The 226,401-nt window shown below is 70.0% G+C and carries 211 protein-coding genes, 1 pseudogene and 1 riboswitch (2 of these 213 cut by a window edge); of the genes and pseudogenes, 126 read left to right on the plus strand and 86 right to left on the minus strand.

Features of this window, described 5'->3' with window-relative positions; all coding sequences use genetic code 11:
* Positions 1-1,482 carry the 5' portion of an ABC transporter ATP-binding protein gene (locus tag ASF88_RS11035; RefSeq protein ID WP_055918017.1) on the minus strand. Its footprint begins 498 nt before the window's first position, so 1,482 of the gene's 1,980 nt are visible here — the first part of the coding sequence; it begins with the start codon at positions 1,480-1,482; its stop codon lies beyond the left edge, outside the window.
* A 128-nt stretch (positions 1,483-1,610) separates the two neighbouring features.
* On the opposite strand from ASF88_RS11035, the gene ASF88_RS11040 reads away from it, so the two are divergent.
* Genes ASF88_RS11040 through ASF88_RS11050 form a run of 3 tightly spaced genes read left to right on the plus strand, consistent with a single transcriptional unit; the run spans position 1,611 to position 4,206 of the window.
* Positions 1,611-2,537, plus strand: a complete 927-nt coding sequence (locus tag ASF88_RS11040) for an ABC transporter ATP-binding protein (protein ID WP_055918019.1) — start codon at positions 1,611-1,613, stop codon at positions 2,535-2,537.
* Positions 2,534-3,379, plus strand: a complete 846-nt coding sequence (locus tag ASF88_RS11045) for an ABC transporter permease (protein WP_055918020.1) — start codon at positions 2,534-2,536, stop codon at positions 3,377-3,379. The genes ASF88_RS11040 and ASF88_RS11045 overlap by 4 nt, the downstream gene beginning before the upstream one ends.
* Entirely contained in the window at positions 3,376-4,206 is an 831-nt protein-coding gene (locus tag ASF88_RS11050; RefSeq protein WP_055918022.1) for an ABC transporter permease, read from the plus strand. Before ASF88_RS11045 ends, ASF88_RS11050 begins: the two co-directional genes overlap by 4 nt.
* A gap of 79 nt (positions 4,207-4,285) precedes the next feature.
* On the opposite strand, the gene ASF88_RS11055 is transcribed toward ASF88_RS11050, so the two are convergent.
* The gene (locus ASF88_RS11055; RefSeq protein WP_055918025.1) at positions 4,286-5,680 is read right to left on the minus strand and encodes an MFS transporter; all 1,395 of its coding nucleotides are present in this window, start codon (positions 5,678-5,680) and stop codon (positions 4,286-4,288) included.
* Positions 5,681-5,840: 160 nt separating this feature from the next.
* Between ASF88_RS11055 and ASF88_RS11060 the strand changes: the two genes are divergently transcribed.
* Positions 5,841-6,284, plus strand: coding sequence for a DUF2269 family protein (locus ASF88_RS11060; RefSeq protein ID WP_055918027.1), 444 nt, complete (start codon positions 5,841-5,843; stop codon positions 6,282-6,284).
* Positions 6,285-6,306: 22 nt separating this feature from the next.
* Here ASF88_RS11060 and ribH read toward each other — a convergent pair whose 3' ends face one another.
* From ribH to ASF88_RS11085, 5 genes are all read right to left on the minus strand, one after another.
* The gene (ribH, locus tag ASF88_RS11065; RefSeq protein WP_055918033.1) at positions 6,307-6,783 is read right to left on the minus strand and encodes a 6,7-dimethyl-8-ribityllumazine synthase; all 477 of its coding nucleotides are present in this window, start codon (positions 6,781-6,783) and stop codon (positions 6,307-6,309) included.
* Entirely contained in the window at positions 6,780-8,078 is a 1,299-nt protein-coding gene (locus tag ASF88_RS11070; RefSeq protein ID WP_055918035.1) for a bifunctional 3,4-dihydroxy-2-butanone-4-phosphate synthase/GTP cyclohydrolase II, read from the minus strand. The genes ribH and ASF88_RS11070 overlap by 4 nt, the downstream gene beginning before the upstream one ends.
* Positions 8,075-8,722, minus strand: coding sequence for a riboflavin synthase (locus tag ASF88_RS11075; RefSeq protein WP_055918038.1), 648 nt, complete (start codon positions 8,720-8,722; stop codon positions 8,075-8,077). The genes ASF88_RS11070 and ASF88_RS11075 overlap by 4 nt, the downstream gene beginning before the upstream one ends.
* 2 nt (positions 8,723-8,724) lie before the next feature.
* Complete coding sequence (gene ribD, locus ASF88_RS11080) at positions 8,725-9,789, minus strand: bifunctional diaminohydroxyphosphoribosylaminopyrimidine deaminase/5-amino-6-(5-phosphoribosylamino)uracil reductase RibD (protein WP_055918040.1); 1,065 nt, start codon at positions 9,787-9,789, stop codon at positions 8,725-8,727.
* A 92-nt stretch (positions 9,790-9,881) separates the two neighbouring features.
* Positions 9,882-10,033, minus strand: a riboswitch (FMN riboswitch).
* A gap of 75 nt (positions 10,034-10,108) precedes the next feature.
* Positions 10,109-11,113, minus strand: coding sequence for a sugar-binding transcriptional regulator (locus ASF88_RS11085; protein WP_055918043.1), 1,005 nt, complete (start codon positions 11,111-11,113; stop codon positions 10,109-10,111).
* Positions 11,114-11,256: 143 nt separating this feature from the next.
* Here ASF88_RS11085 and ASF88_RS11090 point away from each other — a divergent pair, with 143 nt between their 5' ends.
* The 4 genes from ASF88_RS11090 (at position 11,257) to ASF88_RS11105 (ending at position 16,902) form a co-directional block, all read left to right on the plus strand.
* Entirely contained in the window at positions 11,257-12,996 is a 1,740-nt protein-coding gene (locus ASF88_RS11090; RefSeq protein ID WP_055918046.1) for a glycerol-3-phosphate dehydrogenase/oxidase, read from the plus strand.
* Positions 12,997-13,171: 175 nt separating this feature from the next.
* A complete protein-coding gene (locus ASF88_RS11095) occupies positions 13,172-13,903 on the plus strand; it encodes an MIP/aquaporin family protein (protein WP_055918049.1) in 732 nt (243 codons plus the stop codon).
* 72 nt (positions 13,904-13,975) lie between these two features.
* A complete protein-coding gene (gene glpK, locus ASF88_RS11100; RefSeq protein ID WP_055918053.1) occupies positions 13,976-15,490 on the plus strand; it encodes a glycerol kinase GlpK in 1,515 nt (504 codons plus the stop codon).
* 137 nt (positions 15,491-15,627) lie between these two features.
* The gene (locus tag ASF88_RS11105; RefSeq protein WP_055918056.1) at positions 15,628-16,902 is read left to right on the plus strand and encodes an LCP family protein; all 1,275 of its coding nucleotides are present in this window, start codon (positions 15,628-15,630) and stop codon (positions 16,900-16,902) included.
* A gap of 21 nt (positions 16,903-16,923) precedes the next feature.
* Here ASF88_RS11105 and ASF88_RS11110 read toward each other — a convergent pair whose 3' ends face one another.
* From ASF88_RS11110 to sdhC, 9 genes are all read right to left on the minus strand, one after another.
* Positions 16,924-17,691: an HAD family hydrolase gene (locus tag ASF88_RS11110; protein ID WP_055918059.1), complete on the minus strand. Its 768-nt coding sequence runs from the start codon at positions 17,689-17,691 to the stop codon at positions 16,924-16,926.
* On the minus strand, positions 17,688-18,290 hold the full coding sequence (locus ASF88_RS11115; RefSeq protein ID WP_055918062.1) for a GNAT family N-acetyltransferase: 603 nt from the start codon (positions 18,288-18,290) through the stop codon (positions 17,688-17,690). The genes ASF88_RS11110 and ASF88_RS11115 overlap by 4 nt, the downstream gene beginning before the upstream one ends.
* A gap of 16 nt (positions 18,291-18,306) precedes the next feature.
* Complete coding sequence (gene trpS / locus ASF88_RS11120) at positions 18,307-19,317, minus strand: tryptophan--tRNA ligase (RefSeq protein WP_055918065.1); 1,011 nt, start codon at positions 19,315-19,317, stop codon at positions 18,307-18,309.
* Positions 19,318-19,350: 33 nt separating this feature from the next.
* On the minus strand, positions 19,351-20,187 hold the full coding sequence (locus tag ASF88_RS11125) for an exodeoxyribonuclease III (protein WP_055918068.1): 837 nt from the start codon (positions 20,185-20,187) through the stop codon (positions 19,351-19,353).
* Positions 20,188-20,196: 9 nt separating this feature from the next.
* Positions 20,197-21,441, minus strand: coding sequence for a YihY/virulence factor BrkB family protein (locus ASF88_RS11130; RefSeq protein ID WP_055918071.1), 1,245 nt, complete (start codon positions 21,439-21,441; stop codon positions 20,197-20,199).
* Between the two features lie 93 nt (positions 21,442-21,534).
* Entirely contained in the window at positions 21,535-22,296 is a 762-nt protein-coding gene (locus tag ASF88_RS11135; protein ID WP_055918074.1) for a succinate dehydrogenase iron-sulfur subunit, read from the minus strand.
* Positions 22,296-24,098 carry a succinate dehydrogenase flavoprotein subunit gene (gene sdhA, locus ASF88_RS11140; protein ID WP_055918076.1) on the minus strand — a complete coding sequence of 601 codons (1,803 nt, stop codon included), beginning with the start codon at positions 24,096-24,098 and terminating at the stop codon, positions 22,296-22,298. Before sdhA ends, ASF88_RS11135 begins: the two co-directional genes overlap by 1 nt.
* Before the next feature lie 23 nt (positions 24,099-24,121).
* Positions 24,122-24,565 carry a succinate dehydrogenase hydrophobic membrane anchor subunit gene (locus tag ASF88_RS11145; protein ID WP_055918077.1) on the minus strand — a complete coding sequence of 148 codons (444 nt, stop codon included), beginning with the start codon at positions 24,563-24,565 and terminating at the stop codon, positions 24,122-24,124.
* A 1-nt stretch (position 24,566) separates the two neighbouring features.
* Positions 24,567-24,905, minus strand: coding sequence for a succinate dehydrogenase, cytochrome b556 subunit (sdhC, locus tag ASF88_RS11150; RefSeq protein ID WP_055918079.1), 339 nt, complete (start codon positions 24,903-24,905; stop codon positions 24,567-24,569).
* Positions 24,906-25,154: 249 nt separating this feature from the next.
* Here sdhC and ASF88_RS11155 point away from each other — a divergent pair, with 249 nt between their 5' ends.
* Complete coding sequence (locus ASF88_RS11155) at positions 25,155-25,379, plus strand: hypothetical protein (protein WP_055918082.1); 225 nt, start codon at positions 25,155-25,157, stop codon at positions 25,377-25,379.
* A 9-nt stretch (positions 25,380-25,388) separates the two neighbouring features.
* Here ASF88_RS11155 and ASF88_RS11160 read toward each other — a convergent pair whose 3' ends face one another.
* Positions 25,389-26,510: a mannose-1-phosphate guanylyltransferase gene (locus ASF88_RS11160; protein WP_055918086.1), complete on the minus strand. Its 1,122-nt coding sequence runs from the start codon at positions 26,508-26,510 to the stop codon at positions 25,389-25,391.
* A gap of 74 nt (positions 26,511-26,584) precedes the next feature.
* Between ASF88_RS11160 and ASF88_RS11165 the strand changes: the two genes are divergently transcribed.
* The 11 genes from ASF88_RS11165 (at position 26,585) to ASF88_RS11215 (ending at position 38,317) form a co-directional block, all read left to right on the plus strand.
* Complete coding sequence (locus tag ASF88_RS11165; RefSeq protein ID WP_055918089.1) at positions 26,585-27,754, plus strand: glycosyltransferase family 4 protein; 1,170 nt, start codon at positions 26,585-26,587, stop codon at positions 27,752-27,754.
* Between the two features lie 81 nt (positions 27,755-27,835).
* Positions 27,836-28,969 (plus strand): magnesium and cobalt transport protein CorA, encoded by a 1,134-nt coding sequence (locus ASF88_RS11170; RefSeq protein ID WP_055918093.1) that lies wholly within the window; start codon positions 27,836-27,838, stop codon positions 28,967-28,969.
* 208 nt (positions 28,970-29,177) lie between these two features.
* Positions 29,178-30,260 carry a BMP family lipoprotein gene (locus tag ASF88_RS11175; RefSeq protein ID WP_055918095.1) on the plus strand — a complete coding sequence of 361 codons (1,083 nt, stop codon included), beginning with the start codon at positions 29,178-29,180 and terminating at the stop codon, positions 30,258-30,260.
* Positions 30,261-30,489: 229 nt separating this feature from the next.
* Positions 30,490-32,010 (plus strand): ABC transporter ATP-binding protein, encoded by a 1,521-nt coding sequence (locus ASF88_RS11180; protein ID WP_055918098.1) that lies wholly within the window; start codon positions 30,490-30,492, stop codon positions 32,008-32,010.
* Positions 32,007-33,293 carry an ABC transporter permease gene (locus tag ASF88_RS11185; protein ID WP_055918100.1) on the plus strand — a complete coding sequence of 429 codons (1,287 nt, stop codon included), beginning with the start codon at positions 32,007-32,009 and terminating at the stop codon, positions 33,291-33,293. Before ASF88_RS11180 ends, ASF88_RS11185 begins: the two co-directional genes overlap by 4 nt.
* Complete coding sequence (locus tag ASF88_RS11190) at positions 33,290-34,579, plus strand: ABC transporter permease (RefSeq protein WP_055918103.1); 1,290 nt, start codon at positions 33,290-33,292, stop codon at positions 34,577-34,579. Before ASF88_RS11185 ends, ASF88_RS11190 begins: the two co-directional genes overlap by 4 nt.
* Complete coding sequence (locus ASF88_RS11195; protein WP_055918106.1) at positions 34,576-35,025, plus strand: cytidine deaminase; 450 nt, start codon at positions 34,576-34,578, stop codon at positions 35,023-35,025. The genes ASF88_RS11190 and ASF88_RS11195 overlap by 4 nt, the downstream gene beginning before the upstream one ends.
* A gap of 42 nt (positions 35,026-35,067) precedes the next feature.
* Entirely contained in the window at positions 35,068-36,369 is a 1,302-nt protein-coding gene (locus tag ASF88_RS11200) for a thymidine phosphorylase (RefSeq protein ID WP_055918109.1), read from the plus strand.
* A 77-nt stretch (positions 36,370-36,446) separates the two neighbouring features.
* Entirely contained in the window at positions 36,447-37,565 is a 1,119-nt protein-coding gene (locus ASF88_RS11205) for an adenosine deaminase (RefSeq protein ID WP_055920323.1), read from the plus strand.
* A 24-nt stretch (positions 37,566-37,589) separates the two neighbouring features.
* Complete coding sequence (locus tag ASF88_RS11210; RefSeq protein WP_055918112.1) at positions 37,590-38,048, plus strand: PTS sugar transporter subunit IIA; 459 nt, start codon at positions 37,590-37,592, stop codon at positions 38,046-38,048.
* The gene (locus tag ASF88_RS11215; protein ID WP_055918115.1) at positions 38,045-38,317 is read left to right on the plus strand and encodes a PTS sugar transporter subunit IIB; all 273 of its coding nucleotides are present in this window, start codon (positions 38,045-38,047) and stop codon (positions 38,315-38,317) included. The genes ASF88_RS11210 and ASF88_RS11215 overlap by 4 nt, the downstream gene beginning before the upstream one ends.
* A 44-nt stretch (positions 38,318-38,361) precedes the next feature.
* Here ASF88_RS11215 and bla read toward each other — a convergent pair whose 3' ends face one another.
* From bla to ASF88_RS11230, 3 genes are all read right to left on the minus strand, one after another.
* Positions 38,362-39,279, minus strand: coding sequence for a class A beta-lactamase (gene bla, locus ASF88_RS11220; protein ID WP_442915025.1), 918 nt, complete (start codon positions 39,277-39,279; stop codon positions 38,362-38,364).
* A gap of 73 nt (positions 39,280-39,352) precedes the next feature.
* On the minus strand, positions 39,353-41,068 hold the full coding sequence (locus ASF88_RS11225) for a phospho-sugar mutase (RefSeq protein WP_055918121.1): 1,716 nt from the start codon (positions 41,066-41,068) through the stop codon (positions 39,353-39,355).
* Entirely contained in the window at positions 41,065-41,898 is an 834-nt protein-coding gene (locus ASF88_RS11230) for a purine-nucleoside phosphorylase (protein ID WP_055918125.1), read from the minus strand. The genes ASF88_RS11225 and ASF88_RS11230 overlap by 4 nt, the downstream gene beginning before the upstream one ends.
* Before the next feature lie 85 nt (positions 41,899-41,983).
* On the opposite strand from ASF88_RS11230, the gene ASF88_RS11235 reads away from it, so the two are divergent.
* The 3 genes from ASF88_RS11235 to ASF88_RS11245 all read left to right on the plus strand — a co-directional run bounded on the left by ASF88_RS11235 (position 41,984) and on the right by ASF88_RS11245 (position 46,343).
* Positions 41,984-43,420: an NAD(P)H-quinone dehydrogenase gene (locus tag ASF88_RS11235; RefSeq protein WP_055918128.1), complete on the plus strand. Its 1,437-nt coding sequence runs from the start codon at positions 41,984-41,986 to the stop codon at positions 43,418-43,420.
* A gap of 14 nt (positions 43,421-43,434) precedes the next feature.
* A complete protein-coding gene (locus ASF88_RS11240) occupies positions 43,435-45,306 on the plus strand; it encodes a cation:proton antiporter domain-containing protein (RefSeq protein ID WP_055918131.1) in 1,872 nt (623 codons plus the stop codon).
* Between the two features lie 188 nt (positions 45,307-45,494).
* Positions 45,495-46,343 carry a type IV toxin-antitoxin system AbiEi family antitoxin domain-containing protein gene (locus ASF88_RS11245; protein ID WP_055918134.1) on the plus strand — a complete coding sequence of 283 codons (849 nt, stop codon included), beginning with the start codon at positions 45,495-45,497 and terminating at the stop codon, positions 46,341-46,343.
* A 100-nt stretch (positions 46,344-46,443) separates the two neighbouring features.
* On the opposite strand, the gene ASF88_RS11250 is transcribed toward ASF88_RS11245, so the two are convergent.
* Complete coding sequence (locus ASF88_RS11250) at positions 46,444-48,207, minus strand: acetyl/propionyl/methylcrotonyl-CoA carboxylase subunit alpha (protein WP_055918137.1); 1,764 nt, start codon at positions 48,205-48,207, stop codon at positions 46,444-46,446.
* A gap of 123 nt (positions 48,208-48,330) precedes the next feature.
* Positions 48,331-48,966: a Maf family protein gene (locus tag ASF88_RS11255; RefSeq protein ID WP_200935297.1), complete on the minus strand. Its 636-nt coding sequence runs from the start codon at positions 48,964-48,966 to the stop codon at positions 48,331-48,333.
* 24 nt (positions 48,967-48,990) lie between these two features.
* Here ASF88_RS11255 and ASF88_RS11260 point away from each other — a divergent pair, with 24 nt between their 5' ends.
* From ASF88_RS11260 to ASF88_RS11275, 4 genes are read left to right on the plus strand one after another with little or no spacing between them, the layout of a single operon-like run.
* Entirely contained in the window at positions 48,991-50,310 is a 1,320-nt protein-coding gene (locus ASF88_RS11260) for a class I SAM-dependent RNA methyltransferase (RefSeq protein ID WP_055918144.1), read from the plus strand.
* Between the two features lie 40 nt (positions 50,311-50,350).
* Positions 50,351-51,010, plus strand: coding sequence for a response regulator transcription factor (locus tag ASF88_RS11265; protein WP_055918145.1), 660 nt, complete (start codon positions 50,351-50,353; stop codon positions 51,008-51,010).
* Positions 50,997-52,274 (plus strand): sensor histidine kinase, encoded by a 1,278-nt coding sequence (locus tag ASF88_RS11270; RefSeq protein WP_055918149.1) that lies wholly within the window; start codon positions 50,997-50,999, stop codon positions 52,272-52,274. The genes ASF88_RS11265 and ASF88_RS11270 overlap by 14 nt, the downstream gene beginning before the upstream one ends.
* Positions 52,271-53,305: a hypothetical protein gene (locus ASF88_RS11275; RefSeq protein WP_055918152.1), complete on the plus strand. Its 1,035-nt coding sequence runs from the start codon at positions 52,271-52,273 to the stop codon at positions 53,303-53,305. Before ASF88_RS11270 ends, ASF88_RS11275 begins: the two co-directional genes overlap by 4 nt.
* 426 nt (positions 53,306-53,731) lie before the next feature.
* On the opposite strand, the gene ASF88_RS11280 is transcribed toward ASF88_RS11275, so the two are convergent.
* Positions 53,732-53,986: an acyl-CoA carboxylase epsilon subunit gene (locus ASF88_RS11280; RefSeq protein ID WP_055918155.1), complete on the minus strand. Its 255-nt coding sequence runs from the start codon at positions 53,984-53,986 to the stop codon at positions 53,732-53,734.
* Entirely contained in the window at positions 53,983-55,596 is a 1,614-nt protein-coding gene (locus ASF88_RS11285; RefSeq protein ID WP_055918157.1) for an acyl-CoA carboxylase subunit beta, read from the minus strand. The genes ASF88_RS11280 and ASF88_RS11285 overlap by 4 nt, the downstream gene beginning before the upstream one ends.
* Positions 55,597-55,672: 76 nt before the next feature.
* On the opposite strand from ASF88_RS11285, the gene ASF88_RS11290 reads away from it, so the two are divergent.
* Together ASF88_RS11290 and ASF88_RS11295 are read left to right on the plus strand one after the other, a co-directional pair.
* On the plus strand, positions 55,673-56,434 hold the full coding sequence (locus ASF88_RS11290) for a biotin--[acetyl-CoA-carboxylase] ligase (RefSeq protein ID WP_055918160.1): 762 nt from the start codon (positions 55,673-55,675) through the stop codon (positions 56,432-56,434).
* 8 nt (positions 56,435-56,442) lie between these two features.
* Positions 56,443-56,991 (plus strand): PH domain-containing protein, encoded by a 549-nt coding sequence (locus ASF88_RS11295; protein WP_235493410.1) that lies wholly within the window; start codon positions 56,443-56,445, stop codon positions 56,989-56,991.
* On the opposite strand, the gene ASF88_RS11300 is transcribed toward ASF88_RS11295, so the two are convergent.
* Positions 56,953-57,510, minus strand: a complete 558-nt coding sequence (locus tag ASF88_RS11300; RefSeq protein ID WP_055918163.1) for a GtrA family protein — start codon at positions 57,508-57,510, stop codon at positions 56,953-56,955. The two genes, ASF88_RS11295 and ASF88_RS11300, sit on opposite strands and share 39 nt — an antisense overlap.
* A 68-nt stretch (positions 57,511-57,578) precedes the next feature.
* Between ASF88_RS11300 and ASF88_RS11305 the strand changes: the two genes are divergently transcribed.
* The 4 genes from ASF88_RS11305 to ASF88_RS11320 all read left to right on the plus strand — a co-directional run bounded on the left by ASF88_RS11305 (position 57,579) and on the right by ASF88_RS11320 (position 62,067).
* A complete protein-coding gene (locus ASF88_RS11305) occupies positions 57,579-58,769 on the plus strand; it encodes a 5-(carboxyamino)imidazole ribonucleotide synthase (RefSeq protein WP_442915030.1) in 1,191 nt (396 codons plus the stop codon).
* A gap of 81 nt (positions 58,770-58,850) precedes the next feature.
* Positions 58,851-59,354 (plus strand): 5-(carboxyamino)imidazole ribonucleotide mutase, encoded by a 504-nt coding sequence (gene purE / locus ASF88_RS11310; RefSeq protein ID WP_055920329.1) that lies wholly within the window; start codon positions 58,851-58,853, stop codon positions 59,352-59,354.
* A complete protein-coding gene (locus ASF88_RS11315) occupies positions 59,351-60,709 on the plus strand; it encodes an LCP family protein (protein ID WP_055918170.1) in 1,359 nt (452 codons plus the stop codon). Before purE ends, ASF88_RS11315 begins: the two co-directional genes overlap by 4 nt.
* Before the next feature lie 101 nt (positions 60,710-60,810).
* Positions 60,811-62,067: an acyltransferase family protein gene (locus tag ASF88_RS11320; RefSeq protein ID WP_235493411.1), complete on the plus strand. Its 1,257-nt coding sequence runs from the start codon at positions 60,811-60,813 to the stop codon at positions 62,065-62,067.
* Positions 62,068-62,089: 22 nt separating this feature from the next.
* Here the strand turns inward: ASF88_RS11320 and ASF88_RS11325 are convergent, their stop codons facing one another.
* From ASF88_RS11325 to rfbB, 3 genes are read right to left on the minus strand one after another with little or no spacing between them, the layout of a single operon-like run.
* Positions 62,090-63,244 (minus strand): glycosyltransferase family 4 protein, encoded by a 1,155-nt coding sequence (locus tag ASF88_RS11325; RefSeq protein ID WP_055918173.1) that lies wholly within the window; start codon positions 63,242-63,244, stop codon positions 62,090-62,092.
* Entirely contained in the window at positions 63,216-64,097 is an 882-nt protein-coding gene (gene rfbD / locus ASF88_RS11330) for a dTDP-4-dehydrorhamnose reductase (protein ID WP_082518912.1), read from the minus strand. The genes ASF88_RS11325 and rfbD overlap by 29 nt, the downstream gene beginning before the upstream one ends.
* The gene (gene rfbB, locus ASF88_RS11335) at positions 64,097-65,086 is read right to left on the minus strand and encodes a dTDP-glucose 4,6-dehydratase (protein WP_055918176.1); all 990 of its coding nucleotides are present in this window, start codon (positions 65,084-65,086) and stop codon (positions 64,097-64,099) included. The genes rfbD and rfbB overlap by 1 nt, the downstream gene beginning before the upstream one ends.
* Positions 65,087-65,243: 157 nt before the next feature.
* Here rfbB and ASF88_RS11340 point away from each other — a divergent pair, with 157 nt between their 5' ends.
* The 4 genes from ASF88_RS11340 to rfbA are packed head-to-tail and all read left to right on the plus strand — an operon-like array spanning position 65,244 to position 70,559.
* Positions 65,244-66,212 carry a class I SAM-dependent methyltransferase gene (locus ASF88_RS11340; RefSeq protein WP_055918179.1) on the plus strand — a complete coding sequence of 323 codons (969 nt, stop codon included), beginning with the start codon at positions 65,244-65,246 and terminating at the stop codon, positions 66,210-66,212.
* Positions 66,209-69,052: a glycosyltransferase family protein gene (locus tag ASF88_RS11345; RefSeq protein WP_055918182.1), complete on the plus strand. Its 2,844-nt coding sequence runs from the start codon at positions 66,209-66,211 to the stop codon at positions 69,050-69,052. Before ASF88_RS11340 ends, ASF88_RS11345 begins: the two co-directional genes overlap by 4 nt.
* A gap of 12 nt (positions 69,053-69,064) precedes the next feature.
* Entirely contained in the window at positions 69,065-69,670 is a 606-nt protein-coding gene (locus ASF88_RS11350; RefSeq protein WP_055918184.1) for a dTDP-4-dehydrorhamnose 3,5-epimerase family protein, read from the plus strand.
* A gap of 16 nt (positions 69,671-69,686) precedes the next feature.
* A complete protein-coding gene (rfbA, locus tag ASF88_RS11355; RefSeq protein ID WP_055918187.1) occupies positions 69,687-70,559 on the plus strand; it encodes a glucose-1-phosphate thymidylyltransferase RfbA in 873 nt (290 codons plus the stop codon).
* Between the two features lie 13 nt (positions 70,560-70,572).
* On the opposite strand, the gene ASF88_RS11360 is transcribed toward rfbA, so the two are convergent.
* From ASF88_RS11360 to ASF88_RS11375, 4 genes are read right to left on the minus strand one after another with little or no spacing between them, the layout of a single operon-like run.
* Positions 70,573-71,439, minus strand: a complete 867-nt coding sequence (locus ASF88_RS11360; protein WP_055918190.1) for a glycosyltransferase family 2 protein — start codon at positions 71,437-71,439, stop codon at positions 70,573-70,575.
* Positions 71,436-72,719, minus strand: a complete 1,284-nt coding sequence (locus ASF88_RS11365) for an ABC transporter ATP-binding protein (protein WP_235493412.1) — start codon at positions 72,717-72,719, stop codon at positions 71,436-71,438. The genes ASF88_RS11360 and ASF88_RS11365 overlap by 4 nt, the downstream gene beginning before the upstream one ends.
* The gene (locus ASF88_RS11370) at positions 72,716-73,645 is read right to left on the minus strand and encodes an ABC transporter permease (RefSeq protein WP_055918194.1); all 930 of its coding nucleotides are present in this window, start codon (positions 73,643-73,645) and stop codon (positions 72,716-72,718) included. Before ASF88_RS11370 ends, ASF88_RS11365 begins: the two co-directional genes overlap by 4 nt.
* Positions 73,646-73,699: 54 nt before the next feature.
* Positions 73,700-74,818 (minus strand): glycosyltransferase family 2 protein, encoded by a 1,119-nt coding sequence (locus tag ASF88_RS11375; protein WP_055918196.1) that lies wholly within the window; start codon positions 74,816-74,818, stop codon positions 73,700-73,702.
* Between the two features lie 164 nt (positions 74,819-74,982).
* Here ASF88_RS11375 and ASF88_RS11380 point away from each other — a divergent pair, with 164 nt between their 5' ends.
* Complete coding sequence (locus ASF88_RS11380; protein ID WP_055918199.1) at positions 74,983-77,481, plus strand: glycosyltransferase; 2,499 nt, start codon at positions 74,983-74,985, stop codon at positions 77,479-77,481.
* 61 nt (positions 77,482-77,542) lie between these two features.
* Here ASF88_RS11380 and ASF88_RS11385 read toward each other — a convergent pair whose 3' ends face one another.
* The 3 genes from ASF88_RS11385 to lhgO form a co-directional block, all read right to left on the minus strand.
* On the minus strand, positions 77,543-79,123 hold the full coding sequence (locus ASF88_RS11385) for a DUF2142 domain-containing protein (protein ID WP_055918202.1): 1,581 nt from the start codon (positions 79,121-79,123) through the stop codon (positions 77,543-77,545).
* Positions 79,124-79,198: 75 nt separating this feature from the next.
* Positions 79,199-81,484 (minus strand): hypothetical protein, encoded by a 2,286-nt coding sequence (locus ASF88_RS11390; protein WP_055918205.1) that lies wholly within the window; start codon positions 81,482-81,484, stop codon positions 79,199-79,201.
* A gap of 134 nt (positions 81,485-81,618) precedes the next feature.
* Positions 81,619-82,803: an L-2-hydroxyglutarate oxidase gene (lhgO, locus tag ASF88_RS11395; protein ID WP_055918208.1), complete on the minus strand. Its 1,185-nt coding sequence runs from the start codon at positions 82,801-82,803 to the stop codon at positions 81,619-81,621.
* A 136-nt stretch (positions 82,804-82,939) separates the two neighbouring features.
* On the opposite strand from lhgO, the gene ASF88_RS11400 reads away from it, so the two are divergent.
* The 4 genes and pseudogenes from ASF88_RS11400 (at position 82,940) to ASF88_RS11415 (ending at position 86,707) form a co-directional block, all read left to right on the plus strand.
* Entirely contained in the window at positions 82,940-84,070 is a 1,131-nt protein-coding gene (locus ASF88_RS11400; protein WP_055918211.1) for a DegT/DnrJ/EryC1/StrS family aminotransferase, read from the plus strand.
* A 34-nt stretch (positions 84,071-84,104) separates the two neighbouring features.
* Entirely contained in the window at positions 84,105-85,028 is a 924-nt protein-coding gene (locus tag ASF88_RS11405) for an NAD-dependent epimerase/dehydratase family protein (protein WP_055918214.1), read from the plus strand.
* Between the two features lie 225 nt (positions 85,029-85,253).
* Positions 85,254-85,412: pseudogene (locus ASF88_RS21165) on the plus strand (DapH/DapD/GlmU-related protein); the annotation flags it as partial.
* A gap of 68 nt (positions 85,413-85,480) precedes the next feature.
* A complete protein-coding gene (locus tag ASF88_RS11415) occupies positions 85,481-86,707 on the plus strand; it encodes a glycosyltransferase family 4 protein (RefSeq protein ID WP_055918220.1) in 1,227 nt (408 codons plus the stop codon).
* Between the two features lie 65 nt (positions 86,708-86,772).
* Here the strand turns inward: ASF88_RS11415 and ASF88_RS11420 are convergent, their stop codons facing one another.
* Both ASF88_RS11420 and ASF88_RS11425 read right to left on the minus strand, forming a co-directional pair.
* A complete protein-coding gene (locus tag ASF88_RS11420) occupies positions 86,773-87,729 on the minus strand; it encodes a Gfo/Idh/MocA family protein (protein WP_055918221.1) in 957 nt (318 codons plus the stop codon).
* Positions 87,729-88,826, minus strand: a complete 1,098-nt coding sequence (locus ASF88_RS11425; protein WP_055918224.1) for a DegT/DnrJ/EryC1/StrS family aminotransferase — start codon at positions 88,824-88,826, stop codon at positions 87,729-87,731. Before ASF88_RS11425 ends, ASF88_RS11420 begins: the two co-directional genes overlap by 1 nt.
* A gap of 134 nt (positions 88,827-88,960) precedes the next feature.
* On the opposite strand from ASF88_RS11425, the gene ASF88_RS11430 reads away from it, so the two are divergent.
* From ASF88_RS11430 to ASF88_RS20385, 7 genes are all read left to right on the plus strand, one after another.
* Positions 88,961-89,653 (plus strand): hypothetical protein, encoded by a 693-nt coding sequence (locus ASF88_RS11430; RefSeq protein ID WP_055918227.1) that lies wholly within the window; start codon positions 88,961-88,963, stop codon positions 89,651-89,653.
* Positions 89,650-90,666 carry a lysylphosphatidylglycerol synthase transmembrane domain-containing protein gene (locus ASF88_RS11435; RefSeq protein ID WP_055918229.1) on the plus strand — a complete coding sequence of 339 codons (1,017 nt, stop codon included), beginning with the start codon at positions 89,650-89,652 and terminating at the stop codon, positions 90,664-90,666. The genes ASF88_RS11430 and ASF88_RS11435 overlap by 4 nt, the downstream gene beginning before the upstream one ends.
* Positions 90,663-91,634 carry a glycosyltransferase family 2 protein gene (locus ASF88_RS11440; protein WP_055918234.1) on the plus strand — a complete coding sequence of 324 codons (972 nt, stop codon included), beginning with the start codon at positions 90,663-90,665 and terminating at the stop codon, positions 91,632-91,634. The genes ASF88_RS11435 and ASF88_RS11440 overlap by 4 nt, the downstream gene beginning before the upstream one ends.
* A gap of 68 nt (positions 91,635-91,702) precedes the next feature.
* Positions 91,703-92,326 carry a hypothetical protein gene (locus ASF88_RS20965; protein WP_235493413.1) on the plus strand — a complete coding sequence of 208 codons (624 nt, stop codon included), beginning with the start codon at positions 91,703-91,705 and terminating at the stop codon, positions 92,324-92,326.
* A gap of 102 nt (positions 92,327-92,428) precedes the next feature.
* A complete protein-coding gene (locus tag ASF88_RS20670) occupies positions 92,429-94,450 on the plus strand; it encodes an FG-GAP-like repeat-containing protein (protein ID WP_162242573.1) in 2,022 nt (673 codons plus the stop codon).
* 42 nt (positions 94,451-94,492) lie between these two features.
* Positions 94,493-96,142: a DUF2142 domain-containing protein gene (locus tag ASF88_RS11455; protein WP_157498309.1), complete on the plus strand. Its 1,650-nt coding sequence runs from the start codon at positions 94,493-94,495 to the stop codon at positions 96,140-96,142.
* Positions 96,139-97,353: a glycosyltransferase family 4 protein gene (locus tag ASF88_RS20385; protein WP_055918242.1), complete on the plus strand. Its 1,215-nt coding sequence runs from the start codon at positions 96,139-96,141 to the stop codon at positions 97,351-97,353. Before ASF88_RS11455 ends, ASF88_RS20385 begins: the two co-directional genes overlap by 4 nt.
* Here ASF88_RS20385 and ASF88_RS11465 read toward each other — a convergent pair.
* From ASF88_RS11465 to ASF88_RS11475, 3 genes are read right to left on the minus strand one after another with little or no spacing between them, the layout of a single operon-like run.
* Entirely contained in the window at positions 97,314-98,420 is a 1,107-nt protein-coding gene (locus ASF88_RS11465; RefSeq protein ID WP_055918245.1) for a glycosyltransferase family 4 protein, read from the minus strand. The genes ASF88_RS20385 and ASF88_RS11465 overlap by 40 nt on opposite strands.
* Positions 98,417-99,580, minus strand: coding sequence for a hypothetical protein (locus tag ASF88_RS11470; RefSeq protein ID WP_055918248.1), 1,164 nt, complete (start codon positions 99,578-99,580; stop codon positions 98,417-98,419). Before ASF88_RS11470 ends, ASF88_RS11465 begins: the two co-directional genes overlap by 4 nt.
* A gap of 1 nt (position 99,581) precedes the next feature.
* Positions 99,582-100,526, minus strand: coding sequence for a glycosyltransferase (locus ASF88_RS11475; protein ID WP_055918251.1), 945 nt, complete (start codon positions 100,524-100,526; stop codon positions 99,582-99,584).
* 122 nt (positions 100,527-100,648) lie between these two features.
* Between ASF88_RS11475 and ASF88_RS11480 the strand changes: the two genes are divergently transcribed.
* The gene (locus ASF88_RS11480; protein WP_235493414.1) at positions 100,649-101,839 is read left to right on the plus strand and encodes a glycosyltransferase family 2 protein; all 1,191 of its coding nucleotides are present in this window, start codon (positions 100,649-100,651) and stop codon (positions 101,837-101,839) included.
* 22 nt (positions 101,840-101,861) lie between these two features.
* On the opposite strand, the gene ASF88_RS11485 is transcribed toward ASF88_RS11480, so the two are convergent.
* From ASF88_RS11485 to manA, 3 genes are read right to left on the minus strand one after another with little or no spacing between them, the layout of a single operon-like run.
* On the minus strand, positions 101,862-103,151 hold the full coding sequence (locus tag ASF88_RS11485; RefSeq protein WP_055918254.1) for an O-antigen ligase family protein: 1,290 nt from the start codon (positions 103,149-103,151) through the stop codon (positions 101,862-101,864).
* A gap of 10 nt (positions 103,152-103,161) precedes the next feature.
* Complete coding sequence (locus ASF88_RS11490; RefSeq protein ID WP_235493415.1) at positions 103,162-104,508, minus strand: O-antigen ligase family protein; 1,347 nt, start codon at positions 104,506-104,508, stop codon at positions 103,162-103,164.
* Between the two features lie 14 nt (positions 104,509-104,522).
* Positions 104,523-105,680: a mannose-6-phosphate isomerase, class I gene (manA, locus tag ASF88_RS11495; protein ID WP_055918264.1), complete on the minus strand. Its 1,158-nt coding sequence runs from the start codon at positions 105,678-105,680 to the stop codon at positions 104,523-104,525.
* Positions 105,681-105,792: 112 nt separating this feature from the next.
* Between manA and ASF88_RS11500 the strand changes: the two genes are divergently transcribed.
* Positions 105,793-106,971 (plus strand): acyl-CoA dehydrogenase family protein, encoded by a 1,179-nt coding sequence (locus tag ASF88_RS11500; protein WP_055918267.1) that lies wholly within the window; start codon positions 105,793-105,795, stop codon positions 106,969-106,971.
* 17 nt (positions 106,972-106,988) lie between these two features.
* Here ASF88_RS11500 and ASF88_RS11505 read toward each other — a convergent pair whose 3' ends face one another.
* The gene (locus tag ASF88_RS11505) at positions 106,989-107,501 is read right to left on the minus strand and encodes a hypothetical protein (protein WP_055918271.1); all 513 of its coding nucleotides are present in this window, start codon (positions 107,499-107,501) and stop codon (positions 106,989-106,991) included.
* Positions 107,502-107,596: 95 nt separating this feature from the next.
* Here ASF88_RS11505 and galE point away from each other — a divergent pair, with 95 nt between their 5' ends.
* From galE to ASF88_RS11525, 4 genes are all read left to right on the plus strand, one after another.
* Complete coding sequence (galE, locus tag ASF88_RS11510; protein ID WP_055918274.1) at positions 107,597-108,559, plus strand: UDP-glucose 4-epimerase GalE; 963 nt, start codon at positions 107,597-107,599, stop codon at positions 108,557-108,559.
* A gap of 185 nt (positions 108,560-108,744) precedes the next feature.
* A complete protein-coding gene (locus ASF88_RS11515) occupies positions 108,745-109,068 on the plus strand; it encodes a WhiB family transcriptional regulator (RefSeq protein WP_082518918.1) in 324 nt (107 codons plus the stop codon).
* Positions 109,069-109,138: 70 nt separating this feature from the next.
* On the plus strand, positions 109,139-112,396 hold the full coding sequence (locus ASF88_RS11520; RefSeq protein WP_055918280.1) for a glycosyltransferase family 2 protein: 3,258 nt from the start codon (positions 109,139-109,141) through the stop codon (positions 112,394-112,396).
* The gene (locus ASF88_RS11525; RefSeq protein WP_055918283.1) at positions 112,389-113,819 is read left to right on the plus strand and encodes a DUF5719 family protein; all 1,431 of its coding nucleotides are present in this window, start codon (positions 112,389-112,391) and stop codon (positions 113,817-113,819) included. Before ASF88_RS11520 ends, ASF88_RS11525 begins: the two co-directional genes overlap by 8 nt.
* A 27-nt stretch (positions 113,820-113,846) precedes the next feature.
* On the opposite strand, the gene ASF88_RS11530 is transcribed toward ASF88_RS11525, so the two are convergent.
* Positions 113,847-114,290: a metallopeptidase family protein gene (locus ASF88_RS11530; protein ID WP_055918286.1), complete on the minus strand. Its 444-nt coding sequence runs from the start codon at positions 114,288-114,290 to the stop codon at positions 113,847-113,849.
* Positions 114,291-114,332: 42 nt separating this feature from the next.
* Here ASF88_RS11530 and ASF88_RS11535 point away from each other — a divergent pair, with 42 nt between their 5' ends.
* From ASF88_RS11535 to ASF88_RS11550, 4 genes are read left to right on the plus strand one after another with little or no spacing between them, the layout of a single operon-like run.
* On the plus strand, positions 114,333-114,545 hold the full coding sequence (locus tag ASF88_RS11535; RefSeq protein ID WP_055918289.1) for a DUF3499 family protein: 213 nt from the start codon (positions 114,333-114,335) through the stop codon (positions 114,543-114,545).
* 10 nt (positions 114,546-114,555) lie between these two features.
* Positions 114,556-115,995 carry a phosphomannomutase/phosphoglucomutase gene (locus ASF88_RS11540; protein WP_235493416.1) on the plus strand — a complete coding sequence of 480 codons (1,440 nt, stop codon included), beginning with the start codon at positions 114,556-114,558 and terminating at the stop codon, positions 115,993-115,995.
* Between the two features lie 40 nt (positions 115,996-116,035).
* Positions 116,036-117,517: an adenosylhomocysteinase gene (ahcY, locus tag ASF88_RS11545; RefSeq protein WP_055918292.1), complete on the plus strand. Its 1,482-nt coding sequence runs from the start codon at positions 116,036-116,038 to the stop codon at positions 117,515-117,517.
* On the plus strand, positions 117,517-118,068 hold the full coding sequence (locus tag ASF88_RS11550) for a GNAT family N-acetyltransferase (protein ID WP_055918294.1): 552 nt from the start codon (positions 117,517-117,519) through the stop codon (positions 118,066-118,068). Before ahcY ends, ASF88_RS11550 begins: the two co-directional genes overlap by 1 nt.
* A gap of 3 nt (positions 118,069-118,071) precedes the next feature.
* On the opposite strand, the gene ASF88_RS11555 is transcribed toward ASF88_RS11550, so the two are convergent.
* Both ASF88_RS11555 and ASF88_RS11560 read right to left on the minus strand, forming a co-directional pair.
* On the minus strand, positions 118,072-118,974 hold the full coding sequence (locus ASF88_RS11555; protein ID WP_055918297.1) for a cyclase family protein: 903 nt from the start codon (positions 118,972-118,974) through the stop codon (positions 118,072-118,074).
* A 52-nt stretch (positions 118,975-119,026) separates the two neighbouring features.
* The gene (locus ASF88_RS11560; protein ID WP_235493417.1) at positions 119,027-119,929 is read right to left on the minus strand and encodes an RDD family protein; all 903 of its coding nucleotides are present in this window, start codon (positions 119,927-119,929) and stop codon (positions 119,027-119,029) included.
* 17 nt (positions 119,930-119,946) lie between these two features.
* On the opposite strand from ASF88_RS11560, the gene ASF88_RS11565 reads away from it, so the two are divergent.
* The gene (locus ASF88_RS11565; RefSeq protein WP_055918300.1) at positions 119,947-120,942 is read left to right on the plus strand and encodes a stage II sporulation protein M; all 996 of its coding nucleotides are present in this window, start codon (positions 119,947-119,949) and stop codon (positions 120,940-120,942) included.
* 46 nt (positions 120,943-120,988) lie between these two features.
* On the opposite strand, the gene ASF88_RS11570 is transcribed toward ASF88_RS11565, so the two are convergent.
* The 5 genes from ASF88_RS11570 to ASF88_RS20815 are packed head-to-tail and all read right to left on the minus strand — an operon-like array spanning position 120,989 to position 126,664.
* A complete protein-coding gene (locus ASF88_RS11570; protein WP_055918303.1) occupies positions 120,989-122,320 on the minus strand; it encodes a DUF58 domain-containing protein in 1,332 nt (443 codons plus the stop codon).
* Positions 122,321-122,329: 9 nt separating this feature from the next.
* The gene (locus ASF88_RS11575) at positions 122,330-123,370 is read right to left on the minus strand and encodes an AAA family ATPase (protein WP_082518920.1); all 1,041 of its coding nucleotides are present in this window, start codon (positions 123,368-123,370) and stop codon (positions 122,330-122,332) included.
* A complete protein-coding gene (locus ASF88_RS11580) occupies positions 123,367-124,629 on the minus strand; it encodes a DUF4350 domain-containing protein (protein WP_055918306.1) in 1,263 nt (420 codons plus the stop codon). Before ASF88_RS11580 ends, ASF88_RS11575 begins: the two co-directional genes overlap by 4 nt.
* Positions 124,626-125,282, minus strand: coding sequence for a DUF4129 domain-containing protein (locus ASF88_RS11585; protein WP_157498311.1), 657 nt, complete (start codon positions 125,280-125,282; stop codon positions 124,626-124,628). Before ASF88_RS11585 ends, ASF88_RS11580 begins: the two co-directional genes overlap by 4 nt.
* A gap of 2 nt (positions 125,283-125,284) precedes the next feature.
* Positions 125,285-126,664 carry a hypothetical protein gene (locus ASF88_RS20815; RefSeq protein WP_055918309.1) on the minus strand — a complete coding sequence of 460 codons (1,380 nt, stop codon included), beginning with the start codon at positions 126,662-126,664 and terminating at the stop codon, positions 125,285-125,287.
* 204 nt (positions 126,665-126,868) lie between these two features.
* Here ASF88_RS20815 and mtrA point away from each other — a divergent pair, with 204 nt between their 5' ends.
* The 6 genes from mtrA (at position 126,869) to secA (ending at position 135,613) form a co-directional block, all read left to right on the plus strand.
* Positions 126,869-127,552, plus strand: coding sequence for an MtrAB system response regulator MtrA (gene mtrA / locus ASF88_RS11595; protein ID WP_055918312.1), 684 nt, complete (start codon positions 126,869-126,871; stop codon positions 127,550-127,552).
* 14 nt (positions 127,553-127,566) lie between these two features.
* Complete coding sequence (mtrB, locus tag ASF88_RS11600) at positions 127,567-129,270, plus strand: MtrAB system histidine kinase MtrB (protein ID WP_055918315.1); 1,704 nt, start codon at positions 127,567-127,569, stop codon at positions 129,268-129,270.
* Positions 129,271-129,302: 32 nt separating this feature from the next.
* Positions 129,303-130,961 carry an LpqB family beta-propeller domain-containing protein gene (locus ASF88_RS11605; RefSeq protein WP_235493418.1) on the plus strand — a complete coding sequence of 553 codons (1,659 nt, stop codon included), beginning with the start codon at positions 129,303-129,305 and terminating at the stop codon, positions 130,959-130,961.
* Between the two features lie 96 nt (positions 130,962-131,057).
* On the plus strand, positions 131,058-131,744 hold the full coding sequence (locus tag ASF88_RS11610; RefSeq protein ID WP_055918318.1) for a ComF family protein: 687 nt from the start codon (positions 131,058-131,060) through the stop codon (positions 131,742-131,744).
* A 159-nt stretch (positions 131,745-131,903) separates the two neighbouring features.
* On the plus strand, positions 131,904-132,602 hold the full coding sequence (gene hpf / locus ASF88_RS11615) for a ribosome hibernation-promoting factor, HPF/YfiA family (RefSeq protein ID WP_055918322.1): 699 nt from the start codon (positions 131,904-131,906) through the stop codon (positions 132,600-132,602).
* Between the two features lie 200 nt (positions 132,603-132,802).
* A complete protein-coding gene (gene secA, locus ASF88_RS11620) occupies positions 132,803-135,613 on the plus strand; it encodes a preprotein translocase subunit SecA (protein WP_055918324.1) in 2,811 nt (936 codons plus the stop codon).
* A gap of 57 nt (positions 135,614-135,670) precedes the next feature.
* Here the strand turns inward: secA and ASF88_RS11625 are convergent, their stop codons facing one another.
* Complete coding sequence (locus ASF88_RS11625) at positions 135,671-136,171, minus strand: Rv3235 family protein (RefSeq protein ID WP_055918327.1); 501 nt, start codon at positions 136,169-136,171, stop codon at positions 135,671-135,673.
* 182 nt (positions 136,172-136,353) lie between these two features.
* Here ASF88_RS11625 and ASF88_RS11630 point away from each other — a divergent pair, with 182 nt between their 5' ends.
* The gene (locus ASF88_RS11630; RefSeq protein ID WP_055918330.1) at positions 136,354-137,847 is read left to right on the plus strand and encodes a sensor histidine kinase; all 1,494 of its coding nucleotides are present in this window, start codon (positions 136,354-136,356) and stop codon (positions 137,845-137,847) included.
* A 124-nt stretch (positions 137,848-137,971) separates the two neighbouring features.
* Here ASF88_RS11630 and ASF88_RS11635 read toward each other — a convergent pair whose 3' ends face one another.
* The gene (locus tag ASF88_RS11635) at positions 137,972-138,220 is read right to left on the minus strand and encodes a WhiB family transcriptional regulator (RefSeq protein ID WP_018190103.1); all 249 of its coding nucleotides are present in this window, start codon (positions 138,218-138,220) and stop codon (positions 137,972-137,974) included.
* Positions 138,221-138,445: 225 nt separating this feature from the next.
* Between ASF88_RS11635 and ASF88_RS11640 the strand changes: the two genes are divergently transcribed.
* The 7 genes from ASF88_RS11640 (at position 138,446) to ASF88_RS11670 (ending at position 144,708) form a co-directional block, all read left to right on the plus strand.
* Positions 138,446-138,886, plus strand: coding sequence for a hypothetical protein (locus ASF88_RS11640; protein WP_055918332.1), 441 nt, complete (start codon positions 138,446-138,448; stop codon positions 138,884-138,886).
* A gap of 36 nt (positions 138,887-138,922) precedes the next feature.
* Positions 138,923-139,672, plus strand: coding sequence for a DUF1684 domain-containing protein (locus ASF88_RS11645; RefSeq protein ID WP_055918335.1), 750 nt, complete (start codon positions 138,923-138,925; stop codon positions 139,670-139,672).
* 49 nt (positions 139,673-139,721) lie between these two features.
* Complete coding sequence (locus ASF88_RS11650; protein ID WP_235493420.1) at positions 139,722-141,221, plus strand: ABC transporter substrate-binding protein; 1,500 nt, start codon at positions 139,722-139,724, stop codon at positions 141,219-141,221.
* A gap of 103 nt (positions 141,222-141,324) precedes the next feature.
* Positions 141,325-142,287 carry an ABC transporter permease gene (locus ASF88_RS11655; RefSeq protein ID WP_055918338.1) on the plus strand — a complete coding sequence of 321 codons (963 nt, stop codon included), beginning with the start codon at positions 141,325-141,327 and terminating at the stop codon, positions 142,285-142,287.
* A complete protein-coding gene (locus ASF88_RS11660; protein ID WP_055918341.1) occupies positions 142,284-143,162 on the plus strand; it encodes an ABC transporter permease in 879 nt (292 codons plus the stop codon). Before ASF88_RS11655 ends, ASF88_RS11660 begins: the two co-directional genes overlap by 4 nt.
* The gene (locus ASF88_RS11665) at positions 143,159-143,947 is read left to right on the plus strand and encodes an ATP-binding cassette domain-containing protein (RefSeq protein ID WP_055918344.1); all 789 of its coding nucleotides are present in this window, start codon (positions 143,159-143,161) and stop codon (positions 143,945-143,947) included. The genes ASF88_RS11660 and ASF88_RS11665 overlap by 4 nt, the downstream gene beginning before the upstream one ends.
* The gene (locus ASF88_RS11670) at positions 143,944-144,708 is read left to right on the plus strand and encodes an ABC transporter ATP-binding protein (RefSeq protein ID WP_055918347.1); all 765 of its coding nucleotides are present in this window, start codon (positions 143,944-143,946) and stop codon (positions 144,706-144,708) included. The genes ASF88_RS11665 and ASF88_RS11670 overlap by 4 nt, the downstream gene beginning before the upstream one ends.
* Positions 144,709-144,714: 6 nt before the next feature.
* Here ASF88_RS11670 and ASF88_RS11675 read toward each other — a convergent pair whose 3' ends face one another.
* On the minus strand, positions 144,715-145,464 hold the full coding sequence (locus ASF88_RS11675; protein ID WP_055918350.1) for a TetR/AcrR family transcriptional regulator: 750 nt from the start codon (positions 145,462-145,464) through the stop codon (positions 144,715-144,717).
* A 111-nt stretch (positions 145,465-145,575) separates the two neighbouring features.
* Between ASF88_RS11675 and ASF88_RS11680 the strand changes: the two genes are divergently transcribed.
* Positions 145,576-147,036, plus strand: coding sequence for an MFS transporter (locus ASF88_RS11680; protein WP_055920356.1), 1,461 nt, complete (start codon positions 145,576-145,578; stop codon positions 147,034-147,036).
* A 24-nt stretch (positions 147,037-147,060) separates the two neighbouring features.
* Here the strand turns inward: ASF88_RS11680 and bcp are convergent, their stop codons facing one another.
* The 3 genes from bcp to aroA all read right to left on the minus strand — a co-directional run bounded on the left by bcp (position 147,061) and on the right by aroA (position 150,046).
* Complete coding sequence (gene bcp, locus ASF88_RS11685) at positions 147,061-147,534, minus strand: thioredoxin-dependent thiol peroxidase (protein WP_055918353.1); 474 nt, start codon at positions 147,532-147,534, stop codon at positions 147,061-147,063.
* Positions 147,535-147,634: 100 nt separating this feature from the next.
* Complete coding sequence (gene rsgA, locus ASF88_RS11690) at positions 147,635-148,681, minus strand: ribosome small subunit-dependent GTPase A (protein ID WP_055918356.1); 1,047 nt, start codon at positions 148,679-148,681, stop codon at positions 147,635-147,637.
* Positions 148,682-150,046: a 3-phosphoshikimate 1-carboxyvinyltransferase gene (aroA, locus tag ASF88_RS11695; protein WP_055918360.1), complete on the minus strand. Its 1,365-nt coding sequence runs from the start codon at positions 150,044-150,046 to the stop codon at positions 148,682-148,684.
* Between the two features lie 172 nt (positions 150,047-150,218).
* Between aroA and ASF88_RS11700 the strand changes: the two genes are divergently transcribed.
* Both ASF88_RS11700 and ASF88_RS11705 read left to right on the plus strand, forming a co-directional pair.
* Complete coding sequence (locus ASF88_RS11700) at positions 150,219-150,827, plus strand: sigma-70 family RNA polymerase sigma factor (RefSeq protein ID WP_200935271.1); 609 nt, start codon at positions 150,219-150,221, stop codon at positions 150,825-150,827.
* Positions 150,824-151,069 carry a zf-HC2 domain-containing protein gene (locus tag ASF88_RS11705; protein WP_055918363.1) on the plus strand — a complete coding sequence of 82 codons (246 nt, stop codon included), beginning with the start codon at positions 150,824-150,826 and terminating at the stop codon, positions 151,067-151,069. The genes ASF88_RS11700 and ASF88_RS11705 overlap by 4 nt, the downstream gene beginning before the upstream one ends.
* Positions 151,070-151,135: 66 nt before the next feature.
* On the opposite strand, the gene ASF88_RS11710 is transcribed toward ASF88_RS11705, so the two are convergent.
* Entirely contained in the window at positions 151,136-151,915 is a 780-nt protein-coding gene (locus ASF88_RS11710) for a VOC family protein (protein ID WP_055918366.1), read from the minus strand.
* Positions 151,916-151,980: 65 nt separating this feature from the next.
* Here ASF88_RS11710 and ASF88_RS11715 point away from each other — a divergent pair, with 65 nt between their 5' ends.
* Complete coding sequence (locus ASF88_RS11715) at positions 151,981-152,898, plus strand: HAD family hydrolase (RefSeq protein WP_055918369.1); 918 nt, start codon at positions 151,981-151,983, stop codon at positions 152,896-152,898.
* A gap of 6 nt (positions 152,899-152,904) precedes the next feature.
* Here the strand turns inward: ASF88_RS11715 and ASF88_RS11720 are convergent, their stop codons facing one another.
* Positions 152,905-153,315 carry a DUF7144 family membrane protein gene (locus ASF88_RS11720; protein ID WP_055918371.1) on the minus strand — a complete coding sequence of 137 codons (411 nt, stop codon included), beginning with the start codon at positions 153,313-153,315 and terminating at the stop codon, positions 152,905-152,907.
* Positions 153,312-154,718, minus strand: a complete 1,407-nt coding sequence (locus ASF88_RS11725) for an MFS transporter (RefSeq protein WP_055918373.1) — start codon at positions 154,716-154,718, stop codon at positions 153,312-153,314. Before ASF88_RS11725 ends, ASF88_RS11720 begins: the two co-directional genes overlap by 4 nt.
* A 135-nt stretch (positions 154,719-154,853) precedes the next feature.
* Here ASF88_RS11725 and ASF88_RS11730 point away from each other — a divergent pair, with 135 nt between their 5' ends.
* Together ASF88_RS11730 and ASF88_RS11735 are read left to right on the plus strand one after the other, a co-directional pair.
* Complete coding sequence (locus ASF88_RS11730; protein ID WP_055918376.1) at positions 154,854-157,211, plus strand: arylsulfatase; 2,358 nt, start codon at positions 154,854-154,856, stop codon at positions 157,209-157,211.
* 34 nt (positions 157,212-157,245) lie between these two features.
* On the plus strand, positions 157,246-158,352 hold the full coding sequence (locus tag ASF88_RS11735) for an epoxide hydrolase family protein (RefSeq protein WP_055918379.1): 1,107 nt from the start codon (positions 157,246-157,248) through the stop codon (positions 158,350-158,352).
* Between the two features lie 4 nt (positions 158,353-158,356).
* On the opposite strand, the gene ASF88_RS11740 is transcribed toward ASF88_RS11735, so the two are convergent.
* Entirely contained in the window at positions 158,357-158,704 is a 348-nt protein-coding gene (locus tag ASF88_RS11740; protein ID WP_055918383.1) for an ArsR/SmtB family transcription factor, read from the minus strand.
* Between the two features lie 224 nt (positions 158,705-158,928).
* Between ASF88_RS11740 and ASF88_RS11745 the strand changes: the two genes are divergently transcribed.
* Complete coding sequence (locus ASF88_RS11745; RefSeq protein ID WP_055918386.1) at positions 158,929-159,333, plus strand: arsenate reductase ArsC; 405 nt, start codon at positions 158,929-158,931, stop codon at positions 159,331-159,333.
* 84 nt (positions 159,334-159,417) lie between these two features.
* On the opposite strand, the gene ASF88_RS11750 is transcribed toward ASF88_RS11745, so the two are convergent.
* Positions 159,418-163,299 (minus strand): multifunctional oxoglutarate decarboxylase/oxoglutarate dehydrogenase thiamine pyrophosphate-binding subunit/dihydrolipoyllysine-residue succinyltransferase subunit, encoded by a 3,882-nt coding sequence (locus ASF88_RS11750; RefSeq protein ID WP_200935272.1) that lies wholly within the window; start codon positions 163,297-163,299, stop codon positions 159,418-159,420.
* A gap of 136 nt (positions 163,300-163,435) precedes the next feature.
* Here ASF88_RS11750 and ASF88_RS11755 point away from each other — a divergent pair, with 136 nt between their 5' ends.
* Positions 163,436-164,875: a GuaB1 family IMP dehydrogenase-related protein gene (locus ASF88_RS11755; protein WP_055918393.1), complete on the plus strand. Its 1,440-nt coding sequence runs from the start codon at positions 163,436-163,438 to the stop codon at positions 164,873-164,875.
* 6 nt (positions 164,876-164,881) lie between these two features.
* Here ASF88_RS11755 and ASF88_RS11760 read toward each other — a convergent pair whose 3' ends face one another.
* Positions 164,882-165,280: a hypothetical protein gene (locus ASF88_RS11760; protein WP_157498313.1), complete on the minus strand. Its 399-nt coding sequence runs from the start codon at positions 165,278-165,280 to the stop codon at positions 164,882-164,884.
* Positions 165,281-165,493: 213 nt separating this feature from the next.
* Between ASF88_RS11760 and ASF88_RS11765 the strand changes: the two genes are divergently transcribed.
* From ASF88_RS11765 to ASF88_RS11775, 3 genes are all read left to right on the plus strand, one after another.
* On the plus strand, positions 165,494-166,816 hold the full coding sequence (locus ASF88_RS11765; RefSeq protein WP_055920361.1) for a hemolysin family protein: 1,323 nt from the start codon (positions 165,494-165,496) through the stop codon (positions 166,814-166,816).
* Positions 166,813-167,850 (plus strand): hemolysin family protein, encoded by a 1,038-nt coding sequence (locus ASF88_RS11770; RefSeq protein WP_055918399.1) that lies wholly within the window; start codon positions 166,813-166,815, stop codon positions 167,848-167,850. Before ASF88_RS11765 ends, ASF88_RS11770 begins: the two co-directional genes overlap by 4 nt.
* An 86-nt stretch (positions 167,851-167,936) precedes the next feature.
* Positions 167,937-168,323, plus strand: coding sequence for a VOC family protein (locus tag ASF88_RS11775; protein ID WP_055918402.1), 387 nt, complete (start codon positions 167,937-167,939; stop codon positions 168,321-168,323).
* Position 168,324: 1 nt separating this feature from the next.
* On the opposite strand, the gene ASF88_RS11780 is transcribed toward ASF88_RS11775, so the two are convergent.
* Both ASF88_RS11780 and ASF88_RS11785 read right to left on the minus strand, forming a co-directional pair.
* Positions 168,325-169,410 (minus strand): NADH:flavin oxidoreductase/NADH oxidase, encoded by a 1,086-nt coding sequence (locus ASF88_RS11780; protein WP_055918406.1) that lies wholly within the window; start codon positions 169,408-169,410, stop codon positions 168,325-168,327.
* A gap of 7 nt (positions 169,411-169,417) precedes the next feature.
* Complete coding sequence (locus ASF88_RS11785) at positions 169,418-170,035, minus strand: HAD family hydrolase (protein ID WP_055918408.1); 618 nt, start codon at positions 170,033-170,035, stop codon at positions 169,418-169,420.
* Positions 170,036-170,068: 33 nt separating this feature from the next.
* Between ASF88_RS11785 and ASF88_RS11790 the strand changes: the two genes are divergently transcribed.
* Both ASF88_RS11790 and ASF88_RS11795 read left to right on the plus strand, forming a co-directional pair.
* On the plus strand, positions 170,069-170,938 hold the full coding sequence (locus tag ASF88_RS11790) for an ADP-dependent NAD(P)H-hydrate dehydratase (protein ID WP_055918412.1): 870 nt from the start codon (positions 170,069-170,071) through the stop codon (positions 170,936-170,938).
* A gap of 69 nt (positions 170,939-171,007) precedes the next feature.
* Positions 171,008-172,411: a glycosyltransferase 87 family protein gene (locus ASF88_RS11795; RefSeq protein WP_157498314.1), complete on the plus strand. Its 1,404-nt coding sequence runs from the start codon at positions 171,008-171,010 to the stop codon at positions 172,409-172,411.
* Here the strand turns inward: ASF88_RS11795 and ASF88_RS11800 are convergent.
* Entirely contained in the window at positions 172,408-172,860 is a 453-nt protein-coding gene (locus ASF88_RS11800) for a hypothetical protein (protein ID WP_055918415.1), read from the minus strand. The two genes, ASF88_RS11795 and ASF88_RS11800, sit on opposite strands and share 4 nt — an antisense overlap.
* Before the next feature lie 46 nt (positions 172,861-172,906).
* Here ASF88_RS11800 and ASF88_RS11805 point away from each other — a divergent pair, with 46 nt between their 5' ends.
* Together ASF88_RS11805 and ASF88_RS11810 are read left to right on the plus strand one after the other, a co-directional pair.
* Complete coding sequence (locus tag ASF88_RS11805; RefSeq protein ID WP_055918418.1) at positions 172,907-173,221, plus strand: thiamine-binding protein; 315 nt, start codon at positions 172,907-172,909, stop codon at positions 173,219-173,221.
* Positions 173,221-173,427: a hypothetical protein gene (locus ASF88_RS11810; RefSeq protein WP_055918421.1), complete on the plus strand. Its 207-nt coding sequence runs from the start codon at positions 173,221-173,223 to the stop codon at positions 173,425-173,427. The genes ASF88_RS11805 and ASF88_RS11810 overlap by 1 nt, the downstream gene beginning before the upstream one ends.
* Before the next feature lie 130 nt (positions 173,428-173,557).
* On the opposite strand, the gene ASF88_RS11815 is transcribed toward ASF88_RS11810, so the two are convergent.
* The 7 genes from ASF88_RS11815 to ASF88_RS11845 all read right to left on the minus strand — a co-directional run bounded on the left by ASF88_RS11815 (position 173,558) and on the right by ASF88_RS11845 (position 180,872).
* The gene (locus tag ASF88_RS11815) at positions 173,558-174,838 is read right to left on the minus strand and encodes an MFS transporter (protein ID WP_055918424.1); all 1,281 of its coding nucleotides are present in this window, start codon (positions 174,836-174,838) and stop codon (positions 173,558-173,560) included.
* 159 nt (positions 174,839-174,997) lie between these two features.
* Positions 174,998-175,651 (minus strand): response regulator, encoded by a 654-nt coding sequence (locus tag ASF88_RS11820; protein ID WP_055918427.1) that lies wholly within the window; start codon positions 175,649-175,651, stop codon positions 174,998-175,000.
* A gap of 35 nt (positions 175,652-175,686) precedes the next feature.
* Positions 175,687-176,946 carry a hypothetical protein gene (locus ASF88_RS11825; RefSeq protein WP_235493421.1) on the minus strand — a complete coding sequence of 420 codons (1,260 nt, stop codon included), beginning with the start codon at positions 176,944-176,946 and terminating at the stop codon, positions 175,687-175,689.
* A complete protein-coding gene (locus ASF88_RS11830) occupies positions 176,943-178,109 on the minus strand; it encodes a sensor histidine kinase (protein ID WP_055918430.1) in 1,167 nt (388 codons plus the stop codon). The genes ASF88_RS11825 and ASF88_RS11830 overlap by 4 nt, the downstream gene beginning before the upstream one ends.
* Before the next feature lie 15 nt (positions 178,110-178,124).
* The gene (metX, locus tag ASF88_RS11835) at positions 178,125-179,330 is read right to left on the minus strand and encodes a homoserine O-acetyltransferase MetX (RefSeq protein WP_055918432.1); all 1,206 of its coding nucleotides are present in this window, start codon (positions 179,328-179,330) and stop codon (positions 178,125-178,127) included.
* Between the two features lie 40 nt (positions 179,331-179,370).
* Positions 179,371-180,093: a potassium channel family protein gene (locus tag ASF88_RS11840; RefSeq protein ID WP_055918435.1), complete on the minus strand. Its 723-nt coding sequence runs from the start codon at positions 180,091-180,093 to the stop codon at positions 179,371-179,373.
* 2 nt (positions 180,094-180,095) lie between these two features.
* A complete protein-coding gene (locus ASF88_RS11845; protein ID WP_200935273.1) occupies positions 180,096-180,872 on the minus strand; it encodes an SDR family oxidoreductase in 777 nt (258 codons plus the stop codon).
* Positions 180,873-180,988: 116 nt separating this feature from the next.
* On the opposite strand from ASF88_RS11845, the gene ASF88_RS11850 reads away from it, so the two are divergent.
* Positions 180,989-182,311 (plus strand): bifunctional o-acetylhomoserine/o-acetylserine sulfhydrylase, encoded by a 1,323-nt coding sequence (locus tag ASF88_RS11850; RefSeq protein ID WP_055918441.1) that lies wholly within the window; start codon positions 180,989-180,991, stop codon positions 182,309-182,311.
* A gap of 92 nt (positions 182,312-182,403) precedes the next feature.
* On the opposite strand, the gene ASF88_RS11855 is transcribed toward ASF88_RS11850, so the two are convergent.
* Both ASF88_RS11855 and ASF88_RS11860 read right to left on the minus strand, forming a co-directional pair.
* Positions 182,404-183,195, minus strand: coding sequence for a nucleotidyltransferase domain-containing protein (locus ASF88_RS11855; RefSeq protein WP_055918444.1), 792 nt, complete (start codon positions 183,193-183,195; stop codon positions 182,404-182,406).
* A 21-nt stretch (positions 183,196-183,216) separates the two neighbouring features.
* Complete coding sequence (locus ASF88_RS11860; RefSeq protein ID WP_055918447.1) at positions 183,217-184,677, minus strand: MFS transporter; 1,461 nt, start codon at positions 184,675-184,677, stop codon at positions 183,217-183,219.
* Between the two features lie 42 nt (positions 184,678-184,719).
* On the opposite strand from ASF88_RS11860, the gene ASF88_RS11865 reads away from it, so the two are divergent.
* From ASF88_RS11865 to ASF88_RS11890, 6 genes are all read left to right on the plus strand, one after another.
* Positions 184,720-185,241: a phosphoribosyltransferase gene (locus ASF88_RS11865; RefSeq protein ID WP_055918451.1), complete on the plus strand. Its 522-nt coding sequence runs from the start codon at positions 184,720-184,722 to the stop codon at positions 185,239-185,241.
* Between the two features lie 22 nt (positions 185,242-185,263).
* Positions 185,264-185,956, plus strand: a complete 693-nt coding sequence (locus ASF88_RS11870; protein ID WP_055918454.1) for a uracil-DNA glycosylase — start codon at positions 185,264-185,266, stop codon at positions 185,954-185,956.
* 54 nt (positions 185,957-186,010) lie between these two features.
* Complete coding sequence (locus ASF88_RS11875; RefSeq protein ID WP_055918457.1) at positions 186,011-186,589, plus strand: GNAT family N-acetyltransferase; 579 nt, start codon at positions 186,011-186,013, stop codon at positions 186,587-186,589.
* Positions 186,590-186,656: 67 nt separating this feature from the next.
* Positions 186,657-188,180: a hypothetical protein gene (locus ASF88_RS11880; RefSeq protein ID WP_055918460.1), complete on the plus strand. Its 1,524-nt coding sequence runs from the start codon at positions 186,657-186,659 to the stop codon at positions 188,178-188,180.
* An 89-nt stretch (positions 188,181-188,269) separates the two neighbouring features.
* Complete coding sequence (locus ASF88_RS11885) at positions 188,270-188,818, plus strand: DUF2781 domain-containing protein (RefSeq protein WP_055918463.1); 549 nt, start codon at positions 188,270-188,272, stop codon at positions 188,816-188,818.
* A 1-nt stretch (position 188,819) separates the two neighbouring features.
* On the plus strand, positions 188,820-189,044 hold the full coding sequence (locus ASF88_RS11890; protein WP_055918466.1) for a hypothetical protein: 225 nt from the start codon (positions 188,820-188,822) through the stop codon (positions 189,042-189,044).
* 22 nt (positions 189,045-189,066) lie between these two features.
* Here the strand turns inward: ASF88_RS11890 and ASF88_RS11895 are convergent, their stop codons facing one another.
* Positions 189,067-189,405 (minus strand): DMT family transporter, encoded by a 339-nt coding sequence (locus ASF88_RS11895; protein WP_082518923.1) that lies wholly within the window; start codon positions 189,403-189,405, stop codon positions 189,067-189,069.
* A 47-nt stretch (positions 189,406-189,452) separates the two neighbouring features.
* On the opposite strand from ASF88_RS11895, the gene ASF88_RS11900 reads away from it, so the two are divergent.
* Positions 189,453-189,875, plus strand: a complete 423-nt coding sequence (locus ASF88_RS11900; protein WP_055918470.1) for a VOC family protein — start codon at positions 189,453-189,455, stop codon at positions 189,873-189,875.
* 10 nt (positions 189,876-189,885) lie between these two features.
* Complete coding sequence (locus ASF88_RS11905) at positions 189,886-190,977, plus strand: hypothetical protein (RefSeq protein ID WP_157498315.1); 1,092 nt, start codon at positions 189,886-189,888, stop codon at positions 190,975-190,977.
* A gap of 166 nt (positions 190,978-191,143) precedes the next feature.
* Here ASF88_RS11905 and ASF88_RS11910 read toward each other — a convergent pair whose 3' ends face one another.
* The 3 genes from ASF88_RS11910 to ASF88_RS11920 are packed head-to-tail and all read right to left on the minus strand — an operon-like array spanning position 191,144 to position 193,199.
* Positions 191,144-191,926 (minus strand): hypothetical protein, encoded by a 783-nt coding sequence (locus ASF88_RS11910; RefSeq protein ID WP_055918475.1) that lies wholly within the window; start codon positions 191,924-191,926, stop codon positions 191,144-191,146.
* On the minus strand, positions 191,923-192,840 hold the full coding sequence (locus ASF88_RS11915; RefSeq protein ID WP_055918478.1) for an ABC transporter ATP-binding protein: 918 nt from the start codon (positions 192,838-192,840) through the stop codon (positions 191,923-191,925). Before ASF88_RS11915 ends, ASF88_RS11910 begins: the two co-directional genes overlap by 4 nt.
* Positions 192,837-193,199, minus strand: coding sequence for a GntR family transcriptional regulator (locus ASF88_RS11920; RefSeq protein ID WP_082518924.1), 363 nt, complete (start codon positions 193,197-193,199; stop codon positions 192,837-192,839). The genes ASF88_RS11915 and ASF88_RS11920 overlap by 4 nt, the downstream gene beginning before the upstream one ends.
* A gap of 147 nt (positions 193,200-193,346) precedes the next feature.
* On the opposite strand from ASF88_RS11920, the gene ASF88_RS11925 reads away from it, so the two are divergent.
* Positions 193,347-194,774 (plus strand): amidase, encoded by a 1,428-nt coding sequence (locus ASF88_RS11925; protein WP_055918480.1) that lies wholly within the window; start codon positions 193,347-193,349, stop codon positions 194,772-194,774.
* Positions 194,775-194,835: 61 nt separating this feature from the next.
* Entirely contained in the window at positions 194,836-196,221 is a 1,386-nt protein-coding gene (locus tag ASF88_RS11930; RefSeq protein WP_055918483.1) for a pyridoxal phosphate-dependent decarboxylase family protein, read from the plus strand.
* 19 nt (positions 196,222-196,240) lie between these two features.
* On the opposite strand, the gene ASF88_RS11935 is transcribed toward ASF88_RS11930, so the two are convergent.
* Positions 196,241-198,037 (minus strand): gamma-glutamyltransferase family protein, encoded by a 1,797-nt coding sequence (locus tag ASF88_RS11935; protein ID WP_055918486.1) that lies wholly within the window; start codon positions 198,035-198,037, stop codon positions 196,241-196,243.
* Between the two features lie 122 nt (positions 198,038-198,159).
* Here ASF88_RS11935 and ASF88_RS11940 point away from each other — a divergent pair, with 122 nt between their 5' ends.
* The gene (locus ASF88_RS11940; protein WP_055920375.1) at positions 198,160-198,825 is read left to right on the plus strand and encodes a YoaK family protein; all 666 of its coding nucleotides are present in this window, start codon (positions 198,160-198,162) and stop codon (positions 198,823-198,825) included.
* 183 nt (positions 198,826-199,008) lie between these two features.
* On the opposite strand, the gene ASF88_RS11945 is transcribed toward ASF88_RS11940, so the two are convergent.
* Both ASF88_RS11945 and ASF88_RS11950 read right to left on the minus strand, forming a co-directional pair.
* Positions 199,009-199,341 (minus strand): MmcQ/YjbR family DNA-binding protein, encoded by a 333-nt coding sequence (locus ASF88_RS11945; RefSeq protein WP_055918490.1) that lies wholly within the window; start codon positions 199,339-199,341, stop codon positions 199,009-199,011.
* A 4-nt stretch (positions 199,342-199,345) separates the two neighbouring features.
* Positions 199,346-199,720, minus strand: a complete 375-nt coding sequence (locus ASF88_RS11950; RefSeq protein WP_055918493.1) for a DUF1844 domain-containing protein — start codon at positions 199,718-199,720, stop codon at positions 199,346-199,348.
* 284 nt (positions 199,721-200,004) lie between these two features.
* Between ASF88_RS11950 and infC the strand changes: the two genes are divergently transcribed.
* The 3 genes from infC to rplT are packed head-to-tail and all read left to right on the plus strand — an operon-like array spanning position 200,005 to position 201,285.
* A complete protein-coding gene (gene infC / locus ASF88_RS11955; RefSeq protein ID WP_157498381.1) occupies positions 200,005-200,661 on the plus strand; it encodes a translation initiation factor IF-3 in 657 nt (218 codons plus the stop codon).
* The gene (gene rpmI / locus ASF88_RS11960) at positions 200,661-200,855 is read left to right on the plus strand and encodes a 50S ribosomal protein L35 (RefSeq protein WP_055918497.1); all 195 of its coding nucleotides are present in this window, start codon (positions 200,661-200,663) and stop codon (positions 200,853-200,855) included. Before infC ends, rpmI begins: the two co-directional genes overlap by 1 nt.
* 37 nt (positions 200,856-200,892) lie before the next feature.
* Positions 200,893-201,285: a 50S ribosomal protein L20 gene (rplT, locus tag ASF88_RS11965; RefSeq protein ID WP_055918501.1), complete on the plus strand. Its 393-nt coding sequence runs from the start codon at positions 200,893-200,895 to the stop codon at positions 201,283-201,285.
* A 78-nt stretch (positions 201,286-201,363) separates the two neighbouring features.
* Here rplT and ASF88_RS11970 read toward each other — a convergent pair whose 3' ends face one another.
* Positions 201,364-201,678, minus strand: a complete 315-nt coding sequence (locus ASF88_RS11970) for a hypothetical protein (RefSeq protein ID WP_055918504.1) — start codon at positions 201,676-201,678, stop codon at positions 201,364-201,366.
* Between the two features lie 108 nt (positions 201,679-201,786).
* On the opposite strand from ASF88_RS11970, the gene ASF88_RS11975 reads away from it, so the two are divergent.
* From ASF88_RS11975 to ASF88_RS12030, 13 genes are all read left to right on the plus strand, one after another.
* Positions 201,787-202,590: a TrmH family RNA methyltransferase gene (locus ASF88_RS11975; protein WP_055918506.1), complete on the plus strand. Its 804-nt coding sequence runs from the start codon at positions 201,787-201,789 to the stop codon at positions 202,588-202,590.
* A gap of 47 nt (positions 202,591-202,637) precedes the next feature.
* On the plus strand, positions 202,638-203,000 hold the full coding sequence (locus tag ASF88_RS11980) for an ArsR/SmtB family transcription factor (RefSeq protein ID WP_157498316.1): 363 nt from the start codon (positions 202,638-202,640) through the stop codon (positions 202,998-203,000).
* A complete protein-coding gene (locus ASF88_RS11985; RefSeq protein WP_055918512.1) occupies positions 202,997-204,037 on the plus strand; it encodes an SRPBCC domain-containing protein in 1,041 nt (346 codons plus the stop codon). Before ASF88_RS11980 ends, ASF88_RS11985 begins: the two co-directional genes overlap by 4 nt.
* A 99-nt stretch (positions 204,038-204,136) precedes the next feature.
* Complete coding sequence (gene pheS, locus ASF88_RS11990) at positions 204,137-205,177, plus strand: phenylalanine--tRNA ligase subunit alpha (protein ID WP_055918515.1); 1,041 nt, start codon at positions 204,137-204,139, stop codon at positions 205,175-205,177.
* Positions 205,177-207,720, plus strand: coding sequence for a phenylalanine--tRNA ligase subunit beta (pheT, locus tag ASF88_RS11995; protein ID WP_055918519.1), 2,544 nt, complete (start codon positions 205,177-205,179; stop codon positions 207,718-207,720). Before pheS ends, pheT begins: the two co-directional genes overlap by 1 nt.
* Before the next feature lie 213 nt (positions 207,721-207,933).
* Positions 207,934-208,983 carry an N-acetyl-gamma-glutamyl-phosphate reductase gene (gene argC / locus ASF88_RS12000; RefSeq protein ID WP_055918522.1) on the plus strand — a complete coding sequence of 350 codons (1,050 nt, stop codon included), beginning with the start codon at positions 207,934-207,936 and terminating at the stop codon, positions 208,981-208,983.
* Positions 208,980-210,134 (plus strand): bifunctional glutamate N-acetyltransferase/amino-acid acetyltransferase ArgJ, encoded by a 1,155-nt coding sequence (gene argJ / locus ASF88_RS12005; RefSeq protein ID WP_055918524.1) that lies wholly within the window; start codon positions 208,980-208,982, stop codon positions 210,132-210,134. Before argC ends, argJ begins: the two co-directional genes overlap by 4 nt.
* Before the next feature lies 1 nt (position 210,135).
* Positions 210,136-211,059 carry an acetylglutamate kinase gene (gene argB / locus ASF88_RS12010; RefSeq protein WP_055918527.1) on the plus strand — a complete coding sequence of 308 codons (924 nt, stop codon included), beginning with the start codon at positions 210,136-210,138 and terminating at the stop codon, positions 211,057-211,059.
* The gene (locus ASF88_RS12015; RefSeq protein WP_055918530.1) at positions 211,056-212,276 is read left to right on the plus strand and encodes an acetylornithine transaminase; all 1,221 of its coding nucleotides are present in this window, start codon (positions 211,056-211,058) and stop codon (positions 212,274-212,276) included. The genes argB and ASF88_RS12015 overlap by 4 nt, the downstream gene beginning before the upstream one ends.
* 45 nt (positions 212,277-212,321) lie before the next feature.
* The gene (argF, locus tag ASF88_RS12020; RefSeq protein WP_055918535.1) at positions 212,322-213,257 is read left to right on the plus strand and encodes an ornithine carbamoyltransferase; all 936 of its coding nucleotides are present in this window, start codon (positions 212,322-212,324) and stop codon (positions 213,255-213,257) included.
* Positions 213,254-214,702 carry an argininosuccinate lyase gene (gene argH, locus ASF88_RS12025; protein ID WP_055918538.1) on the plus strand — a complete coding sequence of 483 codons (1,449 nt, stop codon included), beginning with the start codon at positions 213,254-213,256 and terminating at the stop codon, positions 214,700-214,702. The genes argF and argH overlap by 4 nt, the downstream gene beginning before the upstream one ends.
* The gene (locus ASF88_RS21060) at positions 214,702-214,824 is read left to right on the plus strand and encodes a hypothetical protein (protein ID WP_268765649.1); all 123 of its coding nucleotides are present in this window, start codon (positions 214,702-214,704) and stop codon (positions 214,822-214,824) included. The genes argH and ASF88_RS21060 overlap by 1 nt, the downstream gene beginning before the upstream one ends.
* 1 nt (position 214,825) lies before the next feature.
* The gene (locus tag ASF88_RS12030; RefSeq protein WP_055918541.1) at positions 214,826-215,455 is read left to right on the plus strand and encodes a DNA-3-methyladenine glycosylase; all 630 of its coding nucleotides are present in this window, start codon (positions 214,826-214,828) and stop codon (positions 215,453-215,455) included.
* Positions 215,456-215,547: 92 nt separating this feature from the next.
* On the opposite strand, the gene ASF88_RS12035 is transcribed toward ASF88_RS12030, so the two are convergent.
* Both ASF88_RS12035 and ASF88_RS12040 read right to left on the minus strand, forming a co-directional pair.
* Positions 215,548-216,147: a hypothetical protein gene (locus ASF88_RS12035; protein WP_055918544.1), complete on the minus strand. Its 600-nt coding sequence runs from the start codon at positions 216,145-216,147 to the stop codon at positions 215,548-215,550.
* A gap of 55 nt (positions 216,148-216,202) precedes the next feature.
* Positions 216,203-216,817, minus strand: a complete 615-nt coding sequence (locus tag ASF88_RS12040) for a hypothetical protein (protein WP_055918546.1) — start codon at positions 216,815-216,817, stop codon at positions 216,203-216,205.
* A 135-nt stretch (positions 216,818-216,952) separates the two neighbouring features.
* Here ASF88_RS12040 and tyrS point away from each other — a divergent pair, with 135 nt between their 5' ends.
* From tyrS to xerD, 9 genes are all read left to right on the plus strand, one after another.
* Positions 216,953-218,284: a tyrosine--tRNA ligase gene (gene tyrS / locus ASF88_RS12045; RefSeq protein ID WP_055918550.1), complete on the plus strand. Its 1,332-nt coding sequence runs from the start codon at positions 216,953-216,955 to the stop codon at positions 218,282-218,284.
* Between the two features lie 27 nt (positions 218,285-218,311).
* A complete protein-coding gene (locus ASF88_RS12050; protein ID WP_055918552.1) occupies positions 218,312-218,500 on the plus strand; it encodes a hypothetical protein in 189 nt (62 codons plus the stop codon).
* Positions 218,493-219,284, plus strand: a complete 792-nt coding sequence (locus ASF88_RS12055; RefSeq protein ID WP_055918556.1) for a TlyA family RNA methyltransferase — start codon at positions 218,493-218,495, stop codon at positions 219,282-219,284. Before ASF88_RS12050 ends, ASF88_RS12055 begins: the two co-directional genes overlap by 8 nt.
* A 75-nt stretch (positions 219,285-219,359) precedes the next feature.
* Positions 219,360-220,631, plus strand: coding sequence for a hypothetical protein (locus ASF88_RS12060; protein WP_055918559.1), 1,272 nt, complete (start codon positions 219,360-219,362; stop codon positions 220,629-220,631).
* A 101-nt stretch (positions 220,632-220,732) separates the two neighbouring features.
* Entirely contained in the window at positions 220,733-221,659 is a 927-nt protein-coding gene (locus tag ASF88_RS12065) for an NAD kinase (RefSeq protein WP_055918562.1), read from the plus strand.
* Complete coding sequence (recN, locus tag ASF88_RS12070) at positions 221,652-223,376, plus strand: DNA repair protein RecN (protein ID WP_082518925.1); 1,725 nt, start codon at positions 221,652-221,654, stop codon at positions 223,374-223,376. The genes ASF88_RS12065 and recN overlap by 8 nt, the downstream gene beginning before the upstream one ends.
* A gap of 96 nt (positions 223,377-223,472) precedes the next feature.
* Entirely contained in the window at positions 223,473-225,212 is a 1,740-nt protein-coding gene (locus ASF88_RS12075; RefSeq protein ID WP_200935299.1) for a CTP synthase, read from the plus strand.
* Positions 225,212-225,862 carry an NUDIX domain-containing protein gene (locus ASF88_RS12080; RefSeq protein ID WP_055918569.1) on the plus strand — a complete coding sequence of 217 codons (651 nt, stop codon included), beginning with the start codon at positions 225,212-225,214 and terminating at the stop codon, positions 225,860-225,862. The genes ASF88_RS12075 and ASF88_RS12080 overlap by 1 nt, the downstream gene beginning before the upstream one ends.
* Positions 225,859-226,401, plus strand: the 5' portion of a protein-coding gene (xerD, locus tag ASF88_RS12085; RefSeq protein ID WP_055918571.1) for a site-specific tyrosine recombinase XerD. It continues 363 nt past the right edge of the window; the window shows 543 of its 906 coding nt (coding positions 1-543); it begins with the start codon at positions 225,859-225,861; its stop codon lies off the right edge, out of view. Before ASF88_RS12080 ends, xerD begins: the two co-directional genes overlap by 4 nt.

Below are 226,401 nucleotides of genomic sequence, written 5' to 3' on the forward strand. Positions count from 1 at the left end.
GCGGAGGCCGACCCGGTCGAGGGTGCGCACGTCCATGCCGCCGAAGCGCACCTGGCCGCCCTCCGGGTCGTAGAAGCGTTCGATCAGGGCCAGGATGGTCGACTTGCCCGCGCCGGACGGCCCGACCAGGGCGGTCCGCTTGCCCCGGGGCACGCGGAAGCTGACGCCGTGCAGCACGCCGCCGTGCGTCGACGCGGGTGCGTCGTCCCCGAGTCCGGCCGCGGCCTCCGCCTCCGCCACGACGTCGACGCCGCCGAGCGCGCCGAGCGCGATGGCCTCCGTGCCCGGCGCCGTGCCCGCAGCCGCCGAGTCCTCGTCGCGCTCCGGGGCCGACGGGTACGCGAACTTCACGTCGACGAACTCGATCGCGGGGGCGTCGGGAGCGAGCCCCTCGTTCGCCGCGCCGACGGTCAGCGCGAGCGGTGCGATCTCGCGATCGTGCTGGTCCTCCGTGGGCAGATCGAGGATCTCCTGGATGCGGCCGAGCGCTCCGAGGGCCGAGTTGACGGCGGTGATGGCGCCGAAGGCCTGGCCGAGCGGCAGGATCATCATGAAGAGGAAGAGGATGAACGCGACCAGATTCGCGACGGTGATCGCCCCGCTCGCGACCCGGAAGCCGCCGACGCCGAGCACGACCAGGAACGACACCTGCATCGCGATCCCGGCGACCGGGACGACCAGCGCCGAGATCCTCGCGACCTGGATGCCCATCCGCCAGGCGCCGGTCGCGTCGTCGTCGACGGCCGCGATCTCGCGGTCGGTGGCGTTGGCGGCGCGGATCGTGCGCACCGAGCTGATCGCCCGCTCGACCGCGGCCGCAAGGTCGCCGACCTTCGTCTGCGCCTTCTGGCTGGCGACGCGGATGCGCCCGGACAGCAGCGTCACCACGACGATCGAGACCGCCACCACGAGCACGGTCAGGCCCAGGAGCACGGGGTCGATGATGAGCATGGCGATGAGCGCGCCGATGAAGGTGAGCGCGCCGCCGATGGCCTCCACGAGCCCCTGGGTGAGCACGGCGCGCAGCAGCGTGGTGTCCGAGCCGACGCGGGAGACGAGGTCGCCCGTGCGGCGGGTGTCGAACTCGCTGATCGGCAGTCGCAGCAGGCGGGCGACCAGCTTGCGCCGTGACGACAGCACGACGCCCTCGCCCGTGCGTTGCAGGAGGTAGTGCTGATAACCCGAGATCAGAGCCGAAACGACGACCAGGGCCACGAGCCCCCAGACGATGCCATTCAGCGGCTCCCCCTTGCCGACCAGGGTGATCACCTGACTGACCAGCAGCGGCTGGGCGAGGCTCGCCGCCGCCCCCAGCACGCTCAGCACGACGACGACGGACAGCACCGCGCGATGCTCGAGCAGGTAGGGGAGGAGCTGGCTGAACCGGGCGCGCGGCCCGGAGTCCGCCTCCCGGCGGGCGAACGGCGAACGACGACGCGGGGGAGCGCTGGTCTGCGTGCTCGCGCTGGTCTGGGTGCTCATGGGTGTTCCTTCGAAGGGGTTTCGGGATGCTGATTCGACCGTACTTCCTGTGGACTGCCTGTTTGCTGAAACTCCGGCCACGGCCCGGTCTCCGGCGATGTCGGTCCCCGGGGATACAGTGCTGAACTATGCCGACGTCTGTCATCACCGCCATCGACCTGGTCAAGAGGTACAAAGACTTCCCGGCCGTCGACGGCATCAGCTTCGAGGTCGAAGCGGGGGAGTCGTTCGGTCTGCTCGGCCCGAACGGCGCGGGCAAGTCGACGACCATGCGGATGATCGGCGCGGTCTCGACGCGCACCGCCGGCGAGCTGAGCATCCTCGGGCTCGATCCCGACCAGCACGGGCCTGAGATCCGGTCGCAGCTCGGCGTCGTCCCGCAGTCCGACAACCTCGACACCGAGCTGCGCGTGCGCGACAACCTCATCGTCTACGGGCGCTACTTCGGCCTCCCGTCGGCGCACGTGCGGCAGCGCGCCGACGAGCTGCTGGCGTTCGCGCAGCTGGAGGACAAGGCCAAGGCGAAGGTCGACGACCTGTCGGGCGGTATGAAGCGCCGCCTGACCATCGCGAGGGCGCTCATCAACGACCCGCGCATCCTGTTGCTCGACGAGCCGACGACGGGGCTCGACCCGCAGGCCAGGCACATCCTCTGGGACCGGCTGTTCCGGCTCAAGGAGCAGGGCACGACTCTCCTGCTGACCACCCACTACATGGACGAGGCCGAGCAGCTCTGCGACCGCCTCGTCGTGGTCGACAAGGGCACGATCATGGCGGAGGGCACACCCGCCTCGCTCATCCGCGAGTACTCCACCCGCGAGGTGCTGGAGGTGCGGTTCGGCTCCGATCGCAATGCGGAGGTCGCGCCGCGTCTCGAGGGCATCGGGGAGCGGGTCGAGGTGCTTCCCGACCGCATCCTGGTCTACAGCGACGACGGGGAGGCCGAGCTGGCCCGGCTGACCGAGCGCGGCCTCCACCCGCTCACGAGCCTCGTGCGCCGGTCGAGCCTCGAAGACGTCTTCCTGCGGCTCACCGGGCGGAGCCTGATCGAATGAGTGCGACCACCTCGGCGGGCGAGGGCACGAGGGCGGCCCTCGCCGGTGCAGGGCGCCCACGGCGGTTCGGCGCCTGGTACGTGGCCGAGCACCGGTTCCGGGTCATGCGCGCGTACCTGCAGACGCTGCTCGTCACGGGCTTCGGCAACCCGTTCCTCTATCTCTTCGCGATGGGGGTCGGCCTCGGGAGCCTGGTCAGCGCGAACATGGGGCCGACCGCCGTCGGCGGCGTGAGCTATCTCGCGTTCGTGGCGCCCGCGCTGCTCTGCACGGCAGGAGTGACCGTCGCGAGCGAGGAGTTCACCTACCCGGTGATGCTCGGCTTCAAGTGGAACCCGACCTTCATCGGCATCAGCGCCTCCCCGATCTCGGCCGGGCAGATCATCGACGGCGTCGTCATCTCGGTGGTGGCCCGCCTGCTCGGCACGAGCATCGTCTACTACGCGTTCATGCTCCTGTTCGGCGCGGTGCCGAGCCCATGGGGTTGGCTCGCGATCCTGGTCGCGACGCTCGGCGGCCTCGCGTTCGGCGCCCCGGTGATGGCCTATGTCGCGACTCTGGAGCAGGACACCGGCCAGATCGCGATGCTGATGCGCTTCGTGCTGCTGCCGATGACGCTGTTCTCCGGCACGTTCTTCCCGCTGTCGTCGATGCCGGAGTACCTGCAGTGGATCGGCTGGATCTCCCCGCTCTGGCACTCCACCGAGCTCTCCCGCGTCTTCGCGTACGGGTACGCCGAGCCGCTGTGGCTGACGGTCGTGCACGTGGTCTACCTGGTAGCGCTGTTCGTGGTCTTCTGGATGTGGGCCCGACGCATCGCCGCGAGGAGGTTGAACAAATGACCACCACGCGCGATCCCTTCGTCGCCGCCGTCTCGCGGGCGCGCCCGCTGCGAGCGCTCTACGCAGGCAATGCCCGCTCGGTCATGCAGCGCGGCTGGTCGGCGACCCGCAGCACGAACTGGTTGGTCATCGTCTCGGGCTTCTTCGAGCCGATCTTCTACCTCCTGTCGCTCGGAATCGGGTTCGGCAAGCTGGTCGGCGACGTCACGACCGCCGGCGGCGACCAGGTGCCGTATGCGGCCTTCATCGCCCCGGCTCTGCTCGCCACCGCGGCGATGAACGGCGCGGTCTACGACTCGACCTGGAACGTCTTCTTCAAGATGCACTTCGCCAAGCTGTACGAAGGGATGCTGTCGACCTCCCTCGGCCCGCTCGACGTCGCGCTCGGCGAGATCCTCCTGGCGCTGCTGCGCGGCGCGCTCTACGCCGCCGGGTTCATGGTCGTGATGCAGGTGCTGGGGCTCAACCTGTCATGGTGGGCGCTGCTCGCCCTCCCGGCCGTGCTCCTGATCGCCTTCGGTTTCGCCAGCTTCGGGATGGGCGTCACCAGCTACATGAAGACGTTCCAGCAGATGGACTGGATCAACTTCATCCTGCTGCCGATGTTCCTGCTGTCGGCGACGTTCTACCCCATCACGGTCTACCCGGAGTGGATCCAGAAGATCATCATGGCGCTGCCGCTCTGGCACGGCGTCGAGCTGGTCCGCGGGCTCACGACCGGCGCCGTCGATCTCGGGATGCTCTGGCACGTGCTGTACTTCGCGGTGATGATCGTGCTCGGCCTGATCCTCACCACGCGGCGCCTCCGCGCGCTCTTCCTCGACTGACGCGCGAGGGGCACGTCGTTGTCACATTCGCGGGCGAAAAGTGACAACGACGTGCCCCTCGGCACGAGGTTCGCGAGCGTCAGCTCACGTTGTCGGCGAAGTCGACGTCCTTGGTCTCCTTCGAGAGCAGGAGGGCGATGAGCGTGAGCACGCCGGCGAGCGACAGGTAGACGCCCACCCAGACGGTGCTGCCGCCGCCGATCGTCCAGAGCCACACGGCGATGGTCGGCGCGACCGCTGCGCCGAGCACGCTCGACAGGTTGTACGCGACCGCAGAGCCCGTGTAGCGCACGTTGGTCGGGAACAGCTCCGGCAGCTCGGCGCCCATCGGGCCGAACGTGAGGCCCATCAGCGTGAACCCGACGATGAGGAGCGCCATCGCGCCGATGATCCCGCCCGCGAAGAGCGGCACGAAGAGGAGGCCGAAGACGATGATCCCGATGGTCACCCAGATAAGCGTCCTGCGGCGCCCGAACCGCTCGGCGAGCGGGCCGGCGACCAGCGTGAAGACACCGAAGAACACGACGCCGACGATGAGCATCACCAGGAACGCGTTGCGCGAGTAGCCGAGCCCCGCGACGAACGCTCCGGGGTCGAAGGTCTTGCCGGCCTTCTCTGCCGCCGCCTGCGCGGCCTCCGGAGTCGCGGCGGCGGTGCCGTAGGTGAGCGTGAAGGCGGTCATCAGATAGAACAGCACATAGGTGGCGAGCATGATGAACGTGCCGAGCACGATCTGCCGCCAGCTGGTGCGGAACACCCGCGCGATCGGCAGCTTGGCCACCTCGCCGGTATCCACCACCTTCTGGAACGCCGGGGTCTCCACGAGCTTGAGCCGTACGTACAGGCCGACTATGACCAGCACCGCGCTCAGAAGGAACGGGATGCGCCAGCCCCAGGCCGAGAACTGGTCCGCGCTGATCGTGAGGCTCAGCACCAGGAACAGCAGGTTCGCGACGATGAAGCCGATCGGCGCGCCGAGCTGCGGGAAGGTGCCGTAGATCGCGCGCTTGCCCTTCGGTGCGTTCTCGGTGGCCAGGAGCGCGGCGCCGCTCCACTCCCCGCCCAGCCCGAGGCCCTGGCAGAACCGCATGACGACGAGGAGGAACGGCGCCCAGAACTCCCAGCCGGGCACCTGCGCGGTGGGCAGGCAGCCGATGAGGACGGTGGCGATGCCCATCGTGAGCAGCGACCCGACGAGGGTGCCCTTGCGGCCGAGGCGGTCGCCGAAGTGACCGAACAGGATCGAGCCGACCGGGCGGGCGATGAAGGCGACGCCGAACACGGCGAACGACGAGAGGAGCGCGGTGGTCGGGTCCTCGTTGGTGAAGAACAGCGCGGGGAAGACCAGGACCGCGGCGGTGGCGTAGACGTAGAAGTCGTAGAACTCGATGGAGGTGCCGATGAGGCTGGCGAGGATGACACGGCCGCGCGTGTTGGCGGGTGCGGGGGAGGTGACGGAGGCCGTCGTGGACATGCGTGAAGAACTTCCGGTGACGTGACGAAGAGCCGCAGAGCGTGGGCGTCGGTCGGGCGTCGCGCGGGCGGTGAAGATGACGGGCGGGCGCTTGTGGCGCCCTTCCACCCTATGCGCCCGCAGTGAGCCGGCCGAATCGGGCGATCGCTAGGCTGAAGGCATGGAAACCCTCTTCGCCGTGCTGCATGTCGTGTCCGCCGTGTTCATCGTGGGACCGATGGCCATCCTCCCGATGACGGCGATGCGCGCCGTCCGTGCCGGCAACGCCGGGCAGGTGGAGGTGCTGGCCAAGTCGACGAACCTGATCTCGCTTCTGTCGCTGCTCGTGGTCTTCTTCGGCTTCGGCGTGATGGGCCTGGCCGACAAGAAGTACGACCTGTCGGTCACGACGCCCTGGATCCTGTGGTCGATCATCCTGTACGTCGTCGCGCTCGGGCTGACGCTGTTCCTGGTGGTTCCGACGATGCGCCGGGCCTCGGAGGCGATCCGCGGTGCAGAGAACTCCGAGGCGGCGCCGTCGAAGTACCCGGCCATCGCCGCCGGCTCGGGCGTCGCCAGCCTGCTGCTGGTCGCCGTGGTGGTGCTGATGGTCTGGAAGCCGTAGCCTCCAGACCACCGGCGTGGCCTCAGCCGCGTAGCTCCCGCAGCGTGACCGCCGTGGCGAGCGCCGCGTGCGCGGCCTCCTCGCCCTTGTCCTCCTTCGAGCCGGGGAGGCCAGCTCGATCGATGCCCTGGGCCTCGTCGTCGAGCGTGAGCACGCCGAAGCCGACCGGCTTGCCGGTGTCGAGCGCGACACGGGTCAGGCCGTCGGTGGCTGCCGACGACACGTACTCGAAGTGCGGAGTCCCGCCGCGGATGATCACGCCGAGGGCGACCACCGCGTCGGCGCCGGCCTCGAGGGCAGCCTTGCTGACGACGGGGAGCTCGAAGCTGCCGGGAACGCGCACCAGCGAGTAGTCCGCGCCCGCGGCCTCCAGCGTCCGGGTCGCTCCGGCGATCAGGCCGTCGGTGATGCGCTCGTGCCAGGCGCCCGCGACGATCACGACCTTCAGTCCGCGGCCGTCCACGGCCTCCGTCGTCTTCGGGGCTCCCGCTCCGCTCATCGTGCTGTCCTCTCCGCTGCCACCGCAGCCGTGCCATCCGACCCGCCGTCCGGGTCGATCTCGTCGATCACGTGACCCATGCGGTCGCGCTTGGTCTCCAGGTACCCCTCGTTGAAGACGCCGACGCCCACGACGAGCGGCACCCGCTCGTCGACCGCGATGCCGTGCTCCTCCAGCTGGCGCACCTTCTCGGGGTTGTTGGTCAGCAGGCGCACCGACTCGATCCCCAGGTCTTGCAGGATGGCGGTCGCCGCCCCGTAGTCGCGGGCGTCGATCGGCAGACCCAGCGCCAGGTTGGCGTCGAGCGTGTCGAGCCCGTCCTCCTGCAGCTTGTAGGCGCGCAGCTTGTTGATCAGGCCGATGCCCCGGCCTTCGTGGCCGCGCAGGTAGACGACGACGCCGCCCTCCCGCTGGATGGTGGCCAGTGCCGCGTCGAGCTGCGGGCCGCACTCGCACTTCAGTGAGCCGAACGCCTCGCCGGTCAGGCACTCCGAGTGCACCCGCACGAGCGTGCCCTCGGCGCTCGGGTGGCCGGAGACGATGGCGACGTGGTCGGCGCCGGTCATGCGGTCGCGGTAGGCGCGCATCCGGAACGACCCGTTGACCGTCGGCACGGTGGTCTCCACCTCGAAGATGACGCGCGACGACTCGGGGATGGGCGCGGGGGAGGTCAGCTGCTGGTCGCAGTGGAACTCCTGCAGGTACGCGACGAGCGCCTCGATGGTGATCACCAGCACGCCCTCGCGCTCGCCGAGCTCGAGCAGGCCGGGGAGCCGCATCATCTCGCCGTCGTCGGCGACGATCTCCGCGATGGCGGCGACGGGCGTGAGGCCCGCGAGCTTCAGGAGGTCGACCGAAGCCTCGGTGTGACCGTCGCGCTCGCGCACCCCGCCGTCCACCGCGCGCAGCGGCAGGATGTGGCCGGGCCGGTGCAGACTCGAGGGGACGGACTCGGCGTCGGCGAGCACGCGCAGCGTGTGGGCGCGGTCGGCCGCGCTGATGCCGGTCGACAGCCGGTCGGCCGCATCGACGCTCACGGTGTAGTTCGTCCCGCGGGCGTCCTCGTTGTTCGCGACCATCACCGGGAGTTCGAGGCGGTCGGCGATCTCGTTCGTCATCGGAGCGCAGATGAAGCCGGACGAGTTCTTGACCGTCCAGGCGATCCACTCCTGGCTGGCGAGCTCGGCGGCGATGACGACATCGCCCTCGTTCTCGCGGCTCTCGTTGTCGACCACGATGACGGGTCGCCCCGCTCGCAGTTCGGTGAGGGCCTCTGGGATGGTGGCGAGGGTCATGACGCACTCCGTTCTGTCAGCGTCTGTCGTTCTGTCAGCGAGGGCTCCAGGGCGAGCATCCGCTCGACGTGCCGCGCCAGGATGTCGGTCTCGATGTTCACGCGGTCGCCGGGGATGCGGTCGCCCAGCGTGGTTGCGGTGAGGGTCTCCGGGATCAGGGACACCTCGAACCAGCCGTCGTCGAGGCCGCCGCCGACCTCGCTCACGGTGAGCGAGACGCCGTCGATCGCGATGGAGCCCTTGCGCGCGACCAGCGGCGCGTGCTCGGGGTCGAGGCTGAGCCGCACGACGCGCCAGGCGCTGCCGTCCTCCACGGAGAGCACGGTCGCCGTGCCGTCGATATGCCCCTGCACGATGTGCCCGCCGAGCCGGTCGCCGACCTGCGCGGCGCGCTCGAGGTTCACGCGGCGGCCGGGCTGGACGTCGTCGAGGGTGCTCATCGCGAGCGTCTCGGCCATCACGTCGGCGGTGAAGCTCTCGGCGTCCTGCCCGATCACGGTGAGGCAGACGCCGCTGACCGAGATGGAGTCGCCGTGGGCGGCGTCGCTGACCGCGAGCGGACCGCGGACGGTGATCCTCGCGGCGTCGGCGACGCGCTCGATGGCAGTGATTTCGCCCAGTTCTTCGATGATTCCGGTGAACACGCTCAGCCCTCCTGGTGGGTGGTGCCGCTCTGACGAACGGTCGTGGGGGTCGGGACGGGCACGGCCCGCAGGTACAGATCGCCGCCGAGTCGTTCGACGTCGAGGATGCGCAGCCTCCGCTGGTCTGCGATGGTCTCGACGCCGATGTCGCCGAGCGCGAGCCGTGGCCCGCCGAGCAGCGAGGGGGCGAGGTAGATCGCGTACTCGTCGACCAGGCCGGCCGCCACGAAGGCGCTGGCCAACGTCGGGCCGCCCTCGACGTACACGCGACGGAAGCCGCGCTGCCGGAGGTCGGCGACCACGTCGTGGAGGTCGTGGGTGCCCTCGAAGATGACCGGGTTGGGGTGGCGGAAGATCGCGGCGTCGTTGGGGACGGCGCGGGTGCCGACCACGACGGGCGTCGGCTGCGTCGCGAGCAGCTCGCCGGCGTCGCCGCGCGCGGTGAGGCTCGGGTCGTCGGCGAGCACGGTTCCGGTGCCGACGACGATGGCGTCGGAGGCCTCCCGCTGCTCGTGCACGCGCTGGCGGGCCGCGGCCCCGGTGATCCACTTGCTGGTGCCGTCGGCGGCCGCTGCGCGACCGTCGAGGGTGCTGGCCCACTTCACGGTGATGTAGGGGCGTCCGAGTCGCGCGGCGGTGAGCCAGTCGTCGAGGAACGCTTCGGCCTCGTCGGCGAGGACGCCTCCGATGACCGACACTCCGGCCTCCCGGAGCCGGTCGGCGCCGCCGCTCGAATGGCGACCGGGGTCGGCGACCGCGTAGACGACCCGTGCGACACCCGCTTCGATGAGCGCCTCGGAGCAGGGGCCGGTGAGCCCCCAGTGGTTGCACGGCTCGAGCGTCACGACGGCGGTCGCTCCGCGGGCCCCGCCCTCGGGCAGGGAGCTGAGAGCGTCGACTTCGGCGTGCGCCGTGCCGGCCCCGCGGTGGAAGCCTTCGGCGATCGTGCGGCCCTCGGCGTCGAGGATGACGCATCCGACGCGGGGGTTCACGCCCGTGGCGGGGCCGCCTTCGGCGAGGCGGAGCGCCGTGCGCATCGCCGCATCCCATTCTCCAGTCCGGGTCATCCGGGCGTCGTCCTGTCTCTCATACCGTGAGACGTGATGCCGGGGTCGCTGGAGCGGAATGCTCGCGTTCGCGGCGGTCGTGACCGACCGCCGACGTGCGCCTCCCATCCGGACTGAGCGCCCAGGCTCTCGCCTGCACGCATTACCGTCGGTGCCGGAATTCCACCGGCTCAACAGGAGGCTGGGCCTCCCGCTCGCGGACTGTCACCGCCGGTTCGGACTCTCACCGACCCCGGAGCACGTTTTTCTGTTGTCGAGTCTAGATCAACGCGTACCGCGGCGCTCTATTCCCGACGCTCTGTGACGTGCCCGTCGGCGGTCAGGCGGCGTCGGCCACGGGCTCCAGCGGCGCCGCGAGGTCGACCAGGGCGCGCGCGGTGCCTTCGTCCACGATCAGGTCGGTGATGAGCCCGGCGGCCAGCGCACCGCGGAGGCTGTGCACCTTCGACGGACCCGACACGATGCACACGCGGCGCGGCACCCGCTTGATCAGGTCGATGTCCGGCCCGCTGGCCCGCTCGTTCAGCGGGATGCCGTGGTGGCTGCCGTCTTCGCGAAAGAACACTGTGGCGACGTCGCCGACGACGCCCGACTCGTTCAGCGAGGCGAAATCGGCGGCGTCGAGGTAGCCGCCGGCGTAGACGTGCGAGCGCACCTCCGAGAAGGGGGAGCCGAGGCCGAAGAGCGCGACGTCCATGCGCTCCTGGATGTCGAGGATGCGGCGGGTGCTGCGCTCGCGCCACATGGCGACCTTGGTCTGCGGGTCGTCGAACAGCGCCGGCACGGGGAACTCCTGGATCGTGCCGGAGTAGGTGTCGCCGAACCGGCGCAGGATCTCGGAGGCGTAGAGCACGCCGGTGGTGTACGTGTTGCCGGCTCCGTTGAGCTGCACGAACTCGACGTTGTGCAGGTCCTTGGGGATGAGGTGGCGGCTCAGGGCGCTCATCGTCGATCCCCAGGCGATGCCGACCGTGGTGTTGGAGTCGATGAAGCGGTCGAGAATCCGTGCAGCCGAGATGGCGACACGCTCGAGCCGGTCGACGTCGCTGATGGCGCTCGGCATGGGCACGATGTGCGCGCCGATGCCGTAGCGGGAGTGCAGCTCCTGCTGCACGCGGGTGGCGCCCTCGTGCGGCTGGGCGATCTGGATCGTGACGAGTCCGGAGGCGCGGGCGTACGAGAGCAGGCGGGAGACGCTGGACCGCGAGGTGTGCATCTCGTGGGCGATGGCCTCCATCGTCAGGTCCTGCATGTAATACAGGTGCCCGGCCTTGAGCGCGTCGCGGACCTTCTCGGGGAGGTTCTGGGTGTCTGGTTCGGCCATTCTCGGTGCTCGCCTTCTCGGGTACTCCGCCTTCTCGGGCAACGGGCGCTGCACGTATGTGCATCCGGCTTGATCGAAGTTGTGCCGGCATCGAAGACTATAGCTGCACCCACAGCCGTACAGAAGAAACCCAGGAGTCCGAAGTGACGACGAAGTCGAATACCCGCGCCGAGATCGAGTTGCTGCGCGAGCGCCCCAACGCCCAGGTCGTCATCGTCGGTGGCGGCATCAACGGCCTCGGAACCTTCCGAGACCTCGCCCTGCAGGGAGTCGATGTCGTGCTCGTCGAGCGCAACGACTTCGTCTCCGGCGCCTCGGCCGCCTCCAGCCACATGATCCACGGCGGGATCCGCTACCTCGAGAACGGCGAGTTCCGTCTCGTGAAGGAGTCGGTGACCGAGCGCAACGGCCTCCTGAGGATCGCGCCGCACTACGTCAAGCCGCTGCAGACCACGATCCCGATCTACTCGACCTTCTCGGGCATCCTCGCCGCCCCGCTCCGGTTCCTCACGCACAAGCAGGGAAAGCCGAAGGAGCGCGGCGCCTTCCTCATCAAGACCGGCCTCACCATCTACGACGCGTTCTCGCGCGACGGCGGCACGGTTCCGCGGCACAGCTTCCACGGCCGCAAGCGCTCCCTCCAGGAGCTGCCCAAGCTCAACCCCGCCCTGAAGTACACGGCCACCTACTTCGACGCCTCGGTGCACGACCCGGAGCGCCTCGCGCTCGACGTGCTCGCCGACGGCCTCGCCGCCGGCCCGCACGCCCGCGCGGCCAACTACCTGGAGGCCGTCGGGGCCCGCGACGGCGGCGTGCTGGTGCGCGACCGGGAGACCGGCGAGGAGTTCACCATCGCCGCCGACGTCGTGGTCAACGCCTCCGGTCCGTGGACCGACCTCACCAACGCCGCGCTCGGCGAGGCCACCCGCTACATGGGCGGCACCAAGGGCTCGCACATCGTGCTCGACAACCCCGAGCTGCTGGAGGCCTGCCGCGGCCGGGAGATGTTCTTCGAGAACAACGACGGCCGTATCGTCCTCATCTACCCGCTCAAGGGCCGCGTCATGGTCGGCACGACCGATCTCGAGGCCGACATGTCGGTGCCCGCCGTGTGCACCCAAGACGAGATCGACTACTTCATCGAACTGGTCTCGCACGTTTTCCCAACGATCCCGGTGACCCGCGAGCAGATCGTCTACAGCTTCTCCGGGGTCCGTCCGCTGCCGCACCACGACGACACCGCCCCCGGCTTCGTGTCGCGCGACTACCGCATCGTGCCCGGCACGGTCCCCGGGCTCGGCAGCACGACCGTGCTCAGCCTGGTCGGCGGCAAGTGGACCACGTTCCGCGCCCTGAGCGAGCACCTGGCGAACGAGACGCTGGAGGCGCTGGGCATGACCCGCACGGTCCAGACGCTCGGCCTCCCGATCGGCGGCGGCGCCGGCTTCCCGACCACCCGGGAGGCCGAGCGCGACTGGATCGCCCGCTACGGCGCGGACGTCGGCGCCGAGCGCGCGGGCGTGCTGCTGAACCGGTACGGGACGAAGGCGACCTTCGTCATCGACGCCATCTCCGGCTGGGAGGGCGACGACGCGCCGCTGGCCGCCGCGCCGTCGTACTCCCGGGCCGAGATCGATCACGTCGTGCGCAGCGAGCGCGTGGCCCACCTGTCGGACGTCTTCCTGCGCCGCACCAGCCTCGCGTTCACCGGTGCGATCTCCGTCGCCCTGGTCCACGAGATCGGCGAAATCGTCGCAAACGCGCTCGGATGGTCGCCAAATCGCCGGTCGGAGGAGGAAGATGCGTTCCAAGCGGAACTGGCAGCCGCCCACCGGGTGAACCTGGAGTCGGGGGACGGCAGCGAAGCCGCGGCGCTCCGATAATGCACGAACGTGCATGACACGGTCCTTGCCGGGGTGGACCGGACGGCAATAGCGTTCAAAGGCCCACCCTGTGAGGACACTCAACGCACGACAGGGTGCGGGTCAACTGAACAATTGGAAGGTCAACGTGGACAATATCGGTATTGATTTCCTGTCAGAGTTGTGCGGAACCGCAATGCTGGTGCTTCTCGGTACCGGTGTGGTCGCGAACGTCGCCCTCATCAAGAACAAGGGCTTCAACGGCGGGTTCCTGATGGTGAACATCGGCTGGGGAATCGCAGTGTTCTCCGGCGTGGTGGTCGCCTACAACTCCGGTGCGCACCTGAACCCGGCGGTGACGCTCGGTCTGGTGGCGAACGGGGCCAAGGCGTTCGGCAGCGCTGCCGGGCACACACTGGTTCCAGTCAACTTCGTGACGGTGATCCTGTACATCCTGGCTCAGCTGATCGGCGCCATCATCGGTGCCGTGCTGACATTCCTGGCGTACAAGAAGCACTTCGACGAGGAGCCGGACCCGGGCAACAAGCTCGGTGTCTTCTCCACCGGTCCTGCCATCCGCAGCTACGCCTGGAACCTGGTCACCGAGATCATCGGCACCTTCGTGCTGGTGTTCGTCGTCATCGCGTTCGGCCACCAGCCCGGCCAAGCCGCCGGCCTCGCCGCGCTCGGCGCACTGCCCGTCGCCCTCCTGGTGATCGGCATCGGCGCCAGCCTCGGTGGTCCGACCGGATATGCCATCAACCCGGCTCGTGACCTCGGCCCGCGCATCGCGCACGCGTTCCTGCCGATCAAGGGCAAGGGCTCCAGCGACTGGTCGTACTCCTGGGTCCCGGTGGTCGGGCCGATCATCGGTGGTCTGCTCGCCGGCTGGCTCGCACTGCTGCTGCTCCCGATCCTCACCAAGTGACACCCGGGGGCCGGCCGGGGGAAACCCCGACCGGCCCTCATCAGTCCCACCCCAAAAACAAAGGAGTTACGCATGGCTGACTACGTCATTGCGATCGACCAGGGCACGACGAGCACCCGAACGATCATCTTCGACAAGTCCGGGTCGATCGTCTCGACCGGGCAGCTGGAGCACGAGCAGATCTTCCCGCGGGCCGGCTGGGTCGAGCACGACCCGAAGGAGATCTGGAACAACACCCGCGAGGTCATCGGGCAGGCTCTGTCGAAGGCGGATCTGACCCGCCACGACATCGCGGCCGTCGGCATCACGAACCAGCGCGAGACCGCCGTCGTGTGGGATAAGAACACCGGCGAGCCGGTCTACAACGCCATCGTCTGGCAGGACACCCGCACCCAGCCGATCGTCGACCGCCTCGCCGCGGACGGCGGCGTGGAGCGCTTCAAGCAGATCGTCGGCCTCCCGCTGGCGACCTACTTCTCCGGCACCAAGATCATGTGGATCCTCGAGAACGTCGAGGGTGCCCGTGAGCGCGCCGAGCGCGGCGACCTGCTCTTCGGCAACACCGACGCCTGGGTGCTCTGGAACCTGACCGGAGGACCCGACGGTGGCGTGCACGCCACCGACGTGACCAACGCCTCCCGCACCCTCTTCATGGACCTGGAGACGCTCACCTGGCGCGACGACATCCTCGAGGTGTTCGGCGTCCCGAAGTCCATGCTCCCCGAGATCAAGAGCTCGTCGGGCGTGTTCGGCACGGTCGAGTCGTCGAGCCTGTTGCGCGAGGTGCCCGTCGCGGGCATCCTGGGCGACCAGCAGGCGGCCACGTTCGGCCAGGCCGCGTTCGATCCGGGCGAGTCCAAGAACACCTACGGCACCGGCAACTTCCTCATCTTCAACACGGGTGAGGAGATCGTCCACTCCAAGAACGGCCTCCTGACGACGCTCGGCTACAAGCTGGGCGACGACAAGCCGCATTACGCCCTGGAGGGCTCGATCGCGGTCACCGGTTCGCTGGTGCAGTGGCTGCGCGACAACCTCGGCATCATCTCCAGCGCCCCCGAGATCGAGGACCTGGCGAAGACCGTCGAAGACAACGGCGGCGCGTACTTCGTGCCGGCGTTCTCTGGCCTGTTCGCGCCCTACTGGCGGGCGGACGCTCGCGGAGCCCTCGTGGGCCTCACGCGCTATGTCAACAAGGGCCACATCGCGCGTGCGGTGCTGGAGGCCACGGCCTTCCAGACCCGCGAGGTGCTGGACGCGGTCAACGCCGACTCCGGCGTCGACCTCCAGGAGCTGAAGGTGGACGGCGGCATGATCGCCAACAACACCCTCATGCAGTTCCAGGCCGACATCCTGGGCGTGCCGGTCGTGCGGCCGGTCGTCGCGGAGACGACGGCGCTCGGCGCCGCCTACGCCGCCGGCCTCGCCGTGGGCTTCTGGAGCGACCTCGACGACCTGCGCAAGAACTGGCAGGAGGACCGTCGCTGGACGCCGAACATGGACCCCGGCGAGCGCGACCGTCAGTTGCGCCTGTGGAAGAAGGCCGTCACGAAGACGTTCGACTGGGTCGACGACGACGTGAAGTAGCCTCCACGCAGTTCCACCGAGCGCCGTCCGGCTTCCGCCGGGCGGCGCTCGTGCGTCCTGCGGCACCGGTGTCGCGCCTTCCGGTTTCCTCATCCGTGGGAAAGGTTCCGCGCAGACTGGTCGCCTACCGTGCTCGTATGAGGCATTCTTCCGTCGTGCGCCCCGCTCCGGTGCGGCACGGCCGGCTCCCCGTGCGCCGTGCGCGCGGTCCGCTGGCGCGGTTGCTCGCCTCCACTGTGGCCGTCCTGCTGCTCGCCGTCGGCGGCGTCGCCGCGTATGCGGTGCAGGACACGGTGCGCTCCCTCAAGCCGGCCATCCACCTCGTGTCGGCGTCCGGAAAGTCCGTCACCCCGCCCACCGTGGGCGCCGAGTCGGGGGAGGTGAACATCCTGCTCGCCGGCACGGACACGCGTACAGGTCAGGGCGGGCAGTTCTCGTCTTCGGACGAACTCGCCGGAAGCTCCGGGGCGGGCAACAACGACGTCACGATGGTGCTGCACCTCTCCGCCGACCACCAGCATGCGACCGTGATCAGTATCCCGCGCGACCTGATGGTGCCGGTCCCGTCCTGTCCGACGTCGGGAGGCGGCTCCACGCCGGCTCAGGACAGCGCGCAGTTCAACACCACGCTGTCGACGGGAGGCCTCTCCTGCGTCGTGCTGACGGCTGAGGCGCTCACGGGCCTCAGCATCCCGTACGCCGCCGAGATCAGCTTCGACGGGGTCGTCGCGATGTCCAACGCCGTCGGAGGCGTGCCGGTCTGTCTCGCGACGCCGCTCACCGACCCGTACGTGGGACTGAACCTCCCTGCCGGCCAGCAGACACTCGTCGGCTCGCAGGCCCTCGCCTTCGTGCGCAGCCGCCACGGCGTCGGCGACGGAAGCGACCTCGGCCGGATCAGCAACCAGCAGCTCTTCCTGTCCTCCCTGCTGCGCACGGTGACCAGCGCCGGCGTGCTGACGAACCCGCTGACGCTCTACACGCTGGCGAAGGCCGCGACCTCCAACCTGACCCTGTCCGACACGCTGGACTCGCCGACGACGATCGTCTCGATCGGCCTGGCGCTGAAGAGCGTGCCGCTCAGCGATTTCGTCTTCGTGCAGTATCCATCGATGACCGACCCGAACGACAACAACCGCGTCGTGCCGGAACCGGCCGGCGTGGATGCCCTCAAACAGGCGCTGACCACGGACACGCCCGTCGTGCTCACGGGGACCACGGGCTCAGGCACGGAGTCGGCGACGCCGGCGCCGACGGCGACCGCTACCCCGAGCCCCGCCCCGACCTCCGGCAGCGGAAGCACCGCGGCCGCTGGCGGCTCCACGCCGGCGCCGACCTCCTCGGCCGTCACCCTGCCGTCGGACGTGACCGGCCAGACTGCCGCGCAGCAGACGTGCACGAAGGGCAACTGACCGGTCCGCCGACAGGTCGGATCAGGTCGGCGTGTTCTGTCGACTCCCGACCGCGCGATTCCCGATCGCTTCGGGGAGCTCGTCGAGGGACCTGATCTCGATCACGCCGCTGGCGGTCGCCTCGGCCGCGTCGTCGGCCGAGGGAACGTCGCCGCGACGGTTCAGCCAGACGCCGGTCAGGCCGGCCCGCGCCGCGCCGATCGCGTCCGTGCGCAGCCGGTCGCCCACATACACCGCCTCCTCGGGGCGCACGCCGAACTCGGAGCACGCCTCCTCGAAGATGCGGGCGTCGGGCTTGGCCACGCCCACCTCGCCCGAGGCGATCAGGTGCTCCATCCGGGAGTCGAGGCCCACCGCCTCGACCTTGCGGCGCTGGAACGCCAGGTCGCCGTTGGTGATGAGGCCGAACCGCACGCCCGGGATCGCCGCCTCGAGCGCGTCGAGGCAGCGCAACGCGTCGTGGTGGAGCGACCACGCGGCGACGTAGTGCTCGAAGTAGTCGGAGAACCACGCGCTGGCCTCAGCGTCGCCGAGTACGACGCCGTGGCGGGCGGCGAAGTCGCGCGCCCGCGCCTGGCGCTGGCCCTCGAAGTCGAGACGGCCGGCGAGATAGGCATGATAGTGCTGCTCCTCCAGGTCGTGCCAGAGCGCGACCAGGTCGACGGCCGCCATCGTGCCGTACGGCTCGCCGAGCCGGGCGGCGTACCGCTGGATGCCCGTCGAGACCGCGGCACGGTGGGCGAACAGCGTGTCGTCGAGATCGAAGAGCACGACCCGGATGTGCGTCACACCGGCACCTGCACGGAGGTGAAGGCCGGCCAGTCGGTCCTCGGCTCCCGCGCATCGGTCGCCAGCAGAGCCGCCTGCCAGTCGTCGCGCCGCACGCCGCGGTGCGAGACGCCCAGCCGCGCGACGCCCTCCCATTGGAAGCCCGCGCGACGCGCGACGGCCGCGCTCGCGGCGTTTCCGGCGTACGCGTGCCACACGATGCGCTCGAGGCCCAGGCCCTCGGGAGGCGCGGCGAAGCCGAAGTCGAGCACCAGTTGCACGGCCGCCGCCATCCAGCCGCGCCCCCGTGCTTCCTCGGCCAGCCAGAAACCGATCTCGCCCTCGCCGTCGTCGATGTGATGCAGCCCGACCATGCCGTGCAGCTCGTTCGTCGCCGCCTCACGGATGGCCCAGGTGCACTCGCGGCCGCTGGTCCATCCATCGGGGACGACCCGGGTGACGAATCCCTCGGCGTGCGCCCGCTCATACGGGGAGGGCACGGTGGTCCAGGCAGCGATCGCCGGATCGCGGCAGAGCTCCGCGATCCGGTCGATGTCGTCGGTGCCGGGCCCAGACAGGATCAGCGGCCCACCGGCCAGCTCCCTCGCCGCCCCTGCCATCAACACACCCCTGACATCAGTGTGACCGCCGCAGCAGACCGACCGCGTTGTACGCCTTGGCCAGCGTGCGCTCGGCGACCTCGCTCGCGCGCTCGGCGTTGCCGGCGAGGATGCGGTCGAGCTCTGCCGGGTCGGCGAGCAGGTCGAGCGCGCGCTCGCGCACCGGACCGAACGTCTCGACCACGACCTCCACGAGACCCTTCTTGAAGTCGCCGTAGCCCTTGCCGTCGTAGTCGAGCTCGATGTCGGCCACCGGCCGGCCGGTGAGCGCCGCGTAGATGCTGAGCAGGTTGGAGATGCCCGGCTTGCCCGCCCGGTCGAACGACACGACCCCGTCGGTGTCGGTGACGGCGCGCATGATCTTCTTGCGGGTCACGTCGGGCTCGTCGAGCAGCCAGACGATCCCGGCGCCCGACTCGGCCGACTTCGACATCTTCGACTCCGGGTTCTGGAGGTCGTAGACGCGCGCGCCGTCTTTCAGGATCATCGCCTGCGGTACCACGAACGTCTCGCCGAAGCGGCTGTTGAAGCGCTCGGCCAGGTCGCGTGTCAGCTCGACGTGCTGCCGCTGGTCGTCGCCGACCGGGACCACCTCGGTGTCGTACAGGAGGATGTCGGCAGCCATCAGCACCGGATAGGCGAAGAGCCCGACCGAGGTCGCGTCGCTGCCCTGCTTGGCCGACTTGTCCTTGAACTGCGTCATGCGCGACGCCTCGCCGAAGCCGGTGATCGTGTTGAGCACCCAGGCGAGCTGGGCGTGGGCCGGCACGTGCGACTGCACGTAAAGAGTGGAGGCGGAGGGGTCGATGCCGGCGGCGATGTACTGCGCGGCCGTGCGGCGGGTCTTCTCGCGCAGCTCGGCGGGGTCTTGCGCGACGGTGATCGCGTGCAGGTCGACGACCGAGAAGAACGCGTCGTGGCTGCTCTGCAGGTCTTTCCACTGCAGGAGCGCGCCGATGTAGTTGCCGAGGTGGAGGGAGTCCGCCGACGGCTGCATGCCGGAGTAGAGGCGGGGGAGTGTGCTCATATCAGTGCTTTCGGTCAGAAGGGAGGCGGGTGCTCAGATGGCGTAGTCGACGACCACGGGAGTGTGATCGGACCATCGCTCGTCGTACGCGGCCGCGCGGTCGACCGCGTAGTTCTTCACCGTCGCCGCCAGGGCGGGGGAGGCCAGCTGGTAGTCGATACGCCAGCCGGTGTCGTTGTCGAACGCCTGCCCACGCCACGACCACCAGGTGTACGGCCCGTCGACCTCGCCGGCCGCCTTGCGCCCGACGTCGACCCAGCCGAGGCCGGCGCCGTCGTTGTATCGCGGGTCGCTCTCCGCGCCGACGATGCGGTCGAAGTACGCGCGCTCCTCCGGGAGGAAGCCGGCCTTCTTGACGTTGCCCTTCCAGTTGCGGATGTCGAGCGTGCGATGCCCGACGTTGAGGTCGCCCATGACGACCGCGAGCGGATTGTGCTTCTGAAGCTCGGGCAGCCGCGCCTCCATCGCGTCGAGGAAGGTGTACTTGGCGTCCTGCTTCTCGGTGCCGGCCTCGCCGGAGTGCACGTACGCACTGACCACCGTGACGACCTTCGAGCCGATCTCGTAGTCGGCCTCGAGCCAGCGGCCCGCGCTGTCGAACTCCGCTGCGCCCAGCTCGACCCGGTGGATGTGCGCGCGGTGCCGACTGGCGATCGCGACGCCCGCGCGCCCCTTGGCGGTCGCGGGGTCGTGCACGATGTCCCACTCGTCGCCGAGGAGGCCCTGGAGGTCTTCGCTGGACGCGCGCACCTCCTGCAACGCGAGGATGTCGACGTCGCGCGTGTCGAGCCACGAGCCCATGCCCTTGCGGAAGGCGGCACGGATGCCGTTGACGTTGACCGTCGCGATGCGCAGGGGTTCGGAGGGCATGCCTCCAGCCTACCGGCGCGCGCCGACGCTGCTCTCGTCGAGCAGATCGTTGAGCCGGTGCTCGGCCTTCTCGACACGGCGCTGGGCCGGCAGCCGGGCGAGGAACTTCCGTTTCGTCAGGTCGTCCCGGGCGGACTGCAGCTCGGCTTTGGCCACGAGCACCCGTGCCTCGTACTCGGCGGCGGCCCGTTCGGCCGCCGCCTGCTCCGGTGTGATCATCCGCGGCGAGATTCCGCTGTCGAACATCCCGACCGCGATCCACGACGCCGACAGCAGGATCACCCGCGAGATGAGGTTGAACCACAGCAGCAGACCGACGAACACGGCGAAGGAGGCGAGCAGCGGGTTCTTCGACGCGGCGCCGAGGAAGAGGCCACCCAGCGCGCTCAGCCCGGCCAGCACCAAGGCGCCGAGCAGCACGCCGAAGAAGAGGTTGCGCCAGGGGATGGCGACCCGCGCCATGACGCGGAACATCGCGCCGAGCGTGAAGATGTTCAGGATCACCGAGACCAGGAGGCCGGAGAAGCGCGTCACCGCGGTCGTCCAGAACGAGTCGGAGGTGAGGCCGGCCAGGTCGAGCAGGAAGGTGAGCGCCTGGGTGCTGAGGATGGTGAGCAGCGCCGAGACGATCAGCACCAGTCCGAAGCCGAGGGCGAGGAAGAGGTCGCGCAACTTCTGGAGCACGTAGTTGGTGGTGTCGCGGCTCAGACCGAAGACCGCGCGGACGGCCTGGCGGGTGTAGTAGAGCCAGCCGATCGCGGTCCAGAGCAGACCGATCGCGGCGATGACGCCGTACCAGCCGAAGCCCGTGGCGGACTGCAACTGCTCTGCGCTGATCGCGCCGGGGGTCGTCGAGGTGGAGATGAGGCCCGGCACCGCACGGTTGATGATCGTGACCAGCGCCTGGAAGACCTGCGGGTTGCCGCTCAGCCAGATGCCCGCGACCGAGAAGCCGAGCCAGATCGCGGCGAAGACCGCGAACAGCGACTGGAATCCGATACCGGCGGCGCGGAGGTTCCCGTCGGAATGCGAGTAGTTGATGTAGACGCGGTAGGGGCGCAGGTGCTGGACCCACTTCGCCCACCGCGACACCCGGGCCACCGGCCTCTCGAGGCGCTCCTTGAGCGGCTCGGCGGCCTCCAGGATGCGGTCGCGCAGCGTCTCCTCCGGCTCGACCGTGCCCTCGGCGCGCTGAAGAGAGGGATCCGGTTGTGCGCTCCCGGCGTCGTCCGGGCGGCGGGACTTCTTGGCCACGCCGCAAGGATATCGACAGGCCGACCGCACGTCGTGCACACGACGAAGGCGCCCCCGGACTCGAGGGCGCCTTCGTGGTGGTGTCGGGGAGCTCTAGGGCTTGCCGCGCATGATGGCCTGCTTCACCTCTGCGATCGCCTGCGTCACCTGGATGCCACGGGGGCACGCGTCGGTGCAGTTGAAGGTCGTGCGGCAGCGCCACACGCCCTCCTTGTCGTTGAGGATGTCGAGGCGCACCTGCGAGTTGTCGTCGCGCGAGTCGAAGATGAAACGGTGCGCGTTGACGATCGCCGCAGGGCCGAAGTACTGGCCGTCGGTCCAGAACACCGGGCAGGACGATGTGCACGCGGCGCAGAGGATGCACTTGGTGGTGTCGTCGAAGCGGGCGCGGTCGGCGACCGACTGGACGCGCTCCTTGCCCTTCTCCGGCTTCGAGTTGGCGACCAGGAACGGCTGGACCTCGCGATAGCTCGCGAAGAACGGCTCCATGTCGACGATCAGGTCCTTCTCGAGGGGGAGGCCCTTGATCGCCTCGACGTAGATCGGCTTGGAGATGTCCAGGTCTTTGATCAGCGTCTTGCAGGCGAGGCGGTTGCGGCCGTTGATGCGCATCGCGTCGGAGCCGCAGATGCCGTGGGCGCACGAGCGGCGGAACGTCAGCGAGCCGTCCTGCTCCCACTTGATCTTGTGCAGCGCGTCGAGGATGCGGTCCGTGGGGAACATCTCGACGTCGAAGTCCTGCCAGCGCGGCTCGGTGTCGACGTCAGGGTCGAACCGGCGGATGATGAGCGTCACGGTGAACGACTGGACCGGGGCCTCCGGGGTCGGGGGAGTCTCGAGCACGGCGCTGGACATCAGTACTTCCTCTCCATCGGCTGGTAGCGGGTCACGACGACCGGCTTCCAATCGAGCGTGATGTGGTCTGCCGCGTCGGCGGAGTGCGGGTCGCCGGTGAGGTAGGCCATGGTGTGCTGCATGTAGTTCTCGTCGTCGCGTTTCGGGAAGTCGTCGCGCATGTGACCGCCGCGCGACTCCTTGCGGTTGCGGGCCGAGAAGACGACGACCTCGGCGAGGTCGAGCAGGAAGCCCAGCTCGACGGCCTCCAGGAGGTCGGTGTTGAAGCGCTTGCCCTTGTCTTGCACGACGATGTTCTTGTAGCGCTCGCGCAGGGCGTGGATCGTGCCCGTCACCTTCTCGAGCGACTCGTCGGTGCGGAACACCTGGGCGTTCTTGTCCATCTCGTCCTGCAGCTCCTTGCGGATCGCGGCGATCCGCTCGGTGCCGGTGCCGCTGCGCAGGTCTTCGATCATCCCGCGGACGAAGGCCGCAGGGTCCTCGGGCAGCGGGACGGCGGTGGCCGTCTTGACGTACTCGACCGCGTTGTTGCCCGCGCGCTTGCCGAACACGTTGATGTCGAGCAGCGAGTTGGTGCCGAGACGGTTGGAGCCGTGGACCGACACGCAGGCGCACTCGCCGGCGGCGTACAGGCCGGGAACGACCGTGGTGTTGTCGCGCAGCACCTCGGCGTTGTTGTTGGTCGGGATGCCGCCCATCGCGTAGTGCGCGGTCGGCATGACCGGCACCGGCTCGACGACGGGGTCGACGCCCAGGTAGGTGCGGGCGAACTCGGTGATGTCGGGGAGCTTGGTCTCCAGGACCTCGGCGCCCAAGTGGGTGCAGTCGAGGAGCACGTAGTCCTTGTGCGGGCCGGCGCCGCGGCCCTCCGCGACCTCCTGGACCATGCAGCGGGCGACGATGTCGCGCGGCGCGAGGTCTTTGATCGTGGGCGCGTAGCGCTCCATGAAGCGCTCGCCGGAGGCGTTGCGGAGGATGGCGCCCTCGCCTCGGGCGCCCTCGGTGAGGAGGATGCCGAGTCCGGCGAGGCCGGTCGGATGGAACTGGAAGAACTCCATGTCCTCCAGCGGCAGGCGCTTGCGCCAGATGATGCCGACGCCGTCTCCGGTGAGCGTGTGGGCGTTGGAGGTCGTCTTGAAGATCTTGCCGAAGCCGCCGGTCGCGAAGATGATCGCCTTCGAGTGGAAGACGTGCAGCTCGCCGGTCGCGAGCTCGTAGGCGACCACGCCCGCCGGCTGCTCGACGCCGTCCACCTCGTTCATGATCACGTCGAGGACGTAGAACTCGTTGAAGAAGTTGATGCCGAGCTTGACGCAGTTCTGGAACAGCGTCTGCAGAATCATGTGGCCGGTGCGGTCGGCCGCGTAGCAGGCACGGCGCACGGGCGCCTTGCCGTGGTCGCGGGTGTGACCGCCGAACCGGCGCTGGTCGATCTTGCCCTCGGGCGTGCGGTTGAACGGCAGGCCCATGTTCTCGAGGTCGATGACCGCGTCGATGGCCTCCTTGGCGAGGATCTCCGCGGCATCCTGGTCGACGAGGTAGTCGCCGCCCTTGACGGTGTCGAAGGTGTGCCACTCCCAGCTGTCCTCCTCGACGTTCGCGAGCGCCGCGGCCATGCCGCCCTGCGCCGCGCCCGTGTGGGAGCGGGTGGGGTAGAGCTTCGAGATCACCGCGGTCTTCGCGTGCGGGCCCGCCTCGATGGCGGCGCGCATTCCGGCGCCGCCGGCACCGACGATGACGATGTCGAACTCGTGGTAGTGGACGCCGTCGATGACGGTGGATTCAGTGGTTTCAGTTGTCACAGCTCTTGTTTTCCGTCACTCAGTCACTTGGCCGGGCAGAACGAAGGCAGGTCGGCCGCGTGGGCTCCTGCCGGGCACGGGTCGAAGGTGAAGATCACGAGCGTGCCGAGCACCACGAGGACCACGACCGCAGCGGCGATCGCCCACTTGAGGATGCTGTTCACCGTGCGGTTGTGCGCGTAGTCGTTGACCAGCGTGCGCATGCCGTTGCCGCCGTGGATGAGTGCGAGCCAGAGCATGAGCAGGTCCCAGACCTGCCAGAACGGCGTCGCGTACTTGCCGGCGACGAAAGCGAAGTCGATCTGCTTGACGCCGTCGCCCAGGACGAGGTTGATCAGCAAGTGGCCGAAGATCAGGATGACCAGCAGCACGCCGGAGGCGCGCATGTAGATCCAGCCCCACTTCTCCCAGTTGACGCCCTTGCGGGCCGGGCGGGCCGGCGTGCGCGGAGCCTCGATGGTCGTCACGTCAGTTCACCTCCGAGAAGATGTGGATGAGCTGCGTCGGCACGAATCCGGCCATCAGGATCACCCAGAGTGCGATGACGATCCAGAACATGACCTTCTGGTACTTGACGCCCTTGCTCCAGAAGTCGATCAGGATGATCCGGATGCCGTTGAAGGCGTGGAAGATGATCGCTGCGACCAGCGCCATCTCGCCGAATCCCATGATCGGGTTCTTATAAGTGCCGATCACCGCGTTGTACGCCTCCGGGCTGACCCGGATGAGCGAGGTGTCGAGGATGTGGACGAGGAGGAAGAAGAAGATGGCGACGCCGGTGATGCGATGCAGCACCCACGACCACATGCCTTCCCGGCCGCGGTACAGCGTGCCGCCCGGCCTCGATGTCGTCGGTTGCAGGGTCCCTGCCGCTTGCTCTGGCACGAACAACCCTCCCTGGTTGCGATCGCTGGAAATAGGCGCACGAAGCGCGTGGCAAGTCTATGCCGGGTGCCGGGTTCGCGCTGCTTAGGGTCCCCTTGGTTATCTCGACATCGAGATAACTCGGCCGGCGGACCGCTTGACCGCGCGGGGGCGCGGCGTACCGTCCGCCCTATGACGCAGGACGAACCGATCATGGACGGCAGCATGGAGGCCGGGCGTGACGAGAAGGTCGCGGGCATCGTCGAGCAGCTGCGCGCCGACATGCAGCTGCTGCCGTTGGAGGACAGCGAGCGTGCCCTCCGTCAGCGGCTCGACGACGCGGGGATCCCGCTCAGCGACGAGGAGATCTCCCGCATCGCACGCGACGTGCAGAGCGGGCCGTCGGTCGTCGACTGACGACAGCGCTCAGAGCACGTCCGTCGACCCGGAGATCTTGAGCGCGTCGACCACCGACTTGACGCGTTGCGCGTTGTCCGTCGTCGTCACCAGCAGGGCGTCCGGGGTGTCGACGATCACGATGTCCTTCACGCCGATGAGGCTGATCACGCGCTTCGTCTGACTGACCACGATGCCGCTGGAGGCGTCCGCGAGCACGCGCGCGTCGGCGCCGAGGATCGCCAGGTCGGTCGTGCGGCCTCCCGAGTTGAGCTTGGAGAGCGAGGCGAAGTCGCCGACGTCGTCCCAGTCGAAGTAGCCAGGGATCACGGCGAGGCGGCCGGCCGCGGCGGCGGGCTCGGCGACCGCGTAGTCGATCGCGATCTTCTCGAGGTTCGGCCAGATGCGGTCGACCGCGGGCCCCCGGGTCGCGGGGTCGTCCCACGCCGCCGCCAGTTCGAGCAGCCCGGCCAGCAGCTCCGGCTTCGACCGCCCGATCTCCTCGAGCAGCCGGTCGGCGCGGGCGATGAACATCCCGGCGTTCCACAGGTACGCGCCGCTGTCGAGGTAGCTCTCGGCCGTCGCGAGGTCGGGCTTCTCGACGAAGGAGTCGACGGCGAGGGCGCTCGGGGCGCCGGTCACCGTGAGAGCGCCGCCGCAGTGGATGTAGCCGAAGCCGATCGCCGGCTCGGTGGGCTTGATGCCGATGGTGGTGATGTAGCCCTCGTCGGCGGCCGCCACCGCCTCCTTCACGGAGACCGCGAAGAGCCGCTGGTTGCGGATGACGTGGTCTGCCGCGAACGATCCGACGATCACGCCGGGTTCGCGGCGCTCGAGGATCGCCGCTGCGAGCCCGATCGCCGCGGTGGAGTCGCGCGGTTCGGACTCGAGGACGACGTTGGCGTCGGCCAGCGCGGGCAGCTGCGCCTCCACGGCCGCGCGGTGAGCCCGCCCGGTGACCACCATGATGCGCTGCTCGCCCGAGATCGGGGCCAGCCGATCCCAGGTGTCGCGCAGCAGCGTGTGGCCGGAGCCGGTGAGATCGTGGAGGAACTTCGGGGCGTCCGCCCGGGACAGCGGCCAGAGCCGGGAGCCGATCCCGCCGGCCGGGATGATGCTGTAGAACCGGTTGAGCGCGCCAGGAGTTGTCATGGCGAAAGGATACCGAGCGGTTCTGGTCACCTTCTGTTCACAGCCGGGACATTCCGCACGCCGACACTGGAGCCATGCGGGTCGCGGTCGTCAGCGAGAGCTTCCTCCCCACAGTGAACGGGGTCACCACCAGCGTCCTCCGGGTCCTCGATCATCTGGCAGAACAGGGCCACGAGGCGATCGTCATCTGCCCGGAGGCGGGCGCTCCCGACGAGTACGCGGGCTTCCGCATCCACCAGGTGCCCTCCATCGCCTACCGGCAGTTCCCGGTCGGCCTGCCCAGCCCCCAGGTGCAGCGCATCCTGGCGCGATTCGGGCCGGACGTGCTGCACGCGGCCTCTCCCTTCTTCCTCGGTGCGCAGGCGATCGCCGCCGCCAACCGGGTCGGCGTGCCCTCCGTCGCCGTCTACCAGACCGATGTCGCCGGGTTCGCACGCCGCAACGGCCTCGGGATGACCGCGGCCATCGCGTGGAAGTACGTGCGCTGGGTGCACGAGGGCGCCGACCTCACGCTGGTGCCGTCGGCGGCCAGCGAGTACGACCTCCGCCAGGCTGGAGTGCGCAGACTGGCGCGGTGGGGTCGCGGCGTCGACCTGGAGCGTTATCACCCCAACAACCGCCGCCTGCCCGCCGCGGTCGGGCTGCGCGAGCGGCTCTCGCCCGACGGCGAGATCGTCATCGGGTACGTCGGACGGATCGCGCCGGAGAAGCAGGTGGAGCGGCTGCGCGTCCTCAAGGGCCTCCCCGGCGTGTCGGTGGCGATCGTCGGCGACGGGCCGGCGCGGGAGGCGGTCGAGCGGCAGCTGCACGGCGTGCCGACGACCTGGCTGGGCCGGCTCGGCGGAGCAGAGCTGGGCGCGGCCTACGCCGCGTTCGACGCGTTCGTGCACACCGGCTCGGAGGAGACCTTCGGCCAGACCGTCCAGGAGGCGCACGCCTCCGGTCTCCCGGTGATCGCGCCGCGAGCGGGCGGCCCGATCGACCTCGTCGACCACGGTGTCGACGGCCTGCTCTTCCCGCCGTCGGACGACCGCGCGCTGCGCGCAGCGGTCGCGATGCTAGCCACGGACGCCCCGCTGCGCGTGCGGATGGGGGAGGCCGGCCGTCGCCGCGTGCTCGGACGGGGCTGGGACGTGCTCTGCTCCGAGCTGATCGGGCACTACGAGCGCGTCATCCTCGACGCCTGCAGCGAGGCGGGGCGTCCGGGCGTCCAGCCGACGGGCGGGCAGCGCGCGTACAGTTAGGTGGCTCCATCGCCCGGCGACCTCGGTCGCGCGGGCGTCGCAGGGCCGCCTGACGTATCCGCACGCACCAGGAGGTGAATCATGGCGAACCTGAACCGACGCGGCATCCCGATGCCCTTCGTGTCCCGATCCCGGAGGGTCGATCCCCCCAGTTCGCCGGATCCGGTGCTGACGGAGACGCGGCCCTCCACCCGCAACAGCATGGTGGACAGCGCGATCTACGCCGACGGCGTGCGCGTGGCCTCCCCGCACACCCTGGCCGAGACCTACCGGGCCCTCGACGAGACGCCGGGCGGCGTCGCCTGGATCGGGCTGTACCGGCCGAGCGAGCAGGAGCTGATGTCGCTGGCGGAGGAGTTCAGCCTCCACCCGCTCGCCATCGAGGACGCGATCGTCGCGCACCAGCGGCCCAAGCTGGAGCGCTACGACTCCGTGCTGTTCGTGGTGCTCAAGGCGGCGAACTACCTCGACGTCCCGGAGGAGGTCGACTTCGGCGAGCTCCACTTGTTCGTCGGCCCGAACTTCGTCATCACCGTCCGTCACAGCGAGTCGCCCGACCTCTCGACGGTGCGGCACAGGATGGAGCGGGAGCGCGACCTGCTCGCACTCGGCCCGCAGGCCATCCTCTACGCCATCATCGACGCGGTCGTCGATGCCTACAGCCCGGTCGTCGCCGGTCTCGCCAACGACATCGACGAGATCGAGACCCAGGTGTTCGGCGGCGACGCCCTGGTCTCCCGACGCATCTACGAGCTGTCGCGGGAGGTCATCGACTTCCAGCGCGCGACGCACCCGCTGTCGTCGGTCATGATCGCCTTGGAACGCGGCTCGGCCAAGTACGGCGTGGCCGAGGAGCTGGAACGCCGGCTCCGCGACGTCGCCGACCACCTCACCCTGGTCAACGAGCGGGTGGACGGGTTCCGCTACCTGCTCCGCGACATCCTCACGGTCAACTCGACGCTCGTGGCCGAACGCCAGAACGAGGAGATGACAAGGCTCGCGCACTCGACGCACCGGCAGGGCGAAGAGGTCAAGAAGATCTCCTCCTGGGCGGCGATCCTCTTCGCCCCGACGCTCATCGCGGGCATCTACGGAATGAACTTCACGCATATGCCCGAGCTGGAATGGCCGCTCGGCTATCCGCTGGCCGTGCTGGCGATGGTGGGGCTGAGCACGCTGCTCTACGTGGTGTTCAAGAAGCGCGGGTGGATGTAGGGGAGGGTCTGCTCCCCTTCGAGGGACGTCCTCCCGACGCCGCCGTCGGCACCTGCTCAAATGAGCAGGTGCCAACGGCGCGCGCGTTTGTAACGCTTGCATGAAGAAGCCGGATTTTCGATCAGAGCCGTTCGTCACATTCGGTAACGTGCAATGCATACAGTGGCCCGCCGGCACCAGCGGTGGGCCTGCATCTTGGAGGACAACCTTGACAATCACAGCCCGTAAGGCCGGCCTCGTCGGTCTGGCGGTGACCGGCGTCGTCGCGCTGCTCGCCGCATGTTCGGCTGCCCCGTCGGACAACTCGTCCACGGCGGCGGCGAACAGCAAGTTCCTGCCCTGCATGGTCTCCGACTCCGGCGGATTCGACGACCACTCGTTCAACCAGCTCGGCTACGAGGGGCTCCAGCAGGCCGCCGGCACCCTCGGCGTCAAGTACAACAAGGCCGAGTCGAAGAGCGAGAACGACTTCGCCCCGAACATCCAGAGCATGGTCGACGCGAACTGCAACCTGGTCGTGACCGTCGGCTTCCTGCTCGCCGACGCGACCAAGAAGGCCGCCGCGGCGAACCCCGACGTGAACTTCGCCATCATCGACGACAGCTCGATCACGGCGAAGAACGTCAAGCCGATCATCTTCGACACCGCCCAGGCGGCGTTCCTCGCCGGCTACGCGGCCGCGAGCTACTCGAAGACCGGCATCGTCGGCACCTTCGGCGGCATGCAGATCCCGACCGTCACCATCTTCATGGACGGCTTCGCGGACGGCGTGAAGTACTACAACGACCAGAAGAGCAAGTCGGTCAAGGTCGTCGGCTGGGACGTCGACAAGCAGAACGGCTCCTTCACCGGTGGCTTCGACGCCAACGAGACGGCGAAGAACACCGCTCAGGGCATCATCGACCAGAACGCCGACGTCATCATGCCCGTCGGTGGCCCGATCTACCAGTCGGCCGCGCAGGCCATCCGTGACTCGGGCAAGCCGATCACGATGATCGGTGTCGACGCCGACGTCTACCAGTCCGACCCGACCGTGAAGGACCTGCTCCTCACCTCGGTCATGAAGGGCATGAAGCCGGCCACCAACGACGTGGTCACGCAGGCCGCCAAGGGCAAGTTCGACAGCACGCCGTACGTCGGCACGCTGAAGAACGACGGCGTCGGCATCGCTCCGTTCCACGACTTCGCCTCGAAGGTGAGCTCGAGCCTGCAGGGCGAGCTCGACAAGATCAAGGCCGGCATCATCGACGGCTCGATCAAGGTCACCTCGCCGTCGTCGCCGAAGCAGTAACCGGCTACGACAGCACTCGACGGGGAGGTCAGCGCAGCGCTGGCCTCCCCGTCGCACGTCCGGACCCGCCCGCGGCGGGACCTTGTCCAGAACGCTCGTTTGAGCACACACTGACATATGCGCAGAAAGGTAGGGTGAGGATGCGCATCGTGGCCACCGGCCGTTGTCGCGTGCCCTCCCCCCAAGGCTCTGTGCTCACCCCGGGCGAGTAGAGAAGGAACCCACCCGAATGAAGCTCGAACTTCGCGGCATCACCAAACGGTTCGGTGCCCTGGTCGCGAACGACCACATCGATCTCACCGTCGAACCCGGCGAGATCCACTGTCTGCTCGGCGAGAACGGCGCAGGCAAGTCCACCCTCATGAACGTGCTCTACGGCCTCTACCAGGCCGACGAGGGCGAGATCCTGCTCGACGACGAAGTCCAGCACTTCTCGGGCCCCGGCGATGCCATGAAGGCCGGCATCGGCATGGTGCACCAGCACTTCATGCTGATCCCCGTCTTCACCGTCGCCGAGAACGTCATGCTCGGCCACGAGCAGACCAAGTTCGGCGGCCGGCTCGACCTCAACGCGGCCCGCGCGAAGGTGCGCGAGATCTCGGCCCGCTTCGGCTTCCACGTCGACCCGGACGCCCTCGTCGAGGACCTTCCGGTGGGCGTGCAGCAGCGCGTCGAGATCATCAAGGCGCTCTCGCAGAACGCCAAGGTGCTGGTCTTCGACGAGCCCACGGCCGTGCTGACTCCGCAGGAGACCGACGAGCTGATGGCGATCATGCGCCAGCTCAAGGAGCAGGGCACCGCGATCGTCTTCATCACCCACAAGCTGCGCGAGGTGCGCGAGGTCGCGGACCGCATCACCGTCATCCGCCTCGGCAAGGTGGTCGGCGAGACCGAGCCCACCGCGACCAACGCCGAGATGGCCTCCATGATGGTCGGCCGCGCGGTGTCGCTCACCGTCGAGAAAGAGGAGGCGAACCCGGGCGCGCCCGCGCTCGTCGTCAACGACCTCTCGGTGATCGACCCGATCGGCCAGCTCGTCGTCAACAAGGTGAGCTTCGAGGTCCGCGCGGGCGAGATCCTCGCGATCGCCGGCGTGCAGGGCAACGGCCAGACCGAGCTGACGGAGGCCATCCTCGGCCTCCAGCCGCGCGTCGAGGGCGAGATCCTCCTCGACGGCAAGCCCCTCCAGGGCCGCAGCCCGCGCAAGGTGCTCGACGCCGGCGTCGGATTCGTGCCGGAGGACCGAAACGAGGACGGCCTCGTCGGCGAGTTCAGCATCCAGGAGAACCTGATGCTCGACCGCTCGACGGGTGAGCCGTTCGTCAAGGGCGGCACCATCCAGTTCTCGTACCTGAAGGACTTCGCCGAAGAGAAGGTCAGCGAGTTCGACGTGCGCACCCCGTCGATCGACCAGAAGGTCGGCCGGCTCTCGGGCGGCAACGCGCAGAAGGTCGTGCTGGCGCGCGAGCTCAGCCGCGACCTCCGCCTCTTCGTCGCCGCGCAGCCGACGCGCGGCCTCGACGTGGGATCGATCGAGTTCGTGCACAAGCGCATCGTCGCCACGCGCGACGCGGGCGTGCCCGTGATCGTGGTGTCCACCGAGCTCGACGAGGTGGCGGCGCTCGCCGACCGCATCGCCGTGATGTACCGCGGCGGAATCGTAGGAATCGTGCCGGGGAACACGTCGCGCGACGTGCTCGGCCTCATGATGGCCGGCGAGTCGCCGGAGCAGGCAGGAGCAGCAGCATGACCGCCCCCACGCCCAGCCAGCCCGTGGCGCCGGCCCAGCCCGCGCAGCCCGGGCAGCCGGCCGCGAAGCCGGAGAACGACGACCGCTGGAACAAGGCCGTCCGCGACATCATGGGCGGCCCGGTGGTCATCTCCATCCTGGCCGTCGTGCTGGCGCTCGTCGTCGGAGCGATCCTGATCGCGTTCACCGACCCCGGCGTGCAGAAGGCGTCCGGCTACTTCTTCGCGCGGCCTGGCGATACGTTCTCCGCCATCTGGACCTCGGTGTCGAGCGCGTACACCTCGATGTTCCAGGGCGCGATCTACAACTTCGGCCGTCCGACGTTCGCGGCGGGCATCCGCCCGCTGACCGAGACCCTGACGTTCGCGACCCCGTTGATCGTGGCCGGTCTCGGTGTCGCGCTGGCGTTCCGGGTCGGCCTGTTCAACATCGGCGGCCAGGGGCAGCTGCTGATCGGCGCGGCCGCCGCCGCCTGGGTCGGCTTCTCGTTCGACCTGCCTCCGGTCATCCACCTGGTCGTCGCTGTGCTCGCCGGCATCGCCGGAGCCGCGGTCTGGGCCGGCATCGTCGGCCTCCTGAAAGCGAGGACGGGCGCGCACGAGGTGATCGTGACGATCATGCTCAACTACATCGCGTTCTATCTGATCTCGTACATGCTGCGCACCAAGGGCCTGCTGCAGGCGCCGGGGTCGAACAACCCGAAGGCGCCGCCGATCCACGCCAACGCGGTGTTCCCGCCGTTGCTGGGCGTGCAGTACAACCTCACCTGGGCGTTCGTCGTGGTCATCGCCGCGACGGTCTTCGTGTGGTGGCTGATCAACCGCTCGAGCCTCGGCTTCCGCTTCCGTGCCGTGGGCGAGAACCCCAACGCCGCCCGTGTCGCCGGCATCAACGTCAAGAACATCTACGTCTACGCGATGCTCCTCGCCGGCGCCCTCGTCGGCGTCGCGGGAGCCAGCCAGGCGCTCGGCGTCTTCCCCGCGGGCATCAGCTCGGGCGTCGACGCGGGCATCGGGTTCGACGCGATCACCGTCGCCCTGCTCGGCCGGTCGCGGCCGTGGGGCGTGTTCGTGGCCGGCCTCCTGTTCGGCGCGCTCAAGGCCGGCGGTTACACGATCCAGGCCGGGGGCATCCCGATCGACATCGTGCTGATCATGCAGTCCCTCATCGTCCTCTTCGTCGCCGCTCCGCCGCTGGTGCGTGCGATCTTCCGCCTGCCGACGCCGGGGAGCACGCCCCGGAGACAGCGTCCCATCGTCACGAAGGAGGTGGCGGCCAAGTGACCACAGCGGCCCCCGTCGTCCCCGACTCCTCTCCGATCGTCCTCGAGAAGGCCGAGATCCGCTCCTGGAAGGCGCCCATCGCCTTCGGCGTGTTCGTGATCATCAGCCTGATCCTCTTCTTCGCGTTCCCTCGCCACGGCGAGAGTACGTTCCGGTTCTCGGAGAAGTCCGACGCGATCACCCTGCCCAACCTGACCGTCGACACGTTCACCACCACGGTCGTCGTCACGATCCTGCTCGCGGTGATCACGGCGTACAGCGCGTGGCTCTCGTGGCGCGTCCGCAAGACCCCGATCTGGCTGGTCATCGTCTTCGCGCTGCTGTTCATGTTCGCGTTCCTGGCGTGGGCGGGCTCCGGGCAGCTGCCGGTGCCGGTCACGGGTCTGCTGCTCGGCACGATCAGCCTCTCCGTCCCGCTGGTGTTCGGCGCCCTGGGCGGCGTGATCTCCGAGCGCGGCGGCGTGGTCAACGTCGCCATCGAGGGCCAGCTGCTCGCCGGCGCCTTCGTCTCGGCGATGACCGCGAGCCTCACCGGGAGCTGGGTCGTCGGCCTCTTCGCGGCGATGGTCGCCGGCGTGCTCGTCTCGTTCGTGCTCGCGGCGTTCTCGATCAAGTACCTCGTCGACCAGGTCATCGTCGGTGTCGTGCTCAACGTTCTGGTCACCGGCCTCACGAGCTTCCTCTACTCGACGGTGCTCGCGAACGACCCGCAGGTGCTCAATCACCCGCCCCGTCTGCCCGATTGGCCCATCCCGATCCTCAGCGACATCCCGATCATCGGAAAGGTGCTGTTCGACCAGACGATCATCGAGTACCTCATGTACATCGCGATCTTCCTGGTCTGGTTCGGGCTGTTCAAGACGCGCTGGGGCCTGCGCCTCCGCTCGGTCGGCGAGCACCCGGAGGCCGCGGACACCGTGGGCATCAACGTCAACGGAACCCGGTTCTGGAACGTCTCCCTCGCGGGCGCCGTGGCCGGTCTCGGTGGCGCGTACTTCACGCTCGGCTCCGTCGGCGCCTTCTCGAAGGAGATGACCGCCGGTCAGGGCTTCATCGCCCTCGCGGCCGTGATCTTCGGTCGCTGGGACCCGATCCGCGCGACCCTCGCGGCCCTCCTGTTCGGCTTCGCCACGAACCTGCAGAACGTGCTCGGCATCATCGGCTCGCCGGTCCCGAGCGAGTTCATGCTGATGCTGCCGTACGTCGTGACGATCTTCGCCGTCGCCGGCCTGGTCGGGATGTCACGGGCGCCCGCGGCCGACGGAAAGCCGTACATCAAGTCATGACCGCGCAGCAGATCGACTGGGCTGCGCTGCGCGCCGCCGCGAACGAGGCCAGGACGCACGCCTACGTGCCGTATTCGCAGTTCCCGGTGGGCGCCGCGGCGCTCGTCGACGACGGCCGGATCGTCAGCGGCTGCAACGTCGAGAACGCCAGCTACGGCATCACCCTGTGCGCCGAGTGCGGCCTGGTGTCGTCGCTCGCGATGACCGGCGGAGGCCATCTCGTCGCCTTCACCTGCGTCAACGGCGACGGCGACACCCTGATGCCGTGCGGCCGCTGCCGCCAGCTGCTCTACGAGCACTCGGCCGAGGGGATGCTGCTGGAGACCGTCTCGGGCATCCGCACGATCGACGAGGTGCTGCCCGACGCCTTCGGACCGCGGCAGCTCGCCGCCTATGCCGAAGAGCACGGCGCCGCCGACTACCGCACGACCAACGACACAGTTTGACCATCGACACAGTATGACCAACGACGTAGGGGTTACATCTTCGTGAGCACCGCAGCGGTCGAGGCGTTCGACGCCGTCGACCTGATCAGGACCAAGCGCGACCGGGGCGAGCTGAGCACCGCCGAGATCGACTGGCTCGTCGACGCGTACACGCGCGGCTACGTCGGCGACGAGCAGATGTCGGCGATGACGATGGCGATCTTCCTCAACGGGATGACCCGCCGCGAGATCAAGGACCTGACGCTGGCCATGATCGCCTCGGGCGAGCGCATGGACTTCTCCGGCCTGGGCAAGCCGACCGCCGACAAGCACTCCACCGGGGGCGTCGGCGACAAGATCACCCTGCCGCTGATGCCGCTGGTCGCCGCGTTCGGCGTCGCGGTGCCGCAGCTCTCGGGTCGCGGCCTCGGCCACACCGGAGGCACGCTCGACAAGCTGGAGAGCATCCCGGGCTGGCGCGCCAACCTCAGCAACGAGGAGATGTTCGCGCAGCTCCGCGGCGCGGGCGGCGTGATCTGCGCCGCCGGCTCGGGCCTCGCGCCCGCGGACGGCAAGCTGTACGCGCTCCGCGACATCACGGGCACAGTGGAGGCCATCCCGCTGATCGCGTCCTCCATCATGTCCAAGAAGATCGCCGAGGGAACCGGCGCCCTGGTGCTCGACGTCAAGTTCGGGTCCGGCGCGTTCCTCAAGGACATCGAGAAGTCGCGCGAGCTCGCCCGCACGATGGTCGAGCTCGGCAAGGACGCGGGCGTCGCGACCTCCGCGCTGCTCACCGACATGAACGTCCCGCTCGGCCTCGCCATCGGCAACGCCAACGAGGTGCGCGAGTCGGTCGAGGTGCTCGCCGGCGGCGGCCCGGCCGACATCGTCGACCTGACGGTCGCTCTGGCGCGGGAGATGCTGACGCTCGCCGGGAAGCCGGACGCCGACGTGGAGGCCGCCCTCACGGACGGCCGCGCCATGGACAAGTGGCGCGAGACCATCCGCGCCCAGGGCGGCGACCCCGACGCGGCCCTCCCCGTCGCCCGCGAGACGCACACCGTCGTCGCGGAGGCGGACGGCGTGCTCGTCGAGCAGCAGGCCCTGCCGTTCGGCATCGCCGCCTGGCGCCTGGGCGCCGGGCGCGCCCGCAAGCAGGACCCGGTGCAGCACGCGGCCGGCATCGACCTCCATGCCAAGCCCGGCGACGAGGTGCGCGCGGGCCAGCCGCTGTTCACCCTCTCGGCGGACGAGCCGGCCCGCTTCGAGCGCGCCCTGGAGGCCCTCGAGGGCGCCTACCGCATCGCGCCTCCCGGCACCCCCTTCGAGCGCACCCCGCTCGTCGCCGAGCGCATCGCCTGACCCGCGCCTCGCGCAGCGGCGCGGACTCGGCGGTTGCCGCGCGGTACGCGGCCTTCAGTAGATTGGGAGACATGAGCATGAGCGAGAACGTGGGCGGCTACACGCTGAACGACGGGACCGACATCCGGGCACTGCCCAAGGTGTCGCTGCACGACCACCTGGACGGCGGCCTGCGGCCCGCCACGGTGCTGGAACTCGCGGACGGGATCGGCCTCGACCTCCCGGCGAGCGACCCGACCGCGCTCGGCGCCTGGTTCGGCGAAAAGTCCAACTCGGGCTCGCTCGTGGAGTACCTCAAGACCTTCGACCTGACCACGGCCGTGATGCAGACCCGCGAAGGGCTGACCCGCGTCGCCCGCGAGTTCGTGCAAGACCTGGGTGCCGACGGCGTCGTCTACGGCGAGATCCGCTGGGCCCCTGAGCAGCACCTCACGCGCGGCCTCAGCCTCGACGAGACCGTGGAGGCGGTGCAGGAGGGCCTGGAGCAGGGCATCGACGACGTGCGGGCGACCGGCCACCGCATCCGCGTGGGCCAGCTGGTCAGCGCGATGCGCCACACCGACCGCAGCCTCGAGATCGCCGAGCTCGCGGTGCGCCACCGCGACCGCGGAGCTGTCGGCTTCGACATCGCCGGCCCGGAGGCGGGCTTCCCGCCCTCGAACCACCGCGCGGCCTTCGACTACCTCGCGGCCAACTTCTTCCCGTCGACCGTGCACGCGGGCGAGGCCGACGGTCTCGAGAGCATCCGCAGCGCGCTCCTCGACGGCCGGGCGCTGCGCCTCGGTCACGGCGTGCGCCTCGCCGAGGACATCACGATCGAGCGCCAGGACGACGAGAACACCTACGTGACGCTCGGCACGCTGTCGCAGTGGGTGAAGGACCGCGAGATCGCGCTCGAGACCAGCCCGACCTCCAATCTGCAGACCGGTGCGATCGCGGCGTGGGGCGACGACATCCTCGACCACCCCTTCGACCTGCTGTACCAGCTCGGCTTCCGGGTGACGGTCAACACCGACAACCGCCTGATGAGCGGCACCACGCTCACGCGCGAGCTGAGCATCCTCGCCGACGCGTTCTCGTACGACCGCACCGACCTCGAGATCTTCCAGCTGAACGCTGCCGCGGGGGCCTTCCTCCCGGTCGAGCAGCGTGAAGAACTGGCCGAGATCATCACAGCGGGTTTCGAGCGTTCGTGACGCGCTAACGCGTACGCTTGACACATGCCGCTGCCACCGTTGCCCGACTCCGCCGTGACCGTCGGAGCCCACGCCTCCGACTGGCGCGACGCCGTCGAGCTGGCGGGGGAGGCGCTGGCGCGCTCGGGAGCGACGGAGCAGGGCTACGGCGCCCGGATGATCCAGGTGATCGAGGAGTTCGGCGCCTACATCGTGATCGCCCCCGGCCTCGCGCTGGCCCACGCACGACCCGGCCCCGACGTGCACCACGACGGGCTCTCTGTCGTGACCCTCGATGAGCCCGTGGTGTTCGGTCATCCGCACAACGACCCGGTCTCGGTGGTGATCGGCCTCGCCGTCTCCACGCCCGAGGGGCACGTGCGCAGCGTGGCCGAGCTCGCCAACGTGTTCAACGACCCGGAGGCGATCCCGGCGCTGGCCGCGGCGCCCGACGTCGCGGAGGTGCAGCGCATCCTCACGCTCACCGAAGGCGCAGCCCGGTGAAGATCGTCGCGATCTGCGGTGCCGGCATCGGCACCTCCGGCATCCTGAAGGTCAACGCCGAGCGGGTTCTCGATCGGCTGGGCCTGGACGCCGACGTCACAGCGGCCGACGTCGCGAGCGTGACCTCCGCGGCGAGCGACGCTCAGATCATCCTCACGTCGCCGGAGCTGATCGACCGCATCGGCCCGACCAACGCCGACGTCATCGTGGTGCAGAACTACTTCGACCTCGACGAGCTCGAGCAGAAGCTGGACGAAGCGCTGGGCTGACGCGGCGACGACCGCCGGATCGGGGCAATGCGTCTCCTCGCGACTCAGCGGAGAGCGCCGAGGCCGCGCAGCGCCGCCTCGGCCGCGGAGGCCACGAGGGCGTCGTCGGTGTCGGCGTCGACTGCGGTGTGGTCGGTGAGCACGGCGATCACGATCGGCGTGCCTGCGTCTCGCCAGATGATGGCGATGTCATTGCGGGTGCCGTGGTCGGCACTGCCGGTCTTGTCGCCGACGGTCCAGCCGGACGCGGCGACGGAGCGGACCAACGCGTCGCCCGTGGTGTTGCCGACGAGCCAGGTCTTCAGCTGTGCGCGGGCATCGGCCGGGAGGGCGGAGCCGAGCGCGTACTCGCGCAGGTCGGTGGCCAGCGCGCGGGGCGTGCTCGTGTCGTCGGTCCCGCCCGGCGTGAGCTCGTTCAGCGCAGGTTCAGCGCGCTCCGGACGGGTCACCGTGTCGCCGAGCTCGCGCAAGGCCTCCTGGAACCCGGCCGGCCCTCCCAACGCCGTGAGCAGCAGATTGCCCGCGGTGTTGTCGCTGTAGCGCACGGCAGCGTCCGCGAGCTCGCGGAGCGTCATCCCGGTGCTCGTGTGCTGCTCGGTGATGGGGGAGTACGCCACCAGCTCGTCGGAGGTGTAGCCCACCGGGGAGTCGAGCCCTCCGGCCGGCGGGTCGGCGAGCACCGCCGCGGCGGCGAGGGCCTTGTACGTGGAGGCGTAGCCGAAGCGCTCGTCGGCGCGGTAAGCGATGTGCGCCCCGGTGCCCGTGTCGACCGCGTAGACACCGACACGCGCGTCGTGCTCGGCCTCCAATGCGGCGAACTGCCTCTGCGCAGCCGTCGCGAGGGCGCCCGCGGTGGCCGACGGAGTGGGCGTCGACGTGCGGCCCTGGCCTCCGTCGGCCGTCGTCGCGCATCCCGCGAGGAGGCCGAGGATGACTACCGGGACGATGGTCTGGAATTTCACACGCATCATCCCAGCCTCGCCGACGCGCGCTCGCGCGTCAACCCCGGCACGTCCTCCACCGGTCTGCCCGCTGTCAGGCCGTCAGAGCCCGCATCGCCTCCGCCAGCGCCGCGACACGACTCGTCGCCTCGGCACGCCGCTCCGTCACCGAGCCCTGATCGCTCGACGCGTCGATGTAGATCTTCAGCTTCGGCTCCGTGCCGCTCGGGCGCACCATCACCCGCGACCCGTCGGCCAGGACGATGCGCAGCACATCGCTCGGCGGGAGGCCGCCGAAGCCGTCGCGGAGGTCGTCGATGTGGTCGACGGCGACGGCGCCGAGGCTGCTCGGCGGCGTCGACCGCAGTGCGGCCATGATCTCGCCGATGCGGGAGAGGTCGGTGACGCGGAGGGAGATCTGGTCGCTGGCGAAGTAGCCGAAACGCTCGGCGAACGCCTCGAGGTGGTCGGCGATCGTCCGGCCCGAGGCCGCGAGCTCGTTCGCGAGATCGAGGAACGCGGTCGCGGCCGAGATGCCGTCTTTGTCGCGGATCGTCTGCGGATTCACCAGGTATCCCAGGGCCTCCTCGTAGCCGTAGATCAGCCCGGGGGCGCGGGACACCCACTTGAAGCCGGTCAGCGTGTCGGCGAAGTCGAGGCGGTACGCCGCGGCGACGGCGGCGAGAGCGGGGGAGGAGACGATGGAGCAGGCGAGCGCTCCGAACGCGGCGCCCTCGGTCGCGGCCCGTTCGGCGAGCTCGGCCGCGCGCCAGCCCAGCAGCGCGCCGACCTCGTTGCCGCTCAGGCGACGGAAACCGTCGGCCGATCCGGGGTCGGGGATCGCGACGGCGAGCCGGTCGGCGTCGGGGTCGTTGGCGATGATCAGGTCGACGCCGGCGTCGCGGCCGGTCGCGTACGACAGGTCCATCGCGCCAGGCTCCTCCGGGTTGGGGAACGAGACCGTCGGGAACGCCGGGTCGGGGTCGCGCTGCGCGGCGACGACCACCGGGCGCGAGAACCCGACGCGCTCGAACACGGCCTCCGCCGTGCGCCAGCCGACGCCGTGCATCGCGGTGTACGCGAACGAGACCGCGTCGCGGGGCGCCGAGGTCGTGGCGACGGCGGCCGTCGCCTCCATGTAGGCGGCCTCCAGGTCGGGCGATGCGATCTCGAACTGCTCCGAACGCGGGAGGTCGCCGATATCGCCCTTCGCCACCTCCAGGATGTGCGCGGCGATCTCGGCGTCGGTGGGCGAGACGATCTGCGAGCCGTGGTTCTCGCCGCCGAGGTAGACCTTGTAGCCGTTGTCGTTCGGCGGGTTGTGGCTGGCGGTCACCATGACGCCGGCGCTGACGTCGAGGTGCCGGACGGCGAACGCCAGCACCGGTGTCGGCAGCAGCCGCGGCAGCAGCACGGCGCGCACGCCCGCTCCCGCCATCAGCTCGGCGGTGTCGCGGGCGAAGACGTCGGAGTTCTTGCGGCCGTCGTAGCCGATGACGACCGACGGCTGCGCGCCCTCCGCGTGCTCCAGGAGCCAGCGGGCGAACCCGGCGGCGGCCTGCGCGACCAGCACCCGGTTCATCCGGTTGGGGCCGGCGGCGATCTCGCCGCGGAGCCCGGCGGTGCCGAACTCCAGCCGGGTGTCGAAGCGCGAGTGGAGGTCGTCGACCGCCACGGCCGAGCCGGCCTCCGCCGCGACGACGAGCGGCTCGAGCTCGGCGCGGGTCTCGGGGTCGGGGTCCTGCGCCAGCCAGGCGCGCGCGTCGGCGAGCAGCTGCGGGGTGTCGGCGGGGGTCGTCTCTGTGCTCACAGGGCCTCCACGATCTGGGCCAGCAGGGCGCTGATCACCGATTCGGCCTCCCGGCCGGCGTCGATGACCTCCTGATGGCTGAGCGGCGTCTTCTGGATGCCGGCCGCCAGGTTCGTCACCAGCGACATCCCGAGGATCTCCATACCGGCCTGGCGGGCGGCGATGGCCTCCAGAGCGGTCGACATGCCGACGATGTGGCCGCCGATCGCCTTGGCCATCTGCACCTCGGCCGGCGTCTCGTAGTGGGGGCCGCGGAACTGCGTGTACACGCCTTCGTCGAGGGTCGGGTCGATCGCGTGGGCGATGTCGCGCAGACGCTTCGAGTAGAGGTCGGTGAGATCGATGAAGGTCGCGCCCTCGAGCGGCGAGTCCGCCGTCAGGTTGATGTGGTCGCTGATGAGCACCGGGGTGCCCGGCGTCCAGTGCTCCTTGATGCCGCCGGCGCCGTTCGTGAGCACCATCGTGGTGGCCCCCGCGGCCGCGGCGGTGCGCACGCTGTGGACCACCCGGCGCACCCCGTGGCCCTCGTAGTAGTGCGTGCGGGCGCCGATCACGAGGGCGTGCTTTCCGTTCTGGAGGCGGACCGAGCGCAGGGTGCCGACGTGGCCCTCCAGCGCCGGCTTGCTGAAGCCGACGATCTCGTGGGCGGGGACGGTGGCGACGGTCTCACCGATGAGATCGGCCGCCTTGCCCCAGCCGCTGCCGAGCGTCAGCGCGATGTCGTGCTTGGCGACGCCGGTCTTCTCGGCGAGCTGGGCCGCTGCCTGCTGTGCGATCTCGAACGGGTCGGTGGCGCGGTCGTCGAGCGGGTTCCGGGTGGTTTCGAGCATGAGCCAACTCTACTGAGCGGCTTCCGCGGCTGCAGGGTCGGCGAGGGTGCGCATCGGTGCATCCCGATACGGAAGAATGATGGGTATGGCCTATGAATTCGAGCGGAAGCAGCGGATCGCCGTGCTCGGCGGCGGTCCCGGCGGTTACGAGGCGGCGCTCGCCGGCGCGCAGCTCGGCGCGGACGTCACACTCGTGGAGCGCTCCGGCGTCGGCGGCTCGGCCGTCATCACCGACGTGGTCCCCTCGAAGAGCCTCATCGCGACGGCGGAGGCCACCAACTCCATCTCCGAGGCGACCGACCTCGGCGTGCAGTTCTTCACGCGCGGAGCGAGCGGCAAACCGGTGCGTCCCGAGATCGCGGTGAACCTCGCGGCGGTCAACAAGCGTCTCATGGGTCTGGCTCGCCAGCAGTCGGAGGACATGCGGGCCGAGCTCGTGCGCGCCGGCGTGCGCATCGTCACCGGCGAGGGCCGGCTCGACGGCGATAACGCGATCATCGTCTCGACCGGCACCGGACCCTCCGGAACCGACTTCGACCGGGTGGAGGGCGACACGATCGTGATCGCGGTCGGCGCGAGTCCGCGCATCCTGTCGTCCGCCGTGCCGGACGGCGAGCGCATCCTCACCTGGACGCAGCTGTACGACCTGGCCACCGTCCCCGAGCACCTGATCGTCGTCGGGTCGGGCGTCACGGGAGCCGAGTTCGCCTCGGCCTACACCGCGCTCGGCTCCAAGGTCACGCTGATCTCGTCGCGCGACCAGGTCCTCCCCGGCGAGGACGCCGACGCCGCTCGCGTCATCGAGAACGTCTTCAAGCGCAACGGCATGCAGGTGCTGTCGAAGTCGCGGGCCGAGTCGGTCCTCCGCACAGAGAACGGCGTCGTCGCGACACTGACCGACGGGCGCACCGTGCAGGGCAGCCACTGTCTGATGGCCGTCGGCTCCATTCCGAACACCGCGGGCATCGGGCTCGAGGAGGCCGGCGTCCAGCTCACGCCGTCCGGGCACATCCGCGTCAACCGGGTCGCCCGCACCTCGATCCCGAACATCTATGCGGCTGGCGACTGTTCCGATCTGCTGCCGCTCGCCTCCGTCGCCTCGATGCAGGGCCGCACGGCCGTCTTCCACGCGATGGGCGACGCCGTGAACCCGATCGAGCTGCGCAACGTGACGAGCAACATCTTCACCCAGCCCGAGATCGCGACCGTCGGCTGGAACCAGAAGCAGATCGAGGAGGGCATCGCCCAGGGCGACATCTACAAGCTCGCCCTCAAGTCGAACCCGCGCGCGAAGATGCTCGGCATCCGAGACGGCTTCGTGAAGCTGTTCGCGCGCACCGGCTCCGGCACCGTGATCGGCGGCGTCATCGTCGCCCCGAGGGCCTCCGAGCTGATCTTTCCGCTCGCCCTCGCGGTGGAGCACCGGCTGACCGTCGACCAGGTCGCCCGGGCGTTCACGGTCTACCCGTCGCTGTCCGGCTCGATCTCGGACGCTGCCCGCGCGATGCACATCGTGCTCTAGGCGAGGCCGGGCGGATGGAGGAGGTCCTGGTCATCGGCGTCATCGCCGTGCTGACCATCGCCGCCGCGACGACCTTCGGGCAGCGCTTCGGCGTCGCCTCGCCGCTGATCCTGGTGGTCGTCGGCATCCTCGTGTCCTTCCTCCCGTTCGTGCCGGCGCTCACCATCCAGCCGGAGTGGATCATCGCCGGGGTCCTCCCTCCTTTGCTGTACTCGGCCTCCGTGTCGATGCCGTCGATGAACTTCCGGCGCGAGTTCGGGGCGATCGGCGGGTTGTCGGTGGTGTTGGTCATCGTGAGCTCGGTGCTGCTCGGGATGTTCTTCGCCTGGGTGATCCCCGGGCTCGGCCTCGGCTGGAGCGTCGCGCTCGGCGCGATCGTGAGCCCGACCGACGCGGTCGCCACCGGCATCGTGAAGCGCGCGGGCGTCTCGCCGCGCGTGGTCGCGATCCTGGAGGGCGAGAGCCTCCTCAACGACGCGACGGCGCTCGTGCTGCTGCGCGCCGCCGTGGCCGCCGCGGCCGTCGCCACGTTCACCATCGGGGCGGTCACCCTGTCGTTCCTCTACTCGGTGGTCGTCGCCGTGGTCTTCGGGTGGCTGGTCGGCCGGCTGAACCTCATCGTGCGGGCGCGGGTGAAGGACGCGACGGTCAACACGGTCATCTCGTTCACGGTGCCGTTCCTGGCGTCGATCCCGGCCGAGGCGCTCGGAGCCTCCGGGCTCGTCGCGGCCGTCGTTGCCGGCCTCATCACCGGCAGCCGGGCGCCGAGGGTGCTCTCGCCGGAGCACCGGCTGTCCGACTCGCAGAACTGGCGGACGGTCGAGCTCGTGCTGGAGGGGATCATCTTCCTCACGATGGGCCTCGAGCTCTTCGGCATCGTGCAGAAGGTCCAGAACGACCACTCGGGAGTGCTGCCCGCGGTCGGCATCGCCGCGGCGGCCCTGCTGCTCACCATCCTGATCCGGGCCGCGTTCGTGGCGCCGCTGCTGGCTCTGCTGGCGCGTCGCAGCCGGCGCCGGGCGCGGATGCGGCCGACGCTCACCAAACTGCAGGAGCGGCTTCAGGACCCGGAGGCCGCGCAGCGGCTGCTCGAGCAGGGGCCGCTGCCTCCCGACGCCCTCCCCGAGCTGCCGGGAGATCCGGTGACGGACCCGGACGCGCACGCGGAGGTGCTCGCAGCCGACCCGGCGGTCGCCCACGCGGAGGTGGCGAAGGTGGCGGGCGTGCCGGACGCCGCGGCCTCCGCACGCGACAGCATCGGGGCGACGCAGTCGGGCTGGCGCGGCCGCCTCGTGCGCCGCCAGCGGGAGCGGCAGCGGACGTGGACGGTCGAGAACATCGCCCGGTTCGGCACGCGCCTGCGCCGGGTGCTGGCCGACATCGACTACTTCACGGGCGCGCCGCTGGGCTGGCGCGAGGGCTCGATCGTCGTCTGGGCCGGCATGCGCGGGGCGGTCACCGTGGCCGCCGCGCAGAGCCTCCCGCAAGACACCCCCGGCCGCTCGGTGCTGGTGCTGATCGCCTTCCTGGTGGCGGCAGGGTCGCTCCTGCTCCAGGGCGGGACGCTCGGGCTGGCGCTGAAGATCGTCAAGCCGACGGCCTCCGACCCTGCGGCGGAGCGCGAGGAGCGCGCACGGCTCCTGGAACTCCTGCGCGAAGCCGGCGAAGCGGTTCCGCAGCCGGAGACGCGGGAGCGCACGCCGGAGGCCTTCAACCAGCACAAGACGGCGCGACTGCAGCGCATCCGCGCCCAGCGCGATGCGCTGCTCGATGCGCGCGACGACGGCACGTTCAGCGCCGATGTGCTCGCCGGCGCCCTCAGCAATCTCGACGCCGACGAGATCAGCATCGACCTCAAGGGCGACCCCACCGAGGCCACCGGCTAGCCTGGCGCCGGCCGCCTGCCGCAAACGGAGGATTTCCGCCCCGATCCGGCCAGATCTCCTCCGTTGGCCGCGATTCCCGGGCGCGTCGAGCAAGATCGCCTCCGTTCCCAGCAGCACCCGCTGGACGACTTCTCCACAGATTCGCCTAGGCGGCCGGACGCGCGGCGGCGGTGCGACACGGTGGGGGGATGAACCTGTACGAAGCGCTCCGAGCCGGGGGCGGAGCAGCGACGCGACGCCAGCTCCGAAGAGGGGGCATCGGCGACCGGATGCTGATGACGGCCATCGACGCGGGTCGCATCGTACGCCCTCGCCGAGGCATGTATGCACTTCCCGGAATGTCGCGGGAGGCGTACGCAGCCCTCGAAGCGGGCGGTCGTTTGACCTGTCTGTCTGCCGCCCGAAGCTACGGTCTCTGGGGCGGTCAGGACGGGCGGCTGCACCTCCAGGTGGCTGCGCATGCAGGCAGAACCGATGCGGCGTCGGTCCGGCACTGGAAAGAGCGCGAGGAACACGCGGAGCTGTGGAGGGTGTCGATCGGCGACTGTCTTCGCTCGGTCGTCGATTGCGCCGACGAGGAAACGGCCATAGCGGTCCTCGACACGGCGCTTTCCGCCCGGATGGTCACGATGGCGGGGCTGGCGCGGATCTTCGCGTGTCGCTCCGCACGAGCCAGGTCCGTCGTAGCGCGTGCGAGACCCGGATCGGATTCGGGTGTGGAATCGATCCTCCGGCAGCGGCTGACGGCACGCGGGCACGTCGTCGAACAGCAAGTCACGGTTCCGGGGGTCGGCCGCGTGGACGCGCGCGTGGACGGACAGCTGTACGTCGAGGTCGACGGCTTCGCTTTCCACTCCGACCGTGCAGCGTTCGAGCGGGACCGGACGCGCGACACGGGCCTCGCCCTCGTGGGTGCCCGCCGGCTGCGGTTTCCCGCGCGCGACGTCCTTCTCGATCCGGATGCCGTCGTCGCGACGATCGAAGCGGTGCTGGCAACGGAGGAGAAATTGCTGCGGGATGCGTCGGGTGCGGGCTAACGGAGGAGTTCGGGGTGGAAGTGAGGTGGATGTCCTCCGTTGGCGGCGCTTCGGACGTTGGCGGCGCTTCGGCCGTTGGCGGCGCTGCGGCCCCTCGCCCTCAGACGATGTTGAGCAGGAGGTGGCCCGACGAGACCGTCTCGCCGACCGTCGCGTTGATGCCGGCGACGGTGCCGTCTTTGTGCGCGGTCAGCGGCTGCTCCATCTTCATGGCCTCCAGCACCAGCACGAGGTCGCCCTTGACGACCTCGTCGCCGTCGGTCACCGCCACCTTGACGACGGTGGCCTGCATCGGCGCGGTGACCGAGTCGCCGGTCGCCGTGTCGACCGCGTGGGCCCCCGTGCGGCGCCGCGGAGCGGCCGTGGCAGCGGGTGCCGCAGCGCCTCCGGTGAGGATGCGGGCGGGCAGCGACACCTCGATGCGCTTGCCCTCGACCTCGACGACGACGTTGCTGCGACGCTCGGCTGCGGCCTGCTCGCCCAGCTCGCCAGACCAGGGCTCGATGCCGCCGGCCCACTCGGTCTCGATCCACCGGGTGTAGATGGAGAACGGCTCGCCGTCCTGCGGTGCGAACGCGGGGTCGCGCACGATGGCGCGGTGGAACGGCAGCACGGTCGGCAGACCGGCGACCTCGAACTCGTCGAGCGCGCGGCGGGAGCGCTCCAGCGCCTCCTCGCGGCTGGCGCCGGTGACGATCAGCTTGGCCAGCATCGAGTCGAACGCGCCGCTGATGACGTCGCCCGCCTGGATGCCGCTGTCGACGCGCACGCCGGGGCCGCCCGGCGCCTTGAACACGTGCACCGGTCCGGGCGAGGGGATGAAGTTGCGGCCGGCGTCCTCGCCGTTGATGCGGAACTCGAACGAGTGACCGCGCGGAGTCGGGTCGGCGTAGTCGAGCTCGCCGCCCTCGGCGAGGCGGAACTGCTCGCGGACCAGGTCGATGCCGGTGACCTCCTCGGACACCGGGTGCTCGACCTGGAGGCGGGTGTTCACCTCGAGGAACGACACCGTGCCGTCCTTGCCGATCAGGAACTCGCAGGTGCCGGCGCCCTGGTAGCCGACCTCCTTGAGGATGGCCTTGGACGCGCTGTAGAGCTTGTCGAGCTGCTCGGGGCTGAGGAACGGCGCCGGTGCCTCCTCGACGAGCTTCTGGTGGCGGCGCTGCAGCGAGCAGTCACGGGTGGAGACGACGACCACGTTGCCGTACGCATCGGCGAGGCACTGCGTCTCGACGTGGCGCGGCTGGTCGAGGTACTTCTCGACGAAGCACTCGCCGCGGCCGAAGGCGGCGATCGCCTCGCGGGTCGCCGAGTCGAAGAGCTCGGGGACCTCCTCGCGGGTGCGGGCGACCTTGAGGCCGCGACCGCCTCCGCCGAAGGCCGCCTTGATGGCGACGGGGAGGCCGTACTGGTCGACGAACTCGAGGACCTCGGCCGCATCGGCGACCGGGTTGAGGGTGCCGGGGGCGAGCGGCGCCCCGACCTTCTCGGCCACGTGGCGGGCGGACACCTTGTCGCCGAGGCGCTCGATGGCGTCGGGGGAGGGGCCGATCCAGGTCAGGCCGGAGGCGATGACCGCGCGGGCGAAGTCGGCGTTCTCGGCGAGGAATCCGTAGCCGGGGTGCACGGCGTCGGCGCCGGCGCGACGGGCGATCGAGAGGAGCTTGTCGATGACGAGGTAGGTCTCCGCGCTCGTCGAGCCCTCGAGAGCGTAGGCCTCGTCGGCGAGCCGCGCGTGCAGCGCGTCACGATCCTGGTCGGCGTACACGGCGACGGAGGAGATGCCGCTGTCTTTCGCTGCGCGGATGACGCGGACGGCGATCTCGCCGCGGTTGGCGATGAGGACCTTGGAGATACGTGGCACAGTTCCCTAGCCTATTGCCGGACCGGAACCAGCTTTTGGACGATTCCCACAAAAAAGCATTCGCGATGCTTCAGAGAGTCGACAAGAGACGCGCGACCGGCCTCGTGCTCGGCCGTCGGGAGGTCAGACCCGGTTCCAGAGTTCCGTCCACTCGACGCCGAGTCGGCGCACGAGGTCGCGCAGCGTCGACAGCGACAGGCCGACGACGGTGCTCGGGTCGCCCTCGACGCGGGTGATGAACGGGCCGCCGAGACTGTCGATCGTGAACGCGCCCGCGACCTCCAACGGCTCGCCGCTGGCGACGTAGGCGTCGATCTCGGCGTCGGTGACGTCGGCGAACGTGACCGCGGCGACAGCAGCGGCACCGACGGCACCGTTCTCGCGTCCGTCGCGGTGGTCGATGAGCCAGTGGCCCGAATGGAGGCTGCCGGTGCGCCCGCGCTGCGCGAGCCAGCGCTCGCGCGCGACCTCCGGCAAGTGCGGCTTGCCGTGGATCCGGTCGTCGATGGCGAACGCCGAGTCGCCGCCGAAGATGAGACCGTCGATCGGGGCGCCGTCGAGAGTCCCCCGCACGGCCTCCGCCTTGAGCCGGGCGAGGAGCTGCACCATCGCCTGGGGCGACAGGGGGCCGTGCTCGGCCTCCGCCGCGGCGACCGCCGCGGGCTCGTCCACGTGCGACGGCACGACGATCGGTTCGATGCCCGCCGCGCGCAGGAGGGCGAGGCGGGCGGGGGAGGTCGAGGCGAGGTAGAGGCGCATGTTCACCTGTGGGATGCTCGGAGGATGCCCCAGAAGGACGAGGTCGAACTCGACATTATCAATGTCGCGCACGGCGGCGTGTTCGTCGCCAGGCACGAGGGGCGGGTCGTCTTCGTGCCGGACACCATGCCCGGCGAGCGTGTGCGCGCCCGGGTGGCCGACACGGCGCACGACCGGTTCTGGCGGGCAGAGCTGCTGGAGGTCCTGGAGCCGGCCGCCGAGCGTCGCGAGCACGTGTGGGACGCCGCGTCGGTGCACCGCGCTCCCGGGCAGCGCGCGGGCGGCGCCGAGTTCGGTCACATCCGCCTCGAACACCAGCGGGAGCTCAAGCGCCGCGTAATCGAGGACGCCTTGCAGCGCACCGCCCGGCTCGACCCCGAGACGATCGCCGCGGTCGGTCCCGACGGCGGCCGCCTGACCGTGGAGGCCGTGCCGGGCGAGACCGATGACGGTACCGGCTGGCGCACGCGGGTGCGGCTGCAGGTGGCCAGGGACGGCTCGATCGGCCCGTACGCCGCCCGCACCCACACGGTGGTGCCGGTGACCGGCCTCCCGCTGGCGACCGCCGCGGTGCAGGAGGCGACCCCGTTCGGTCAGCGCTTCCCCGGCGCCGAGTCGGTCGACGTCGTCGCCACCGGGCTCGGGGCCGCGCACGTGCTCGTGAACGACCTCCCCGAGCCGAACGGCACGCGCGGGAGGGGAGCGAGGGGCGGCAGGCGCCCGGCGCGGCCGCGGCGGCGCCCGGTCCCGATCCGCGAGCGGGTGGGGGAGCGGGAGTTCCGCCTCGACGCCCGCGGGTTCTGGCAGGTGCATCGCGAGGCGGCGGCCACGCTCACCGAGGCGGTGCGCTCGGCGGTGGACGAATCCCTGTTCGATCCGCGGGCGGCGAACCTCGACCTGTACGGGGGCGTCGGCCTGCTCGCTGCCGCGCTCGGCGACCGCTTCGGCCCGACCACGCGGATCACCTCGGTCGAGTCCGACGAGGCGGCGGCCGACGACGCGGCCGAGAACCTCGCCGAGTGGGTCGGCGCGACCGCGGTGACCGCACGCGTCGAGCACTTCGTGACCGGGCTGGCGGCGGAGACGACGGCCGCCGAGCGTGCGCGGCTGCGCGCCGCGACGGTCGTGCTCGACCCTCCCCGGTCCGGAGCGGGCCGCGACGTCGTCGAGGCCATCGCGTCGATGCGCCCCGCGCAGATCGTCTACGTCGCGTGCGACCCGGTCGCCCTCGCACGCGACCTCGCCTACTTCGCCCAGCGCGGCTACCCTCTGCGCTCGCTACGGGCCTTCGACCTCTTCCCGAACACCCACCATGTGGAGGCCGTCGCCACGCTGACCCCGTGATCGCGCGGATCCGACCAGGCTGCACACTACGATGGTCAGCATGGTGCGAGTCTCAATCGTCGACGATCACGAGTCGGTGCGCCTCGGGCTCAAGGCGGCCTGTCAGGACGCCGGCTACGAGGTTGTCGTCGCGGCTGCGACGGTGAACGAGTTCGTCGAGCTGCTCGGCTCCCAGGAGTGCGACGTCGTGGTGCTCGATCTGTCGCTCGGCGACGGGTCCAAGGTCACCGACAACGTCAAGCGCGCCCAGGCGACCGGGGCCGCTGTGCTCGTGCACAGCATCGCCGACCGGGTGGCCAGTGTGCGGGAGGCGCTCGCCGCCGGCGCCGCGGGCGTCATCCCCAAGTCGTCCCCGACGACGACCGTGATGAACGCGATCGAGACGGTCGCCAGGGGCGACGTGCTCAACAACCTGGAGTGGGCGACGGCGATCGATGCCGACAGCGATTTCGCCAAGGCGCAGCTCGGCCGTCGTGAGCGCGACGTGCTGCACCTGTACGCCTCCGGCCTCCCCCTCAAGGCGGTCGCCGCCCAGCTGGGCATCGCGAACTCGACGGCGCGCGAGTACCTCGACCGCATCCGGGTGAAGTACGTCGAGGTCGGCCGGCCCGCGCCGACCAAGGTGGATCTGCTCCGCCGTGCGGTGGAGGACGGCATCCTCCCCGGGCTCGACCCCGACACGGGCAATGAGCGCCCCTAGCCTCCCGCGCTCCGCGCCCGGAGTCCCCGTCGAGTCGGCCAAGCCGCGCAACCCGCTGAGCCGCGCCAGGATCGAGCGCATCTCCGACCGCACCGTCTCGGCGTTCGGCCTGGTGTTCGGACTGCAGACGTTCCCGACCGCCCTAGGCCAGCTGGGCGCGCTGCGCAGCCCGTGGGCGGCCGTCGTGCTGGTGCTGGTGTTCGGCGGCCTGGCGTTCACCGTGCTGCTGGCGATCTTCGCGCAGCGGTTCGTCAAGGTGACGATGGGCATCCTCTCGATCGTCTACTTCGCCGCGATCGTCACCTGGCCGTTGCTGGTGTCGAACCCGTCGGCGTTCGCCTCCGACAAGCCGTGGGTGTGGTTCCTCTGCTCGGTGTTCACCGCGTTCGCCGCGGTCGCCTACCCGCTGTGGCTGGCGATCGTTTACACCTTCCTCACGCCGATCGCCTACGGCGTGGTCCGCGCCCTTCCGGCCGGCGGCGGCGTCGGCGCCGAGCTCGCGGGGCTCGACGCGGTCTACGCGATCATCCTCGGCGGCGTCATCCTGGCGATCATCGCCATGATGCGGCAGGCCGCCACCGCCGTCGACGTCGCCCAGAGCCAGGCGCTCGCGAAGTACGGCAACGCCGTGCGCCAGCACGCCACCGAGGTGGAGCGCGTGCAGGTCGACGCCATCGTCCACGACAGCGTCCTGACGACGCTGCTCTCGGCGGCCAGCGCGCGCACGCCTGAACAGAAGGAGCTCGCCGCCCGCATGGCGGCCGATGCGATCGGCCACCTCCACGCGGCGGAGGCCTCCGGGCCCGAGGATCAGACCCAGGTCGGCGTCGAGCAGCTATCGGATCGGCTGGTCACCGCCGCACGGGCGTTCTCGTCGCCGTTCACGGTGGACGTGGACGAGGACGACTTGCACAGCCTCCCGGTGAACGTCGCCGAAGCGGTCTACTCGGCGGCTGTGCAGGCGATGGTGAACAGCATGCAGCACGCCGGCGGCGAGGAGGTGCATCGCAGCGTCACCGTGCGCGGCGGCGAGCACGGCGTCGCGGTGCGGGTGATCGTGGCCGACGACGGGCGCGGCTTCGACGCCGACGACGTGCCGGCGGAGCGGCTCGGCCTGCGGGTGAGCATCCGCGAGCGGCTGGCGAAGGTCGGCGGCCGGGCGACGGTGGTGTCGGCTCCCGGCGAAGGCACGACGGTGACGATCGTGTGGCCGGCGGCCGATCACGGCTCGATCGTCGAGCGCGAACAGGAGGCGGCGGGATGATCACGCTCAACCGGCTGCTCTTCCTCGGGCTCGGGGCGCTGTTCTCTGCCTACCACCTGTTCCTCGCGCTGTCGTCGCTGTCGATTCCCGGCACCCCGGGCCCGGCGATCGTGGCGATGGTGCTCTACGCCGTCGCGACGGTCATCAGCCTGTGGCCGACGAGCCCCACCAAGATGCCGTTGTGGCTCGCAGCCTTCGATCTCGCGGTCTGCGTCGTCATCCCGATCCTGGTCACCAGCGAGCTGAACCCGGCCAAGGACAACGGCTACGCGACCTGGTACGTCGCGGCGGTGGGAACGCTCATGACGATCGCCGCCGTGCGACGTCAGCAGTTCGTCGCGTGGGTCGGCGTGGGCTTCCTCGCGGTGCAGACCGTCGTCTGGGCCGGCCCCGGCGCGCTCGCCGGGCTCGGCGTCATCGGCTCCGTCGTCTGGGTCGGCGTCGCCGTCGTGATCTCCGGTTCGCTGGCGAAGGCGGGGCGCGACGCGCTCCAGTTCGCGCGGGCCGAGCGGGAGGCCACCGAGTGGCAGGCGGCGCAGGAGGCGCACGTGATGGAGCGTCAGCTCCGGCTGCGGCAGACCTATCGGGTGGCCGCGCCGATGCTCGCCGAGATCGTCCGCAGGGGCGGCGACCTCACGGAGGCCGAGCGCCGGGAGTGCCGCTACCTGGAGGGCGCGATCCGTGATGAGATCCGCGGCCGCCGCCTGCTCAACGACGACGTGCGTCGCGAGGTCATGGACGCCCGACGGCGCGGCGTGGTCGTGAGCCTGCTCGACGAGGGCGGCATCGACGACCTCGATCAGAGCGGCTTGGAGGCCGTCCTCCGCCGTCTGGCGGATGCGATCCGCGGCACCACGACCGACAAGCTGATCGTGCGCACCGTGCCGCGGTCGTCCAAGACGGCCGTCACGGTCGTCGGCCTCCGCATGTCGGACGACGGCGCCGCCAACGCGCTCGGAGCCGAGTCGGACGACGACGAGGTCGACCTCTGGCTCGAGATCCCGCGCCCCCTGGTCGCCGCGACCCGCTGACGCGCGCGAGGGGCACGTTGTTGTCCCTTTCGCGCGCCGAAAGGGACAACAACGTGCCCTTCGGCGAGCGACGAAGGCGCCCTTAACGAGGTGAAAGGGGCCGACACCCGAATTGTCGACCCCTTTTCAAACCCCGAGTCAGGGCGACAACCCGAATATCGCCCTGACTCGCCCCCAAAGCACTCGCCCGCTTACCCTAGTCGGCGAGTGATTGGCGGTGTAACTCACGAGGAGAGACACCTAGCAACAACAATATTGTCGGGTCGTCCGAGAAATACATAGTCGTCATTTTGGGGGACCCAGGGGGACAGCCCCGAGGTCGCCGAAAGGACGTTGTGGCGGATTCTGGCGGTTCCTCCCGTGTCCCACGAGTGGGGGCCTCCCCGATCGGGGTACATCAGGGGTCGAAACGGGACCGGCCGGGGTTCAGCCGGAGAACGAGCGCCAGGCGCCAGGGCCGCCGTCGAGCGGCCGGCGGAGACTGCGCTGCGTGCGCTCCCAGCCGTCAGGGCCCTGCTGCGGGCGAGCGGCTCGAGCCGCCGCTGCCGCCTCGGCGGCCGCCGTCGCCAGCACCGCGGTGACGGCGGCGACCTCCTCGGGCGTCACGCCCTTCGTGAGGAACCGCAACTGCGACGGGTCGAGCGGGGACGGGTCCGTCGATGCCGCGTGCGCGCCGCTCACAGCGGGATGTTCCCGTGCTTCTTCGGCGGCATCGCCGCACGCTTGGTGCGCAGCGCCCGCAGCGCCTTGATGACCGAGATGCGGGTCGCGGCCGGCTCGATGACACCGTCGAGCTCTCCGCGCTCCGCCGCGAGGAACGGGCTGGCCACGTTGTAGGTGTACTCGCTGGCGAGGCGGGCGCGCACGGCGGCGACGTCCTCTCCGGCCTCCTCTGCGCGCTTGATCTCGCCGCGGTAGAGGATGTTGACCGCGCCCTGGCCGCCCATCACCGCGATCTCGGCGGTGGGCCATGCCAGGTTCATGTCGGCCCCGAGCTGCTTGGAGCCCATGACGATGTACGCGCCGCCGTACGCCTTGCGCGTGATGATCGTGACGAGCGGCACGGTCGCCTCGGCGTACGCGTACAGCAGCTTGGCGCCGCGACGGATGACGCCGGTCCACTCCTGGTCGGTGCCCGGCAGGTAGCCGGGGACGTCGACGAGGGTGAGGATCGGGATGCTGAAGGCGTCGCAGAAGCGCACGAAGCGCGACGCCTTCTCGCCGGCGTCGATGTTCAGGGTGCCGGCCATCGAGCTCGGCTGGTTGGCGACGATGCCAACCGAGCGGCCCTCCACGCGTGCGAAGCCGATGACGATGTTCGGAGCGAAGAGCGGCTGCACCTCCAGGAACTCGCCGTCGTCGACGATCCCCTCGATGATGGTGGTCACGTCGTACGGCTGGTTGGGCGAGTCGGGGATGATCGTGTCGAGCCGGCGGTCGGCGTCGGTGATCTCGAGCTCGGGCTCCGACTCGAACACCGGCAGCTCGGCGAGGTTGTTCTGCGGCAGGTAGCTGAGAAGGGTGCGCGCGTAGTCGAGTGCGTCCTCCTCGTCGCTCGCGAGGTAATGGGAGACGCCGGAGACCTTGTTGTGGGTCAGCGCTCCGCCGAGCTCCTCGAACCCGACGTCCTCGCCGGTGACGGTCTTGATGACGTCGGGGCCGGTGACGAACATGTGGCTCGACTTGTCGACCATGATCACGAAGTCGGTGAGCGCGGGGGAGTAGACGGCGCCGCCTGCGGCCGGTCCCATCACGATGGAGATCTGCGGGATGACGCCGGAGGCGGCGGTGTTGCGGCGGAAGATCTCGCCGTACTTGCCGAGCGCGACCACGCCCTCCTGGATGCGGGCGCCGCCGGAGTCGAGGATGCCGATCATCGGAACGCCGGTCTTGATGGCGTGGTCCATGACCTTGATGATCTTCTCGCCCGCCACCTCGCCGAGGCTGCCGCCGAAGATGGTGAAGTCCTGGCTGAAGACCGCGACATTGCGGCCGTGGATGGTGCCGACGCCCGTGACGACCGCGTCGCCGTAGGGCCGCTTGGCCTCCATGCCGAACGCGTGCGTGCGGTGCCGCACGAACTCGTCGAACTCGACGAACGAGCCATGATCGAGCAGCAGGTCGATGCGCTCGCGCGCGGTCAGCTTGCCCTTGGCATGCTGCTTCTCGATGGCTGCCTGGCCGCTCGCGGTCACGGCCTCGTGGAACCGCTCCTTGAGGTCGGCGAGCTTGCCGGCGGTCGTGAAGGGATCGGGGGTCTGACGTGCTTCGGTGTCGGTCACGCCGTTCACTCTACCTTCCAGCCGAACGGCGATGCCGTCTACGGAATCCTACAAATCCGGGAGGATTCGCTGGCAGAATTGGGCAATGAGCTTCCGCCGCAGCCGAGCCGTCGTCCCCGTCCTCGAGGTGCTCACCGAGGCCGCCTCCACCAACGACGTGCTGCAGTCGCGGGCGGGCGACCTGCCCGACCTCGCGGTGGTCGTGACCGACAATCAGACGGGAGGCCGCGGCCGGCTGGGCCGGGTCTGGGTCTCGCCCCCCGGCAAGTCGCTGGCCATCTCGGTGCTGCTGCGCCCGGAGGGCCTCGCCCCCGAGGCGCTCGGCTGGTTCCCGCTGCTCGCCGGAGTGGCGATGAGCCGTGCGCTCGCGGGCTTCACGACCCGTGACGTGTCGGTCAAGTGGCCCAACGACGTCCTGATCGATGAGGCGAAGGTGAGCGGAATCCTCTCGGAGCTGCTGCCCGGGATGGACGGCGTGATCGTGGGCGCCGGGGTGAACCTCACGCTCGAGCGCGACGAGTTGCCGACGCCGACCTCCACGTCGCTCGCGCTGGCCGGCGCGGTCGACGTCGACCCCGACGCTGTGCTCGCCGCCTATCTGACGCAGCTCAGCGTGCTCTACCGCGAGTTCGTGGCGGCGGGAGGGGACCCGATCACCAGCGCGCTGCGCGACGTGGTCGCCGAGGCCTGCCACACTCTCGGTCGCTCGGTGCGCGTCGAGCTTCCCGGAGGCGACGTGCTGCTCGGCACCGCGACGGCCATCGACGAGACCGGCCGGCTGATCGTGGAGTCGGATGCGGGGCCGACCGCAGTGGCGGCGGGCGACGTGACACACCTGCGGTATTAATGGGAGACATGAGCAGTACGCCGGAGGGTTCGCCCGCGCCGCCTCCGGAGCGGGTCATCGCCCGTCTCCGGTCCAACGCCCGCGCGATGTTCTGGCCGAGCCTGGCGCTCATCGCCGTCGCCGGCGGAGTCGGCTACTTCGCGGGGCGCGTGTCCGAAGTGTGGGAGGTCGTCCTGCTCTGGTCTGCCGCAGCCGTCGCGATCCTCCTGCTGTTCCTGCTGCCGCTCGCGATCTGGCTGAGCCGCCGGTACACCATCACGACCCGGAGGCTCATCCTGCGCCACGGCTTCTTCGTGCGCGTGCGCCAGGAGCTTCTGCACAGCCGCGGCTATGACGTGGCGGTGAAGCGCACGTGGCTGCAGAGCATGTTCCGCTCGGGCGACGTGCGGATCAACTCCGGCCTCGACCACCCCGTGGTGCTCAGAGACGTGCCGAAGGCCGATCAGGTGCAGAGCGCGCTGAGCGAGCTGATGGAGCACGCGCAGACGATCGTCGCCGTGCGCCGCCAGCAGTCGGAGTCAGTCTCCGACGAGACCACCGTCTGGGGTTCGCGCTAGCGTCGAGCCGGTCACGGGCTCGGTCTGCGGCGCCTTTGCGGCCTCCGCGACCTGCATCTTGCGCTCCGCGCGGACGGGGGAGAACACCCACCAGCGGTACAGCGCGAAGCGGAACAGCATCCCGAGCGCCAGCCCGACGACGTTCGCCGAGATGTTGTCGGCGACCGGGTTCGCCAGGCCGAGCAGGTAGTGCGACACCCAGATGCACAGCAGCGGGATGCCGGTGCCCGTGGCGAGGCTGACGACGAAGAACTCGACGCCCTCGCGGGCGGCGTTCTGCTGACGCTGGCCCGAGAACGCCCAGTACCGGTTGCCGATCCAGTTGGTCAGGATCGCGATGACTGTGGCGATGATCGTGGAGTAGATCGTGGCGTGGTGCACGTTGCGCAGCACGATCAGCAGCATCACGTTGAAGACCACGAGATTCACGCCGAAGCCCACCGCACCGACTGCGCCGAACTTGATCAGCTGCGGGAGGAGGCGGGCCTTGCTCGCCGTGGCGTTCGTCTCGGTCGTCATGCTCCAGCCAAGGGATGCGGGAAGATAGGAGTGCGTTCGCCACATTACGCGAGGCGGCGCGCCCATATCTGGGAGTTGCCCGCGCAGCGTGTGAAGAGTATCGAGGAGACACATCGGAGATGGCCAGGAACACGATCGGAGTCATCGGCGGCGGTCAGCTGGCACGGATGATGATCCCACCGGCGGTCGCGCTCGGAATCGACATCCGCGTCCTCGAGGAGGCCGAGGGGATGAGCGCCGACCTCGCTGCCACCGGCGTCGGCGACTACCGCGATCTCGACACCGTGCTCGCCTTCGCCGAGACCGTCGACGTCGTGACGTTCGACCATGAGCACGTACCTCCGGCGATCCTCCGCGAGCTGGTGTCCCGCGGGATCCCGGTGCACCCCGGGCCGGACGCCCTGCTCTACGCGCAGGACAAGCTGCAGATGCGCGCTAAGCTCAGCGAGCTCGGCCTCCCCGTGCCCGACTGGGCCGCCGTGGAGTCAGCCGACGAGCTCGGCGCCTTCCTCGCGGACCACGGAGGCCGTGCGGTCGTCAAGACGGCGCGCGGAGGCTACGACGGCAAGGGCGTCCGCGTAGTGACGGAGGCGTCGGGCGCCGACGACTGGTTCCTCGCGCTCGCCGAGGACGGCCGCGGCGGGGCGTTGCTGGTGGAGGAGCTCGTCGACTTCCGGCGGGAGCTCGCCCAGCTGGTCGCCCGCCGGCCCTCCGGCGAGATCGCGTCGTGGCCGGTCGTCGAGACCGTGCAGAAGAACGGCGTGTGCGCCGAGGTGATCGCTCCGGCTCCTGGCTCCGCGGGCCGGGTCGCCCAGGTCTCGGCCGAGATCGCGAACCGCGTCGCCGAGGGCCTCGGCGTCACCGGCGTGCTCGCCGTCGAACTGTTCGAGACCACCGACGGCCGCGTGCTGATCAACGAGCTGGCGATGCGGCCGCACAACAGCGGCCACTGGTCGATCGAGGGGGCGGTGACCGGCCAGTTCGAGCAGCATCTGCGCTCCGTCCTCGACCTGCCGCTCGGTTCCACCGACATGCGCGAGGAGTGGTCGGTCATGGTCAACATCCTCGGCGGCCCCGCGGAGGGGACGCTGCAGGACCGCTACCCAGCGGCCCTGGCGGCGCATCCAGAGGCGAAGTTCCACGGCTACGGAAAGGCGCCGCGCCCCGGCCGCAAGGTCGGACACGTGACGGTCACGGGCGACGACCTCGACGACGTCGTCTATAACGCACGGGCGGCGGCGGCGTTCTTCGAGGGGTGAGTGGCGTTCTTCGAGGGGCGAGTGGCGACCTCCCGCGCGCCTAACCCGGCCGCGCCGCACGGCGCCCCTATCCTGGTTGCCATGCCCGCCCCCTCCCAGCCCCTGGTGTCCGTCGTGATGGGTTCGGACTCGGACTGGTCGGTGATGCAGGAGGCATCCCGGCTGCTCGACGAATTCGGTGTCGCCCATGAGGTGGAGGTCGTCTCCGCCCACCGCACGCCGGAGAAGATGATCCGTTTCGGCAAGGAGGCCGCGGGCCGCGGCATCCGCGTCATCATCGCCGGCGCGGGCGGCGCCGCCCACCTGCCCGGCATGCTCGCCGCCGTCACGACCCTCCCGGTCGTCGGCGTTCCCGTTCCGCTTGCGCGACTGGATGGCCTCGACTCCCTGCTGTCCATCGTGCAGATGCCCGCCGGAGTGCCGGTCGCGACCGTGTCGATCGGTGGCGCGCGTAACGCCGGGCTCCTCGCCGTCAAGATCCTCGCGACCGCCGACCCCGCCCTCTCGTCCGCGCTGTCCCGCTTCGCCGCCGACCTCGAGGCGAGCGTCGAGGAGAAGAACCGGGCGCTGAAGTCGAAGCTATGAGCTCGGCGACCCTGCTGCGCCACCCCGACGTGTCGTCGCCGGGTGAGATGACCGCGCGCGGCTGGTGGCTCGTCGGCCTGAACGTCGTCCTCCCCGGCACGCCTCAGCTGGTTGCGGGCAACCGGGTGCTCGGACGCATCGGGATCCTCGCCACCCTCCTGCTCTGGGTGCTCGCCCTGGTCGCGCTGGTGCTGATGCTCGTCGCGCCGTCGTCGCTGTACACGTTCGCGACCCAGGCGGGAAGCCTCACCGTCCTCCAGTTGCTGCTCATCGCGTACGCCGTGCTGTGGGTCGTCCTGACTCTCGACACGCTCCGGCTCGTCCGCTTGGTCAAGGCGCGGTCGAACGCGCGCGGCTGGATCGCGGCGTTCTCGGTGATCGTGCTCGTCGGGCTGGCGGGCACCGCCGCCTACGGGTCGTCGGTGGCCGGCTCCGCCCGCGGAGCGCTGGGCGACATCTTCGCCGCAGGGCCGTCCGTGCCTCCGGTCGACGGTCGGTACAACATCATGCTGCTCGGCGGCGACGCAGGGCCGGACCGCGAGGGCCTGCGGCCGGACAGCATGTCGATCGTGAGCATCGACGCGGCAACGGGCAAGGCGGTCACCATCGGTCTGCCCCGCGACCTGAACCCGGTGCCGTTCTCTTCGAAGTCGCCGCTGCACGCTCTCTACCCCGACGGTTACGGCTATCACGACAAGTGCGACGTCGACGTCTGCCAGCTCAACTCCATCTATACGGAGGTCGAGCTGTACAAGTCCGACCTGTACCCGAACGCGAAGAAGCAGGGCAGCGAGCCGGGCATCGAGGCGATGCGTGACGCACTGGAGGGCGCGACGGGCCTGACGATCCAGTACTACGTGCTCATCGACATGCAGGGCTTCGCCGACCTCATCGACGCACTCGGCGGTGTGGACATCACCGTCAGCGAGAAGGTGCCCATCGGCGGCGACGAGAATCTCAACGGTGTCGTCGAGTGGATCCAGCCCGGCAAACGCCACATGGACGGCTACCACGCCCAGTGGTACGCCCGCGCCCGTCACGGCACCAGCGACTACGACCGCATGGCGCGGCAGCGCCAGTTGCAGGACGCCATCCTCAAGCAGTTCAACCCGCTCAACGTGGTCACCAAGTTCCAGGACATCGCCAAGGCCGGAGCGCAGGTCATGAAGACCGACATCCCGCAGTCGATGCTGGGCTACTTCGTCGATCTGGGCATGAAGACGCGCACGCAACCGGTCTCGAAGCTGGAGCTGGTGCCGCCGGCGATCGATCCGACCGACCCGGACTATTCGGCGATCCACCAGCTCGTGAAGGACGCCCTGGCCCCGGCCACTCCGAAGCCGACAGGACGCTGACTCGTTCCAGGCGAAACCTCTCCGAGGGATCCCGTCCTTTCAGGTGACCCCTGAACAGGTCACAGGAACCGCTCAGTCGCCACCCGTAGCGTCGCCGGTCTATGACGGGTACTGGTGGAAGCGTGGACGAGAAGACGGTGACGAAGAACAGCGGTCGGCTGACGGCTCTCGACGGCCTGCGCGGCCTTGCCGCCGTCGTCGTGCTCCTCCACCACTCGCTGTACACGAACCCCGACTTCCCCGGCGCACCCGGGGGCGGCCACGCTCCGGTCGGCTCGCCGATGTGGTGGATCAGCTACACGCCGCTCAAGCTCGCGACGGCCGGCGTCGAGTCGGTGATCGTGTTCTTCGTGCTGTCAGGGCTCGTCGTGACGCTTCCTGTCGTCCGCCGCCGCGGCTTCGACTGGGTGGCGTACTTCCCCCGTCGAGTCGTGCGGCTGATGGTGCCGGTCACCGCCTCCGTGCTGCTCGCGGCGGCCTGGGTGGCAGCGATCCCGCAGGTGAGCACGCAACCGAGCGGAACGTGGCTCAGCAACTCCTCGACGCCGAACTTCTCGTGGGAGTACATCGTCAAGGCCGTCGACCTGCTCGGCGGCGACGGCCAGATCAACAACCCGCTGTGGTCGCTGCGCTGGGAGCTCGCGTTCTCGCTCCTGCTCCCGGTGTTCGCGATCGCGGCACTCGCGGTGCGCAAGTGGTGGATCGGCGGCCTCGCAGTTTCCTGTGCCCTCACCTGGCTGGGTGCCCGCGCCGGATCGGCCGAGCTGGAGTACCTGCCGGCGTTCTTCGTGGGCGCGGTCATCGCAGTGCGCCTCGACGTGGTCCGTAATGCCGCCGCCCGGATCAATCGCCGTTGGTTCCGGCACCCGCTCTGGGCGCTGCTGACGGTCGGGAGCGCTCTGCTGCTGATCGCGCCGTGGCTGGTCGGACCGAGTGTCGGCCAGCTGCCCGAGCTCGACGCGGTGCTCAAGGGTCTCGTGCCGCTCGCCGCCGCCGGCCTCGTGGTCGCGGCGCTGGGCTGGACGCCGCTGAGGGTTGTTTTCGAATCGCGGCCGTTCCAGTTCCTCGGCGCGATCTCGTTCAGCCTCTATCTGGTGCACGTGCCGATCATCATCTTCAGCACCTACTTGTTCGCCGATCAGGCGTGGTACGTCCCGCTGCTGTTCGCGATCCCGGTGGCCGTGCTGGTCGCGGTGGCCTTCACCTGGCTGATCGAGAAGCGCAGCCACGGCTGGTCGAAGGCGGCCGGGGCCTGGGCTTCGGCGCGCTACCAGGCCTGGTTCGGCCCCGAAGAGGACGCCTCCGAGCGCTCGGGCGCACGTGCCGAGGCCCGCGAGAGCGCCTCCGCCGACCGCTGACGCCCGCGGCGGACGACGCCGCTCAGAGGTCGGCGTGCAGCTGCCAGACCCGCTCGGCCGAGTCGCGCCAGCTGAAGGCGCGGGCCCGGTCGGAGGCGAGCACTCCCAGCCGCGCGCGCAGGTCGGCGTCGTCGAGCACCCGGCCGATGGCGCCGGCCAGGCGTTCGCTGTAGCCCGCGTCGGCGTCGTCGTCGGCGGAGGCCGGACGCTCCACCACGAGGCTCGCACCGGCGGCGACCTCCACGAGGGCGGGGTCGTCGGAGTGGATGACCGGGAGGCCGAACTTGAAGGCCTCCACGATCGGCAGCCCGAAGCCCTCCGCGAGGCTGGGGTAGACGAACAGCGTCGCCCGGTCGAGTACCACCGCGAGGTCGGCGTCGTCGAGGCGCCCCAGCGCGCGCACGCGGTCCTCCGGCAGGCCCGCGGCCGCGGCGACGCCGGTCGCCGTGCCGTCGCCGTACCGATCCGGCCCGGCGATCAGCAGCGGGATCTTCTGCGCTTCGGGCCGGGCAACGGCGCGGATGAGCGGGGCGATGCCCTTGCGCGGCATGATCGAGCCCAGGGTGAAGGCGTAGACCGGAGGCAGCTGCAGACGGGCGGCACGCTCGTCGGCGTCGGCCGGGAGGCGCAACGTCGTTGCGGGCGCCCCGCCGATCACCCGGATGCGGTCGCCGAAGTCGAAGACCTCGGCGAGACGGTCGGCCACGGCGTGGGTAGGGACCACGATGGCGTCGGCGAACTTGCGGGCGCGCTTGGCCATCGACTTCGTCCAGAGCACGGACGCGGCGCCGAGGGAATCCGGGTGGGTCCAGGCGAGTGCGTCGTGGATCGTCACCGCGATCTGGTCGTCGGCGTCGGCGGAGCGGTGCTTACGCAGCGGCGCCAGCAGGCTCGGCGCGTGGATCATCCCGCGGACGCCGCCGACGGCGATGCCCGACTGCCAGGCGAGGGAGAGCTCGCGGCGCGCGAGGGGGAGGCGTACGAGGTCGGCGAGCCCGGGCAACGACGATCGGATCTCGTCCAGCTGCTCGTCGGGCACGTTCGACACGAACGCGCGCACGTCGCAGCCGGCTGGGGCGGTGGCGATGAGCTGACGGGTCAGCTCCTCCGTGTACCTCCGGGTACCACCGGTCTCCGCAGCGGTGAGGTCATCGACCACCACGCTGAGTGTCGTCATCTGTCTCCAGCTCCAGGACTCCGTGCCGTGCCGCGTCTGCAAGTGCTTCCTGCCAGGACCGCAGGGGCGCGAGCCCGGCCCTGGTCCAGGCCTCGTGGCCGAGGACGGAGTAGGACGGTCGTGGTGCGGGTCGCACGAACGTCGCGCTGTCGGTCGGTGTGACCCTATCAGGGTTCAATCCGGCCGCGCTGAAGACCGCCTTCGCGAACTCGAACCAGCTGGCCTGCCCGGAATTCGTGCCATGGTAGACGCCCGAGGGAGCGTCGGATTCGAGCAGGGCGACGATCTGGCCGGCGAGGTCGCCCGTCCAGGTCGGCTGGCCGAGCTGGTCCGCCACGACGCTCACGGTCTGGTGCGTCTGCGCGAGCTTCACCATGGTGCGCGCGAAGTTCGCCCCGCCTGCGCCATAGAGCCATGCGGTGCGGACGACGTAGGTGCCGTCGGGATGCGCGGCCAGCGCGAGCTCCTCGCCCGCCGCCTTGGTGCGGCCGTAGGCGTTGATCGGGTCGCGCGGGGTGTCTTCGGCGTAGGGCTCGGTCGCATGGCCGTCGAACACGTAGTCGGTGGAGACCGTCACGTACTTCGCTCCGGCCGCCGCGGCGGCGACAGCGAGGTTCTCGGTGCCGAGGGCGTTGATCGCGTAGGCCTCGTCCTCGTGCGTCTCGGCGTCGTCGACCTTGGTGTACGCGGAGGCGTTCACGACGGCGTCGTGGCCGGCGACGGCCGCGATCACCGCGTCGCGGTCGGTCACGTCGAGCTCGGCGCGGCCCAGCGCGGTGACCCTGTGGCCGCCGAACGCCTTCTGCAGATCCTGCCCGAGCTGGCCGTTCGCCCCCGCGATGAGGACGCGCATCAGTTGTCCAGCGCGGCGCGGGCCTTCAGCGGCTCCCACCAGTCGCGGTTGTCGCGGTACCACTGCACGACGTCGGCGAGGCCCTGCTGGAACGGCACCAGCGGCTCGTACCCGAGCTCGTTCTGGATCTTGGAGATGTCGACCGAGTACCGGAGGTCGTGGCCGAGGCGGTCGGCGACGCGGTCGACGTACGACCAGTCTTTGCCCGTGGCCTCCAGCAGCAGCCCGGTGAGCTCTTTGTTGGTGAGCTCGGTGCCGCCGCCGATGTTGTAGCCCTCGCCGGCCCGGCCGTTCACGAGCACCATCGCGATGCCGCGGGTGTGGTCGTCGACGTGCAGCCAGTCGCGGATGTTGTTGCCCTCGCCGTAGAGGGGGACGTGCTTGTCGTCGATGAGGTTGGTGACGAAAAGGGGAATGACCTTCTCGGGGAAGTGGTAGGGGCCGTAGTTGTTCGAGCAGCGCGTGATCGAGAGGTTCAGACCGTGCGTGCGGAAGTAGCTGCGCGCGAGGAGATCGCTGCCGGCCTTGGAGGCCGAGTACGGCGAGTTGGGCTCCAGCGGGCGGTCCTCCGCCCACGAGCCCTCGGCGATCGAGCCGTAGACCTCGTCGGTGGAGACGTGCACGAACCGCTCGACCTTGTTGCGGAGGGCGGCGTCGAGGAGCTGCTGAGTGCCCAGCACGTTGGTCTCGACGAAGATCGAGGCGTCGCGCACCGAGCGGTCGACGTGCGATTCGGCGGCGAAGTGCACGACGGCGTCGATCGTGGGGAAGAGCTCGTCGAGAAGGCCGCCGTCGCGGATGTCGCCCTTGATGAACGTGTAGCGCGGCGAGTCGGCGACCGGCGCGAGGTTCGCCAGGTTTCCCGAGTACGTCAGCGCGTCGAGGACGACGACCTCCGCGCCCTCGAGCCCGGGGTAGGCGTCCTGCAAGGTCCGGCGGACGAAATTGGAGCCGATGAACCCGGCGCCACCGGTGACGAGAATCTTCATGAGTGTTATGGCCTTCGGTCGAGTTGAAGTCGCATACGATCATACCGACCGCGATTCGCGCGCCAGCCCGGTCGTGTTGATCTCGACATCGGCGGCTGGCATATTTGAGCCATTCCCGGGCTTGTCGGCGGCCCGGCCGACAGGAAGCGATCTCACTGTGGTGATCTCTACTCGGATCGAGCCCGGAACACTCCCTCCCGCTCTCGGGGCCCCCTGGCTGGCGGCGGAGTCGTACTGGCACCCTGCGCACCGGCCGCTCTCTGCCTGGGTCGAGCACGCACCGTTCGCGTTCTGGCTCGTCTCGGTGCTGCGTCCGACCTCTGTGGTCGAGCTGGGAACGCATTGGGGCTACTCCTACTTCGTCTTCTGCGAAGCCCTGCGGCGACTCGGCATCGACGGAACCGTCTCGGCCCTGGACACGTGGGTCGGCGAGGACCACGCCGGTCTCTACGGCGAAGAGGTGTACGAATACGTGGCCGAGGTGACCCGCTCGTCGTACCCGAACATCGGTCGGATGGTGCGCGGCTACTTCTCCGACTCGGTCGACCGGTTCGAGCGTGGCAGCGTCGACCTGCTTCATATCGACGGGCGCCACGGGTACGACGACGTCGTCGAAGATTTCACCACGTATCTCCCCACAGTCTCCGATCGGGGAGTGGTCCTGTTCCACGACGTCGCGGAGCATCGGCCGAACTTCGGTGTCTGGCGATTCTGGGAGGAGATCTCGCAGCAGTACCCCTCGTTCCTTTTCCCCCACAATCACGGGCTGGGGGTGCTGGTGGTCGGATCGTCCGCCCCCGAACCGCTCCGCGCTCTCGCCGACCTCGCCCCGGGCGAAGTCGATGAGGTCCGCACGGCGTACGCCACGCTCGGCGCGGTGCTGACGGAGCGTGTCGAGGCCGAGAAGACCCTGGCCAGAGCGCAGCAGACGAGTGATGAGCTCGCCGTGGAGCGCGCCGACAACGCGCTGCTCCGTGATCAGCGCGACGAGCTCGAGGAGCGGCTGAGCGCGGTGGACGAGGTCGCCGCGCGGCTGGAGGCCGAGATCGCGGCCCTCCGCGCGAGCACCAGCTGGCGCGTCACCCGGCCGCTGCGGTGGGCGGGCTCACTCCGCGATCGCGCATGAGTCCGCACACGACGACACGGCCGCACATCGGTTACATCGTCCACGGCGCCCCCGGTGCCCACCCCGGTTCAGCCGAGGTGCGTGTCGTTCGGCGCATCGCCCGGGGGCAGGCGCTCGGGCTCTTCACCGCGACGTTCATGGATCCGGTCCGGTACGCGATCGGCGACGATCTGAATCATTACGACTCCGTGATCGTCCAGCGCGACGTCGTGACGGGAGAGCTGCTCGAAGGCGTCGTGGCGCGGGCACGGCAGCGCGGGGCCCGACTGGTGTTCGAGGTCGACGACGACTTCGTCACCGACGAGGCGAGGAAGCGCTTACTGGCGGCGGAGTACGACGAGGCGCGCCTCGACGCCGTGCGTCGGATGGCAGGCGAGGCGGACGTCGTCATCGTCAGCACTGAGCGGCTCGCCGAGACGATGCGCCCGTTCGCGCGCTCGACCGTCGTCGTACCGAACGAGCTCGATCCGGCGATCTGGCCGTCACCGCCGTCGACTGCGGCCGGCTCGCGCGACGACATCGACGAGACGCGCGTCGTGTACGTCGGCTCCGCGACGCACGCCCTCGATCTGGCGCTGTTGCGACCCGTGTTCGACGGGCTGACCGACTCGCACGGGCGCCCTATCGTGCTCGAAGTCGTCGGCGTCACGGGCGCGGACGAGCCATGGTTCACCCGGCTGGAGATCCCTGCCGGCTCGCACCCGTATCCGTCCTTCGTGGCTTGGTTGCACTCCCACCGCTCACGGTGGGCGTTCGGAGTCGCCCCGCTGGCGGACGTGGAGTTCAACGCGTCGAAGAGCGATCTGAAATTCCTCGAGTACAGCATGCTGGGGCTCGCCACGATCGCCTCGGAGTCGGCGGCGTACGGTGCGGCGCGAGAGCACGGGGCGCTCGTGGTCCCTCAGGATGCGGCGGCCTGGCGGGCGACGATAGTCGCGCTCGCCGACGACCCCGGCGAGGTTCGCCGACGTGCGGAGATCGCCGCGTCCTTCGTGCAGAGCGACCGGATGCTGGGCGACTTGGAGTTCTGGCGCTCGGTGGTCCTGCCGCCTCGTGCGGCACGGTTGTCGCGGGTGCGCGACGCCGCTGCGCTGGCGCGGCACCCCTCCCGGCTCATCGCGCGCCTGCGGCCGGGCGGAACCGTCGCGCCGACGGCGCCGACTGGTGCGACCCCGAGCTCGGAGGTCGTCGCGCCCGTCTCGGCTGCGCCGATCGAGTTCACCGATCGGGCTCGTGACCGCCCCGGGGGCGTCACCCGCGTGGTGGTCGATACGGCTCGAGTCCCCGAAGCGGACTCGTGGACGTCGGCCGCGAACGCCCTGCTCGACGGGGTGGCGACGCGCTATGCGGTCGTCCTCGACGCGGACGTGGAGGCGCAGGCTCCCGTCGACGAGGCGTTGCTCCGTGTGGCCGAGGAGACGGGAGCCGCGTTCGTCCAACCGGTCGTCACGGACGGTTCAGGTTTGATCGTCGATGCGGGCTCGGTGTTCGTCTCACGGGGGGCTCCGCCGCTGCGCGTGCTGGCCGAGCACCCGCTCTCTGACCTGCCACCGGGGGACCGGCTCGACGTCGGCGTCCTGACCTCGCGCTGCGTACTGGTCGACCTTCACGACTTCGGCGGATTCGATCCCGGCTACTCGGCTGAGGAGGGCATCGCGAGAGCGACAGCGGCGCGTTCGCCCGTGGTCGCGCTGAAGGTCGTCGTCACGGACGAGGCCAGCCGGGTACCGACCGCCGCGCGGAGCGCATGGCGCGGCCACACCACGGGGGCGCTCAACTCGCCCGGACTCGCGTCGGTGGTCGCGCTGAGCGGACTTCGACTGGAGGGCGTGCAGGGCTCCGCGGTACCCGATCTGCGCGAGCGGATCATGGGCAACGACTTCCTCGCGGCGACTCGCTCCGCGAAACCGTTCCTCGCGCCGCTAGCGGGAGCACCCCTGCGCTGGTCCATCCGATCCGGCGCTCCGTCGGGCGAAGCGGGACGGGTCTGGGGAGACACCTACTTCGCCGAGGACCTTGCCGCGGCGCTGCGCGCGCGCGGGCAGCGCGTCGTCGTGGATACCCGAGACACGGCTCACCGCGCCGGATCCGATTACCTCGACGACGTGACCGTCACCCTGCGCGGATTGCACATCGTGCCGCCGAATCCGGCCGCGTTCAACATCCTCTGGGTCATCAGCCACCCGGAGCTGGTCGGCGTCGACGAGCTGGAGAGCTACGACCTCGTCTATGCCGCCGGCCCCGCGTGGGGCCGCCGGATGGCGGGGCAGGTGAGTGTGCCCGTGCTGCCGTTGCTGCAGGCCACGTCGCCGGAGCGCTTCCACCCCGGTCCGCGAGACGCGTCGCTCGCGTCCGAGGTGCTTTTCGTCGGCAAGACCCGGAACGTCTACCGCCCGATCGTCCGCGACGCCCTCGCGGTCGGCGCGAAGCTCGCGGTCTACGGCGACGGCTGGGAGCAGTTCATCGACCCGTCGCTGGTGCGCAGTCAGTTCCTGGCGAACGACGACGTGTCGGCCGCCTACCGCAGTGCGCGCATCGTCCTCAACGACCACTGGGCGGACATGCGCGGCGAGGGATTCCTCGCGAATCGGCTGTTCGACGCCGTCGCGAGCGGCGCCCGTGTGGTGACCGACGAAATCGAGGGCCTCGAGATCTTCGGCGGAGCCGTGCGCCCGTATTCCGGTCAGGCGGAGCTCGCGCGACTGCTGCACGACGACGACGGATGGCCCGACGACGACGCCATCGCCGTGATCGCGCGCCGGGTCGCCGCCGAGCATTCGTTCGGTGCTCGCGCCGATGAACTGATCTCGGCTGTCCGGGAGCGCTCCGAAAGCGCTTGATAGACTCCCGGGGTGCAGATCCGAGAACTATCGATCCCCGACGCCTATGAGATCACCCCGGTGCAGCACGCGGACGACCGCGGCCTGTTCTTCGAGTTCTACCGGTTCGACCGGTTGGAGGAGGCGGTCGGCCACTCGCTCGACCTCAAGCAGGGCAACACCTCCGTGTCGCGCCGTGGCTCGGTCCGTGGCATCCACTTCGCCGATATCCCGCCGAGCCAGGCCAAGTACGTGATGGCTCCGCGCGGCGCCGTGCTCGACTTCGTCATCGACATCCGCGTCGGCTCCCCGACGTTCGGGCAGTGGGACTCCGTGCTGCTCGACGACACCGACCGCCGCGCCATCTACGTCGCGGAGGGCCTGGGCCACTGCTTCGTCGCGCTGACCGACGACGCCACCGTGAGCTATCTGGTCACCGACGTCTACAACCCGGGACGCGAGCACGGCATCAACCCGCTCGACGCAGAGATCGCCCTCGACTTCCCCGTGCCGGCCGACGAGCTCCTGCTGTCGCCCAAGGACACCGAGGCGCCCGGCCTGTCCGAGGCGCGCGAGAACGGGCTGCTCCCCACCTGGGACGCGGCACGCGCCTTCTACGCCTCCCTCGACCAGAAGTAAGGACGTCACGACTCTCATGCGCGGAATCATCCTGGCCGGCGGGTCCGGCACCCGGCTGTGGCCGATCACCAAGGGCATCTCCAAGCAGCTGATGCCCATCTACGACAAGCCGATGGTCTACTACCCGCTGTCGACGCTGATGATGGCAGGGATCAACGAGATCCTCATCATCACGACGCCGGAGTACAACGACCAGTTCCGCGCCCTCTTCGGCGACGGCTCGCAGCTCGGCATCCGCATCGAATACGCCGTTCAACCGTCACCCGATGGGCTGGCGCAGGCCTTCATCATCGGCGAGGAGTTCATCGGCGACGAGTCGGTCGCCCTCGTGCTCGGTGACAACATCTTCCACGGCACGGGCCTCGGCTCGTCGCTGCGGCAGCACAACGACATCGACGGAGCGCTGATCTTCGCCTACCAGGTGAGCGACCCGACCGCGTACGGGGTGGTCGAGTTCGACGAGAACTTCACGGCCCTCTCGATCGAAGAGAAGCCGGTCAAGCCGAAGAGCAAGTACGCCGTCCCCGGTCTCTACTTCTACGACAACTCCGTCGTCGAGATCGCCAAGACGATCGAGCCCAGCGCGCGCGGCGAGCTGGAGATCTCCACGGTCAACGAGCGCTACCTCCAGTCGGGCAAGCTGCAGGTGCAGGTGCTCGATCGTGGAACCGCGTGGCTCGACACCGGCACGTTCGAGTCGATGATGCAGGCGTCGGAATACGTGCGCGTCATCGAGGATCGCCAGGGTTTCAAGGTCGGCTGCGTCGAGGAGATCGCCTGGCGTGCGGGCTGGATCGACGACTCGCGGCTCGGCGAGCTTGCGGCCCCTCTGGTGAAGAGCGGCTACGGTTCGTACCTGCAGGGTCTTCTCGAGTCCAAGGGCGACTGACCCCTCGGCTCGTTCAGCCGGCCGTGCGATGCGATCGGCGGCCGGCCCAGCGTCCTCTGACCCAGAGTCCGGCGCGCAGCGCCAAGCGCACCGGCGCCAAGAGGGGGCCGGAGTAGACGCGTGACAGATAGAGGTATGCGCTGTCATGGTGGGCGCGATCCATCGAGTCGGATCGCTCCGACGTGGAGTGCGCTCCGGAGTGGATGGCCCGAGCTGCGGGCACGTAGACGTTCTGGAGGCCGGCGATGCCGATCCGCCTACCGAAGTCGACATCCTCGAAGTACATGAAGAAGCTCTCGTCGAACCCGCCGATGCGGCGGAACGCGTCGGCGCGGACGAGAAGGCAGGCGCCGGACAGCCAACCGACGGCCACCGGCTCGATGCTCCCGGCGGGCAGAGGCCGATAACTCCGCGTCCACGGGTTGGACGGCCAGGAACGCGAGAAGAGCGCGTGCCCGATGCCGTTCCGCAATGACGGCAAGGCCCGCGCTGATGGATACAGCGTGCCATCCGAGTTGAAGATGGCGGGGCCGAGGGCGCCCGCCCGAGGAGCGCGCTCGGCGGCCTCGACGAGCAGGTCGATCGCGTCCTCCTGGAAGATGAGGTCGGGATTGGCGAGCAGATAGTAGTCGGCGTCGTCTCCCTCCCGCACGCCGACGTTCATCGCCGAGCCGTACCCGAGATTGTCCGAGGATTCGATCAGCCGAGCGCCCGGATGCCGGGCGACGAGGTCCCGAGTGGCCTGCAGATCGCGGGAGCCGTTGTCGACGACGGTGACCCCGGGAGCGGTTTTCGCCGCAGCCGCGACGGAGTCGAGGAAATCCGCGAGAACGCCGGAAGAGTTGTACGTCACGGTGACGACACGGACCGTGGCCGTCATCGCGTGCTGGCTGCGCCCGGGGTGGAACCAAGGTCGACGAACTCGGGTTCGAGGTACGAGGTGCCGGAAGCCTTCGGGTAATAGGCGACGTTGAACGCGCACGCCTGCGGTGCATCGGCGAGGTGCCGACCCGTCGTGTCGATCAAGGACACGTTGATGAAGTACTTCCCGGTACCGAGCTGGACGTTCTTGAGGGTGAATTCCACGGTGCGTCGGCCCTCGAAGGGCTCGAGTTCGATGCCCAGCCGGCTGCTGGCCGTACCGTAGACGACCTGACCCGATGCGTTGTCCATCTGGATCGCTGCGATCCAATGCGGACTCAATCCGGGGTGGTCGAACGTCGTGCGCACGATCAGGTCGTCGCCGTGCTCCACGGGGTCGCCCTCGGCTCTGCCGGCGGCGCGGACCGAGGTCTCGACGATCTGCGGAACGGGCACTGTCACTTCGGGGGCGGTGTGGCGCTGGAGGTCGTCGATGCGACGTTCCTCGAGGATGTCGCGAAAGCGCGATACCGCTTCGTGGGCTTCGCCGTTGTAGACGACCTCGCCCTTGTTGAGCAGGATCGCCTGATCGCACAGCTCCATGACCTGCCCGAGCGAGTGCGTGACGAGGATGATCGTGCGACCCTCCTGCTGGAAGCTGCGGATCTTGTCGAGGCACTTGCGCTGGAAAGCCTCGTCGCCGACGGCGAGGACCTCGTCGACGAGGAGGATATCGGGGTCGGTGTGGACTGCGACCGCGAATGCGAGCCGGACGTACATGCCCGACGAGTAGAACTTGACCTGCGTGTCGATGAAGTCGCCGATGCCGGAGAAATCGGCTATCGCATCGAAGCGCTCCTCGGTCTCCTTGCGGGACAGGCCGAGGATGGCTGCGTTGAGGAAGACGTTCTCACGTCCGGTGAGGTCGGGGTGGAACCCCGCGCCCAGCTCCAACAGCGCCGCGATCCGGCCACGGCGGGAGACGCTGCCGCTCGTCGGGTCGATGATGCCGCCGATCACCTTGAGGAGCGTGCTCTTGCCCGACCCGTTGTGGCCGATAAGACCGATCGTCGTTCCGGCTTTGATGTTGGCGGTCACGCCCCGGAGCGCCCAGAAGTCTTCACGGTGCTTTCGCCCGGCTCGCCCGAGGGTGACCAGCCGCTCCTTGAGGGAGTTGTCCTTGCGGATGACGAATCGTTTGGTGACATCGTCGAGAACGATCACGTCCGGTCGTTCGCTGAGCGCCTCCGGAGTGCGTCCGCTCATCGTCACGTCGCCTGTCTCTGTGGTGTCGGTCATAGTGCCTGAGCGAAGTTTCCCTGAAGGCGCGTGAACACGCGGTGGAAGATCACGATCAGCACCAGGCCGATGAGGCCCGCGATCGCGAGGCGGAGCATGAGACCGCCGGGGTACTCGGCCGTGCCCTGGCCGCCGATCCAGAGAGAGCGCTGGAATCCGAGCACGGCCAGTGTGATCGGGTTGTCCGTGTAGATCTCCAGCAGGAGGGGGGACTTGATGACGTTCTTCACCATCGTCCAGGAGTACACGATGGGGGAGGCCCACATGAGCACCATGAGCGCCACGTCGACCAGGTACTGGATGTCGCGCATGTAGACGTTGAGCGCTGCCAGTAGCAGCCCGAACGCCAGCGAGTAGATCACGATGACCAGGAAGGACGGCACCAGGTAGACGAGGTCGGCACTGAGAGGGAAGCGCCCGAGGACGAGCGTCGCCGCGAGCAGGATGCCGAACTGGATGGCGAAGTTGAAGAGCGCCGAGCCCAGGCTCGCCAGCGGGAAGATCTCACGCGGAAGGTAGATCTTCTTGATGAGCCCGGAATTGCCGACGATGGAACCCGTCGAGCCGTTGACCACCTCGCTGAAGAGCGTGTAGGCGGTCAGACCGGCGAAGATGTAGATCGCGAAGTCCGGGATTCCACGTGCAGCACCGAGGAACTTGCCCATCACCACGTAGTAGATCAGGAGCTGAGTCAGCGGCCGCACCAGCGACCAGAGAAAGCCGAGGGCGCTGTCTTTGTAGCGCGCCTTCAGATCTCGGCGGATCAGCAAGTCGAGCATCTGGCGCTGACCCCAGATCTCGCGCAGCGAGCTCCAGGAGGACCCGAGGGAGGGCCCGTTGGAGCCGACCGTCTGCAGCGGCATCGACTCGAGGGCGGCGTACCGCGTGCGCCGTCGCTCGGCGTCGGTGGGGGATGAAGTAGACATGAGCAGTCGCTAGCTTACCGCGACCGTTCCTGGCTATCCTCTGCGCGGCAGCTGCTACTGCGCTCGACGGAGATGCCGATCGACCCAGTCCGCCGTGCGCACAACGCGGCGACGCCGCTGCTTTTCGACCGCTCCGGAGAGCTCGGCGATCCGCTTTTCGCGGTCCGCCACGTCTTCGATGAGACCGTCGATGCGTTGCTTGCCCTCGTCGACGTAACGGAGCAACTCGGCCTCGCGCTCGCGCGCGACGCGTCTCTCCTCCTCGGCCCGCGCGTCGATGCCCGCGATCACGGGTCCGTATTCGGAGGCGGCGCGAAGGGCGTCCCGATCGAGGTCGACGTCTGCGACGGGGGAGAGGAGGGAGGTGCTCACGCGCTCGTCGCGCACGAGCTCGCCCGAGGCGAGCCCGCGCTCGGTCTCGGTCGCGTCGGGATGCCGGATGACGTAGTAGGCGAAGAGGGACCCCGCCCTGAGCCGCGAGTACTCGCGCATCCCGTGGTGGTTCGGGCTCGGCAGCAGGTCGGGGTTCGACTCGTAGGCGCGGCCGGCGTTCTCGACCTTGGTCGCGAACTGGTTCCACGACCGCCACGGGAAATGGAGCACCTCCAACTCCAGCTCGGCGGGCACGTCGGCCCCCCTCTCCAGGTTGACGAAATGATTGCCCTGCGCCACCTCGACGTCGGCGGAACCGATGTGCACCGCGTCGGGGGTCGAGTGATCGCGGAGGCCGATCTCCCGTAGACGCGAGACGGGCCGCAGATCGCGGAGATTCAGACGTTGCAGCCCGGTGCCGCTCGCCGCCGGTTCGCCGGTCATGTCGATCACCGGCACGGTGAAGGTGACGACGGCGGGGTCGAGCCGGGTGAACGTGTCGGCCAAAGTGGCACCGGGCGAACGCGGGAACCAGAACTCGTCGGCGTCGGCGTTGATGACCCAGTCGGCGCCGTACCGTGCGTATGCGTCGCGAGCCATCCCCGTGACCACGGCGAACTGCTGCTTGCGCTGCACGGGATCGTGCCGCAGGTCGATCGCGGAGCCGAAGGACTCGAGGATCTCGACGGTGCCGTCCTGCGAGCCGTTGTCGGTGACGATGATGTGGTCGACGCCATGAGCGAGATGGTGCTCGATCATCGGGCCGATGATGTCCGCCTCGTCGCGGACCATCACCGTCATGCACAGAGTTGTCATTGTCGGAGGGAGGCCTTCTCTTTCGGGTGTCTCAGATTGTCTCATGATGAAGCACCGAGGCGTACGGTCGTCAGGTCGCCGTGTCGCGCGGTTGGTAGACTCCCGACGGTTCGATCGACGCTAATACGGGAGCATGGGGTTCAAGGCAGATGAAGAAGCGGCGCGCAGGTGTGGTCTCGGTCGTCCTGGTCAACTTCCGCGGTGCGGACGACACGATCGAGTGCGTCACGCGGCTGCGCGAGACCGATTGGCCATCCGAACTGCTGGAGATCGTCGTCGTCGAGAACGGCTCGGGCGACGACAGCCTGGAAAAGCTGCGCGCACTGGGCGATGACGTCGTCCTCATCGACTCCGGAGCGAACCTCGGGTTCACGGGCGGCTGCAACCTCGGTGTCGAGCAGTCCACCGGTGAGTTCGTCGCGTTCCTCAACAACGACGCGAAGCCGGACACCGCGTGGATCCGCACCGCGATCGACACGTTCGCGACCGGACGTGACATCGGTGCCGTCGCGAGCAAGGTGCTCGACTGGGACGGCCGGGACGTCGACTTCGTCGACGGCTCGATCACGTGGTACGGCATGGGCTACAAGCCGCACGCCGGCGAGCAGGATCGCGGCTCGTGGGACACCGAGAAAGATGTGCTGTTCGGCACCGGCGCCGCGATGTTCATCCGAGCCGACGTCTTCGAGGAGCTCGGAGGCTTCGACGACGACTACTTCATGTTCTACGACGATGTGGACCTCGGCTGGCGGCTCAACCTGGCGGGCCACCGATTTCGCTTCCAGCCGAAGTCGCTGGCGTACCACAAGCACCACGCGTCGATGAACAAGTTCGGGAACTTCCGCGAGGAGTACCTCCTCGAGCGCAACGCGCTCTACACGCTCTACAAGAACCTCGGCGACGAGCTGCTCGACGACACGTTCGCTGCAGCGTTGCTGCTCGCTGTGCGCCGCGCGGTCGGCCGCGGAGGCCTCGACTCGACGCAGTTCGACCTCCGCAACCCTGGTGGAGACGACCAGCCCACCATCGACGTCTCGAAGTCGACGATGGCCGGCGTGTTCGCGATCGACCGCTTCGTGGAACTGCTGCCGCAGATGACCGAGAAGCGCCGGGCGATCCAGGCGACGCGCCGCCGCAGCGATCGCGAGCTCATCACGCTGTTCGGCAAGCTCGACGAGCCGGCCTATCCGATCGAGTCCTACCTCGACGGCTACGCCAAAATCGTCGGCAGCCTGGACGTGCTCGAGAACGCCGGCCGTCGCCGTCGCGTTCTCGTCATCACGGGCGATCCCATCGGGGCACGCATGGCAGGTCCGGCGATCCGGTCGTGGCACATCGCCGGTGAGCTCGCCAGGGAGCACGAGGTCCGGCTGGTCTCGATGACGTCGGTCGCGCCGGTTGAGGCGCCGTTCGAGCTCGCGGCGATCTCTCACCACCGCCCGTCCACCGTGGCGCCGCATGAGAAGTGGGCGGACGTCATCATCCTCCAAGGCAACGCGCTCGCGTTGTTCCCAGCGCTCGCGAAGTCCCAGAAGATCCTCGTGATCGACGTCTACGACCCGATGCACCTCGAGCAGCTCGAGCAGGGTCGTGGCAATACGTTCAAGCAGTGGAACAAGCAGATCGGCGACGCGACCGAGACGCTGAACCAGCAGCTGGAAAAGGGCGACTTCTTCCTGTGCGCGAGCGATCGGCAGCGGCACTTCTGGCTGGGTCAGCTGGCGGCACTCGGCCGGATCAACGCGTACACCTACTCGCGCGACCCCGAGCTCGACTCGCTGATTGCTGTCGCGCCGTTCGGCATCCCGTCCGACGACCCGGAGCAGACCGAGCACGCGATCCGAGGCACGGTGCCGGGCATCGCCATGGACGACAAAGTGATCGTCTGGGGCGGAGGCATCTACAACTGGTTCGACCCCCAGACGCTCATCCGCGCGGTGGCGCGGCTCGTCGAGCGCCACGACAACCTGCGGCTGTTCTTCATGGGTGTCAAGCACCCCAACCCGGACGTGCCCGAGATGGAGGCGGTGTCGCAGGCCCGCGTCCTCGCCGAGCAGCTCGGCCTGCTCGGGAAGAACGTCTTCTTCAACGAGAGCTGGGTGCCGTACGACGAGCGGCAGAATTACCTCCTCGACGCCGACCTGGGGGTCTCGACGCACTTCCAGCACGTCGAGACCACCTTCTCGTTCCGCACCCGCATCCTCGACTATCTGTGGGCAGGCCTCCCCATCGTGACGACGGAAGGCGATTCCTTCGGCGACCTCGTCGCCAAGGAAGGGCTCGGCGCCGCTGTGCCCGAGCAGGACGAGGACGCGCTCGCCGAGGCGATCGAGCAGTACCTCTTCGACGCGGACGCTGTGGCTGCTGCGCGGGCGGCTGTCGCCCGGGTGCGCGAGGACTTCCGCTGGAGTCGTGCGCTCGCGCCGCTGATCGATTTCTGCCGCCGCCCCATCCGAGCGGCAGACAAGGAGGTGCAGAAGGCTTCCGACTCGGGCGCCGTGATCAAGAAGGTGCAGATCACGCCGCGCACGGGCATCCGGCGCGATCTCGACCGTGCAGCGTACTACCTTCGCGAAGGCGGCGTCTCTGCCGTGGTGGAGCGCTACCGCGCCCGGGTCGAGCGACGCAAGCAGTCCGAGCAGCTCTGAGACGGATCACCGCCGCCGGACCCCACAGGATCCGGCAGCGGTCGCCTTCGGAACCGTTCGGTCAGCCGGCGGCGCCGAGGGCAGGCTCCGTCACGCTCTGCCTATCGGCCGGTACGGCGGTCTTCCGCGGCTCGGTGATCACTCGATAGATCGCCCAGCAGGCGATTACGGTGACCAGCGCGAAGAGTACCGTCAGCACGACCCAGTTCACGGGCGGACTCCACTGCGGATGGGTGAGCATGTCGATCCAGCTCGTCGTGTAGTTCAGGCCGACGATGTATCGCTTGAGCCCCCACGCAAAGGCCAGCACCTGTGCGAATCCGACGAGGACGAGCGCGGTGATCAGGAACTTCCCTGACAGGGGGAACACCCTGTCGCCGAAGCGGTCGTCCAGGGAGACGCCGGCAATGATCGCCAGCCCGATGAAGAGCGCAAGGGTGTATCGCCCCTGCCACACGTAGCCCCACTCGTGCACCAGGCTCGCCTGGGTGATCGGAGGGACGAGGAAGAACAGGACGAGCCACGCAATCAGGCCGATCCTCAGGCGTCCGCGCGCGAGCACCACCCCGGCGATGACGAGGCTGCCCAGCAGAACCGTCCAGATCACCGTCACGGCTCCCGGAGGCGGCGTGTCGAGCCAGCCGAACTGGGCGATCCACCCCGCGCCGTAGTCGAACGTCTTGTCCATCGTCGTCAGGAACGCGCCGTAGGGCGATGAGCCGACCCCGACAGCGTTGGCCCCCTGCGTGAGTCCCTTGGGGATGACGAAGTACAGGCCGACGGCGGCGACGATGACGCCGATCAGGGCGACGGCGACCCAGGAGGCCGCCCTGCGGAACACCGCGAGGAAGATCTTCCAGTCGGCCATGAGCACGGAGACAGCCGTGATCGCCAGCAGCCAGCCGAGGGAGATGGAACGGGTGTTGACCAGGAAGAACACACTGACGACGAGCATGGTCAGGCGCAGCCAGAGCGTGCGCCCTGGCGACGGGGTGCGGAAGACGAGCAGCATCGTCGCCAGTGTGGCTGCTGCTCCTGCCGCCTCCACGGGATTGGGATTGATGGTGCCGCCGAGGAAGAGCACCATCGGCGTGACGCCCAACGTCATCCCGATCAGGGCGAATCGTCTGCTCGCGAAGCCCGCAACCGCAGCGAACGCGATGGCGAGCAGCCCCGACGTCAGGAGCGCGGTCACGATCCGCATCGCGTACAGTGCGGGCGCGCCGTTGAGAACGAGCGTCGGCGCGCCGACGATCATGTAGAACACCGGGGAGTTCAGCGTCGACGTCGTCGTCGTCTCCATCTCGGTGGTGTCATGCGACGGCCACGGCTCGCATCCCGCCGTGATGTCGGGCCGGAACGCGTAGCACGCGGGTAGGTGGTGGGACTCGCCCACATACTCGGGAACCGTGACGTCCGTCGCGCCGACGACCGACTTCGAAGGATCGCCCACGAGCTCGCCGCGCACTACAGCCGCCGCCCGAATCGCGTGCGAGGGCTCGTCGGGGCTCGCCATCAACGGCGTGGCGACGCTCCAGAGCGACATCAGCACGAAGAGCAGGGCCCACGCCGACCAGAAGACGGGGATCCGGATCCGTCGCAATCCGGACAGGGGCGATCGGCGCGCGGTCGACGTGGTCACTCTTCTCCTCAGATGGTACGCGGCGGGCGTGATTCGCCCTGGCCGCCGCATGATTCTAGCGGGCCGGCCTGCGGCTCACGGGCGGAAGCCGCCTCCGGTGCCCGTCGTGTAGGTGATCGTCCCCCTGCTGAACTTCTGCGTGCAGGTGCTTCCCGTGCAACTCTGGACGGCGACCGGCCAGCCGGCGGAGCCGTTGGCACCGCCCAGGGCGAAATAGTAATCCCTGATCCCTCCGGAGACCGGGTATCCCGCGCCGCCACTCGCCGCGAAGATGGAGCCGCCGGCGAACACCTGACCGACGCCTCCGCCGTTGCCGGCGATCGGCAGGGCCGCGGTGGTCGGAAGTCCCAGCGCGCCGGAGGCCCCGCCTGCCGTGACGTAAGCAGCGTTGACGGCGGCCAGAACGGGGTAGCTCCCCGTCGCGGGAGATCCGGCGATCGTGCCGTTCTGGAACGCCTGCGAGCATGCAGTACCGGTGCAGGAAGCCGCGCCCTTGGGCCAGCCGATCGATCCGGTCGAACCACCGAGCGAGAAGTACACCTGGCGGATGCCGCCGCTCACCGCGAATGCACCCAGAGCGCCGGTCCAGTAGATCGATCCGTTGGCGTAGGCGCGCGCCATCCCGCCACCGTTGCCCTGCATCGGGATGTAGTCGCTCGTCGCGGCGCCGAGCGTGCCCGCGGGGCCTCCTGCACTTGCGTAGGCAGCATCGATCTGGGGGGAGGCGAGCCTGCCTGCGCCCGTCGCGCTCCACGCGATGGATCCGTTCTGGAAGGCCTGGGTGCACGTGGTCTTCGCCGCATCGCAACTCGCGGCGCCCGCGGGCCATCCCAGTGCCCCTGCAGACCCCTTCAGCGTGAAGTAATAGGCGAGGATCCCGCCGCTGACGATGTAGTCGCCCCCGCCGGTCGCGGAATAGAGCGAACCGTTCGCGAATGCCTGCGCTGTGCCGCCGCCGTTCGCGTCGACCGCGCCTGTCGGGCCGATCGGGAGTCCGAGCGGTCCCGCGTCGCCGCCGCTCGCGAGGTAGGCGGCGAGGACGCGTCCCGCGGTCGGGTAAGCGAAGCCCGCTGCGGGGTTCGCGTAGAGTCGGCCGTTCTGGAAGGCCTGAAGGCAGCCGTCGCCCGTGAGGCCGCACTGGATCTCACCGGTCGGCCAGCCCAGCAATCCGGCCGAACCGTTCACTTTGAAGTATGCGTCGCGCATCGCGTCGCGCACCAGGAAGGCACCGGCGGCCGACGAGTAGACGGAGCCGGCGGTGAAGACCTGGCCGAGCCCGCCGCCATTGCCCGAAATCGTGAGCGTCCCGCTCATCGGCCAACCCAACGGACCTGCGGCGCCATTGCGAGCGAAGTAGTAGTTCAGGATCGGCCCGGCGAGAACCACCTGCGCACCCGTCGTGTACGTCCAGTAGATCGACCCGCCCTGGAACGCCTGGCCGAGTCCTCCGCCGTTGTCGGCGATGCTCAGCACGGAGCTGATCGGCTGCCCGAGCGGACCGGCTCCGCCGCCGGCCGCGGTGTAGGCGGCCTGGATCGCCAGAGGGCCGGTCGAGACGAGCGACGATCCGAACCAGGTGTTGAAGTACGCCCAGAAGTTACGGTTGCCGTACGCGGAGCACGCGTCGCCGACGCCCCACAGGTTGGCGAGCGCCGCCGCGTTGGGCTGATAGGGCGTGTAGTTGTAGAGGTTCGCGGTCGCCTGGTTCTGGATGGTGACGTTGCTCGCACCGCAGGCGGGGTTCGTGTTGTACTGGATCGGTCGGACCCCGGGGTAGAAGTTCCACGAATACGGATCGCGTGTATAGGTTCGGAACTGCCACGCTGCTTTGTAGACCTGGTTGTAGAAGCCGTAATACTGAGCGTCGCAGGCCGACGTGTCCGGGCAGGCGTAGCCCATCGCCACCTGGTACATCCGGGTGTACGGAGCGGTGGAGGTGACCAGCCCCTGTTCCTTCTGCAGGGTCACCAGCAGCACCTGGGGATTGATCTTGCACGCCTGCGCGACCTTCCAGATGATCATGCTGGCGAGCTCGCCCGCAGCGCCTGTATAGGGAGTGCAGCGGTTGGCGCCGGCGTCCGGGCGCGAATAGGTGTCCATCCGGTAGTCCTTCAGGCACGGCTGGCCGTTGGACGCGGTGCAGCCGACCTCCACCTGGGTGAGGAAGGTCTGGATGGCCGGCTGCGACATCGCCGTGTAGTTGAAGAACACGTCGTCGCTGATGATGTTGCCCGGATTGAACTGCGAACCGGCGAGCGCGGCGGACGCCGGCTCTGGCACGGCTGAAATCTGGATGAGCGAACCAACGAGCAGTGCTCCCGCGAACGCCGCGAGGGCGCGAAGCCACTTCCTGGGACGCACGCTCGTCTCCTCGTCGTCGCGCGACGCACGCTGTCGCGGGGAAAATACTGTCTCCCCGAGGATAGCCCGGTGATACGGCACGGCCAGGGAGTAGCGTGTACCCCTTTCGAGGCCCGCCTTCGGCCGGGAGGGCCTCAGGCGTCGAGCTCCGCGGCGATGTGCTTGGCGATCTCGAGCGAGCTCGTAGCCGCGGGAGAGGGGGCGTTGAGCACGTGAACCTGGCGCGGCGCGCGCTGGATGATGAAGTCGTCGGCCAGCGAGCCGTCACGCAGGATGGCCTGGGCGCGGACACCGGAACCCGCCCGGACGATGTCGTTGGTCGAGACCTCCGGCACCAGGCGCGCGAGAGAAGACGCGAACAGCCGTCTCGAGAACGAGCGCATGATCTCCTTGGTGCCGGTGACCACGTTGCGGGACGCGAGTCGCAGGAAGCCGGGGTACACGATCGTCGAGGCGGTATCAGCGGCGTTGATGTCCGTCCAGCGGTAGCCTTCGCGGGCGAGGGCCATGACCGCGTTGGGGCCGGCGTGGACGCTGCCGTCGATCATGCGTGTGAGGTGCACGCCGAGGAAGGGGAGCTCCGGGTCGGGGACCGGATAGATCAGTCCCTTCACGAGGTCGCGGCGGTGCTCGACGAGTTCGTAGTACTCGCCGCGGAACGGCACGATACGCGCTTCCGGCTCGAGCCCCGCCATGCGTGCGACGCGATCGCTCTGGAGTCCGGCGCAGTTGATCAGCCAGCCGCCCCGGACCTCGCCGTTCGTGTGCGTCACGACGACCTCGTCGGGCGTCGATGCGACCCCGACGACCTCGGTACCGAGTCGCAGATCGGCTCCGTGCTCCGTTGCGAGCTCGGCCAGGCGGCGGCTCACCGCCGCGTAGTCGATGATCCCTGTGGTCTCGACGCGGAGCGCGCCGACCGTGCTGACGTGGGGCTCGTACTCCCGTGCCTCTTCCGGGCCGAGCAGGCGGGAGGGGGCGCCATTGGCGGTCGCGCGCTCGAACAGCGTCTGCAGACGCGGAAGTTCTTTCTGATCGGTCGCGACGATGAGCTTGCCGCAGACCTCGTGCGGGATGCCGTGCTCCCGAGCGAACTCGACCATCGAACGATTGCCGGCGGTGCACATCGTGGCCTTGAGCGATCCGGGCTTGTAGTAAGGCCCCGCATGGATGACACCGGAGTTGTGACCGGTCTGATGCGCGGCCCAGCTGGACTCCTTCTCGAGAAGGGTCACGTGCCGTCCCGACCGGGAGAGCCGCTCCGCAACAGCCAGGCCGACGATGCCGCCGCCGATGATGATCACGTCCTGCTCAGCCACGGAGTCCCTTCTGTCGATCTGTCCGGAGCGTGCTCGATCCTACCCCGGGCGACCGTGCTTCCCGTCGACTCCGGTATGATAGTGGCCGTTGTGCGCTCACCCTCGCGCCGACGGATCAGGAAAGGTTCTCACCCCTTTGTCGAAGACAATCGCACTCGGCCAACCCACTGTCGGGGACGAGGAGCTCGAGGCGATCGCGAAGGTGTTCGCCTCCAACTGGCTCTCCGGCGCAGGCCCGACCTGCGCCGCGTTCGAGGAGCGGTTCGCCGCCTCCGCCGGCGTCTCGCACGCGCTCGCCACCAATAACTGCGGCGCCGCTCTCCACCTCGGGCTCGAGGTTCTCGGTGCCGGCCCCGGCGACGAGGTCATCGTCGGCGACTACACGTTCCCCGCGACCGGCCACGCCGTCGCGTGGACGGGCGCCAAGCCCGTGTTCGTCGACATCCGCCCCGACATCTGGAGTGCCGACCCGGCCGCGGTCGAGGCGGCCATCACACCGAAGACGGTCGGCATCCTTGCGGTGGACGTCTTCGGACAGCCGGCCGATTACGACGAGCTCCGTGCCATCGCCGACAAGCACGGTCTCTGGCTGATGGAGGACGCCGCCTGCTCCGCGGGGGCGAGCTACAAGGGGCGCCCGGCGGGCAGCCTCGCCGATGTCGCGACCTTCAGCTTCCACGGTCGAAAGGGCATCACGGCGGGCGAGGGTGGAGCCCTCACCACCGACCGCGCCGACCTGGCCGACCACGCCCGAAAGCTGCACACGTACGGAATCGCGCCGGCGCTGACCCGCGAGAACAGCACCGATCTCCCGGTGCCCTCGTTCGACGAGCTCGGCTACAACTACCGTCTCTCCGATGTCGCGGCGGGCATCATGCTCGCGCAGCTCGACCGGCTCGAGGGCCTGGTCGCCGCGCGCGGCCGCATCGCCGACCGGTACGCGGAGCGTCTCGCCGGCATCGAGGGTGTCACCGCGCCCGTCGCCCTCGACGACCGGGTGCACCCCTGGCAGTCGTACGTCGTGACGCTCGACGCCGATGTCGACCGCGGAGCGGTCGCCGCTCACCTCAAGGCGAACGGCGTGCAGTGCAACTTCGGTACCTACGCGTCGCACGTGCAGCCGATCTACGGCTTCGAGGGCACCCTGCCGGTCTCGGCCGACCTGTTCCGCCGTCACCTGGCGATCCCCATGCACGCCAACCTCAGCGTCGACGATGTCGATATCGTCACCGACACCCTGCGCGACGCCGTCGCCGCCGCGCGCTGAATCAGCCGAACGAAAGAAAAGAGAGCGAACACTCGTGACCGAAACTGTCTTCATCACCGGAGGTGCCGGCTTCATCGGCCTGCACGTCGTCGACCAGCTTCTCGAGCAGGGCTACAACGTCCGAATCTTCGACAACATGTTCCGCGGCGATCGTGACGCCGTCAACAAGCTGGTCGCCGGTGGTCGAGTCGAGCTGATCGACCAGGACGTGCGCTACGGCGGAGCCGTGCACGCCGCGATGAAGGGTGCCGACTACGTCATCCACCTCGCCGCGGTCTCGATCAACAAGAGCAACGCCGACCCGTACGAGTCGATGGACATCAACACCATCGGCGCGCACAACGTGTTCGCCGCAGCGGCCGACCACGGAGTCAAGCGTGTCGTCTTCGCATCGAGCGCTTCGGTGTACGGCGACCCCGAGAAGCTCCCGATGCACGAGGACGACAAGCTCAACCCGCTGACCCCGTACTGCATCTCCAAGCGCACCGGCGAGGACCTCCTGGGCTACTACGAGCGCCGCGCCGGTCTCTCCTGGATCGCTCTGCGCTTCTTCAACGTCTACGGGGAGGGCCAGAAGACCACGGCCTACTACACATCGGTGATCAACCACTTCGTGAACCGCCTGAAGAACGGCGAGGCGCCGGTCATCGACGGCGAGGGCAAGCAGTCGATGGACTTCATCCACGTGAAGGACATCGCCCGCGCCGTGGTGCTCGCGCTCACCTCGGAGCAGTCGAACATGGCGATCAACGTCGGCACGGGTATCGACACCACCGTCGCAGAACTCGCGCGCATCCTCATCGACGCCGTCGGCGTCGACGTCGAGCCGCAGTTCAACCCGCGCCCTGTCCTGGTCTCCCGTCGTGCGGCCGACACCACCCGCGCCACCGAGGTCCTCGGCTTCACGCCGTCGATCGAGGTGCACGACGGCATGACCCGGCTGATCCAGAACTCCTAGCCTGTGACATCCTCGGGACTGCCGGAGAACCCCTACAACCCGCACGCGTGGATCGTCGGGGAGCCCGTCGTCGGTGAAGGCACCTGGATCGGTGCCTTCACCGTCATCGACGGCTCCGGTGGTCTCACGATCGGTGCCGGCTGCGACATCGCGTCCGGCGTGCACATCTACACGCATTCCAGTGCGTTGCGCTGCGTCTCAGGGCGGCAGTATCCGACCGTGGACCGCGCGCCCGTCACCATCGGCGACCGCGTGTTCATCGGCGCGAACGCCGTCGTCAACATGGGCGTGACCATCGGCGACGGCGCCATCGTCGGAGCGGGCGCCGTCGTCAACGCCGACGTGCCGCCCTTCACCGTCGTCGGCGGCGTGCCGGCGCGGGTGCTGGGAACAGTCGATCTGTCGGAGCCGACCACACCGAAGGTCATCTCCGCAGGCAGGGAGGAGAGCCGATGAAGATCGTCGTCGTCAACAACTTCTTCCCGCCGAGGCCGGGAGGCAGCTCCCACCTCGCGGATCATCTGGCGAAGAAGTACGCGGCAGGTGGTCACGAGGTGCTCGTCCTCACCGCCGGGTACAAATCCGCGCCGCCCTACGAGGAGCGAGACGGCCTGAAGATCGTTCGCATCCCCGCGTGGACGCTGCCGCAGACCCGATTGGCGGCCAACTTCGACATCGCGTTCACGATGTCTCCGCGCGCGAAACGCGAGGTTTTCGCGCTGCTGGACGAGTTCGGTCCGGACGTGATCCACCAGCACGGGCAGTTCTTCGACCTGACGTGGATGACGGGGTGGTGGGCGCGCAAACGCAAGGTGCCGACGCTCCTGAGCATCCACACTCGGCTGTACAGTCCCAATGCGGTCAACAATCTCATCTACCGTGTCGCCGATGCGGTGCTGGTGAAGCCGCTCATGCGGCTCCACCATCCCCGTCTGGTAGTGATGGACGTGCTGATGGACCGCTACATCGACCAGCGATACCGTCGCGCGTTCCATGGCAAGGCGTACATCCCGGTCGGGATCGACCCGGAGGTGCTGCGCGGCGGAGATGCGCAGCGAGCCCGTGTGGAGCACGATCTGGGCGACAACCACGTACTCCTGTCGCTGGGGCATGTCATCCCGCAGCGCAGTCGTGTCGCCCTGGTCAAAGCGCTTCCCGCCGTGCTGGAGCGCTATCCGAACCTGATCGTCGTCGTGATCGGAGGCGTCTACCACGACGAGTTCCTGAAGCTCGCGCGCACGCTGGGCGTCGACCACGCGATCCGCGCGATCGGCGCGCGTCCGCAGAAGGAGATCCCCGACTACCTCGCAGCCGCCGATCTCGAGGTCCACGAGCTCGATGGTCAAGGCTTCGGTACCGCGAGCCTCGAGAGCCTCGCGGTCGGCATCCCTGTGGTCGCGGCGATCCGCCCGAACAACTTCATCGAAGTCGTGCTGGAGGACGAGAAACACCTGTACCTTTCCGGCTTCGTCTCCGAGACGGACGAACGTGCCGACCCGGAGAGCCTGGCCGCGAAGCTGATCGAGGTGCTGAGCGACCCGTCCGCGGCGCGCGAACGCGTGTCGGCGAACGCGCGAGCGGTCGTCGAGGAGCATTTCACCATCGACAAGGTCGCGGAGAAGCACCTCGTCACGCTGAGGGAGCTCGTCGCCGGCCGGGGGACCGTCGCCGCTCGCTGAACGCGACCGCGACACGAGTAAGAGCGCCCCGCCGATGGCGGGGCGCCCTTACTCGTGTCGGTCGATCAGGACCGGCTGGTCGCCTTGAGCTGCTCCACGACGCGGTGCGAGGGGACGATCGAGCGCCGCTCCGCATCCGCATCCACTGTGCCGTCGATGAGTCCCGTGAAGTGCGCGAGCTGCGCGGCCAGCGGTTCCACCGAGGTCACGAGCTCCGGGATCTCGATGACAGTCTGCTGCCGGTAGCCTCGGCCGTCATCGTCGGCAGCCTGGTCGGAGACGTGACGATAGACCGTGACATCACGGCGGAGCAGGTCCACCTCGATGAGACGGTCGAGGTCGTGGATGCTGAGCGTGCGGATCTTGCGCTGGCCGATCCGGCTCGCGGACACGTGGGCGATGCCGCCGTCCTCGAACCCGAGCACCGCCTCCGCCACGTCCTCGGCGCCGGGCACGGAGTCCGGGTGGAACTGCTCCACCGCCCCGCTCACGCGCACCGGCTCGCCCAGGAGACGGATCGACAGATCCACGTCGTGGACCAAGAGGTCCCAGGCGACACCGGTGCGGATGCGGGGAACGTAGGGGGAGTGTCGGACCGCCGTGGCGAAGATGGGCTCCCGGACGAGCTTCTGGGCCGTCAGGACGGCCGGATTGAAGCGCTCGAGCAGCCCGCACATCATCGGAACGCCGAGCGTCTGCGACAACTCGATGATCTCGAGCGTGCTGTCCAGCCCGTCGGCGACCGGTTTCTCGACGAGGAGGGGGACGCCGGCCTCCAGGACCTGCCGGGCCAGCTGGGGGTGCGCCTCGGTGGCGGCGGCGACGACCACGCCGTCGATGCCGGAGAGGTCGCCGATCTCGGGGCGCCACTGGGCCCCGAACCGCTCTGCGACGTCCCGTCCGACGTGCTCGCGCGGATCGACGAGGGCGGCGAGTTCAGCGCTTCCGGACGCGGAGATGACGCGGGCGTGGAGGGAGCCCATGGATCCTGCTCCGACCAGGAGGATGCGGGGACCGGTCATCAGGCGACCGCCTTCCGGATCGAGTCGACGATCGTATCGAGGTCAGCAGGGCTGAGAGCCGGGTGAACCGGGATCGAGAGCACTTCGCTCACGATGGTCTCGGCGACCGGGAACTCTCCGGTGATCACATCCTCGCGCTCGCGATAGCAGTCGTAGTCGAACACCAGCTTGGGGTAGTAGATGCCCGACCCGACGCCGGCCTCCGTGAGCTTCGCGGAGAGCTCGTCGCGGGTGATACCGCTGTCGGGAGTCACCCGCAGCGTGAACTGGTGCCAGACGTGGCGGCGACCGGGCAGCTGGGACGGCGCGACGATGCCGCGAACGTCGGCCAGGCCGGCGCGCAAATGGTCGGCGTTCGCCTGCCGCGCCGCGACGACGCCGTCGTAGCGGTCGAGCTGAGGCAAGCCCAGCGCCGCCTGCAGGTCGGTCATGCGGTAGTTGTGACCGGCGACCTCGTACTGGTAGCGGGCGCGCATCCCCTGGTTGCGCAGCACCCGGAGACGGTCGGCGATCCGGTCGTCGTTGGTTGTGATGATCCCACCCTCGCCGGTGGTGATGTTCTTGGTGGCATAGAAGGAGAACGTGCCGATGCCGGTCGCGCCCGCGAAGCGGCCGTCCTGGTGGGAGCCGTGCGACTGGGCGGTGTCTTCGACGATCGCGAGTCCGCGGTCCGTAGCGAGCGTGGCGATCGCGGCCATGTCGGCGATCTGGCCGTAGAGGTGGACCGGCATGAGGACGCGGGTCCGCTCGCCGATGGCCGCGGCCAGGCTCGAGGCCGTGACGTTGAAATCGTCCTCGGAGATGTCGGCGAAGCGGGCGGTCGCACCAGCCTCGAGGATCGCGTTGAGCGTCGCCACGAACGTGAACGGGCTGGTGACGACTTCGTCACCCGGCTCCAGGTCGAGGACCTGGAGGGCAGCGACGAGGGCCGTGGTTCCGTTGTTGACGGCGATCGCGTGCTTCACGCCGACCATCTCGGCGAAGCGATTCTCGAATTGCTGCACCTTCGCGCCCTGGGCCACATTCCCGGAGCGGATCACTTCGAGGACCGAGTCCTCTTCCTCTTTTCCGAACTCCACGACTGTGATCGGTATCATTGGGCGTACGTGTCCTGACTGTGTTGCGGTCGAGTGAGGTGTGCCGATCAGGCACCCAGTCGATCTTAGGTCACCATGCCGTAGACTCGCGCGGCCTGCGTCATCCCGCCCGCGAACCCCGGAAGATCCGAACCATGAACTCCATTCACCCGACCGCTGTCATCGGCAGCGGTGTCCGTCTGGGCGCCGGAAACGTCGTCGGCCCGTACGCCGTGATCGGGGGCGATGTCGAGATCGGCGACGACAATTGGTTCGGCGCGGGGGTCAAGGTGGGCTGCCCGCCGGAGGTGCGTGGATTCCCGCACGACGCCGCGTGGATCGACACGCCGACCGGCGCCGGGGTTAGCATCGGCGATGGCAATGTCTTCAGAGAAGAGGTGCAGGTGCATGGAGGTTGGCACGAGCGCACCCGTCTCGGCGACGGGCTCTTCGTCATGAACCGCGCCTACATCGCCCACGACGGACGTGTGGCAGACGGCGTGACGATCGCCTCGGGCGTCGCGATCGGCGGCCACGTCACGATCGGCAGGAATGCGAACATCGGCCTCAACGCGAGCGTTCACCAGCGCCGCGTCATCGGCGCCTTCGCGATGGTCGGAATGGGGTCGGTCGTCACCAAGGACGTGCCGCCCTTCGTCACGGCGTTCGGCAACCCGTGCGCGGCGCGCGGCGTCAATTCCGTCGGCCTCGAGCGCGCCGGTCTCGACGCGGCCGAGATCGACCGAATCGTCGAGTGGTTCGCCACCACCGGCGGCACGGATGTCACAGGACTGCCCGCGCCGTTCGACGGCGATCTCGCCGCGTTCGGGGAGGTGGTCGCCCGATGAACCGGATCAAGGCCGCTCTTCCCAAGATCTTCCTGGTGCTGCGGTGGGTGCTCCTCGCCGCCGTCATCGGCTTCGCCGTCTACTATCTCGTCAGCCAGTGGTCCGCCGTCTCGTCGACGATCGCCCGCATCCCCGTGGCATCGCTGGTGCTCTCGCTCGCGTTGGTCATCCTCGGGCTCCTCGCAGGCACGATGAGCTGGGTGGCCGTTCTCAACGGCCTCGGGCATAAGGTCCCGGTCGCCCGAGGCGCACAGGTGATGCTCATCGGTCAGCTCGGCAAGTACGTCCCCGGTTCCGTGTGGTCGTATGTCCTGCAGATGGAGCTCGGCCGGCAGTACGGCATCCTGCGTCCGCGGGTGCTCGTGACCTCGCTCTACGCCGCCGGCATCGGAGTCGTCTCGTCGCTGGTGCTCGGAGCGTTCGCACTGCCCTTCGTCTCGGAGAACCACCCAGCGCTGCTCTGGCTCTTCCTCCTTCTGCCACTCGGCCTGATCTGCCTGCACCCGCGCGTGATGACCTGGCTGGCCTCCCTCGTCCTCAAGATCTTCCGCCGGCCGCCGCTCGACCACGAAGTCTCCTTCGCCACGGTGCTGAAGGCCGTCGCCTGGTCGCTTCTGGCGTACGTCTGCTACGGCCTGCACCTCTGGCTGCTGGTCAACGCGCTGGTCGACCCTGACTTCCTCACCCTCGTCCTCCTCACTGGGGCGATGGCGCTCGGATTCACTCTGAGTCTGTTCGCCTTCATCTTCCCGTCCGGTGTCGGCGTCCGTGAGGCCGTCCTCGTCGGCGCGATGGCGCTCCTGCTCACCATCCCGCAGGCGAGCGCCCTCAGCCTGGTCTCGCGGGCGATGTTCACCGCAGCGGACGTGTTGGCGGCCGGCGCGGCAGCGCTCGTCGCCGTGATCCTACGGCGGCGCATCGCTCAGGAGGCGGCCGCGAACCACTCCGACGACGACTACGACCACCTCCCGGAAGGCTCCACGCTTCTCGACGGAGTCAGCGAGACCAAATGACCCCTGGCGCGCAGACCGTCGGTGTCGCGCTGTGCACCTTCAACGGTGAGCCCTACGTCGCCGAACAGCTGCGCAGCATCGTCGCCCAGTCGTCGCCACCCGTCCTCATCGTCGTGGGCGACGACGGGTCGACGGATCGCACGATCGAGGTCGTCCGAGCGACGGTGGGCGACACTGTCCGCCTCAGCGTGCTCCCCGAGGGTGCGCGGCTCGGCGTCACCCGGAACTTCGAGCGGACCATCGTCGCGGTCGACGCGCCGCTGGTCGCACTGTCGGACCAGGACGACGTCTGGCACCCGGGCCGTATCGCTCGGCTCGCCCCGTTGTTCGACGACAGCAGTCTGCTCCTCGTGCACACCGATGCGCGGCTGGTCGGGCCGGACGGTGCTCCGCTGGGGCGTTCGCTGTTCGATGACCTCGAAGTGTCACCGGACGAACTCGCGCTGGAGCGCTCCGGGCGCGCCTTCGAGGCATTCCTGCGCCGCAACCTCGCGACCGGCGCGACGATGGTCTTCCGGCGCTCGCTGCTGGAATCGGCCCTGCCGTTCCCGGAGGGGTGGGTGCACGACGAGTGGCTCGCCGTCATCGCGGCCGCACTAGGCGGAGTCGCGGTCGTGGCCGACCAGACCATCGACTACCGGCAGCACGGGGCCAACCAGATCGGTGTCACCGCCCCGACGCTGAGCTACAAGATCGGGCGGGTGTTCGAACGACGAGGGGAGCGCAACCGGATCTTGGCCCGGCGGTTCGCCATCCTCGCCGATCGGCTCGACACCCTCCCCGTCGCCGAATCGGTGCGCCGGGCGGCGCGAGCGAAAGCGGAGTTCGAGGCTCGCCGTGCCGCGATGCCGTCCGGCCGCCTTCGTCGCGCGCTCCCCGTGCTCCGGCTGGCCGCGACGAAGGCCTACGGACGGTACGCAAGCCGGGGTGTCGCCGATATCGGACGGGATCTGCTCCAGCCGGCGTGAGAGCCCTCGAAGATAACGGTTGAGTGGCAGTGTGCGCGGTGCAGCACTGCAACCAATACGATACGGACATGTCACGTCGGGGGACCCCAGCGACCGTCGCTGCCGTTTTCGCATTCGTCATCGCACTCTCGGGCTGCTCACCCGCAGCAGACACGGCACCGAGGTCGTCGGCCCCGACCACGGCGGTCGCGGCGCCGAGCCCGACACCTTCGCCCACACCGACCGTGACCTGGCAGGATCCGGAGAAGCTGATCATGCTCTCCGACGCGAGCACGGGGACGCTCCCGCACGGGCCGTCGTGGGTGTCGCAGGACGGCACGATGAAGTGCGGCATCTACGACGACATGCCCCGTTACAGCCCGACGCAGGGCGATCTGGGCAAGGGCGTGTTCTACGGCTGCCGCATCGAGTACGGCGCGAACCGCTTCACGTACCCGACCACGGCCCACGCGGGCGAGGTCGGCGGTTGCCCGAGCGGGTTCGCGGCCAATGCCGGGGAGGCGGCGACGGCCCTGTGCAACAGCGGGCAGGTGTTCTCCAGCGAGACCGGCAGCCCGACCGTGCTGATGCCGGGAAACGGGGTGCGTTTCGCCGGAATCGAATGCGTCGCGCTGGCCGCGGGGATGACGTGCACGGAGACCGCGACCGGTCACGGGTTCCGCGTGACCCTCGACGACTTCACCTTGAACTAGCAATCGACGGGCGCCCCCGTGCTCCCCGAACTGGCTACACGGGAAGACCGGGAAGCGTCGAAGCGGGCTGTTACTGTGACCAGGGCTAGTCGGGAGGCAGCGATGGGGAAGATCACCAACGGACTCATGATCGTCGGCCTGGCGGCCGCGACCGTGCTGGGGATATCCGGTCTTCAGCCGGCTTCGGCGCAAGGAGTGACGGCCGTCACGTCCGTCGGGGAGGCGGCGCCGCCCGCGTTGCCGGACCTGGCCGGACATCCGCACAAGCGCACCTGCGCCGACCCGCGCTCCGGACGTGCGGCGTGCTTCGCAGAAGTGGTTCAGGGTGTCGCGTCGCCGTCCGTGGGTGCAGCTCCGGCAGGGTACGGCCCAGCGGACCTTCGTGCCGCATACGCCCTGACGGCGGCGACGACTGCCGGGGCCGGCGCCACCGTGGCGGTCATCGACGCTTTCGACCTGCCTTCCGCCGAGTCCGATCTGGCTACGTACCGATCGACCTTCGGGCTTCCCCCGTGCACCTCCGGCAACGGGTGCTTCCGCAAGCTGGACCAACGCGGAGGCACCTCCTACCCGGCCACGTCGCACGCGTGGGGGCCGGAGACGGCAATCGACCTGGAGATGGTCAGTGCGGCATGCCCGAACTGCCGCATCCTTCTCGTCGAGGCCGACAGCGATTTGCTGAGCAACCTCGGCGCCGCGGCCCAGACCGCTGTGCTCTTCGGTGCGAAGTACGTCAGCAATTCCTACGGTGCGATCGAGGCCGGCAACGACTTCAGCAGCTTCGACCATTACTACGACCACCCGGGAGTCGTCGTCACGGCCTCCAGTGGCGACGCAGGGTACGGCACCCAGTTCCCGGCTTCGTCGCAGTACGTCACCGCCGTGGGCGGAACGTCACTGGTGCGTGCGGGCAACGCGCGAGGATGGAGCGAGTCGGCCTGGTCCGGCGCCGGCAGCGGCTGCAGCTCGTACAGCCCCATCCCGTCGTGGCAATCGGGCACGGGATGTCCGACGAAGTCCGTCTCGGATATCTCGGCCGTCGCGGACCCGTCGACCGGAGTGGCGGGCTTCGGTCCGACTCCCACTGCACCGTATTCTTCGGCGTGGCAGGTGTTCGGCGGTACGAGCGTCTCGTCGCCGTTGATCGCAGGCATGTACGCGCTCGCTGGCGTGCCGGCCGACGGAACCTATCCGGCGTCGTACCCGTGGGCGAAGCCATCGGCCCTCAACGACGTCACGTCGGGGACGAACGGAGCCGGATGCTCGCCGGCGCAGGCCTGTTCCGCTGGTCCCGGATACGACGGGCCGACGGGTCTCGGCACCCCTAACGGGGTGGCCGCGCTCGCAGCCCCGACACCCGGAGCGGCTCGTGAAGTCACAGGCGACTTCAACAGCGACCACACGAGCGATCTGCTGGCGCGGAACGCGTCGGGTGCGCTGATCCTGTATCGCGGTGACGGCGCCGGGGGGTGGCTCTCGCCGCAGTCGGCTGTGGTCGGTTCGGGGTGGAACGGCATGACGGCGATCGTCTCGGCGGGCGACTTCGACGGCGACGGGCGCAACGACCTGCTCGCGCGGGACTCCGGCGGATTCCTCTGGCTCTACCCGGGCGACGGCGCCAGCGGCTGGTTCACGCCCAGGAAGGTCGGCTCCGGGTGGAACATCATGACCTCCATCATCGCCGCCCGCGATTTCAACGGCGACGGCACCGCCGACATCGCCGCCATCGACTCGTCGGGGGTGTTCTGGCTCTATCCTGGCGACGGCCACGGCGGCTGGCTCGCACCCCGCGCGATCGGCTCCGGCTGGAACGGCATGACGGCGGTGGGTATCGACGACTTCGACGGCGACGGAAGCCCCGACATCCTGGCGCGCGACTCGATCGGTCGTCTGTGGCTGTACGGACACACCTCCGCGGGGTGGAAGACGCCTGTCGTCGTCGGAACCGGCTGGAACGGACTCACGATCGTGTCCGAGGGCGACTTCAACGGCGACGGGCACGCCGACCTCCTCGGCCGCTGGGCGAATGGCGCGCTCGTGCTCTACGCGGGAAACGGGCACTCGGGATGGCTGTCCCAGCGTCAGATCGGCTCGGGGTGGAACATCATGTCGTGGATGGGCTGAGTGGATTCACAGGACCTGTCCCCGGCACGGCATAATCCGTCTGTGCCCTCGCCTTCGCCCATGGTCTTCCGCGTCTCCTCCGAGTCCGAGCCGGCCGCCGGTGCGACGCCCACGACAGCGACACCCGACGGTGCGGCTCGCGACGCGCGACAGCGGACGGCGTGGGTGTTCTGGACGGGCTTCGTCCTCTTCGCCGCGCTGTGCGTGAGCTGGGCGCTCGCTTCGCCGATCTTCTCCGTGCCCGACGAGAACGCGCATGCGGTGAAGGCGATCGCGCAGGTGCATGGGGAGGCAGTCGGTCACCGCGAACCCGGTGTTCGGCAGTTGGTGGTGGACCTGCCGCCGTCCTATGCGGTGAGCCCTCAACAGCTGTGCTTCGCATTCCATTCGAACACCACGGCGAACTGCGGTTTCGAATTGGGCGACCCCGGAGGAACTCCCTGGTCGGCCACGTGGGTGAGCACGTACAACCCGATCTACTACTTCGTCGTCGGCTGGCCGAGTCTGATCGTCGGCGGCTCCACCGGCATCTATGCGATGCGGGTGATGAGTGCTCTCTTCGGCGCCCTCTTCTTCGCGTGGGCACTGCAGGCGGCTGTGGCGTCGCGTCGGGCGCGCTGGATGCCGGTCGCGGTGTCCTTCGCCGCCCTCCCTATGGTCGTCTACCTCAACGGGGCCATCAATCCGAACGGCGTCGAGATCCTCTCCGGGCTCGCGCTGACGGTCTCGCTCCTGCGACTCCTGGAGTCGTTCGGCGCACCGCAGCTCGAACCTCCGCTGATGCGGCGCGGGATGCTGTGGACGATCGTCACGGCGTCGGCGATCGTCCTCGCCAACGCCCGTGCACTGGGGCCGCTCTGGGTTGTCGTTGTCGTGGCGCTCTGCCTCGTGGCGACCGGGCTGCGCCCGTTCCTCGCGGTCTTCCGGCGGCGCTCGTCGTACGCCTGGCTCGCGGTCATCGCCGCCGCCGGCCTGTTCTCGATCGGCTGGACGCTCATCGGCGGAAGCCTCTCCGGGCAGGCTCAGAAAGCGGATGCGCCACTGGTCGATGCGAGCTTCCTGCAGGGAGCGGCGTACATGCTGCGCAGCACGCCGGCCTTCGCCGTCCAGGCTCTCGGCTACTTCGGCTGGTTCGACGCACCGCTGCCCGGATGGGCCCTGTGGCTCGCAATCGCGGCCGTCGTCCTCGTCGTCGCGCTCGCGCTCTTGACCGCGCGGCGTCGCGAGCTGATCACTCTCGTCGTCGCCATCGGGGCCGCGCTGGTGGTGCCCGTGCTCGTTCAGGCCTACAGCGTGCACCAGACCGGAATCATCTGGCAGGGTCGGTACGGGCTCTTCCTCTACCTCTCGGTTCTGGCGGTCGCCGGCTGGGCGCTCTCGCGCGCCGGAGGCGAGCGGATCGGCTTCCTCTCGGTCCGTGCGACGTGGACCATTGGGGCGTTGCTGTGGATGTTCGGCTGCCTCGCGTTCGTGCTTGTCCTGCGCCGGTACGTCATCGGGGCGGAAACACCTATCACGCAGATGTTCCACCACGCGCAGTGGCAGCCTCCGCTCGGCTGGATGACGCTGGTGGTGTTCTTCGTCGTGTTCTCGGCGGCGTTCTTCGCGTTCATAGGGGTGCTCGCGCGGCGGGCCGCCGCGGCGGCGACCCCTGCGGTCGAGCAGTCGGCCCCGTCACGGATCCCGTCGTGACCGGCACCGAAACGCTACGCGTCGCCGTCGTCTACGACTGCCTGTTCCCGGTCACGACCGGCGGAGGTGAGCGCGTCTATCGTGCGCTCGCCGAGCACTTCGTGGAGCGCGGATGCCAGGTGGAGTATCTGACCCGAACGCAGTGGGAACCGGGAGCTGCCCCTGATGTCGGGTTCGCGATCCGTGAGATCTGGCGAGGGAAGATCGCCGATGAGCGCGGCGACCGGCTTCCCCGGGCGGCGGTCGGGTTCGCCCTCGCCGTGTTCCGGTCGCTGCGGAGGAGCCGTGGCGACTACGACGTGGTGGTCGTCAGCGCGCTCCCGCCGCTCAATGTCATCGCGGCACGGCTCGCCCTGCTCTTCTCGCGCACCTGGCTGGTGGCGGACTGGCTCGAGGTCTGGACGCTGCGCAAGTGGCGCGAGTATTCCGGCCTGATGGTGGGATCCATCGCCTGGCTCGTGCAGAGCGTCGCACTGCGGATGAGCGACGAGGTGACGGTCAACAGTTCCTTCACGCTGCGCCGTGCGCAAGGATCGCGCCCGGCGCGACGCACGCGCCGAGGGTCGGCGGCCCGACGGCGACGGGGACTCGTGCTCGGGCTGGTCGATCTCGTGGACTCGCCCGCCATCGACTCCGGCGCGGTCTCCGCCCCAGGACTGATCCTCTTCGCCGGCCGGCACATCCCCGACAAGCGCCTGACGGCCCTCCCCGCGGCATTGCGGGTGGTCCACCGCACGCACGCCGAGGCGCGGCTGGTCGTCGCGGGATCCGGTCCTGAGACGGACGCGCTTCGCCAGGCCGCTGCCGAGTCCGGAGTGGAGGTGGAGATTCTCGGCCGCGTGCCGGATGCCGAGCTGGCCGACCTCATGGCGAGCGCCGCCGTGCTGGTGAACCCGTCGCGGCGAGAGGGATTCGGACTCGTCGTCGCCGAGGCCGCGTCGTACGGGACGCCCAGCGTCGTCGTCGCCGGGGAGGACAACGCGAGCGCCGACCTCGTCGAGAGCGGCAGAAACGGGTTCGTCGCCGCCTCGGCTTCTGCCGACGATCTCGGGGGCGCCCTGGTCCGGGCGCTGGACGGGGGGCCCGCCCTCCGCGCCTCCACGACCGAATGGTTCGCCGAAGCACGTCGGACCCGCAACCTGCGCGGCTCTGTCGACGAACTGCTCGGGCGTTACCGGGTGGCCCGTGGAGAGCGCTCGAGAACCGACTGAAAGACGTCCAACGTAAGCTGCGCGGTCCGCTCCCACGAGAAGTCCTGGGCATGCGCGAAGCCGAGAGCGCCGAGCCTGTCGCGCTCCGACCGGTCGTTGGCGAGCGCCTCGATGGCGCGCGCCCACGCGCCGACGTCGTCGGGATCGACGTACACGGCCGCCCCTCCGCCCACCTCGTGAAGCACGGGCAGGTCGGAGCAGATGACGGCGCGTCCACGCGACATGGCCTCGAGCACCGGAAGCCCGAAGCCCTCGAAACGGGTCGGGAACGCGACCACCGATGCTTGCGCGAATGCGGAGTCGAGTTCGTCGGTGCTGAGCCAGCCGAGCAGGTCGACGTCCGACTCCAGACCAAGGCGGGCGGCCAAGGGCCGGAGCGGGTCGGCCTCGCCGCCCCCGGTGAACGCGAGTCGCGGCCGGCGGTCGGGCGGGATGAGCGCCAGCGCGTGCAGGAGGATCTCGACGTTCTTGTGCGGCATCCGGTTGCCGATGCTCAGCACCATCGCCCGGCCGGTGGGCACCGGCAGCCCCTGCGCCGCGGACGGGTCACCGGCGAGCGGGATCGGGACGACGCGCTCGGCCGGGATGCGGAGGGTGCGCGCGATGGCCTCCGCAGACGATTCGCTCACCGTGAGCACACGGGCCGCGTTGCGTGCGGCGCGCCGGACCAGCCAGCGCAGCGCGACGCCATGACGACCTGGCACCCACTCCGGGTGCAGGAACGGCAGCACGTCGTGCACGGTCAGCACGACGGGTGCGGGGGCCCGCGCCGGGCCGACGTTCGCAGGCGAGTGGACGAGGTCGGCACCGGTGCGGCGGACCCAGGACGGGACGGCGCGCAGCTCGCCGATCGCCCACGCGACACGGTCCTCGCCGCTCACTCCCGAGTCGATCACCTCACCGGGGAACCAGGACAGGTCCCGGGCCGCCGACTCCGTCGATGCCAGCCCGACGAACTCCAGGCCCGGATGGGGCGGGAGCGCGCCGTACAGGCGCTCGACGTACGACTCCATCCCGCCTTTGCCGCCGGTGAGGAAGAGGAGGTCGACCAGGATGCGCGCGGTCATCGTGCGACCCCTGGGTCGGCGGCGGCGGCGCGGGCGGCGACTCGCCGTCGCCGAGCGAGTTCGTAGGTGGCGGCCTGCAGCAGCTCACCCAGGAGCAGCACCGTGAAGACCCACACGAGGTCATCCGTCGCGACCACGGCGACGGCGGCGAGGAAGGTGACGATCGCGACGGCCCCGCGCAGAAGCGTGAGGAGCTTGGCCTCTCCCATCCGGCGCAGACTCGCGAACGGGATGGTGGTCGCGAGCGATGCTGCGCGCCAGAGGCAGGCGACCAGGAGCGGAACGGCCGTCGCGGCGGTCGTCCAGACGCCGTGGAAGATGAAGCCGAACACCCCCGACCACTCGCAGATCAGGATGACCACGATGGCCCCCGCGACGGCAATCACTGAGACGAGGATGTCGAGCCGGGAGTGCTCTTTGAGCAGCCGGAGCCGCATGAAGTTGAGCGGGATGGCCAGCAGGCCGGAGACGGTCGAGATGGAGGTGAACAGCACGGCCTGAGCGGGCCCGAGGAGGGCGAGAACGGTGGCGTTCAGCAGGGGGTACACCCCACCCGTGATCGCCACGTCGGTGACCACCCATCCCATGACGCGCGGTTCCGGGCGCGAGGCGGTGTGGGGCACAGGAAGCGCGCGCACGAGGGTCGCCGCGAAGATGCCGGCGACGAGGGGGATGAGCGCCCAGTGCGCACCGGCGAATCCGGCGAGGACTCCGATGAGTGCGCCGAGGCCGACGGCGACCGCCGCCCAGAACTCGCGCACGTCCAGCCGTTCGGCGACCGAGACCCCACGGCCGACCTCCAGGGAGGCCACGAGGATCGGGAGGGCGATGCAGAGCACGACGGCGTTGTCGAAGGCGACGGCGACCGCCAGCGCGGCGAGCAACGACAGCGTCGCGAGCCAGAGGGGGAAGGTCACGCGCCGCTCCGTCGACGCGGAGCTCAACCGGGACTCCACGACCATCGCGAAGACCAGCTGACCGGCGAACGTCGCGACTGTCGTCGCGACGGCGATCGCCCCCTGCTCGGCCAGCGGGAAAACGCGCGAGGCGATCGAGATCGTGGCAGCGGGGATGACGGCGAGCGAGACTCCGCCCACGAGCGTCACGAACGACAGGGCGGCGCGCCGCAGGCCGAGCTCCGGAGGCGGGTCTGTGCTCACTTCACGCCTTCCGGTCGCCGATGCGAAGGGCGAGCGACTGCACGAAACCGATCGTCCGATCGACGGCGGGAACAGCGCGCCGACGCCGTTGTGCGAGTGCGCCGGCGCGCCAGCCCTGCCAGCGGCCGATCGTCGACGCGGCGTCGCGGGAGAGGACCAGGTCACCCGCGCACACGATCGCTTCCGTCAGCAGGGCTCTCAGCGCATATCGCCCCCGCAGCACGCCGTACGCGCGCAACAGGTACCCTCTGCCGAAGCCGGCGCGACGGCGCTGCGTCGCCGACCCGCGAACGGAGGTCGCGCCGCCCAGGTGCACGCCGCGCGCTGAAGGAACGGCCACGGTTCCCCAGCCCTCCGAGCTCAGGCGCAGCGCGAGGTCGAGTTCCTCGCCGTACATGAAGATGCCCTCGTCCAACGGTCCGACCTCATAGAGTGCAGAGCGCCGGAAGGCGGCGACGGCGCCGTACGGGCCGAGCAGCCGGTGGCCACGAGCGCTGGTCGCCTCTTCGACGGTCGCCCCGGCGAAGCGCACGAACCCCGCCATGGTCGGGTCGACGCACAGGCCGTAGGCGTCGACCCTGCCGTCCGGCCGGGTCAAGAGCGGGACGGCGCTGCCGGCGGCGGGATGCCGCGCCAGCGCGTCGGACAGCTCCTCCAGGAGCCGTGGGTCGGCCTCCACGTCGTTGTTGAGCAGGACGACGACCTCGGCTTCGCCCGCGGCGATTCCGGCATTGCAGGCGGCGGCGAACCCTCTGTTCACGTCGAACGCGATGACCGTCGCGCCGGGGAACTCGGAGGCGAGTCGCAGCCGCGTGTCGTCGGGGCTGGCGTCGTCCACCACGAACACCCTGTGGGGCGCCGTCTGCATGGCAAGAGCGTGCAGGCAGGCGCGCGTCACCGCCCAGTTGCCGTGCACGGGGACCACGACGTCGATGGCAGCCGTCACCGGGCCAGGATCCTGTTCACGACTCCACTATCGCATCCCCGCGATCCCGGCGTGGTCCCGGCGCACTTGCGGTTAGGATCGGATCGCCTCCAGTGCCGCCCATACCAGAAGGATGCGTTCGATTGAAGACCCTTGACAGCGTCGATGAGACGGTTGCTGCGCTCGAGCTCTCCATCGTCATGCCGTGCCTGAACGAGGCGGAGACCCTCGCCGTGTGCATCGACAAGGCTCAGAGTTATCTGGAGCAGAGCAACGTCGCAGGTGAGATCATCATCGCCGACAACGGCAGCACCGACGGTTCGCAGCAGATCGCACGCGACCATGGGGCCCGGGTCGTCGATGTCCCGGACAAGGGCTATGGTGCTGCCCTGATCGGCGGCATCGCGGCCGCACGCGGCAGCTATGTCATCATGGGCGACGCCGACGACAGTTACGACTTCTCCGACCTCGACCCTTTCATGGAACGTCTGCGGGACGGTGACGAGCTCGTCATGGGCAACCGGTTCCTCGGGGGCATCGAGCCCGGCGCGATGCCGCCGTTGCACAAGTACCTCGGCAATCCGGTGCTGTCCACGATCGGCCGGCTCTTCTTCCGTTCGCCGATCCGGGACTTCCATTGCGGCCTGCGCGGATTCAACCGGCAGTCGATCGCCGGCCTGCACCTGCAGACCACGGGGATGGAGTTCGCGAGCGAGATGGTCGTCAAGGCCTCCCTGGAGGGCCGGCGGGTCAGCGAGGTCCCCACGACGCTCAAGAAGGACGGGCGTTCCCGTCCGCCGCACCTGCGAAGCTGGCGGGACGGGTGGCGGCATCTGCGCTTCCTGCTCATCTTCAGTCCGCGCTGGCTCTTCCTGTTCCCCGGCACGGTGGCTTTCCTCGTGGGAATCCTCGGGACCTTGTTCCTGAGTCTGGGTCCTCTGGTGATCGGCGACGTCGGCTTCGACCTGTCGTCTCAGGTGTATCTCGCCGCGCTCACCAGCGTGGGTTATCAGGGGGTCCTGTTCGCGATCCTGACGAAGATCTACGCTCAGCACGAGGGTTTCCGGATACCGCGGAGCCGCAACTTCGACCGCCTCGAGCGGCGAATCAGCCTGGAATCGAGCGCGCTGGCGGGGCTCGCGCTGTTCGCGATCGGCCTGGTGGTCGCCATCGTCCAGTTCTGCCTGTGGGCGTCGGCCGGATTCGGGGCGCTCGACGCCGGCGTGACGGTCCGCACCGCGATCCCCGCCGCCCTGCTCATGATTCTGGGTGCACAGACTGTCATGGCCGGAATGTTCCTCGGTGTGCTGTCAGTCGGGCTGAAGCGCCGCTGACCTCTCGCGCACGGGACTCGGATCAGTCGTTGTCGCGGTGGGGGAGCCGCAGCCGCCAGCTCATGCCCTGCGATGCCTTGACGGTGCAGATCACCAGCAGCATCCAGCCGGACTCGATCAGGATCGAGCTCTCGAACACGCTCGTGACCAGCAGGGACACCAAGACGAGGGGCGCCCAGGCGTAGACCACGCTGCGACGGTTCGACGCGAGCAGCCAGGAACGGCTGAACGCGAGCGCGATCAGCGCGACGAACAGCAGGAGGCCGATGAAGCCCACCTGGAGGTAGACGTCCAGATAGGCGTTCAGGCCGTCCGCGTGGTACACGCCCGTCGCATCCTGGATGGCGTTGAACGGGTAGAGGTCGGTCGGCCAGGAGCCCACCCAGCCCCACCCGACGATCTGGTTGATCGGGATCAGCTCCCAGATCTGGATCCAGAGCTTGTAACGCACCTGGAAGTCGGCACGGGCGTTCAGCAGGTCGATCACGCGGGTGCGGTAGATGTATGCGGTCACGAGGATGGCGATCGTCAGGACTGCGAGCCCCCACTGCACCAGCGTGCGGCGGTGCGCGGGGACTTTGCGCAGCAGGTAGAGCGCGAGGGTCGCGAACCCGACGACCACCGACACGGCTGCGATCACCGGGGAATGCGCCAGCAGGATGCAGAGGACCGCGAGCGTGATCGAGTACGCCGCCAGCTGCGGGCGCACCGAGCGCGTGCGCAGCTCGACGAGGAACGTGACGAATGCGATGAGCGCGACGATGCTGAGCGCGTTGCGGGAGCCGAAGAGTCCCTGGATCGGGCCGCCCGCGGCGATGTTCCCCGCGATGCCGAGGAAGCGGATGGGCATGTCGAGCAGCAGGCCGCTGAGGACCTCCAGGGCGAGCGATGCGGTCAGCAGCGCGCGCAGGGCGTCGCCGACGACGCGGACGATCTGGATCGCGTCGCGCACCAGCGCGATGTAGACCGCGAGGAACGCGAACAGCAGCTGGTAGACCACGCCGGCCAGGGTGGCCAGCTGGTAGTCGCTCCAGATGAGCGAGAGCGCGCACCAGCCCACGAAGAGCAGCGCGGAGATCGGCAGCAGGCCGTGCCACTCGATGAGCTTGCGCTGGGCGATGAAAGACAGCGCGGCCAGCACGGCGACCGTGCCGAGCACGCCGATCAGGCCCGGCCAGCCGATCACCGCGCGGATCGCGTGCGTCGAGAATCCGGTCACGACGGCCAGCAGGGCGAGCGTGGACGTGAACCTCGCCGATCCGAGGAACTCGGTCACCGCTGGCGGCACCAGAGTTCGACGCGGTTCGGCCATGAAGAGAATCCTACGGCGCAGACTGCTTGGTCTTCACGGCGATCACCACGAGGAGGGTCCAGCCCGCCTCGATCAGGATGCGGCTCTCGGCGAGGCTCTGCGCGAGAAGGGCGGCGAGGAGGAGCAGCGGCAGTAGCGTGAGTGCCGTGTACGGTAGGTCGTCGCCCGGAGCGAATCGCGGGCGGTCGACGGCCTGGAACCACGCCCTCCAGAGCGTGCTGACGATGAGCAGCGCGAAGATCACCACGCCGACGATGCCGAGCTGGAGCCAGATGTCGAGCCAGGCGTTGTGCGCCTGCAGGTAGACGACGCCTCCGCGTTCGGCGAGGTTCTTGAACGGCTCGACCCAGGGCGCCCAGTAGCTGACCCAGCCCCAGCCGAACGCCGGCCGCTCCTGCGCCAGGTGGATGACGGAGTTCCAGATCGTCAGCCGCCCGGTGAGGTCTTCGCTCTTGCCGAGCAGCGCGGGGATGCGCGAGGCGAACAGCACGACGGCGACCACCACGACGACGACCAGCGCTGCGCCTGTCAGGTATACCGGCCTCCGACGCTCGGGGCCGACGCCGCGGGTCCACAGCGCGAAGCCGAGGACCACGGCGGTGAACACCGCCGCGACGAAGACGGTGGAGGAGCGCGTGAGCGCGAAGGTCAGCACTGCAACGACCAGCCAGGTGATCGCGGTGCCGCGCCGGATGGTGCGGTCGGCGAGCTGGATGCCGAAGACGACCAGGGAGAGCAGGGCGATCATCGCGAGCAGGTTGCTGTTGCCGACGATTCCCTGGATCTGGCCGCCGCGGAACAGCAGGTCACGACTCCAGTAGAACGCCGCAGGGATGTGACTCGGGACCGGCTGGATCGACGTGAGCGGGAGGACCGGGTGCCGCACGAAGACCGCGACGACCAGCTCGAACAGCAACGACAGGCCCAGGATCCAGCGGAAAGCGTTGGCGAGCGCGGTCAGCAGCGCTCGCCAGGTCAGGCACAACGCCAGGAAGACAGCGGCGGCGGTCGTGGCGAACTGGGCTACGAGGCCCAGGGCGGTCGCACCGGGGTAGGCCGACCACGCCAGCGAGACGACCGCCAGCGCGAGGAAGAGCACGAGCGTCTTGGGCGCCTTGCGCCACCGGAACGCCGGTCGCAGGCGGACGAGGAAGACGATGCTGCCCGCGGCCAGCAGGGCGGCGAGCACGAAGTAGCCGGGCCAGCTGATGAGGTTGCGCCAGAAGTCTCCGGCGAACAGCGTGAAGAGGAGCAGGACGGCGAACACCGAGGCTCCGGTCCCCGAGGCCCCCCGCGCGGTGCGGACGCGGTCACTCAGCGACCGGCCGCTGGACGGCACGGGCCTCGGGCTGCTCACCCCCGAAGGATAGCTCACCGGTTCGGCGTCGCGACGAAGAGCGTCCCCGCACCGCCGACGACCGAGAGCCTGCGCTCGTCCGCCGTCACGACGGCGGCCTCCCCGCGCTTCAGGCGCAGAGCCTCCGTGGCCCCCTCGACCTCCACCTCACCGGCGGTGCAGAGGACGATCGCGGTGCCCGGGATGTCGACGGAGGCCGCAGGCACGTCGCCGCCCACCTCGATGCGGATGAGGCGGAAGTCCCGGACGTCGGGGACGAACTCCTCGACTCCCGGTGCCGGCCGCTCGCGCACCATCGGCGTCACCGCGAACGGCGTGAAGTCGAGGATGCTCACCAGCTCGGGAACGTCGATCCGCTTCGGCGTGAGGCCGCCGCGCAGCACGTTGTCGGAGGCCGCCATCAGCTCGATGCCGAGCCCGCGCAGGTAGGCGTGGATGTTGCCGGCGGGGAGGTAGAGGGCGTCGCCCGGGCGCAGAGCGACCCGGTTGAGGAGCAGCGCGAGCACGATGCCCGGGTCGCCGGGGAAGGCCGCGGCGAGCATCCGGACGGTGTCGGCGTCGACGCCCTCGGCGTCCTGAGCCGCGGCGACGACCGCATTGACCACGTCGCCGACCTCCGGAGCCCCGCCGAGCAGCCATTCGGTCGCACCGCGCAGAACGTCGGCCGGCTCGCCCTCGAGCGTCGCGGCGAAGGCGGACACCGCAGGGTCCCCGCCGGCGAGCCGCTCCAGCGCAGTGCGGCTCTCCGCCGGCTCCCGGAAGCCGCACAGCGCGTCGAACGGATCGGAGAGGGCGAAGATCATCTCCGGCTTGTGGAAGGGGTCCTTGTAGTTGCGCTCGGGGGAGTCGGGCGCGAGGCCCTCCGCGTTCTCGCGCTCGAAGCCGGCGCGCGCCTGCGCGGACGACGGGTGCGCCTGCAGCGACAGCGGGCTCGCGGCGGCGAGCACCTTGAGCAGATACGGCAGCTTGCCCGCAGTCTGCGTCCAGTGCGCCAGGTCGGCGGCGCCGTCGGTCTGCGTGGAGTCGAGGATCCGGGCGGGGGAGCCGGGGTGCGCTCCCAACCACAGCTCCGCCTCCGGCGCACCGCTGGGCGTCGTGCCGAGGAGGCCGGCGATCGCCGTGGTGGATCCCCACGCGTAGTCGCGCGGGGTGTTGCCGATGCGCACAAACATCCGTCGTCTTCCCTTCGATCCGGTTAGACCAAACTACCAATCGCTTTGCCGCGCCCCCGGCCGTTCCCTAGGCTGACGACGCCTCTGCCCGACCGGACGCAATGGAGCACACATGGCCTTCGAGACCCTCGCCAGCGACTTCTACGGCTTCGAGAACCTCCTCACCGAGCGCGAGAAGGAGTTCCTCGTGAACCTGCGCGCGCGCCTGGAGGGCGAGATCAAGCCCATCGTCAACGAGTACTGGGAACGGGCAGAGTTCCCGCACCAGATCATCGACGTGCTGCACGGCGCCGGGGCGATCGGACTCGGCTTCGCCGAGACCGCGCCGTTCGAGAACTCGGCCGTCTTCCGCGGCTGGGTGGCCCTCGAGCTGGCCCGCGTCGATGCCTCGGTCAGCACCTACGTCGGTGTGCAGAACGGCCTCGCGCTCGGTGCCATCGGTGTCTGCGGATCGGCAGAGCAGCGGGCGGAGTGGCTGCCCAAGCTGGCGAGCGGGGAGGTGCTCGGCGCGTTCGGGCTCACCGAGCCCGACTCCGGGTCCGACTCGGCGCAGGGCCTGCGCACCGTCGCGACCCGCGACGGCGACGACTGGATCCTCAACGGCTCCAAGCGCTGGATCGGCAACGCGACCTTCAGCGACATCACCGTGATCTGGGCGAAGAGCGCGGAGGACGGCCAGGTGAAGGGCTTCATCGTCCCGACCAGCACGCCGGGATACACCGCGACGAAGATCGAGGGCAAGCAGTCGCTGCGCATCGTGCAGAACGCCGACATCACCCTCGAGAACGTCCGGGTGCCGGAGTCGTTGCGCCTGCAGAACGCCAACAGCTTCCGCGACACCGCCGCCGTGCTGCGGCTGACGCGGGCGGAGGTCGCCTGGGCCGCCGTCGGCGTCGCGGTCGGCGCCTACGAGGCGGCGCTGCGCTACGCGAAGGAGCGCGTGCAGTTCGGCAAGCCGATCGCGAAGCACCAGCTCATCCAGGACCTGCTGGTCAAGTCGATCGGCGACATCACGGCCTCCATCGCCCTGTGCACGCGCGTCTCGCAGATGCTTGACGACGACGAGCAGCGCGACGAGCACTCGGCGCTCGCGAAGGCGTTCGCGACCGCCCGGATGCGCGAGACCGTTGCCCGCTGCCGCGAGCTCATGGGCGGCAACGGCATCGTGATCGACTACGACGTCGCCCGGTTCTTCGCCGATGCCGAAGCGCTCTACTCCTACGAGGGCACGCGCGAGATGAACACGCTCATCGTCGGCCGCGCGATCACGGGCGAGGCCGCGTTCGTCTGAGCGGCTGAGGCGGGAGGTCAGCGCGCCTCCGACGCGACGGCAGCGGGAGCCGAGGCCTCCCGCTCCATCCTCAGCGCGAGTCGGTGGGCGAACACCAAGGGGATGATGCCCAGCACGCCGAACGAGATGTCGATCAGCTGCCACCCCAGCGGGATGCCGCGTACCGCGCCCGCGATGAGCGCGAGCGGCACGACGGCCCCGCAGGCGATCATCCCGAACCGGAGCACCCAGATGTTCCTGACCGGATCCATCAGCGGCCCGATGAACGCCACCGCGATCACGAGGTGCGCGAACGCGAGCCAGTCGGTGCCGTACGACAGGAACGGATAGCGGGCGGTGTCGTCGAGCGCGTGGTGGATGAGGTCGATCCATTCCACCAGCCCCGGGACGATGCCGGGCGCCGGCGAGCCGTGCAGCACCTGCGAGACGAGGGAGACCTCCCACGCCAACGGGAACGCCGTGATGCCGCTGAGCACGAGGCCCGCGATGAAGATGACGATCCAGACGCGCGCCGCGGTGATGGTGCTCATGCTCCGACCCTAGGAGCCCGGCGGCCGCCGGGTCGTCCTCCGTGCGGACGATAGGGTTCTCACGACCCCTTTTCCGTTCGAGGCTGGAGGACGCCGTGGCGTGGTTGGTGACCGGAGGTGCCGGATACATCGGCTCCCACGTTGTGCGGGCGTTCCTCGCAGAGGGCATGGAGGTCGTCGTCGTCGACGACCTCTCCAGCGGCCACGAGGAGTTCGTCCCGTCGACCGTGCCGTTCTATCGGGGCACCATCCTCGACGGCGACCTGCTGGAGCGGATCTTCCGCGAGCACAGCGTGAGCGGCGTGGTGCACGTCGCCGGGTTCAAGTACGCCGGCGTCTCGGTGCAGCGCCCGCTGCACACGTACGAGCAGAACGTGACCGCGACCGCCGTGCTGCTCGCGGCCATGCAGGAGGCGGGGGTCGACGCGATCGTCTTCTCGTCGTCCGCCGCGGTGTACGGGACTCCCGACGTGGAGACCGTCACCGAGCAGACGCCGAAGAGCCCCGAGTCGCCCTACGGCGAGTCGAAGCTGATCGGGGAGTGGCTGCTGCGCGACCAGGGCGTCGCCGTCGGCCTGCGGCACACCTCGCTCCGCTACTTCAACGTCGTCGGCTCCGGCGACCCCTCCCTGCGCGACACGAGCCCGCACAACCTCTTCCCGCTCGTCTTCGACGCGCTCGTCGCCGGCCGCACCCCGCGCATCAACGGCGACGACTACCCGACGCCCGACGGCACCTGCGTGCGCGACTACATCCACGTGGCCGACCTGGCCGTCTCGCACGTGGCGGCGGCCAAGCGCCTCGACGCGGGCGAGCGCGTGGAGGCCGTGTACAACCTCGGAAGCGGTGACGGCGTCAGCGTGGGCGAAATCATGTCGACCGTGGCCTCCGTGACCGGAATCGCCTTCACCCCAGAAGTGGGGCCTCGACGGCCGGGCGATCCGGCGAGGATCGTTGCCTCGGGAGAGCTCGCAGCCCGCGATCTCGACTGGAAGATGCGCCACACTCTCGACGAGATGGTAGGCACCGCCTGGGAAGCACGCCAGTCGGCGTCGTGATTGCCGGCCGGCGGGGGTAGACAGGTCGGGCGTATCGCGATCGTTGTCGTTCGTCGGCGCGTCGTGAAGTCTCGACCAGGCGTTAAGGCTTTACGATTCGCGACTTGACTGGAGCGAATGACAACGGTGTAATTATTGCGACACGACCAATGTGTCGCTGACAGTTCAAGGGTGGGGAGACCGATATGGCAATTCCTGAATATCGTTCTGGGGTACCCGACGACTGGTTCATCGATCCGGTGCGACTCGGGGTTCCGGGGGTCCGGGCGGCGGGTGTCGACGACGACAACCCTCTCGCCTGGCAGTCCGACGCCCTGTGCGCGCAGACGGATCCCGAGGCGTTCTTCCCCGAGAAGGGCGGCTCGACGCGTGACGCGAAGCGGATCTGCACCTCGTGCGAGGTTCGTTCCCAGTGCCTCGAATACGCGCTCTCGAACGACGAGCGTTTCGGCATCTGGGGCGGGCTCTCGGAGCGCGAGCGTCGCAAGCTCCGCAAGCGCGCCGGCTGACCGGGTCGAATACGCGCCGCGCCCGACGCACTACCGGGATCGGCGCAGCCCCAACTTAGGCTGACTCCCGATGTATCCGAGAGTCACCGCCATCGTCGTCGCCCACAGCGGCGGCCCCCGCCTGCAGCGCACTCTCGACGCCATCGCGGCGCAGACCCGCCAGCCGGACGCCGTGATCGCCGTCGACTGCGCGAGCACGGACGACGCCGCGCGCCTGCTCGCCGACGCGAAGCCCACGCACCTCCTCCGTAGCGGGGAGAAGCTCCCGTTCGGCTCCGCGGTCTCGACCGCCGTGCGCGTCCTGCCTCCCACCACGTCGTCCGAAGAGCTGATCTGGCTGCTCGCCCACGACACGGCCCCGGAGCCCGAGGCGCTCCAGGCGTTGCTCGGCGCTCTCGAGGTGTCGCCCTCCGTCGCGGTGGTCGGACCGAAGCTCGTCGACGCCGACGACGCCGCGTTCATCCGCGAGTTCGGCGAGGCGATGACCCCGTTCGGCGCGTCGCTGCCACTGGTCGAGAACGAGCTCGATCAGGCCCAGCACGACGGCCTCAGCGACGTTCTCGCCGTGTCGTCGGCCGGCATGCTCGTGCGCCTGCCGGTCTGGGAGGCCCTCGACGGGTTCGACCCCGCCCTCCCGGCCGTCGACGACGGCCTCGACTTCTGCACCAGGGCGCGGCTCGCCGGCTACCGGGTCACCCTGGTCGCTCACGCGCGCGTCGCCGTGGGCGGCGACGGTCTCGCCGGTCCCAACCTGTCGCGCAAGTGGTCGGTGCGGCGCAAGCTGGCGGGGGAGCGGCGGCGTGCGCAGCTCCACCGGCGGATGGCGTACGCGCCCGGCTGGGCGGTGGTCCCGCACTGGCTGACCCTCGTTCCGCTCGCGATCCTCCGCTCGATCGTGCGCCTGCTGCGCAAGGAGCCCGGTTCGGTCGGCGGCGAGCTGGGTGCCGCGTTCCGGGTCGCGTTCTCCGGTCTCGCGGTCAGCAATGCACGCCGGCGCCTCGCCAAGGCCAAGGCCGTGACCTGGGCGGCGATCGCGCCGCTGCGCATCCCGTTCGCGGACGTGCGGCGCGGCAGGGCGCTCAAACGCGAGGCCGCGATGGTACGCCAGCAGGGCGAGCGCCAGGACCTCGACTTCTGGGGGACGGGCGGCGGCTGGACCGTCCTGGCGGCGTTCGTCATCGGCATCGCACTGTTCTATCCGCTGGCGTCCTCCACCGCGATCACCGGTGGCGGAATGCTGCCGCTCAACGCCTCCGTCGGCCAGCTCTGGGCGAACCTCGGCTACGGCTGGCGCGACATCAACCTCGGCTTCGTGGGAGCTGCAGACCCGTTCTCGGCGGTCCTCGCGGTGCTCGGCACCCTGACCTTCTGGCAGCCCAGCGCCTCCCTCGTCGGCGTCTGGCTCCTCGCCCTCCCGCTCGCGGCGCTCGGCGCGTGGCTCGCGGCCGCGCGGCTCACCGTGCGCCCGATGCTGCGGGCCTTCGCGGGTATCAGCTACGCACTTGCTCCGACGCTGTTCATCGCCCTGCAGGGAGGTCGCCCGGGCGCCGTGCTCGCCCATGTCCTGCTCCCGTGGCTGTTCTTCGCCGGGCTGGCCGCACGCCGCTCCTGGACGGCCAGCGCCACGACGGCGCTGCTGGCCGCGGCGACCGTGGCGTGCGCCCCTGTGCTGATCCCCGCACTCGTCGTCGCGTGGATCGCGGCCATCGTGTTCGCCGGGCGCCGCGCCGCGCGCATCGTCTTCATCCCGCTGCCGGCCGTCGTGCTGTTCGCGCCGCTGGTGTGGCAGCAGGTCGGCAGAGGAGCCTGGCTCTCGATCTTCGCCGACCCCGGCGTCGTGGTCGACGCGCGGCAGACGCCCGCCTGGCAGCTCGCACTCGGCTTCCCCGACGGCACGCTCGGCGGCTGGCACGCGATCGCCGCCGCGCTTCCTTTCGGGACGGGCGCCGGCAACATCCTGGTGCCGGTCCTGCTCGCACCTCTGGGCATCCTCGCGATCCTGGCGCTGTTCCTGCGCGGCACCGTGCGCGCCGTCGTCGCGCTGCTCGTCGCGCTCGCCGGATTCCTGACCGCCGTGGTCGCGCTGCACGTCCAGGTCGCGGTGACCGGGTCGACGGTCGCGCCGATCTGGCCCGGCAGCGCGCTGAGCCTGTATTGGATCGGTCTGATCGGGGCGGCGGTTCTCGCCCTGTCCGCGCTGAAGCGCGGCTCGCTCGCCCCTGCCTGGATCGCCATGATCACCCTGGCGATCGCGGCGGTGCCCTCGGCGATCGCCACGCACGACGGCCTGGCCGCCGTCAGCGCCAGCGACGGCCGGACCATGCCCGCCGTCGTGACGGCGAAGGCGACCACCCAGCCACGAGCGGGAACGCTGCGAATCACCCCGCAGCCCGACGGCGGCATCCAGGCGGAGGTCGTCCGGGGCGCCGGGCAGACGCTCGACGGCCAGACCACGCTGAGCTCGACCTCCCGCTCGCTGACCCCGGGGCAGCGCGAGCTCGCCGGCCTGGCCGGCAACCTCTCGTCGCGCAGCGGCTACGACGCCTCCGGCGAGCTGAAGCGTCTCGGTATCGACTTCGTGCTGCTCGCGCCGCCGGCGGCCGCGCTGAACGAGAAGCAGGCCGGTTCCGAGCCGGACACCACGGCCGCCGAGGCGACGAGGACCCGCGCCGGCATCGCCATGGACGCCAACCCGCTCCTGGTGTCGGTCGGCCAGACGACCACCGGGTCGCTCTGGGCCTTCGACCGTGGAACGGCCGTGGTGCCACCCGCGGCGCAGATCCCCCCGGACGCCGGCGGCATCTGGAGGCTGATCGTGCTGCTCGTGCAGGGCGTGATCGTGGGCTTCACGCTGCTGCTCGCCATCCCGACCACGCGCTCGGCCGACCGGGTGTCGGAGCTGAACGCGCGCCGGCCCGAGCGCCGCCACGGCGGCGAGCCTCCCGCCGTCGAGCCGGACGACGAGCCGGATCCGCCGTCGGACGGCGATCTTCCGATCGCGGAGGAGAGTCTCGACGACTGGGAGGCGGAGCCCGAGGACGAGGCTGCCGTCGAGTCGTACGGAGAAAGCGACCCCGGCCCGGCCATCGTCGAGCCCGAGTCGGAGCCTGCTGTCGAGCCGGAACCGGAACCGGAGCCTGCGCCCGAACCGGAGCCCGAGCCCGCTGTCGAACCGGAGCCGCGGCCCGAACCTGCCCCTGAGCCGGATCCCGAACGCGGTCTGCACCCCGAAGCCGTCCCCGTCGGGGCGCCGACGACCCTGGAGGACGGCCTCGATGAGACCATCATCCGACCGCGCCCCTCGACCGCGAGGAGCGATCGTGGCTGACCGTCGAGCCCTCGCCCAGGGCGGCGCCCGCGCGATCGGCGGAGTCGTCGGCATCGCCATCGCGGCCGCGGTGATCGCGGGCGCGACCCTCCTCCCGCTCTCCGGCTTCGCGATCTCCGCGCCGTCGCAGACTGTCAAGCCCGTCCCGGCCGATCAGCAGCGCGTCTGCCCCGGCCCGCTGCTCGCCCTCGCCGCCGACGCGGGGCAGGCCACGCGTCCGAGCGCGATCGACTCGTTCTCCTCGGTGTACGGCGCCACCGGAGCTGACACCCAGTCGCGCACGCTGAAGCCGGACGCCGACACCACGTCCAACGATCAGGCGCCTATCGCGCTGACGGCGACCACGCCGCAGGGCGCGACCCGGCCTCCGCTCTTCGCGGGAGCCCAGGTGCAGAACGCCCAGACCGACGACCTCGCCGGCCTGGCCGCCGCCGCCTGCGCGGAGCCGTCGGCCGACAGCTGGCTGGTGGCCGGCGCGACCACGCTCGGTCAGACGAGCCTCGTGCTGCTCTCGAACCCGACCTCCGTCGACGCCACAGTCAACCTCGACATCTACACCGAGACCGGCCACGTCAGTGCGCCGGGTGCCACCGGCATCGTCGTGCCGGCCGGCGCCCAGAAGATCGTGCCGCTCGCGGGCCTCGCCCCGTCGGCGACGGCTCCCGTCGTGCACGTCACGACGACCGGCGGACAGGTCGTCGCCAACATGCAGCAGAGCTTCGAGCAGGGCATCCAGCCGCGCGGCGTGGAGCTGGCCGGCCCGACAGGGGCTCCCGACCGCGTTCAGACGATCGCGGGCGTGACGGTCGCCTCCCTCGCCGCCATCACGGCTGCGCAGTCCGCCGAGAGCGTCGGCGTCGACTTCCCGTCCGTGCGCATCCTGGTGCCCGGCGATCACGACGCCAAGATCACGATCGGAGCCGTGGGGGAGGCCGGGACCAACGCGGGCAACTCCTACGCCCAGACTGTGAAGGCGGGCAACGTCGCCGAGATCCCGCTCGACAACCTGAAGGACGGCAACTTCACCGTCACGGTCCGCTCGGACGTGCCGGTCGTCGCCGCGGTGCGCACCTCCGTCATCGGAACCAAGACGCGCGACTTCTCCTGGTTCGTCTCAGCGCCGGCCATCGGCGACTCGCAGCTCGTGGCCGTGCCGCCCGGCCCGAAGCCGATGCTGCACTTCGCCAATGCGGGCGACGCCGACGCGAAGGTGAAGATCGAGCCGTCGTCGGGCAAGGCGATCGCCCTCACGGTGCCCGCCGAGGGCGGCGCGAACGTCGCGGTTCCGACCGGACGGTACACGGTGACCGGCGCCGACGGGCTGGAGGTCAGCGTGAGCACGGGCGGCGACGGCCAGGCCAGCAGCTTCGCTGTGTCGCCCGCCGGCCCGCTCGCGGCGCCGATCGAGGTCTATCCGAACTGAGCGGGCGGCCGTCAGCGGGTCAGCCGGTCAGAAGTGCCGGAAGCGGTCGGGCGCGAGGTCCCACGGGTCTTTGCCGAGCAGCTCGGCGACCGCGCGGAAGACGCATCCCTCGATGTACATGCGCCTGTGGAGGTCGTCGTCGCGGTGCAGCTTGGTGAGGCGCTGGATGGGCACCCGGTAGAGCACGATGCGGCGCCGGGCGTGATCGACGAACCAGCGGTCGACGCCGTCGGTGCCCGTGTTGCCGGTCGGCGTCGCCGCGACCTCGAAGTGCACGTTCGCGAGCTCGTCGGGCCAGACGCCCTTGAGGTAGTCGGCGGTGGAGGCCACGGTCATGTCGAAGAAGTCGATGCGGTTCTGCAGCATCGGCAGATGCGGGCCGGTGACCGGGCCGCGCGCCCCTCTGCCGTGACGGCTGCGCCACCGGCTGGTCGCCGGGGGGTTGCTGCTGGTGCGGCGATTGCGGGGCATGTCGCCATCCTACGTCGGTGGTGCTCGGGTAGTCTGAGCGCGATGTTGAGCCGCCCGTGTTCCCGTGTCGCCTGTCCGCGCGACGCCGTGTCGACGCTGACCTACGTGTACGCCGACTCGATGGCGGTGCTCGGCCCGCTCAGTCTCTCGCACGAACCTCACTCGTACGATCTCTGCGCCATCCACGCCGAGCGCCTGTCGGCGCCGCAGGGCTGGCAGATCGTGCGCCACGAGGTCTTCGGCGAGATCAAGTAGGGTGACCGGCGTGCATACTTCTGACTCGATCGACGACTTCCGCGCCGCCCTCTCGGCGGTCGTGAAGACCTACGACGTCCGCGGGCTCGTCGGGAGCGGCCTGACCTCCGAGATCGTCACCGCCGTCGCCGCCGGGTTCGTCGACGAGATCGGCGCGGCGGGGTCCGAGGTCGTGGTGGGCCACGACATGCGCGACTCGTCGCCCGAGTTCGCCGAGGCGTTCGCGCGCGGTGCGCAGGCCCGCGGTGCCGACGTCGTGTCGATCGGCCTGTGCTCGACCGATGAGTCGTACTACGCATCGGGCGCCCTGAACGCCCCCGCGGCGATGTTCACCGCGAGCCACAACCCGGCCACTTACAACGGCATCAAGCTGTCGCGCGCCGGAGCGCAGGGCATCAGCCTCGACACCGGTCTCGCCGCGATCCGCGACCGCGCCGCCGTCTATCTGGCCGAGGGCCTGGTCGCGGTGGAGCAGCCGGGCGGCTACCGCGAGCAGGACGTCCTGGCCGACTACGCGGCCTACCTTCGCGGTCTCGTCGACCTCAGCGGCATCCGGCCGATCCGCGTGGTCGTCGACGCGGGCAACGGCATGGGCGGGCTCACCGTCCCCGCCGTGCTCGGCGAGGCAGCGGGCCTGCCCGCGCTGCCGATCGAGATCATCCCGATGTACTTCGAACTCGACGGGACCTTCCCGAATCACGAGGCGAACCCGCTGGAGCCCGCGAACCTGGTCGACCTCCAGGCCGCTGTCGTGCAGCACGGCGCAGACCTCGGGCTGGCCTTCGACGGCGACGCCGACCGCTGCTTCGTCGTCGACGAGACCGGTGCGGCGGTCTCGCCGTCCGCCGTCGCCGCGATCGTCGCCGTGCGCGAGATCGCCCGGGTGCGCGCGGCCGACCCGGACGCCGAGATCACGGTCATCCACAACCTGATCACGTCGAACATCGTGCCGGAGACCATCGAGGCCGCCGGCGCGACCCCGTACCGCACCCGCGTCGGGCACTCCCTCATCAAGGACGCGATGCGCGAGTCCGGCGCCGTCTTCGGCGGCGAGCACTCGGCGCACTACTACTTCCGCGACTTCTGGAGCGCCGACAACGGCATGCTGGCCGCGATGCACCTGCTCGCCGAGTTCGGCTCGCAGGAGCAGCCCCTGTCGGAGCTTGCGGCCGTCTACAGCCCCTATTCCCAGTCCGGCGAGATCAACTCGTCGGTCGATGACGTGCCGGCCGCCTACGCGCGGATCGTCGAGGCCTTCACCGGCCGCGCCGAGTTCGACGAGCTCGACGGGCTGACGATCACCGGGCTGACCGACGAGAGCGAGCCGTTCTGGTGGTTCTCCGTGCGCCCGTCGAACACCGAGCCGCTGCTGCGTCTCAACGTGGAGGCTGCAGACGCCGCCACGATGACGCGAGTGTGCGACGAGGTGCTGGCGCTCATCCGCGCGTAGCACTCGCGGCGTGCTCCACCCCGCATGGCAGAATAGCCGCATGCCTTCGCCTGCCATTGACACCTCTCTGCCGTTCCGCGTCGCGGACCTCTCCCTCGCCGAGGCGGGAAGGCACCAGATCCGGCTGGCCGAGAACGAGATGCCCGGCCTGATGGCCCTCCGCGAGGAGTTCGGCCCGACGCAGCCGCTGAAGGGCGCACGCATCGCGGGTTCGCTGCACATGACCGTCCAGACGGCCGTGCTCATCGAGACCCTCGTCGCCCTCGGCGCGCAGGTGCGCTGGGCGAGCTGCAACATCTTCTCCACGCAGGACGAAGCGGCCGCGGCGATCGCCGTCGGTCCGCACGGCACCGTGGAGGCGCCAGCGGGCGTCCCGGTCTTCGCCTGGAAGGGCGAGACGCTCGAGGAGTACTGGTGGTGCACCCAGCAGATCTTCGACTGGACGACCGAGGCGCAGGCCGCGGGCGCCGACTGGACCGGCCCGAACCTCATCCTCGACGACGGCGGCGACGCCACCCTGCTCGTGCACAAGGGTCGCGAGTTCGAGCTCGCCGGCGCCGTGCCGGGCGACGCCCCGGGCGACAGCCACGAGTACCGCGTGATCCTGGCCGCCCTCCGCGCCTCCCTCGCCACCTCCTCCGACCGCTGGACGCGCATCGCCGACGGCATCCTCGGCGTCACCGAAGAGACCACCACCGGCGTGCACCGCCTGTACGAGCTCGCCAAGAGCGGCGACCTCCTGTTCCCGGCGATCAACGTCAACGACTCGGTGACCAAGAGCAAGTTCGACAACAAGTACGGCATCCGGCACTCGCTGCCCGACGGCCTCAACCGCGCGACGGACGTGCTCATGGGCGGCAAGGTCGCCTTCGTCTGCGGCTACGGCGATGTCGGCAAGGGCGCGGCGGAGGCCCTCCGCGGGCAGGGCGCCCGCGTGATCGTCAGCGAGGTCGACCCGATCAACGCCCTCCAGGCGGCGATGGACGGCTTCCAGGTCACCACGCTCGAGTCGGTCGTCGACCAGGTCGACATCGTCATCACCGGAACGGGCAACCTCAACGTCGTCACCCTCGACCACATCCTCGCGATGAAGCACCTCGCCATCGTCGCCAACGTGGGCCACTTCGACAACGAGATCGACATGGCGTCGCTGGAGGCCCTCCCCGGGGCCGAGAAGGTCGAGATCAAGCCGCAGGTGCACGAGTGGCGCCTCCCGACCGGACGCAGCGTCCTGGTGCTCTCCGAGGGCCGCCTGATGAACCTCGGCAACGCCACCGGCCACCCGAGCTTCGTCATGAGCAACTCCTTCGCCAACCAGGTGCTCGCCCAGCTCGAGCTCTTCGTCTCGACCGAGAAGTACCCGATCGGCGTCTATGTGCTGCCGAAGCACCTCGACGAGAAGGTGGCGCGCCTCCACCTCGCCGCGCTCGGAGTGCGGCTGACGACCCTGACCGACGAGCAGGCCGCCTACATCGGCGTGCCGGTGGACGGCCCCTACAAAGTCGACCACTACCGCTACTGATGGCACTCGATTTCGCAGACCGGGAGCTCCCGGGAGGGCTCGTCCTGCGCGTGCGTCGTGAGGAGGACGCCGCGGCGCTCGCGGCCGCCTACTCGCGCAACCGCGGGCACCTCGCTCCGTGGGATCCGACGCGGTCGGAGGAGTTCTTCACCGAAGCGGGCCAGCTGGCGCGCACGCGCGAGCTCCTCGCCCTCCACTCGCTCGGCACCGCGGTGCCGCTGGTGATCGTCGACGGCGACGAGATCGCCGGAGGCATGGACCTCAGCAACGTCGTGCGCGGCGCGTTCCAGAGCGCCATGGTCGGCTACTGGCTCGACCGCGACCACACCGGCCGCGGCCTCGCCTCCGTCGCGCTCAACGCGCTGGTGGAGGCCGCCAGGGACGACTTCGGCCTGCACCGCGCGCAGGCGGCGACGCTGCTGGCGAACCACGCCTCCCAGTCGGTGCTCACGCGCGCCGGTTTCGAGCGCATCGGCGTCGCACCGAACTACCTCAAGATCGCGGGCCGCTGGCAGGACCACGTGCTCTTCCAGCGCATCCTGCACGACTGAGGATCACACCTCCGCGAACGCCCGCACCGGGAACGTGCCGAACCCCTCGACCGCCGGCGGGGCCGCCGTGAACCGGGCGCCGCGGGCGGGGAGGTCGCCGAGGCGGGTCAAGTGCTCCACGACGTGGATGCCGTGGGCCAGCAGGATGCTGTGCGCCGGGCGTGCGCCGTCGGTCTCGGTGTCGTCGATGTTGAGCGAGTCGATGCCGACCAGCGCGGCACCGGCACGCGCCAGGTGCTCGGCGCCCGCTTCGGTCAGGTAGGGCGCGCCGGTCGCGTATTCCGGCGTGCCGAAATGCGTGTCCCAGCCGGTGTGCAGCAGCACTGCGGACCCGGCGAGTACCCGGTCGTAGAACACCGACGCGGGGATGCCGCGCTCGCCGGCGTCCGTCAGGTGGAACACCTCCGCGCGCAGCCCCACCAGGGTGGCGAGGTCGAGCGACGCGAGATCGCCGCCATCGGCGTAGCGGTGGTACGGGCTGTCGAGGTAGGTGCCGGTGTTGCCGATCATCGTGATCACGTCCATCGCGAACTCCGTGCCCGGCGCGTACCGCTCGCGCGACGCCTCACGGGTGAGATGCGGTGTGATTACGGGCTCGGGGAGGCCGGGATAGGTGACGAGGCCCGCGCGGATCGGGTGGCTGAGGTCGACGACGCGGGAGGCACCGCGACCGGCGGGGGCCGCCTCCACGCCCCGGCTGCCGCGATGTGGCTCCGCGACGATGCGGACGTCGCGGAGGTCGACCTTGCCCACGAGCGCGAGCCCGAGATGCCGGACGAACAGCTCGGCGAGCTCGTCCTCCGCGATGTCGGCCGACGGCACATCGAGCCGGAAGCCCTCGGCGGTCAGCCCTCCGCCGTTGACGAACGACACCACGGCGTCGAAGTGGGCACGGTACTCGGTCATCGACGCTCCTGGAGTGTGTGCGGCCGGCGGCCGGCTGCCGGAGAGATGCGGGTCAGCGGTCGGGGAAGCTGTGCGGAAGCGCGTCGAGCACGGGCTCGAGTCGCTGGAGGCGCTCGGCCTCCAGAGCGAGCCCTGCGGCTTCGCGATGGCGGCGGAGGACGGCGACCGCCACCAGGAACGTCTCGGCGTCGACCGGAGGCAGCGGCGAGACGTAGGGTGCGGCCTCCCGCGCGAGCTCGGTGCTCAGCCCGATGCGGGCGGCGATGGTCAGCTGCGGCGCCTGCCGCACGAACTGCGCGATCCGTCGCGACAGCCGGTCGGGAAGCCGGCCGACATCGGCCGTCTGCGCCCACCCGTACAGCTGCGGAGGCAGGGAGAGCTGGAGCGGCTGAGGGCGGGGGACGCGCTCCATCTGGCTGTACGTGCCGGCCAGCAGGTCGCCCAGCCGCTTGGAGCGGGAGTTGAGGAGGCCGGTGATCGCAGCGAGGCCTCCGATCGTCATGTAGATCTCGAGAACGCCGACGAGGGCGCGGATGAAGGCGTGCCGGAATCCCGTCGCGCCCCCGTCGTCGCGCACGATGCGGGCGCCGACCGCCAGCCGGCCGAGCGACCGGCCGTGGGTGAGCAGCTCCATCGTGGTCGGGAGGACGACCATGCCGAACACCAGGATGAGCACGCCGAGTGCACGGAGCAGCGCGTCGTCGAGGCCGCCTCCCGTGGCCAGGAGGAGCAGGAAGCACCCGAGCATGACGAGCATCGAGAACAGCCAGTCGATGATCGTGCCCGCCGCTCGGAGGATGTAGCTGGCGGGCTTGACGTCGAGGGTGACGGCTTCGCCGGTCACGAGCTCGCGCTCGCCGGGGCCGGGAGTGCCGGACGTGCCCGGAACTCCGGGAGCCGGCCGGCCCACGCGCGACTGACCCCCGCTCGGGAGCATGGGCGCTGATGCCGTCATGGCTATCATTCAAGCAGATGGATCTCGACGCATACACGGCAGCGCGCAGCGCCGACTGGGACAGACTCGCCCGGCTGGCGGCGCGCCGGCGCCTGGACGGCCGCGACGCCGACGAACTGATCGACCTCTACCAGTCGGGGGCGGCCGATCTGTCGGCGATCCAGACCAGCGCGGGCTCCACCGCGGTGGGCGATCGGCTCTCGGTGACGCTCGCCACGGCACGACTGCGCTTCACCGGTGCAGGCACGAACCTGTTCTCGCAGATCCCGCGTTTCTTCGCGCTGCAGCTGCCCGCCGCGCTCTACCGGATCCGCTGGATCGTGCTCGCGGTGGCTGTCTTCACGATCATCGTCTCGGCGCTCTACGCGCTCTGGATCACCGGCAACCCGGATGTGCTGCGCAACCTGGGCGACGATGCCGCGCTCAAGCAGTACGTGAACCACGAGTTCGTCGACTACTACTCGAACAACCCGGCGGCGTCGTTCGCCGGACAGGTCTGGACGAACAACGTGTGGATCGCCGCGCAGTGCATCGCGTTCGGGATCACCGGAGCCTGGGTGCCGTACGTGCTCGTGCAGAACGCGGTCGGGGTCGGCACAGCGGTCGGCGTGATGTTCGCGTACGGGCGCGGCGACGTCCTGTTCTCCTACATCCTTCCGCACGGCCTCCTGGAGCTCACCAGCGTCTTCGTCGCCGCCGCAGCGGGCCTGCGGATCTTCTGGGCGTGGATCGCGCCCGGAGCCCGCACCCGCGGTCAGGCCTTGGCGGAGGACGGCAGGGCCTTGTTCACGGTCGCCGTGGGCTGCGTGATCAGCCTCTTCGTGTCGGGGCTCATCGAAGGGTTCGTGACGCCGTCCGCGCTCCCGGTGTGGGCGAAGATCGCCATCGGCGTTCTCGCGCTCGCCGCGTTCCTCTTCTACATGCTCTTCGTCGGCCGCCGGGCGGTGCGCGCGGGCGAGACCGGCGACCTCACCGAGTTCGAAGCAGGCGACCGCCGGGTCGTCGCCGGCTGACGACGACGCAGCCGGGACGGATGCCGCTCCCCACCGGGGGCGCGCATCAGAGGCGGCCGGCGGCCTTCAGGGCGAGGTAGCGGTCGGCGAGGGCCGGCGGCAGGTCGCCCGGCGAGCCGGTGACGACCTCCCCGCCGAGGCGGCGGACCGCAGCCGACACGCGCGCCACGTCGAGCAGCGCGCGCTCGGCGGACGCGGCCCGGTAGACGTCCTCCCGGCGGCCGCGCTGCAGAGCGGCGGCCTCGGTCTCGGGGTCGGTCACGCTCGCGACGACGACGATGTGCTTCTTCGTGAGCTGCGGCAGCACCGACAGCAGTCCCCGCGAGCCGCCCGGCGCGTCGAGGGAGGTCAGCAGAACGACCAGCGAGCGCTGGCTGGTGAGCGCTCGGACCTGGGCAGGCACCGCCGACCAGTCCATCTCGATGAGCGCTGGCTCGATGCCGGCCATCGTGTCCACCATCCGCGACAGCAGCTCGGCGCCCGTCGCGCCCTGCACGCGTCCACGCACGACCCGGTCGTACGCCAGCAGGTCGACGCGGTCCCCGGCGCGGGTCGCGAGTGCGGCCAGCAGCAGGGAGGCCTCGAACGCGGTGTCGATGCGGGGCTCGTCGGCGATGCGGGCGGCCGAGGTGCGGGCCGTGTCGACGACGAGCACCACCCGGCGGTCGCGCTCCGGACGCCAGGTGCGCACCATCACCCGCGCGCCCCGGCCTCCCGTCGGGTCGTGCCGCCGGGCGGTCGCGCGCCAGTCGATCGAGCGCACGTCGTCGCCGCGCACGTACTCGCGGAGGGAGTCGAACTCGGTGCCCTGCCCGCGCAGCATCACACTGGTGGTGCCGTCGAGCTCACGTAGTCGTGCCAAGCGCGACGGGAGGTGTTTGCGGGAGGCGAACGGCGGCAGCACGCGGATGCGACCGGGGGCTGCGAGCGTCGCCTGCCGCGACCAGAGTCCCAGCGGCCCGGTCGCCCGCACGGTGATCTGCTCCACGCGGCGCTCGCCGCGCCGCCAGGGCCGCAGCGAGACCGTGAGGCGTCGACGTTCACCGGCCGGGATGTCGACCGCCAGCCGCGACGGCTGGGCGCCGGCCGACGGCTCCCAGGCGTCCCGCAGCACGCCGCGCAGCCTGCGGGTGCCCACGTTCGTGACGAACAGCTCGGCGGCCGCGTCGGCGCCGAGCCGCACGCGGGCCGGCAGCTCGCGGCTCACCCGCACCCGGCGCGGTGACGCGGCCAGCGCGAGGTCGATCACTCCGAGCACGACGCACACCAGCACCCAGCCGCCGAGAGCGGCGAAGGCGAGCGCCATCTCCCCGCCGAGGAGCACGACGGGGACGACGCCCAGCGCGAGCAGGGCGACGAAACGTCCGGACACGGTCATCGGCGCGCCTTAGATCGGAACCTGGACCTGCTGCACGATCGAGCGCAGGATCGCGTCGGCTCCCACACCCTCCAGCTCGGCCTCCGGACGCAGCTGGATGCGATGCCGCCAGACCGGGACGAGCATGGCCTGCACGTGGTCGGGAGTGATCGAGTCGTAACCCGACAGCCACGCCCACGCCTTTGCCGCCGCGAGCAGCGCGGTGGTGCCGCGCGGACTCACGCCGAGCCGCACCGACGGGCTGCGGCGGGTCGCGCGGGCGAGGTCGACGATGTAGGCGAGCACGTCGGGGTTGGCGCCGACGGAGGCCGCGGCCGCGCGGGCGTCGTTCAGCTGACGGGCGTCCAGCACGGGAGTCACTCCGGCGCCGGCCAGGTCGCGCGGGTTGAAGCCGGCGGCGTGCCTGCGCAGCACCTCCACCTCGGCCTCGCGCTCGGGGACGTCGAGCGTGAGCTTGAGCAGGAAGCGGTCGAGCTGCGCCTCCGGGAGAGTATAGGTGCCCTCGTACTCGATCGGGTTCTGGGTGGCGGCGACGATGAACGGGTCGGGCAGGCGCCGGCTGACACCATCGACGCTGACCTGGCGCTCCTCCATCGCCTCCAGCAGCGCGGACTGCGTCTTGGGAGGTGTGCGGTTGATCTCGTCGGCGAGCAGGATGTTCGTGAACACCGGCCCCTCGCGGAACACGAACCCGCCGGTCTGGGCGTCGTAGACCAGCGAGCCGGTGACGTCGCCCGGCATCAGGTCGGGCGTGAACTGGATGCGCGTGGTCGAGAGGCTCAGCGCCGCGCTGAGCGAGCGCACCAGGAGGGTCTTCGCGACGCCAGGCACACCCTCCAGCAGCACGTGCCCGCGTGCGAGCAGCGCGATCATCAGGCCGGTCACGGCGCCGTCTTGACCGACGACGGCCTTGCCCACCTCCGCACGCACCCGGGCGAGGGCGTGACGCAGGTCGTCGGAGCCGGCGGCGGCGCCGGGGGCGGAGGCTCCGTCGGGAGTGCCGGCGGGCGGCGCGTCGGCGCGGGGGGATCCGGTCGTGAGGTCGGTCATTGTTCCATTCTTCCGGTCGGTCGCGGACGGTCGGGGGAGGCGGCGGCTGCGGTGGCGTGTTCGAGCTCGGTCAGCCGGTCGGAGAGGTCGATGAGCTCGCGATCCGAGCGCGGGTGCTCCTCCACCAGGAGGGACAGCACCGCTGAGTGCTCGCGGCCGGTGAGCGCTGCGACCGCGTCGGCGACCTCGTCGGTCGTGGCGACCCGGGGGAGGCCGACCGTGGACGACAGCCGGCCGATCGTGCCGATCCGCAGTGCGTCGGCGGCGCGGAGCCTGGCGGACGACCGCTGGTACAGGCGGGCGCGCCCTTCGCGCGTCTCGCCCGCTCGCACGACCACCGGGAGGTGCTCGACCACGAGCGGTCCGAAGCGGCGACCGCGCCAGACCGCCGCCGCCACGAACACCAGCGTGAGCAGGATCACGACCGGGGTGACCCAGCCGGGCGTGAGAGCGTCGAGCTCGGCCGGGCCGGTGACGGGGCGGTCGACCAGGCCGGGCAGGTACCAGACCAGCGTGCGGTGCTCACCCAGCAGATTGAGGCCGAGAGCCGCGTTGCCGAGACGGTCGATCCCGTCGTTCGTCAGCACGGCCGCCGACCCGACCAGGTACACCGCGCGGCCCTGGTACGAGGTGGCGACCACGGAGGCCGCGCCCTTCGAGTCCTCGAAGCAGGTCGTGGCGTCTCCGGTCGCCCGGAACGAGCCGGGGGACGACGTGTCCTTCGTGTTCTCGGTCGCTCGCGGGTCGATGCGCGCGGCCCGCTGCGCGGCCGGGAGGCCGCAGCCGGCGGACGCGACGCCTCCCGGCTCACCCGCGGAGTGCACGTCGGGTGCGAGCGCCTGGAGGGCGGAGAAGCTCGGCTCGACGACGACGATGGTGCTCGCCACCGACGTCAGTTGGTCGTAGCCGTCGCGGGCGAGGTTGCCTTTCGGGTCGAAGACGAGCACCGTCGTGTCGTCGTCGGCGGCGTCTCGCACCTCGCTGAGCGAGCCGGCCGGTTTGACCGTCACGCCTCGCTGGCCGAGTACCTGCGCCAGGGCCTTTCCGCCGGCCAGTCCCGGGTTGGTGGCGCTCAGGGTATCGCCGCCGAGGGAGCGGCCGCTCAGAGCCAGGCCGGTGAGGGCGACGAGCAGGGCGATGACGCCGAGGACGATCCAGGGCACGGCGCGGCGAGCCGTACGTCGGACGGTCGGGGAGACAGCGGCGGCGACCGTGTCCTCCGTCGTGTCGTCCGTGCCGGGTGGGAGGGTGCTCGTCACGCGACCACCGCCTCCTGCGCTGGGCGGACGCGCTGCAGCTCCGCGTCGAGGGCGACGAGCTGCTGGTACCCCGCCTCGGAGCCGGGACGATCGAGGTAGCGTACCTCGTCGAAGGTCCGCGCGGCCTGGCGCAGCTCGGCCGCCAGGGCAGGAGCGGCCCGCGCAGCCCGCGCGGCGAATTCGGTAGCGGTCGTGCCGGGCCGGACCTCCACGAGGGTGCGTTCGTCGAGGGCGGCCGCGATCGCCCGGAACTGCTCCTCGATCGCGAGCGACCAATCGCCGGCCCGAGCGGCATCGGCGGCGGAACGGCGCAACTCGTCGGCCGAGCGGGTGTCGTCGGAGCCGAACAGCGCGCGCCGAGCGGAGGCGGCCCTGCGGTTGAGCCGCGGGAGGCCGTAGATCACGAATGCGCCGACTATCAGCGCGGCGATCAGCAGCACTACCACCAGGAGCAGCACGGTGCCTGCGGCGCCCTTGGGACTGGAGAACAGGGAGAACAGCCAGTCCTGCACGGTCTTGGACGCGACATCGAGCCAGGTGGGTCTCGCCGCCTGGTACTCCGGCTTGGCGAGCTCGTTGCGGAGCCAGTCCTGCGCCTGCGGCGAGTTCGGGTCGACCGGCACGTCGAGCCGGAGCGCGGTGTGCAGGAGCACGCTCAGGCGCCCGGCCAGGTCGCCGTCGGTGCGGGCTGGGTGTACGGGTCGGGCAGATCGTTGCCGGTCTGACGGGCCTCCACGAAGCGCACGAGTTGGAGGTCGAGCCCTTCTTTGCGCATCCGGAGGTCGATGTAGATGAGGCTGATCGCGGCCGACTGCACGACGCTTCCGATCGCACCCACGATCGCCCCGACGACCGCCGAGATGACGTTGACGCCGAGCTGGCTCGCGATGACCGCGCTGAAGTCGCTCGAGTCCGGCGAACTCACCGAGGTCGGAGCGAAGACGCCGCCGAGCATGAGGCCGAGGAAACCGAACGGGATCGAGATCACCTGGGTGATGGCGTAGACGATGAGCCAGATCAGGATCAGCACGCCGAACGTGCGCCAGAAGTAGCCAGTGGTCAGGCGCCACGACCGGGTGATCGCCGCCCGCAGCGGGAGCCGCTCGATCACGAGCGCGCTCGGCACGACGGAGAGCTTGGTATAGAGCCAGGCCACCAGCACGACCAGGCCGATCGAGCCGACGATCCCGACGAGGACGGCGCCGATGACGCCGGCGGTGCCGCCGAGCATCGCGAGGGCCACGATCACGGCGACGACGAGCGCGATGCCCGCGAACCCGGCGAGGAAGAGGAGGAACGTCCAGCCGATGAGGCCGCCGAGCCGTCCGCGGATCAGCTGCCAGAGCGCGCGGAAGGTCAGCTTCTCACCGAGGGTCTCGCGCGACACCTCGCCCACGATGATGCCCTGCAGCAGCGCGCCGAACACCGTCGAGATGACCACGGCGAGCACGCCGAGCACGATGGCGCCGCCGATGGCTCCCGCGGCGAGCGTTCCGCGGTCGGCCACGTCAGCGTTCGCGACGCGGTCGACCAGCAAGAAAACGCCGCCGGCGATGAGCACCGAGACGATGATCGTCGGAATTCCCTGCAGCAGCAGGGCGGCGCCGACCGTGATCTTCGGGTTGCGCCGCAGCGCCTGGAACGGAGCGCCGATGAGCGTGCCGAACGCCAGCGGTCGCAACGGCACGAGACCGGGCTTCGGCGGCGGGGCCCAGCCGGGCTGGGGGCCGGGGGCGCCGTACTGCTGTTGCCAGCCCGGCTGCTGCTGCCAGCCGGGCTGCTGCTGCCAGCCGGGCTGCTGCTGATACCCGGGCTGCTGCGGGTAACCGGGCTGCGGGTATCCCGGCTGCTGCGAATACCCCGGCTGATACGCGGGCTGCTGCGGATCCCCGCCCGGCGCGTACTCGCCGAACTGCGGGGGCGCGGGAGGAGGCGGCGGAGGCGGAGGCGGCACCGCGCCATCGGGTCCCGTTCCGTCGGACGCCTTCGCGTCGTCGGACGAGCCCGGTGCCCGCCAGGTCTGGTCGTCGCTCACGCCGTGCCTCTCATCCCCCGTCTGATGCGTGCTCCCATGCTGGCACATCCGCGGTTTGCGCGATGCCCCGCCCACGGGGCACGTCGCGGGCGCTCAGCCCGCATCGGGCCGGCATACAAGGCTCGTGCAGCCTCCTCGACTACGCTGGACCCGTGAGTTCCGCGGCGTGCGCCGCCCGAGAGGGGTTCAGGGGAATCTTGGGACATGACTAGTCGCATCCTGGTGGTCGACGACGACACCGCGCTGGCCGAGATGATCGGCATCGTGCTCCGCACCGAGGGATTCGACCCCGTGTTCTGCGAAGACGGAGCCCAGGCGATCGAGATCTTCCGCGCGGCCAAGCCCGACCTCGTCCTCCTCGACCTCATGCTGCCCGGCCTCGACGGCATCGAGGTGTGCAGCCGCATCCGCGCCGAGTCGGGGACGCCCATCATCATGCTCACGGCCAAGTCCGACACGGCCGACGTCGTGAAGGGCCTCGAGTCGGGCGCCGACGACTACATGGTCAAGCCGTTCAACCCCAAGGAGCTCGTCGCGCGGATCCGTACCCGCCTGCGCCCGGCCCCGACCGCCCCGCCCGCCGAGCAGCTGCGCGTCGGCGACCTGCTCGTCGACGTCGCCGGCCACGAGGTCCGGCGTGGCGACGCGCGCATCGCGCTCACCCCGCTCGAGTTCGACCTCCTGCTGGCACTGGCCTCCAAGCCGCAACAGGTGTTCACCCGCGAGATGCTGCTCGAGCAGGTGTGGGGCTACCACTACAAGGCCGACACCCGGCTGGTGAACGTCCACGTCCAGCGCCTGCGCGCCAAGGTGGAGCAGGACCCGGACAACCCGAAGATCGTGATGACCGTGCGCGGCGTCGGCTACCGCGCCGGTGCGGCGACCTGACAGAGGCGACCGCGATGCGCTTCCGTTGGCCCGACAGGGAGTGGTGGCGGCAGGTGCCGTCCGAACTCGCGCGCCTCTGGCGCCGCTCCCTGCAGCTGCGGACGGTGGCGATCACGTTGCTGCTGACCGGTGTCGCGATCCTCGTCACCGGCGTCTATATGGCGCTCAGCATCAGCAACGACCTGTACCAGTCCCGCCTCGACCAGGCCCTGCGCGACTCGAGCCGGGCGACGACCGCCGCCCAGACGACCCTGAACGCCTCCGACATCGGCTCGGCCGACAGCGGCAAGAACCTGCTCAGCTCGACCCTCCAGGCCGTGCAGGCCTCGACCTCCAGCCGGCTGATCGCGGCGTACCGCGTGCCGGGACAGGACAACAGCGTCCTCGCCCCGCCCGATCGAGGCAGTCCCGCCCTCAACCCGGTGATCTCGCAGGAGCTGCGGGCCGCCGTGCAGAACGGCGGCACCAAGCAGTTCTACCAATCGGTCGCGCTGCCCTCCGGCACCGACTCGACCGACCCGGGAATCGTCGTCGGGACGCAGCTGACCCTGCCGTCGTACGGTCGCTACGAGCTCTACATCGGCTACAACCTGAGCGACTCGGAGAACACGCTCCTGTTCGTCCAGAACACGCTGCTGCTGGCCGGGCTCGCGCTGATCGTGCTCATCGGCGCGATCACCTGGCTCATCGTGCGGTTCGTCGTCGAGCCGATCCGGGTGGCGGCCCGCACGAGTGAACGACTCGCGGCCGGCGACCTCGCCGTGCGCATCCCCGAGAAGGGCGAAGACGTCTTCGCCTCGCTGGCGCGGTCGTTCAACGGCATGGCGGACAGCCTCCAGAGCCAGATCAACCAGCTGGCGACGCTGTCGCAGCTGCAGCAGCGCTTCGTCTCCGACGTGTCGCACGAGCTGCGCACACCGTTGACCACGATCCGGCTCGCGGGCGACGTGATCTACGACCAGCGCGGATCGTTCCCGCCGGCGACGACCCGCACCGCGGAGCTGCTCCACACCCAGATCGAGCGATTCGACCGACTGCTCTCCGACCTGCTCGAGATCAGCCGCTACGACGCGGGCTCCGTGGCCCTCGAGCCCGAGCCCACGAACCTGGTGCGGCTCGCCGAGGAGGTCGTGGACGAGCTCCGCACCGTCGCCGAGCAGAACGGGTCGGAGCTGCGTCTGGAGGCGCCGGGCGGCTACTTCGACGTCGGCATGGACCCGCGGCGCATCCGCCGGGTCGTCCGCAACCTCCTCGGCAACGCCATCGAGCACGGCGAGGGCGCTCCGGTGGTGGTGACGGTCGACAGCAACGAGACGGCCGTCGCGCTCTCCGTCCGCGATTACGGGATCGGCATGAACCAGAACGACGTCAACCATGTCTTCGACCGGTTCTGGAGGGCCGATCCGTCGCGCAAACGCACCCTCGGCGGCACCGGCCTGGGCCTCGCGATCTCGTTGGAGGACGTCACGCTGCACTCCGGCTGGCTGCAGGTGTGGTCGATGCCGGGCGAGGGCGCATGCTTCCGGCTCACGCTGCCGCGCGTCACGGGCAAGGGCATCACCTCGTCGCCGCTGCCGCTGCCTCCCGTCGATGCCGGCGCCAAGCCGGGCCGTCCCCACGACGAGTCCGCCCCGATCGAGGCGTCCGCTGCCACGGGCGGAGGCGCCGGACAGGTCGACGACGGAGCTGTGCGACCGGGAAGCGGGGCGCGCGCATGATCCGGCGGACCGTACGCGGATTGGGTGCGGCCGTGGCCGTCGTCCTCGCGCTGGTGCTCGTGGCGTGCGCGAGCATCCCCGACTCGGGGCCGGTGCGCCAGGGCGGCCCGGTCGCCCAGGTGAACGACCAGCTCGATCTCGACTTCAACCCGTCGCCTCCCGAGAACGGGGCGTCGCCGCAGCGGATCGTGCAGGGCTTCATCGACGCCGCCTCCAGTCCGAAGAACAACTTCCAGATCGCGCGCAAGTACCTGACCAAGTCGATGGCGGCCTCCTGGAACCCGGACGAGTCGGTCACCGTCGACGACGGCCGCAACCGCACCTTCGACCATGAGGGCAACCAGTGGTCGGTGGACGTCATCCCGGTCGCCAACGTCGACAGCGTCGGCTCCTACCGCCCGATCGCGAGCAAGGCGCCGATCGGCCTCTCGTACCAGGTCGCGCGTGAGAACGGGCAGTGGCGCATCGCGGTGGCGCCGGACGGCGTCGTCATCGACGACCCGACCTTCCGCGCCGTGTACAGCCAGCAGACGCTGTACTTCTACAACGCCGGCTACTCCTACCTCGTGCCGGACGCGCGCTGGTTCCCCGCCCGCGTCGCCTCGGCCGCGACGCGGGTCGCGAGCGCCGTGCTCGCCGGCCCGGCCAAGTGGCTGAACGGCGCTGTGACGAGCGCATTCCCGCAGGGGACGCAGCTCGCCCTGCCGTCGGTTACGACGGCCGGGGGAGTCGCCCGCGTCGACCTCAGCTCGGAGGCCGGCCAGGCCGACCAGCTCCAGCTGCAGCGCATGCAACTCCAGATGGAGCAGAGCCTCGGTGCGCTGGCGTCCTCCGTCCAGCTCTTGATCGAGGGCAACGCGCAGCAGATCCCACCGCTGTCGGACTCGTCGTCCCCCCTTCAGGACCCGCCGGTCGACTCGCACGCCATCGTCTACCGCGGCGACAGCTTCGGGCTGCTCAACGGGTCGACGATCACCGACCTGAGCGGGCTGAGCGACAAAGTGGTGGCGCTCCAGCCCAGCGCGGCGACCATCGACGCCAGCCGGAACCAGGTCGCGGTGCTGTCCCACGGAGCCGCCGTGCTCGTCCGCAAGTCGGGTGATCCCGTCCGCGTCGACACGCGACCCGGGCTGATCGCGCCCGCGCTCGACAACGACGGATGGCTGTGGAGCGTTCCCGCCGCGTCGCCCGACGCGCTCCAGGTCGCGGGTTCGAACGGGCAGGCGCACGCCGTGAAGGTGGCGTGGCCCGGTGCGACAGGGATCGTCTCGCTCGCCGTCTCGCGCGACGGCACCCGTGTGGTCGCCGTGCTGAGCACGGGCACCGGCTACGCGGTGGTCGCGGGCGGGGTCGTCCGTGGAGCCGACGGACTGCCGACCTCCATCACGCAGCCCATCGAGCTGGCGGTGGGTGACGGGACTCCGATGTCGATCGCCTGGACGGGCGAGCTGACGGTCGCCGTCCTCGCGATCACGAACGGCGACGCCACCGCGATCACGGAGCAGACGATCGGCGGCACCTCCACCTCGACCACGGGCCCGGCCGCCGGGCGCACGATCGTGGGGGCGGGAGGCCTCTCTCGCTACCTCGTGCTCGCCGGCGACGGCACCCTGCAGGCGCCGACCGGCAGCGGCTGGCAGACGCAGACCGACAAGGTGGGCGCGGTCGCGGTGCAGCTCGGGCAGCCCTGACCGGCGGACTCCTCCACAACGCCGGCTGAGCGCCGATCATCCACGGATCCTCGCGCGCTGCCGAGGCGGACCGCGCGCTCGGGTGAGGCTGGGGCCATGATCACGACATCCTCTCCTCCCGCTCGCCCCGCTCCCGCGCGCCGGTACGTCCGCGAAGCGCTGCTCGACGCCGCCGCTGTGCTGCTGCCGGTGCGGTGCGCCGGTTGCTCCGCTCCCGACCGGTCCGTCTGCTCCGACTGCGCACACCGTCTCGAACCTCGGGAGCGCACGCGGACCGTCTCCGGAATCACGGTCTGCTCCGCTCTGGACTACGACGACGTGCCGCGCGCGGTGCTGCTCGCCTTCAAGGACGCGGGGCGGGTGGACGTCGCGTCCGCGCTGGCGGGCGCGCTCCGAGCCGCGCTGACCGCCGCGACCGCAGGCACTCGGGCTGTCCCGGTGCCTGTCCTCATCCCGTGGACACGTGCGGCCTGGAGGCGCAGGGGCTACCACCCGACGGGCTTGATCCTGTCGCGCTCGCGCGTCCTGGACGCTCCGCTCTCGCGGGCACTCCGGCTCACCCGCCAGACCGCCGATCAGGCCGGGCTCTCGTGGAACGACCGCGAACGCAATCGCGAAGGCAGCCTGGTGGCCTCGGCTCGGGTCGCGGGCAGACGCTGCCTCCTCGTCGACGACATCGTGACGACCGGCGCCACCCTCGCGGAGGCCGCAGGAGCGATCCGCGCGGCCGGCGGCATCGTGGTCGGAGCGGCGACCATAGCCCAGACGCCGCGTCGTCGGTGAGGGCACCCGCGTGCAGCGAACGTCCAGACGAGTACTAAGAATTCACCCGCTGATTACGGTTCCGTAACGCGGCGGGGAGCACTACGGTAGTCGAAAAGGCGCGAGCGATTCCGCCCTTCGTGATCCGGGCGGACGTCACGCCGGATCAGGGAGGTCTCCATGGACATCAACATCGTCGGACGCAACCTGGGAATCACTGATCGGTTCCGCGAATACGCGACAGAGAAGGCCGACAAGGTCGCTCATCTCGCCGAGCGGGCCATCTCATTCGAGATCAAGGTCAGCAGGCACAACGAGAAGCTGGGATCCCAGAACGGCGACGACCGCGTCGAGCTGACGCTGGTCGGACCGAGGGCGGTGGTGCGGTCGGAGGCGACGGGCACCGACAAGTACGCAGCGTTCGACATCGCGCTCGGGAAACTCCTCGAGCGCGTGCGGAGGGCCAAGGACAGGCGCAAGGTGCACCGCGGGCAGCATCGCCCGACGTCCCTCCGCGAGGCCAGCACCGACGGCTTCAGCGCCGTCGGGCTGGCGGCGGCACCGGTCTCGGTGCTCGACCAGGTCCGCACCGGCAGCACGCCGGTCGTGACCGAAGAGGCCCAGGCGACCGAGGCCGAAGAGGAGTACAGCCCGGTCGTGATCCGTCAGAAGGTCTTCGCGAGCATCCCGATGACCGTCGACGACGCCCTCTATTACATGGAACTGGTCGGGCACGACTTCTACCTGTTCGTGGACCAGGAGACCAAACGGCCGAGCGTCGTCTACCGGCGCAAGGGCTGGGACTACGGCGTGATCGCCCTCGACGACGACGCCGAGGAGCTGCAGGAGGTGGCGACGGCGAGCCGCAAGCTCGGCTGACAGACGCGTCGATGGCGTGTGCCCAGGCGGCGCACGCCATCGACGTTCACGCACCTCGCAGACGCCTCCCAGCGACGACGGGTCGTACGCAGGGGCGGACCAAGTACGATGTTCCCTATCGTCGGCGGATTCTGCCGTCCGGCGTGCGCCCGCCGGGGCGCGGGCATCATCGGCCCGACCGAGCAAAATGGAGTGCATCAGTGGCCTCAGTTCTTGAAAAGGTTCTCCGCGTCGGCGAGGGACGCATCCTCCGACGCCTGGAGGCGTATGCGAAGGCGGTCAACGCTCTCGAGGACGACTTCAGCGAGCTGACCGACGACGAACTCATGCACGAGACCGTCGAGCTCCGCGAGCGCTACAGCAACGGCGAATCGCTCGACGACCTGCTGCCGGAGGCCTTCGCCGCCGTGCGCGAGGCGTCCAAGCGCACCCTCGGCATGCGGCACTTCGACGTGCAGATCATGGGCGGGGCCGCCCTCCACCTCGGCAACATCGCCGAGATGAAGACCGGTGAGGGCAAGACCCTCGTCGCGACCACCGCCGCGTATCTCAACGCGATCACCAGCCGCGGCGTGCACGTCATCACCGTCAACGACTACCTCGCGAGCTACCAGTCGGAGCTCATGGGCCGCGTCTTCCGCGCGCTCGGGATGACCACCGGAGTGATCCTCTCCGGTCAGACGCCCGAGGAGCGCCGCGAGCAGTACGCCGCCGACATCACCTACGGCACGAACAACGAGTTCGGTTTCGACTACCTCCGCGACAACATGGCGTGGCAGGCGAGCGACATGGTGCAGCGCGGCCACTACTTCGCGATCGTCGACGAGGTCGACTCGATCCTGATCGACGAGGCGCGCACGCCGCTGATCATCTCCGGCCCGTCCTCCGGCGAGGCGAACCGGTGGTTCAACGAGTTCGCGAGCCTGGCCACCCGCCTCACGCCCGACGTCGACTACGAGGTCGACGAGAAGAAGCGAACGGTCGGCGTGCTCGAGCCGGGCATCGAGAAGGTCGAGGACTACCTCGGCATCGACAACCTCTACGAGTCGGCGAACACCCCGCTCATCTCGTTCCTCAACAACGCGATCAAGGCGAACGCGCTCTTCAAGCGCGACAAGGACTACGTCGTCATGAACGGCGAGGTGCTCATCGTCGACGAGCACACCGGCCGCATCCTGGTCGGCCGTCGCTACAACGAGGGCATCCACCAGGCGATCGAGGCAAAGGAGGGCGTGGAGGTCAAGGCCGAGAACCAGACGCTCGCCACGGTCACCCTGCAGAACTACTTCCGTCTCTACAAGAAGCTGTCCGGCATGACCGGTACCGCCGAGACCGAGGCGGCCGAGTTCATGAGCACCTACAAGCTCGGCGTCGTCCCGATCCCGACGAACAAGCCGATGCAGCGCAAAGACCAGTCCGACCTGGTCTACAAGAATGAGAAGGCCAAGTTCGACCAGGTCGTCGAAGACATCGCCAAGCGCCACGAGAAGGGCCAGCCGGTGCTCGTCGGCACGACCAGCGTCGAGAAGAGCGAGTACCTCTCGCGCCTGCTCGCCAAGAAGGGCGTGCGCCACGAGGTCCTGAACGCGAAGAACCACGCGCGCGAGGCCGCGATCGTCGCCCAGGCCGGCCGTCTCGGGTCGGTGACCGTCGCCACGAACATGGCCGGTCGTGGAACCGACATCATGCTCGGCGGCAACGCCGAGTTCATCGCCGTCGCCGAGATGAACGCCCGCGGGCTGTCGCCGGTCGAGACTCCGGAGGAGTACGAGGCCGCGTGGGACGAGGTCTTCACCGACGTCAAGGCCAAGGTGGCGGAGGAGGCCGAGAAGGTCATCGAGGCCGGCGGCCTGTACGTGCTCGGCACCGAGCGACACGAGTCGCGCCGCATCGACAACCAGCTGCGGGGCCGTTCCGGCCGCCAAGGCGACCCGGGCGAGAGCCGCTTCTACCTGTCGCTGACCGACGACCTGATGCGCCTGTTCAACGCGGGAGCTGCCGAGAGCCTGATGGGCCGCACGAGCGTCCCCGATGACATGGCGATCGAGTCCAAGGTCGTCAGCCGCGCCATCCGCAGCGCGCAGTCGCAGGTGGAGGCCCGCAACGCCGAGATCCGCAAGAACGTCCTCAAGTACGACGACGTGCTCAACCGTCAGCGCGAGGCCATCTACAGCGACCGCCGTCACATCCTCGAGGGTGACGACCTCCACGAGCGCGTTCAGAAGTTCCTGACCGATGTCATCGACGACATCCTCGACCAGCACACCGGCGAGGGCAGCGGCGACGACTGGGACTTCGACGCGCTCTGGGCGGAACTCAAGACGCTGTACCCGGTCGGTGTCTCCATCGACGAGGTCATCGCCGAGGCCGGCAACAAGGGCCGCATCAACCGCGACTTCATGCGCCGCGAGATCATGTCCGATGCGAAGATCGCGTACGAGAAGCGCGAGGAGTCGCTGGGCTCGCCCGCAATGCGCGAGCTGGAGCGGCGCGTGGTGCTCTCGGTGATCGACCGCCGCTGGCGCGACCACCTCTACGAGATGGACTACCTGAAAGACGGCATCGGCCTGCGCGCGATGGCGCAGCGCGACCCGCTGGTCGAGTACCAGCGCGAGGGCTACGCCATGTTCCAGCAGATGATGGGCGCGATCCGCGAGGAGACGGTCGGCTTCCTGTTCAACCTGGAGGTCGAGGTCAACCAGGCCCCCGACGAAGTTGCAGCTCCGGCCGTCGCGGCCAAGGGCCTCGCCCGTGGTGAGTCCTCGGAGGCCCGGCTCAGCTACTCGGCTCCCGGCGAGCAGGGCGAGGTCGAGGTCCGCAACCAGCGCGGTCAGATCGAGAAGGCCGCGACGGACCGCGCGCAGCGTCAGCAGCGCCAGGCCGCGCCGGCCCAGGCGGCGCCGCCCACCCAGGCGTCGAACCAGCGCGGCGCGTTCGGCCAGCGGGTCGAGGAGTCCGGCGACGCCCCCGCGAACCGCGCGGAGCGACGGGCTCAGGCCAAGAAGCGCTGATCGCAGCGATGTCGCCTGACGGCGGGGAGGCCGACCGGCCACCCCGCCGTCAGGCGCTTAAAGGACGCTGATGGCGGTCGCACGCCAGCGTTTCCGGTGGCGTTCGAGCCGAAGGGCGACAGCACGCGACCGGGTGGGCTGGTGGATCATCACGACGGCGTCGACGATGGACTCGCCCCGGCGGTTGACCATCGGCTGACCGACGCGGACGCGCGGGCGGCGGATGTCGTCGCCGGTGGCCTCCCGGGAGCGCGAGGCGATCACCGTGCGGCGCAGCAATTGCACGAACACCGAGTCGCTCACCCACCGACCGAGCTGATCGAGGGGGCGTGCTCCCGCGAGGATCTCGATGACGCACAGTGCCAGTTTCGCGCTCAACAGGCCCGGGTCGTCGTCGAGGCCGCCGACGAGCCGGAGGTCGGGGTCGGGATCCTGCTGAACCACGCTCAGCGGAGGCCGGTCGTGGCGGTGCCGGTCGTGGCTGCGCAGGTCGTCGGTGTGCAGGTAGTCGCTGCGCACAGCGTCGCGGTCGAGGACGGGGGTGAGGAGTGCGTTCATTCTGATGGAGCTCGATTCTTCTGTTCGACGGTTCGTCGATTGGCTGCGTCTCACTCAAGCAGCGCGGTTCGCGGGGGTCCAGGGCATCAACGCGGGTGTGGACAACTCGTTCCACCTCGGCCACCGGGCGGGCCTCCACGCGGCTGTCACGAGGCGCGACGGCGTCTGTCTATAGTGGGGGAGTGTCGACGCTCAGTGATCTCGTCCATGCTCAAGGTCGTTCCTCCGAGGCGGACGTGGAGTGGCTCCACTCGCTCGTCGGTGACTGGCAGCTGCTCGCCGATCTGGCCTTCGCCGACATCGTCCTGTGGGTGCCGACGACCGACGATGATTTCGTCGCGGTCGCGCACGCCCGCCCGTCGAGTGCGGCGACGCTCTTCTACCGCGACTTCGTCGGCCAGCGGATCAAGCCGGAGTGGCGTCAGCAGGTCACCGACGCCTACCGCACCAAGGAGATCATCGACACCTCCGCCCCGGACTGGTACGAGGAGACGCCCACGCGCGTGCGCGCCGTCCCGGTGATCCGGCGGCTGAGCGTCCACTCGCCCGAGACGGCGCCTGAGCCGGTGGCCGTCATCACGCGGCACACCAACCTCAGCGAGGCACGCACGCCCAGCCGTCAGGAGCTGACGTTCAACGACTGCGCGAACGACCTGTTCAACATGATCGCCAGCGGCGACTTCCCCGATCTCGGGGCCCCGGCGGCACCGCGGCGCGGCCAGCCGCGCGCAGCGGACGGCCTCATCCGCCTCGACGTCGACGGCGTCACCACGTTCGCCAGCCCCAACGCGCTGAGCGCCTTCAACCGGATGGGCTTCACGGGTGAGTTGGAGGGCGAGTCGCTCGCCACGGTGACGACCGGCCTCCTCGCCGGCGCGATCACTGCGGACGAGTCGCTCCCGCTGGTCGTGACCGGCCGTGCGCCCTGGCGCACCGACATCGAAGCGCGCGGCGTCACGGTGTCGCTGCGCGCCATCCCGATCCGCAACCGCGGGCAGCGCGTCGGCGCGATCGTGCTGTGCCGCGACGTGTCGGAGCAGCGGCATCAGGAGCGCGAGCTCATCACCAAGGACGCCACGATCCGCGAGATCCACCACCGCGTCAAGAACAACCTCCAGACCGTCGCGTCGTTGCTGCGCATCCAGGCGCGCCGCACGCACTCGGAGGAGGCCAGGGAGGCCCTGAGCCAGGCGATGCGGCGGGTGGCGGCGATCGCGGTCGTGCACGACACGCTCTCCACCGGTCTCGCGCAGATCGTCGACTTCGACGACGTCTTCGACCGGGTCCTGCTCCTGGTCGCGGAGGTCGCGGCCAGCCACACGACCACGGTGCACCCCAAGAAGTCCGGCAGGTTCGGATCCCTGCCGAGCGAGTACGCGACGCCGCTGGCGCTCGCGCTCACCGAGCTCGTGACGAACGCCGTGGAGCACGGCCTGGCCGGGCGCGAGGGGCAGGTGGAGATCGTGGCGAACCGGTCGGACGAGTCGCTCACCGTCAAGGTCGTGGACAACGGGTCCGGCCTGCCCGAGGGCAAGGTCGGCTCGGGGCTCGGCACCCAGATCGTGCGCACCCTGATCCAGGGGGAGCTGGGTGGCGCCATCGACTGGCACACGATGATGGGTCAGGGCACGGAGGTCACCATCGAGGTGCCGCTCCGCTACCTCACCACCGTCTGAGACGCCTCGGCAGGCGGCTCCACGACGAGAAACGCCGAGGGGCGCTCCTGGACGATGACGTCTGCTAGGTGTTCAGGAGCGCCGCCTCGGCGGCGGTGTATTGCAGGGAGCCTGGGTTCGGGGCTCAGGAGGCGCGGCGCGCGCGGGCGGCGCGGCGCTTGAGCGCACGGCGCTCGTCTTCGGAGAGACCGCCCCACACGCCCGAGTCTTGCCCGGTCTCGAGGGCGTACTGCAGGCAGATCTCCGTCACGGTGCAGCGAGCACAGACCGCCTTGGCCTTGTCGATCTGGTCGACCGCTGGCCCGGTGTTTCCGACGGGGAAGAACAGCTCGGGGTCCGCGGTCAGGCAGGCGGCTTTGTCGCGCCAATCCATGAAGATATGCTCCTTGTTTGCTGGATGTTTCCTGGCCCGAGGGGCCTAGAATGCAGGTAAGCAGCCGCGTTACAGGGTTCTTCAGATCCATGGGGAATGAGACCTGCCCACCACCCTGTGAGCACTAACTCGGCCTTGAATATGCTCCCATAGCGGTTAACCCGAATCAATAGTTTTGTATGGGATAACGCTGTGAACACACACTCGAAACGTCTGGATGCTATAGTGCCCGATCCGTCCGCGCCCGTGCCCGCGGGCCCCGCCAGGCCGCCGCTTCTCATCGTCCTGGCCGTCATCGTGGCACTGGAGGCGCTCCTGGTGACCGGGCTCGCGCTCTGGCTCCTGTTCGAGCTTCTCACTCAGAAGCCCCAGTCGTACACCACCGCCGTGGCGATCACCGTGCTCGTCGCGCTGGGCGCGGCCTGGGTCATCGCGACGCTCGTCGGCCTCCTGCGGCTGCACGCCTGGGCGCGAGCGTCGATCGTCACGATCCAGATCCTGATGATTGCGGTCGCGGTGGGCAGCTTCCAAGGCCTCGTCGCGAGGCCCGACCTCGGCTGGGCGCTCCTGGTTCCCGCGGTGGTCGCCGGCGTGCTCGCCCTGACTCCGTCGGTCGTGCGCGCGACCGCCCGCGCCGACGCACGCAACACGGAGACACACGAATAGCGCCGGCATGGGAACAAGACGGAGACTCTCTCTGTTATGCCCGATATCGTGACTGAAACCTCCGCCCTCGCCTCTCTGTCCGCCATCGAGACCGCGGAGGACGGCTACGCCGAGTGGCGCGCGCGGCGACTGGCGTCGGTCGCATCTCCCACCGGCAACCTCGCACTCATCGAGACCCGCTGGCTCGCCGACGGCGACGGGACGACGGCGGAGCAGGCCCTCGCCGGGCAGCCGGCGACCGTGACCGCGACCGAACTGAGCCGGCGCAACCTCGACACCGGCGAGCCCGAGCGCGGCATCCGCCTGTGGGACGCCGACTCCCCGGCCATCCGCGCGTTCGAGACGATCGAGGCGTTCCCCTTCGACCCCTCCTGGATCATCGAGGCCCGCTTCACACCCGTCGCGGGCGAGCGCACGATCCCGTTCGAGCACATCCGCGACAACGGGCTGACCCGCGACCTCGTCGTGCCGGGCGACATCACGTTCGAGCGCGACGGCATCGACTACACGCTGAGCGCGTTCGACGACGACGGCACGCTGCTGCTGGTCTTCGGCGACCCCACGAACGGCGCGGACGGCCCCGACGGCACCTATGCCTCCGGTCGATTCCTCTTCGTCACGCGCGACGGCGACAACGCCGTGCTCGACTTCAACCGGGCCTTCGTGCCCCCCTGCGGCTTCTCGGACCAGTACAACTGCCCGCTGCCGCCGCGGAACAACCGCTTCGCGGTGCCCGTGACCGCGGGCGAGAAGCGTGTCGTGCTCCGCGACGGCGCCGCCCACTGAGCTTCATCCCCCCTCCCTTTCGCCCTCCCCACAGCACAGGAGAACTCTGTTGAGAAAGACCCCCCTGCTCGCCACGCTCGCGATCGGCATCGCCGCGGCACTCACCCTCGCCGGCTGCTCCGGCGCGACATCGTCGTCGTCGGCCGGCACCGACGCGTCGATCGCCGTGGGCTCGCTCTACGAGCCCGTCAACCTGGACAACACCGCGGGCGGAGGCCAGGGCGTCACCGAGGCGCTCAACGGCAACGTCTACGAGGGCCTGTTCAAACTCACTGACGCGGGCAAGGTCGAGCCGCTGCTGGCCACCAAGTACACGACCAGCTCCGACGGCCTGACGTACACCTTCACCCTCCGCGACGGGGTGAAGTTCCACTCCGGCAAGGCGCTCACGAGCGCCGCGGTCAAGACCAGCATCGAGCGGGTGCTCGCGGACGCCTCCCAGTCGGCCCGCAAGTCGCAGCTCGCCGTCATCTCGGGCATCCAGACCCCCGACGACAAGACGGTCGTCATCTCGCTGAAGTCCCGCTCCATCTCGCTGCCCTACAACCTCAGCTACGTGTGGATCTACGGCCCGGGAACGACGAACTACAAGACATCGGAGGACGGCACCGGCCCCTACACGCTGGGCACCTGGAAGCGCGGGAGCTCGCTGAGCCTCGAGCGGTGGAACGGCTACTGGGGCGACAAGGCGAAGAACAAAGAAGTCGTCTACGACTACTTCACCGACGCCAGCGCCCTCTCGAACGCCCTGCTCACCAACCAGGTCGATGTCGTCACGAGCATCCAGAGCCCGGACTCGCTGACCCAGTTCGAGGGCAACAAGAGCTACACGATCAGCAACGGCAAATCGACGACCAAGGAGCTCCTGGCCTTCAACGACAAGGTCGCGCCCTTCGACAAGGCCGAGGTCCGCAAGGCCGTCTACTCCGCGATCGACACCAAGAAGCTGCTCAGCTCGATCTGGGGCAAGTACGGCACGCTCATCGGCTCGATGGTGCCGCCGAGCGACCCCTGGTACGAGGACCTCACCAAGGTGAACCCGTACGACGTCTCGCTCGCGAAGAAGGAGCTGGCCGACGCCGGCTACCCGAACGGTTTCACCTTCACGCTGGACACCCCGACCTACGACCCGCACCCCGCGGTCGCCGAGTTCCTCAAGACGGAGCTCGCGAAGGTCGGCGTCACGGTGAACATCAACTCCATCTCGGCCGACCAGTGGTACACGAAGGTCTTCAAGAACCACGACTTCGTCGCCACCCTGCAGGAGCACGTCAACGACCGCGACGTGGTCTGGTACGGCAACCCCGACTTTTACTGGGGCTACGACAACCCGCAGGTCACCACGTGGGTGAACGAGGCCGAGCAGGCCTCCACCACGGCCGAGCAGACGGCGAAGCTCAAGCTCGTGAACGAGCAGATCGCCAAGGACGCCGCCAGCGCGTGGCTGTACCTGTACCCGCAGATCGTCGTCGCGTCGAGCTCGGTGAGCGGATACCCGGTGAACGGGCTCAACTCGCAGTTCTACGCGTACGACATCGTCAAGAAGTAACCCACAGCTCGCGGCCCAGCCGCGTTCTCCACTGATGCTCGGGGAGGCCACGAACGGCCTCCCCGAGCATCTACGCTGAGCGAGCTATTACCCTGAAGTGGTCATGACCTCCTACCTCCTGCGCCGCACCGCATTCCTGCTGGTGTCGCTGCTGCTTGCGATGGTGGTCCTCTTCTTCCTGCTGCGTGTCCTCCCTGGCGACCCGGCCAACGCGCTGCTGTCGGCCAGCGCGACGCCGGAGCAGATCAAGGCGGCGCAGGAGCAGGTCGGCAGCAACCTCCCGCTGCCCGAGCAGTTCGCGAACTGGTTCGGCTCGCTGCTCACGCTGAACCTGGGCCAGTCGTTCATCACGTCGCTGCCCGTGGGGCCCGAGATCGCGTCGCGGCTGGCGGTCACCGTCCCGCTGACGCTGCTGTCGTTCGTCCTGGCCCTGGCGCTCGCCCTCCCGATCGGCTTCGTCGCCGCGTGGAAGGCCGACCGCTGGTACGGCCTCGTGCTCTCCGCGTTCTCGCAGCTCGGCATCGCGGTGCCGGTGTTCTGGGTGGGCATCCTGCTCGTCGACGCCTTCGCCATCGATCTGCGGTGGTTCCCGTCGGGAGGCTTCCCGCGCGACGACTGGGCCGATCCGGCCGCAGCGCTGCAGTCGCTGGCGCTGCCGGTCATCACCATCGCGATCGTGATGAGCGCCTCGATTGCGCGCTACGTCCGCAGCGCGACGCTCGACGTCATCGGCAGCGACTACCTCCGCAATGCGCGCGCGCTGGGCTCCGGCTTCGGCCGCGCGATGTGGAGGCACGGCCTGCGCAACGGAGCGGTCCCGATCATCTCCATCCTCGGCATCGAGCTCGCGACGACCTTCCTCGGCGCGGTCGTGGTCGAGAGCGTCTACACCCTGCCGGGGCTCGGCAGCATGCTGCTCACGGCGATCGAGCAGCACGACTATCCCGACATCCAGGGCATCCTCTTCGTCTCCACACTGCTGGTGCTCATCGTCGGCTTCCTCGCCGACATCGCCCAGCGACTCATCGACCCGCGTCTGCGGCAGAGCATCTCGGGCAATCGATGAGCGCGGTGGTGGAGCAGGCCGCGCAGGCGGCGCCCGGCCCGAGCGACCGGGCGCGCCGGCGAGCGCGCCGGTCGGTCACGCTCGGCGTCGGTCTGACGCTCGTCGGGTTGGTCGTGCTCGTCGCCGCCGTGTCGTTCGCCTGGCTCCCGTACGCGCAAGGCGACACCTCCGGCGGCCGGCTGCAGCCGCCCGGCGCCGCGCACTGGCTGGGCACCGACCGGTTCGGCCGCGACCTGGCCACGCAACTGATGATCGGGGCGCGGATCGCTCTGGCGGTCGGCGTCGGCGCCGTGGTGATCGGCGCGATCATCGGCATCTCCATCGGCATGCTGGCCGCGTTCGCCAGCCGATGGCTCGACGATACGATCTCGGCGATTCTCGACATCATCATCGCGTTCCCCGTCCTGCTGCTCGCGATGCTCATCGTCGCGGCGCAGGGAGCGTCGCTGGGCACGGCCATCCTCGCGATCGGCCTGGCGATGTCGGCCGTGGTCGCCCGGCTCACGCGAGTCCTGGCCAAACGCGTCCTGGCGCAGCAGTACGTGACCGCCGCACGCACGTCGGGAACCTCGTGGGCCGGCATCGTGGGCCGTCACGTCCTCCCGAACATCTGGCCGACGCTGAGCGTCAACCTCGCCCTCCAGTTCGGGGTCGCCGTCCTGGCGGAGGCCAGCCTGTCGTACCTCGGCCTCGGCGCCCCGCCGCCCAACGCGTCGTGGGGTCGCCTGCTGCAGGAGGCTCAGGGCACCGTCGCCGTCGCTCCGGTGGGCGCGATCGCTCCGGGCGTGGCGCTGGTCGTCCTCGTCGTCGGTGTGAACCTGGTGGCCGACGGCCTGCGCGACGTCGCCGACCCGACTCGCAGGAGGTCGCGATGATCCTCGATGTGCAGGAGCTCGGCGTCACCGCACGCGACGGTTCGCCGCTGGTCGACGGCATCTCGTTCCGCCTCGACGCCGGCGAGCGGCTGAGCCTGATCGGCGAGTCGGGGTCGGGCAAGTCGCTCACCTCGTTCGCGATCACCGGTCTCCTCCCCGAGGGGCTCACCGCGACGGGGAGCGTCGAGCTCGCCGGCGCCCAGGTCATCGGGGCGAAGGAGCGCTCGCTGGTTCCGCTGCGCGGTCGCACGGCCTCCACGGTGTTCCAGGAGCCCCTGACGGCGCTCGACCCGCTGATGCGGCTGGGCGCCCAGGTCTCGGAGCCGCTGCGCCGGCATCTCGGTCTGCGGGGCGCCGCCCTCCGGGACGCGGTCCACGCCGCGCTCGATGAGGTGCGCCTGCCCGATCCCGAACGCATCGCTCGTGCATACCCGCACGAGATCTCCGGCGGCCAGCGTCAGCGCGTCGCGATCGCGGCGGCGCTCGCGTGCCGCCCCCAGCTGCTCATCGCCGACGAGCCGACCACTGCGCTCGACGTGACGGTGCAGGCCGACATCCTCGCGCTGCTCGACGCGCTCGTCGCAGACCGTGGCATGGCACTGCTCTTCGTCAGCCACGACCTCGCCGTGGTGTCGAAGCTCACCGAGCGCGCGCTGGTGCTGCGCGGCGGCCGGGTGGTGGAGGAGAACACGATCGAGCGCATCCTGACGGCACCGGCCGACCCCTACACCGCCGAGCTCGTCCGGAGCGCGCGCGAGCTGGACGCCGCCTTGGAGGTGCCGTGACCGCCGTCCTCGAACTCCGCGATGCCGGATTCCGCTACCGGGGCGCTCCGGCACCCGCCATCGACGGCGTCTCGTTCGCCGTCGAGCAGGGCCGCAGCGTCGGCCTGGTGGGGGAGTCCGGCGCGGGCAAGACCACCGTGCTCTCGCTGCTGCTCGGTCTCTCGTCGCCGACCTCCGGCGGCGTGCTCTTCGACGGTGCCCCGCTGGATCGGCGCGACCGGGCCGTGATGCGCGCGTTCCGGCGCAGCGTGCAGACGGTCTTCCAGGACCCCTACTCGTCGCTCGATCCGCGGCAGAGCGTGGGCAGGATCGTCGGCGAACCACTCGCCTCGCTCCGGATCGCCTCCGGCTCCGACGCGCGGGAGCGCGTGGCCGAGGCCCTCCGCGCGGTGTCGCTGCCCGCTGACGCGGCCGGTCGATACCCCCACGAGTTCTCCGGCGGCCAACGCCAGCGCATCGCGATCGCGCGAGCGATCGTCTCGCGTCCGAGGGTGCTGCTGGCCGACGAGCCGGTGAGTGCGCTCGACGTCACCACGCGCATCCAGATCATCGAGCTGCTCGGCCGGCTGGCCGCGGCCGAGGGGACGACCATCGTGATGGTCTCGCACGACCTCAGCGTCGTCGCGTCGCTGTGCGAGCAGACGGTCGTGCTGCAGGGCGGCAGGGTCGTGGAGCAGGGTCGCACGGCCGATGTGCTGGGCTCGCCGACCGACCCGTACACCCAGCGTCTTCTCGCGTCGGTTCCGCGGCTGCCGGCCTAGGGAGGCTCAGCTCCCGTCGGAGACGCCTCGCAGCAGCAGTTCCAGCGTGAAGTCGAACCGTTCGTGGCCGCGGCCGGACGTCAATGCGTCTGCGTGGGCGACGGTGTTCGGGAAGAGCGTGGGCGGCAGCATCCGCAGGCGTTCGGCGAGCTCGCCGGCGTCGCGCGCGGGCTCGCCGTCGCGCTCCTCCGCCTGTTCGCGCAGCGAGTGCTCCAGGCTGTACGCGCTCACGTACAGGAAGGCCGCGTCGATCGTCCAGGCCGCGCGGTTCGGCTCGACTCCGGCCTCCAGGAGGATCGAGAGGAGCCCCTCGCTGATCCGCATCGTCTCCAGGCTGTTCGGTGCCGCGGTGAACGCCGCCGCCGAGATGCCCGGATAACGGAGGTACTCGTCGCGGAGGTGTCGGCAGACGTCGAGGAACTGCGCGCGCCAGTCGGTCGCCGACGGCTCGGGGAGCGGGACGGCCGCGCAGAGCCGGCCGATCAGCAGGTCGTCGAGCTCCGCCTTGTTGCGCACATGGGCGTACAGGGAAGCGGGCCCGGTTCCCAGGGCGACCGCGATCCGTCGCATGGTCAGCGCCTCGTAGCCCTCGGCCGCAATGATGTCGAACGCGACCTCCACGATGCGCTCGCTGCTCAGGGGCTGCTTGCGCGCGCGGCCGACGGAGGCGCCGCCTCCGGAGGGCCGCCCTCCGCGCGCCTCGAGGGCGGCGACCTGTTCCGCCCACCTGTCTCGCGAGCTCGCACGTTCCGTCATGCGTCGATCCTAGCAGTTTGACACGAACGGCGTTCGGTAGTAGAACAGTGTTCGTCATAGACGAACGATGTTCGTGAAGCGAACAATGCTCGCCCGAGAATGGAGGACCTCATGACGCCGGAGACTCAACTGGCCGAACCGCCCGTCGCCGCACGGCGCCCGCCGCAGACTCTGCGCGACGCCTGGATCGCGCTCGCCGGGCTTTCGGGCGTGTTCCTCTTCGAGATGCTCGACAACTCGATCCTCACCGTCGCGCTTCCCAGCATCGGCCGCAGTCTCGGTGCGTCGACCGTCGCCCTGCAGTGGGTGACCGGTGTCTACGCGGTCGTGTTCGGAGGCCTCATGCTGGTTTTCGGCGCTGTGGCCGACCGCTTCGGCCGGCGTCGCGTCATGCTGATCGGTCTCGCGCTGCTCGCCCTCGCGAGCCTCGCGACGCTCTGGGTGACCGACGCCGGCGAGCTGATCGCCGTGCGCGCGGCGATGGGCGTGGCCGCTGCGATGACGACGCCGGGCTCGGCCGCGCTCGCCTTCCGGCTGTTCGCGACCGAGAGCCTGCGGGTCCGGGCGATCACGCTCATCTCGACCGTCGGGCTCATCGGGCTGGCGATCGGCCCGACCCTGGGCGGCCTGGTCCTCGCGGTCGCGCCGTGGCAGGTGCTGCTGCTCGTCAATGTCCCGGTGGCCGTGTTCGCTGCCGTCGGCATCCGGTTCGGGATCGCCCGCGACGACCCAGCGGACCTGCACCGTGCGCCGGCGGACGTCGTCGGCGGCCTGCTTGGAACGGCCGCCATCGTCCTCGCCCTGGTCGCGCCGAGCCTGTTCCTGAACGAGGGCGCGGGCTCCTGGGTGCCCTGGACGGTGTCCGCCTGCGCACTCGTGTGCGCGGTGCTGTTCGTGCTGTGCGAGCGTTCGGCGCGGCATCCGCTCCTCGATCTCGCCCTCGTCGCACGACCGCTGGTGTCGAGCGGTCTCGCCTACAAGGCGGCCACCGGCATCGCGATGGCGGGCATGGGATACCTCGTGACCCTGCAGCTGCAGCTCGACTGGGGATGGCCTCCCGCGCTCGCCGCACTCGGCATGCTGCCGCAGGTCGCCGTGCTGATCGGGCTCGGCCCGTTCGTGGATCCGTTCGTGAAGCGCGTCGGAATCGTACGGGCGGCGTGGCTCAGCTCTGCCGCGGTCGTCGCCGGCCTCGCGGTCTACACCGCGCTGAGCGGCTTCGGCTACGTCTGGGTGGCCCTCACACTCGCCCTGGTGGCGGCGGGGCTGCGCGTGAACGGAGTCGTCGCGGCCGTCAACGTCATCGGAGGTCTGCCCGCCGACCGCACCACGATCGGCGCCGCGCTGACCGACACGTCATCGGAGGTCGCATCGGCACTCGGGATCGCGGTCGCCGGAACCGTGCTCGCCGCCCTGTTCGCGGGCGACATCGCGACAGCCCACTGGACGATCGTGCAGACCGCACAGTTCCGTGCCGCCGTCACGCTCGCGGGCAGCCTGCTCACGACCGCGTCGGCGCTCCTGGTCGTCTTCGGGATCGTCCGGGGGCGCCGTTCCGCGCCCGCCGAATGACGTCGCCGATCCCCGGCCGGCCGGTCAGTCCAGGCCGAGCTTCTTCCGCAGTGACGCGACGTGTCCTGTCGCCTTCACGTTATAGAGCGGCAGTCGCACGGTGCCGTCCGGGTTCAGCACGAACGTGGAGCGGATGACTCCGGTGACGGTCTTGCCGTAGAGCTTCTTCTCGCCGTACGCGCCGTAGGCGTTGTGGACGGCGAGGTCCTCGTCCGACAGGAGCGGGAAGTTGAGGCGCTCCTGCTCCTGAAACTCCTTGTTCTTGGCGGGCGCGTCCTTGGAGATGCCGATGACCTTGTAGCCGCTGGACGCGAGCGAGTTGAGGTTGTCGCGGAAGTCGCACGCCTCGGTGGTGCAGCCGGGCGTCATCGCCGCCGGGTAGAAGTACACGATCACGTTGTCGCCGGCGAAGTCGGCGAGCGAGACGGGAGAGCCGTCCTGGTCGTGGAGCGTGAATGCGGGCGCGGGCTGTCCAGCCTCGAGTCGAACCTCAGTCATGCCTCCATTCTGCCTCGCGCGGCGCACCTCGGTCGCCGAAGGGCACGTTGTTGTCCCCTTCGCGGCCCGAGGGCGACAACAACGTGCCCCTCGACGGACGTCAGGAGGCGAAGGTCGCGAGGAGCCGCTGCAGGGAGTCGAGACGGGCACGGCCGGTGTCGCCGAGCCGGCCCTCCTCGACGGCCTCGATGATCGCGCAGTCCGGCGCGTCGGGGAGGTGGGTGCAGCCACGAGGGCATTCCTCGGCGATCGCCGCCAGGTCGGTGAACGCCTTCAGGATGCTGGCCGTGTCCACATGGCCCAGCCCGAACGAGCGCACTCCGGGTGTATCGATCACCCAGCCGCGCTCCGAGCCTCTCTGAACGCGCAGCGACACCGTGGAGGACGACGTGTGCCGGCCGCGACCCGTCACCTCGTTGACATGGCCGGTCGCGCGCAACGCCCCCGGCACGATCGCGTTGACCAGGGTGGACTTGCCCACGCCCGAGTGCCCGACCACGACGGTGTCGTGACCGATCAGCGCCGCTGTGATCTCGTCCACGGGGATGTGATCCTCCCGGCTGGTGAACACCGGCAGGTCGAGGCCCGCGAAGTTGTGGAGGAACGGCGCGGGGTCGGCGAGGTCGATCTTGGTCACGCACAGCATGGGCTCGATCCCCGCGTCGTACGCCGCCACCAGGTACCGGTCGACGAGACGCGTGCGCGGCTCGGGGTTGGCCGCGGCGACCACGATGAGCATCTGGTCGGCGTTGGCGACGACCACGCGTTCCACCTCGTCGGTGTCGTCCGCGCTGCGCCGCAGCAGGGTCGTCCGGGGCTCGATCCGCACGATGCGGGCGAGCGTGCCCCCGTCGCCGGTCGTGTCGCCGACCACCGCGACCCGGTCGCCGGTCACGATCGGCTTGCGCCGCAGCTCGCTGGCCCGGGCGGCGACCACCTGACGCTCCTCCGCCGTGTCCTCGTCGAGCAGCACGGTATAACGGCCGCGGTCGACGCCGAGCACGCGCGCGATCTCGGCCTCCGCGTGCTCCGGCCGCTGCTTCGACCGGGGACGGTTGCCCTTGGGGTTCGGCCGACTGCGGATGGTCGACTCGTCGTAGAGGTCGTACTCGTCGTCCTCGTCGTCGTCATCCGACCACCACGACATCTAGGCCGCCGTGCCCGTCTCGAGCATGCGGGTCCACAGCTGCGGGAACTGCGGCAGCGTCTTGGCGGTCGTCGCGATGTTCTCGATCTCGACCCCGGGCACCACCAGGCCGACGATCGCGCCGGCGGTCGCCATCCTGTGGTCCTCGTAGCTGCGCCAGACGCCGCCGTGCAGCGGGCGCGGCTCGATGCGGAGGCCGTCCTCCAACTCGGTCACGGCCCCGCCCAGCGCGTTGAGCTCGGCCGCCAGTGCGGCGAGCCGGTCGGTCTCGTGGTGGCGGATGTGCCCGATGCCGGTGATCTCGCTCGGGCCGTCGGCCAGTGCCGCGATCGCCACGATCGCCGGCGCGAGCTCGCCGCCGGTGGTGAGGTCGAGCTGCACGGCCCGGATCCGCTCCGGCCCGGTGACGGTGAGCCGGTCGCCGTCGCGGCTGACGGTGGCGCCGAACAACGGCAGCAGGTCGGCCAGGTCGGCGCCGACCTGCGTCGTGGAGGCGGGCCAGCCGGTGATGGTCACCGTGCCTCCCGTGACCACCGCCGCGGCCAGGAAAGGCGCTGCGTTCGAGAGGTCGGGCTCGATGTCGACGTCGCGTGCGCCGATGTTGCCGGGCGTCACGATCCAGCGGCCGACCTCCGGCGACTCGACCGTCACGCCGCGCTCGGCCAGCGCCGCGACGGTCATCTCGATGTGGGGGAGGCTCGGCAGGCGCTCGCCGGAGTGCGTCAGGTCGAGCCCCTCCGCGAACCGGCTCGCCGAGAGCAGCAGGGCACTGACGAACTGGCTGGAGCTGGACGCGTCGATCTCGGTGGCGCCGCCCGCGACAGCTCCGGTGCCGTGCACCGTGAAGGGGAGAGCGCCACGGCCGTCGTCGTTCACGTCGACGCCCAGTGCGCGCAGCGCGGCGATGATCGTGCCCATCGGCCGCCCCCGGGCGGAGTCGTCGGCGTCGAACATGGTCGGGCCGAGCGCGAGGCCGGCCAGCGGCGGGACGAAGCGCATGACCGTCCCGGCCTGGCCGCACTCGATCGTGGTGCTGCCGAGCAGTTCCTCGGCCGGCGTGATCAGGAAGTCGCTGCCGAACTCGCTCGCGCCCGGCTTCTCGACGATCGAGACGCCGAGCGCACGCAACGCCTCCACCATGTTGGCGCTGTCGCGCGAGTGCAACGGCGCACGCAGCAGCGACGGGCCGTCGGCGAGAGCCGAGAGCACGAGCTCGCGAGCGGTCAGCGACTTGGAGCCGGGCAGCGAGACGGAGGCCGTCACCGGGCCGTCGGCGACCGGTGCGGCCCACAGCGTGTTCGGCTCGTCGACGCGGTTGTCGCCGTACGGATCGAAGTCGGGGGCGGAATATTTCGAGATCAGCATTGTTGTCAAGGGTATCCGTGATCGAGCCCGAAGGAAGGATCAGCACGTGCCCGCAACGACAGCCGTCCTCGACGCACCGCGCACCCGCGCGCAGTCACCGTCGACGTCGTCGTCGGCCATCCGGCCCCACCGCCGGATCGCACAGCGCCGGGCGCAACTAGACTGGCCCCTGATGAGCACCGAAACCGAGGACAAGGGCGCGCTGTTCGAAGAGCAGGCGCTGCCCTTCATGGACCAGCTCTACGCTGCCGCCCTCCGCATGACCAGGAACCCGGCGGACGCGCAAGACCTGGTGCAGGAGACGTATGTCAAGGCGTACGCCGCGTTCGCCCAGTTCCAACAGGGCACCAACCTGAAGGCCTGGCTCTACCGCATCCTCACGAACACGTTCATCAACACCTACCGCAAGAAGCAGCGCGAGCCGTATCAGGGAACGATCGACGAACTCGAGGACTGGCAGCTCGGAGGTGCGGAGTCGACCACCGCGTCCTCCAGCCGCTCGGCCGAGGCGGAGGCGATCGACCACCTGCCCGACAGTGCCGTCAAAGACGCGCTGCAGGCCATCCCGGAGGACTTCCGGCTGGCTGTCTACCTCGCCGATGTCGAGGGATTCTCCTACCAGGAGATCGCCGACATCATGAAGACCCCGATCGGCACCGTCATGAGCCGCCTCCACCGCGGGCGACGGATGCTGCGGGAGCTTCTGACCGACTACGCGCACGAGCGCGGGCTCTCGGCGGTCCAGAGCCCGGACGTGCAGACCACCAGGAGAACGAAATGACCGACTGCGGCTGCGAAAAGGCGAAGGCCGAACTCGAGGAGTACCTGCGCAACGAGCTCTGCAACGAGGATGCTGCGGACGTTCGCGAGCACCTCGCCAACTGCGACGGCTGCTCGAGCGAAGCGCACCTGAACGTCGTGCTCACCGAGGTGGTGCAGCGGGCGTGCAAGGAGACCGCGCCCGAGGAGCTGCGCACCGAGGTGCTGCTGCGCATCCGATCCTTCCAGGCCTCGGTGCACTGACCCGCGTGCACTGAACCGCGTGCACTGAACTGCGTGCACTGACCTGGGTGCACTCGCCCGCGTCGCTCAGGCGACGGAGCCTGGGACCTCGTGCACGAAGAAGAGGCCGCCGAAGGGGTCGGTGACCTGGGCGAACCGGCCGAACTCGCTGTCCCACGGATCGCGGACGACGGTGCCGCCGAGTTCCGTCACGCGCGCGGACGCGTCCGCGGCGCTGGTGACGCCGAAGTAGACGACCCAGTGCGACGGCACGCCGGGAGGCAGCATCCCGTCGGCGTCGAACACACCGCCGCTCGGTGACTCCGGGTCGCCGAAGGTCTCGTAGCGGAAGTCGGCGGTGTCACCGAGCACGGTCGTCGTCCAGCCGAACACCCGCTTGTAGAACTCCACCTGCGCCGCGTAATCGCGCGCGTACAGCTCGTGCCAGGAGAGGCCTCCCGCCTCGGCCACCAGCTCGAAGCCACGGTGCAGCTCGGGCTCCCAGAGGCCGACGGCCGCACCTCCCGGGTCTGCTACGACCGCGAGGCGGCCCTGGTCTCCCACCGTCATCGTGGGGGAGAGGATGCGGCCACCCGCGTTCGCGACCGCCTTCTCGCCGGCGTCCGCGTCCTCCACCAGCAGGTAGGTGAGCCAGGCGTTCGGCTGCGCTCCCTCCATCGCCTCGCCCATCCCCGCGACGACATGACCGTCGCGGCGGAACGTCACATAGCCGCCGTATTCGCCACCGCCGGTCTCGGCCGTCCACCCGAACAGCGACGTGTAGAACTCCTGGGCGCCCGGGAGATCGGAGGCGGCGTAGTCGACCCAGCAGGGCTCGCCGAGGCGGTGAGTGGTCACGACAGTCATGGCCCACACGCTACGCCGCGGCCGGGGATTGCCGACAGCCCCGTCCGCTCCCTAGCCTGACGGGCATGACCGAGCTGGCATCGTGGCGTCCGGGGTCGACGAGAGACGCGATCACCGAATTCGTCGAAGCCGTCGTTGAGGGCCCGGACGCCGTCCCGGTGCCTGAGCGCGTGGCGGTCTTCGACAACGACGGCACCCTGTGGACGGAGAAGCCGATGCCGACCCAGCTCGCCTACATCGTCGAGCAGTGGAGCGCGGCCATCGCCGCCGACCCGGGCCTCGCCGCGCATCAGCCATACACGGCCGTGCACGACGGCGACCTCGCCTGGCTCGGCCGCGCGGTCGACAAGCACTACCAGGGCGACGACGGCGACCTGCACACCCTCATCGGCGCACTGGTCCGAACGACGGCGGGGATGAGCGTGCACGATTATCACGCCTCCGTGGAGGCGTTCTATCGCGACGCCCAGCACCTGACCTTGCATCGCCCGTACGCGAACGCCGTCTACCGCCCGATGGTCGAGCTCATCGACTATCTGGAGGCCAGCGGCTTCAGCTGCTACGTCGTCTCGGGAGGCGACCGCGACTTCATGCGGCCGATCAGCAGCGCCTACTACGGCATCCCGCCGGAGCGCGTGGTCGGATCGGCAGTCGGGCTCGAGTACGACGCCGACACGAACGACGTGCGCTACGGCACCGCCTGGGACTTCTTCGACGACGGGCCTCAGAAGCCGATCCGGATCTGGACGCGCACCGGCCGTCGGCCGATCCTCGCTGCGGGCAACTCGAACGGCGATCTGCCCATGCTGCGCTTCCCGCGGAAGCACGCGCGCTCCCTGAGCCTGTTGGTGCACCACGACGACGACGCCCGAGGCGACATCCCGTACGACACGGGAGCAGAGGAGGCGCTCGCCGCCGTGGAGACGGACGGGCTGACCGTGGTGAGCGTGCGCGACGACTGGAGCACGGTCTTTGTCGAGTGAGCTCCGCTACTGCGCGCGGTCGTAGGCGCGCAGCTCGCGCCCGTGAACCGTGATCGCGTAGATCACGACGATGTCGAGCGTGAACACGACGATCGACCACCACGGCTGGGCGGGCAGCGAGAGCAGCTGCGAGACCGCGTTGATCGCCACGACCACGACGGCGAACACCCGCGCCCAGACCCGGCCGTTCGCCAGGGCGATGCCCGCGGCGATCAGAACGATGCCGATCAGCAGGTGCCACCACCCCCACAGCGAGACGTAGAAGACGGTCGTGCCTTCGCGTGTCGTGAAGTACTGGCTCGCGGGGAGCAGGATGGCGAGGATCCCGAACAGGACCTCCAGCGCACCGCTGAGCAGGATCATTATGGACGCGAACCATCCCCACCCGATCCATCGCGTCTGCCGTTCGTCGGTCATGCCGACCTCCCCTGTGCTCGTGCTGACGGCGTGCGCGGCAGCAGCAGCGCGGCGATCAGCCCTGTCGCGCCGAGCACCGCGACGACGGCCATCGCCACACCGTACGCGGCGCCGCCGGCGTCGATGTTCGCGACCAGGATGGTGCCGGCGATCGCCGTTCCGAAGGTGGAGCCCAGGTTGGACACCGATCGCGACAGCCCCGAGATCTCGCCCTGCACGCGCTCCGGGAACGCCGACTGCACCACGTTCACCGATGGTGTCAGCATCAGCCCGAGGCCGGCGCCGATGAGGAACAGCCCGGGGACGAAGGGCCAGCCTCCTGTCGTTCCCGAGGTGAGCCAGATCAACAGCACGACCCCGGGGACGCACAGCACGAACCCCGTGACGATCAGGCTCTTCTGCGAGAACCGTTTGGCGAGCCGCCCGGCCAGCAGGGAGGTCAGCAGGATGCCGACCGTGGCCGCGGTGAAGATCACGCCGGTCTCGATCGCGTTGTAGCCCCGCACGACCTGCAGATAGGCCGACACGGTGAACGACGTTCCCATCAGGATGACCCACTGCAGGTTCTGGGTGATCAGCGCGAGGTTCGACACCCGCACGCGGAAGAGGGCCGTCGAGAGCAACGGCGCTTTTCCGACGCGCTCGCGGCGGCGCACCCAGAGGAAGAAGCCGACGAGGATCGCCACCCCGACGATGACCAGGACGATCATCAGCGGGACGCTCGTGTCGGCCGCGAGGATGCCCATCACGAGCACGAACAGCCCGAGCGCGGACAGCACCGCGCCGACGATGTCGAACGGCCGCTTCGGGTCGGCGGGCACCGGATCGGTCAGCGTGCGGCTCAGGAGCAGGATCACCGCGATCACGAGCGCCTGGAAGATAAACGCGGCGCGCCAGCTGATCGCTGTCGTGATGAGCCCGCCGATCAGCGGCCCGGCTGCCGCCCCGACACCGCCCATGCCGCTGATGATGCCGAACGCCACCGCCCGGGTCGGGATGTCGGGGAGATGGATCGTGGTGAGGATGTAAACGGGAGGGATGAGCATCGCCGTCCCCACGCCCTCCAGCAGCGAGTTACCGAGGATGACCGCCCACAGCCCTGGCGCGAACGCGGTGATCAGTGCGCCGACGCCATAGACGACGAGGCCGATCACGAAGCTGCGCTTGCGCCCGATGTTGTCGGTGAGCTTGCCCATCGGGATCATCAGCGCGGCCATCGTGAGGAGGAACAGCGTGATGCTGAGCTGGATGCCCTCAACCGTCGTGTCGAGGTCGTGCGACATGTCATTGATCATCACGTTCATGTTCGAGCCGGCGAAGCTGCAGATGAACTGCGCCAGTGCGAGGGGCGCGATGATGCGGCGGATGGTCGAACGCGATGCCTCAGCGGTGGTTCCGGTCATGTCGGCTCCCGGCGGTCAGTTCTGGTGGGAGGCTACTGCGGCCGATCGACCGGGCGCAATCGGGTTGCCGCGCGAGTGCGGCGAGGGTTAGGGTGCGGCCGTCCGGCGCTGTGATCGGGCACTGAGGGGGACGTCATGTCCGTACCGTTCCGTGGCCGCATCGACCTCGACATCCGCGACTCGAAGCCGGACTGGGCCCCATTCGAGCCGGCCAAGGCGCCGGACGGCGCGCCCAACGTCGTCCTCATCGTGCTCGACGACGTCGGCTTCTCGGCGATGAGCTGCTACGGAGGCCCGATCGACACCCCGAACATCGACCGGTTGGCAGACTCGGGCGTCCGGTTCACGCAGTGGCACACCACCGCCCTGTGCTCGCCGACCCGCAGCGCGCTGCTGACCGGGCGCAACCACACGCGCAACTCGATGGCGTGCATCACGGAGGCGGCGACCGGCTTCCCGAACGCGAGCGGCACCATCCCGCAGGAGAACGGGATGATCTCGCAGATACTGGCCGAGCAGGGCTGGAACACCTACATCGTCGGCAAGTGGCACCTGTGCCCGTCCGACGAGATGAACCTGGCGTCCACCCGGCGCAACTGGCCGACCGGCCGGGGCTTCGAGCGGTTCTACGGGTTCCTGGGCGCCGAGACGAACCAGTGGTACCCCGACCTGGTGTACGACAACCATCCCGTCGATCAGCCCGCCTCGCCCGAAGACGGCTACCATCTGACGGCCGATCTCACCGACAAGGCGATCGAGTTCATCGGCGACGCGAAGTCGCTGGCGCCGGACAAGCCGTTCTTCCTGTACTACGCGCCCGGCGCCGCTCACGCGCCGCATCACGCGCCGAAGGAGTGGATCGAGAAGTACGCGGGGAGGTTCGACCAGGGCTACGAGAAGATCCGCGAGGAGATCCTCCAGCGCCAGGTCGCCCTCGGTCTCGTCCCGGAGGGCACCGAACTGCCGCCGATCAACCCGATCGGCACGCCGGAGACGCGCAGCGGACCGGACGGCAAGCCGTTCCCGCCCCTCGACGTCACCAAGCCGTGGGACGCGCTCGCCGACGACGAGAAGCGGCTCTACGCGCGGATGGCGGAGGTCTACGCCGGGTTCCTCTCGCACGCCGACCACCACATCGGGCGACTGCTCGACTACCTGGAGGAGTCCGGGGTCCTCGACGACACCCTGGTCATGCTCGTGTCCGACAACGGCGCGAGCGGAGAGGGCGGCCCGAACGGCTCGGTGAACGAGAACAAGTTCTTCAACGGCATCCCGGACAGCCTGGAGGAGAACCTCGCCATGCTCGACGAGCTCGGCGGCCCGAAGACCTACAACCACTACCCGAACGGCTGGGCGATGACCTTCAACACCCCGTTCAAGATGTGGAAGCGCTACGACTACAACGGCGGGACGGCCGACCCGTGCATCCTCTCGTGGCCGTCCGTGCTCGGCCACGGCGGCGAACTCCGGCACCAGTACCACCACGCGGTCGACATCGTGCCGACCATCCTCGACCTGCTCGGGATGGAGGTGCCCGAGCAGCTCGGAGGCTACGTGCAGTCCCGGATCGACGGCGTGAGCATGCGCTCGGCGGTGGAGGACGCCGACGCGCCGACGACGCGTCCGACCCAGTTCTACGCGATGCTCGGTTCCCGGTCGATCTGGCACGACGGCTGGAAGGCCGTGTCGAACCACCCGGTGCTGAGCGGTTGGAGCCATTTCAACGACGACACCTGGGAGCTCTACCACACGGAGGTCGACCGTTCCGAGCTGCACGACCTCGCGGCCGAGCACCCCGATCGGGTGCGCGAGCTGGTCAATTTGTGGTTCGCGGAGGCCGGAGCGAACCAGGCGTTCCCGCTCGACGACCGGTCGGCGATGGAGATCCTCCTGACGCCCCGGCCGGTGTTGACCAGCCCGCGCGACCGGTACGTGTACCGGGTGGGTGGCGCGGAGGTGCCGGAGTCGCAGGCGGTCAATGTCCGCAACCGGTCGTTCGCGATCGGGGCGCTGGTCGACCTCCCGCAGCCCGGGGCGCAGGGCGTGCTGTTCGCGCACGGCGCCCGCTTCGGCGGCCACGCCCTCTACGTGAAGGACGGCCGGCTGCACTACGTCAACAACTTCGTGGGCAGTCTCGAGCAGCGCGTCGACGGCACGGAGGACATCCCGACCGGCGAGAACCAGATCCTGTCTGCGGCGTTCGAGAAGGACGGCGAAGACGCTCCCGGCGTCGCGACCGGCATCCTGAGCCTGTATCACGGCGAGCACAAGGTCGGCGAAGGGCGCATCAAGACCCAGCCCGGCTACTTCAGCCTCGCCGGCGAGGGGTTGTGCGTCGGCTACGACGGCGGCGAGCCGGTCACCGACGACTACCCGGGCGAGCGGCCGTTCCACTTCACCGGGGGAACGTTGCATCGGGTGGCGGTCGACGTCAGCGGCGAGCCCTACGTGGACCTGGAGCGGGAAGCGGCGGCGATGCTGGCGCGCGAGTAGTCGCACTGTCGGTCGCTGAGGCTACGGTGGCGGAATGGCCATCGACGACTTCCGTGTGCACGTGCCCGACGACGTCCTCGCCGACCTGCGCGACCGGCTCGCGCGCACGCGCTACTTGCGCTCGCCGCGGCCCGGTTGGCAGGGCGGGCTCGGCGGCGACGAGTTGCGCACCCTCGTCGACGGCTGGCTGGCGTTCGACTGGCGGGCCGAGGAGGACCGGCTGAACGCGGTCGAGCAGCACACCGCCTCCGTCAACGGTCACCGCGTGCACTTCGCGCGCGTGCGCGGAACCGGAACAGGCCCGCACACGCCGCTGCTGCTGCTGCACGGGTGGCCCAGCGCCTACGTCGAGTACCTGCCGCTGGCCGCCCTGCTCGGGGACGCGTTCGACGTCGTCATCCCGTCGCTACCGGGTTTCGTGTTCTCGGAGGCGCTCGAGCCTCCGCTGACCCGGCGTGCGATCGCGGAGACGCTGCACGGGCTGATGACCGAAGTGCTGGGGTTCGACCGGTACGCGACGTTCGGCGGCGACATCGGCGGGGGAGCCTCCACCTGGCTCGGCGCGGACCATCCGTCGAGCGTGATCGGCCTCCAGCTGCTGAGCCCGCCGTTCCCGGCCGACGAGACCCCGCAGAGCGACGAGGAGCGCGAGTACCTGGCCGCGCTCGAGGAGTACGACCGTCTCGACGGAGGTTACAGCGAGATCATGCTGACCCGACCCGACACCATCGCGGCGGCGCTGGCCGACTCGCCCGCCGGTCTCCTCGCCTGGATCGCCGACAAGTGGCACGACTGGGTCGACCACGAGAACGGCGGCTGGGACCGTGTGGTCGACTCCGGCATCCTGTACACGATCGCCACGCTGTACTGGGTGACCGACAGCATCGGCACGTCCTTCCAGCAGTACTACGACTACGAGCAGAACCCGCCGCGTCCGCCGATCACGGCGCCGGTCGGCGTGTACCTCGCCCGGGAGCCCGGGTTCGCCGGCTTCCCGCGCGCGTTGGCCGAGCGCGCGGCGCCGGGGCTGCGGGAGTTCGTGGAGGCGCCGGCAGGAGGCCACTTCGCCGGTTTCGAGCATCCCGAACTCGCGGCGGAGGCGATCCGGCGGTTCCATTCGCGGCTGCGGGACGACTCCTGACGCGTCAGACCGTGGCGAGGAACGACGACACGATGTCGAGCGAGCCGGGCACGATGCGGTAGTACGCCCAGGTGCCGCGCTTGCTCCGGCTCAGGAAGCCCGCGTCGACGAGGATCTTGAGGTGGTGCGAGACGGTCGGCTGCGACAGGTCGAGCGGTTCGGTGAGGTCGCAGACGCAGGCCTCGCCGTCTTCGTGGGCCGCGACCATCGACAGCAGGCGCAGGCGGGCCGGATCGGCGAGTGCTTTCATCGCCCGGGCGACCGAGACGGCGTTCTCCTCGCTGATCACTTCCTTCGTGATCGGGGCGCAGCACGCTTGGAGGTCGCGCAGGGGGAGGAGCTCGATGGTCATGCATCGATCATCCTCGATACATTGACAAACGTCAATGTATCTGTTCATCCTTGGTTCATCGACAAACGTCGATGAAGAAGGGAGAATCATCATGGGATGCTGCGACACCGACGAGTGCCAGGTGCTGCCGGACGGCTCCTGCTCGCCCGACTGCTGCTGACACCGACCGGGCCGTCGCTCGCCTCAGGGCGACGGCCCTTCCCCACGACCCACCCGGAGAACCGATGACCGACACCACCACCCCGACCGTGCTCTTCGTCTGCGTCCACAACGCGGGCCGCTCGCAGATGGCCGCCGGATACCTGCGAGAACTCGCGGGAGGCCGCGTGGAGGTGCTCTCCGCCGGTTCCGAGCCCGCCGACCGCCTGAACCCGGTCGCGGTGCAGGCCATGGCCGAGGAGGGCATCGACATCGCGGCGCACACGCCGGCGATCCTCACGACCGAGGCGGTGCGCGAGTCCGATGTGGTCATCACCATGGGCTGCGGCGACACCTGCCCGATCTTCCCGGGCAAGCGCTACGAGGACTGGGACCTCACCGACCCGGCCGGGAGGCCGATCGAGGAGGTGCGCCCGATCCGCGACGAGATCAAGCGCCGGGTGGAGGCCCTGCTCGCCGAGCTCGGCTGACGCCTCCCGAAAACGCTGACGCGCCTCCGGAAACGACGGAAGCCCCGGTCCATACGGACCGGGGCTCCTCGCGTTCTGAGCGCCTTACAGCGTCAGCGCCCGCTGGATGAGCACCGACTGCTCCTGCGCGTGACGCTTCGCCGAACCGGCGGCCGGCGATGCCGAGGCCGGTCGCGAGATGACGCCGATCGGACGCGGGCCCAGCTTGGAGGTCTCCAGGATGATGAACGGCCACGCACCCTGGTTCTCGGGCTCGTCCTGCGTCCAGACCAGCTCGGCGTTCGGGTAGGAGTCGGCCACGGCCTTCAGCTCGGCGCCGGGAAGCGGGTAGAACTGCTCCACGCGCACCAGGGCGATCTCGGGGTTCGGGTTCTTCTCCAGCTCGTTCACGAGGTCGTGGTAGAGCTTGCCCGCCATGAACAGCACGCGCTTGACGGCGGCCTTGTCGGTGATCCGGGCGTCGTCGATGACCGGCTCGAACTTGCCGTTCGTGAAGTCGGCGACGTCGCTGGAGGCGCCGCGCAGACGCAGCATCGCCTTCGGCGTGAAGACCACCAGCGGGCGGCGGGGCCGCGCGTACGCCTGGCGGCGCAGCAGATGGAAGTACGACGCGGGTGTCGACGGGCGCGCGACGGTCATGTTGTTCTCGGCGCACAGCTGCAGGTAGCGCTCGATGCGCGCACTGGAGTGGTCGGGCCCCTGACCCTCGTAGCCGTGGGGGAGGAGCAGGACGAGCGACGAGCGCTGACCCCACTTCTGCTCGGCCGACGAGATGAACTCGTCGATGATGATCTGGGCGCCGTTGGCGAAGTCGCCGAACTGCGCCTCCCACAGCACCAGCGCGTCGGGCCGCTCGACCGAGTAGCCGTACTCGAAGCCCATGGCCGCGTACTCGCTCAGCAGCGAGTCGTAGATCCAGAACTTCGCCTGGTTGTCGCTGAGGTTCGCCAGCGGCAGCCACTCCTGGCCGTTCGCCCGGTCGTGGAGCACCGCGTGGCGCTGCACGAACGTGCCGCGGCGGGCGTCCTGGCCGGCGAGACGCACCGGGGTGCCCTCCAGCAGCACCGAGCCGAGTGCGAGCAGCTCGCCGAAGCCCCAGTCGATGCCGCCGTTGCGGCTCATGTCGCTGCGCTTGTTGAGCAGCTGCTGCAGCTTGGGGTGCACCGTGAAGCCGGCGGGCGGGTTGTTGAAGGCGTCGCCGATGAGCTGGATGACCTGCGCGCTGACCGCCGTCGTCTCCGGCTCTCCGACGTTGTCGTTGTCGTCCTGCTGGGCGATCGGGTGCTCGATGTCGGCGGTCGCCTCGCCCTGGGTGATGACCGGGGTGGAGTGGGTCTGCGCCGCGTGCGTCTCCATGAAGGCCCGCTCCAGGCGGTCCTGGAAGTCGGCGTGCGCGGCCTCGTACTCCTCCTCGGTGATGTCACCGCGGCCGACGAGGGCCTCGGTGTACAGGCGGCGCACGGAGCGCTTGGCCTCGATGAGGTTGTACATCAGCGGCTGGGTCATCGAGGGGTCGTCGCCCTCGTTGTGACCGCGACGACGGTACGCGACGAGGTCGATGACGACGTCGCGCTTGAACTCCTGGCGGTACTCGAAGGCGATCTGCGCCACGCGCACCACGGCCTCCGGGTCGTCGCCGTTCACGTGGAAGATCGGCGCCTGGATGGTCTTCGCCACATCGGTCGAGTAGACCGACGAACGGCCCTCGGCCGGAGGCGTGGTGAAGCCGACCTGGTTGTTGATGTTGACGTGGATGGTGCCGCCGGTGCGGTATGCCCGCAGCTGCGACATCTGCATCTGCTCGACCACGATGCCCTGACCCGCCATCGCGGCGTCGCCGTGGATGAGGATCGGCAGCGTGAGGAAGGTGCCGGCCGGGCGGCGGTCCTGCTTGGCGCGGACGATGCCCTCCAGGACGCCGTCCACGGCCTCCAGGTGCGACGGGTTCGCAGCGAGGTAGACGGGGATCTCCGCGCCGTCGGCGCCCTTGAAGGTGCCCTCGGTGCCGAGGTGGTACTTGACGTCGCCGGAGCCCTGCACGGTGCGCGGGTCCTGCGTTCCCTCGAACTCGCGGAAGATCTGACCGTAGGTCTTGCCCGCGATGTTGGTGAGGACGTTCAGGCGGCCGCGGTGGGCCATGCCGATCGCGGCCTCGTCGAGCCCGGCCTCCGCAGCGCCCTGGAGGATGGTGTCGAGCAGGGCGATGGTCGACTCGCCGCCTTCGAGGCTGAACCGCTTCTGGCCGACGTACTTGGTCTGCAGGAAGGTCTCGAACGCCTCCGCCTCGTTGAGCTTGCCCATGATGCGCAGCTGCTCGTCGTGGCCCGGCTTCTCGTAGGGGCGCTCCAGCTTGTCCTGGAACCACTTGCGCTGGGCCGGGTCCTGGATGTGCATGTACTCGATGCCGACCGTGCGGCAGTACGAGTCGCGGAGCACGCCGAGGATGTCGCGCAGCTTCATGGTGCGCTTGTCGCCGCCGAACGCTCCGGTGACGAACTCGCGGTCGAGGTCCCAGAACGTGAGGCCGTGGTTCTCGATCTCGAGGTCGGGGTGGCTGCGCTGCACGTACTCCAGCGGGTCGATGTCGGCCATCAGGTGGCCGCGCACACGGAAGGAGTTGATGAGCTCCTGCACGCGGGCGGTCTTGTCGACGGCGCTCGCGAGGTCGACCGAGATGTCCGGGTTCCAGTGGATCGGCATGTACGGGATGCGCAGCTCGGCGAAGATGTCTTCGTAGAAGTTGCGCTTGCCGATGAGCAGCTCGTGGACGATCTTGAGGAACTCGCCCGAACCGGCGCCCTGGATGACGCGGTGGTCGTAGGTGCTGGTGAGCGTGATGGTCTTGCCGATGGCGAGGCCGGCGAGCGTCTTCTCGCTGGAGCCCTGGAACTCGGCAGGGTACTCGAGGGCGCCGGCGCCGATGATCGCGCCCTGGCCCTTCATCAGGCGCGGGACCGAGTGCACGGTGCCGATGCCGCCCGGGTTGGTCAGCGAGATCGTGGTGCCGGCGAAGTCGGCGGCGGTGAGCTTGTTGTTGCGCGCCTTGGAGATCAGGTCTTCGTAGGCGGCGAGGTACTCGCCGAAGCGCATGGTGTCGGCGCGCTTGATGCTCGGCACGAGGAGGGCGCGCGTGCCGTCGGGCTTGGGCAGGTCGATCGCGATGCCGAGGTTGATGTGCGCGGGGGCGACGACCGAGGGCTTGCCGTCGACCTCGTCGTAGTAGACGTTCTGGCTCGGGAAGTCCTTGAGCGCCTGGATCAGCGCCCAACCGATCAGGTGGGTGAACGACACCTTGCCGCCGCGGGCGCGCTTGAGGTGGTTGTTGATGACGATGCGGTTGTCGATCATCAGCTTGGCCGGCACGGTGCGGACGCTCGTCGCGGTGGGCACGCTGAGCGAGGCGTCCATGTTGGTCGCCAGCGACTTGGACATGCCGCGCAGCGGGGTGACCTTGTCCTCCTCGGCCGCCTCGAGGGTGGCGTTGGGGGAGGTGACCGGCGCGTCGGCCGGGACGGGCTGCGGCTTCGGTGCGATCGACGTGGTGCGCGCCGCCGGCTGCGAGCCGATGATCGGGATGGGCGTGGTGACCGGGCGGGGCTCGGAGGGCGCGGCCGATCCGGCGGGCGCCGCGGGAGGCTGCGGAGCTCCGGGGGCGGGGCTCGGAGCGGGCGCGGGTTCGGCGGGAGGCGTCGGGACGGTCGGCTCGCTGGGCGCCGGGACCGTCGGCTCGCTGGGGGTCGGTGCGCCCGGCTCGGCGGGCGTCGAAGCGGGGGTCTCGCTCGGGGTGGATGCCTCGTCGTCCTTCACGGTCGGCTTGTAGCTCTCCAGGATCGGCCACCAGGACTTGTCGACCGAGTTCCTGTCGTGCACGAACTGTTCGTACAGTTCGTCGACGAGCCACTCATTGGCTCCGAACTCGCCCGACGATCCGTCGTCGGTTCCCACACCGGTCAATTGGCTCGACACAGCCGATCGCCCACTCTCTCCGTTGATTTCGTTCCGATCGGGCGGCCGTCGACCGCCCGTCTCCATCCGAGGATCAAGCCTAATCCCATCGGCGCCCGGGTGCGGCCGTCCGACCCGGGAGGATACCGTTATTCCCATGCAGTTCTATGCCACGACTCCGCGCCACGATCTCACCTACTCGGACGTCTTCCTGGTGCCGTCGCGCTCGGACGTGACCAGCAGGCTCGACGTCTCCCTCGCACCCCAGGACGGCACAGGTGCGACCATCCCGATCGTGTCCGCCAACATGAACTCGGTGACCGGGAAGCGGCTCGCCGCGACGCTCGCCCGGCGCGGCGGCCTCGGGGTGCTGCCGCAGGACATGCACCTGCAGGACCTCGACGAGGCGATCCGCTGGGTCAAGGCGCAGCCGGTCGCCTTCGACACCCCGTACTCCGCCTTGCCGCACGAGACGGTCGCCGACGTGCTCCGCCGCGTGCCGCCCGTCGACGGGCACGGCGTCGTGGTGAGCGACGAGGGCGGCCGTTACCTCGGCTGCCTCGCCGCCCCGCAGCTGGGGTCGGCGCTTCCGGACGCGCGCATCGGCGACCTCCTGCACGGCGCCTTGACCTCGCTGGACGCGGAGGACCTCCCCGACGGCCGGGCGGCGTTCGACGTGATGGAGGCCGCGGGCCTCACGTTCGCGCCGGTCCTCGACCACGGGCGCGTGGTCGGCACGCTCAGCCGCACGAGCGCCCTCCGCTCCACGATCTACACTCCGGCGCTGGACGCGCACGGCCGGCTGCGCGTCGCGGCCGCCGTCGGCATCAACGGCGACGTGGCCTCCAAGGCGAAGGCTCTCGCCGCCGCGGGCGTCGACGTGCTGGTGATCGACACCGCGCACGGCGACCAGGACGGCATGCGCCGGGCGATCCACACGGTCAAGAGCCTCGGCCTCGGACTGCCGATCGTCGCGGGCAACGTCGTGACGGAGCAGGCGGTGCGCGACCTGGTCGCGGCCGGCGCGGACATCCTCAAGGTCGGCGTCGGCCCGGGCGCGATGTGCACCACCCGCATGATGACGGCCGTCGGCCGGCCGCAGTTCTCCGCCGTGCTGGAGACCAGCGCGACCGCTCGCGAGCTCGGCGCCCACGTCTGGGCCGACGGCGGCGTGCGCTACCCGCGCGACGTCGCCCTCGCGCTCGCCGCGGGCGGCGCCTCCGTGATGATCGGCTCGTGGTTCGCCGGCACCATCGAGGCGCCGGGCGCTCTGGTCGCCGACGACCGCGGCGCCCTCTACAAGGAGAGCTGGGGCATGGCCTCCACGAAGGCGGTCAAGGGTCGGTTCGAGCGGCTCGACCCCTTCGAGCAGGCCCGCAAGACGCTCTTCGCCGAGGGCATCTCGAGCTCGCGCATCTACCTGGACCCGCTGCGTCCGTCGGTGGAGGACCTCCTCGACATGATCACCACCGGGCTTCGCAGCTCGTTCACCTACGCGGGGGCCCGCACGCTGACGGAGTTCCACGACCGTGCCCTGGTCGGCATCCAGTCGGCCGCCGGCTACGAGGAGGGCAAGGCCCTTCCGGTCAGCTGGTAGCGCGGCTCAGGAGCCGTTGCCGGAGCCGGACTGGCCTCCGGAGCCGTTGCCGGACTGGCCGCCGAAGCCGTTGCCGTTGCCTCCGAACTGGCGCGGGGTGAAGTTCTGCCCGGTGCCGAAGCCGCCGCGGGCGTGGTCGACGGCGTTGGCCGTGAAGTAGCCCGCGAAGAAGACGATCACGAGCACCGCGACCGCGCCGACTGCGAGCGCGGTGTTCTGCGCCCAGGTGGGCCAGCGGTGCAGGACGCTTCCGTGCGACGGCTTCGCTGCAGGCATGGCCGATTCCTGTGCGTACTGCGGCTCAGGAGCGTACTGCGGCTGCGGAACGTACGGGGGCTGCTGCGCGTACTGCGGAGCCGGCTGCCAAGGCTGGCTCTGGTTTGGATTCGGGGCTGTGGTGCTCATGAGTGATTCCTCTCGGTGCGCTTCTGGCGCGAGGATGCCGTCGCTCGCTTCGCGCGCCCTATGGCGAGTCGATGCGCCGGCTGGGAATCGATCCGCTCGCGCGGGAACCAGGCAATTCCGCGGGCCGCGCCGCTATACTGGCTCGCGAAATGGACGACCCTCCTTCTGCCAGCCCATTCCATCCGATGAGTCCCCCTGCGCGGGGTGATCGCCATGCTCTATGAGTGGATCATGCTGGGGGTCGGCCTCCTGCTCACCGTCGGCACCGGCCTCTTCGTGGCCAGCGAATTCGCCCTGGTCAACCTCGACCGCGGCGACCTCGAGGCGAGACGGGCGCGCGGCGAGTCCCGTCTCACCATGACGATCGCGGCCCTGAAGATCACCTCGACGCACCTCTCGAGCGCGCAGCTCGGGATCACACTGACGACGCTGCTCACCGGTTACACGATGGAGCCGGCCATCAGCTCGCTCCTGCGCGGCCCGCTGACGGCGCTGGGACTTCCCGACGTCGCCGTGGTCCCCATCGCGTCGGTGGTCGCGATCGCCGTCGCCACGCTGCTGTCGATGATCCTCGGCGAGCTCGTGCCCAAGAACTTCGCGCTGGCGCTGCCGATCGCGACGGCCAAGCTGGTCATCCCGTTCCAGACGGTGTTCACGACGGTCTTCCGCCCGTTCGTCTTCGTGCTCAACGGCACCGCCAACGGGTTCCTCCGGTTGCTCGGCATCGAGCCGAAGGAGGAGCTGTCGGCCGCGCGCACGGCCGACGAGCTCTCGTCGCTGGTCCGGCGTTCGGCGAGTGCCGGTGTGCTCGAGGCGGACACCGCGACGCTGCTGAGCCGGACGCTGGCGTTCTCGGCGCGCACCGCCTCCGACGTGATGACTCCCCGGCCGCGTGTGGAGGCGGTCAAGCGCACCGACCCGGCTCAGACGGTGATCGGCCTCGCGCGCACGACCGGGTACTCCCGGTTCCCCGTCGTCGACGAGGACGTCGACGACGTCGTCGGCTTCGTGCACGTCAAGCAGGCCGTCGCGGTGCCGCGCCAGCGTCGCGCGCGCGTCCCCGTCTCCGCTCTGCAGACGGAGGCGCTGCGCGTGCCGGAGACCATGCACCTCGACACGCTGCTCGGCGAGCTGCGCGGCCGCGGTTACCAGATGGCGGTCGTGGTCGACGAGTACGGGGGGACCTCCGGCATCGCCACCCTGGAGGATCTCGTGGAGGAGATCGTCGGGGAGGTCGCCGACGAGCACGATCGCACGCGCGCCGGTGTGGTGCGCGGGCGCGACTCCATCACCTTCCCCGGCATCCTGCGACCGGACGAGCTGCAGGAGCAGGCCGGCGTGACCGTGCCGGAGGAAGGCCCCTACGAGACGGTGGCCGGCTTCGTCATGAACGAGCTCGGGCGCCTCCCGAAGGTCGGCGACGAGGTGCCGATCGACGGCGGCACGCTGCGGGTCGAGCGCCTGGAGGGCCGCCGCGTCGACCGGATCCGGTACACGCCCGATCCGGAGGAATCGACGACGGGAGGTGACGCATGAGCGACTGGGCCGGCATCGCCTGGCTGGTGGTGCTCCTCCTCGTGAACGCGTTCTTCGTCGGCGCCGAGTTCGCGGTCATCTCCGCACGCCGTTCGCAGATCGAGCCCCTCGCCGAACGCGGCAAGCGCAGCGCGAAGACCGCGCTCTACGCGATGGAGCACGCGACCCTCATGCTCGCGACGACGCAGCTCGGAATCACCGTCTGCTCGCTGCTGATCCTGAACGTGTCCGAGCCGGCGATCCACCACCTGCTCGAGGTTCCGCTCGGCGCCACGGGCTGGTCGGAGGACGTGATCGGCACGGTCGCGTTCGTGATCGCCCTGGTGGTGGTGTCGTTCCTGCACGTCGTGTTCGGTGAGATGGTGCCGAAGAACATCTCGTTCTCGATGCCTGACAGGGCCGCGCTGCTGCTCGCGCCTCCGCTCGTCGGCGTGGGGCGCGCGGTGCGGCCGATCATCGTCGCCCTGAACGCGACGGCGAACAGCGTGCTCAGGCTGTTCCGCGTGGAGCCGAAGGACGAGGCCGCGAGCACCTTCACCCTCGACGAGGTCGCGACCATCGTGAGCCAGTCGACGCGGGAGGGCCTCCTGACCGACCGCACCGGCGCGCTGACCGCCGCGTTCGAGTTCACCGCGAAGAAGGTGCGCGACGCCATGGTCAAGCCCGAGACGCTCGTCTCGCTGCCGGCGGCGCCGACTCCGGCCGACGTCGAGAAAGCCGTGGCGAAGCACGGTTTCTCGCGGTACGTCGTGCCGGACGCCGACGGCGAGCCGACCGGCTACCTGCATCTGAAAGACGTGCTCGACCTGGAGGAGACCGGGTTCGACCTCCCGGTTCCCGCCAAGCGGATCCGCCGGCTGGTGACCGTCTTCGTCGACAGCGATCTGGAGGACGCCCTGGCGAGCATGCGCCGCACGGGCAGCCACCTGGCGCGCGCCGTCGATGGGGAGGGCGCGACCGCGGGCGTGCTGTTCCTCGAGGACATCATCGAGGAGCTCGTGGGCGAGGTGCAGGACGCGACTCGGCGCCGCTGAGCCGCCCACCGAGACCGTCCGGTCCACGAGCGCCAAACCTCCCGGGCCGGAGTAGCATGCCGCGCGAAAGAACTGGAGAAATTCTCATGTTATCGTCAAGCAAGACCTACTCCGTCCTCCCCGCAGCCGATCTGTCCCGTGCCGTGGCGTGGTTCCGCGACAAGCTCGAACTCGAGCCGGAGGACCTGAGCGAACAGGGCGCCCGCTACCGCACCGGTGGCGACTCCTGGATCTACATCTACGAGACCGCCAACGCCGGCACCGCGCAGAACACCTCGATGTGCTGGCTGGTGGACGACATCGCCGCAGAGATGGAGCACCTCCGCGGCAAGGGCGTCGTCTTCGCCGACTACGACTTCCCGGGCCTGAAGACCGAGAACGGAGTCGCGACGGACGACGAGGGCAAGTCGGCCTGGTTCCAGGACAGCGAAGGCAACTACCTCTGCCTGACGCAGCCGAACTCGCCCATGTAGGTCAGTCTCGCCACTGCGCCCGCAGGTACTGCGGAGGCCAGTAGTCGATCGTGGCACCGAGCTCATGAGCGGCCCGCAACGGGAAATGCGGGTCGCGCAGGAGTTCGCGCGCCAGCATCACGGCGTCCGCGCTGCCGTTCTCGACGATGTCGGCCGCCTGCTGCGGCGTGGTGATCAGACCGACGGCGCTCACATCAACCTCCGCGGAGCTGCGGACGTGCTCGGCGAACGGCACCTGGTAGCCGGGCTCGAGCGGGATGCGGACGCCCGTCTGGATGCCGCCGGACGAGATGTCGAAGAAGTCGGCGCCCGCCTCTTGCGCCCAGGCGGCGACGGTAGCGGTCTGCTGCTCGTCCCAGCCTCCCGGAGTCCAGTCGCTGCCGGAGAACCGGACGAACAGCGGGACGCCGTCGCCGACCTCGTCGCGCACCGCCGACACGATCCGGAGCAGCAGCCGCGCCCGGTTCTCGAGCGAGCCGCCGTACTCGTCGGTGCGGTGGTTGGCGATGGGGGAGAGGAACTCGTGCAGCAGGTAGCCGTGCGCGGCATGCAGCTCGATGATGCGGAAGCCGACGTCGACCGAGCGTCGCGCTGCGGAGCGGAAGTCGCTCACGATGGCGTCGATGCCGGCGTGGTCGAGCTCGGCGGGCACCGCGAGGTCGCCGAACGCGACGGCCGACGGCGCGACGGCCGCCCAGCCTCCCTCCTCGACGGGGACGGAGCCGTGGCGGTCCTCGAAGCCCCAGGCCGGCCAGCTGGAGGCCTTGCGGCCCGCGTGCGCGAGCTGGATGCCGGGCACGGCGCCCTGCTCGGTGATGAACGCCACGATCGGCCGCCAGGCCTCCGCCTGCTCGTCCGACCAGATGCCGGTGTCGCGGGGCGAGATCCTGCCCTCCGGGTTGACGGAGGTCGCCTCCGTGAACACGATGCCGCTGCCGCCGACCGCGAGCGAGCCGAGGTGGACGAGCTGCCAGGTCTGCGGCACGCCCGACTCGTCGAGCACGGAGTACTGGCACATCGGAGAGGTCCAGATGCGGTTGCGGACGGTGACGCCGCGCAGGGTGATCGGGTCGAAGAGGGAGGTCATACGATTCCTAAGCTTCCAGGCCCTGCAGATATGCCCGGAGGTCGGCGGCCGATGTGTAGACGTGCCCGGCGATGCCGAGCGACCGGGCGCCCTCCACGTTCTCGGCCTTGTTGTCGATGAAGACCATCTGCTCGGGGGTCACGTGGAGCTCGGCCATGACGTGCTCGAAGATCTCGGCGCTGGGCTTGACGGTGCCCAGCTCGCCGCTCACGAACACCCGCTCGAACAGGTCGCCGAGCGTGCCGTGCCGGAAGTACGAGCCGAAGTCGCGCCCGGCGTTCGAGAGCAGCGCGAGGCGCGTGCCGCCGGCTTTCAGGTCGAGGAGGACCTGGAGAGTGTCGTGGTCGAGGGTCAGCCAGCTGCGGAAGTCGGCCAGCCACAGGCGGTGGATGGTCGCGTCCTCCCAGCTCTCGCCGAGCTCGCGCTCGATGCCGCGCCAGTACTGCTGGATCGTCAGCGTTCCCTGGTCGAGCGCGTTGCGGTGCCGCCAGTAGGCCGGCCAGAACTGCTCGGCGTCGCCGCCGGCGATCCCCACCAGCGCCGTCCGGTCCGTCTCGCTCGGAGTGACCGAGATGACCTCGCCGTAATCGAAGACGACCACCGTTCCGGGGATGGAGATGCTCATCCCTTGAATCTATCGTGGGCGACGGGAGGTGCGATGGACGACAACCGCGACCGGCAGGAGCCGAAGACCTGGGAGGCCGGCGACGCCCACGGGTGGATCGCCGTGCCGACGGACGACGACGACAAGTACTTGCGCGGCGTGCTCGGCATGGTCACCGGGTCGGCGCGCTATCCGGGCGCCGCGGTGCTCGGCGCAGAGGCGGCCGCGCGCACCGGCGTCGGGATGATCCGCTACCTCGGAGCGCCGCACGCGGCGGAGGAGGTGCTGCGCCGTCGCCCCGAGGTCGTCTCCGCGCCTGGCAGGGTGCAAGCCTGGCTCCTCGGCTCGGGGATGTCGGCCGACGACCGCAGCGACGACGACGCCCGCCGCCTGAACGCTGCGCTCGACGACGGCACCCCGCTCGTGATCGACGCGGGAGCGCTCGACCTGGTGTCCCGCGCGACAGGGCCGGTCGTCATCACGCCGCACTATCGCGAACTGGCGGTGGCATTGGCGGCGGCCGGCGGCGACGCGCCGACCCCTGACTCGGACGAGATCCGCGCCGACCCCGGTGGCTGGGCCGAGCGTGCAGCCTCCGCCCTCGGCGTGACGGTGCTGCTCAAGGGGCACACCACCCACGTCGTGGCCCCGGGAGGGCAGCGCATCACCGTCACCGCAGGTCCCGCGTGGCTGGCGACCGCCGGAAGCGGCGACGTGCTCGGCGGGGTGCTCGGTGCCCTGGTCGCCACGCACGCCGACGCGGTGGGCGAGCGCGGGCACGACGCGCTGGCGGCGCTCGCCGCGACGGCGGCCTGGGTGCACGGCAGGGCGGGCGAGAGCGCGTCGCAGGGCGGCCCCGTGGTGGCCCTCGACGTGGCGGAGGCCGTTCCTGGCGTGCTTCGCCGACTGCTCGCCGGAAGCTGAGCGACCTCGCACACGGGAGGGGCTGCGGCGTCGGTCGGGGTTCGGGTACGTCCCCTAGGATGAGGCCCCATGGGGATTGACGCGGCGGGGACGAGCGCTGCGAGCAACGAGTCGGGTGCGGCCTCCGGGGCACGCATCGCCGCTCGCAACGACGGTACGCAGGCCATCGCGGGGCTGCTGCCCGGCACGACCCTCAGCCGCGTGGCCTCCAGCCCGCTGAGCCTGTGGATCGCGTTCCTGGTCGTCCACCTCGTCATCGGCGGGCTCGCGCTCGCCCAGGGCAAGGGCCTCGGCGACGTGATGTGGGTCTACAAGCCCTGGGCGCAGCTCGCGGCGCAGGGCACGGAGATCGTCGGCGTGAACGCGGACTGGGTGTACCCGTTCGCGGCGATCGTGCCGGTGATGCTGCCGTTGCTGTTCGGAGCGGACAACTACGTCGGCGGCTGGCTGACGATGGTCCTGCTGCTGAACGCCGCCGCCTTCGCCGTCCTCATCGTCGGGCGGGAGCCGCGGCGGCTGGTCGCCGGCTGGTGGTGGCTGGCGTTCCTGCTGCTGCTCGGCCCGATCGCCGTCGGCCGGCTCGACTCGGTCTCGGCGGCGCTCGCCGTCGTCGGTGTGCTCTGGCTGACCCTCCACGAGCGTGCTGCGGTGGTGGTGCTGACGGTCGCGACGTGGATCAAGGTGTGGCCGGCCGCCATCCTCCTGGCCGCGGTGATCGGCCTGAAATCGCGCTGGCGCATCGTCGCGACCGCGGCGGTCACCAGCGCCATCATCGTCGCCGTCCCGCTCATCTTCGGCGCCGGCCTCCACGTGCTCAGCTTCATCACGATGCAGACCGGACGCGGCATCCAGATCGAGGCGCCGGTGGCGACGTTCTGGATGTGGCAGGCGGCGTTCCACGTGCCTGGCGCCGTGGTCTACTACGACCGGGATCTGCTGACGTTCCAGGTCACCGGCGAGGGCACGGTGGCGGCCGGTTCACTGATGAACCCGCTGTTCGGCCTCACCGCGATCGTTGTCGCCCTGATCGGCATCCGCTCGCTGCGGCGGGGAACGCCGTACACCCGCATCCTGCCGGAGCTGTCGCTGGCGCTGGTCACGGCCTTCATCGCCTTCAACAAGGTCGGCTCGCCGCAGTACATCACCTGGCTCGCGGCACCGGTCGTGATCGGCCTGATCTACCAGGGCCGCGGATTCAAGACCCCCGCGGTGCTCGTGCTCGTCACCGCGGCGCTCACCCAGGTGATCTACCCGTACCTCTACGACGGGCTGCTCATCCCGCTGCCGATCATGGTGGCGGTGCTGACCGTGCGCAACCTCATGTACTTCGTGATCCTCGGCTGGACGATCGGCGCGCTCTGGCGCAAGCGCCACGCCGACGAAGCGGCGGGCGACCTGCTGCCCGCGCACGCATGGCCGTTCCGCGCGGCGCCCGGCGCGCACCCGGTGCCGGTGCAGGAGGCCGGGGCCTAGGCGTCCTCGCTCAGAATTCGGGTCGCGGCGTCGATCGGGGACGCGTCGACCGTGTGCGTGGTGAAGGTCTCAGCGACGACCTCGTACGTGTTCTCCTTCGTCAGTACGATGTGGTGCACCAAGCCGGCGAAGCGCCGAGGATTGTGGCGTGGATGCACCCGGTTCTGCTTCTCGAGGGAGGCGATGAGCCGACTGCCGTTCACTTCGCCGGCCCACAGCACCTCGCGCAGGCCCTTGCGGTAAAGGCGATGACCACTGATCGCCTCGTCATTCGGGGAGCCGCCCGACGCGAAGCGGGTTCCGTGCCAGGAGAGCACGACGCTTCCCTCGCCATCGCGCGCGAGCATGGCCAGGACGGCGTGGCCCTCATCGGACGACATCAGCACCGCGAACGGCGCGTTGGGGCCCCAGGTGACGTCGAGGTGCACGGGAACGACGGATTCGGCCATAAGCCGGAGCCTAGCTTCTAGACTGGTGCCGGACGAAGGAGGACTCATGCTGGTCGCATTCTCGGTGGCGCCGAGCGGGGGCGAAGGGCCCGACGCGTCCGTGCACGACGCGGTCGCCGCGGCGGTGCGCATCGTGCGCGAGTCCGGCCTTCCGAACCGCACGTCGTCGATGTTCACGGAGATCGAGGGCGACTGGGACGAGGTTTTCGACGTCATCCGCCGGGCCACGGAGGCCGTCGGCGCCTACGGCTCCCGGGTCTCGCTCGTGCTGAAGGCCGACATCCGGCCCGGGTACAGCGGCGAGATCGAGGGCAAGGTCGAGCGGCTGGAGGCGGCGCTGGAGCGGGGCGAGGCGCAGTAGTGGACCCGGTCGCGTTCACGATCGCCTACTACGTGCTGGCGTACGGCTGGCCGATCTACCTGCCCGTGCTCGTGCTGGTCGCCGGCACGCTCTTGGGGGCGGTGCTCGTCGCGATCGTGGGGGCGATCCGCACCGGGTTCCGTCACGGCGACCCCGTCGACGACGACGTCGATGTCACCGAGTTCTTCGAGGCCCAGTCGCACTGAGCCTCCCGCACTGAGCCTCCCGCACTGAGCCTCCCGCACTGAGCGCGAAGGGCACGTCGTTGTCGCTTTCGGCGCCCGAAAGCGACAACAACGTGCCCCTCGGCAACGCGTCCCTCGGCTCGGCGGCGCGTCAGTCGATCGGGACCGGGTCGGGGCGCTGGGCGTGAACCACGCCGGTGTCGACGCCGCGCCGGAGGCGGGAGCGGTCGATGCCGAACGACACGAGCGCGAGCGCGATGCCGGCCACGGCCAGGACGATGCCGACGAGGATCGGCGACAGGTAGCCGAAGCCGGCCGCGATCGTGAGGCCGCCGAGGAACGCGCCCGACGCGTTCGCGATGTTGAGCGCCGAATGGTTGAGGGCGGCGGCGATCGACTGGCTGTCGTGCGCGACGTCCATCAGGCGCGTCTGGATCATCGGCGAGAGCGCCGACGCGGCGGCGGCGATGACGAAGATCGAGATCAGGAGGCCCGCGAGACTCCACGCCGTGAAGAACAGTGCCGCCAGACCGGCGAGCATCACGCCGAAGAACAGCAGCATCCCGAGCTCGACGCCGCGGTCGGCCTGGCGGCCACCGAGGATGTTGCCGACCGTCATCCCGACGCCGACCAGTATCAGCACCAGCGGGACAGCGGACGCCGTCAGCCCCGTGACCGTCGTCACCATCGGGGCGACGTAGGTGTAGACGGCGAAGAAGCCGCCGAAGCCGATCGCTCCGATGAGGAGGGCGAGCCAGACCTGCAGGCGGGTGAACGCCCTGAGCTCGTTGCGGAGGGTGGCCTTGGGGTCGCCGGCCTGCCAGGGCACCAGCAGGGCGACGGCGGCGAAAGTCAGGGCGAAGATCGCCGCGACGACCATGTAGGCGATGCGCCAGCCGTGCGTCTGCCCGATCCAGGTGATGAAGGGGACGCCGATGACGTTGGCGATCGTCAGCCCTGAGAGCACGAAGGCGACGCCCTGCCCGCGCTTGCCCGGCCCCATCAGCGATGCGGCGACCAGGGAGGCGATGCCGAAGTAGGCGCCGTGCGGCAGCGCCGAGACGAAGCGGGCCAGCAGCACGAGCTGGAAGGTGGGTGCGAGCGCGGAGGCGACCGTGCCGACTGTGAAGGCGACCAGCAGCCAGAGCAGCAGCTTCTTGCGCGGCCAGCGCGCGGCCATCGCGGCGATGGTCGGCGCGCCGACGACGACGCCGAGCGCGTAGGCCGAGATGATCCAGCCCACCTGCGCGTTCGCCGCGGTGGGGGAGGCCGCATAGAGCTGCGGCAGCAGGTCGTTGGCGATGTTCGGCAGCAGGCCCATGGCGACGAACTCCGTGGAGCCGATGCCGAAACCGCCGAGGGCGAGAGCGAGCAGGGCAAGACGAGTACGGGCCGACGACAGCTGCGTCGGCCCGTTGATGACGGGGTTCACTCCGTCAGTCTATCGAATCGTTTCGAGTGTGACGTTTCAATCGCGTTACGTGACGCCAACCCGGCGCGGACCCGGTGCCGAGGGGACGCAACACGCCGTTACCAACGCACCGTAACGGCGTGTTGCGACCCCGCTGCGGCGGGACCGGCGCGGCGCCACTCAGTCGTTCTGGAGGAGGATGCCGTCCTGGATCGCGCGCTTGCGCAGCGCCACCTTCGTGCCCACGTCGTAGCCGGCCACGCGGTACTTCTCGCGGATACGCTTGAGGTAGCTCTTGGCGGTCTCGTCCGAGATCCCGAGCTGGAAGGCCACGGCCTTCACCGGCTCGCCGGCGCCGTAGAGCGCCATCACGCGGCGCTCCTGCGCGCTGAGCTTCGGCGCGCCGCCGAGCTCGCCGGCGTTGAGGGCCAGGTCGAGCTCCGCCGAGATGAAGGACTCGCCCTTGCTGGCGGCCCGGATGGCCTCCACGATCATCTCGGCGTCCTCGCTCTTGACGAGGTAGCCGAGCGCGCCCGCGGCCAGCGCCTCGCGCACCACGGCCGGCTCGGAGTAGGTGCTCATCAGCACCGTCCGCACGCCGGTCGTCTTGAGCGTCGACAGCTTGAGCGAGATGGGGATGTTGTCCTTGAGGTCGAGGTCGAGCAGCACGACGTCCACCGGGAACTCGGGGTGCGTCAGCAGCTCGGGCCAGCTGGCGACGGCCGCGACCATGCGGATGTCGTCCGCTGCGCCGCGGATCCATTCGGTGAGGGCGCCGAGCAGCATCTTGTGATCGTCGACGATGGCGATTCTGATGGGGGGAGCCTCGCTCATGAGCAGCCTTTCTTCCTTCGGATGGCCGGGCCTGGTCAGGTCAGCTCGGCCGTTGTGTCGCTCACGGTGGTGATCTCGATGCGGAGCGCCGAGTCGGAGTACGACTCGGCGTGGCGTCCCACCTTACGGATAGCTTGCCACGCCGCAGGGTCTACCCCGTTTCGCGGCACACCGGTGGTCGTGATCACAATCGCCATTGTCGCACCGGTCGCCACGGCCGATCCTGCGGCCACCTGCGGTCCGGCGGCGCGTTCGATGTCGAGGCTGAGCGTGCGCGCCTGACCCGCTCCGGAGCGTACCGGGTCGCTGATCAGCAGCCACACAGCGGTGAGGAGGCCGTCGCGCTGATCGCGCGTGAGTCCCGCGGCGAGGCCGTCGGGGTCGGTGAGGGTGACGGTCGGGCCGAGCAGCGCCGACTCCGTCACGGCGTGGTACAGCCAGGTCTCCTTGCGGCCCTGGATGAGGTGCAGCCGCAGCTCGGTGGCGATGCTGGCGGCCGTGTCGGAGGTGGCCTCGTCGAGGGGGAGGGCGGTGCGACCGGTCGCCACCCCGTCGAGGAGGCGCTCGGCGGCGAGGTCGAGGCGGGCGAGCTCCTCCGACGCCATCATCCCGACGGCATAACCGGGCGACGACACCGTGCTCTGCACCTGGACGAGGTCGAGCTCCAGCTGCACGAGCGTGCTGAGCGACCGGACGACCTGCATGCCGACCAGGGGAGGCGCGATCGCGATGGCGACCGTGGCGACGCTGGGGCCGAGCATCTGGAGGTGGCCCATCGAACGGAACAGCAGCACCGCCGCCAGCACGACGCCGAGCACCGCTGTGGCGAGGACGATGTCGCGCGCGGGCCGCACCGGCACGCAGAGCAGCAGGGCCGGGCCGACGGCGGCTGCGGCCGTGAGCGGGATCCAGGCCGCCGATGTCGCGGTGCCGAGGACGTCGAGCACGACGACCGCCGCCCAGAGCGCGAGCGCGACGGCGAACAGCCAGTTCGGCAGGAGGTCGGGCAGCCGGAACCGCAGCACGAGCGCCGTCACCAGGGTGACCAGCAGTACGCCCCACGCGGCGAGGCTCAATGCGAGGTCGGGGTAGTTCGGCGCTGTGATCACCATGATGGCGAACAGGAAGGCGATGAGCGCGACGGAGGCGATGTTGAACCCGAGGTCGAGGCGCGCGCGGCCGAGCGCGTCGCGCTCCTGTCGCCCGCGGGGGAGGGTCGCGGAGCCCACGGCGCCCGACCGGCGGGAGCCGAGCAGCCCGCGGGAGAGGGGGATGGTGCGGTCGTCCGGGCTCACTTGGGCACCTCCAGCACCACGGTCGTCCCGCTGCCGGGCGATGAGAACAGTCGCGCGTTGCCTCCGACGTCGCGGAGGCGGGCGACGATGGACTCGGTGAAGCCGAGGCGGCCCTCCTCGATGCTCGCGACGTCGAAACCCTTGCCCGCGTCGGTGACCATCGCGCGCACCGTCGTCTCGTCGTCGGTGATCGTGACGTGCGCCTCGTTGACGCCGGAGTGCCTGCGCACGTTCTCGAGGCACTCGCCGAGGGCGAGCAGGAACGAGTCGAGCACGTCGCTCGGCAGCAGCACCTGGCCGGCGCCGTGCCAGTTGACCTCCAGCCCCATCCGGCGGAAGCGCTGCTTCACCGACTCCAGGGTGTTGCCGAGCGTGGACTCCTCGACCGGCTTGAGGCGGTAGTCGCCCGACCGCGTCGGGTCCGGCGTGAAGCCGAGGCGCAGCTGACGCAGCAGCGCCGCGTCTTCCGCGGCCTGCTCGCGCAGCGCGCCGACGCCGACACCGACACCGGAGTGGGCGAGCAGAGTGAGCGTGGCGAGCACGGTGTCGTGCAGCAGGCGGGCGCCCTGGCGGCGTCGCGCCTCCGTCTCGCTCGCCTGGCGCTCGACGCGATAGGCGCGGCTCATGGTGGAGATGCGCTTGAGGGCCCGCGGCACCGTGCGGGCCAGCCAGACGCCGGTGGCGGTGAGGGCGACCCAGCCGGCCACGATGAAGATCAGCACCTCGAGGAGGCGGGAGCCCGTGACGAGCAGCGTCGTCACCGTGGCGGCGAGGGTCGCGGCGCCGGCGAGGATCGCCAGCAGGGTGCGACGACGGGAGGTCGGCCCCAGCAGCGACACGCAGGCGACGCCGACGGCGCCGACGACGCCGACCGTGGTGACCGCCGACGGTCCGAGCTGCGACTTCGGCAGCAGGTTCAGGGCGATGATCCCGACACCCGCCACGACGATGACGCACATCCACACGGTCAGCCGGGTGAGCGTCGCGAGCTGGAACTGCGCCACCCCCATGCAGGCGAGCAGCACGAGCGACGCGAAGTACAGGGGCAGGGGGATGGTGCCGGGGACGCTCAGGGTCAACAGCGCCGTCGCGGTCGCGGTGAGGCCGACGGTGCGGGCGGTGGTGGCGAGAAGCCGATCACGCTCCTTCTGGATGCGCGACATGCCCCTCCGTTCCCCTCAAGCCTCGAACAGCCTCCTCAGCTGCTCGGTGATCGCATCGTCTTCGATCAGGAACGCGTCATGACCGAAGTCGGAGCGGATCACCACCGGAACTCTACCGTCGATCGTCTCCGGGAGGTGGGAGGCGATGAGCTCCTGTCCCTCCACGGGGAACAGCCGGTCGCTGTCGATGCCGACCACGAGCGTGCGGGCGGTGACGCGCGCGAGCGCCGCCGCCAGGCCGCCGCGGCCGCGGCCGACGTCGTGCGAGTTCATCGCCTCCACGAGGGTGAGGTAGCTGTTCGCGTCGAAGCGGCGGGTGAACTTGTTGCCGTGGAAGTCGAGGTACGACTCGACGGCGAACCGGCCTCCTCCGCCCAGGGGGCTGATCCCGCTCTGCCAGGCGCGCTCGAAGCGCTCGTTGAGCTCCGACGGGCTCCGGTAGTTGAGGAGCGCCATCCGGCGGGCGAGCGCCAGGCCGCGGTGCGGGCCTTCGCCGTCCTTCTCGTCGTAGTAGAGGCCGCCGTGGAAGAGCGGGTCGGTGCGCACCGCCTCGATCTGCACCGAGTTGAGCGCGATCTGGTCCGCGGTGGAGAACGGGGGAGCGGCGATCACGGCCAGCCGCTCGACGCGCTCGGGGAACGAGACCGCCCACTCGAGCGCCTGCATGCCGCCCATCGAGCCGCCGATCACGGCGGCCCAGCGCCCGACCCCGATCGCGTCCGCGAAAGCGGCCTGCGCGTTCACCTGGTCGCGGATGGTGGTGAACGGGAACCGCGGACCCCATTCGGCGCCGTCCGGGGCGATCGAGGCGGGACCGGTGGTCCCCTGGCAGCCGCCGAGCATGTTGGGGGCGACCACGAACCAGCGGTCGGTGTCGATGGCCTTGCCCGGGCCGATGACGCCCTGCCACCAGCCGGGGGTGGGATGGCCGATGCCGGAGGGCCCGACGGCGTGGCTGTCGCCGGTCAGGGCGTGCAGCACCAGTACGGCATTGTCGGCCTCCGGCGAGAGCTCGCCCCAGGTCTCGTAGGCGATGCGCACGAAGGGGAGGCTCTCGCCGCTCTCGAAGGCGAAGGCGCCGATGCCCGCGAATCGCCGCGACCCCTCGGCGTCCGACTCCTTCCACGCCCCGCTCGCCGGAGGCTTGCCCAGCAGTGATCGCGCCAGAGCCTCCGTGATGAAGCTCGAAGGTGCTGTGTCCGCCGAGGTCTGCCACTCCATGGGTTCATTCTCCCGGAGCGGGAAGGTGGCCGGTGCTGTGTTACGCGGGACCGCCCTGGTCGTCGTCCGGGGCGTCGTTGGAGGGCAGGTTCAGCTCGCGGCCCACGTCCCGCTGCCCCGACCGTCGCTGCCTGGCCTGCTGGGTCTGCTCGTTCAGGTAGCTGACGATCGTCGCGCTCGCCGTTCCGACGATGGCGACGCCGCCGATCATCAGGATGACCGCGAGCAGCCTCCCGGTCACGGTCACGGGGTAGTAGTCGCCGTAGCCGACGGTCGCCATCGTGACGCACGCCCACCAGAGCGAGTCTCCGAACGAGCGGATGTTCGACCCGGCGGCATAGCGCTCCACCTGGTACTCGGCCAGCGAGATGACGTAGATGAACATCACGACGAAGGTGCCGGCGATGATGACGATCCGTCGCCGCAGGTGGCTGCCCGAGTTGCCGCGCAGGCTCGGGATGCGGAACAGGTCCACGATCAGCCGGAACGGGCGAGCCAGCGGGATGAGCACCGACAGCAGGTCGACGAGGTTGTGCCGCACGAAGCTGCGCCTGTCGCTCGCGAGCCGGAACCGTACGACGTAGTCGACGAGGAACGCGAGCCAGATGAGCCCGAGCAGCCAGAGGAGGAGGCGGTACAGCTCCTGCGGCATGTCCGGCTCCAGCACCGTCCACGAGTACGCGACGAGGAACGCGACGCTCGCGACGATGCCCGGCCACACCGTGGCCGCCTCCCAGCGTCTGCGTTTCGCGTCGTCGGCCACGGCTAGTCCTTGACCCGCAGAGGCCCTTTGGCGAACCGGTACGACGCCGCCTGTGCGACCGGCTTGACCACGATCAGGTCGAGGTCGACGTGCCGCGGGAGCTCCAACGCGTGCACGATCGTCTCCGCGATGTCCTCCGCCGTGAGCGGCTCCGGCACGTCCTCGTAGACCGCGTCGCGACGCGCCTTGTCGCCGTCGAAGCGAACGAGCGAGAACTCCTCGGTGGCGACCATCCCTGGCGCCACCTCGACGACACGGATGGGCTCGCCGTTCAGCTCCAGCCGCAGCACCTCCGTGAGGGCGTGCTCGGCGTACTTGGCGGCGTTGTATCCGCCGCCGCCCACGTAGGCGGCGAGGCCGGCGATCGACGTGACGTTCAGGATGTCGGCGTGGCCGGACTCCCGTGCGCCGTCGCGGAGCAGCGGCAGCAGAGCGCTGATCACCCTTTTGGTGCCGATGACGTTGATCTCGTACATCCACACCCAGTCGTCGACGCTGGAGGCCTCCACCGAGTCGAGCCCCTTGGCCCCGCCGGCGTTGTTGACGAGGGCGTGGATCGGCCCGGTCGCTGCCAGGTGGTCGCGCAGCGCGTCGACGTCCTCCTGGCGGGTCAGGTCGGCGGCGAAGACGTCGGCGCCGGTCTCGGCAGCCAGCTCGTCGAGACGGTCCTGGCGGCGGGCGACGCCCACGACCTCCCAGCCCCCCTCGCGGAACAGGCGGACCGTCGCCGCCCCGATCCCCGAACTCGCTCCCGTCACGACCACGCGTCTGCTGCTCATGCTGCCTATTCTCTCGGGTTACGGCATGTTTCGGCAGCGTTGCCCCCGCGCGGCCGCGAGCCTAGCGTGTTACCGACCACCGAACGGTGCACTCACCCGAACAAGGAGCGAAAGCCATGACCGACGCCGCCGACTGGCAGTTCGAGACCAAGCAGATCCACAGCGGTGCCGCACCCGACCCGGTGACCAACGCTCGCGCCACCCCGATCTACCAGACGACCTCCTACGTGTTCAACAACGCGGAGCACGCCAAGAACCTGTTCGCGCTCGCCGAGTTCGGCAACATCTACACCCGCATCCAGAACCCGACCCAGGCGGTCGTCGAGGAGCGCGTCGCCGCGCTCGAAGGGGGCACCGGCGCCCTCCTCGTCGCCTCGGGCCAGGCGGCGGAGACGTTCGCGGTGCTGAACATCGCCCAGGCCGGCGACCACATCGTCTCGTCGAGCTCCATCTACGGCGGCACCTACAACCTGTTCAAGTACACGCTCGCGAAGCTGGGCATCGAGACCACGTTCGTCGAGAACCAGGACGACGCCGAGGAGTGGCGCCGCGCGGTCCGCCCCAACACCAAGCTCTTCTTCGCGGAGACCATCGGAAACCCGAAGATCAACATCCTCGACATCGCGCTCGTCGCCGACGTCGCTCACGAGGCCGGCGTGCCGTTGATCGTGGACAACACGATCGCGACGCCGTACCTGATTCGCCCGTTCGAGCACGGCGCCGACATCATCGTGCACTCGGCCACCAAGTTCCTCGGCGGCCACGGCACGGTCATCGGCGGCGTCGTCGTAGACGGCGGCACGTTCGAGTGGTCGAAGAACGCCGAGAAGTACCCGGGCCTGACGCAGCCCGACCCGTCGTACCACGGCGCCGTCTACACCGCCGCGGTCGGCGACGGGCTCGCCTACATCATCAAGGCCCGCGTGCAGCTGCTTCGCGACCTCGGCTCGGCGATCGCCCCGGCCAGCGCCTGGCAGCTCATCCAGGGCATCGAGACCCTCTCGCTGCGCGTGGAGCGCCACACCCAGAACGCGCAGGAGATCGCGGAGTTCCTGGAGGCCCACCCCGACGTCGCGTCCGTCAACTACTCCGGCCTGCCGACCAGCCCCTGGTACGCCGCCGCCAACAAGTACGCCCCCAAGGGCGTCGGCGCGGTGCTCTCATTCGAGCTCAAGGGCGGAGTGGACGCCGGCGCGGCGCTCGTCGACAACCTGTCGCTGTTCAGCCACCTGGCGAACATCGGCGACGTGCGCAGCCTGGTCATCCACCCGGCGTCGACCACGCACTCCCAGCTGACCCCGGAGCAGCAGCTCACCGCGGGCGTCACTCCTGGCCTGGTGCGTCTGTCGGTCGGGCTCGAGAACATCGACGACCTGAAGGCCGACCTCTCCGCCGGCCTCGCCGCTGCGCGAGCCGTCGTGGAAGCCGCCCGCGTCTGACGACCCGGACCTCCGCCGAGGGGCACGTCGTTGTCGCTTTTCCTCTCGAAAAGTGACAACGACGTGCCCTTCGGTGTTCGAGAAGAGGTGCGCTACGAGTCGGCGAGGGCGACGCAGGTGCGCAGGAGGGCGATCGCCTGCCGCGCGTCGGCGGTCGTGAAGTCCTGGCGCTCGCCGGCGCGATCGCGTACCACCCGGTCGAGCAGCTCCGCGTGCTCCGGCCAGCGCTCGGCGGCGCTGCGCGCCGCAGCGGTCTTCGACACGATGTACCCCGACTCCATCGTCTCCACGAGCCGGATCGGCCCGAGGGCGAGCCAGCGGACCGTCTCCGACCGCACCGCGTCTCCGGGCTGCCGGTCGGCGAGCTCGGCCTCCGCACTGTCGCCCACCGGCGCCCAGAAGTCGATGAGGTCGTCGCGCGAGCGGGCCACCACTTGCGCAGCGGTGTCCGGGTGGCGGTCGGAGGTCGGCGTCCAGATGACGTCGCCGCCGTCGGCGACCCCCTGCACGCCGTCCTCCAGCTCGCGCCAGGTCGCCCAGCTCAGCTGGCCGCCGGCGAGCGCGCTGAGGAGCACGCCCTCCACGACCTGCGGCGCGGTCTCGACCTGATCGGGCCCGCGCGCGATCTCCGACTCCGTCAGGTAGACACCGTCGATGTGCGGCGTCGACTCCGCGTGGAGGGTGGCGAGCGCCGGCAGGTCGTCCTTCGGATCGCGGGTGACCACGAACACGACGTCGATGTCGCTGACGCCGTCGTGCCAGTCGTCGGTGGCCGCCGAGCCGGTGACCACGGCGCGGCTGACCAGGCCGGGGGCGATGCGCCGCTGTTCGAGAAGGAACCGGGTGAGAGCCTCGCCGACCTGCGGCGGTAGTGGGTTGTCCATGGTTCCCCCTGTCTCGTCCTGTCAGACGGTCGGCGCCTCCGCGTCGGCGAATGCCAGGCGCGGCACGAAGAAGAGGAGCACTGCGGCCACGAGGGCGCCGAGGCCGCAGATCGTCCAGACCAGCATGTAGCCGAAGAGGCTCGCCGCCGTCGCGGTGACGGTGGCGGCGCCGGTCAGCAGCACCACACCGAAGACGGCGGAGGCGAACGAGCCTCCGATCGTCTTGGTCGTGTTCGTCATGGCCGTGGCGACACCCGTCTGGCCGTGCGGGGCGGCGGCGGCCGCTGCGGCAGGCAGGGCGCCGACGAGCGCGCCGGAGCCGATGCCCGCGATCGCCATGTTCGTGAACACCTGCCAAGTCTCCAGGTGGAACGGCAAGAAGAGGAGGTAGCCGATCGCGACCAGGAACGCGGCCCCGATCAGGGTCACCCGCGGGCTCAGCCACGACGACACCAGCGGGAACAGCACGGCCCCGACGATCATCGAGATCAGGTACGCCCCGATCAGGATGCTGCGCTGGCCGGCGCTGAGGCCCAGGCCGTAGCCGTTCACCGGGTCCGTTCCGGCGTAGGTGCTCAGCGGCGCCTGCGCCCCCAGCAGGCTGATGCCGATGAGACCGGCCGTCAGCTGCACCGGCCACATGTTCGGCCGGCCCATCACCCGCAGGTCGATGGCCGGGTCCTTCTGCTTCAGCTCCCAGCGTCCGAAGGGCACGAACGCGAGGACGCCGAGCACGATGAGCGCCCACACCCACCAGGTGCCGACGCCGTTGATCCGCAGGAAGGTCAGGCCGGAGGTGATCAGCAGCAGCGCGAGCGTCAGCAAAGTGAAGCCCACGCCGTCGAGCGTGCGGCCGCGGACCGGCTCGGACTCGGGGACGCCGAACAGGATCGCGAAGAACACCAGCGTGACCGCCACGGCGGGCACCATGAGCGTGATGGCGACGTTCTGGCCCAGCGCGTCGAACAGCAGGCCGGCGCCGATCGCGCCGACGATGGCCCCGGCCTCCAGGGCCACCACCAGCAGGCCGGCGGCGCGACGAGTGCGGGAGGCGGCGGTGCCGGTGCGCCGGCCGCGATCGAAGATCAGCGCGATCTCCAGCGGCAGCCAGACCACGTAGAAGCCCTGCAGCGCGAACGCGATGAGGTAGGTCGTGAAGTCGCTCGAGAAGGCCAGCGCCCAGCTGGCGAGCGCGGTGAGCACCGTGGCGACCAGCAGGATGCGCTTATGGCCGAACATGTCGCCGAGCTTGGCGAGCACCGGCACGACCAGCGCGGAGAGCAGCAGCTGAGCCGCCTCGAACCAGTTGTAGTCGGCGTCGTGGATGCCCAGGTGCTTGACGATGTCGGAGATCAGCGGCACGTAGTAGCCCTGCAGGATGCCGCTGGTGAGCTCGACCAGCGCGAGCCAGCCGATGAGGGCGGCTGTCGCTCCGATCGCGGTGGTCGCCCGACGCTGGACGACCGTCTTCTCCGATGTCATGCGCGGATGCTAACACCTGCCCCGCCCTTGTACGGTAGAGGCGTGGCCAGCGAACTCGACGATTCAGGTACAGACGTTCTCACGGAGACCGAACGCGAGGTCCTCGGCTGGCTCGAGTTCGGCGATGCCGCCCGTCATCTCGCGGGAGAGGTCGTCGAATCCGGCTTCGAGCCCGACATGGTCGTGGCCATCGCGCGGGGCGGCCTGCTGCTCGCCGGCGCCATCTCCTACGCCCTCGGCATCAAGGCCTGCGGAGCGCTCAACGTCGAGTTCTACACGGGTGTCGACTCGCGCCTCCCGGAGCCCGTGGTGCTGCCGCCGATGCTCGATTCCGCGGCGCTGGAGGCCAAGAAGGTGCTGCTCGTCGACGACGTCTCCGACTCCGGGCGCACCCTCGCTCTCGTGGTCGACCTGATCGCGGCCTCCGGTGCCGACGTGCGCACCGTGTGCCTCTACTCCAAGCCTCGCACCGTGCTCGAGCCCGATTTCGTCTGGCGCCGCACCGACCGCTGGATCACCTTCCCCTGGTCCGCCCTCCCGCCGGTCACCGCGGCCACGCACTGACCGCCGTGGAGCGGAAACCCTGATGGCGAAGTCGCTGCCCGAGCTGGCCGCCGACGGCTCGATGGACCCGGGCTGGGCCGAGGCCCTCGCTCCCGTCTCCGGCCGGATCGCCGCGATGGGCGACTTCCTGCGCGCGGAGGTCGCGGCCGGCCGCCCGTACCTGCCGTCCGGCGAGAACGTGCTGCGCGCGTTCCGGGCGCCGCTCGCCGATGTACGCGTGCTCATCGTCGGCCAGGACCCGTACCCGACGCCCGGGCACCCGATCGGCCTCTCGTTCGCGGTCGAGCGTCACGTGCGGCCGATCCCGCGCAGCCTCCAGAACATCTACCGCGAGCTGCGCGACGACCTCGGCGTCGTGCCGCCGGCGCACGGTGACCTGAGTGCATGGTCGGGCAACGGCGTGATGCTGCTCAACAGGGTGCTGACCGTGCGTCCCGGCGCTCCGGCCTCCCACCGTGGCGTGGGGTGGGAGCCGATCACCGAGCACGCCATCCGCGCGCTGGTGGCGCGCGGGGAGCCGTTCGTGAGCATCCTGTGGGGGAGGGACGCCTCCACGCTGAAGCCGCTGCTCGACGGCAACTCGGTGATCGAGTCGCCGCACCCGAGTCCGCTGTCCGCCTCCCGCGGCTTCTTCGGCTCGCGGCCGTTCTCGCGCAGCAATGCCCTTCTGGAGGGTCTGGGTGCCGAGCCCGTTGACTGGTCTCTGGAGCCGTAACGCGGCCGAAACGCCGGACGACGTAACCTTGTCGTGCACGTTCAGGAGGTCGCAGTGCTGGAAGAGGAATACGAAGCGCGTCGGGTGCTCCCGCGGCACCTGCGCAAGCCGGCGCCCGAAGAGGCGCCGTTCGAGTACAGCCTCCGGGAGGCCCGTCCAGAAGACCTCCCCCACGTGCGCGAGATCTACAACCACTACGTCGCCAACAGCACCGTCACGTTCGATGAGGACGCGATGACGCTGAAGGAGTGGAAGGACAAGTTCGGGTACCTGAAGAAGCTCGGCATGCCGTTCATCGTCGCCGAGTCGTCCACCGGGCAGATCCTCGGCTACGCGCTGGTGACGCCGTGGAAGCAGAAGCGCGCCTACCGGTTCACGGTCGAGAACTCGATCTACCTGGGCGCGGCCTCCACCGGCAAGGGTCTCGGCCCGGTGCTCATGCAGGAGCTCATCGACCGGTCGAAGGCCGCGGGTCTGAAGGAGATGATCGCCGTCATCGCCGACAAGGGCGCGGAGGCCTCCATCAAGATGCACGAGAACTTCGGCTTCACCGAGATCGGGCGGATGGGCCGGGTCGGCTACAAGTTCGAGCGCTGGCTCGGCACCGTGCTGATGCAGAAATCCCTGAAGTAGGCGAAGCCGGGGTGAAGTCACCCCGAGAGTGTGTTATTTCACACTCAAGTTCTGTAATGTCTCTTCGGTGAGTGCTCCAACCCGTGACGTCTCCCGGAGCGAGTCGTCGACGCTGCTGCGGTTCCGCCGCCAGTTCCTCCTGACGCCGCGCGCGGTCGAACTGCCCGGGTGGCAGCATGAACGGGTCGGCGACCATAACGTCTACGCGCATCCGGAGCTCGGCCTGACCGTCCACCGTTCGGATGCCGATGTCACGCTGGTGCTCCTGGGGTTCGCCATCGACCCCGACCATCCCGAGCACGACGACGCGGCGGTGCTCGAGCTCCTCGCGGCCGACCGGCGGCGCGGCAGCGAGCAGGCGACGATCGACCGGCTCTCCGGGCGATTCGTGCTGTTCGTCTTCGACGGGCCCGACCTCCACGTTCAGACCGACGCCGTGGGAGCGCGCGCCGTCGAGTACACCTGGACCGGGGACGAGTTCCACGCGGCCTCCCAGTCGTTCCTCCTCGCCGAGGCCGTCTCGTTGGCAGACTCCGGCCGGCGGGCCGTGTTCGCCGGATCGCGTCACGCCCAGCTCGACCGGGAGGCCTTCCTGCCCGCCGACGTGACCCTGTTCGACCAGGTCCATCGGCTCATCCCGAACCACCGCCTCGATGTCACCGAGCGACGCCAGGTGCGGGTCTGGCCGGTCGAGCCGGTGGCTCAGACCACCCTCGAGGAGGCCGCCGGGTTCGCTGCGGGGCAGCTCTCCGCCTCCCTCGAGGCCGCGTCCTTCCGCTTCCCGCTCAGTCTGCCGCTGACGGCCGGGTACGACTCTCGCGCGCTCCTGGCCGCCACGCCCCGATCGCGCCGTTCGCGGGTGTTCGTCTACACGCTGCTCTATCGTCACCTGGGCCGCCTCTCGGCCGATCCGCACATCGCTTCCCGCGTCGCGCGGCGAGCGGGCGTGCAGCACCATCTCGTCGACTGCCGGGGGCTCCCCGGCGCAGAGTGGCGCCGGCTCTACACCGGTAACAGCCCGCTCGCGCACTACGACGACTGGGGGATCATCGCGCAGGGGATGCTGCACGGTCTGCCGGGTGGGCACGTGACACTCAAGGGCAACGCCAGCGAGATCGTCCGCAACTTCTACTGGCACGACGGCGCGGCTCCGCCGACGCGCGATGCGGCGGACATCCTGGCCCTGCACTCCGGATGGTCGGAGCTGCCGTTCGTCGTCGACGCCGTGGAGCACTGGTTCGAAGCGACGGCGCCGATCGCCCGGGCGTCCGGAGTGGCGATCGACGACCTCTTCTACTGGGAGCACCGCTGCGGGTCGTGGCAGGCGCAGAGCCAGTTGGAGTGGGACATCGCTCAAGAGGCGTTCATGCCGTTCGGCAACCGGCGCATGCTGGCGCGGCTGCTCGGGGTCCCGGCACGCGAGCGCGCCGACCACGGCCAGGCGCTGCTGCGCGAGATCATGCGCGTCACCGACGCCGAAGTGCTCGAGCTGCCGTTCAACCCCAGCGGGGGAGGATACCGGGCAGTCGACGTGTTCCTGAAGGCGCGGCATCGTGCACGCCGAGAGCTGCGCCGGCTTCGAGCGACCTGACGTAGACACGGGTACGTAGACGTGGCCACGCGGACACGGGTGCGCGGGTCTCCTCCCGTCGGCGGCGCACGACGGCTAGGCTCGGCCCCGTGACCACCGCCACCCCCGACACCGGCCAGGTCGCCTCCGCCGCGCCAGCGACGCCCGCGAACCTCCCGCTCCGCAAGCGCCCGTTCGACATCTTCTTCGTCGTGATGTTCTCGCTGTTCAGCCTGACCTGCATCATCAGCGACGCCATCCCGACGCTCGGGATCCCGCAGACGGCGACGACGACCAACATCCTCGCCCAGTGGAACTACACGTACTCGTCGCAGTACGACCCGCTCTACATGCACGAGCCGCTGTGGCTGCGGTTCATCACCGGAACGAGCGCGTTCGTCTACCTGCCGTTCTACATCCTCCTCATCGTGTGCCTGGTGAAGGGCTTCAACTGGATCCAGCTGTTCTGCGTGATCTACGCGACGATGATCATCAGCCTGACGGCCATCCCGATCTTTGGCGTCGAGTTCTTCGGCCCGGTGGGGGAGCGCACGCCGAACCCGGTCGTCTTCCTGCTCTACAACGGCCCGTACGTGCTGGTGCCGTTGCTGCTCCTCATCCGCATGCGCAAGCCGATGCCGTTCACCAGGAGGTTCTGAGATGCCGTTGCTGGAAGACCTGTCCGTCTACGAAGACGGCGACGTGTTCTCCGTGTACGACCACTCGTATGAGGACGAGGACGCCGTTCCGGACCGCGGCCGTCCGCTCGGGACGATCACGGTCACGGCCGACGGCGACTACGTGCCCGAGGGGATCGGCGCGATGTTCCCGTGGGTGCAGCCCGCGCGGACGATCGACGACGCGCTGGCGGCGTTCGTCGGCTGAGCGCACCGGCGGGCGTCGTGCCTCAGGAGGCGGGGTGCCGGCCGCCGAGCTCCAGGAGGCCGACGCCGCCGATCAGCAGCACCAGGCCGAGGATCTGCACCCAGGTGAGCGACTCCTTGAAGAAGATCCACGAGATCACCGCGATCACGGCGACGCCGACGGCCGACCAGATCGCATAGGCGACGCCGAGCGGCACGCCGCGTGAGAGCGACTGCGACAGCGCGACGAACGACGCGACGTACCCGACCACCACGATGGCGAACGCCCACCACTTGGGGTTGTCGCCGGAGGTGAACTTGAGGAACGTCGTCGCGACGACCTCCGTCGCGATGGCGACGGCGAGGAAGATGTAACCCAGCACGCCACAACACTAACGACACCGCGGTGGCGATCGGAGAGGAACGGCGGATGGACGACACGGCACCGGTTCGGCAGCTGCGCATCGTGGTGGAGGCCGAGGACTACGACGAGGCGCTCGCGTTCTTCCGCGACGTGCTCGGCCTCCCCGAGCAGGAGAGCTACGCGGGCGACGGCGGCGCACGGGTGGCGATCCTCGATGCGGGCAGGGCCACGCTCGAGCTCGCGAACCCGGCCCAGAAGGCGATGATCGACGAGGTGGAGGTCGGCCGCCCGGTCGCGCCGCACATCCGCCTGGCGTTCGAGGTGGATGATGGGCCCACCGTCACCGCACGCTTGGTGGAGGCCGGCGCCGAGCTGATCGCGCCGCCGACGGTGACGCCGTGGAGCTCGCTGAACTCCCGGCTGGCGACGCCGGGCGACCTCCAGGTGACGGTGTTCCAGGAGCTCGAGGCGCCTGGGTCCGTGAGCTAATGTATCTAAAATGAAACCTTTTGCACCGCGTCTCGGCCGCGCGGTTCCGGTGAGCGCCCTGATCGTGCTGGCGCTGCTGACCGGCTGTGCCGCGCCGACGTCAGAGGCGAAGGCGCCGATGCGGCCGAGCGCACCGATGCCGATGCCGACGCCGTCTACGGCCTTGGCGCCGAGCCTCCGGGTCGCGACAGACTGTGACACGCTGGTCGATACCGCGGCCGCTCGAGCGGCCACCGGGCGTGCACTTCGCGCAGTGGTTACGACGAGCGACGACCCTAGCCCCGTGTACTATTCCGAGCTGCGCGCCGGTGCGCTGATGTGCGAGTACCGCAGCGAGGACGCGAATGAGCCGACGGGGCGGGATTCCGGTGTGTTCGTCGGTGTCCTACCGATCGTCGGGCAGGATCAGGGCTTCCGATTGATCCCAGACGAGTGGAGCATCACCGTCGACGACGGCGGATACTTCGACTGTCCCGGTATGGACTCCCGTCGCTGTCTCTTCGGCAAAAACGTCGGGGGATACCAAGTGGTTGGCATGGTGACGAGCAGAGCGGTAGACCGATCCGAGGCGCGGCGTGTGTTCGAAGGAGCCGTCGCTGTCGTCGCCGCGCTTGACGAGCCGGATCCCCTCTGGGAGCCCGAGGGCGGCAGTCTCCGTGCGGTCGCGGCGCCGGAAGAGTTCTTGGCGCTCGATGCAATCGCCGAAACGCTGGGCGTCGATACGGTCTACGTGGCCAAAGCGGAGGGCGGAGAGAACGCCGCGGGCTTCTTGAAGTCTGCGTCGCTCACTGGTGCCTACTGGGCGAGCTTCGGTGTCCCGGGCACGGATCAGGGTGTTCATCTCGCGGTCCTCCCGGGAGGCGCGACCTACTACGACACCGTCAAGACCGGCCGCGTCGCGGGCGGGAGCGAGGTCCTCTCCGTTGCCGGTCTCGGCGACGACGCCTACGTATCGACCCGCCATTTCGGCGGGCCCGAAGGTTCGGGCCGCGCGTTCACCTACCTCGACGTCAAGGTGAAGAACAGCTGGCTTCAACTGAACAGCACGTCGCCGGAGGGCCTGGAACGGCTCGCGCGTGAGGTCATCGCGAATCTGTCCTGAGTCGGCTATGAGTCTCCTGCACATCCGGTCGCGGCCGTCCGCCTCACCTAGGCTGACCTCGACGACATCGTCGGACGGCCCGCGTGGCGGGTCGGCCGAGTGAGGCCGATGGCACAAATCGTGGCCGGGAGCAGGGCTCCCGGCCACGTCCATGTGCGGCGCACGATCAGCTGCGCGGCGTCGCCCTCGCGAGCACGGCGAAGCCGGCCAGGGCGGCGAGGGCGGTCGGCACCAGCAGCCACGCCGTGACCCCCACCGGCCCGTTGGCGGCGAACCAATCGCCCACCGCGGCCCAGCTGCCGGTGAAGGTGATCAGCGCGACGGCTCCGACGGTCAGGAGCACGATCAGCGCCAGGATGGCGAGCACCCCGTACATCCGCCACCGCATGAACAGCGCGGCCGAGAACGCCCCGATGGCGAAGAAGAACAGCATTCCGGCGAACACGATGAACAGCCTCCCGGGCAACGATGCGCCCGCGAAGTAGACCGACGTGAACAAGTGCCCACCGAGCCCCCAGCCGTTCGTCCACTCCTCGACGGACGAGAGCACCGTGAAGCCGATCGCGTAGCCCGTCGAGAGCAGGAGGAACGTGAGGCCCGATCCGAGCGAGAAGTCACGGCGGGTGACGCTGTACCCGAGGGCGAACGGGAACGTGGCCGAGATCACCTGGATGCCCACGACGAGCATGTAGACGAAGATGTAGAACGCTCCGCCGCTCCACTGCGTGCCGTCCATCGCCTTCGCGCGGTCGGCCGGCGCCGTCGCTCCCCAGATGATCCACCAGATCAGCCAGTTGACCAGCCAGATGAAGAACATGATCATCACGGGCACCCAGATGGTGGTCCACTTGTTCACCAGGTTCAGGCGGACGACGCGCCAGATGCGTGTCGCCGCGCCCGGACCGGTGTGCAGCGCCGGGGCGCCGGGGTTCTGCGTGATGGCGGTCATGCGCTCTGCTCGAATTCTGTCTCACGGACGTTGGTCTTGCGGACGATGAGTTGCTGCAGGGAGACGGGCGCGAGCTCGAGGCCCGCGGCGGTCGCCTCCGCGCGCTCGGCGGTGCCGAGCCCGGACACGGTCACGGACGCCAGGCCGCCGATGCCCTCCCGGTGGAGCACCTCGCGAGTGCTGACGAAGGCGTCGACCGCGGCGCGCTGCCCGACGACCGTGGTCGCCGACGAGCGCAGGGTCTCCGCGTCGTCGTCCATCAGGATGCGGCCCTGGTCGATCACGATGACGTGCTCGAGGAGGTTCGCCACCTCGTCGATCAGGTGGGTCGAGAGGACGACGGTGCGCGGGTGCTCCGCGAAGTCCTCCAGCAACCGGTCGTAGAAGAGCTGCCGTGCAACGGCGTCGAGGCCGAGGTAGGGCTCGTCGAAGAACGTCAGCGGGGCTCGGGAGGCCAGGCCGACGATCACGCCGACCGCCGAGAGCTGGCCGCGGGAGAGCTTCTTGATGCGCCGGTTCAGCGGGACCCGGAAGTCCTCGATCAGCTGGTCGGCCAGGTCGGCGTCCCAGTTCTCGAAGAACCACGGCGCGCTGCGGAAGACGTGCCGGGGCTGGAAGTCCTCCGGGTAGCGCTGGCTCTCCTTGATGAAGCAGATGTTCTGCAGCACGTGCGCGTTCTCGGTGGGCTTCTCGCCGAACACCCGGATGTCGCCCGCCGAGACGAAGTCCTGTCCGGTGATGAGCTGCATCAGCGTGGTCTTGCCCGCACCGTTGCGGCCGAGGAGGCCGTGGATGCGGTTCGGCTTGATGGTGACGGAGACGTCGTCGATCGCGGTAAACGATCCGAACCGCTTGGTCACGTTCGATACCTGCACCGCGGGTGCGATGGAGGTCGGTGCCGGGGTCGCGCTCATGCGCTGACTCCTTCCTTCTGGATCATCTGGCTGATCTGGTCGGGGCCGATCCCGAGCTTCGCCGCTTCGGCGAGCAGGGGCTTGAGGTATTCGTCGCGGAACGCCTCGCGCCGTTTGGCGACGAGCCGTTCCCGTGCGCCGTCGGAGACGAACATGCCGATGCCTCGCTTCTTGTAGAGGATCCCGTCGTCGACGAGAACATTGACGCCTTTGCCGGCTGTGGCCGGGTTGATCCGGTAGAAGGCCGCGAACTCGTTCGTGGACGGCACCTGCGTCTCGGGCGGGTAGACGCCCTCGATGATGTCGTTCTCGATCTGCTCGGCGATCTGGACGAAGATCGGCTTGCCTTCTTCGATCACACGAACCTCACTGGTTCATTAGTCATGTAACTAACCATGCAACCCTCACCCCGTGAGTGTCAAGAGATTTGCCGCAAATGTTGCGTCGTGCGCGATCGATCGCCGCACTTGGCGCAAATCGGGCCCCTGGCGGCCTAGCGTGGAGGCATGGCGGAACTGCATGAGCTGACGGCGCTGGAGTTGTGGCAGGAACTGCAGGCGGGACGTGTCTCGCCCCGGGAGCTGACCTCCCACTACCTGGATCGCATCGAGCGGCTCAACCCGCAGCTCGGCGCCTTCGTCACCGTCACGGGCGAGCAGGCGCTGGCGCGAGCCGACGAGGTCGCCGAGAGCGTGCCGAAGACGGCGCCGCTGTGGGGGCTGCCGTTCGGCGACAAAGACCTCTGGCACCGGGCGGGCGTGCCGACCGGTTTCGGGTCGCGCGTGATGGCCGGCTTCGTGCCCGACACCTCCGATGAGATCGTCGAGACCCTGGACGCGGCGGGAGCGGTGAGCCTCGGCAAGACGAACGCACCCGAGTTCGGCCTCCCCGCGTACACCGAGTCGCTCGTGGCGCCCCCTGCACGCAATCCGTGGGACCCGGAACGCGGAGCGGGAGGCTCCAGCGGCGGCGCCGCGGTCGCGGTCGCGAGCGGGATGCTGCCGTTCGCGCCGGGCTCCGACGGCGGCGGCTCGATCCGCATCCCGGCGGCGGCGTGCGGTCTGGTCGGGCTCAAACCGACCCGCGGCCTGGTGCCGGCCGGCAGCGGGATCGCTTCGCTTGCCGGTCTCGTCGTCTCCGGACCGCTCGCCCGAACGACCGCCGACGCCGCGCTGCTGCTCGACGGGATGATCGCGAAGGTCGGCGGCCGCATCGACCACCACTACACGCTGCGCGCGCCCTACGACGACGACGGCCCGTTCCTGGGCACGGCCGTGCGCGGCGAGGGCCGGTTCCAGCTCGGCGTGATGACCACGTCGGCGTGGGACGACGCCTACGACATCGTGATCTCCCCGGAGGCCCTGGCGGCTCTCGATGCCGCAGTGGACGCGTTCGCGTCGATGGGCCACGGCGTCGAGGAGACCGCGCTCGAACGCGACGCGACCTACGCCCCCGCCTTCCGCACCATCTGGCAGGCCGGCGCTGCACGTCTCCCCGCAGAGGGCGAGACCCTGGACCTCCTCGAGCCGTTGACGGCCTGGCTGGTGCAGCGCGGCCGGTCGATCGGCGCGGGCGAGCTGAGCGAGGCACTCAGCGCGCTCACCGCCTACGAGCGCTCGTTCATCCGGCAGCTTGCGTCGTTCGACGCGGTGCTCACGCCGGCGCTCGCGCTCACCCCGCGGCCGATCGGCTGGTACGACCGGGAGGACGGCGAGCTCAACTTCGAACAGCAGGTGCTCTACACGCCGTTCACGTCGATGCTGAACGTCACCGGGCTGCCGGGCATCGTCCTCCCCGTGGCGCAGACCGAAGACGGCCTGCCCATGGGCGTGCAGCTGATCGGGAGGCCGGGAGGGGAGCGGACGCTGCTCTCGCTGGCCGCGCAGCTGGAGCGTCGCCTCCACTGGGAGAGGCGTCGGCCGCCGACCTGGTGAGCCCGACTTGCTGCACCCGCTCGGCGTTGCCGCGGCGGACGCCCGGCACTAGCCTGCCGGTGTGGACGATCGGGAGACGTTCCGCCCGGTGCTCGGCGAGGTCGCCGCGCTGGCGGGGCAGTGGCTCGACGGGGTGCGCGACGGCGCCATCCCGCCGAGCGCAGACGTCGACACGGTGAAGGACGCCCTCGGCGCGCGCCTCCCCGAGCGCGGTCCGGCGGCCGTCGAGGTGCTGCGGCGCCTGAACGCCGCGGTGAGTCCCGGCCTGATGCGGATGCATTCGCCCCGGTTCCACGGCTGGGTCATCGGCGGGGCTCAGCCCGCCGCCCTGGGCGCCGACTGGCTCGTGTCGGCCTGGGACCAGAACGCCGCCCTGCGCACCGTGACACCGGGCGTCGCGGCCGCGGAGGAGCTGGCCGGCGACTGGTTGCTCGACCTCCTCGGCCTCCCGCCGACCGCCGAGGTGGGGTTCGTCACCGGTGCGACCATGGCGAACCTGGTGGGCCTCGTCAGCGGGCGCGACCACGTGCTGAGACGCGCCGGCTGGGACGTGCGCTCAGAGGGCCTCGCCGGCGGCCCGCGCGTGCGGCTGCTCGTCGGAGCCGAGCGGCACGGGTCGGTCGATAGCGCGGCAGCGCTCGCCGGGCTCGGCGCGGGCAAGGAGGTCGCCGCGGACGATCAGGGCCGGCTCCGGATCGACGCGCTGAGGGAGGCCCTGGGCGACGGCGACGGGCCCGCGATCGTGTGCCTCCAGGCGGGGAACGTCCACTCCGGTGCGTTCGACCCGCTGGCCGAGGCGATCGAGGTGGCGCACGCGGCCGGCGCCTGGGTGCACGTCGATGGCGCGTTCGGGCTGTGGGCGGCGGCCGCACCCGGTCTGCGGAGCCTGACAGCGGGGATGCCGGCGGCCGACTCGTGGGCGACCGACGCGCACAAGACGCTCAACGTACCGTACGACAGCGGCGTGGCGATCGTCGCCGATCCGGAGGCTCTGCACGCGTCGATGGCGCAGCACGCCGCCTATCTCGCGTCGTCCTCCGGTGTCGCCGACGCGAGCGATCGCGTGCCGGAGCTGAGCAGGCGCGCGCGCGGTGTCCCGGTCTATGCGGCGCTGGCCCAGCTGGGACGCGCCGGCGTCGCCGACCTCGTTCAGGGGCTCGCGGACGCCGCGACGGTCATCGCCGAGGGGCTGCGCGACCTCCCCGGGGCGCGGATCCTCAACGACGTCGTCTACACGCAGGTGTGCGCGTCGTTCGGCGACGACTCACGGACGCGCCGCATCGGGGAGGCGCTCGATGCCGGGGGCGTCGCCCTGGCGTCGCCGTCGAGCTGGCACGGCCGGGCGGTGCTGCGGTTCTCCGTGAGCAACTGGCTCACCGACGCCACAGAGGCCGCTCGCACCGTGGCGGCGGTGAGGGAGGCCGTCGCTGCCACCGAGAGTGTCTAGCGCCTAGACGCGGTAGCGGTCACCGCCCGGCCGCGTATCCCTGCATCCCGCGCGGGTTCGCCGCGGCCGACAGCAGGCCGGTCCCCGGGTCGCGGCCCACCGACGAGAGCCGGCCCAGCGTCCAGCCGCCGGCGCGCGTCACGACGTGCCCGCGCGCCTCCAGTCCGGCGATCACCTCGTCCCCGAGTCGCGCCTCCACCACCGCTCCGCCCGGAACCCAGGTGCGCGGCCAGAACGACTCCGCGAGCGACGTCGTGTGCAGCGCAGGAGCGTCGATGGCCTGCTGCGGGGTGTAGCCGCCGACGATCGTCCGGAGCAGGTAGAGCAGCTGCCACTGGTCCTGCTGGTCGCCGCCCGGCGAGCCGAGGGCCGTCACCGGCACGCCGTCGCGCAGCACGAGCGTCGGGGTGAGGGTGGTGCGCGGCCGCCTGCCCGGTCGGAGGGTCGACGCCGAGCCCTCCTCCAGCCAGGTCATCTGCAGTCGCGTGCCGAGGCAGAACCCCAGCGCCGGGATGGTCGGGGACGACTGCAGCCAGCCTCCCGACGGCGTCGCCGAGACGATGTTGCCCCAGCGGTCGACGACGTCCAGGTGGCAGGTGTCGCCGCGGGTCTCTCCCGTGCGCGACACGGTCGGCTCGCCGATACCGGCGATCGCCGTCGACGTCCGCGGCGTGTACTCGACGCGCAGCGGCGGGAGGAACGGTTCGACGCCCGGGACTCGGCCGGGCCGGAACTCGGCGGACGCTCGCTCGCCGATCAGCGCGCGGCGGCCGGCGATGTACTCCGGCGCCAACAGCTCCGCGACCGGCACACGGTCGTCGCCGAAATACGCATCGCGATCGGCGTACGCGAGTTTCTGCGCCTCCAGGATCGTGTGGGCACCCAGCTCGGACGACGGGTCGAGGCGGGCGTCGTCGAAGCCGTCGAGGATGGCCAGGGTCTCCAGGAGGGCCGGCCCCTGTCCCCAGGCTCCGGTCTTGGCGATCGTGTGGCCGCGGAACTCCAAGGTCGTAGCGGGCTCGTAGGTCGCGCGGAAGGCGGCGAAGTCGGCCTCCGCGATCACCCCGGCGTGATCCGTGCCGGGGGAGTGCCGATGCGGGACCGCCGCGAATGCCGCCGCCTCGCGCGCGACGAGACCGGTGGCCCACTCGGTTCGCGCGGCCTCCACCCGCTCCTCGCGTGTCGCCGCGCCCTCTCCCGCGGCGATCAGCCCGCGCAGCACCCGCGCGTACGCCGGGTTGCGGATGAGCTCTCCCGGCTCGGGGACGCGTCCCTCCGGCATCCAGTGCGCAGCCGACGATGGCCAGTGCTCGGTGAACAGCTCGGCCACCGCGCGGATGGTCGCGCAGACCCGCTCCAGCACGGGATGGCCGTCCTCCGCATAGCCGATCGCGAACGCGAGCACGTCGGCGAGCTCCCACGTGCCGTGATCCTTCAACAGCAGCAGCCACCCGTCGACCGCGCCGGGCACGGCGGCCGCGAGCGCACCGGCGCCCGGGACGAGCTCCAGTCCCTCGGCGAGATAGTGCTCGCGCGTGGCGCCGGCGGGCGCGGGGCCCTGACCCGCGAGGACCACCGGCGTCGGGTCGTCGGCCGTCGCGAAGAGCGCGACCAGATCTCCGCCGGGGCCGTTCAGGTGCGGCTCGACGACGTGCAGCACGAAGGCCGCGGCGACGGCGGCGTCGAACGCGTTGCCTCCTCGTTCGAGCACGGCCTGCGCGCTCGCCGTGGCCAGCCAGTGCGTGGAGGCCGACATTCCGAACGTCCCGGTCAGGGTCGGGCGTGTGGTCAGGGCGGGAGGCGGCGTGAAGCTCATGCGCTCCAGTCTGCACCGCGGGCGAGCGCGCCGATGCCCGGCCCCAGCGAATAGTGTGGTGCCTCGTGTCCGTCACTCACCGTCTGGGCCGCGCCGACGCCGATCGGCTGCACCTGGCCCTCATGCTCGCCCTCACGTTCTCCACCGGCGTCGTCGATGCCGTCGGCTACCTCGGCCTCGACCGCGTCTTCACCGGCAACATGACCGGCAACGTGGTGCTGCTCGGCATGGCCTTGACCGGAACGACCAACCTCCCGATCGTGCGGCCGCTGCTCGCGCTCGGCTTCTTCCTGGCGGGGGCGGTGGTCAGCTCGCGGATCGTGAAACGCGATGACGGCTGGTCCGGGAGGGTGACCGGGACGCTCTGGCTGATCGCCGGCCTCCTCACCGCGATCGCCGCGGTTCTCGCGTTCGCCCTCCACCTCGACCCCGAACTGGTCGGCACGATCGCCACGTCGGCGCTCGGCTTCGCGATGGGCATGCAGGCCGCGCTCGCCCGCCGGGTCAAGGTCGCCGACGTGACGACGGTGGTCGTGACCTCCACCCTCACGGGGCTCGCAGCGGACAGCAGGCTCGCCGGCGGTACCGGGTCGATGTGGGTACGGCGCGCGCTCGCCGTCGTGCTGATCTCGGCCGGAGCAGCGGCCGGCGCGCTCGCCCTGCTCGTCCACGTCTCGCTCGGAGTGCTCGTCGCGGCGGCGATCACGATCGTGGTCGCGTCGCTCGGGCACACCGGCCACCGCGCGCGGTCGGCGACGGAGGACTCCAGCCTCGACACGCCGCTGTAAGGCAGCGACCGGAGGAGCCGCGGCCCGATCCAGCGCGTATCCCCTCCGTTCGCAGCAGCACCACGGAGGTTGCCGCCCGCGTCGGTAGCGGAGGACTCATGCTGTCGATCGGCCCCGGAATCCTCCGCTCACTGCCGTTTCGGGCTCGCGGTCAGAGGATCTCCTCCGTTTCCACCGAACGCCTCAGTCGAGGAGCCGCCGGAGGACGACCGGCGCGCGGTTGCGCCACGCGTCCGTGACCAGCTCGCGCAGCAGCCCCGGATCGATGTCCGAGAAATCCACGCGGGCGGACGAGAGACGACCCGCGTACCACTGCTCCGAGCAGTGCTCCGGCCAGGCGGCGGCGGCCTCCCGGATGCCGGCCTCGCCGAGCATCAGGTTGACCGTCGAGGCGGACGCGTCGAGCATCGTCGCGAACCGACTGCCGCGCACGCGGAAGGCGGGGAGGCCTCCGTGCTCGTACTCCTCGGCCTCGGGGAGGCCGAGGGCGACAGTGCGCACGGTCACGGCATCCATCGGCTCAGCTCACCGGGCCGGTGTACTTCTCGCCCGGCCCCTTGCCGATTTCGTCGGGGAACGGCGACGCCTCGCGGAAGGCCAGCTGCAGCGAGCGGAGGCCGTCGCGGAGGCTGCGCGCGTGCTGATCGCCGAGGTGCGCGGCGCTCGCCGTGACCAGTCCGGCGAGGGCGTCGATGAGCTTGCGCGCCTCGTCGAGGTCGGTCTGGCGCTCCGGGTCGTCGGCGAGGCCGACTTTGACGGCCGCCGCGCTCATCAGGTGCACCGCGGTGGTGGTGATGACCTCCACCGCAGGCACCTCGGCGATGTCGCGGGTGGCGTCGGCGATCGCCTCCTCCTCGTACGAGAAGCTGTCGGGAGTGGGGGATGTGTCGCTCACTGCTTTCCTCTGTTAGAATCGTTCGGGCTCCGGGGCATCTGCCTCGGGACGAAAGTGGAGATTCCTCCCACCCGCGCTTGACCGTTTTACAGGTTACCGGGTCGTTGCACTCCGCCGACGTGCGTCAGCACGGAGGTAGCCAGGGTGCTGCACCAGCCCTGCGATGCGAATCCTTCGGGAAAATCGGGCCGCGGGGCTGCGCTGGTGCGTGGAATCCCTCCTTTCTCCGAACCGTCTCACGGCGGCGCGAGCACTCGAAGCATCGCTCATCAGAGGAGACTGACATCAGCGAACCCCGTACGAATGACCGTATCCGCGTCCCCGAAGTTCGACTCGTCGGCCCCAGCGGAGAGCAGGTCGGCGTCGTCAAGATCGAGGTCGCCATCCGACTCGCGCAGGAGGCCGACCTCGACCTGGTCGAGGTCGCGCCCAATTCCAAGCCGCCGGTCGCGAAGATCATGGACTACGGCAAGTTCAAGTACGAGGCTGCGCAGAAGGCCAAGGAGGCCCGGCGCAACCAGGCGAACACCATCCTCAAAGAGGTCCGGTTCCGCCTCAAGATCGACAAGCACGACTACGAGACCAAGCGCAAGCGCGCCGAGGGCTTCCTGAAGGCCGGCGACAAGGTGAAGGCGATGATCCTCTTCCGGGGCCGCGAGCAGTCGCGCCCGGAGCAGGGTGTCCGCCTCCTGCAGCGCTTCGCGGAGGACGTCGCCGAGCTCGGCCAGGTGGAGTCGAACCCCACCATCGACGGCCGCAACATGGTGATGATCATCAGCCCGCTCAAGAACAAGTCCGAGGCCAAGGCCGAGGCCAACGCACAACGTGCCGCTTCCAAGGCGCGCGCCCAGGGGCGCGACCAGGACGCGGTTGCTGAGACAGCCGACGCTGCTCAGTCCGAAGAGAGTTCGCCCGCCCAGGCGACGAACGAGGAGAAGTAATGCCCAAGCAGAAGTCCCACTCCGGCGCCAAGAAGCGCTTCAAGATCACCGGCAGCGGCAAGGTCATGAAGCAGCAGGCCGGCATGCGCCACAACCTGGAGCTCAAGTCCAGCCGTCGCACCCGCCGACTGAACCAGGACCAGGTCGTTCCCGAGGTGGACGCCAAGGTCGTCCGCCGGATGATCGGCAAGTAGAGCTCCTCCCCGACACGCACGTAAGGAATAACGACTAATGGCAAGAGTGAAGAGGGCTGTCAACGCCCACAAGAAGCGTCGGGTCATCCTCGAGCGCGCCGAGGGCTACCGCGGACAGCGGTCGCGCCTCTACCGCAAGGCCAAGGAGCAGGTCACCCACTCGCTGGTGTACTCCTACAACGACCGCCGCAAGCGCAAGGGCGACTTCCGTCGTCTCTGGATCCAGCGGATCAACGCCGCGAGCCGCGCCAACGGCCTCACCTACAACCGCCTCATCCAGGGCCTGGGCCTGGCGGGCGTCGAGGTCGACCGTCGCATCCTCGCCGAGCTGGCCGTGAACGAGCCCGCGACCTTCGCGGCCCTCGTCGAGACGGCGAAGAAGGCCCTCCCGGCCGACACCTCGGCTCCGAAGGCCGAGGCCGCCGCCTAACCAGCGCCTCAGAACGAACCGGACGGCCCGGTCGACCTCGCGTCGGCCGGGCCGTTCGTCGTCCCCGGGCAGCCGTGGTCAGTCGTCGGAACCGCGGCTGCCGCCATGGTCGTCGCCGACGTCGTGGGTGGCGGGGTCGTCGACGCCGTGGTCGTCGCCGACATCGTGGGCGGCGGGGTCGTCGACGCCGTGGTCGTCGACCACGGCCGCGGGCGGGGTCGTCGCCGGCACCGGGCGGGGCGTCGACGTCGATGTCGACGTCGCGACGCTGTCGTCCTGGGTCACGCGCGGGTGGTCGTCGGCGCCGGTCGCCGCCAGGGCGCCGGCAGCGCCCAGGGTCAGCGCGACAGCCGCGCCTCCCGCGATCAGTGCTGCTCGGATGGGTGCTCGCATGGGTCCGTCTCCTTCGGTCTGGTTCCGAGGTGTGGTTCCTGTTCTGCAGATGACACGAGACGGAAGGCCGTTCGGATCACCGTGCGAGTCCGCCGATATGCTGAGCGCATGCTTGACAACCCGCGCTCTCCGCGCGTCCGCGCCGTTGCGAAGCTGGCGAAGCGTCCCGCCCGGGCCGAGACCGGCCTCTTCCTGCTCGAGGGGCCGCAGGCGGTCTCTGAAGCCCTCACCTACCGTCCGGAGCTCGTCGTCGAGCTGTACGCGACCCCGACGGCTCTGGAGCGCTACCCGGACATCGCCCAGACGGCGGTGGAGGCCGGGGTCGACGTCGAGTTCGTCACCGAGCACGTCCTCGACACGATGGCCGACACCGTCACGCCGCAGGGCTTCGTCGCGGTGTGCCGGCAGTTCCCGACCTCCGTCCGCGACATCTTCGCCGACGAGCCCCGCCTGGTCGCGGTGCTGGAGGAGGTGCGCGACCCGGGCAACGCCGGCACGATCATCCGGGCGGCCGACTCGGCCGGAGCCGACGCGGTGGTGCTCACCGGGCGCACGGTCGACCTCTACAACCCCAAGGTCGTTCGGTCGACGACGGGTTCGCTGTTCCACGTGCCGGTCGCCGTCGGCGCAGACCTCGCCGACGTGATCGGCCGTGCGCACTCGGCGGGGCTGCAGGTGCTGGCCGCCGACATCAAGGGGGAGGACCTCCTCGCCGCCCGTCAGGAGGGGCAGCTCGCCCGGCCGACCGCCTGGGTGTTCGGCAACGAGGCCCACGGGCTCGACGACGAACTGCTCGGCCTGGTCGATCGGGTGGTGACCGTCCCGATCTACGGCCGCGCCGAGTCGATGAACCTCGCGACGGCCGCCTCGGTCTGCCTCTACGAGTCGGCGTTCGCCCAGCGTTCGATCTGAATCGATAAGGCTTGCGTTATATAACGTCAGCTTGATAGATTGGCCGCATGGACGGTCTCGAGGCAGTGGGCGACCCGGTTCGCCGGCGCTTCGTCGAGCTGCTCGCGCGCGGTGAGCGCTCGGCGGGGGAGCTCGCGGAGCACGCTGCCGACGAGTTCGGGATCACGCAGCCCGCCGCCTCCCGGCATCTGCGCGTGCTGAGGGAGGCCGGCGTCGTGGTCTCCCGCGTCGACGGCCAGCGGCGGGTGTACGCGCTCGATCGCGCGGGCCTCCAGGAGGCTGCGTCGTGGTTCGACGAGCTCGCCGGCTTCTGGGAGCAGCGTCTCGACGCGCTCGGCACCGAACTCGTCCGCGGTCGCAAGACCCGGCCGCACCGCACCTCGACACACAGCACACGGGAGGCGTCATGACCCTCTGGGGAGAGATCGCCCTCGACGGCGCGCGCCGCTCCGTGACGGTCCAGCGCGAGTACCCGGCGACTCCGGCGGAGCTCTGGGCCGCGCTCACCGAGCCGGAGCGGCTGGCACGCTGGATCGGTCGTTATGAGGCGACGGCCGACGGATTCCGCCTCGAGATGGGCGCGCCGGACACGGACGCCGTGGTCGACGGCCGCGTGCTCGCCTGCGAGCCCCAGGAACGCCTCCTCGTCGCGTGGCGGTACAGCGGCGCGGGGGAGACCGAGGCGCAGACCGAGTTGGAGGTCACCATCGAGCACGCTGGAGACGACCGCGTGCTGCTGACCCTGACCCACCGGCGCGTGCAGGCCGTGACGGCCTCCGTCTACGGAGCGGGCTGGCAGGACGTCCTCACCCATCTCGCGCGCGAGCTCGGCGGGGAGGCGTCGCCGCAGGAGCACGACGGCTACCTCGGCGAGGCGGCCGATCCGGCGGCGTTCGACGCCGCGCTCGACGAGTACCGCCGCGGCGAGGCCGCCCTGGTGCCCGCCACGATCGAGCGGACGGGCGACCGATCGGCCGTCGCGCTCGAGCGGGTGCTCGACGCGCCGCTCGGCGATGTCTGGGACGCGCTCACCCTGCCCGACCGGGTTGGCCGCTGGCTATGGCCGGTGGTCGAGTGGCCGGACGATCCCGTTCGCGAACGCCGGCTGCGTGCCGGCGATGTGATGCGGCTCGGCGACGAGAACGTCGAGGGCGCCGTCCAGGAGCTCGAGGTCCTCGACCTCCACGAGCGCGCCCAGCTGCGCTTCACCTGGGGCGACTCCGCAGTGAGCATCCGCATCGAGGAGACCCGCGACGGCACCCTGCTGTCGCTCGTGCAAGACGGAGTGAAGGACACTTTCGGCGCCGGGCGGCTGCGCTCGGCGCCCGACTTCGCGGCGGGATGGCACACGCTGATCGACCAGCTGACCCTGCTGCTCGCCGGGCTCAGCGTCCCGGCGCCCGGCCGGCTGTGGGAGGCCGCGTACCTGGTGTACGCCGGGGAGTGAGCCCCGCACCGCCCGGGTCGCCGCGCGCCGCCACTTCCGCCGACGAGACCTCCACCTCCGCCGACTAGCCTCCACCTCCGCCGACTAGACTGGGGAACCGTGTCTGAATCCACCGAAATCACCGAGGAGTCCGTCGAGTCGGCCGTCGCGGCGGCGCTCGCCGCGATCGACGCCGCGGACACCTCGGACGCGCTGAAGGCCGTCCGCCACGACCACACCGCGGAGGGTTCGCCGCTGGCTCGGCTGAACGCCGCCATCCGCTCGCTTCCCGGCGACCAGAAGGCCGCCGCCGGCAAGCTCGTCGGCGGTGCGCGCGGCCGCGTGAGCCAGGCGTTCGCCGCCAAGGAGGCCGACATCGCGGCCGCGGAGGACGCCGCCCGGCTGGCCGCGGAGGCCGTGGACGTCACCGCCCTCCCGAGCCGGTGGACCCCCGGCGCACGGCACCCGCTGAGCCTGCTGCAGGAGCGCATCGCCGATGTCTTCGTCGGGATGGGCTGGCAGGTCGCGGAGGGGCCGGAGCTCGAGAGCGAGTGGTACAACTTCGACGCCCTCAACTTCGACGCCGATCACCCGGCGCGCGCGATGCAGGACACCTTCTTCGTCGAGCCGACCGACTCGCACCTGGTGCTGCGCACCCACACCTCCCCGGTGCAGCTGCGCGCGCTGCTCGGCAACGAGCTGCCGGTCTACCGCATCGCCCCGGGCCGGGTGTTCCGCACTGACGAGTTCGACGCGACGCACCTCCCGGTCTTCACCCAGGTCGAGGGCATCGCGGTCGACAAGGGGCTCACGATGGCGCACCTGCGCGGCACGCTCGACCACTTCGTCAAGGCGCTCTTCGGCGACGAGGCGCGCGTGCGCCTGCGGCCCAACTACTTCCCGTTCACCGAGCCGAGCGCCGAGCTCGACCTCTGGCACCCGACCTTCAAGGGCGGCGCCCGCTGGATCGAGTGGGGCGGCTGCGGCATGGTGAACCCGAACGTCCTGCGCTCCGCGGGCATCGACCCGGAGGTGTACTCCGGGTTCGCGTTCGGGATGGGCGTCGAGCGGGCGCTGATGTTCCGCAACGACGTCAAAGACATGCGTGACATGGCCGAAGGCGATGTCCGGTTCTCCCAGCAGTTCGGAATGGTGGTCTGATGCGCGTCCCCCTGAGTTGGCTCGGCGAGTACGTCGACCTCGAGCCGGGAACCACGGCCGAGGAGGTCCACGCCGCCCTCGTGTCCGTCGGTCTCGAAGAGGAGGACGTCCACACCTTCGAGATCAGCGGCCCGGTGGTCGTCGGTCAGGTGCTGGACTTCGTGGAGGAGCCGCAGAGCAACGGCAAGACCATCCGCTGGTGCCAGGTGCGTGTGGCGGCTGACGGCGAGAAGGCTGCCGACGGCGGTGACCCCGTGCACGGCATCGTCTGCGGCGCCCGCAACTTCTTCGTGGGCGACAAGGTCGTGGTGACCCTTCCCGGCTCCGTGCTGCCCGGGCCGTTCCCGATCGCCGCGCGCAAGACCTACGGTCACGTGTCCGACGGCATGATCGCCTCCGCGCGCGAGCTGGGGCTCGGCGACGACCACGAGGGCATCCTCCGGCTGTCGACGCTGGGTCTCGACCCCGAGGTCGGCGCCGACGCGATCTCGCTGCTCGGGCTCGACGACACCGCGGTGGAGGTCAACGTGACCCCCGACCGCGGCTACGCGTTCTCGATCCGCGGCATCGCCCGCGAGTACTCGCACGCGACCGGAGCGGCGTTCCGCGACCCCGCGGAGGCCGTCCACGTGCACTCCGCCGGCGCGCACGCGCACGGTTTCAGCGTCACCATCGACGACCGCGACCCGATCCGCGGTCGCGTCGGCGCGAGCGTGTTCGTGACGCGGGTCGTCCGCGACGTCGACGGCTCCCGGCCGACTCCGCCGTGGATGGTCGCGCGCCTCAAGCTCGCCGGCATCCGCTCGATCTCGCTGATCGTCGACATCACGAACTACGTGATGCTCGAGCTCGGCCAGCCGATCCACGGCTACGACCTCGACAAGCTCGCCGGCGGCATCGTCGTGCGCCGCGCCCACCCGGGCGAGACGCTCGTGACGCTCGACGACCAGACCCGCACGCTCGACGTGGAGGACCTCCTCATCACCGACGAGTCCGGCGCGATCGGTCTCGCCGGCGTGATGGGCGGCGCGTCGACCGAGATCGGCGAGGGCACCAGCAACGTGCTCGTGGAGGCCGCCAACTTCGACCCGGTGTCGATCGCGCGCACCGCGCGCCGTCACAAGCTTCCCAGCGAGGCCTCAAAGCGATTCGAGCGCGGCGTGGACCCCCGTGTGGCGGTCGCGGCCGCCGCTCGCGTGGTGCAGCTGCTCGAGCAGCTCGCGGGCGGCCACGCCGACGAGCTGGGCTCACTGCTCGACACGGCGGAGGACGCCGAGCCGATCCGGCTGCCGAACGACTACATCCCGAATCTGATCGGCGTCGATTTCACCGACGACGAGGTGCGCGGCGCTCTCGCCGAGATCGGCGGAGCGGTGACCGGGGACGGCGACGCGCTGCTGGTGGTGCCGCCGAGCTGGCGTCCCGACCTGCGCGACAAGTCCGACCTGGCTGAGGAGGTCGCCCGCATCGTCGGGTTCGACCGCATCCCGTCCGTGCTGCCGGTCGCGCCTCCCGGGCGTGGGCTGTCGCGCGCGCAGAAGCTGCGCCGCGGTGTGGCGCAGATGCTCGCCGACAACGGCGCCACCGAAGTGATGGCGTTCCCGTTCGTCTCGGAGGCCCAGAACGACCTGTTCGGGTCGCCGGAGGCCGGCGGGGTTGCCGCCGTGCGGCTGGCGAACGCGCTCGACGCGACCACGCCGTACCTCCGCACGTCGCTGCTGCCGGGACTCCTCGACACCGCCAAGCGCAACCTCGCGCGCGGCCTGGTCGACCTGCGGCTCTACGAACTCGGCACGGTCTTCCTGCCGACGGGCGCCCAGCTCGGAAGCGCGGAGCTGCCCCCGGGCGCCGCCCTGCCGAGCGATGACCTGCTCGCGGGCCTCAACGCGGGCATCCCGGCGCAGCCGCGCCACCTCGGCGGCCTCATCCTGGGCAACGTGGTGGAGAAGCAGCCGGGCCAGGCCCCGGTCGCGGCGGGCCTTGCGGATGCTCTCGCGGCGGTCCAGCAGACGGCCACCGCCGTCGGCGTGACGATCGAGCCCGTGCAGAGCCGGCACCAGGCGCTGCACCCGGGGCGCACCGCCCAGCTGGTGGCGCACTCGGCCGACGGGCCGCGGGTGGTCGTCGGCTACGCCGGCGAGCTGCTGCCCGCGATCTCCGAGGAGCTCGACCTGCCGCGCGTGGTCGCGCTCTACGAGCTCGACCTCGACGCGCTGATCGCGGTCGCCCCCGCGGACATCGTCGCGGGTGTCATCGCCGGGTTCCCGGCTGCGACGCAGGACCTCTCGCTCGTCGTGCGCGACGAGGTGCCGGCCGGCGAGGTGCTGGCGGCGGTGCGCGACGGCGCAGGGGAGCTGCTGGAGGACATCCGGCTCGTCGACGACTACCGCGGCGCGGGCCTCCCGGTCGCGCACAAGAGCCTGACCTTCGCCCTGCGCTTCCGCGCCGACGACCGCACGCTCACCGCCGCGGAGGCCAGCGAAGCGAAGCTCGCCGGCGCCGCCCGCGCCGAGGAGCTCTACGGAGCGCACATCCGCGAGTAGCCTCGGCCTCCCTCTGCTGTGTGACGGCGCCGATTTGGCGGCGGCCGGGGAGAGGGCGGTAGGGTTGCTGCATGCTTAACGTCGGTGCCACCTCGATGCGCCGACGCCTGCGCGACCGCCGAATCTAGGCGGCGTTCGGGCGACCCTTGGCGGGTCGGACATGGGCGCCGCCGGAGTCTCGGCCCCCTGTCGTCCACTCATCAAGGAACAAGCATGACTTTCTCGGTTGCCGTCGCCGGTGCCTCCGGGTACGCGGGCGGCGAGCTGCTGCGCATCCTCGCCGATCATCCCGATTTCGAGATCCGCACCGTCACCGCCCACCAGAACGCCGGACACCCGCTGGTCGCGCACCAGCCCCACCTGCGTTCGCTGGCCCACCTCACCCTCACCGACAGCACGGCGGAGAACCTCGCGGGCCACGACGTCGTCTTCCTCGCCCTCCCGCACGGCCGGTCCGGGGAGATCGCGGCGCAGCTGCCCGCCGACACCCTGGTCGTCGACGCGGGTGCCGACCACCGGCTGGAGGACCCGGCCGACTGGGCCGCGTTCTACGGCGGCGAGTATTACGGATCGTGGGCGTACGGCGTCCCCGAGCTGATCGTCGGCGCCGACGGCGCCAAGCAGCGGTCGAACCTCGCCGGCGCGACCCGGATCGCGGCCCCCGGCTGCAACGCGAGCGCGGTGTCGCTCGCGCTGGCCCCCGGCCTCCACGCGGGCGTCATCGACGAGCAGGACATCGTGAGCGTCCTCGCGGTCGGCCCGTCGGGCGCGGGCAAGTCGCTCAAGACGATGTACCTCGCGAGCGAGATCCTGGGCTCCGCCAACCCGTACGCGGTCGGTGGCACGCACCGGCACATCCCCGAGATCCAGCAGAACCTGCGCAAGGCCGGCGCGAGCGCGCCGACGCTGTCGTTCACGCCGGTGCTCGTGCCGATGTCGCGCGGCATCCTCGCCACCTCCACCGCCCGAGTGAAGCCGGGCGTGACGGCGGCGCAGGTGCAGGAGGTCTGGGAGGCGGCCTACGCCGACGAGCCGTTCGTGCACGTGCTGCCGGCCGGAACGGTGCCGCGCACCGCCGATGTGCTCGGCGCCAACACCGTCCTGATCGGTGTCGCCCTCGACGAGGCCGCGGGCCGGGTCGTAACGGTCCTCGCGATCGACAATCTGTACAAGGGAACGGCCGGAGCGGCGATCCAATCCGCGAACATCGCCCTCGGCCTCGCCGAGACGACCGGTCTGAGCGTGAACGGAGTCGCACCATGAGCGTGACAACAGCGAAGGGGTTCGCGGCTGCCGGTGTCGTCGCCGGGCTCAAGTCGAGCGGCAAGCGCGATCTCGCGCTCGTGCAGAACCGTGGCCCGCTCACGGCGGCGGCGGCGGTGTTCACCACCAACCGCTGCCAGGCCAATCCGGTGATCTGGAGCAAGCAGGTCATCGCCGACGGCGTGGTCTCGGCGATCGTCCTCAACTCCGGAGGCGCGAACTGCTACACGGGCTCGCAAGGCTTCCAGACCACCCACACGACGGCGGAGGCGGTCGGCGAGGCGCTCGGCGTGTCCGCGGGCGACGTCCTGGTGTGCTCGACCGGTCTGATCGGCGAGCAGCTCGACGTCGCCAAGCTCACGGCCGGCGTCGCCCAGGCGGCGACGGCGCTCGCGGGCGACTCCGGGCTCGGCGCGGCGGAGGCCATCATGACCACCGACACGCGGCCGAAGCAGGCGGAGCAGCGTTCCGCCGCGGGCTGGGCGGTCGGCGGCATGGCCAAGGGAGCCGGCATGCTGGCGCCCGGCCTCGCGACGATGCTCGTCGTCATCACGACCGACGCGATGCTCGACTCCGACCAGCTCGACGCCGCCCTCCGCTCCGCGACGCGGGTGACCTTCGACCGGCTCGACTCCGACGGCTGCATGTCGACCAACGACACCGTGGCGCTCCTCGGCTCCGGCGCGAGCGGCGTCACCCCCGACCTCGACGAGTTCACGCTCGCTCTCACGGAGGTGTGCCGCAGCCTCGCGAAGCAGCTGCAGGAGGACGCGGAGGGCGCCTCCCACGACGTCACGATCGAGGTCGTCAACGCGCACACCGAGGACGACGCCGTGACCGTCGGCCGGGCGGTGTCGCGCTCCAACCTGTTCAAGGCGGCGATCTTCGGCAACGACCCCAACTGGGGCCGCGTGCTCGCTGCGGTCGGCACGACCGACGCCGAGTTCGACCCGTACGGCATCGACGTCGCGATCAACGGCGTGCAGGTGTGCACGGCGGGGGAGCCCGACCAGCCGCGCGACCTCGTGGACCTGACCCCGCGCGCCGTGCACGTGCTCATCGACCTCCACGCGGGCGACGAGAGCGCCGCCATCCTCACCAATGACCTGACCCACGACTACGTGCACGAGAACAGTGCCTACTCCAGCTGAGATGACGACGACAGACGACACTGCAGACGCGGCCGCCGAGGCGGCCGAGCACGCCGACGCCGCGGCGAAGGCCGCGACCCTGATCGAGTCGCTTCCGTGGCTGAAGACCTTCCACGACCGCATCATCGTCGTGAAGTTCGGCGGCAACGCCATGGTGAGCGAAGACCTCCAGCGCACGTTCGCCGAAGACATCGTCTACCTGCGCTACGCCGGTCTGCGTCCCGTCGTCGTGCATGGCGGAGGCCCGCAGATCTCGGCCATGCTCGACCGGCTGGGCATCGACAGCGAGTTCCGGGGCGGCTACCGTGTCACGACGCCGGAGGCCATGGACGTCGTCCGCATGGTGCTGACCGGTCAGATCAACCGTGACATCGTGAGCAACATCAACAAGCACGGCCCGCTCGCCGCCGGGCTCTCCGGTGAGGACGCCGGGCTCTTCCAGGGCCGCAAGCGCGGAGCCGTCGTCGATGGAGAAGAGGTCGATCTCGGCCTCGTCGGCGACGTGATCGGCGTGAACCCGGAGGGAGTGCTCGCCCAGCTCGACGCCGGGCGAATCCCCGTGGTCTCCTCGATCGCGCCCGACATCGACGACCCCGGTCAGTCGCTCAACGTCAATGCCGACGCCGCGGCCGCGGCGCTCGCCGTCGCGCTCGGCGCCGCCAAGCTGGTCATCCTGACCGATGTCGCCGGGCTCTACAGCGACTGGCCCAACCGCGACTCGCTGCTGTCGAAGATCGCCGCGCCCGAGCTGCGCGAGCTGCTGCCGGCGCTCGAGTCGGGCATGATCCCCAAGATGTCGGCCTGCCTCGATGCGGTCGACGGCGGCGTGCCCAAGGCTGCGATCATCGATGGACGCGTGGCGCACTCGATCCTGCTCGAAGTGTTCACGCAGTCCGGAATCGGAACGGAGGTGGTGCCCGCATGAGCGCACGACTCGCAGGCGACACGGGAACGGTCACCGGAGGGCGCTGGAAGCTGCGCTTCGGCGACGCCATGATGCGCACGCTCGCCACGCCCAAGGTGATGCTGGCGCGCGGGGAGGGCTGCCGGGTCTGGGACGTCGACGGCAACGAGTACCTCGACTTCCTCGCGGGCATCGCCGTCAACTCGCTCGGCCACGCCCACCCGGTTCTGGTGGAGGCCGTGAGCAGCCAGGTGGCCACGCTCGCGCACGTGTCCAACTACTTCTCCACCGCGCCGCAGCTGGAGCTCGCCGAACGCCTCCGGTCGATCACCGGCGCCGGCGAGCAGGGGCGCATCCTGTTCGGCAACTCCGGTGCGGAGGCCAACGAGGCGGCGTTCAAGCTGGCCCGCCTCAACAAGGGACCCCACGGCAAGCGCACGCGCGTCCTGGCGCTGCACAACGCGTTCCACGGCCGCACCATGGGATCGCTCGCCCTCACCGGCAAGCCGCCGATGCGCGAGGCGTTCGAGCCGCTGCCGGGAGGTGTCGAGCACATCGACTCGACCATCCACGCGCTGGAGGCCGCGATCGACGACCGGGTCGCCGCCCTGTTCGTGGAGCCGATCAAGGGCGAGGCCGGCGTGCTCGACCTGCCGGAGGGCTTCCTGCAGCGTGCGCGCGAGCTGACCGAGCAGCACGGCGCCCTCCTCATCATCGACGAGATCCAGACCGGCGTCGGCCGCACCGGCCGCTGGTTCGCCTACCAGCACGCCGACATCCTCCCGGACGCGATCACCGTCGCGAAGGGCATCGCCGGCGGCGTCCCGATCGGCGCGCTGATCACCTTCGGGCGTGCGTCGGAGCTGTTCACGCAGGGCCAGCACGGGTCGACGTTCGGCGGCAACCCGCTCGCCACGGCGGCCGGCAACGCCGTGATCGGCGAGATCGAGCGCGCCGACCTGATCGGCAACGCGGCACGCCGCGGGGAGGAGCTGCGCGCCATCCTGCGCTCGTACGACTCGCCCCTGATCGGCGACATCCGCGGCGCCGGCCTCCTGATCGGCGTGGGGCTCACCGACGGGGAGGCGCACCGCCTCTCCGACGCCGCCCTCGCCCAGGGGCTCATCATCAACGCGCCCAACGAGTCGAGCCTCCGTCTGGCGCCTCCGCTGATCGTCGGCGACGCCGAGCTCGCGGAGTTCCGCGAGAAGTTCGGCCGCGCCCTCGCCGCCCTCTGACCTCCCCTCCCGCACGCGCCGAGCAGGCGCAGACCAAGGACCACGATGACCCGTCACTTCCTCCGCGACGACGACCTCAGCCCGACCGAGCAGCTCGAGGTGCTCGAGCTGGCCGCACGGCTGAAGGCCGACCGCTTCTCGGCGAAGCCGCTCGCCGGCCCGCAGAGCGTCGCCGTCATCTTCGACAAGACCTCGACCCGCACGCGCGTGTCGTTCGCGGTCGGCATCGCCGACCTCGGCGGCAGCCCGCTCATCATCCAGAGCGGCGAGAGCCAGCTCGGCGGCAAGGAGTCGCTGGCCGACACCGCCCGCGTGCTCGAGCGCATGGTCGCCGCGATCGTCTGGCGCACCTACGCCCAGGCCGGCCTGGAGGAGATGGCGGAGGGCACCAGGGTGCCGGTGGTCAACGCCCTCTCGGACGACTTCCACCCGTGCCAGATCCTCGCCGACCTCCAGACGGTCCGTGAGCACAAGGGCGGAACGGCCGGCCTCACGCTCGCGTTCTTCGGCGACGGCGCCAGCAACATGTCGCACTCGTACCTCCTGGGCGGTGCGACCGCCGGCATGCACGTGCGCATCGCCGCGCCGGCCGCATACGCGCCGAGCGAGGCGGTGGTGGCCGACGCCCGGGCGATCGCGGAGCGCACAGGCGGCTCGGTGTCCGTGCTCACCGACGCTCGGGAGGCGGCGGCGGGCGCCGACGTGGTCATCACCGACACGTGGGTGTCGATGGGCAAGGAGGACGAGAAGGCCGAGCGCGTCGCTGTCTTCGGCGACTACACGGTCGACGCCGGCCTGATGGCCCTCGCGGCGGACGACGCGGTGTTCCTGCACTGCCTGCCGGCCTACCGCGGCCTGGAGGTGACCGCCGACGTGATCGACGGCCCGCAGTCGGTGATCTGGGACGAGGCCGAGAACCGCCTCCACGCCCAGAAGGCCCTGCTGGCCTGGCTGCTGAACAAGAACGAGGAGGCCGCATGACCGCGGACGGTGTGGGCAAGACCGACGAGGGCAAGCTCTGGGGCGCCCGCTTCGCCAGCGGACCGTCGGCCGAGCTGGCCGCGCTCAGCAAGTCGACGCACTTCGACTGGGCGCTGGCGGCCTACGACATCGCCGGCTCCCGCGCCCACGCGCGCGCCCTGGCCGCTGCCGGCTACCTGACCGACGACGAGCTGGCCGGCATGATCGCGGCCCTCGACTCCCTCGACGCCGACGTCGCCTCCGGAGCGTTCGTGGCGGCCGAGAGCGACGAAGACGTGCACGGAGCGCTGGAGCGCGGCCTGATCGAGCGCGCTGGCGCCGACCTCGGCGGCAAGCTCCGCGCCGGACGCAGCCGCAACGACCAGATCGCCACGCTCGTCCGGCTCTACCTCCGCGACCACGCGGGTGTCATCGCCGAGCGCCTGATCGCCCTGGTCGACGCGATCGCGGCCCAGGCCGACGCTCACCCCGCCGCCGTCATGCCCGGCCGCACGCACCTGCAGCACGCCCAGCCGGTGCTGCTCGCGCACCACCTGCTCGCGCACTGCTGGCCGCTCGTGCGCGACCTGGAGCGCCTCGCCGACTGGGACCGCCGGGCCAACGTGTCGCCGTACGGCTCCGGCGCGCTCGCCGGTTCCACCCTCGGGCTCGACCCGCAGCTCGTGGCCCGCGAGCTCGGCTTCGCCGCCAGCTCCGAGAACTCGATCGACGGAACCGCTGCGCGCGACGTGGTGGCGGAGTTCGCCTTCATCGCCGCGCAGATCGGCGTCGACCTGTCGCGCTTCGCCGAGGAGATCATCCTCTGGAACACGCGCGAGTTCGGGTTCGTGACCCTCGACGACTCCTACTCGACCGGGTCGTCGATCATGCCGCAGAAGAAGAACCCCGACATCGCCGAGCTCGCGCGCGGCAAGGCGGGGCGTCTGATCGGCAATCTGACCGGCCTTCTCACGACGCTCAAGGGCCTCCCGCTCGCGTACAACCGCGACCTCCAGGAGGACAAGGAGCCGGTGTTCGACTCGGTGCAGACCCTCGAGGTCGTGCTGCCGGCGTTCGCCGGCATGGTGGCGACGCTGCGCTTCCACACCGACCGGATGGCGGAGCTCGCGCCGCAGGGGTTCTCGCTGGCGACCGACGTGGCCGAGTGGCTGGTCAAGCAGCACGTGCCGTTCCGGAACGCGCACGAGATCACCGGCAGCCTGGTGAAGTTCGCCGAGGACAACGGGCTGGAGCTGAGCGACGTGACCGACGAGCAGCTGGCGGCCGTGTCGCCGCTGCTCACGCCGGAAGTGCGCTCGGTGCTGACGGTCGAGGGCTCCGTGGCCAGCCGCGCCGGCGTCGGCGGCACGGCTCCCGACCGGGTCGCCGACCAGCTGGCGACGCTGACCGAGCGGGTCCGCACCCTCACTCAGACGCTCGCCGCGACCCGCCGGGACCTCGGCTGATGGCCGGGCAGGCCGGCCGTCACCGGCCCGGGTGGCTCATCCCGGCGATCGTCGTCGTCGCTGTCGTCGTGATCGTCGTCGGGCTCATCGTGACCGTCGTGGCCGGCGGCCGCGTCTTCTGACGTGACGCTCTACCGCCCTGGTCGCGACGCCCTCCTGGCGTCGTCGCTCGAGGTCGCACCCCGGCTGCTCGGCGCCGTGCTCCGGCACGAGACGGACGAGGGTGCGGTCGCGGTGCGCATCACCGAGGTGGAGGCCTACATCGGCGACGGGCTCGATCCCGGCTCGCACGCCTTCCGCGGGCGCACCAAGCGCAACGCGGTGATGTACGGCGAACCGGGGTACCTGTACACCTACTTCACCTACGGGATGCACGTGTGCGCGAACATCGTGTGCTCGCCCGAAGGGGAGGCCTCCGCCGTTCTCCTGCGCGCGGGGGAGGTCGTCGAGGGCGCCGAGCTCGCGCTGCATCGTCGCCCGGGGCCGTCCGGTCGCGTGGTGGCGGCGCGCGATCTTGCGCGAGGGCCGGCACGACTGGTGGTGGCGACGGGCATCCGGCTCGCGGACGACGGCGCCGATCTGTTCGCGCCTCCGTTCGACCTCCAGCTGGCGAGCGTGCAGCCCGAGTACGAGACCGGACCGCGCACCGGCGTCTCGGGCGCGGGAGGCGGGCTCGCGTTCCCCTGGCGCTACTGGATCCCCGGCGATCCGACGGTGTCGCCCTACAAACGCCACCCCAAGTCGCACGACTGAGCGCCCCTCTCATGCCGCCGAAGGGCACGTTGTTGTCCCTTTCGAGCGCCGAAAGGGACAACAACGTGCCCTTCGACTCGGCGCGCGGCGGGTCAGCCGGCGGCGAAGCGGAAGAGGCCGGCGCAGACGCAGGCCCAGATGAGGCTGACCAGCGTGCCGATGATGAACCGCTCGCGGGCCTCCGGCGCCTCCAGTTCGGTGAAGCGGCCGACGCCCTTGATCGCGATCAGCACGCCGAGCGCCTCGGGGAAGCCGGCCATGATCGCACCGGTGGTCGCGAACCGCTCGAGGAAGCCGATGGTCGTGCCGCCGCGCAGCACCTCCCTGGTCTCCTCCACCCCGCTCACGCGGTCGTGGACGACGATGCCGCCGTGGATGCCGGGGACCGCCGTGCTGCGCGTGGCGAGGGCGAGGGTCAGCTGGGCGGCCGGCCCGCCGCCGATCACGCTCAGCACCAGGGCGACGATGCCGATCAGCACCCGGAAGATCAGGGGAGCGCCCTGCTGCGGGATCGCGACCAGGAGGAACGCGAGGGCCAGCAGTCCCGCCGCCGTGTAGACGAGCGGGCGCCGCGGGGTGCGCAGGGTGGCGATCACGCAGCAGACGGACGCGATGGCGACCACCAGCGCGAGCGCCCACAGCGCGATCGGCAGTGCGGTCGCGAAGAACTGGGTCAGAGGCAGGGCGGTCATGCGGCTCACGTTCGGTCGGCGGTCGGTCTGTCGGAGGTGCGCGGGGCGGCGGCGGTCATCCGGTGCTCGTGGCCTGGGCGGCGTCGGCGCTCTGCAACAGCCTAACCAGGGCGGGCTGCGCCGCCAGGTCGGCGCGCAGCCCGGCGGCGCGGGCGCGGTCGCTGGCCGACTGGGGGGTGATGCCCAGCCGGGCTCCGGCCTCCGCTTGGGTCAGTCCGGATGAGACGAGGTCGTACAGCTCCCAGCCCGCCTCGCTGCGGCCCGCGCGCAGGGTGAGCAGGAGGCCGATGAGCGCCTCCACGTCGGCGGCCGGCTGCGGGGCGGCGATCGCGGTCGCGGCGAATCGGGTCGGGGCGCGCTTGGCACGGGTCACGGCCTCCCGAGCGGCGACGAACGCGTCGCCTCCCGCCTCCCTCGTGTGCGAGGGGAGCGGCGTGCGGACGCCGCCGATTCCGAGGCCGACGCTCCATGCGTCGCCCCGGGCCAGGGTCGTCACGATGTCGAAGGCAGTGTCCGCGTCGGCGGTGAGGGCCTGCAGCTCGTCGCCGGCGTTGCGGTCGACCGGGAGCAGGAGCCGGTCGCCCGAGCGCTCGTTGAGCCCGGCGAGCACCGGTGCGACGATGTCGGGTCGGCCGCGACTGTCGACCTGGTCGGCCGTGATGACGAACATGGCGCACCCTCCAATCAGGGCTGATAACCTGATCGTGATGATATCAGGGTTTCGGACCTGACTCAAGGATTATCAGGAACTCAGACCTGAGCGCTGGATCAAGCCCGATGAACGCCCGCTGCTAGCCTGGGGGACGTGCCAGAAACCGCCGCAGCCGCAGAACGGAGCAGCGCAGAGCAGAGGCTCAGCGCGCAGACCAACGACCCGACGTTCGCCGACGTCTGGGACGAGCTCGAATGGCGCGGACTCGTTCACGTCTCGACGGACGAGTCGGCGCTCAAGGAGCTCCTCGCCGGCGACCCCATCACTTACTACTGCGGTTTCGACCCCACGGCGCCGAGCCTCCACCTGGGCAACCTGGTGCAGCTCGTGCTGATGCGTCGCCTCCAGCTCGCCGGCCACCAGCCCCTCGGGCTCGTCGGCGGGTCCACCGGCCTCATCGGCGACCCGCGGCCGACCGCCGAGCGCACGCTCAACACCAAGGAGACCGTGTCGGAGTGGGTCGGCTACCTGCAGCAGCAGGTCACCCGCTTCCTGTCCTCCGAGGGCGAGAACGCCGTGCGCCTGGTCAACAACCTCGACTGGACGGCGCCGCTGTCGGCGATCGACTTCCTGCGCGAGATCGGCAAGCACTTCCGCGTGGGCACGATGCTCAAGAAGGACGCCGTCGCCGCGCGCCTGAACTCCGACGAGGGCATCTCGTACACCGAGTTCAGCTACCAGATCCTCCAGGGGCTGGACTTCCTCGAGCTGTACCGCCAGTACGGCTGCGTGCTGCAGACCGGCGGCAGCGACCAGTGGGGCAACCTCACCAGCGGCACCGACCTGATCCGCAAGGTGGAGGGCGCGCACGCGCACGCCATCGGCACCCCGCTCATCCTGAACAGCGACGGCACCAAGTTCGGCAAGAGCGAGGGCAACGCGATCTGGCTCGACGCGAAGCTCACCAGCCCGTACCGCATCTACCAGTTCTGGCTCAACGCCGACGACGCCGACGTCATCGATCGCCTCAAGGTCTTCACGTTCCTGCACCGCGACGAGATCGAGCGTCTGGAGCGTGCCGTGGCGGAGGAGCCGTTCCGCCGGGAGGCGCAGCGCCGCCTCGCCTACGAAGTGACGTCCCTCATCCACGGCGTGGACGCGACGGAGGCGGTCATCGCGGCGTCCGAGGCGCTGTTCGGGCAGGGCGATCTGGCCGGACAGGACAAGGGGACCCTCGAGTCCGCGCTGCGCGAGCTGCCCAACACGACGACCGCGGCCTCCACCACGATCGCTCAGGCGCTCGTGGACACCGGGCTCACCAAGAGCCTCGGCGAGGCGCGCCGCGCCGTCGCGCAGAGCGGCGTGTACGTCAACAACGCCAAGGTCGAAGACGCCGAGTCCGCGGTCGGCGATCACCTGCTCCCGGGCGGGATGGTCGTGCTGCGACGCGGAAAGAAGACGCTCAGCGGCGTCTTCGTCGAGTAGCGAGCGAGGCCGGGTAAGGTGTCGGGCATGCAGGGCGGATCGAACGCGGGCGACGGCGAGAGCCGGCCGACCACCGAGGAATCGGGCGACGGCCTCCTGGGGCTGCTCGACGTGATCGAGGAGCAGCCGTTGAGTGAGCGCGCAGCAGCGTACACGCAGCTGCACGCGGAGCTGTCGGCGCGGCTCGAGGGCGCCGACGCTCCTCGACATGGCTGAACGGCTCGACGTCGCCCTGGCCGCGCGCGGGCTCGCCCGGTCGCGGACGCACGCGGCGACCCTGATCGCGGCCGGTCTCGTGACGGTCGACGGTAGGCCGGTCGTCCGGGCCTCCGCCAAGGTCGGCGACGACCAGGAGGTCGTGGTCGCCGGTGCCGACCATTACGTGAGCAGGGGAGCGCACAAGCTCATCGCTGCCCTCGACGCCTTCCGCGTGGAGGTGTCCGGCCGGTTCGCGCTCGACGCGGGAGCCTCCACGGGCGGCTTCAGCCAGGTGCTGCTCGAGCGAGGCGCCCGGCGGGTGATCGCGGTCGATGTCGGTCATGGGCAGCTCGCGCGCGAGCTGGAGGGCGACCCACGGCTGACCTCCTACGAGGGCGTCAACGTGCGCGAGCTGACCCGCGCCTCGTTCGGGGCCCTCGTCGGAGCCGACGAGCGCCCCGAGCTGGTCGTGGCGGATCTCTCGTTCATCTCGCTCACCCAGGTGCTCCCGGCACTGCGGGAGGTCGCCGATGCGTCCGCCGACTTCGTGCTGCTCGTCAAGCCGCAGTTCGAGGTCGGCCGCGCGGGCGTGCGGGAGGGCATCGTGCACGACGCGGGACTGCGCGCGGACGCGGTGGGCGGCGTGCTGTGGAGCGCGTGGGATCTCGGGCTCGGAACGGCCGGCGTGATCGCGTCGCCGATCGCTGGATCGCACGGCAACCGCGAGTTCCTGGTGCACCTGACCGAGGGCGGCGCCAACCCGACCGACTGGCTGGAGCGGGTGCAGTCCCTCGCGGAGTGAATCCACGGGCGATCATTCGCCCGTGCGGGCGGCATCGGCGGATTCGCGGTCGATCGCGCGCTTATTCTCGGCCGGGTGCGCGCACTGTTCTCGGTTCTGATCGGTTACCTCGCGGTGCCGGTGCTCAACGCGGTGTCGCCACTCATCGCCCTCCCCGCCATCACGTCCGCGTACGGGAGCGGAGCGTGGGCCGCGATCGCCATCGGCCAGTCGCTGGGCGGCACCGCCGGCGTCATCATCGAGCTCGGCTGGGGGTTGAGCGGCAGTCAGCGGGTGGCGCGCATGTCGCCGCGCAACCGGGGGAGGGTGTTCGCGACCTCCCTCGTCACGAAAGGCATCGTCGCCGTCCCCGTGCTCGCCCTGGCCCTTCCGATCGCGTTCGTCCTCACACCGAGCTTCGGGGCGATCTCGGCTCTGATCGCCCTCGCGAGCGGGCTCGCCGCGCTGGGGGCCGGGTGGATCTTCGTCGGCATGATGCGGCCGCGGCTGTTCCTCCTCACCGAGGTGATGCCGCGCACCGTCCTGGTCGCGCTGTCCGCGCTCGCGATCTCGGCCGGCCTGCCGCTCGTGCTCTACCCGCTGGCGCTGCTCGTCGCCTCCCTGTCGCCCCCGGTGGCTGCAGCGCTCGTGCTGGGCACGCGGCCCGCGGACCTGCGGGCGCTCGGACCCCGCCGCATCCTCACGGTCATCCGTATGCAGGGCCACGCGTTGAGCACGAACATCTTCTCGTCCATCTACCTCTCGCTCGGCACGACGGTCGCGACGCTGGGCTCCGTCAACGCCACGCTGATCTACGCCTCCGTGGATCGCCTCAAACGCATGGTCCAGCAGGTCGTCCTGACGCAGCAGTACGTGCTCAAGGGCTGGGTCGGTCGGGAGATCGACCCGTCGCGGCGGATCGCCCGGGCCGTGCGCGCGACGCTGGTGACCGCGCTGGTCGGGGTGCTCTGCGGCATCGCCTTCGCCTTCGCCGCCCCCGTCGCCGCGGAGTTCGTCTTCTCCGGCACGGTCGACATCCCCCCGCTCGCCGCAGCGATCGCGGGAGCCAACCTCGCGGTGGTCTGCGCCAGCATGGCGACGGGTGCCGTGATGCTCGTCACGCTCGGGCGCGTCGGCGCCATCGCGCGCTCGGCGGCCGTCGGCGCGGTCATCGGGCTTCCGGCCATCTTCGTCGGTGCGCTCGTCTGGGACGGCACGGGGGCGCTGGCCGGCCAGCTGCTCGCCGAAGTCGCGGTCTTCGGAGTGCAGCTGTTCGCGATCCGCGCACGTCGGCGCGAACTGATCCGGTCGGGCCGCTGGGTCGTGGGCCCGCGGGTGCAGGAGGCCTCCACAGCCGCCCCGGAGTGAACGTTCTCCACAATTCCGGCGCCTCCGCACATTCGCCGCGCGAAAACCGACAGAATGGAGGGACGTAGCCAGAAGAATCGACGAACGCGTGAGGAGGCGACGTGACGGCATCGGGTGACGCGCAGCGATACATCCTCGTCGTGGCGCACACCGGTCGTCACGACTCGCTCGATGCCGGCGTGCAGGTCTGCCGGCAGCTCGTGGCCGCCGGTGTCGTCCCTGTGCTCAGCGAAGACGAACGGCGTGACTTGCTTGTCGCCGCTCCCGACCTGGACGCGGTCGCCGTGCTCGGCGACGAAGTGCGCGCCAGCGATCTCGAGCTGGTGATCGTGCTCGGAGGCGACGGCACGATCCTGCGCGCGGCGGAGCTCGTCCGCGGCTGCACGGCACCGCTGCTGGGGGTCAACCTCGGCCATGTCGGCTTCCTCGCCGAGAGCGAGCGCGACGATCTCGAGATCGCGGTCGCGCGCGGGCTCGCCAAAGACTACGAGGTCGAGGAGCGCATGACGCTCTCCGCGCGCGTGAAAGTCGGCAAAGAGGTCGTCTACGAGAGCTGGGCGCTCAACGAGGCCACGGTCGAGAAGGCCAGCCGCGAGCGGATGCTCGAGGTCGTCATCGAGGTCGATGGCCGGCCGATGTCGAGCTTCGGCTGCGACGGCGTCGTGATGTCCACACCGACCGGCTCGACCGCATACTCGTTCTCCGCCGGCGGCCCGGTGGTCTGGCCGGGTGTCGCCGCCCTCCTGCTGGTTCCGCTCAGCGCGCACGCGCTGTTCTCGCGGCCGCTCGTGGTCGACGCCGACTCGTCGCTGGCCATCGAGCTGCTCGACCGTGCCGGCGGGGAGGGCATCCTCTGGTGCGACGGCCGCCGGGCGTTCGACCTCCCGCGCGGCGCCCGCGTCGTGGTCCGCCGTTCGCCGATCCCCGTGCGGCTGGCCCGTCTGCACCAGGGGCCGTTCACCGATCGGCTCGTGCACAAGTTCGACCTGCCCGTGACCGGGTGGCGGGGGCCGGCCGGCCGTGAGTGACGTGCGTGGAGGCATCGAGGAGATCTCGATCCGCGACCTGGGTGTCATCGCCGACGCGTCCCTCCCGCTGGGAGCCGGCTTCACCGCCATCACGGGCGAAACCGGCGCGGGCAAGACGATGGTGGTCTCGGCGCTCGGGCTGCTGCTCGGCGAGCGCGCCGACACGGGCGCTGTGCGCGTCGGCAGCCCGCAGGCCTGGGTCGAGGGCCGCTGGCGGGTGGCGGGAGCGGGCGACGTGGTCGAACGCGTGCGCGACGCCGGCGGAGACGTCGACGAGCTCGGCGGGGGAGAGGCTGAGCTGGTGCTCAGCCGCTCGGTCTCGGCCGAGGGGCGCTCGCGCGCGGTCGTCGGAGGGCGGGGCGCGCCCGTCAGCGTGCTGACCGAGCTCGGTGGGCAGCTCGTCGTCGTGCACGGCCAGTCCGACCAGATCCGGCTGCGTTCGGCCGTCGCTCAGCGCGAGGCGCTCGACCGGTTCGCCGGCCCGCAGTTCGCCGAGCGGGTCGACACCTACGCCCAGGTCTTCCACCGCTGGCGCGACAACCGCTCCGAGCTCGACGAACTGGTCGCCGACCAAGAGCGCCGTGCCCGCGAGGCCGACGACCTCCGCGCCGCGATGGCCGAGATCGAGACCGTGGCGCCGCAGCCGGGAGAGGACGACGAACTCGCCGAGCGCGCCGAGCGCCTCACCAACCTCGAGGAGCTCCGTCTTGCCGCGGCGGGGGCGCGCGAGCTGCTGTCGGCCGAAGAGTCGGAGGGCGCCGACGCCCTCGGCCTGCTCGACAACGCGCGCCGCCAGCTGGAGCGCGTCGCGCCGCACGACGCCGAGCTGCGGCCGCTGGCCGACGCCGTCGCCAATGCCGGCTACCTCGTCTCCGACATCGCCGCGCAGCTCTCCACGTATCTGGCCGCGCTCGACACCGACGGCGCTCGTGAGCTGGAGCTCGTCCAGGAGCGTCGCGCCGAGCTCGCCGGGCTCGTCCGCAAGTACGGCCCGGCTCTCGACGACGTCATCGCGACGCTCGAGACCGGCAGCCTGCGCCTCCTCGAGCTCGACGGCGACGCCGACCGCATCCAGGAGCTCGCGCGCGAGGTCGAGGCCGATGCCACCCTCGTGGCCGAACTGGCCGCCGATCTCGGCGAGCGTCGGCGCGAAGCCGCGGAGCGCCTCGCCGAGGCGGTCTCCGACGAACTGTCCGCGCTGGCCATGCCCGACGCCCGGATCGTCGTGGAGGTCACCGAGCGCGAGGAGTTCACGGCCAGCGGCCGCGACCAGGTCGCCATCCTGCTCCGGCCGCACCCCGGCGCGGAGCCGCGGCCGCTCGGCAAGGGCGCGTCCGGAGGCGAGCTCTCCCGCGTGATGCTCGCTATCGAGGTGGTCATCGCCGGCACCGATCCGGTGCCCACCTTCATCTTCGACGAGATCGACGCCGGCGTCGGCGGGGCCTCCGCGATCGAGATCGGCCGCCGGCTCGCACGGCTGGCCGAGACCTCCCAGGTGATCGTCGTGACGCACCTCGCCCAGGTGGCGGCGTTCGCCACGAACCACCTCACGGTCGTCAAGGGCAGCGACGGCGCGGTCACGGAGTCGAGTGTGCGACGACTCGACGGCGACGAGCGCATCGCCGAGATGGCGCGCCTGCTGTCGGGCCTCCCCGACTCCGAGAGCGGCCTCGCCCATGCGCGTGAGCTGGTCGAGATGGCGGCCGCCGCTCGGTGACCTCCGACTCTCGTCGCGGAGGCCTCGTCGCGGCGGGCGCGTCGCGGTGGTCGCGCACGGTCGTCCCGTCAGCAGGTGATAAGCTACAAGCCCGTGGTGGATTATTCAGACGCGGGCCAGATCAACAGCAAAACCAACGGCACTACCAAGCACATTTTCGTGACAGGTGGTGTCGTTTCTTCGTTGGGGAAGGGCCTGACGGCGGCTTCCCTGGGCAACCTTCTGACGGCCCGCGGCCTCCGCGTGGTCATGCAGAAGCTCGACCCCTACCTCAATGTCGACCCAGGCACGATGAACCCGTTCCAGCACGGCGAGGTGTTCGTCACCGACGACGGTGCGGAGACCGACCTCGACATCGGGCACTACGAGCGGTTCCTCGACATCAACCTCGGCCAGTCCGCGAACGTCACCACCGGCCAGATCTACTCGAACGTCATCGCCAAGGAGCGCCGCGGCGAGTACCTCGGTGACACCGTCCAGGTCATCCCGCACATCACCGACGAGATCAAGCGCCGGATGCGCCTCCAGGCGCAGCCTGGACCGGACGGCGAGCCGGCCCCCGACGTGATCATCACCGAGATCGGCGGCACCGTCGGCGACATCGAGTCGCAGCCGTTCATCGAGTCGGCCCGTCAGGTGCGCCACGAGCTCGGCCGCAAGAACTGCTTCTTCGTGCACGTCTCGCTCGTGCCGTTCATGAACGCCTCCGGCGAGCAGAAGACGAAGCCCACGCAGCACTCCGTCGCGGCGCTGCGCTCCATCGGCATCCAGCCCGACGCCCTCGTGCTCCGCAGCGACCGCCCGGTGTCCGAGTCGAACAAGCGCAAGATCGCGCTGATGTGCGACGTGGACGAGCAGGCCGTGGTGAACGCGGTCGACGTTCCGAGCATCTACGACATCCCGACGATGCTGCACGACCAGGGCCTCGACTCCTACATCATCGACCAGCTCGGCCTCGACAAGGCCAGGGACGTCGATTGGCACGGCTGGGCGCGCCTCCTGGAGGCCGTGCACGACCCGAAGCACGAGGTCACCATCGGCCTCGTCGGAAAGTACATCGACCTCCCCGACGCGTACCTCTCGGTCACCGAGGCGCTCCGCGCGGGCGGGTTCGCCCACCGCACCAAGGTGAAGCTCAAGTGGATCCCGTCCGACGAGTGCCAGACCCCTGAGGGCGCTGCGCTGCAACTCGGCGACGTCGACGCGATCTGCGTTCCCGGCGGGTTCGGCGTGCGCGGCATCGAGGGCAAGGTCGGAGCGCTGCGGTTCGCGCGCGAGAACGGCATCCCGGCCCTCGGTCTGTGCCTCGGCCTCCAGTGCATGGTCATCGAGTACGCGCGGCACGAGGCCGGTCTGGCCGGAGCGTCGTCGTCGGAGTTCGACCCGGAGACCGAGTTCCCGGTGATCGCCACGATGGCCGAGCAGGTCGAGATCATCGCCGGCGGAGACCTCGGCGGCACGATGCGCCTGGGCCTGTACCCGGCGGCCCTCGCCGAGGGCTCCCTGGTCGCCGAGCTCTACGGCGCCCCGGAGGCCAGCGAGCGTCACCGTCACCGTTACGAGGTGAACAACAACTACCGCGAGCAGATCGCCGACGCCGGCCTTTGGTTCTCCGGAACCTCGCCCGACGGCCACCTGGTGGAGTACGTGGAGCTGCCGCGCGATGTGCACCCGTTCTACGTCGGCACCCAGGCGCACCCGGAGCTGCGCTCGCGGCCGAACCACGCGCACCCGCTGTTCGCCGGCCTGGTCGGCGCCGCGCTCGAGCGCCAGAAGGCCAGCCTCCTGTTCGAGGTGGCGCCGGAGGAATCCGAAGAACTGGTGACGGAGGCCTGATGGCCACCGAGGTCGGCGTGATCGGCGACGAGCCGTTCCGCCCGGAGGTCGTGTCGTCCGAGATCGTGTTCCACGGCAAGATCTGGGACGTCCGCCGCGACACCTTCCGCTACAACGGCGAGGAGATCACGCGCGAGTACGTCGACCACACGGGCGCCGTCGCGGTGCTCGCGCTCGACGACGACGGACGCGTGCTGCTCATTCGGCAGTACCGGCACCCCGTGCGGCACCGCGACTGGGAGATCCCGGCCGGCCTGCTCGACATCCATGGTGAGGAGCCGCTCGCCGCGGCCCAGCGCGAGCTGGCAGAGGAGGCCGACCTCCAGGCCGGGCAGTGGCATGTGCTGGCCGACATCTTCACCAGCCCCGGCGGCAACGACGAGGCGATCCGCATCTACCTGGCCAGGGACGTGCGCCCGACCGGTGAGGCGTTCGCCCGCGAGGCCGAGGAGGCCGACATCGAGGTCGCGTGGGTTCCGCTCGAGGACGCGGTGGACGCCGTGCTCCAGCGCCGCGCGCACAACGCGCCCCTGAGCATCGCCGTGCTCGGCGCCCTGGCCGCGCGCGAGCGGGGCTGGGCGACCCTCGGCGCCGCCGACGCTCCCTGGCCGAGCCACCCGAAACTGAGCACGTCGAGCGCCGAGGGATGACCCTGGAGGCGGACGTGGACGCCTACCTGAGGCATGTCGCCATCGAGCGCGGCCTCTCGGCGAACACGGTCGCCGCGTACCGGCGCGACCTCGCCGTCTACGCCGCGTGGCTCGCCGAGCAGGGCGTCGACGACGTTCGCGGGGTGTCCGGCGCGACCGTGTCGGGCTACCTCGCCCACCTCGGGTCGCGCGAGGAGTCGCCGCTGACCGCGACCTCCCTCGCCCGCATGCTGTCGACGGTGCGCGGGTTCCACCGGTTCCTGCTCGAAGAGGGCCGGGTGGAGGTCGACGCCGCGCGCGATGTGCGGCCTCCCAAGCTGCCGAGCACGCTGCCGAAGGCGATCAGCGTCGACCAGGTCGCCGCGCTGCTGGCGGCGACCGACGGCGACGAGCTCGACGACCTCCGCGACAAGGCGCTGCTGGAGCTGATGTATGCCACCGGCGCTCGTGTCAGCGAGGCGGTCGGGCTGAACGTCGACGACGTGATCGACACCGACGTGGTGCGCCTCACCGGCAAAGGGTCGAAGCAGCGCATCGTG

The sequence above is a fragment of the Leifsonia sp. Leaf336 genome (assembly GCF_001423695.1).
GTDB lineage: Bacteria > Actinomycetota > Actinomycetes > Actinomycetales > Microbacteriaceae > Leifsonia.

Excerpts from the sequence above, each read along its gene's own strand:
- ASF88_RS11260 (WP_055918144.1), top strand. The coding sequence starts at position 48,991 with ATGCCCCAGAAGGACGAGGTCGAACTCGACATTATCAATGTCGCGCAC.
- argC (WP_055918522.1), top strand. The coding sequence starts at position 207,934 with ATGACTTTCTCGGTTGCCGTCGCCGGTGCCTCCGGGTACGCGGGCGGC.
- ASF88_RS11980 (WP_157498316.1), top strand. The coding sequence starts at position 202,638 with ATGGACGGTCTCGAGGCAGTGGGCGACCCGGTTCGCCGGCGCTTCGTC.
- ahcY (WP_055918292.1), top strand. The coding sequence starts at position 116,036 with ATGCCTTCGCCTGCCATTGACACCTCTCTGCCGTTCCGCGTCGCGGAC.
- ASF88_RS11195 (WP_055918106.1), top strand. The coding sequence starts at position 34,576 with ATGACCGCGCAGCAGATCGACTGGGCTGCGCTGCGCGCCGCCGCGAAC.
- rplT (WP_055918501.1), top strand. The coding sequence starts at position 200,893 with ATGGCAAGAGTGAAGAGGGCTGTCAACGCCCACAAGAAGCGTCGGGTC.
- ASF88_RS11780 (WP_055918406.1), bottom strand. The coding sequence starts at position 169,410 with ATGACCTCCCTCTTCGACCCGATCACCCTGCGCGGCGTCACCGTCCGC.
- argB (WP_055918527.1), top strand. The coding sequence starts at position 210,136 with ATGACGACGACAGACGACACTGCAGACGCGGCCGCCGAGGCGGCCGAG.
- ASF88_RS11465 (WP_055918245.1), bottom strand. The coding sequence starts at position 98,420 with ATGACCGCGCGCATCCTGGTCGACCTCCTCTTCCTCACCGGCGGCAAA.
- ASF88_RS11210 (WP_055918112.1), top strand. The coding sequence starts at position 37,590 with ATGCCGCTGCCACCGTTGCCCGACTCCGCCGTGACCGTCGGAGCCCAC.
- ASF88_RS11570 (WP_055918303.1), bottom strand. The coding sequence starts at position 122,320 with ATGACCGTGTCCGGACGTTTCGTCGCCCTGCTCGCGCTGGGCGTCGTC.
- ASF88_RS11800 (WP_055918415.1), bottom strand. The coding sequence starts at position 172,860 with ATGGCCGAATCCGTCGTTCCCGTGCACCTCGACGTCACCTGGGGCCCC.
- ASF88_RS11535 (WP_055918289.1), top strand. The coding sequence starts at position 114,333 with ATGTTGAGCCGCCCGTGTTCCCGTGTCGCCTGTCCGCGCGACGCCGTG.
- ASF88_RS12035 (WP_055918544.1), bottom strand. The coding sequence starts at position 216,147 with ATGACCGCCCTGCCTCTGACCCAGTTCTTCGCGACCGCACTGCCGATC.
- ASF88_RS11870 (WP_055918454.1), top strand. The coding sequence starts at position 185,264 with ATGGCGAAGTCGCTGCCCGAGCTGGCCGCCGACGGCTCGATGGACCCG.
- ASF88_RS11275 (WP_055918152.1), top strand. The coding sequence starts at position 52,271 with ATGATCACGCTCAACCGGCTGCTCTTCCTCGGGCTCGGGGCGCTGTTC.
- ASF88_RS11925 (WP_055918480.1), top strand. The coding sequence starts at position 193,347 with ATGGCGGAACTGCATGAGCTGACGGCGCTGGAGTTGTGGCAGGAACTG.
- mtrA (WP_055918312.1), top strand. The coding sequence starts at position 126,869 with ATGACTAGTCGCATCCTGGTGGTCGACGACGACACCGCGCTGGCCGAG.
- ASF88_RS11435 (WP_055918229.1), top strand. The coding sequence starts at position 89,650 with ATGAACCGGATCAAGGCCGCTCTTCCCAAGATCTTCCTGGTGCTGCGG.
- bcp (WP_055918353.1), bottom strand. The coding sequence starts at position 147,534 with ATGACTGAGGTTCGACTCGAGGCTGGACAGCCCGCGCCCGCATTCACG.
- ASF88_RS11295 (WP_235493410.1), top strand. The coding sequence starts at position 56,443 with ATGAGCAGTACGCCGGAGGGTTCGCCCGCGCCGCCTCCGGAGCGGGTC.
- ASF88_RS11710 (WP_055918366.1), bottom strand. The coding sequence starts at position 151,915 with ATGACTGTCGTGACCACTCACCGCCTCGGCGAGCCCTGCTGGGTCGAC.
- ASF88_RS11290 (WP_055918160.1), top strand. The coding sequence starts at position 55,673 with ATGAGCTTCCGCCGCAGCCGAGCCGTCGTCCCCGTCCTCGAGGTGCTC.
- ASF88_RS11300 (WP_055918163.1), bottom strand. The coding sequence starts at position 57,510 with ATGACGACCGAGACGAACGCCACGGCGAGCAAGGCCCGCCTCCTCCCG.
- ASF88_RS11315 (WP_055918170.1), top strand. The coding sequence starts at position 59,351 with ATGAGCTCGGCGACCCTGCTGCGCCACCCCGACGTGTCGTCGCCGGGT.
- ASF88_RS11485 (WP_055918254.1), bottom strand. The coding sequence starts at position 103,151 with ATGGCCGAACCGCGTCGAACTCTGGTGCCGCCAGCGGTGACCGAGTTC.
- ASF88_RS11115 (WP_055918062.1), bottom strand. The coding sequence starts at position 18,290 with ATGGCAGGGGCGGCGAGGGAGCTGGCCGGTGGGCCGCTGATCCTGTCT.
- sdhC (WP_055918079.1), bottom strand. The coding sequence starts at position 24,905 with ATGTGGTCGTGGGTGCTGCATCGCATCACCGGCGTCGCCATCTTCTTC.
- rfbD (WP_082518912.1), bottom strand. The coding sequence starts at position 64,097 with ATGCGCGTCCTCATCGCGGGGGCGAACGGCCAGCTCGGGCAGGATCTG.
- ASF88_RS11045 (WP_055918020.1), top strand. The coding sequence starts at position 2,534 with ATGAGTGCGACCACCTCGGCGGGCGAGGGCACGAGGGCGGCCCTCGCC.
- metX (WP_055918432.1), bottom strand. The coding sequence starts at position 179,330 with ATGGAGTGGCAGACCTCGGCGGACACAGCACCTTCGAGCTTCATCACG.
- ASF88_RS11755 (WP_055918393.1), top strand. The coding sequence starts at position 163,436 with ATGCAGTTCTATGCCACGACTCCGCGCCACGATCTCACCTACTCGGAC.
- ASF88_RS11725 (WP_055918373.1), bottom strand. The coding sequence starts at position 154,718 with ATGACCGGAACCACCGCTGAGGCATCGCGTTCGACCATCCGCCGCATC.
- ASF88_RS11055 (WP_055918025.1), bottom strand. The coding sequence starts at position 5,680 with ATGTCCACGACGGCCTCCGTCACCTCCCCCGCACCCGCCAACACGCGC.
- ASF88_RS11730 (WP_055918376.1), top strand. The coding sequence starts at position 154,854 with ATGTCCGTACCGTTCCGTGGCCGCATCGACCTCGACATCCGCGACTCG.
- ASF88_RS11740 (WP_055918383.1), bottom strand. The coding sequence starts at position 158,704 with ATGACCATCGAGCTCCTCCCCCTGCGCGACCTCCAAGCGTGCTGCGCC.
- ASF88_RS11155 (WP_055918082.1), top strand. The coding sequence starts at position 25,155 with ATGACGCAGGACGAACCGATCATGGACGGCAGCATGGAGGCCGGGCGT.
- ASF88_RS11745 (WP_055918386.1), top strand. The coding sequence starts at position 158,929 with ATGACCGACACCACCACCCCGACCGTGCTCTTCGTCTGCGTCCACAAC.
- ASF88_RS11095 (WP_055918049.1), top strand. The coding sequence starts at position 13,172 with ATGCTGGTGCTTCTCGGTACCGGTGTGGTCGCGAACGTCGCCCTCATC.
- ASF88_RS20670 (WP_162242573.1), top strand. The coding sequence starts at position 92,429 with ATGGGGAAGATCACCAACGGACTCATGATCGTCGGCCTGGCGGCCGCG.
- ASF88_RS11345 (WP_055918182.1), top strand. The coding sequence starts at position 66,209 with ATGAGTCCGCACACGACGACACGGCCGCACATCGGTTACATCGTCCAC.
- ASF88_RS11160 (WP_055918086.1), bottom strand. The coding sequence starts at position 26,510 with ATGACAACTCCTGGCGCGCTCAACCGGTTCTACAGCATCATCCCGGCC.
- glpK (WP_055918053.1), top strand. The coding sequence starts at position 13,976 with ATGGCTGACTACGTCATTGCGATCGACCAGGGCACGACGAGCACCCGA.
- ASF88_RS11940 (WP_055920375.1), top strand. The coding sequence starts at position 198,160 with ATGCTCGCCCTCACGTTCTCCACCGGCGTCGTCGATGCCGTCGGCTAC.
- ASF88_RS11415 (WP_055918220.1), top strand. The coding sequence starts at position 85,481 with ATGAAGATCGTCGTCGTCAACAACTTCTTCCCGCCGAGGCCGGGAGGC.
- manA (WP_055918264.1), bottom strand. The coding sequence starts at position 105,680 with ATGTTTGTGCGCATCGGCAACACCCCGCGCGACTACGCGTGGGGATCC.
- ASF88_RS11325 (WP_055918173.1), bottom strand. The coding sequence starts at position 63,244 with ATGACGACACTCAGCGTGGTGGTCGATGACCTCACCGCTGCGGAGACC.
- ASF88_RS11205 (WP_055920323.1), top strand. The coding sequence starts at position 36,447 with ATGAGCGAGAACGTGGGCGGCTACACGCTGAACGACGGGACCGACATC.
- ASF88_RS11775 (WP_055918402.1), top strand. The coding sequence starts at position 167,937 with ATGTTATCGTCAAGCAAGACCTACTCCGTCCTCCCCGCAGCCGATCTG.
- ASF88_RS11165 (WP_055918089.1), top strand. The coding sequence starts at position 26,585 with ATGCGGGTCGCGGTCGTCAGCGAGAGCTTCCTCCCCACAGTGAACGGG.
- ASF88_RS12040 (WP_055918546.1), bottom strand. The coding sequence starts at position 216,817 with ATGTTCGTCATCACGGCCGACCAGGTCGACAGTCGCGGCCGACCCGAC.
- aroA (WP_055918360.1), bottom strand. The coding sequence starts at position 150,046 with ATGCTGATCTCGAAATATTCCGCCCCCGACTTCGATCCGTACGGCGAC.
- ASF88_RS11705 (WP_055918363.1), top strand. The coding sequence starts at position 150,824 with ATGACCGACTGCGGCTGCGAAAAGGCGAAGGCCGAACTCGAGGAGTAC.
- ASF88_RS11785 (WP_055918408.1), bottom strand. The coding sequence starts at position 170,035 with ATGAGCATCTCCATCCCCGGAACGGTGGTCGTCTTCGATTACGGCGAG.
- ASF88_RS11770 (WP_055918399.1), top strand. The coding sequence starts at position 166,813 with ATGAGCGACTGGGCCGGCATCGCCTGGCTGGTGGTGCTCCTCCTCGTG.
- ASF88_RS11170 (WP_055918093.1), top strand. The coding sequence starts at position 27,836 with ATGGCGAACCTGAACCGACGCGGCATCCCGATGCCCTTCGTGTCCCGA.
- ASF88_RS11320 (WP_235493411.1), top strand. The coding sequence starts at position 60,811 with ATGACGGGTACTGGTGGAAGCGTGGACGAGAAGACGGTGACGAAGAAC.
- ASF88_RS11185 (WP_055918100.1), top strand. The coding sequence starts at position 32,007 with ATGACCGCCCCCACGCCCAGCCAGCCCGTGGCGCCGGCCCAGCCCGCG.
- ASF88_RS11550 (WP_055918294.1), top strand. The coding sequence starts at position 117,517 with ATGGCACTCGATTTCGCAGACCGGGAGCTCCCGGGAGGGCTCGTCCTG.
- ASF88_RS21060 (WP_268765649.1), top strand. The coding sequence starts at position 214,702 with ATGGCCGGGCAGGCCGGCCGTCACCGGCCCGGGTGGCTCATCCCGGCG.
- ASF88_RS11360 (WP_055918190.1), bottom strand. The coding sequence starts at position 71,439 with ATGACGGCCACGGTCCGTGTCGTCACCGTGACGTACAACTCTTCCGGC.
- ASF88_RS11700 (WP_200935271.1), top strand. The coding sequence starts at position 150,219 with ATGAGCACCGAAACCGAGGACAAGGGCGCGCTGTTCGAAGAGCAGGCG.
- ASF88_RS11515 (WP_082518918.1), top strand. The coding sequence starts at position 108,745 with ATGGCAATTCCTGAATATCGTTCTGGGGTACCCGACGACTGGTTCATC.
- hpf (WP_055918322.1), top strand. The coding sequence starts at position 131,904 with ATGGACATCAACATCGTCGGACGCAACCTGGGAATCACTGATCGGTTC.
- ASF88_RS11645 (WP_055918335.1), top strand. The coding sequence starts at position 138,923 with ATGCCCGATATCGTGACTGAAACCTCCGCCCTCGCCTCTCTGTCCGCC.
- ASF88_RS11370 (WP_055918194.1), bottom strand. The coding sequence starts at position 73,645 with ATGTCTACTTCATCCCCCACCGACGCCGAGCGACGGCGCACGCGGTAC.
- ASF88_RS11860 (WP_055918447.1), bottom strand. The coding sequence starts at position 184,677 with ATGACATCGGAGAAGACGGTCGTCCAGCGTCGGGCGACCACCGCGATC.
- ASF88_RS11425 (WP_055918224.1), bottom strand. The coding sequence starts at position 88,826 with ATGATACCGATCACAGTCGTGGAGTTCGGAAAAGAGGAAGAGGACTCG.
- ASF88_RS11660 (WP_055918341.1), top strand. The coding sequence starts at position 142,284 with ATGAGCGCGGTGGTGGAGCAGGCCGCGCAGGCGGCGCCCGGCCCGAGC.
- ASF88_RS11855 (WP_055918444.1), bottom strand. The coding sequence starts at position 183,195 with ATGGACAACCCACTACCGCCGCAGGTCGGCGAGGCTCTCACCCGGTTC.
- ASF88_RS11915 (WP_055918478.1), bottom strand. The coding sequence starts at position 192,840 with ATGAGCGCGACCCCGGCACCGACCTCCATCGCACCCGCGGTGCAGGTA.
- ASF88_RS11890 (WP_055918466.1), top strand. The coding sequence starts at position 188,820 with ATGCCGTTGCTGGAAGACCTGTCCGTCTACGAAGACGGCGACGTGTTC.
- ASF88_RS11610 (WP_055918318.1), top strand. The coding sequence starts at position 131,058 with ATGATCACGACATCCTCTCCTCCCGCTCGCCCCGCTCCCGCGCGCCGG.
- ASF88_RS11125 (WP_055918068.1), bottom strand. The coding sequence starts at position 20,187 with ATGCCCTCCGAACCCCTGCGCATCGCGACGGTCAACGTCAACGGCATC.
- trpS (WP_055918065.1), bottom strand. The coding sequence starts at position 19,317 with ATGAGCACACTCCCCCGCCTCTACTCCGGCATGCAGCCGTCGGCGGAC.
- ASF88_RS11230 (WP_055918125.1), bottom strand. The coding sequence starts at position 41,898 with ATGCTCGAAACCACCCGGAACCCGCTCGACGACCGCGCCACCGACCCG.
- argF (WP_055918535.1), top strand. The coding sequence starts at position 212,322 with ATGACCCGTCACTTCCTCCGCGACGACGACCTCAGCCCGACCGAGCAG.
- mtrB (WP_055918315.1), top strand. The coding sequence starts at position 127,567 with ATGCGCTTCCGTTGGCCCGACAGGGAGTGGTGGCGGCAGGTGCCGTCC.
- ASF88_RS11830 (WP_055918430.1), bottom strand. The coding sequence starts at position 178,109 with ATGTCGCGCATCCAGAAGGAGCGTGATCGGCTTCTCGCCACCACCGCC.
- purE (WP_055920329.1), top strand. The coding sequence starts at position 58,851 with ATGCCCGCCCCCTCCCAGCCCCTGGTGTCCGTCGTGATGGGTTCGGAC.
- ASF88_RS11575 (WP_082518920.1), bottom strand. The coding sequence starts at position 123,370 with ATGACCGACCTCACGACCGGATCCCCCCGCGCCGACGCGCCGCCCGCC.
- ASF88_RS11375 (WP_055918196.1), bottom strand. The coding sequence starts at position 74,818 with ATGACGGTGATGGTCCGCGACGAGGCGGACATCATCGGCCCGATGATC.
- ASF88_RS11945 (WP_055918490.1), bottom strand. The coding sequence starts at position 199,341 with ATGGATGCCGTGACCGTGCGCACTGTCGCCCTCGGCCTCCCCGAGGCC.
- ASF88_RS11970 (WP_055918504.1), bottom strand. The coding sequence starts at position 201,678 with ATGCGAGCACCCATCCGAGCAGCACTGATCGCGGGAGGCGCGGCTGTC.
- ASF88_RS11365 (WP_235493412.1), bottom strand. The coding sequence starts at position 72,719 with ATGACCGACACCACAGAGACAGGCGACGTGACGATGAGCGGACGCACT.
- ASF88_RS11560 (WP_235493417.1), bottom strand. The coding sequence starts at position 119,929 with ATGACGGCATCAGCGCCCATGCTCCCGAGCGGGGGTCAGTCGCGCGTG.
- ASF88_RS12050 (WP_055918552.1), top strand. The coding sequence starts at position 218,312 with ATGCAGGGCGGATCGAACGCGGGCGACGGCGAGAGCCGGCCGACCACC.
- ASF88_RS11985 (WP_055918512.1), top strand. The coding sequence starts at position 202,997 with ATGACCCTCTGGGGAGAGATCGCCCTCGACGGCGCGCGCCGCTCCGTG.
- ASF88_RS11820 (WP_055918427.1), bottom strand. The coding sequence starts at position 175,651 with ATGAGCGAGGCTCCCCCCATCAGAATCGCCATCGTCGACGATCACAAG.
- ASF88_RS11270 (WP_055918149.1), top strand. The coding sequence starts at position 50,997 with ATGAGCGCCCCTAGCCTCCCGCGCTCCGCGCCCGGAGTCCCCGTCGAG.
- ASF88_RS12080 (WP_055918569.1), top strand. The coding sequence starts at position 225,212 with ATGGCCACCGAGGTCGGCGTGATCGGCGACGAGCCGTTCCGCCCGGAG.
- ASF88_RS11240 (WP_055918131.1), top strand. The coding sequence starts at position 43,435 with ATGGAGGAGGTCCTGGTCATCGGCGTCATCGCCGTGCTGACCATCGCC.
- ASF88_RS11085 (WP_055918043.1), bottom strand. The coding sequence starts at position 11,113 with ATGGCCGAACCAGACACCCAGAACCTCCCCGAGAAGGTCCGCGACGCG.
- ASF88_RS11655 (WP_055918338.1), top strand. The coding sequence starts at position 141,325 with ATGACCTCCTACCTCCTGCGCCGCACCGCATTCCTGCTGGTGTCGCTG.
- ASF88_RS11505 (WP_055918271.1), bottom strand. The coding sequence starts at position 107,501 with ATGAGCACCATCACCGCGGCGCGCGTCTGGATCGTCATCTTCATCGCG.
- rfbA (WP_055918187.1), top strand. The coding sequence starts at position 69,687 with ATGCGCGGAATCATCCTGGCCGGCGGGTCCGGCACCCGGCTGTGGCCG.
- ASF88_RS11845 (WP_200935273.1), bottom strand. The coding sequence starts at position 180,872 with ATGAGCAGCAGACGCGTGGTCGTGACGGGAGCGAGTTCGGGGATCGGG.
- ASF88_RS11765 (WP_055920361.1), top strand. The coding sequence starts at position 165,494 with ATGCTCTATGAGTGGATCATGCTGGGGGTCGGCCTCCTGCTCACCGTC.
- ASF88_RS11440 (WP_055918234.1), top strand. The coding sequence starts at position 90,663 with ATGACCCCTGGCGCGCAGACCGTCGGTGTCGCGCTGTGCACCTTCAAC.
- ribD (WP_055918040.1), bottom strand. The coding sequence starts at position 9,789 with ATGACCCGGACTGGAGAATGGGATGCGGCGATGCGCACGGCGCTCCGC.
- ASF88_RS12055 (WP_055918556.1), top strand. The coding sequence starts at position 218,493 with ATGGCTGAACGGCTCGACGTCGCCCTGGCCGCGCGCGGGCTCGCCCGG.
- ASF88_RS12015 (WP_055918530.1), top strand. The coding sequence starts at position 211,056 with ATGAGCGCACGACTCGCAGGCGACACGGGAACGGTCACCGGAGGGCGC.
- ASF88_RS11675 (WP_055918350.1), bottom strand. The coding sequence starts at position 145,464 with ATGACGGAACGTGCGAGCTCGCGAGACAGGTGGGCGGAACAGGTCGCC.
- ASF88_RS11255 (WP_200935297.1), bottom strand. The coding sequence starts at position 48,966 with ATGCGCCTCTACCTCGCCTCGACCTCCCCCGCCCGCCTCGCCCTCCTG.
- ASF88_RS11805 (WP_055918418.1), top strand. The coding sequence starts at position 172,907 with ATGCTGGTCGCATTCTCGGTGGCGCCGAGCGGGGGCGAAGGGCCCGAC.
- ASF88_RS11680 (WP_055920356.1), top strand. The coding sequence starts at position 145,576 with ATGACGCCGGAGACTCAACTGGCCGAACCGCCCGTCGCCGCACGGCGC.
- ASF88_RS11050 (WP_055918022.1), top strand. The coding sequence starts at position 3,376 with ATGACCACCACGCGCGATCCCTTCGTCGCCGCCGTCTCGCGGGCGCGC.
- rfbB (WP_055918176.1), bottom strand. The coding sequence starts at position 65,086 with ATGAAGATTCTCGTCACCGGTGGCGCCGGGTTCATCGGCTCCAATTTC.
- ASF88_RS11790 (WP_055918412.1), top strand. The coding sequence starts at position 170,069 with ATGGACGACAACCGCGACCGGCAGGAGCCGAAGACCTGGGAGGCCGGC.
- ASF88_RS11235 (WP_055918128.1), top strand. The coding sequence starts at position 41,984 with ATGGCCTATGAATTCGAGCGGAAGCAGCGGATCGCCGTGCTCGGCGGC.
- ASF88_RS11735 (WP_055918379.1), top strand. The coding sequence starts at position 157,246 with ATGGCCATCGACGACTTCCGTGTGCACGTGCCCGACGACGTCCTCGCC.
- argH (WP_055918538.1), top strand. The coding sequence starts at position 213,254 with ATGACCGCGGACGGTGTGGGCAAGACCGACGAGGGCAAGCTCTGGGGC.
- ASF88_RS11565 (WP_055918300.1), top strand. The coding sequence starts at position 119,947 with ATGGATCTCGACGCATACACGGCAGCGCGCAGCGCCGACTGGGACAGA.
- ASF88_RS11715 (WP_055918369.1), top strand. The coding sequence starts at position 151,981 with ATGACCGAGCTGGCATCGTGGCGTCCGGGGTCGACGAGAGACGCGATC.
- ASF88_RS11910 (WP_055918475.1), bottom strand. The coding sequence starts at position 191,926 with ATGACCGCCATCACGCAGAACCCCGGCGCCCCGGCGCTGCACACCGGT.
- ASF88_RS11105 (WP_055918056.1), top strand. The coding sequence starts at position 15,628 with ATGAGGCATTCTTCCGTCGTGCGCCCCGCTCCGGTGCGGCACGGCCGG.
- ASF88_RS11500 (WP_055918267.1), top strand. The coding sequence starts at position 105,793 with ATGGCCTTCGAGACCCTCGCCAGCGACTTCTACGGCTTCGAGAACCTC.
- ASF88_RS11795 (WP_157498314.1), top strand. The coding sequence starts at position 171,008 with ATGGGGATTGACGCGGCGGGGACGAGCGCTGCGAGCAACGAGTCGGGT.
- ASF88_RS11265 (WP_055918145.1), top strand. The coding sequence starts at position 50,351 with ATGGTGCGAGTCTCAATCGTCGACGATCACGAGTCGGTGCGCCTCGGG.
- ribH (WP_055918033.1), bottom strand. The coding sequence starts at position 6,783 with ATGAGCGGAGCGGGAGCCCCGAAGACGACGGAGGCCGTGGACGGCCGC.
- ASF88_RS11900 (WP_055918470.1), top strand. The coding sequence starts at position 189,453 with ATGGACGACACGGCACCGGTTCGGCAGCTGCGCATCGTGGTGGAGGCC.
- rpmI (WP_055918497.1), top strand. The coding sequence starts at position 200,661 with ATGCCCAAGCAGAAGTCCCACTCCGGCGCCAAGAAGCGCTTCAAGATC.
- ASF88_RS11520 (WP_055918280.1), top strand. The coding sequence starts at position 109,139 with ATGTATCCGAGAGTCACCGCCATCGTCGTCGCCCACAGCGGCGGCCCC.
- ASF88_RS11720 (WP_055918371.1), bottom strand. The coding sequence starts at position 153,315 with ATGACCGACGAACGGCAGACGCGATGGATCGGGTGGGGATGGTTCGCG.
- rsgA (WP_055918356.1), bottom strand. The coding sequence starts at position 148,681 with ATGTCGTGGTGGTCGGATGACGACGACGAGGACGACGAGTACGACCTC.
- ASF88_RS11935 (WP_055918486.1), bottom strand. The coding sequence starts at position 198,037 with ATGAGCTTCACGCCGCCTCCCGCCCTGACCACACGCCCGACCCTGACC.
- ASF88_RS11665 (WP_055918344.1), top strand. The coding sequence starts at position 143,159 with ATGATCCTCGATGTGCAGGAGCTCGGCGTCACCGCACGCGACGGTTCG.
- ASF88_RS11850 (WP_055918441.1), top strand. The coding sequence starts at position 180,989 with ATGACCGACGCCGCCGACTGGCAGTTCGAGACCAAGCAGATCCACAGC.
- ASF88_RS11625 (WP_055918327.1), bottom strand. The coding sequence starts at position 136,171 with ATGAACGCACTCCTCACCCCCGTCCTCGACCGCGACGCTGTGCGCAGC.
- ASF88_RS11430 (WP_055918227.1), top strand. The coding sequence starts at position 88,961 with ATGAACTCCATTCACCCGACCGCTGTCATCGGCAGCGGTGTCCGTCTG.
- ASF88_RS11245 (WP_055918134.1), top strand. The coding sequence starts at position 45,495 with ATGAACCTGTACGAAGCGCTCCGAGCCGGGGGCGGAGCAGCGACGCGA.
- ASF88_RS11905 (WP_157498315.1), top strand. The coding sequence starts at position 189,886 with ATGAAACCTTTTGCACCGCGTCTCGGCCGCGCGGTTCCGGTGAGCGCC.
- argJ (WP_055918524.1), top strand. The coding sequence starts at position 208,980 with ATGAGCGTGACAACAGCGAAGGGGTTCGCGGCTGCCGGTGTCGTCGCC.
- ASF88_RS11380 (WP_055918199.1), top strand. The coding sequence starts at position 74,983 with ATGAAGAAGCGGCGCGCAGGTGTGGTCTCGGTCGTCCTGGTCAACTTC.
- ASF88_RS11635 (WP_018190103.1), bottom strand. The coding sequence starts at position 138,220 with ATGGATTGGCGCGACAAAGCCGCCTGCCTGACCGCGGACCCCGAGCTG.
- ASF88_RS11420 (WP_055918221.1), bottom strand. The coding sequence starts at position 87,729 with ATGACCGGTCCCCGCATCCTCCTGGTCGGAGCAGGATCCATGGGCTCC.
- pheT (WP_055918519.1), top strand. The coding sequence starts at position 205,177 with ATGCGCGTCCCCCTGAGTTGGCTCGGCGAGTACGTCGACCTCGAGCCG.
- ASF88_RS11180 (WP_055918098.1), top strand. The coding sequence starts at position 30,490 with ATGAAGCTCGAACTTCGCGGCATCACCAAACGGTTCGGTGCCCTGGTC.
- ASF88_RS11070 (WP_055918035.1), bottom strand. The coding sequence starts at position 8,078 with ATGACCCTCGCCACCATCCCAGAGGCCCTCACCGAACTGCGAGCGGGG.
- ASF88_RS11530 (WP_055918286.1), bottom strand. The coding sequence starts at position 114,290 with ATGCCCCGCAATCGCCGCACCAGCAGCAACCCCCCGGCGACCAGCCGG.
- ASF88_RS20965 (WP_235493413.1), top strand. The coding sequence starts at position 91,703 with ATGTCACGTCGGGGGACCCCAGCGACCGTCGCTGCCGTTTTCGCATTC.
- ASF88_RS11135 (WP_055918074.1), bottom strand. The coding sequence starts at position 22,296 with ATGTCCAGCGCCGTGCTCGAGACTCCCCCGACCCCGGAGGCCCCGGTC.
- ASF88_RS11060 (WP_055918027.1), top strand. The coding sequence starts at position 5,841 with ATGGAAACCCTCTTCGCCGTGCTGCATGTCGTGTCCGCCGTGTTCATC.
- ASF88_RS11975 (WP_055918506.1), top strand. The coding sequence starts at position 201,787 with ATGCTTGACAACCCGCGCTCTCCGCGCGTCCGCGCCGTTGCGAAGCTG.
- ASF88_RS11760 (WP_157498313.1), bottom strand. The coding sequence starts at position 165,280 with ATGAGCACCACAGCCCCGAATCCAAACCAGAGCCAGCCTTGGCAGCCG.
- ASF88_RS11040 (WP_055918019.1), top strand. The coding sequence starts at position 1,611 with ATGCCGACGTCTGTCATCACCGCCATCGACCTGGTCAAGAGGTACAAA.
- ASF88_RS11555 (WP_055918297.1), bottom strand. The coding sequence starts at position 118,974 with ATGACCGAGTACCGTGCCCACTTCGACGCCGTGGTGTCGTTCGTCAAC.